Here is a 222,287-nt window from a genome sequence, read left to right on the forward strand (position 1 = left end):
CGCAGCGCATCAACCCGCTGTCGCCGGTGGACCTGGTGATCGACCACTCGGTGATGGTCGACAAGTTCGGTACCACCAGCGCCTTTGAGCAGAACGTTGACATCGAAATGCAGCGCAACGGCGAACGCTACGCCTTCCTGCGCTGGGGCCAGAGCGCCTTTGACAACTTCAGCGTCGTGCCACCTGGCACCGGCATCTGTCACCAGGTGAACCTGGAATACCTGGGCCGCACCGTGTGGACCAAGGACGAAGACGGCCGCACGTACGCCTTCCCCGACACCCTGGTCGGCACCGACTCCCATACCACCATGATCAACGGCCTCGGCGTACTCGGCTGGGGCGTGGGTGGGATCGAAGCCGAAGCGGCCATGCTCGGCCAGCCGGTGTCGATGCTGATTCCGGAGGTCATCGGCTTCAAGCTCACCGGCAAGCTCAAGGAAGGCATCACCGCCACCGACCTGGTGCTCACCGTTACACAAATGCTGCGCAAGAAAGGCGTAGTGGGCAAGTTCGTTGAGTTCTACGGCGACGGCCTGGCCGACCTGCCCCTGGCCGACCGCGCCACCATCGCCAACATGGCGCCGGAGTACGGCGCTACCTGTGGCTTTTTCCCAGTGGATGAGGTGACGCTGGACTACCTGCGCCTGTCCGGCCGCCCGGCTGAGACGGTCAAACTGGTGGAGGCCTACACCAAGGCCCAGGGCCTGTGGCGCAACGCCGGCCAGGAACCGGTGTTCACCGATACCCTGGCCCTGGACATGGGCAGCGTCGAAGCCAGCCTCGCCGGGCCCAAGCGCCCCCAAGACCGGGTATCCCTGCCGAATGTCGGCCAAGCGTTCAGCGACTTCCTCGACCTGCAATTCAAACCCACCAGCAAGGAAGAAGGCCGCCTGGAAAGTGAAGGCGGTGGCGGCGTGGCCGTGGGCAACGCCGATCTGGTCGGCGAGGCTGATTATGAATACGAAGGCAACACCTATCGCCTGAAAAACGGCGCGGTGGTGATCGCCGCCATCACCTCCTGCACCAACACCTCCAACCCCAGCGTAATGATGGCGGCCGGGTGGGTGGCGAAAAAGGCCGTGGAAAAGGGCCTGACCCGCAAACCTTGGGTCAAGACCTCACTGGCCCCAGGCTCCAAGGTGGTCACCGACTATTACAAGGCCGCGGGCCTCACCCAGTACCTCGACAAGCTCGGTTTTGACCTGGTGGGCTACGGCTGCACCACCTGTATCGGTAACTCCGGGCCGTTGCCCGAGCCTATCGAAAAAGCCATCCAGAAGGCCGACCTCGCCGTGGCCTCGGTGCTGTCCGGTAACCGCAACTTCGAAGGCCGCGTGCACCCGCTGGTGAAAACCAACTGGCTGGCTTCGCCGCCCCTGGTAGTCGCCTATGCGTTGGCCGGCACCGTGCGCATCGACATCAGCAGCGAACCGCTGGGTAACGATCAGAGCGGAAACCCGGTGTACCTGAAGGACATATGGCCCAGCAGCCAGGAAATCGCCGAGGCGGTGGCCCAGGTCAGCACCAGCATGTTCCACAAGGAATACGCCGAGGTGTTCGCCGGTGACGAGCAATGGCAGGCGATTGAAGTGCCGCAGGCAGCGACCTACGTGTGGCAAAAGGACTCCACCTACATCCAGCACCCACCGTTCTTCGATGACATTGCCGGCCCGCTGCCGGTGATCAAGGACGTCAAGGGCGCCAACATCCTGGCCCTGCTCGGTGATTCGGTGACCACCGACCACATCTCCCCTGCCGGCAATATCAAGACCGACAGCCCGGCCGGACGCTACCTGCGCGAGCAAGGGGTGGAACCGCGTGACTTCAACTCCTACGGCTCGCGCCGGGGCAACCATGAAGTGATGATGCGCGGCACCTTTGCCAACATCCGTATCCGCAATGAAATGCTGGGCGGCGAGGAAGGCGGCAACACGTTGTATATCCCCACCGGGGAAAAAATGGCGATCTACGATGCATCCATGAAGTACCAGGCTTCCGGCACGCCGCTGGTGGTGATCGCAGGCCAGGAATACGGCACCGGTTCCAGCCGCGACTGGGCGGCCAAGGGTACCAACCTGCTGGGGGTCAAGGCGGTGATCGCCGAGAGTTTCGAGCGTATCCACCGCTCCAACCTGGTGGGCATGGGCGTATTGCCGTTACAGTTCAAGCTGGACCAGAACCGCAAGACGCTCAAGCTCACCGGCAAGGAGAAGATCGACATCCTCGGGCTGACCGATGCCGAGGTCGAACCGCGCATGAACCTGACGTTGGTGATCACTCGGGAAGATGGCAGCAGCGAGAAGGTTGAGGTGCTGTGCCGGATTGATACCTTGAATGAAGTGGAGTACTTCAAAGCGGGTGGGATCTTGCACTACGTGCTGCGCCAGTTGATCGCGTCATAAGCAACACTGCAAACCAATGTGGGAGGGGGCTTGCTCCCGATGGCGGTGTATCAGCTAGGCATTTGCTGACTGATCCACTGCTATCGGGAGCAAGCCCCCTCCCACATTTGGCTGCATTTCAAGTCAAGAAATCACAATCAGCCGAACAACCACTTCCACAACAGCACCAACACCACCACCGCCAGCACCGGCCGCGCAATGCGGTACGCCTTGGGATGCTTGCGCTTCCACTGCTTGACCTGGCCACTGAACTTGTCGCTGAAGGTCTTGCTCCAGGCATAGGCCTGGTTGATGCCGCCCACGCGTTCGTCGTCGAGGTTCTGCGGCGCAGTAGCACGGCCCAGCTGCTTGCTGACCCAGCGGTTGACGCGGGTCATCACACGGTTGCTCAACGGCCGTTCGATGTCGCAGAACAGGATCACGCGGGTCTGCTCGGTTTCGTTCTTCACCCAGTGCACGTAGGTTTCGTCGAACATCACGTCTTCACCGTCGCGCCAGGCGTAGACCTGGCCGTCGACGAAGATGCGGCAGTCGTCAGAGTTCGGCGTGGACAGCCCCAGGTGATAACGCAACGAACCGGCGAAGGGGTCACGGTGCGGGTTGAGGTGGCTGCCGCCTGGCAACAGCGCGAACATGGCGCCCTTGACGTTGGGGATGCTGCTGACCAGGGCCACGGTTTTGGGGCACAGGGCCTCGGCCGATGGCAGGGGTTTGTCGTACCACTTGAGGTAGAAGCGCTTCCAGCCTTTCTTGAAGAACGAACCGAAACCGGCGTCGTTGTTCTTTTCGGCGGCGCGGATGTAGCCCTCGTCGAACAGGTGCATGGCCTCTTCGCGGATCACTTCCCAGTTGTCCTTGAGCACGTCCAGTTCCGGGAACTTGCTGCGGTCCAGGTACGGCTTGGACGGCACCGCGGAAAACAGGTACATCAAGGCGTTATACGGGGCGAACAGCGCCGAATGGTTGACGAACTGGCGCAGCATCGGCAAACGGGCCTTGCCACGCAGGTGCACATACAGCGTGCTGCCGATAAACAGCAGCAACACCGACAGTTTGGCGGCCAAAGAAAAGGTCATGCAGCAACTCCTGGAAATAAGCGCCTGGCCGGCAAACTTGCGTCAACGGGAAACCAGACGTAACAGCCGGCCATGATAAACACTTGAGCCATTATGCAGAAGGCCCACGCCGACCGGATGACTTACATCAACCTTGTGGGACCGCTTTGAAGATCAGGCCTGGTTTTCCTGGTCGGTAAACACATCGCTGAACAACATGCTCGACAGGTAGCGCTCGCCGGAGTCCGGCAAAATCACCACGATGGTCTTGCCTTGCATTTCCGGCTTCTCGGCCAGGCGTACTGCCACAGCCATGGCGGCACCGCAGGAGATACCGCACAAGATACCCTCTTCCTGCATCAGGCGCAGGGCCATGGCCTTGGACTCTTCGTCGGTCGCCAACTCCACGCGGTCGACCATCGACAGATCAAGGTTTTTTGGCACAAACCCGGCGCCGATACCCTGGATCTTGTGGGGGCTGGGCTTGATTTCTTCCCCCGCCAAGGCCTGGGTGATCACCGGGGAAACCATGGGTTCCACGGCCACCGACAGGATCGGCTTGCCCGCAGTGTTCTTGATATAGCGTGACACCCCGGTGATGGTGCCGCCGGTCCCCACGCCCGCCACCAGCACATCCACGGCGCCGTCGGTGTCGTTCCAGATTTCCGGGCCGGTGGTTTTCTCATGGATCGCAGGGTTGGCCGGGTTTTCGAACTGGGCCGGCATAAAGTAGGTGCTCGGGTCGCCGGCGAGGATTTCACCGGCCTTTTCGATGGCGCCCTTCATGCCCTTGGCCGGCTCGGTCAGCACCAGCTCGGCGCCCAGGGCCTTGAGCACTTTGCGGCGCTCAAGGCTCATGGACGCCGGCATGGTCAGCAGCAATTTATAGCCACGGGCCGCCGCGACAAACGCCAGGCCGATACCGGTATTGCCGGAAGTCGGCTCGACAATGGTCATGCCTGGCTTGAGCTTGCCGCTGCTTTCGGCATCCCAGATCATGCTTGCGCCAATGCGGCACTTCACTGAATAACTCAGGTTACGCCCTTCGATCTTGGCCAGAATCGTCACGCCACGCGGTGCGATGCGGTTGATCTGAACCAGGGGCGTGTTACCGATGGAATGCGCGTTGTCTGCAAAGATACGGCTCATGAGGGATCCTGTTGGCGACTTTGAAGAAGGCCCCAAGGGTATGCCTCGTTCTCCAGGGCGTCCAGACGGGGGAACGTTGCGTTCATCAGAACAGTCAATCTCCTACAAGCAAGGAGAACTGCCCCATGAAACGTCGTTACAGTTGGCCGTTAGGGACAATCGCCGCTCTGGTGCTGGTCCTGATTGCCTTGAATATCGCGCTGCCCTACCTGGTGCGCAATTACCTGAACGAGAAACTCGCCAACATGGGCGATTACCGCGGCGAAATCGCCGATGTGGACCTGGCCCTGTGGCGCGGCGCCTACCGGATCAACGGCTTGCAAATCGTCAAGGTGGACGGCAAGGTCCCGGTGCCGTTCGTGAAGGCGCCGCTGATCGAGTTCGCCGTGAGTTGGCATTCACTCTGGTACGACCACGCCGTCGTGGCCGAGGGGCATTTTGTGCGTCCGCAGATCAACTTCGTCGATGGCGGCGCCAACAAGCAGGCGTCCCAGACGGGTAAAGGCACCGACTGGCAGGAACAACTGCGCAAGTTGCTGCCGATCACCCTCAATGAAGTGCGCATCGAAGACGGCGAGATTGCCTTCCATAACTTCAGCTCCAAGCCCCGGGTCAATATCAACGCCACTGGGGTCAACGCCAGCTTCTACAACCTGACCAATGTGGTGGATGTCAAAGGCAAGCGCGACGCCCGCTTCGAAGGCAAGGCACTGCTGCAAGGCCAGGCGCCGCTGGAGGCCAATGCCACCTTTGATCCGCTGAGCGATTTCGAAGAATTCGAGTTCCGCTTCCGCGCCCGCGACCTGCAACTCAAGCGCATGAACGACTTTGCATCGGCCTATGGCAAGTTCGACTTCAAGGCCGGCACGGGCGACGTGGTGATCGAAGCCCAGGCTGAAAATGGCCGACTCACCGGCTACATCAAGCCGCTGCTGCGTGACGTAGAGGTGTTTGACTGGCAACAAGATGTTGAAAACAAGGACAAGAATATCTTCCGCTCAATCTGGGAGGCCGTGGTCGGAGCCAGCGAGACGGTGCTGAAAAACCAGCGCAAAAACCAGTTCGCCACCCGTGTGGAGCTCAGCGGTAGCGTGCACCAGCAGAATGTCAGTGCGTTTTCTGCGGTGATCGCAATTCTGCGCAATGGGTTTATCCAGGCGTTCAATGCCCGGTATGAACAACCCAAGCCATCGGCGGATTGAGCCTGACCCGCCATTCAGAGACTGAATGCCCCGTCTGCGTTCACAGTCGCCGGGGCTGCGGGGTATAGTCGGGGCATTGATGAATCCGAGGAATGACCGATGAAGTTCGAAGGCACCCAGGCCTATGTGGCTACCGATGACCTGAAACTGGCCGTCAACGCCGCCATCACCCTGGAGCGGCCGTTGCTGGTCAAGGGCGAACCTGGCACTGGCAAGACCATGCTTGCCGAGCAACTGGCCGAGTCCTTCGGCGCCAAGTTGATCACCTGGCACATCAAGTCCACCACCAAGGCGCATCAGGGCCTCTACGAGTACGACGCAGTGAGCCGCCTGCGCGATTCGCAACTGGGCGTGGACAAGGTTCACGACGTGCGCAATTACCTGAAAAAGGGCAAGCTCTGGGAAGCCTTCGAGTCCGAGGAGCGGGTGATCCTGCTGATCGACGAAATCGACAAGGCCGACATCGAGTTCCCCAACGACCTGTTGCAGGAACTCGACAAAATGGAGTTCTACGTCTACGAAATCGACGAGACCATCAAGGCCAAGAAGCGCCCGATCATCATCATTACCTCCAACAACGAAAAAGAGCTGCCGGATGCATTCCTGCGCCGCTGCTTCTTCCACTATATCGCCTTCCCTGACCGCCCTACCCTGCAGAAGATCGTGGATGTGCACTACCCGGACATCAAGAAGGACCTGGTCAGCGAAGCGCTCGATGTGTTCTTCGATGTACGCAAGGTGCCGGGCCTGAAGAAAAAACCGTCCACCTCCGAACTGGTGGACTGGCTCAAGCTGCTGATGGCCGACAATATCGGCGAAGCGGTGCTGCGCGAACGCGATCCTACCAAAGCCATCCCGCCGCTGGCCGGCGCCCTGGTCAAGAACGAGCAAGACGTACAACTGCTGGAACGTCTGGCCTTCATGAGCCGTCGCGGTAATCGATAATGTTGCTCAATCTGTTCAATGAAATGCGTGCAGCCAAGGTGCCGGTGTCGGTGCGCGAGCTGCTGGACCTGATCAACGCGCTGAAACAGCGCGTGACCTTCGCTGACATGGACGAGTTCTACTACTTGGCCCGAGCGATACTGGTCAAGGACGAGCGGCATTTCGACAAGTTCGACCGTGCCTTCGGTGCCTATTTCAATGGCCTGGAAAAACTCGATGACCATTTGCAGGCGCTGATCCCCGAAGAGTGGCTGCGCAAGGAATTCGAACGTTCCCTGAGCGAAGAAGAACGCGCGCAGATCCAGTCCCTCGGCGGCCTCGACAAGCTGATCGAGGAATTCAAGAAGCGCCTGGAAGAACAGAAAGAACGCCATGCCGGCGGCAACAAATGGATCGGCACCGGCGGCACCAGCCCGTTCGGTTCCGGTGGCTACAACCCCGAAGGCATTCGTGTCGGTGACGCCGGCAAGCGCCAGGGCAAGGCGGTGAAAGTCTGGGATCAGCGCGAGTACAAAAACCTCGACGATCAGGTGGAACTGGGCACGCGCAACATCAAGATCGCCCTGCGCCGCCTGCGCAAGTTTGCACGTCAGGGTGCGGCCGAAGAGCTGGATATCGACGGCACCATCGACCACACCGCACGCGATGCCGGGCTGCTGAATATCCAGATGCGCCCCGAGCGGCGCAACACCATCAAGCTGTTGTTGCTGTTCGACATTGGTGGTTCGATGGATGCCCACGTGAAAATCTGCGAAGAGCTGTTCTCGGCGTGCAAGACCGAGTTCAAGCACCTGGAGTACTTCTACTTCCATAACTTTGTTTACGAGTCAGTGTGGAAGAACAACCAGCGTCGCACTTCGGAGCGCACGTCCACCCAGGACCTGCTGCACAAGTACGGCGCCGACTACAAAGTGATCTTCATCGGCGATGCGGCCATGGCGCCCTATGAAATCACCCAGGCCGGCGGCAGCGTCGAGCACTGGAACGAGGAGCCGGGGTATGTGTGGATGCAGCGCTTCATGGCCAAGTACAAGAAGCTGATATGGATTAACCCCTACCCGAAAGATACCTGGGGCTATACGGCCTCGACGGGGATTGTGCGGGAGCTGGTGGAGGACCAGATGTACCCGCTGACGTTGCGCGGGTTGGAAGAAGGTATGCGTTTTCTCTCGAAATAGGCGGTGTTTTGACCGGCCTCATCGCAGGCAAGCCAGCTCCCACATGTTGACTGCATTTCAAGGTTGGAATGCATTCCTCTGTGGGAGCTGGCTTGCCTGCGATGCTTTTAGCGATCGGCAAACCGCTGCAAAAACTTGGTGTGCTGCCGATGCGCCGCCTCCTGCACCACCGGTGCCAACCGCACCTTCTCCCCCGGCAAACACTGCGCCAGCCGCGCCAAGGATAGAGGCGTCAACGCGCCCAACCGCGGATAACCGCCGATCGTCTGCCGGTCATTGAGCAACACAATCGGCTGCCCATCCGGGGGCACCTGGATCGCGCCCAACGGAATCCCTTCGGAAATCAACGACGGCCCCTGGTACTGCAACGGCGTGCCGAGCAAGCGCATACCCATGCGGTCGGCGCGGCTGTCCAGCGCCCATTCGGTGTTGAAGGCGTCGAATAAACTCTGCCCGCTGAACTGGCCGATCTGCGCGCCGATAATCACGTCCAGTGAGGCACCCGATTGCAACTCCGGCTTGGCCAGCACCTTCATTGCACCGCCCGTACCGGAATAAGCCAACCGCCCGCCTTCAGCCAATGCCTTGCCGAAACCGTCCACCCCGCCCAACGCTTCGCGCACGACCGTGGCACAACTGCCAAGTACAGCCGGGGCATCGAACCCACCGGGCGTCGCCAGATAAGCGCGTGCCCCATTGAACGGCTGGGTAAAGCGCAGTCGCTGGCCCTTTTGCAGGATAAAACTGCGACCGGGGCTAATGGCGCGCTCATCGATATAGGCGCCCAGGTCTGCACCGGCCAGTGCCAGCAGGCAATAATCCTCGGCCTGCACGGTGAAACCACCCAGGGTGATCTCCACCACCGGCGCATCCAGGGCATTGCCCAAGAGCCAGTTAGCCCAGGACATCGACACCCAGTCCAGTGCGCCGCCCTGGGTTACACCCAGGTGGCGCACGCCAAAACGCCCGGCGTCCTGCAACAGGCACAGCGGCGTGCTGGCCTCGATCATCAAGCGGCTCATGCCTGCGCCTCCAACGGCGTGTCATCGCCACCCAGGCTGACGAATTCGGTGTGGCTGACCGGGGCGAAGCGCACCGTGTCGCCGGGCTGCATCAGGCTGTAGCCGTCGCGCTCACGGTCGAAGAGTTTGGCCGGGGTGCGGCCGATCAGGTTCCAGCCGCCCGGGGACACCACCGGGTACGCAGCAGTTTGCCGTTCGGCGATGCCGACGCTGCCAGCGGCCACGCGTTTGCGCGGCGTGTTGAGGCGCGGTGTGGCGAGGCTTTCATCCACCAGGCCCATAAAGGCAAAACCCGGCGCGAAACCAAGGGCGAACACCTGGTATTCATGGGCGCTGTGGCGGCGGATCACGTCCTCTACCGTCAGCCCGCTGCGCTGGGACAACAGGGTCAACTCCGGGCCGACGCTCAGGTCGTACCACACCGGCAGCACGTGGCACTGGCCGCTACCCTGGGCCTGGGGTTGCAGGTCCGTGAGCGCAAGGTCGATCAGCTCCCGAGCCTGTGTCGGGGTCAGCTCCCTGAGGTCGTAATGCACCATCAAGGTGGTGTAGGACGGCACCAGATCCACCAGCGCCGTGCCGAACTCTGCGCGCAAACGCTGCGTGGCAGCGAGCATCCACGGCATGTTGGCCTCGGCAATCACCTCAAACAGACGCACCATCAGGCAGTCGATGGCCACCACTTCAATGCGTGGCTTCATGCTGTATGCAACGCTTGGCGGATACGCTGCACCGCGGCCACCGAGCTGGCGTTGTCGCCATGCACGCACAAGGTATCGGCCTGCAAGGCCAACGGGCTGCCGTCGCTGGCGACCAATGCCGCGCCACGGGAAATGGTCAGGGCCTGCTGCACGATAGTGTCGCTGTCGTGGTGCACCGCGCCGGGCAACTGGCGGGAAACCAGATGGCCCTTGCTGTCGTAGGCGCGATCGGCAAAGGCTTCGAACCACAGGGTCACACCGTATTCGTCACCCACAGCTTGGGCGGCGCTGTTGTCACGGGTAGCCAGCAGCATCAGCGGCAGGTCGCCGTAGGCGGCCACGGCCTGGATCACCGCACGCAACTGCGCGGGGTTGGCCATCATGTCGTTGTACATCGCACCGTGGGGTTTCACGTAGCTGACGCGTCCGCCCTGAACCCGGCAGATGCCGTCCAGCGCACCGATCTGGTAATGCAACAGATCCTGGATTTCCTGCGGCGTGTAGTTCATTGACCGTCGGCCAAAGCCTTGCAGGTCTTGATAGGCCGGGTGAGCGCCCACTTGCACGCCATGCTTGAACGCCAGGCTGACGGTCTTGCGCATGATGCTCGGGTCGCCAGCATGGAAACCGCAGGCCACGTTGGCGCAATCAATGAACGGCATGACTTCGGCGTCCAGACCCATGGTCCAGTTGCCAAAGCTTTCGCCAATGTCGCAGTTCAGTAGCAGGCGGCTCACGGTGGTCGCTCCTGTAGGTTTTGTTTTTTTGTAGTGTGGGATTTATTACACAGAACTCGCAACTTGTCCTGGCACCCCAACGACGCTTATCGTGGAACGGCTCGATTTTTGGCGCTTGCCCGGTGCGACGTCCAACTAATAAAAACCGATCCATGCATAAGAAAAAGTTGATCCCATGAATTTGAAGTTCCTCGAAACCTTCGTCTGGGTGGCCAAGCTCAAGAGCTTTCGCCTGACTGCCGAGAAGCTGTTCACCACCCAGGCCTCTATTTCCAGCCGCATCGCCGTGCTCGAAAGCGAGCTGGGGGTGAAGCTGTTCCTGCGTGACTCCCGGGGCGTGAGCCTGACCCCGGAAGGCTTGAAGGTGCTCGATTATGCCGAGCAAATGATGGTGACCATGCAGGGTTTGAAACAGTCCCTGGAGACCACCAGCAGCAAGGTCGGACGCATTCGGATCGGCGCGATGGACACGGTGATCCACACCTGGCTCAGCCCGCTGGTGGCAGAACTGATGAAGCTGTTCCCGCTGGTGGAAATCGAGCTGGTCGCCGATACCGCGCTGAACCTCAGCGATCAGTTGCAAAAAGGTTTTCTCGACCTGATCCTGCAAACTGACCTGCTGCGCCTGGAAACCGTGCGCAGCCTGGAACTGGCCAGCCATCCCATGGCCTGGATCGTCGCCAGCCACTCGATTTACAACCGTGACTACGCCTCCCTCGCCGAACTGGCTCAGGAGCGCATCATCACCTACTCGAAAAACTCCCACCCGCATCAGGACGTGCTGAGTCTGATGCAGGCCAACGGCGTGGCCGCGCCCAGAATGAACTGTGTGAACTCGGTGTCGGCGATTACGCGATTATTGCGTGACGGCTTCGGCATCGGTGCCCTGCCGCCGGTGCTGGTCAGTGAAGAGCTGGCGCGGGGGGAATTAGTGATGCTGCCGATGGCACAGCGCCTGCCGAACTTGCAGGTGGTGGTGTCATGGCGTGTGGGGGTGGAGTTGGTGGAGGAGATTGTGGGGTTGTGCCAGAAGGTGGTGGCAAGGTATGCCGAGGAAGTCGGTGCAGAACGCATGCAACTGCATAAACCCGATTAAAACTGTGGGAGCTGGCTTGCCTGCGATAGCGGTGGGCCATCGTGCACATCTGTGACTGGACCACCGCTATCGCAGGCAAGCCAGCTCCCACATTGGACCGAGTCGGCCCTGACTTATAGGCCCTTCAAGTCCCGCTCTTCGATCGGCCGGCTCTGGCGCAAGCGCCGGCCACCCAGCACTACCCAGTCGATCAGGCGATACAGGCACTCGATGCCGAACGACAACAGCATCGCCCCGCCCAAGCCCCAGCCCATGGCTTCGGGCGTCAGCAGAATCTGGTAGCTGTAGCCATTCCAGGTTTCCAGGCGGATATCCGGGTCGGCGGCTACGGCCACTTGCAGGGCGCGGATGTACCACGGGCCTTGCATGGCCTGGAATTGCTTGTCCAACTCAAGCTGGCGATCAAGCATCGCGCCCAGGCTGCTGGCGTCGCTCTGGAAAACCGGGTCATCGCTGGCGCGGTAATGCGCCACCAGCGCTTGCATGTCCCCGTTGAAGAACTGCTGCGCGGTCGACTCAAAGCCGCGCAAGCCAGTCTGCGCCTCGATCAGGTGGGCTTCGACGCGCTTGGCGTAATCGTTGATAAACCCCGGCACTTGCACGCCGACCAACAAGCCAATGGCAAACAGCACCAACCGCAGATAGCTGAGCAACATGGTCGATTCCTTATTCGGTAACGCCCTGGCTGACGCATTCACCGCGTCGCCACAGGCTCCATTGGCCCGGTTCATAGCGGGTCCAGTTTTCGTTGTCGGTCAAAGGCTCGGTGGCGATGACGGTTACCACGTCATTGGGCGTCGTTTCGGCCTGAAAATCGACGATCACGTCGACATCTTTCAAGCGTGCGGGGCCAAACGGCGCGCGCCGGGTAATCTGCGCCAGTTTGGTCGAGCAGTAGCAAAACAGCCAGTCGCCGTCGCTGAGCAAGCAGTTGAACACGCCCTTGCTGCGGTATTCGGCGCAGGCGGCGATCAGGTCCGGCAGCACTTGCTCGATGCCCACAGGCTCAGGGAAGGCTTCGCGCACGCGGTTGAGCAGGTCACAGAAGGCCGCTTCGCTGTCGGTATCGCCGACCGGGCGGTAAAACGTGGCGCGCGGGTGGAAGTCGGCCAACTGGCCGTTATGGGCAAAACACCAGTTGCGGCCCCACAGCTCACGCACGAACGGATGGGTATTGGCCAGGCTGACCTTGCCCACATTGGCCTGGCGGATATGGCCGATCACCACTTCGCTCTTGATCGGATAGCGCTGCACCAACAGCGCCACTTCAGACTCACTGCTCGCGGCCGGGTCCTGGAACAGGCGCAGGCCACGGCCTTCATAGAAGGCGATGCCCCAACCGTCGCGGTGCGGGCCGGTACGCCCACCGCGCTGCATCAGCCCGGTAAAGCTGAACACGATATCGGTGGGGACGTTGGCACTCATGCCCAATAATTCACACATGCCAGGGCTCTCGCTGCAGGGGCAGTCTACGTTTAAAGGCGCGGCTCGACCCGCATACCACCAGCAGGCGCCGGGCGACGGAACGGTTCGTCGTCTTCCGGCTCGGCGGCCAAGGCGGCATCTGCAGCAGCCTTGCGCTCACGGCGAGCGCTGGCGGCGCGTTCGATGGGCCAGCGGATCAGCACAAACACGATGTACAGGGCAAACACGATCATCGTGTACATGAACAGATCGGAGATCGCCCGCCAGGCGTTGTTGCCGACCTTGAGCACCAGGTCCAGGGCAGTAATGGCCACGGCCGGCGCAAACTGGGTCTTGACCGGGTCGACGATGGTCGGGCTCAGTAACAGCACCGCCATCAGCAATTGCAGCGGCTCGCGCAGCCAGCGCCAGACCCAGCGGGTCATGCGCCACCACACTAACAGGCAGCCCAAAGCGGCGAAGGCGTAGAGGCCCCAAGCGGTCAGATAGTCGTTCTCGGTCATGGTGTCCATGGCAAGGCTGGCAAAGAGGCGGCTATGATAACGGCTTTTGCGTGTCGCGGCTGCAATGCCGGCCACCGTCCGCCAGATAGGGAATTATCCATGCCTATTTCCACCGCTCCGATTGCCCGCAAGGCCCCAGGCGCAGACCCCTACGCCTGGCTGCAGGAGCGCGACACCCCTGAAGTGCTCGATTACCTCAAGGCGGAAAACGCCTGGCAGGAAGCCCAACTCGCCGACCAGCAGGCTTTGCGCGAAACGCTGTTCGAAGAGATCAAGGGCCGCATCCTCGAAACCGATCTGTCCCTGCCCTCCCCCTGGGGCCCGTACCTGTACTACACCCGCACCACCGCCGGTGACGAATACGCACGCCACTATCGCTGCCGCCGCCCGGCCGATGACAGCAACCAGGTGGACGAGAGCAGCGAAGAACTGCTGCTGGACCCGAACGTCTTGGCCAATGGCGGCTTTTTCTCCCTCGGCGCGTTCAGCATCAGCCCCGACCACCAGCGCCTGGCCTACAGCCTCGACACCAGCGGTGAAGAGATCTACACCCTGTACGTGAAGGAATTGGCCACCGACAAGGTCAGCGAACTGGCGTTCGACAACTGCGACGGCAGCATGACCTGGGCCAATGACAGCTTGACGCTGTTCTTCGGCGAACTCGACGACACCCATCGCCCGCACAAGCTGTATCGCTACCGTCTGGACGGTACGGCGGCGCAGGAAGTGTTCCACGAGCCCGATGGCCGTTTCTTCTTGCACTGCTACCGTTCCAGCTCCGAGCGCCAACTGCTGCTGGCTCTGGGCAGCAAGACCACCAGTGAGATCTGGGCACTGGATGCCGATCAGCCGCACCTGGCCTTCACCTGCCTGGCGCCGCGCGTCGAGGACCACGAATACGATGTCGACCACGGCAAGCTTAACGGCGAGTGGACCTGGTTTATTCGCAGCAACCGCGACGGCATCAACTACGCGCTCTACCTCGCCGCCGATACCGGCACGCCGCCTACCGAGGCCGACTGGCAGAACCTGATCCCTCACAGCGACGAAGTCATGCTCGACGGCGTGAGCCTGAACGCCAGCGCCATGACATTGAGCCTGCGCATCGGCGGCCTGCCGGTCATCGAGGTGCACCCCGAGGGTGTACCGGCTTATCGCGTGGAATTACCCGACGCCGCCTACAGCCTCTACGTACAAAACAGCCTGGAATTTCCAAGCGACAACATCCGCCTACGCTATGAGGCCCTGAACCGTCCCGCCCAGGTGCGTCAGCTAGAGCTGGCAAGCGGCGCGCAGGTGGTGCTCAAGGAAACCCCGGTACTCGGCACATTCAACGCCGACGACTACGTCAGCCAGCGCCTGTGGGCCACCTCTGCCGACGGCACCCAAGTGCCCATCAGCCTGGTGGTCAAGCGTGATCAACTGGGTAAACCCACCCCGCTGTATCTGTACGGCTACGGTGCCTACGGCTCAAGCCTGGACCCATGGTTCTCCCACGCACGCCTGAGCTTGCTGGACCGAGGGGTCGCGTTTGCCATCGCCCATGTGCGCGGCGGCGGTGAGCTGGGTGAAGCCTGGTACCGCAACGGCAAGCAGGAACACAAACAGAATACCTTCAGCGATTTTATCGCCTGCGCCGAACACCTGATCACCGAGGGGCTGACCACTTCCAGGCAACTGGCGATCAGTGGCGGCAGTGCCGGCGGCCTGTTGATTGGCGCGGTGCTCAACCAGCGCCCGGAACTGTTCCAGGCGGCGATTGCCGAAGTGCCGTTTGTCGATGTGCTCAACACCATGCTCGATCCGGAGCTACCGCTGACCATCACCGAGTACGACGAATGGGGCAACCCCGAGGAACCCGAAGTGTATGCGCGCATCAAGGCTTACGCGCCATACGAAAACGTCAGCGCCCAGGCGTACCCGGCCATGCTGGTGATTGCCGGCTACAACGACAGCCGCGTGCAGTATTGGGAGGCCGCCAAGTGGGTGGCCAAGCTGCGCGATACCGCCACTTCAGACAACCTGTTGCTGCTCAAGACCGAGCTGGGCGCCGGCCATGGCGGCATGAGCGGGCGCTACCAGGGATTGCGTGACGTAGCGCTCGAATATGCGTTTGTGTTCAAGGCGCTCGGGCTGATCTAAGCACTTGATGGAGCGGTCCTGTCTGAACGCGGGACCGCCTTGACTGTTTTAACCGCCGGGCGTCTTCGGCTTGCTGTCGTTCTGCTGCAAGCCGGGGACAGTCTGGTCCTTGGGCGGCGTGGGCAACACGATGGGCACCAACGGTGGCGTACCGTTCGTCTTGGGCGTGGCGGGCGGGCTGACTTGAGGGTACAACGTCGGGGTCGGCGTACCCGGCGCGCCTGGGGTTGGTGCGGGCGCGACCGGTACGGTTTGCAACTCCTGAGCCTGCGCTGCAGCGGATATGAGCGCGCTCAATACAATGACCGTTAGAATGCTGCACTTCATCGATGGCTCCATGGCCTGACCGGAATGCCTTAAGGCTACTCCCAACTGCGCAAGAATGCCCTTCCCAATGAGATTTCCATGAAACGTTTCGTTCTGCTGGACACTACTCCGATCCCCGACAACGGCGGCGCCTTGTGCCTGTTCGAGTACGGCGAGGACTTCGTCATCAAGATCCAGGGCGGTGACGGCGGCCAGTTGATGAACACGCGCATGCACGGTTCCGAAGACGCCCTGGCGGAGATTCCCTGCCGCAAGGTCGCCGGTCGCCCGAACTCACGCGTGCTGATCGGCGGCTTGGGCATGGGCTTTACCTTGGCCGCAGCACTCAAGCATTTGGGCAAGACTGCCGAAGTGGTGGTGGCCGAACTGGTGCCGGGCGTCGTGGAATGGAACCGTGGGCCACTGGGAGAAAAATCCGGGTGCCCCTTGCAGGACCCGCGCACGGTGATTCGTCTGGAAGATGTGGCCAAGGTGCTACAAGCCGAGCCCCAGGGCTTCGACGCGATCATGCTTGACGTCGACAACGGTCCCGAGGGGCTTACGCAAAAGGCCAACAGCTGGCTGTATTCCGCCGGTGGCCTGGCCGCCTGCGCCAAAGCCCTGCGGCCCAAGGGCGTGCTCGCCGTGTGGTCGGCCAGTGCCGATAAGCTGTTCAGCGACAAACTGCGCAAGGCCGGCTTCAAGGCTGAAGAGGTTCAGGTGTTCGCCCATGGCAATAAAGGCACGCGGCATACCATCTGGATTGCAGAAAAGCTCAAGGGCTGAATCACCATCGGTCAAATGTGGGAGGGGGCTTGCTCCCGATAGTGGTGTGTCAGCTTGCCTATCCTTAACAGACACACTGCTATCGGGAGCAAGCCCCCTCCCACATTTGGTACTGCTTCAGTCTCTGGATTTGCGGTAATCGATCACGTACGGCACTTTCTTGTCGAAGGTCTTTTCCAACTCCTTTTGATCCAGCTGGGTCATACCACCCAACTGCCCGGCAGTGAAACCGCTGTCGCCGACCATTGCCCCCGGCGCCAGGCTGACCATGCGCTTGGCGACAGCCTCGATGGCACCCTTGTAGCCGCCCTTCTTGTTCAGGTTGTACTGGCCCAGATCAATCTGCGTGCGCAGCCAGTTGCCCCAGTAGAACTCGAGAAATTCCGGCGCAATCGCACCCTCGTTTGGCTTGCCGTACGCGGCCTTGCGGGTGAAATACACCAGGCTGCGGAACGTGTCGTCCTGCAGGTTCTTGAAGCCCAGGTGCGCCGGCAGTTGCTCCGCTGGTAACGCCTGGCCCCGGTTGTCCTTGAGCCAGACCTTGCGGGCCGCTTCCATCCGCTGCCAGAACGTGGCGAGGTTGGGGCTGGAACTGAAGTCGTCGGTGACCTTGACCCACATTTTCAAGCGCGGGCCAGCGCCGGGTGTTTCCCACAAGGTAGTGAAACTGTGATGACCATCGGTCAGGTAAAGCTGGCCGCCGGGGCCCACCACCACGGTTTTCATATCCTGCGGGTAGGTGCCGACCGGGTGCTTGCAGGTAAAGCTGTCGGACCTTAGCAGCTCGGCGTTTTTCGGCACCTGGTCAGCCTCGCCCTGGCCGTTGGTTTCGCAGTATTCATCGAAAGCCTTGGCCGGCTTGTCGGCGAACAGCCCGAGGCTGTAGTAGATCTGGTCGAAACCCACCACGGCCTGGGTGGGGTGCAATTGCTCCAGGGCCACCTCGATCACCTGCCCGGGCTGCGGCGTAGAGAACGCCTGGGCCTGAGCGGTAACCACACAGAGCACAAGCCCGATAGTCCATGAATACAGACGCATAAATTTCAAATCCTTATCAGTCAGTGAAGCAATCCCTAGGGGTGATTTTCAGCGTAAGCGGCTAGAATCAACCTTATCCGTGACCCACCAAATAGCCAGGAGCCATGATGAGCTCGACCAACCCGCCCTCCCACACCGCCAAGCTGGACCGCATCCTCGCCGACGCCCAGCGCGACCGCGAAATGGGCTACCGCGACAAAGCCTTGAAGATGTACCCCCACGTGTGCGGTCGCTGCGCCCGTGAATTCGCCGGCAAGCGTTTGAGTGAACTGACCGTACACCACCGCAACCATAATCATGATGACAATCCCCAGGACGGCTCCAACTGGGAATTGCTGTGCCTGTACTGCCACGACAACGAACACTCGCGCTACACCGACCAGCAGTATTTCGGCGAAGGCTCCACCAGCAGCCCGAGCATTGCCAAGGCGACGCACAATCCGTTTGCGGCGCTGGCGGGGTTGATGAAGAAAGACGACTGAAGATCGTCCTTGTCTGTACTGGCCTCATCGCAGGCAAGCCAGCTCCCACATTTGGAATGCATTCCCCTGTGGGAGCCGGGCTTGCCCGCGATGACGATCGCCCAAGCACTGCATACCCCCAGGCCGTATAATCGCCGTTTTTCTCCAAGGCACCCTTCCCCGTGGGCAATAAACGCTACAGCTGCATCGGTCTGTATAACCCAAAATCCCCCGAAAACGTCGGCTCGGTGATGCGTGCCGCCGGTTGCTACGGCGTGGCCTCGGTGTTCTACACCGGCGTGCGCTACGAGCGAGCCCGGGACTTCATCACCGACACCAAGAAGGTCCACCACGACATTCCGCTGATCGGCATCGACGACCTGAAGAAGATCCTGCCCCTGGGCTGCATCCCGGTTGCCGTGGAACTGGTGGAAGGTGCCCGCCCGCTGCCTGAATACACCCACCCCGACCGCGCGCTGTATATCTTCGGCCCCGAGGACGGCTCCCTGGACAAGGAGATCCGCGACTGGTGCGAAGATGTGGTGTACATCCCCACCACGGGCTGCATGAACCTGGCGGCCACCGTCAATGTGGTGCTCTACGACCGCCTGGCCAAGGGCAACAATACCCGTTCGGGCCCCAAGTACTGATTCTGCGGGAACATCCGGCACCTGCGCGCAGTCAGCTAGTAACACTAGCCCTTGTTGGAGACAGATCATGAGCGACAGCAAAATTTTGCAACCTATCATCGAAGCCGCACCGTTGAAGCCTCAGCCTACCCAGAACGTGCATGGCTGGGAGCGCATCGGCTCAGTGGCGGGCGGCGTGATGATGGTCGGCAAAGGCCTGCGCCGCGGCGGGATTTTCGGGCTGATCCAGGTGGCGATTGGCGGCGTGGCACTGGCCCGTGGCTTTACCGGGCACAGTTCGCTCAAAGACAAGCTGGAGCAGGGTCGCCAGGAAATGAACAGCGTGCGCACGAAGATCGAGCGGGCCGGGGAAGAATTGAAGAATTTGAAGACCAAGGCGGAAGTGGCGGCTGAGAAGGCTGTAAAACCCAAAGCCTGACCTAAGTCTTGGACATGCTGGAGATTCAAAATGTGGGAGGGGGCTTGCCCCCTCCCACATTTTGAATTGCACAGGGCTTGGGATCAGCGCAGCAGCTTGCTATCCAGTACCACCGACGATTCGCCGATTACGCTTTCAGCCAACTGAACGAACTCTTTGGTGTTGATGCTGTTCACCCGCATCACCGCCTGCGCCAGATCATCCAGGGAGCGCTTGTTGTGGGTTTTCACGCGGATCTCGCGGTCCAGGTCCTGCAACACCAGTACTGCCCGCGCTACACCAGCGCTGCCGATTTGCTCGCCTCTCAGCGTGGTGACCGCCTTGCTTTCTTTGGCCAGGCGCGCCTGGATCGCCGCATAACGCTCATCGGTGAGGCCCCCCGCACGTCGCACCAGTTCAATCGCGTAATACTCCCCCAGGCCCTCGCTGATCCAGTCACTGCTGTCGTGGTCGTTGAAGCGCCCGATGGCCTGCACCACCTCGCGCAGCAACGGGCTGCCGCCATTTTCGCTGACCAGTGGCGTACGGCTGTTAAGGTAGATCGAATCGTGCGACGCCCAGGCTCCGCGGCGCATCGGGTCACTCGCGCCGACGATCAACAATTTGGCGGGATGGCGTGGGAACGCAGCGTCCACCTGCGGCCAGATGAACGTCAGCAGCGTCAGCACGTCCATGCGGCGCATGCCCTGCCCCTTTGGCGAGGCCACGGTGACCTCGGTTTCACCCAGGCGCAGGCGACGGCTGCCGAGGTTACCGGCGAGCATCCAGCCGGTGGGGCGATCGAACAGGCGGGACACGTTGTCGATGCGGAATTTGTTTTTGCCAATGCGCGGCCAGGCAGTTTCGACGCTCTTCCAGCCCGCGGGCAGTTCGAACATCAGGCGCGAGACCAATTCAATGCCATCTTGCTGGTCCAGGCGCGCAGCCGGCACCAGGTCTTCACCGCGCAATAATGCCCAATTGGGCGTGGCCCGTGTGTCAAAGGTGCCCGGCTTGCGCGCGTGGGTCAGACGCACGCGGTAGGTCAGGCTGGCCTTGTCGGCGCTGGGCTGCCACACACCACGGCTGCCCGTGACTTGCCATTGGCCGTCGGCCTTGAAGTCGCTGTAATCACCACTGCGGCCCAGGTCAAAGTCCAGGCTGCGCACCGCCGAGCCTTGGGACAGGCTGACGCGCACCTCGGCCTGCTCGCTCTGGGGCAGCAGCTTGACGTGATAATCCAGGTCAACCTTCTTAGCGCACCAGCCCGGCCCGCTCAGGGCCAGCAATACCAGGGCCGCTGCCAACTTGGCTGCCACCTTCATACACACTCCTTTGTTCAACCTGCACGGAAGATCAGGTAATCCTCCCAGTCGTCCTCTGGCACGCTGCCTTCGCTGAGCATGCGCCCGGACTGGGAAATGCGTTCATGGTGCACGGCGTCGCGATCGCCGCAGACCAGGTGGTGCCAGAGCGGCAAATCCTTGCGCTCGCTGACCAGACGATAGCCGCAGGTTGGCGGCAGCCATTTGAACTGGTCGGCCTGGCCGGGCGTGAGCTGGATACAGTCCGGCACCGAAGCGCGGCGATTGGGGTAATCGGTGCACTGGCAGGTTTTCAGGTCGAGCAGTTTGCAGGCGATACGCGTGTAATAGACGCTGTTGTCGTCTTCATCCTCAAGCTTTTGCAGACAGCACAGGCCGCAGCCGTCGCACAACGACTCCCACTCCTCCTGGTCGAGGTGCTCAAGGGTTTTGCGTATCCAGAAAGGTTCGACTTTGGCGGCCATGGCTCTACATCAGTATCAGAAGGTGAAAAGGCCGCCAGTCTAGTGCCCAAGCCCGTTACGGCCAAGCGCTTACGACTGACGGTGTTGCAAGACTTGTCAGGCCTGGGTTGGCGCAGTAGTTTTGAACCCCGGCTTTTTTCATCAGGATCTGTCCATGAGCGATAACCCACGCGTTGCCGATTACCCGATCCATACCCAATTCACCGAACGCTGGTCGCCCCGCGCCTTTACTGGCGAAAGCATCCCGCAAGAGACGTTGCTGAGTTTCTTCGAAGCCGCACGCTGGGCACCCTCGGCGTACAACTCGCAGCCGTGGCGGTTTCTCTACGCCCGCCGGGACACGCCGGACTGGGAGCGTTTCCTGGGCCTGCTGAATGAGTTCAACCGCAATTGGGCGCAGCATGCGTCGGCCCTGGTCATCATCGCGTCGAAAACCGACTTCATCGCCCCCGGCGCTACAGAAGAAACCCCGGCGCTGTGGCACACCTTCGACACCGGCTCGGCCTGGGGCCACCTGGCGCTGCAAGCCAGCCTCAGCGGCTGGCACACCCACGGCATGGCCGGTTTCGATCAGGAGCTGACCCGCAAAGAGCTGAAGATTCCACAAGGCTATGCGCTGCACGCGGCCGTAGCGGTGGGTAAGCTGGGTGACAAGTCGAACCTGCCGCAATACCTGCAAGGCCGTGAAGCGCCGAGCCCGCGCAAGCCGTTGACTGAACTGGTGTCCGAGGGCGACTTCAGCCTGTAAGCCTAGTGCAACTCCAATGTGGGAGGGAGCAAGCCCCCTCTCACATTTTAGATTGATGCATGGCCAAGGATCAGTAGCCCCGGTCGAAGTCCACTTCGCCGCGCAGCGCTTGCTTGGCCTGGTAGGCGCGCACGTTTTGCACAAACAACGCCACCATCATCGACGGCGAGGTCGGTGCCGAGCTGTGCCCAGTCAACAGCAAACCCCACGCGGTCCAGAACGGGTGGCGTTGCGGCAACGGCTCCTGACGGCACACGTCGATCACCGCGCCGGCCAGATGCCCTTCTTTCAGGGCCTCGACCAGGTCGGCATCCACCACCGCCACGCCGCGCCCGACGTTGATAAACAGCGCCGTCGACTTGAATTGCTTGAACAACGCCGCGTTGTACACGTCATGGGTGTCCGGGGTATTGGGCAGCAGGTTGATCACGTAATCGACCTCGCCCACCAAGCGGCCCAACTGATCGAGCCCGGCCACTTCAATAAAGGGTGCCTGTTCCCGCGCCGTACTGGCGATGCCGTACAGCTTGACGCCAAAGGGCACCAGGAAATCAGCCACGCTTTTGCCAATATCACCCGTGCCGACAATCAGCGCCTTGCGCCCCGCCAGGCTCTGCCCCATGCGGTTGTCCCACTTGCGCTCGACCTGGCTGACCAGGCGCGCCAGCACTTCGCGCTCATGGCCCAGCATATAGGTGAGGACAAACTCGGCCATGACCTGGCCAAAGATGCCGACTGCACGGGTGAGGCGATAGTCGCGGGGCAAGCCATCGGCCAGCAGCGGCGTGATACCGGCCCAGGTCGATTGCAACCACTGCGGTTGATGGCCCTGGCGCAGCAGCGTCGCCAGCAGATCGGGCTGGCCCAGCCACACCGGGCAATCGGCGGCCAGGCGCGAGAGTTCGGCCGAGTCACCGCTGGTCAGCACGTCAAGGTCCGGGGCGGCCTCCTTGAGCAGTTGGGCGTAGAGCGGGTGATCCTGTTCAGCAATCAGAACACGCATGGTTCAAACCTTTCAAAAACAATGCAGACGGCCGCCCGCATCCTTACGGCCACCGTCGTCTAATACGATTCCATTTAAAGCCTGTGCCCTGACACGGGCACTGATCGATCACATCGGGTCGTTGCGGCGCAGCAACTCTTCGGGCAAGTGCTCGATGTACTCGTCTTCGGCCGGCGGCATTTGCAGGTGGTAGCCCTGTTTGTCGAGGTTTTCCAGCACCACGGTGATGTCTTCGCGCGACAGCTTGCGCTCCGGCGTCAGCACCATGTCAAACGCGTGATGCGCCTTGCCGAAGGCCTCCATCAACGGCTCGGGCACGCGCTCGAGGGCATCGCTTTTGAGCACGTAGAGGTACATGCCGTCTTTTTTCTTGCTGCGGTAGATGGAACAAATACGTTTCAAGGCTGTTCTCCGGCATTGGCCAGGCTGTCGAGCAGCGCCTGGCCCATCAACTCGCGGCGCCAGCCACGCAGCGAGTCTGGCAATTGGTAAGGCCCATCGGGGTAGCCACTTTTGACCAGGGCTTCGAGGGTTTTCTTGCGCAGCATCAGTTCCGGCGCCATCTCCAGGCGCTCGGCGAACGTCTGGCCCAGGGCGCGCAGTTGCTTGATCAGCGCGGCGGCGTCCACCGGCAACGGTTCGGCCACGGCGGGAGGCCATTGGTCCATCGGCACGCTACCGGCACGTTTGATCAGGTCCAGCAGGAACTGGCCGTCCTGACGCACGGTACGCGGGTGCATGTCTTCGATCTTGCCCAGCGCGGCCAGGTTATCCGGCTGGGATTTGGCCAACGGCCAGAGCGAATGCTCGCGGATGATGCGGTTGCGCGGCAGGTCCCGGGCGCGGGCCTGCTGTTCGCGCCAGGCGCACAATTCACGCAGCACGGCAAGTTGGGCACGGGACAGTTTCCACGCCAGCTTGGCATCGCGGTACACCTCGAAAGGGTCGATTTCGCGGCGCAGGTTGGCCACCAGTTCGGCACCGTCTTCCAGGACCCAGGCGTACTTGTCATCCGATAGCTGCGGGCGCAGGCGAATATAGACCTCGGCCAGGTGCACCGCGTCTTCAGCGGCGTAGCTGACCTGCGTCTCGGACAATGGCCGCTGCAGCCAGTCCGAACGGGTTTCGCCCTTGGGCAGCTCGATATCCAGCACGGCTTGCACCAGGCGCGAATAGCCCATGGAAAAGCCGAGGTTGAGGTAAGCCGCGGCCAACTGGGTGTCGAACAACGGTGCCGGCAGGCTGCCGGTCAGGCGCAACAGCACTTCCAGGTCTTCGCTGCAGGCGTGCACCACCTTGATCACCGCCGGGTTCTCCAGCAAAGCGGCCAAGGGTTGCCAGTTGTCGATGGTCAGGGGGTCGATCAGGTAAGCGCGTACGCCATCACCGATCTGGATCAGCCCGGCAATAGGGTAAAAGGTGTCGACCCGCATGAATTCGGTGTCGAGGGCGACGAATGGCAACTGCTGCCATTGGGCGCAATGCTGGCCGAGGCTATCGTTGTCGCAGATCCAGTGAATATCGATGGCCACACGGCTCTCCCTTGAAGAATGGCGCGCAGTATATATCGCGAAAGGGGCTTGCGAGCATCCGTAGTGCACACACCATCATGAAAACTCCGACAGGAGATGAAGAATAGTCCGACATATGGGAGTTATCCTCTCTTACGCAGGACGTACACACACCACAGTTTGGAGCCCGGCAGGAACTCCTGGTAATTCAGAACCTTGAAGCCCGCCTGACGAAACTCATCCTCTACCGGTGTACCCGCGCTTACGGAAACAATCACCGTGTCGCGGCTGACGCGGTGAAACTCGCGCAACAACATTAATCGCACATCGCTGCTGGGCACATGGCGAAACAACTCCAGGCAGAAAATACAGTCCACCGCGTTCGCCGAAAGGCCAATCGAAAACGCCGAGCCCTGGAAGGTTTTGACACGTTTTAGCAACGTGCCCGGGTGATGGGTGCGCGCGTGGTCGAGCATGGCCTGGGAGTTGTCAGAGGCGAGGATCACCCGGTTGACGTGCTCGGCCAGCACCGGCCAGAAGCGCCCCGAACCACAGGCCAGGTCAAGGATAAGCCCTGGCTCACCCGCGACCTTCAGCGCATGGCGTACCAGCCGCGCATCCCGCCACGCGGCCAAGCGCTGCAACAGCCTTGGCGGACGCGGATCACCGCACACCCTGGCATGCTCACGGTCACAGCGCTCGGTGAATTCAGTCTCGATGGGGGATGGAGGTTGTGGCGACATCACGGGCTCATGTGGGTAAAACGGTAGTGAACGACCTTGATTCCCAGCTTAACCACTGCAACGTGAAAAAAAGGTCGAAAGCCGCCACCGTAAACTCCGTCACGCCTGATGCAGGTACCAACGCCAATCCTGCTCGCCGACCTCGCCCATGAACTGGCGATATTCGGCACGTTTGACTGCCAGGTAAACACCAAGGAATTCACTGCCAAACGCATCCTTTGCCCATCGTGAAGCCTCAAGCGCACGCAGGGTGGTCAGCCAGTCAGTGGGCAACAGCTCCTTGGCCTGGGCATAACCGTTTCCTTCCACCGGGGCGCCAGGGTCGCGTTGCTCGCGAATGCCGCGATGGATGCCGGCCAGGATCGCGGCGGCCGCCAGATAAGGGTTGGCATCGGCGCCGCAGATGCGGTGCTCGATATGCCGGGAACTGGCCGGGCCACCGGGCACGCGCAGGCTGACGGTGCGGTTGTCCACGCCCCAGGTGGCAGCCAGCGGTGCATAGCTGTTGGTTTGGAAACGCCGATAGGAGTTGGCGTTGGGGCAGAACATCAGCAGCGAATCGAGCAACGTACTCAGCATCCCGCCCACCGCCTGGCGCAGCAGTGGCGTGCCATCAGCCGCCTCGCTGGCGAACAGGTTATTGCCCTGGGCATCGGCCAGGCTGACGTGCATATGCATACCGGTGCCGGCCAGGTCGTCGAACGGCTTGGCCATAAAACATGCGGCCATCCCGTGCTTGTGGGCCACGCCCTTGACCAGGCGTTTGTAGCGCACCGCTTCGTCCATCGCCTGTAAAGCATCAGTGCGATGTTCAAGGGTAATTTCCACCTGGCCCGGGGCGTACTCGGAGATGGCCGTTCGCGCCGGGATACCTTGCAGCTTGCAGGCGCTATAAAGGTCGGCGAGAAACGGCTCGATCTGCTCCAGTTCGCGCAGGCCGTAGACCTGGGTCGAACGCGGGCGATTGCCGTCCATATCCCGCGCCGGTTGCGGACGACCGTTGCCGTCGGGCTTCTGGTCGAGCAGGTAGAACTCCAGCTCTGCCGCCATCACTGGGTAATAGCCATCGGCTTTGAGTGCATCGATGACCTTGGCGAGCAAATGCCGAGGGTCGGCCACGGTAGCGGGCAAGCCTTGTGTGGGGTGCATGCTGACTTGCACCGCCGCGGTGGGGATCAAACGCCAGGGCATACGCTGCAAACTGCCACTGATCGGGTAGGCGCGGCAGTCGATATCGCCGACTTCCCACACCAGCCCTGAGTTTTCTACGTCATCGCCATTGATGGTCAGGCCGAGAATGGTGCTGGGCAGTGGCCGACCGGTTTCGTACACCGCCAGCAGTTCGTCGCGGTGCAGCAGCTTGCCGCGGGGTACGCCGTTGTTGTCGAGGATAAACAGCTCGAACATCTCAATGTCGGGGTTCTGCTCAAGGAAGGTTCGGGCTTCGTGCAGGTGGGCAAAGACACTCATGGCAATTCTCATACGTTTGGGTCGGGCAGATGCAGATGGGCACAGGTGCACGTCATCCGTGGGGGTGGATCAACGTAGAAAAGAGGTGTCTGGCGGGCGCGCGTGTCGACAATGGAACAAGGCCCAGAACGCAAGTGCAGAAGGCAGTGTCGCGGCGTGAGTGTCGGGGCAACCGTCCATGCGCGGATCACAGAAATAGAGAACCCCGAGCGTCACACGCCTGGATAGGCGGTTAAATTCAGGCTTGATGGAGTTTGGGTACAGTTTGGCTAAACATTCCCCACGCCTTGCCACCCTGCCCGGCGCTGGAAATAATGGGCGCCCCGACCGTGCCCCAAGGACTCGCCCCCATGAAAGCTCCTCTGGCCCTCTGTGTGCTGGCAAGCCTGGTAAACATCGCCCAGGCCGACACTGTCCCGTCACGTCTTGACGAGGTGATCCAGCGCGGCACCCTGACCGTTTGCACAACGGGCGACTATAAGCCCTACACCTCATTGCGCGCCGATGGCCATTATGAAGGTATCGACATTGCCATGGCCGAGTCCCTGGCCAAGAGCCTCAACACCACGATCAAGTGGGTGCCCACCACGTGGAAAACCCTGATGCCGGACTTCCTCGCCCAACGGTGCGACATCGCCGTGGGTGGGATTTCGGTGTCGTTGGAGCGGCAGAAAAAGGCGTTCTTCAGCCAATCGCTGGGGGTTGACGGCAAGATCCCACTGGTGCGCTGCGCCGATGTGCAGCGCTACCAAACGGTTGAGCAGATCAACCAGCCACAGGTGCGGGTGATCGAGCCGGCAGGTGGCACCAATGAAGTGTTTGCCCGTGCCCACCTGGGCCAGACGCAGATTCGCCTGCATGACAATGTGACGATTTTTGATGAGCTGCTGGCGGGCAAGGCCGATGTGATGATTACCGATGCCAGCGAGGCGCGGTATCAGCAGAAGCTCAAGCCGGGGTTGTGTGCGGTCAATCCTGAGCGGCCGATGCAGTACAGTGAAAAAGCCTTCCTGCTACCTCGCGATGATGTGGCCTGGAAGAGTTATGTGGATCAGTGGTTGCACTTGAGCGTGGCGACCGGGGGGTATGCGGGGATTGTCAGCCAGTGGTTGGCTGCGCCTTGAATTTGCTGCCATGACGGCCTGTCTGGCACACCGAGATCCAAATGTGGGAGGGGGCTTGCTCCCGATATAGGTGGATCAGCCAAAAAAAATTGTTAACTGACACTCCGCTATCGGGAGCAAGCCCCCTCCCACATCAGCTCGACGAACGCCCTGCAGGCGGCGCTGCGGTAGGCGCCCTTGCGGCTCAATAGTGCGGCAGTACGCTGCGGCAGCGGTGGGTCGATGGTCACGGCGTGCAGCCCCGTCTGCGCCTCGGCCAGTGCTTGGGGCAGGACGGTTGCCAGTGACGTGTTGCGGACGATTTCGATGATTGCGCTGATGGAGTTGGCTTCCATGGCGATAAATGGTTTCACACCTTGCCCGCGGCAGTAGTCATCGATATGGCGGCGGGTAGCGAAGCTCGTGTTCAGCAGCACCAGGGGTTGTTCAAGCCAAACGAGTCGGCTCAATTGGGGATGGCTGGCACTGACCACTACGCTCAGTTGTTCGACAAACAGCCCCTCGCACTCAATGTCCGGCCCATGTTCGCCGGTAAATCCGATACCGATATCCAGCAGGTCTTCGCCCAGTGCAGCTTCGATACGGTCCTGGGTCAACTCCTCGACGCTGAGGGTGATGCCCGGGTACAGCGTATTGAATCGCGCCAGCAACGGGCCGATCAGGTAGGCGGTGAAGGTCGGCGTCATGGCCAGTCGCAAATGCCCGCGGCTGAGGTCTTGCACATCGTGTATGGCGCGGCTGCCGGCCTGCAGGTCCTGCAAGGCCAGCCGCGCAAAGCGCACATAGGCTTGCCCCGCATCGGTCAGGCTGATACTGCGCCCGGAGCGGTCGAGCAGCGGCGCGCCGAGGCTTTCTTCCAGCTGTTTGATCTGTTGTGAGAGGGTCGGCTGCGATACATGCAGCGCTTCGGCGGCGCGAGTGAAGTTGCGATGCTCGGCAACGGCGAGCAAGTAACGGATATGACGCAGCAGCATCGACAGCGCTCCAGCTATAGGCATGACTTATGGACAGCATCATAAACCGGTCTTGGACGCTATAGCCGAAAACTTCCATCCTTGCCCCATCAGCGACGCAAGGAGAACCACCATGCAGCATCTCATCGATGGCTTCCGCAAATTCCAACGTGAAGCCTTTTCCCAACGCAGCGACTTGTTCAAGCACCTGGCGACCACACAGAACCCCGGCACCTTGTTCGTGTCCTGCTCCGACAGCCGTGTCGTACCGGAGCTTCTGACCCAGCAGGAACCCGGCGATCTGTTCGTGATCCGCAATGCCGGCAATATCGTGCCGTCCTACGGCCCCGAGCCGGGTGGTGTGTCGGCCACGGTTGAATATGCGGTGGCGATACTCGGGGTCAGCGACATTGTGATTTGCGGGCATTCGGACTGCGGCGCCATGACTGCCATTTCCACCTGCAAGTGCCTGGACCATCTGCCGGCCGTGGCCAACTGGTTGCGTCATGCCGAGTCAGCCAAGGTGATCAATGCATCCCGTACGCATGTCTCGGACGCTGCGCGCCTGGATTCATTGGTGCGCGAAAACGTGGTCGCCCAACTGGCTAATCTCAAGACTCACCCCAGCGTTGCGCTGGCCCTGGAACAAGGCCGGATGAACCTGCATGGCTGGGTGTATGACATCGAAACCGGTGGCATCGACGCGCTGGACGGTCGCACCGGACGCTTCGTCTCTTTGCTCGACCATCCAACCACCCGCGCCCACGCTGCCTGAACCTTAACCACCCAAGAGGACATCACCATGTTGCAATCCCAATTCGCCCAAACCCCACGCCTGGCCCTGGCCGATACCGTTATCGACCTCAAGGCACGCAAGAATCTGTCATGGCAGGACCTCACCGATGGCACCGGCCTGAGCCTGGCGTTCGTCACCGCCGCCCTGCTCGGCCAGCACCCACTGCCCAAGGAGGCGGCCGACATCGTGTGCGACAAACTCGGCCTCGACCAGGACGCCAGCCGCCTGCTGCAAAGCGTCCCACTGCGCGGCAGTTTCCCCAGCGGTGTGCCGACCGATCCAACCATGTACCGTTTCTACGAAATGCTGCAGGTCTACGGCTCTACCTTGAAGGCCCTGGTGCATGAGCAATTCGGCGACGGCATCATCAGCGCCATCAACTTCAAGCTGGACATCAAGAAAGTCGAAGACCCGGACGGCGGCTCCCGTGCGGTCATCACCCTGGACGGCAAATACCTGCCCACTAAACCCTTCTGATTTGCCGCCAACCGTCTACGCTCTTGGCACACCAACAAGAACGAGGGACGGTAAATGAAGAGACTGCTCCGATTCACCTGGCTGCTGCTGTTGTGTTGCAGCCAGGTGCATGCCGCCACGGCACAGGAAGCGGATGCCCAAGCCGCCAAGGCCCTGCTGGAAAAGGCCTTGGCGTACTACCACAAGCAAGGTGACAAGGCGTTCGCCGCCTTCAGCCGTCAGGGCGAATTCATCGACCAGGACCGTTATGTGTTTGTGGTCAATACCCAAGGCGTACTGTTGGCCAGTGGCGGGCCCTCCTCCGCACTGATCGGTCGCGACGTGTCCGAGGTACTCGGGCCCGACCTGCAAGCCTCGTTCAAACAAGCCTTGAGCGTGCCGGAAAGCCAGGGTATCCAGCAGGCTGACTATCGCTGGCAGAACTGGAACGACGGCAAGGTCGAACATAAGCATGTGTTTTATCAGCGGGTGGGCGAACGCATCCTGGCGGTCGGTTATTACTTGCCGCGCGCCACGCCAGAACAGGCACGGGCGCTGCGCAACAAGGCGGTGGAAGCGCTGGTCAAGGATGAAACCGGCACGCTCAAGGCGATCAACTCCTTGCAGGGCGGCTTCTTGCAAGATGATCTGTACGTGTTCGTGGTAGACCTGAACACGCGACGCTACGTCGCCCACGGCACCAACCTGCGCCTGATCAACACCGACTTTGCCAAGATCAAGGACCCGGATGGCAAACCGGTGGGTGTGCCGATCCTCAAGATGATGGCCGAGCAGGACCAGGGCGAATACAAATACCGCTGGAAAAACCCGGTGACGGGTAAGGTCGAGAACAAGCACGCTTATGTGCGCAAAAGCGGGCATTTCATGGTTGCGGTGGGATATTACAGCCCCTGACCTGACTTGAAATGCAATCAAACTGTGGGAGCAAGTCGAATCGTCGCGCCGCCCCTCCCACATTTGGTTTCCTACATTCAATTGGACCTAGCGGGCTTTGTCTTCCCGACCACGCAGCACCCGGTTCGGCATCACGATCGCAGCCGCCAACCCCAGCAACGACACTGCCGCACTCACCATCAGCAAATGCCGGAACGTCACCGCCAACTCCCCGCGTAACGCATCCTGCGCCGGGCCGGGTGCGGCGTTGAGGCCGTCAAGCAGCACGTTGCCAGAACTGCCTTCGGCCACCAGTGCGGCGCTCGTCAAATGGGCGAAACTGGAGTCGTGCAACAGCGCCAGCAGCAACGCCGACATGCAAGCCACCCCCACTGCCCCGCCCAGGGAGCGGAACAGGTTGGTGGTGCTGGTGGCCACACCGATATCCCGTTGCTCTACCGAGTTCTGCGTACCCACCAACGAGGTCGGGAACTGCATACCGGCGGCAATGCCGCACAACAGCATGAATACGCTGGTGAGCACCACCGCCTGGGGCGCGCTGTAGGCCATGCCGAGAATCGCCAGCGGGCTCAACACTGCGCCACTGAGGATCATCGGTTTATAGCGGCCAGTCACCGACGTCATGCGCCCGGCAAAATACGCGCCCATCGGCAAGCCCATCGCCAAGGGCAGCAAGTGCAGGGCCGCACTGTCAGCACCGGCGCCGGTCACGGTCTGGTAACGCAGGGGCATCAGCACGGTCAGGGAAATCGCCTGGAAGCTGGTGACAAAAATCGTGCACCAACACAACACCGCACTGCGGTTGGCAAACAAGTGCATGGGCAGCAGCGGTTCGCGCGCGCGGCGTTCGTGCCACACAAACACGCTCAACGCCAACAGTGCGCAGGCCAGCGACCCCAGCACTTGATCGTCACGCCACGAATGGCCCTGGCCGATTTCGGTGATACCCAGCAACAAGGCGGTGAGGCCGACGATCATCAGCACCGTGCCGAGGTAATCGATGATCGGCTTGCGCTGCGGCACCGGCAGCCCCACCAGAGTGCGATGGGCCACGTACCAGGCGCCGGCACCCAGCGGCAGGTTGATCAAAAACACCCAGCGCCACGACAGGTACTCGGTCATATAGCCGCCCAGCACCGGCCCCGCCACGCTGGCCACCGCGTACATGCTGCTGAAATACCCCTGATAACGTCCCCGTTCGCGGGGAGGAATAATGTCGCCAATGATTGCCTGGCTCACTGAAATCATCCCGCCGGCACCGATGCCCTGGAGAATCCGCGCCAGCACCAATTGCTCCATGCTTTGCGCCATGCCACAAAACAGCGACGCCAGGGTGAACACGCCCATGCCGATCAGCATCATGGGCCGACGCCCATACAGATCGCCAAGCTTGCCGTAGATCGGCACCGCCACGGTCATCGCCACCATATAGCCGGAAATCACCCAGGCCAGCAGGTTGACGTCATGAAACTGCGCGGAAATGGCCGGCATGGACACCGCCACAATGGTCTGGTCCAGGGCGCCGAGGAAGATCGCCATCATCAGCGCAGCAAGAATACTGCGCACGGCGGGAACGGTTGGGGCGGGCTGATTGAGGTGAGTCACGGCAGAACCTTCGAACAAGGCCCGCAGGACAAGATCGCCCGCGGGAATGCTCAATACGATAGCAGGCTATTCGATAGGCTCGTAAGCAAGCCCGACGTAATTTTCTGCAATGGTTTTGCGCCCGGCATCCGAGTGGATGAAATAGTCCAGCTCACTCTCGGCAATGCGCTGGCTGAAGGCGTCCGCCTGGGGAAACTCATGCAGCATCGAGGTCATCCACCAGGAAAACCGCTCGGCTTTCCATACCCGGCGCAGGCAGATAGCCGAGTACTTTTGCAGCAAGTCCAGGCGCCCTTCGCGGTACACCTTGAGCAAGATCCGGAACAACGTGCTCACGTCACTGGCCGCCAGGTTCAACCCCTTGGCGCCGGTGGGCGGGACAATATGCGCGGCATCGCCAAGCAGGAACAGGCGCCCGTACTGCATGGGTTCCACCACGAAGCTGCGCAGCGGCGCGATACTTTTTTCAATCGATGGGCCGGTCACCAACTGCTGCGCCAATGAACCGGGCAAGCGGGTTTTCAGTTCATCCCAGAAACGCTCATCCGACCAATCCTCCACAGCCTCGTCCTGCGGCACTTGCAGGTAATAACGGCTGCGCGTCGGTGAGCGCATGCTGCACAGGGCAAAACCCCGTGGGTGTTTGGCATACACCAGCTCGGCGTGTACCGGCGGCGTATCGGCGAGCACCCCCAGCCAACCGAAGGGATAGACCCGCTCGAATACCTTCAACCCCTGCGCCGGAATCGACTGGCGGGCGACGCCATGGAAGCCATCGCAACCGGCGATGTAATCGCACTCCAGGCGATAGGCTTGGCCTTGGTGATTGAACGTCAGCCAGGGTCGATCACTTTTCAGATCATGGGGCTGTACGTCGCACGCCTCGTACAGCGTGGTAGCGCCGGCGGCTGCGCGGGCGGCCATCAGGTCGCGGGTGACTTCGGTCTGGCCGTAGATCATCACCGATTGGCCACCGGTCAATGCCTTGAGATCGATTGGGATAAGTTGGTCATTAAGGGCAATGTCAAAACCTGTGTGCACCAACCCTTCAACATCCATGCGTTGGCTCACCCCGGCTTCGCGCAACAGGTCAACCATGCCCTGCTCCAACACTCCGGCACGGATGCGCCCCTGCACGTAATCGGAGCTCTGGCGCTCTAGAACAAGGGTTTGAATACCAGCGTTGTGCAGCAGCTGGCCGAGCAGCAATCCAGACGGACCGGCGCCAATAATGGCGACTTGGGTTTTCAGGGTTTTCATTATTTTTATGGCCTTCACGCTTTACCCGAACGTATCGAGTGAAAGAGTTGTCAGTGGAATTGTGGCTGACATTTTTCACTTGAGCGAACCGCATAAGAAGTTGAAAACTGCGTCAAAGCCTGCGCTTTTCGCCAATCGGGGCGATTACCGAACCATTATCCTGAGTATCGGATTGAAACCATGACCAAAACCGCGATTCCGGTCTTCAAGCTTTACGGGGAAAGCCAGCAGTGGCCGACGCCCGATTTGTTGCACTGCGAAACCATTTCCCGGCGCAGTCGGGAATACCAGTGGGAAATCCAGCCCCACCGGCACGCGGATCTGTGCCAACTGCTGTATGTGCACAAAGGCCAGGCACAACTGGAAATCGAAGGCCAGCGCACCACCCTCAATGAAGCGAGCCTGCAAGTGCTACCGCCACTGTGCGTACATGGCTTTCGTTTTTCCGAAGATGTGCAGGGTTATGTGGTGACCCTTTCGGCGCCGCTGGTCAGCCATTTGCAGGCGCAATTGGGCGACACCGTCGATGGCCTGCAAACCCTCGGCAGTTATCCTGCGGGCAAGGACAGCGACTACTTGAACAACCTGTTCGTGCGCTTGCAGGACGAATACGCCGAGGATCAACCGGCACGGGACATGATGTTGCACGCCTTGGTCAGCGTGCTGCTGGTGTGGGTCAGCCGCCAGGCGATCCAGCGTCGTCATCCACGCGCCCCACGTGGCCGTGAGTATTTTCGGCGTTTCACCCAACTGGTCGAACAGCATTACCGTGAGCACCCAAAGATTGAAGATTTGGCCCACAAGCTGGGCATCTCGGTCTCACACTTGAACGGGACTTGTCGGGAATTGGGCGGGCAACCGGCGTTGCAGATCATGCATGACCGCCAATTGCTGGAAGCCAAGCGCTTGTTGACCTACACCAGCATGACCATCAATGAGATGTCCGAGGTGCTGGGCTTTTCCGACCCGACCAACTTCTCGCGACTGTTTCGCCGCAGGGTCGGGTTTTCACCCAAGGCGTTTCGCGAGCAATTGAAGGCCGAGCAGCCTACCTGAGCGCGCTGAAGCTGCCGGTGCGCGGCACGCATTGGTCCTGATGGCAACTGATGGCGAACGCCGCCGGTTGCATGCGCGTTTGCTCAACGCGATAGGCGGCTGTCCCGTACAACGCAGTCGCCAATGCGCAGAGGGTGAAAATCGTCAGGTATTTTCTGGTTTTGATACTCATGGCACAGACCTCTGAACGGATCTACACGGTGCTGTTTAAAGCATAGGTCAGTCAGCGCAAGTTGCCATGATTGGCTGCCATTCAGCGCGTTTATATCGCCTCAGAGGCCGACGTCCCACGCAGGCGCCTCGGGAAACCGCAGCACCAGAAAATCCAGCAGGCTGCGCAGTGCCGAGGGCATGTGCTTGCGCGAAGCGTACACCGCATAGATGTTCATCTGCCGTGGCTCTGCTGCAGGCAGCAAGCGCACCAGTTCACCACTGCGGATCAGGGCACCGGCCTGATAACTGGGGAGCATCGCCACCCCTGCCCCGGCCAGGGTTATACGCAATAACGTACTGGCCTCGTTGGCGGTGATATTGCCGTGCACCGGCACCGACACGTGTTCGCCCTGCTCTTCGAAATGCCACAGGCTCTTGCCGAAATAGGAGTGGGTCAGGCAGTTGTGCCGGGCCAGGTCTTCGACTTTCTGCGGCGCCGGATGCTCACGCAGATAGGCCGGTGTGGCACACACCACCGAGCGGCACACGGTCAAGCGCCGGGCGATCAGGTTCGGGTCCAGGTCATTGCTGGTGCGGATCGCCAGGTCGATGCGCTCGTCCACCAGGTTCACCGTGCGGTCGAGCATCTGCAAGTCCACCGTCACCAGCGGGTAGCGCTTGACGTACTCGGCAATGGCCGCGCCCAACTGCGCCTGGCCGAACGAGGTACTGACGCTCAGGCGCAACAAGCCCCGAGGCGCGTCATCGGGCTCGCTGACGGCGGCCTGCATATCAGCGCACAGCTCCAGCAATTGCCGGCAGCGCGGCAGGGTTTCGCTCCCGGCAGCAGTGAGGCTGAGCTTGCGCGTGGTGCGGTGCAGCAGGCGCGCGCCGACCCAATCCTCCAGCTCAGCCAGGTAACGCGAGACCACCGGGCGCGACAGGTCCAGATGATCGGCGGCGGCAGACTGGCTGCCCAGGTCCACCACGGTGACAAACACGCGCATTGCTTGAAGACGATCCATGATCTGCCCGATTTCAGAAACAAACTATGTCCAAGCATCGCATTTTTTGTGGTGTTTTATGCAACTAAGCTCTACCCACCCCTTACCAATGGCAGGAGCTGCCCGATGTTCTCGACCTTCAAACGCTTGACCCTGGCCACTGCCGCCCTGGCGTTCGCCGCCCACGCCGCAGCCGCTGAGCTGAAACTGGACGTGTACAACCCAGGCGAAGCGGCGATCTTTCCCGTCAGCTCGGTGCTGGTCAGCGGTGCCAAAGACGCGATCCTGGTGGACGCCCAATTCGGCAAAGGCCAGGCCGAGCAATTGGTGCAGAAGATCCGCGCCAGCGGCAAGCACCTGACCACCATCTACATCAGCCATGGCGACCCGGACTACTACTTCGGCCTCGACACCCTGACCGCCGCGTTCCCCGACGCCAAGGTGCTGGCGCCACAACCGGTGGTCGACCATATCAACGCCACCGTCGCCGGCAAGCTGGCATTCTGGGGCCCGAAAATGGGCGCCGACAAACCGACCAAAACGATTGTGCCGCAAGTGTTGCAAGGCCACAGCCTGACCCTTGAAGGGCAACAGCTTGAAGTGGTCGGCCTGGACGGTCCGCAGCCGGATCGCAGCTTTGTGTGGATCCCGTCGATCAAGGCTGTGGTCGGTGGCGTGGTTGTCGCCGAAAACATTCACCTGTGGATGGCTGACACTCAGGGCGCGCAATCCCATAAAGACTGGTTGAGCACCCTTGAGCGTATTGAAGGCTTGAAGCCAAAAACAGTGATCCCTGGCCACTACCTGGGCACCCCATCGCTGGCCTCGGTGAAATTCACCGCCGACTACATCCAGGCCTTCGACATCGAAACCGCCAAGGCCAAGGATTCCGCCGCCCTGATTGCGGCCATGAAACAGCGTTACCCCACCCTCGCCGACGAAAGCTCGCTGGAATTGAGCGCCAAAGTCGCCAAGGGCGAAATGAAGTGGTGATCGGCTTTAAACCCTAACCCTGATGGAGAACGTCATGAGCAAAATCGCAATCATTGGTGCCACCGGCCGTGCCGGTAGCCAACTGCTGGAAGAAGCCCTGCGCCGCGGGCATACCGTTACCGCCATCGCTCGCAACACCGACAAGCTGGGCGTACGCCCAGGCGTCACGGTCAAGCAGGTGGATGCCCTGGACGCCGATGCCCTGCAACACGCTATCAGCGGTAGCGATGTGGTGATCAGCGCCGCGCACTTTGCCACCTTGCCCGCCAGCGCCGTGATCGGCCCGGTGAAAAAGGCCGGGGTCAAACGCCTGCTGGTGGTGGGTGGTGCAGGTTCGTTGCTGCTACCGGACGGCAGTCGCGTCATCGATAGCCCGGGTTTCCCTGCGGAGTACAAGGCCGAAGCCAGTGCCGGGGCTGATTTCCTGGAAACGCTGCGCCAGGAAACGGAATTGGATTGGGCGTTCCTCTCGCCATCGGCGCTGTTCGACGGGACCGAGCGCACCGGCAAATTCCGCCTGGGCCAGGATGACCTGTTGGTGAGCAGTGACGGTAACAGCTCGATCAGCTTTGCCGACTACGCCATCGCCATGATCGACGAGGTTGAAACACCCAAGCACTCGCGTAAGCGCTTCACCGTTGGCTACTGACACCACGCGGTAAAAAATGTGGGAGGGGGCAAGCCCCTCTTACATTTGTGCCTGGCTGGTCAGCCAATCCATCAGGGCCAACAACCCGGCAGAAGGCACTGTCTGCGGCGGATACACCAGGAAGTAGCCCATGCCCGTCGGCACCCGCAATTCAAACGGCATCACCAGGCGCCCCGCCTTCAGGTCCTCGCCAATCAGCGCACGATCACCGATCGCCACGCCCGAGCCTTGTGCCGCCACCGTCATCGCCAGGTCCAGCGTTTCGAAATGATGCCCCTGGCTCAGACTACTCAGGCGCGTACCCGCCGCTTTTAACCACAATGCCCAATCCCGCTGATCCCGCGTGGGGTGCAGCAGCACTTGGTGTTGCAGATCCGCTGGCGTGTGCAAGTTGTCCAGCAAGGCCGGCGCACAGACCGGTGTGAGTTGTTCATCGAACAAATGCCGAGCCTGCTCGGACTGCTCGGCGATGGGCGCATAGATCACCGCCGCATCAAATGGCTCGCGACGAAAATCCACGGTGTAGGCCACGGTGGTGGTCAGTTCCACCGGTACATCCGGGCGCTCCCTTTGCCATTGCAGCACGCGTGGCAGTAGCCAGCGCATCACACAGGTGGACGCCTTGAGCTGCAAAACCTCGCGACGACTGCCGATTTGCTCCACGGCCTCGCCGATCACGCCGAACACCTGCTGCACCCGCAGCGCCCACTCGCGACCTTCCTCGGTCAGGCTCAAGCCCCGCGCCTGGCGCACAAACAACCCATAGCCCAAATGCCGTTCCAACCCCGCGATCTGGCGGCTCACCGCCCCCTGGGTGATGTGCAGTTGCTCGGCAGCGCGGGTGAAGTTGCAGCATTGGGCCGTCACCCAGAAGGTGTGCAGTGCGGGCAACGGTGGAAGGCGTTTCATTAGGGCGCAGCCATGACGTGAGGACATGGCGAGTATGACTTTTTATCGATTGTTGCCGCTACCGGCCAGCCGGTCCAATAGCGCCTTCAATCCATAACAAGAGCGACCGGCATGGCAACCTGCGGCGAAGTATTGGTCCACCTCCTGAAAGGCTACGGTGTCGATCATGTGTTCGGCATCCCCGGTGTGCATACCGTGGAGCTGTACCGTGGTTTGGCGCGCTCCGGCATCCGTCACGTCACCCCGCGCCACGAACAGGGCGCCGGGTTTATGGCCGACGGCTACGCGCGCACCTGCGGCAAGCCTGGTGTGTGTTTCATCATTACCGGCCCGGGCATGACCAATATCACCACGGCCATGGGCCAGGCCTATGCCGATTCGATCCCGATGCTGGTGATTTCCAGTGTGCAGGCGCGCAGCCAGTTGGGCGGCGGGCGTGGCAAGTTGCATGAGTTGCCGAATCAGAGCGCACTGGTGGCCGGCGTGGCGGCGTTTTCCCATACCTTGATGTCGGCCCACGAGTTGCCCGGCGTGCTGGCGCGGGCGTTTGCACTGTTTCAGGCCGGGCGGCCGCGCCCGGTGCATATCGAGATTCCGTTGGATGTGCTGGTGGAGAATGCCGACGCTCTGCTGGGCAGCCAGCCGGTCAGCGTGGCCCGCGCCGGAGCGGCACCGGCGGCGATCGAGCACATGAGCCGCTTGCTCGCCACCGCCCAACGCCCGCTGATTCTGGCCGGTGGCGGCGCCATCGATGCGGCGCCCGAGTTGACACGCCTGGCCGAAACCCTCGGCGCGCCCGTGGCCCTGACCATCAATGCCAAAGGCCTGCTGCCTGCCGCACACTCGTTGTTGATCGGCTCGACCCAGACCCTGGCGGCCACCCGCGCACTGGTCGCCGAGGCCGATGTGGTACTGGCCATCGGCACGGAACTGGCGGAAACCGATTACGACGTGACCTTCGCTGGCGGCTTCAAGATTCCCGGTACGTTGCTGCGCATCGATATCGACCCGGATCAGACCGTACGCAACTACCCACCCGAGGTGGCTCTGGTGGCCGACGCGAAAATCGCCGCCCGGGCGCTGCTCACCGAACTGGACCGCCAGTCACTGGCGCCGCGCAATACCGATTGGGGCGTAGTTCGCGTCGCACGTTTGTGGGCCGAGCTGGAGCCCACTTGGGACGCTGCCACCCGTGCACACACGCGGCTTCTCAACACCGTATTGGAAGAACTGCCCGGCGCCGTGCTGGTGGGTGACTCCACCCAACCGGTGTACAGCGCCAACCTGACCCTGAACCTCGACCGACCACGTCACTGGTTCAATTCATCCACCGGCTACGGCACCCTGGGCTATGCCCTGCCCGCCGCCATCGGCGCCTGGCTGGCGCGCGGCGATAGGCAACCGGTGGTGTGCCTGATCGGCGACGGTGGCCTGCAATTCACCCTGCCGGAACTGGCCAGCGCCGTGGAAGCCCGCACAACGGTGATCGTGCTGTTGTGGAATAACCAGGGCTATGAGGAGATCAAGAAATACATGCTCAATCGTGCCATCGAGCCTGTGGGTGTAGACATTTACACCCCGGACTTTATTGGCGTGGCCAAGGCCCTGGGCTGCGCGGCAGAGAGCATCGAAGGCATCGAGCATCTGCGCTCGGCACTGCGCGCCGCAGCTGATCGCCAGGGGCCGACGCTGATTGAAATCGACCAAGGGCGGTGGGAGTCGACCAAGCTTGGAACTCGCTCTATGTGACTCTGGTTTTCCCCTGTGAGAGGGGCGATCTGTCAGTTATCCGCAATTTTTAGATAGCCCCAGCGACTTTCTGATTTGCCCCACTTGCCCCTGCATGGCCTGATTCGCCCTTGTTCGAACAAGGCAGGCCCATGGAAAACGTTCACGCAAAACCCACCACCGCCGTATGGCTGATGATCAGCGTGGTGCTGGTCGCCCTTAACCTGCGACCATCGATGGCGGCTGTGGGGCCGTTGTTATCGTCGATTCGCGTGGATGTGCCGTTGAGTTTCAGCAGCGCCGCGTTACTGACCATGTTGCCGGTCATGGCCATGGGCCTGGCGATGTTTGTTGGCATGGGCCTGGCCAAGCGCCTGGGCGAACATCGCAGCATTATGCTGTCGCTGCTGGTGATTGGGCTGGCGACCTTATCGCGGCTGTTGCTGGATTTGGCGCTGGAGCTGATCGTCAGCGCGATTGCCGCAGGGGTCGGCATCGCGCTGATTCAGGCGTTGATGCCGACGCTGATCAAGTCGCGATTCAGCGCTGACGTTTCGCTGTTCATGGGCCTGTATGTGACTGCGATCATGGGCGGCGCTGCGCTGGCGGCATCACTCTCACCCTTGGTGCAAGTGCGCACCGGCAGTTGGCGCATCGGCCTGGCGATCTGGGCGGTACTGGCGCTGTTGGCGCTGGTGTTCTGGTATGCCCAGCGTTCGGCTCTGCCACCCTTGCCTCAAGCAGAATCGAGCATTCGGGAATCATTTTTCAGCAATCGCCGCGCCTGGTTGCTGGCGATCTTTTTTGGCCTGGGCACGGCGTCCTATACCTGTGTATTGGCGTGGCTGGCGCCGTACTACGTCGAACAGGGCTGGAGCGAGCAGAATGCCGGCTTGCTGCTGGGCTTGCTGACCGCCATGGAGGTGATCTCCGGCCTGGTCACTCCGGCCATCGCCAACCGACGCCAGGATAAACGCGGCGTGATCGCGGTGCTGCTGGTGCTGATCATCCTCGGGTTCTGCGGCCTGATCCTCAGCCCGCAACACTGGAGCCTGCTATGGCCTTGCCTGCTCGGCCTGGGTATCGGCGGGTTGTTTCCCATGAGCCTGATTGTGTCCCTCGACCACCTCGACAACCCACGGCGCGCCGGTAGCCTTACCGCATTTGTACAGGGCATCGGTTACCTGATTGCCGGCGTGTCGCCCTTGATTGCCGGAGTGATCCGCGATCAATTGGGCAGCTTTGAAGGAGCCTGGTGGTCGCTGACCGCGGTGACTGTGGTGATGCTGCTGATGGTCCTGCGCTTCAACCCCCGGCATTACGTACGACATATCCGCTGACGTCGTATTACAAACAGTATTTGTCCCACACGAAACATTGACGAGTCCTACAGAGCTTTCTATTGGTACGAGCGTTCCGTTAACATTTTGCCCAGTCTTGTACTGAGTTCGGTACAAAGGGTTTACGGACGAAACCGATGCTAAACAGTAACTCGCTCAGAAAGCTCGATATGCAGGATTTGATGGTGTTTATCGCCGTCTACGACCAGAGCAGCGTTACTGATGTGTCCGAAACGCTGTTCGTCAGCCAGTCCACGGTGAGCTACAGCCTGAAGAAGTTGCGCACCAGCTTTGAGGATGAGCTGTTTATCAACACACGGGCCGGTATGCGTCCGACGTACAAGGCCACCACCATGTACGGGCATGTGCAGAAGATCCTGGAAAGCATCAACCTGTGTCACGCCGGTGGCCAGGCCTTTGACCCGACTCAACAGGCGGTGACCTTCAATGTGTGCGCCCCGGAATACTTCGAGCAACTGATCCTGCCACGGCTGTTGAAGCACTTCGACCATGCCGACCTGCCGGTGATCGTCAATGTGCAGAAGCTGGAAACCGACATTCCCGTCGATGACCTGCGTGAAGGCCGCCTCGACCTGGTGATCTGCTTCGGCCCGCACTTTCATCGCACCCATAAAGACTTCAAAACCCAGATGCTGTTGGAGGATGACCTGGTTTGCGTGTTCGACCAGCGCTCGGCACCCAGGGAGCCGGCGTTCAGCCTGCAATCTTTCGTCGAGCGGCGTCACATATTCCCCACGCCATGGTCCTCCGACACCAACATGATCGACGGCTGGCTCGCACGTCAGGCGCGCAAGCGCCAGGTGATCGCACGGGCCAACAGCTACAGCGCAGCGTTGAAGATGATTACCGGCACCGACTTCATCGTCACCCTGCCGCGTCGCGTGCAAAAGTTGCTGGCGCCGGCACCGGGGTTCGGTGTGTGCGAAGCACCCAACGGTTTGCCGGGGTTCACCCTGGATATGCATTGGAAGGAAACCAATGGGCAAGACAGCGCCAATAGCTGGTTTCGTGAGCAAGTGGTGAGGGTGTGTGAGGAACAGCTGCAAGCGGCAAGTTGAAGGCGCCAAGCAGTCTCTACAGTTGCTTTTAGCTTGGAGCCGGGAGCTTGTCACTCATGAACGCCTCCAGCCGCGAACGCATCCAGCGCTCCGCCGGGTCGGTGTCGACGTGGCTGAGCCAGACCATCGACAAATCCAGGGTCGGGGTTTGGAAGGGAAACGGCTCGCAGTACAAATTGCCGCCGGCGGCCATGGCTTGGGCAGTGTAATCCGGCAGGCTGGCGATCATGTCGGTGCCGGCGAGCAACGCCGGCAGCGAACTGTATTGCGGCACCGACAGCACCACATGGCGCTTGCGGCCCACCTCCGCCAGCCACTCATCGGCAAACCCGGCCACGTTGGCAGTGTGGGACACCAGCACATGGGGCCGTGCGCAATATTCATCGAGGGTCAGCGGCGTGTCCGAGGCATCGGCGCGCAGCAGGCAGGGGCGGATATGCCGCAACAGCTTGCGCTTGGCATTTGCCGGCAGGCCGCGGGTCTGGGTGATGCCGACGGTGATATCGCCCGACGCCAGCAAGTCGGGAATACGCCAGTAATCCACGTGCTGCACCACGAACACCACCTGCGGCGCCTCCTGGCGCAAGGCGCGCAGCAACGGCGGCAGCAGGCCGAACTCGACGTCATCCGACAGGCCGATGCGAAAGGTCATGGTACTGATGGACGGATCAAAGTCATGGGTCAGGCTCAGGGCCGATGACAAGGAATCCAGGGCCGGCGACAGGTGCTGGATGATTTCCTCGGCACGGGCCGTGGGCTCCATGCGATGGCCGACACGAATGAACAACGGGTCGTTGAACAGGGTGCGCAGGCGGTTGAGGGCCGAACTGATGGTGGGCTGGCCGAGAAACAGCTTCTCCGCCACCCGCGTCACATTGCGCTCAAGCATCAGCGCTTCGAAGACCACCATCAGGTTGATGTCGGCCTTGCGTAGTTCATTGCGATTCATCGGCGCCCGCCCCTTTCCCCAAGACAAGCCGCAGTTTAGAAAGGCCACGGGGCTGCGTCTATGTGCGCGCTGTTCATCAGGCGGTTTGGAGACGATAAATCAGCGCTTGAAGTTTATGTAAGCCTCACAGAACAACTGTGGGAACGGCCTATCCCACTCCCACAGTTGGATTGTATTGGACTTGAAGTCAGGGTTTCAGCGGGCGCTCCTGGTCCCGTTCGGAAAGCTCCGTGCCGTCGTCGGGGTGCTTCCAGGTTTGCGGTTTTTCTTCCTCTGGCTGCCGCCGATGATGATCACGTTCTGGCTCATTGTGCTGCTGGTGTTCGTTGCCCATAGCCACCTCCCATCCGTAAGAATTGGACACAAGCTCAAGCATAGAACAGGTCTGAAAAATCGGATGGCCGTTTTGACTGATAACCAAAACACATCAATGCATCCATATTTGTCACTTATCATTTCTAAATGTGTCAGCCACTATCCCCAGTCTTAAGCGAAACAAGCACTTTAAAAAGAACGCTGGAGACACAAAATCATGACTAGCCCTTCCCGGCCCGCCCCTGTCAGCTCGAAAGTAAGCGCTGTACTGCGCGTTACTTCGGGCAACTTCCTTGAACAGTTCGACTTCTTTCTGTTCGGGTTCTACGCGACCTATATCGCCGCCGCGTTCTTCCCTGCCGCTAATGAGTTTGCGTCATTAATGATGACCTTCGCCGTGTTCGGCGCGGGCTTCCTGATGCGACCACTGGGTGCAATCATTCTGGGTGCCTATATCGATGACGTGGGCCGTCGCAAAGGCTTGATCGTGACCTTGTCGATCATGGCCAGCGGCACGCTGTTGATCGTGCTGGTGCCCAGTTATCACACCATTGGCCTATGGGCGCCGCTGCTGGTGCTGCTGGGCCGCCTGCTGCAAGGCTTCTCGGCCGGTGCGGAATTGGGCGGTGTCTCGGTTTACCTGTCTGAAATGGCTACGCCGGGCCGCAAAGGTTTCTACACCAGCTGGCAGTCGGGCAGCCAGCAGATCTCCATCGTGGTCGCCGCAGCGCTGGGCTATGGCTTGAACGTGTGGATGGAACCGGCAGTGGTGGCCGATTGGGGCTGGCGTATTCCATTTGCCGTAGGTTGCGTGATCATTCCGTTTATCTTTGTGCTGCGTCGCAACCTGCAGGAAACCGAAGAGTTCGCCAACCGCAAGCATCGCCCGACCATGCGTGAAGTGATGGCGACCCTGGTGAAGAACTGGACCGTAGTCATCGGCGGCATGTTGATGGTGGCCATGACCACCACCGCGTTCTACCTGATCACCGTGTACGCACCGACCTTCGGCAAGACCGTACTGCAACTGAGCACTTCCGATGCCCTGCTGGTGACCTTGCTGGTGGCGGTGTCGAACTTTTTCTGGCTGCCGATCGGCGGCATCCTCAGTGATCGCTTCGGCCGCAAACCGGTACTGATCGCCATGACCGTGCTGACTGTTCTTACTGCTTATCCAGCGCTGTCCTACGTGGTCAACGCGCCAAGCTTTGCGCACATGCTGGAAACCCTGTTGTGGTTCTCCTTCCTCTACGGCCTGTACAACGGCGCAATGATCCCGGCGCTGACCGAAATCATGCCGGTGGAAGTGCGCGTGGCGGGTTTCTCCCTGGCTTACAGCCTGGCGACTGCGGTCTTCGGTGGCTTCACGCCGGCGATTTCCACCTGGTTCATCCACATCACTGAAGACAAGGCATCTCCTGCCTATTGGATGATGTTCGCCGCACTGTGTGCGCTGTGTTCAACCCTGGCGTTGTATCGCCACGCCAATACCCGTGGCCAAGTCATGCAGGAGGCGGTGCAATGAAGCCTTTATTCAAATCCCTCACTGCCGTCGTCCTCGGCGCCCTGGCGCTGACGGCCCAGGCCGAAGAGCTCAAGGTGATGACCTCCGGTGGCTTCACCGCCGCCTATAAACTGCTTGGCCCGCAATACGCCAAGCAAAGCGGTGACACCCTCGACACCATTCTCGGCCCGTCCATGGGCAAGGCGCCGGAAGCGATTCCCAACCGCCTGGCCCGCGGCGAGCACGCCGACGTGGTGATCATGGTCGGCTACGCCCTGGATGAGCTGATCAAGCAAGGCAAGGTCGACCCCGCGTCCCGCGTGGAACTGGCCGATTCGCGCATTGGCCTGGTGGTGAAGGAAGGCGCGCAAAAACCTGCGATCAATACCGACGCCGAACTCAAGGCCGTGCTGAGCAAAGCCAAATCCGTGGCGTACTCGGACAGCGCCAGCGGTGTGTACGTCGAGAAAGAGTTGTTCAAGAAACTCGGTATGCCGGCCAAAGGCACCATGATCGAACGCGTGCCGGTGGGCGAGCAGGTGGCCAAGGGCGACTACGAAGTCGGCTTGCAGCAGGTGGCTGAATTGTTGCCGGTCAAGGGTGTGACGTTTGTCGGCAAGATCCCGGAAAACGTGCAATCGGTGACACGCTTTGCGGCGGGCATTCCGGTCAACGCCGAACACCCGGACGAAGCCAAGGCGCTGCTGCAGTTCATGGCCTCGCCGCAAGCTCAACCGGTGGTGCAATCCACCGGCCTGGACTCGGTGTCACGCTGACCGAAACGGCATCTCCCGCACCAATCGTTCCAACTCCAGCGCCGCGGGCGGCAATGTCCGCCCGCGGCGCTTGATCAAGCCCACATTGCGCATCACCTGCGGCTCTACCAGCGGCACACTCACCAGAATCGGGTGCTCGCACGCCGGCATCGCAATCGACGGCACCATCGCCACGCCCAGCCCCGCCTCCACCAGCCCGATCATCGTGGTCACGTGGTGGGTCTCGCAGATACTCGGCTTTTTCACCCGCACGCCACGCAGCGCCTGGTCGAGCAGGAAGCGGTTGCCCGAGGTTTTGTCCACGCTGATGTAGTCGTGTTCATAGGCCTCGGTCCAGGTCACGCTCTCACGCGTGGCCAACGGATGGTCACGCCGACAGGCAAGCACATAACGCTCCTGCAGCAACAGCTCGAACTCGACCTCGTCGGCCAGGCTACCGCTGAAGCTCACGCCGAAATCCGCTTCACCGCTTGCCACCGCATTGCTCACTTCACCAGCACTGGCATCGAGCACCCGCAGGCGAATCTTCGGATACAGCTTGTGGAATTCGGAGATCACGTGGGGCATGAAGTAATACGCGGTAGACGGCACACAGGCGATGGTGACGTTGCCCATGCGTGTGGACGCGACGTTGCTGATGCCCATCAAGGCGATGTCGAGATCGTCGAGCATTCGCTCCACCTGGGGCAAGAAGGCACGACCGACCATGGTCAGACTGACCCGCCGTGTGGTGCGTTCGAACAGCTTTACATCCAGGGCGGATTCAAGCTTCTCGATGCGTCGGCTGAGGGCCGGCTGCGAGATACGGATGGCCTCGGCGGCGCCACGGAAACTGCCCTTGTCTACCACGGCGCGGAAGGCTTGGAGATCGTTGAGGTCGAAATTGATGATCACGGGAGGCAGGCCAGAGTGGTCGGGGTGACGAGCATTATCGTATGGGAGCCGATGCGATGCCATGCGAGCCGGGGCGGCTATATCGAGATAATCCTGTTACAGATATCAAGTCATACATTTCAGCAGCTTATCGGCCACCTGCGGCCACGCGATCGCCAAAACGGGTCAATACTTGCGGCCTGACCCACACAACTGGAGACGCAGCAACTTATGCAAACCTACCCCTTCTGGATGGACGACGAGACGCCGGAGATCGGCATCGATCAGTTGCTTCTTGCATCGCGCCAATGGTCAAGTAGGATTGAATCCTACTCACTTCTGGCGGACATCCCAATGCGCTCAACCCAGCAAATGAGCATCACCTTGCCCCTTGAAATGGCGGCCCTGGTCAAAGCCAAGGTGGCTGCCGGCGAATATGCCAGCGAAAGCGAAGTGATTCGCGACGGATTGCGGGTGCTGCTGGCACGTGACCGTGCCATGGAAGATTGGCTGAGGGACGAAGTCATCCCGGCAGCGACCGCTCTTGAGGCACAACCTGAGCTCGGGTTATCTGCAGAACAGGTTCGCGAGCATATGGCAGCCAGGCGTCAGCGCAAAGGCATCGGGAACGCGTGAGCTACTCGGTGGTTTTTTCGCCTGAAGTCCTGACGCAACTCGATGCCCTTGAGGATTACATCTGCGATGCCGGCTCCCCCTTGGCAGCGACGCGCTTTATCGACAATCTCGTCAGCCACTGTGAAAGCCTCGCCCTGTTCCCCTTGCGTGGCACGCGCCGTGACGACCTGCTTACAGGCTTGTGCATCACGCACTATCGTCGCAGCACCATCATCGCGTTCAGGGTGAGGCCTGATTGCGAAACGGTGTCGATAGTGGGGGTATTTTATGGCGGGCAAAACTACACGGCGCTGTTCCAGGGTGAGGGGAACGACTGCTTATTGATAGATGAAAAGCCTGCTGAAAACTGATCGGCAGGCTTTTAGCACTTAATCGACTGATAGTTTCTCCCACGCCGCTGGCGCGCTGAAAAACGCCTGCGCGTTACTGTCCAGCGTCTCCAGGTGATAACCCCCTTCCTGCACGATCAAGCACGGCAACCCCAGCCCTCGAATGCACTGCCCCAGCCGCGCAAAGCCTTCCCGTGTCACCGCGACCTTGCTTTGCGGGTCCAGCTCGTAAATATCGAAGCCCAGTGACAACACCAGCACATCTGCCGAGAAGTCCTTCACCGCTGCCAGGGCCAGCTCCAGCTTTTCGAAAAACAGCGCTTCGCTGGCACCGTGGGGCATGGGCAGGTTGAGGTTGAACCCTGAGCCTGGGCCATCGCCTTTTTCGTCGGCAAAGCCCGCCACCCCAGGATAGAAGTTGGTCGGATCGCCATGGATCGACGCGTAGAGCACGTCATCGCGCTGGTAGAAAATCTCCTGGATGCCTTGGCCGTGGTGCATGTCGGTATCGAGCACCGCGACGCGCTGGAAGCCTTGGCGTAACGCTTGCGCAGCCACCGCCGCATTATTGATGTAACAGAAACCACCCGCCGCATCGAAGCGGGCGTGATGCCCCGGTGGTCGGCACAAGGCGTAGGCGGCAGGTGCGCCTTCGAGGATCGCCTTGGCAGCGGCAACGGCGCTTTGGGCTGACCAATACGCCGAGCGCCAGGTCAGTTCACCGATCGGGCAACTGCCATCAGCCAGGTAACGTGCCGCCTGGGCCAGAATGCCGCGCAGGGCATTGGGCTCGCGTACGAAGATGTTGGACATGACTTCGTCGCCCCAGTCTTCGGGGATTTCCTTCCAACGCTGGTGAGCTTCTTGAAGAAAATCCAGATATGCCGCGCCGTGCACGGCGAGCAGCGGTTCCATACCGTAGTCGCTTGGTTGCTGGATATCAAAGCCCAGGGTTTGCGCAGCCAGCAGCAGGTTGCGCGCACGCTCGGGGACCTCCTGTGGCGTGCGCATCTGGCCACGAGAATAGTAGCTGCGTGGGTGATGCAGCAGTTGTTCGGGATGGAAAAACGTATTCATAGGATGCTCCTGGATAAACACAGAACCTGTGGGAGCTGGCTTGCCTGCGATTGCGCACGGTCAGAGCACAATGTACTGCCTGCTTCACCGCTATCGCAGGCAAGCCAGCTCCCACATGGGCACGGCGTCAGCCTTTAGAAATGAACCTGGCCGGCGCGTTTCAACACGGCGTTGAGCAATACATCGGTGCCCTGGCGCACGTCTTCAGGCAAGACATCTTCGGCTTCGTTGTGGCTCAGGCCACCGACGCAGGGGATGAAGATCATCGCAGTCGGGCAATAGCGCGCCAGGTGGATAGCATCGTGGCCGGCACCGCTGATGATGGTCTGCTGGCTGTAGCCCAGAGCGTCCACCGACGCTTGTACGCAGGCCACGCACTCAGCATCGAACGGCGTGGCCGGGCTGATCCAGTGCGGTGTGATAGTCACGCTGAGGCCACGGTTGTCGGCAATCGCCTGCAGGCGTGCGCGCACTTGCTGCTCCATGGCGTCGATATCGGCGTCGCGGTGATGGCGCAGATCGACAGTGAAGTCGAGCACACCGGGAATGGTGTTGCGCGACGACTTGGCGATGCTCAACTCACCCACCGTAGTCAGGCCATGCGGGGTAAAATCGGCAGCGAGGTTTTCCAGGGCCTGGATCATTTTTGCGGCGCCGTACAACGCATCTTTGCGCAGCGCCATCGGCGTGGTGCCCGCATGGGCAGCCATGCCTTCGACCCGCACATCGAGCCAGCGAATCGCCTGGCCGCCGGTCACCACGCCGATACTGTTGGCGTTGTCTTCCAGGATCGGGCCTTGCTCGATATGCGCTTCGAAATACGCATCCACTGCCCCACCCAATGCACGCTCGCCGTTATAACCGGTGGTGCGCAACGCCTCGGCCACGCTGACGCCATCACCGTCGGTGGTCGCCAGCGCCTTGTCCAGCGCGAGGGCGCCGGTGAAGACCGCCGAGCCCAGCATCGCCGGGGTGAAACGCGCGCCTTCTTCGTTGGTCCACACCGCAATTTCCAGGGGTTTGCGCGTCTGGATGCCGTGGTCGTCGAGGCTGCGGATCACCTCCAGGCCAGCCAATACGCCGTACACGCCATCGAAGCGCCCGCCTTCGGGCTGGGTATCGAGATGGCTGCCGATCATCACCGGCGCGGCGTCATTGTCGGTACCCGCACGACGGGCGAACAGGTTGCCGATGGCATCCACGCTCAACGTCAGGCCAGCCGCTGTACACCAGTGACTGAACAGCTCGCGACCGGCCTTGTCTTCGGCGCTCAACGCCAGGCGGCAGCTGCCACCGCGTGCAGTCGCGCCGATCTCGGCCATGGCCATCAAGCTATGCCACAGGCGCTCGCCATTGATCTTCAACATTGCTGACTTCCTCAACTGTGTGCCATTTCCAGGCGGTGAGCCGTGGCGTGGCGGCGGGACAAGGCCAGCACGCACACCAACGAGACCGCCGCGATCACGCTGTAAAACACTGCCATCGGCCACCATTGGCCCAGGTATTGATGGGCCAGCCAGGTGCCGATCAACGGTGTCAGGCCGCCGGCCAATGCGCCGCATACCTGGTAAGCCAGAGAGATCGCGGTGTAGCGCACACGGGTTTCAAACAGGCCGCTGACAAAGCCTGCGATGACGGCATAGAACGACGCCATGCACACCACCGCCAGGGCAATGCCGAGGATGATCAAGGGCGCCTGGCCGCTGCTGACCAGCACAAACATGGGGTACGGCGAGGCCATTGCCAGTACGCACATGGCGCACAGGAACCGTGTAGCGCCGACCTTCTCTGCCACCCAGGCGGCCAGTGGCTGAACGCAGAACTGGATAATGGCGACGAAGAACAGGCATTCCAGAATCAGCGAGCGCGGCAGGTTCAGTTGCTGAGTGCTGTAGGCAATCATGAAGGTGTTGGTGAAATACACGCCGGCAATCCCCAATGTGTTGGCGCCAATGCACAACAACAGTGGACGCCATGCGGTCTTCAGCACTTCCAGCACGGGGGCTTGGTCCTTCTTGATCGCCCGCGCTTTTTCCGCCAGGGCCTTGTCTTCGAGGAACTCCGGCGACTCGTTCACACCCAGGCGAATCGCCAGGCCGACGACCAACAGCAAGGCACTGGCCAGGAACGGCAGGCGCCAGCCCCAACTGAGCAGGTCTTCTTCCGGTAAGCGGGTCACCGCGCTGAACGCCAGCAGGGAAAGAATCAAACCGGCCGGGCTGCCCAACTGGGCGAAGGATGCAAAGAAGTTACGCCGCCCCTTTGGCGCATGTTCTCCGGCCATCAACACCGCCCCGCCCCACTCACCGCCGACCGCAATGCCTTGCACCACTCGCAGCAGTACAAGCAGCACCGGTGCCGCGGCGCCGATCTGCGCATAGGTCGGCAACAGGCCGATGCATACCGTGACCACGCCCATCATCACGAGGGTAATCACCAGGGATTTCTTGCGGCCGATGCGGTCGCCGATATGGCCAAACACGATGCCGCCCAACGGCCGCGCAAAGAAGCCCACGGCGAAGGTGCCGAACGCAGCCATGGTGCTGAACAATTTATCGTCGGAGGGGAAAAACAGCTGACCGAACACCAGCGCCGCAGCGGTGGCATAGATGTAAAAGTCGTACCACTCGATCATGGTGCCGATAAAAGCGGCGGCCGCGGCACGGCGAGGCTGCGGCGAAGCGGAAGGCTTCATGGGGCTGGCTCCTTTGGTTATTTTTTTGGCAGGAGAAGGTCGAACCGGTGCGCTCTGATGGCGCTTGTTGAGCCCGATTTTTCGGCCTGGGGCTATGATTAGTCAATTTTCTATTTATTATCTTGATTATAAATACTGCTTATTATCGAGCGACACCATGCCCGAATCCCGCCGCGATATTCACCCCCTGCTCAACGACCGCCTGGACTGGAACCTGCTGCGCACCTTCCGCGTGATCGGCCAGGAACTGAGCATCAGCCGCGCTGCTGCTCGCCTGCACCTGACGCAACCGGCCATCAGCCAGGCGCTCAAGCGCCTGGAGGAACAGCTGGATTGCCAGCTCATCGTGCGTCGCGGCCCGCGCTTCGTGCTCACCGAGGCAGGTGAACAGATTTTCGCGATTGCCGGCGAGATGTACGGCCAGGTTTCGCAAATGAGCAACGCCCTGCAAAAGCCCGGCGATGAAGTGATCGGCAAAGTGCGCTTGCTGATGATCAGCCGGATTAATTCCGACACTTTCGATGACTTTCTCGCCAGCTTTCATCGCGAACATCCGCGGGTCGATCTGGAAGTCGAAGTGATGCGCAGCTCCGACATCGTCGCCGCCTTGCTGGAAAAAACCGCGACCCTGGGGTTGAGCCTCAATCGTCGGCCTCAGCCGCGCCTGGAACAGCACCTGTTTCTGCGTCAGCGCTACGCGTTCTTTTGCGGAAAACATCACCCATTGTTCGGGCGCACAAACCTGGCCGAGGGGGATTTGCAGTCGGAAAACTTCGTGAGTTTTACCAGCGACCAGATTGGCGGGATGCTCTCGCCGCTGACGATTTTCCGTGATCAGCAAGGCTTCGGTGGGCGGATCGTGGCGTCATCCTCCAGCCTGGAAGAAGTGCGGCGTTTGGTGATTGCCGGGTTTGGTTTGGGTTGCTTACCGACTCATGTGGTGGCGGACGATGTGAAAAACGGGCTGCTGTGGCGGTTGCCGCCGGATGAGGGGATTGCGGATGTGGATATTCACCTGTTGTGGAACCGGGAGCAGAAGATGAGTCGGGCGGAGGGGGTGTTTATTGAGTGTCTTTTGGGGCGGTTGGCCGACGTGTAATTGGCCACATCCTGCGTGTCAAAAAGCAGTTACAACTCACTGGATGCACGTCGAAGCACGCACGGCTAGGATTGCAGTCAACTAAGCCAATGGCGTACATTAGCGATGATTTTCATAGAGACGTCAGTCTTCACCCGTCGCGTTAAAGAATTGATCGACGAGGATGCCTACACGGCTCTTCAGAACGTGTTGGTAGTCAACCCTTCTGCTGGCGATGTAATCGAGGGTACGGGTGGAGTTCGCAAGATACGAGTAGCAGCCAAGGGCCATGGCAAACGAGGCGGGGCGCGGGTGATCTATTACCACTTCGTCTCGGCATCACAGATTGTTCTACTGATGATCTATCCCAAAAATGAACAGCAGGACTTGACTGCCGACGAGCGCAAGTCACTGAAGGCTGCGATTGAGCACTGGAGATAGCTATGAGCAGATTTTTTGATGAATTGATGGAAAGCGTTCAAGAGATGAACGAGATCCTGCGCGGAGAACGCGAACCTTCTCGTGAATTCCATGTTGATTCAATGCGAGTCAAAGAGATCCGTAAGGCGACAGGGCTGACCCAGGCTAAATTCGCAGCGCTGATTGATGTGCAACTTGGCACATTACGTAACTGGGAGCAGGGTCGTCGTGAACCTACCGGACCAGCAAAGGCATTGTTGAAAGCTATCCATAATGACCCAGTCCATGTACTGAATGCGTTGGCTAGCTAAAATAAGACTCCACTGCTGCGCCTTAAACATCGTCATAACCGGAAAAGCTCGGAGCTGACTCAGCGACGGGCTTTTTCGTTTGTACGGCAGATTTAAGGCTCTTTAAAATCTCACATCGATACCACTGATGATTACTATCGAAACGAGCGCCTGAACGATTGCCGCCACTGATTCCTATAATCGCTCCAAATTCCCTCCCCGCCTGGCTTCAGGCGACATCCTCCCGGAACCCAATCCCATGCCAAGCGCGAGCCAGGCCCCTAGCGGGCTTCCCGAACATAATCAACAAAGCGTCAAACAGCAGTGGCTGGCGATTCTTTCAGTCGCCGTGGGTGCCTTCGCCCTGGTGACCAGTGAATTCCTGCCGGTGGGCGTACTCAACGACGTTGCCAGCGACCTGGGCATCAGTGCCGGTCACGCCGGATTGATGGTCACATTGCCCGGCATCATGGCCGCCCTCGCCGCGCCGTTTCTGTCGGTCAGCATTGGCGCCATGGACCGTCGCTATCTGCTGATTGGCCTGACACTGGTGATGATCATCGCCAACTCGGTGGTGGCCTTCGCCACCGATTTCAGCCTGCTGCTGTTCGGCCGTGTATTGCTCGGCATCAGCATCGGCGGCTTCTGGGCCACGGCCATTGCCCTCAGCGGGCGGCTGGCGCCCAAAGGCGTGGGAGTTGCGAAAGCCACCTCGATCATCATGATGGGCGTGACCCTGGCCACCGTTCTGGGCGTGCCTGTGGGTACCTGGCTCAGTGGACTGATGGGCTGGCGCATGACCTTCCTGGTTACTGCGTTGGTGGGCATTCCGGTGCTGCTGGCGCAGATCTTCCTGCTACCGCGACTGACCCCGGAAAAGGCCATTGAGATTCGTGACTTGCCCGCGTTGTTTATCAACCCACAGGCGCGAGTCGGCTTGATCGCTGTATTGCTGATCGGCCTGGCGCACTTTGCTGCGTATACCTATGTCGCGCCCTTCTTCAAAAACAGCTCCGGCTTTGACGGCCCGACAATTGGTTCATTGCTGCTGCTCTATGGCGTAGCCGGGGTAATGGGCAATGTTTTTGCCGGTTTCGCCGCTAACCGCAGTGTGCGTCACACCCTGCTGCTGGTTGCACTGATGATTGGCACCAGCACAGCACTGTTCCCCTACTTCGCCACCGGCCTTTCCGGCGCCTCGATGCTGATCGCACTCTGGGGTTTCGCCTTCGGCGCCTTCCCAGCCTGCGCCAGTATCTGGATGTTTGTGGTGGCGCCCAAGGATGTAGAGCGCGGCATGCCACTGTTTGTGGCGCTGTTTCAGGTCATCATCGCCCTGGGTTCGTTCTTTGGCGGACGCATCGTCGACCAGCTGGGCAGCTCGGTGTTGTTGAGCCTGGCCACGGTGTTGGTAGGGTTCGGGTTTGCGACCGTGCTGGTGTTGGGGCGCAAGGTCAGTAATAACCTGGTGGCACAGCCTGCCTGACCGGGTTGTATGCGCAAAAAAGCCTGCTGAGCGTTGAGTTCAGCAGGCTTTTTTCGTTTCAGGGAGCAGGTATTTATTTGGCCGTGGGGAAATCACGCTCGAGTACGGCGTCCACCAAGGCTTGCGCGTTCTCGATCAATTGAGCCAGGGCCATGATCACGGGCGACTGCGTGCTGTGTGGATCTTCGGCGCATTGGTAGGCTGTTTGAAGGGCGGATGAGAGGATTTCGGTGGCGTTTGTGAGGGCTTCTTCGGTGCGGACATCATCGGCTACGCAAAAGATTTTGCGTGCTTGCCCTTCGGTAGAATCAGCGGTGCTCTTCTTCATGATGTAACTCCACGTTATGAAAAGAAGCTACCACTCCCTGCTGTCAAACAGGATTGGGTGGCAGCTGTACGCGGGTTGACAGACCGGAAACGTGGAAACCCGGCGCACCCGAAGATGCCCCACGCACAGCCGCCATAACAAATGGGCACAGACAGACGCCTGGAACCAGTTTGGGGATGCACAGAGATCGCACGTTATTCGGCCTGTCAAAACCGGTCGCCATGAGGACGACGGCGGAAGATTAGCGCCCTACCCCAGTCAACGCAACCCTGCTCGAAAACTGCCAAACCTGCACAACGTAAGCACCTGTTTCGGAAAAGCTTGGTAACCAGAATCCCCACCGGGAACCTTGTGTGCATAAGCCTGCGAGCTAGTCTCAAAAAGTCGCCGCCGTGGCGACATACTGTCAAGGATGCTGATATGCCAACGAGATATCGCGATGCGGTCACAGGTGAATACGTAACCGAGCAAGAGGCGAAGAAAAGACCAAGGGAAACAGTGAAGGAAACCGATAAAAAGCGCCCGGCAAAGCCGACGGCCAAGAAGTAGGATCAACAGATGAGAGCGACTGCCGTATGTCCAGACAGACTTGCCAATGAAACCCGATTGCCCCAATGTAATGACCAACGTCATTACACAAGGAGCTATCCCTTGGCATCTATCAACATCCGTATCGATGACGACCTGAAAGCTCGCGCCTACCTTGAGCTGGAGAAACTCGGTGTCACCCCTTCCGAACTGATACGTCAGGCGTTGCAATATGTTGCCGAACGCGGCCAGTTGCCATTTAAGCCTGTCCTCATGACTGAAGAGGATGAAGCCTTGATGGCGACCGTACGTGAGCGCCTTGCGTCGCCTCAACGCGTGAGGGTTTCTTTGGATGACCTATAGCCTTGATTTTGATGCGCGTGCATTGAAGGAATGGCAGAAACTCGGCGACACCCTCCGTCAGCAACTCAAGAAGAAGCTGATGGAAATCCTGAACAACCCACGTATTGAGGCTAACCGCCTACATGGCCTGCCTGACTGCTACAAGATCAAACTGCGTAGTAGCCGGTACAGGCTGGTCTATCAAGTGATAGATCAGGAAGTGACCGTGTTCGTGGTCGCTATTGATAAACGTGAAACGAGATCAGGCTTATCGCAAAGCGTCTGAGCGCCTTGATCAGCGCTAGGCAGGACTGGAAAAAATCACTGAAGCAGTCGTAGATAAAGGCTGGAAACGAAAAAGCCCCGCAGCTTATTCAGCTACGGGGCTTTCTCTATGTAATGGCGGAGAGATAGGGATTCGAACCCTAGGTACCGGTGAAGGTACAACGGATTTCGAATCCGTCCCATTCGGCCACTCTGGCATCTCTCCAACGGCGCGCATCATAACAGCATGATTGATGGATGCAAAGCGCCGAAGCGATTTTTTTCCGTGCTATCAGATGCTTGCGTCGATTACAGCGGTACGCCGAGACGATTGGCGACTTCTTCGTAGGCTTCGATCACGTCACCGAGGCCCTGGCGGAAGCGGTCTTTGTCCATCTTTTTCTTGGTGTCCTTGTCCCACAGGCGGCAGCCGTCCGGGCTGAATTCGTCGCCCAGGACGATGGAGCCGTCGTGGAACACGCCGAATTCGAGCTTGAAGTCCACCAGCAACAGGCCTGCGTCGTCGAACAGCTTGGTCAGCACGTCGTTGACCTTGAGGGACAACTCCTTCATGCGCGCCAGTTGTTCAGCGGTGCCCCAGCCGAACGCCACAACGTGGGATTCGTTGATGAACGGGTCGCCCTTGGCGTCGTCCTTCAGGAACAGTTCAAACGTGTAAGGGTTGAGCTTGAGGCCCTCTTCCACGCCCAGGCGCTTGACCAGGCTGCCGGCGGCGTAGTTACGCACGACGCATTCCACCGGGATCATGTCGAGCTTCTTGACCAGGCACTCGTTGTCGCCCAGCAGTTTGTCGAATTGGGTCGGGATACCGGCCGCTTCGAGCTTCTGCATGATGAAGGCGTTGAACTTGTTGTTCACCATGCCCTTGCGATCAAGCTGTTCGATGCGCTTGCCGTCGAACGCCGAGGTGTCGTTGCGAAACAGCAGGATCAGGCGGTTGGCGTCGTCGGTCTTGTACACCGACTTGGCTTTGCCGCGGTAGAGTTCTTCACGTTTTTCCATGATGGGCTCCGCTTTGAGTAAGGTGGGCTAGGCGATGTGTCGCCAATCGAGCCCTGAATCTTGATCGGCCAGTTGCAGCCAGTCCGGGTCGCACCCGAGGGTGTCGACAAAACATTGCCGGGCAAGCGTCGGCAGGTTGTTCTTGCTGCTGAGGTGAGCCAGGACCAGGTGTTGCAGGTCTTGCCAGCCCAACTCATACACCAGGTACGCCGCCTGGTGATTGTTCAAATGTCCCAGCTCGCCGCCCACCCGCTGCTTGAGAAAGTAAGGGTAGTGACCGCGCGCCAGCAGATCCCTGCAGTGGTTGGACTCGATCATCAAGGCATCGAGGTCCCGGTAACCGTCCAGCACCCTGGCGCAGTAGGAACCCAGGTCGGTCAGCACCCCAAAACGCCGCTGGCCGTCACTGAATACGTATTGCGTAGGCTCCTGGGCATCGTGGGCAACCGCGATGACATTGATGCTCAAGGCACCGATTTGCAGTTGCTCGCCACCGGCCAGAAAACCTGCCGGCTCGATGGGTTTGCGCATCCCGCGCAGCGTGCCGCGACTCAAGTACACCGGCAGATTGTAGCGCCGAGACAGTAAACCCACGCCATGCACGTGGTCGGCATGTTCGTGGGTGACCAGAATTGCGCTCAACTGCGTGGGGTGAACCCCGAGGCGCAGCAGGCGTCGCTCGGTTTCTCTTAACGAGAAACCACAATCGACCAGCACATACGTGTCATCGTGGGCGACCAGCGTACCGTTCCCTTGGCTACCGCTGCCGAGAACGGCAAAGCGCACCGAATCAGCCCAGGTTGTCTTGAATCACGCCCAACACTTTGCGCGCTGTTTCAGCTGGCGCGACGGTGTTGATGTTCTTCTCGACGGTGACTTGCACGCTTTCGCCAACCTTGCTCAAACGAACCTGATAACGCTCGGCACGGGTTTCAATCTCTTCCTTGGTCGGCGCGCTGCCGAACAGTTTGCCGAAGAAACCTGGCTCGTCGTCTTTCTTCTCGGCCTTTTCAGCCACGTTGATGTAGTACAGGCCCAGGCTGCGGTTGATGTCTTCAACGCGCCAAGGGCCTTGCTCCAACGCACGGCCAACACTGGCCCAGGCACGGTCGAGGTCTTCACCGAGGTTGAGCACCACGTTACCGCTGCCGTCTTCGGTGAGGCTGACGCGGTTAGGGGTGTCGTAGTCACGGGCGGCGAGCAGGGAAACGGAACCGCCCTTCTCGGAGATACGGCTCATGCTGGCGAGCATCTCGTCGACCAGCGCGGCATCGACGCCGGTGTTGACCGAACGCGGGGTGAAATCGACGTTGGCCGTGCTGCCGGCAGGGCGCTCGGCGCTGACCACATAGACTTCACTGGTATTGCGCTGCACGCCTGGCTCGATGCGCACACGCACACGGGCCTCGCTTTCGGCGGCTACACCGCCGGCCAGCAGGCGCTGAGCCATGTTGGCGGACAACTCGCGGCCTTGCTGCCACGCCGTGGTGAACTCACCGGTTTGCGGGCGTTGCTGGTCGAGACGGAAACCGTTGTCCTGGAAGAACTGCACTGCCACCGGCCAGACTTCGGCAGGTGGGCGCTGAGCCACGATCCAGCGGTTGTCGCCACTTTTCTGCAGGCTGTAGTCGCTGGCATCGGCCACTGCCGTGATCGGCTGCGGGCGTGGTACTACGTACTCGCCCTTGACGGTGTCGTCGGCAACGTTGCGTGGGATCGGCAACAAGGGGTCAAGACGCTTGGCGACATTGACATCAGGCGGCAACTGCATCGGTTTGGTTGCTTGCGCTTCCAGGTAATCGCTGCCGCGGTCACGGAAGTAGCCTTCCGGGCCCCATACCCAACCGCAGCCACTGGTGCTGGAGATAATCAAGGCAAGTGCGGAAAGTCCGGCCAATCGCTTCATGCGTAGTGCTTCCTCAATTAAACCAGGACGCCGGACTGGCGCAGGGCCTGTCGCAGCGGTTCGTGACAGGCTTCGCTGAGCCGGGTGAGCGGCAGACGGATACCGTCCGGCATCAGGCCCATCTCAGTCAGCGCCCATTTCACGGGAATAGGATTGGATTCGATAAACAGTGTCTTGTTGAGCGGCATCAGCTTCTCGTGGATCGCACGGGCCGTCGCGGCATCGCCGGCGATAGCGGCGGCGCACATTTGGCTCATGGCACGCGGAGCCACGTTGGCGGTCACGGAGATGTTGCCCTTGCCACCCAGCAGGATCAATTCGACAGCGGTGGCGTCGTCACCGGAATACACCAGGAAGTCACTGCTCACGCCGGCCAGGATGTCCTTGGCGCGCTGCAGGTCGCCAGTGGCTTCCTTGATACCGATGATGTTCGGCACGGTGGACAGGCGGATCACGGTCTCGGCCTTCATATCGCACGCGGTACGACCCGGTACGTTATAGAGGATCTGCGGGATCTGGACGGCTTCGGCGATGGCTTTGAAGTGCTGGTACAAGCCTTCCTGGGTCGGCTTGTTGTAGTACGGGGTCACCAGCAGGCACGCATCGGCGCCGGCTTTCTTGGCGTTGCGGGTCAGCTCGATCGCTTCGCGCGTGGAGTTGGCACCCGTTCCGGCGATCACGGCGATGCGGCCCGCAACGCGCTTGACCACGAACTCGATCACCTGGATGTGTTCTTCCACATCGAGGGTGGCCGATTCACCTGTGGTGCCGACCGCCACGATGGCGTTGGTGCCCTCTTGCAGGTGGAAGTCCACCAGTTTGCCCAGGCTGTCCCAGTCGAGACGACCTTGTGCATCCATGGGTGTGACCAGTGCCACCATACTGCCCGCAATCATGCAACCGCTCCTGCCGGAAAAAGAGAGCCGTAATGGTACTGGCGCCAAGATGCTTGTACAAGCGAAGTACCGCGTGAGGATGCGTTCTGGAGCAACTAAACGTCGAGCAATGCCATCATTGGGCCAAAGCACCGCTTCAAGCCGGCCGATCACGCAATGAAAACGCCACCTCCTAGCCCTTGGCGACGCTTTTCGCTACCCTTGATCCTTTGATCGATACGGCCCACACAGTATTGACCGCTCATCGCTTTAGGAAGGCTGCATGTCCACCCCCACAGTTCGCGAACAATTCCTTGTTATCAGTGCCCTCGGCGCCAACCCCATGGAGCTGACCAACGTCCTGTGCCGCGCCAGCCATGAGAACCGCTGCGCGGTGGTGACCTCGCGCCTGACTCGCCATGGCGAGTGCAGCGCGCTGGTCTTGCAGATTTCCGGCTCCTGGGACGCATTGGCGCGCCTGGAAACCGGCCTGCCGGGCCTGGCCAAAAAGCACGACTTCACCGTCAATGTGGTGCGCAGCGCCGCCCTGGAAAATCGCCCACAGGCCTTGCCTTATGTGGCGTACGTCAGCTCGGCCTACCGCTCGGACATCGTCAACGAGTTGTGCCAGTTCTTCATCGACCACAACGTCGAGCTGGAAAACCTGACCTGCGACACCTACCAGGCGCCTCAAACCGGCGGCACCATGCTCAACGCCACGTTCACCGTTACCCTGCCGGCCGGCGTACAGATCAGTTGGTTGCGCGACCAGTTCCTGGATTTTGCCGATGCCCTGAACCTCGACGCGCTGATCGAGCCATGGCGCCCACAGAACCCAATGTAAGGAAAGACTCATGCCGGTAGCCATCGACAAACCCGTCGCAGACTTCGAAGCCCAGGCCACCAGCGGCCAGACTTTCAGCCTCGCAGCTCTCAAGGGCAAGCAAGTGGTGATCTACTTCTACCCCAAGGACAGCACCCCGGGCTGCACCACTGAAGGCCAGGGCTTTCGTGACCAGTACGCAGCTTTCCAGGCCGCCAACACTGAAGTGTTTGGTGTGTCGCGTGACAGCGTGAAGTCCCACGAGAACTTCAAGGCCAAGCAGGAGTTTCCTTTCGAGCTGATCAGCGACAAGGACGAAGCGGTCTGCCAGCTGTTTGATGTGATCAAGCTCAAGAAGCTGTACGGCAAGGAATACCTGGGCGTGGATCGCAGCACCTTTCTGATCGACAGCGAAGGCGTGCTGCGTCAGGAATGGCGCGGCGTGAAAGTGCCGGGGCATGTGGATGCCGTGTTGGCGGCAGCGCAGGCGCTGAACAAGGCCTGATTGTGCGTCGATAAAGCCGTCAGGCCTTGCGCAACCAATACCGGTACACACCCTCGGCGTCTTCTTCATGCTCCAGGGTGTGGCCGGCGAGTTTGGCAAAGGTGCGGAAGTCACGCTGGGAGCCAGCGTCGGTGGCGGTCACCTTGAGCACCGCACCGCGGGCCATTTTATTGAGTTCCATCTTGGCCTTGAGCAAGGGCAACGGGCAGTTGAGGCCGCTGGCATCAAGTTCGGCGTCAAAGGCTAAAGCGTCGGTCATAGTGTTACTCCAGGCAAACATTCGGGTTGCTTAGAATATCTGGTCCCAGGCGCAGTGTCCGGCTACAGTAAGCTCTTTGTCGAAAGGCTTTGTGCATGACTTTTTTGCGCCCTACCCTGCTGACGCTGGCCTGCCTGCTGGCCTCCCCGGCCTTCGCTGATGAGCTGCCGTCACTTGGTGACGCCAGTTCTGCCATTGTCTCGCCCCAACAGGAATATCAACTGGGCCGCGCCTGGCTGGCCTATTTGCGCGGTCAGGTGTCGCAGCTTAACGACCCGCAACTCAAGGACTACGTAGAAACCAGCGTGTACAAGCTGGTGGAAACCAGCCAGGTCAACGATCGGCGCCTGGAATTCATCCTGATCAACAGCCCGCAGCTCAACGCCTTTGCGGCACCCGGGGGGATCATTGGGGTGAACGGCGGCTTGTTCCTCAATGCCCAGACCGAAGGTGAGTACGCGTCGGTACTGGCCCACGAACTGGCGCACTTGTCCCAGCGTCACTTTGCCAGGGGCGTGGAAGCCCAGTCACGCATGCAACTGCCAATGATGGCGGCGCTGCTTGGCGGCATTATTGCCGCCGCCGCGGGTGCCGGCGATGCGGGTATCGCCGCGATTGCCGGCTCACAAGCGGCTGCGATCCAGGAGCAGCGTCGGTTCTCCCGGCAGAACGAACAAGAGGCAGACCGCATCGGCATCCTCAACCTGGAGAAAGCCGGCTACGACCCGCGGTCGATGCCCACCATGTTCGAACGCCTGATGCGTCAGTACCGCTTCGATGCCAAGCCACCGGAGTTCCTGTTGACGCACCCAGTGACCGAATCGCGTATTGCCGACACCCGCAACCGCGCCGAGCAGGCCAAACTCGGCGGCAAGGAAGACAGCCTGCGCTATCAACTGATTCGCGCACGCGTGCAGTTGAAATACGAAGACACGCCTGGCCTGGCTGCCAAGCGCTTCCAGGCGCAGTTGGACGACAACCCCAAAAACGATGTAGCGCGTTATGGCCTCGCCATTGCGCAGATCAAGGGAGTCCAACTCAAGGAAGCACGGGAAAGCCTGGCACCGCTGCTGGCCAAGGCGCCCAACGACATCACCTACAACCTGGCGCAGATCGAGTTGGACATTACCAACAACCGCATGGCGGATGCCCAGCAACGGACTGACCGTATGCTCACCCAGTACCCCAGCAACTATCCGCTGAACCAGGTGCGGGTAGACCTGCTGCTTAAGCAGAACCGCACCGCCGATGCCGAAAAGGCGCTGGATGGCTTGCTCAAGTCACGCCCCGACGATCCGGACGTGTGGTATCAGGTGGCCGAAACACGCGGCCTGTCCGGCAACATCATCGGCCTGCATCAGGCCCGCGCCGAATACTTCGCACTGGTGGGGGACTTCCAGCAGGCCATCCAGCAACTGGACTTTGCCAAGCGCCGCGCCGGCAGTAATTTCCCACTGTCCTCACGTATCGACGCACGTCAGCGTGAGCTGATCGAACAGGAACGCCTGGTGAAAGGGATGATGAGCTAAACCCGTCACCCACAAAAAAGCCCCGCTGCCGTTAACCGGCAGCGGGGCTTTTTGTTTCTATTGCAATGCAGGCTTGACGATTACTCGGCCAACTTGAAGGTAATGAAGCTGGCACGACCTTGACGCAGTACGCGCATCGACACCGAACGGTTCTTCGGCAACGCCTTGGCGATGTCGGTGAACTCCTTGGTGGTGTTGATCGCCTGATTGTTCAGGTGAGTGATCACGTCGCCCGGCTGCAGGCCGATCAGGGCGGCTGGGCCGTCCTGGACTTCCTTGATCACCACACCGCTTTGCAGGTCAAACGTCTTCTTCTGCTCGGCGGTCAGTTCAACCACGGCGATGCCCAGGCGGTTACTGCTGCGCTCTGCACCCGGCTTGGCATTACCCAGGGCATCCAGGGTCGCGCCTTCTTCCGGGATCGCACCGACGGTCAGCTCCACGTTCTGGCGCTTGCCGTCACGAATCACTTCCAGCTTGGCTTTGCCGCCGGCCTTGAGCGCGCCGACCAGATGAGGCAGGTCCGCTGACATCACGATGGGTTGGCCGTTCATGCTCAGAATCACGTCGCCGACTTTCAGGCCGCCTTTGGCCGCTGGACCATTGTCCTGGATTTGCGCAACCAGAGCACCGGCTGGTTTGTCGAGGCCGAAGGATTCAGCCAGGTCTTTGTTGACTTCCTGGATCACTACGCCCAACCAGCCACGGCTGACTTTGCCACCGCTTTTGAGCTGATTGGAGACGTCCATGGCCACGTCGATCGGGATCGCGAAAGACACGCCCATGAAACCACCGGAACGGGTGTAGATCTGTGAGTTGATGCCTACCACTTCGCCAGCCAGGTTGAACAATGGCCCCCCAGAGTTGCCCGGGTTGATCGGCACGTCGGTCTGGATAAACGGTACGTAGTTTTCATTCGGCAGGCTGCGGCCGATAGCACTGACGATACCCTGGGTGACGGTATGGTCAAAGCCGAACGGCGAACCGATCGCGACGACCCATTGGCCGGCCTTCAAGTCCTGGGATTTGCCCAGCTTGAGAACCGGCAGGTCCTTGCCATCGATTTTAAGCAAGGCTACGTCGGAACGCGGGTCGGTACCGATCAGCTTGGCCTTGAGCTCACTGCGATCAGCCAGGCGCACGAGGATTTCGTCGGCATCGGCAATCACGTGGTTGTTTGTCAGAATATAGCCGTCAGGCGAAATGATGAAGCCGGACCCCAGGGATTGGGCTTCGCGCTGACCACCGCCACCACGAGGAGTGCGCGGTTGCGGCATACCGCGCTCGAAGAACTCGCGCAGCATGGGCGGCAAGCCTTCCAGGTCGGGCATCTGCTGGTTCGAAACTTTGCGATCCGGCAGTTTCTGGGTGGTACTGATATTCACCACCGCTGGTGAGGCTTGCTCTACCAGTTGGGTGAAGTCAGGCAGCTCAACTGCTTGCGCAGGCAAGGCCTGACCCAGTACCAGCACTGTGGCGACTATGGATAGGTAAGACTTCAAACGTGGTATCGACATACAGCTCCCGTTACGACGAGCAGGGTTAAGCGACAGGGTCCAATAAACGCCGAATGCGGCAAACGACATTTTTGTTCCGCGAACAAAACAAGGCCAGAGCCAACAAACCCTGACCTATAAAAAACATGGGAAGTTTTTGCAAGTGAAAATGCTGATCCAGAAATTTCATACGATCGGCCCTCAACCTAACTTGAGCACAGATTGAAAGGTCAGGATGAACATAGAATTAACAATCTCACGGCCTGGCAGCGGTATTTTCACCGCGTACCGACAGCGCGATACGCTCAGCAGTGCCGACGGGGATCTCCCCTACTACGGTGACCATCATCTCACCGTCAACCGTATTCAAACGCCGAGAAACCGCCACCGTCGGGCCGAGCTGAGCGCGGGTTTCATTCATGTCGGCGCCCTTGGCGGACTCAAGAAATACAGAAAAGCGTGCGAGCCCATCATCATACATCAGGCTATCGACGGTCGATTTCGTTTGGCTGTCTTTGCGCGTGGTGCTGCTGACCTGCTGGAAACCAGGCGGCAGCCAATCCAGATGCCACGCCTGGGAGGCAGGCATGTCAGAGGCTTTGTCGGTGGAAGCAGCAACAGGCTTGCATTCGCTGCCAGGCTGTAAGTCATGCTCGGCAGGAACGACCGAGGTATCCAGGCGCGCATACTGAAAGCGCTCCAGCAACTGCCCCTGATCATTGAGCAGCAGGGATTTGAGCGGCAGAGCCGTCTCACGATCCAGGTGCAATTCAAAGCCGTAGCGGTAGTGATCTCGCGGGCTGATTGACACAATCACAGCATGACGACCGGCCACGCGGGATTTGCCAATGACGGCAAGTTCATAGAATTGAGTGAGTTTTTTTGAATCGAGAGCACGCGAAGGTGCATCAGAAGAAGTAACCAATCCAGCACTTAGAGCGCCACTGACGCAGTGCGTCCGGCCATCCAACCGTACAGTTTCCTGAGGCGAGCCGTCCAGTTGCAGCAACCGCTCACGGACATGACCGTCCTGCACACGGTGCCAGATAGCGTGGGTAGAAAAACTGCCATTACGTTCGTAAACAAACGTACCTTCAAAGCTTTGCTGCTGCTCTGCACGCCCAAGTCGAGTCAGCCAGTCTTGGGCTTCATCGGCATGGGCGGACTGTGCAATCCAACTACTGAGCAAAAGCGCAAGGAGCGGTATGGCGCGCATAGAGCTCCCTAACGAATCAGCGGTTTTCCTGACTGGCTGCGCGAGCGTATGGCAGAGCGCTTTCGGTGCCTTTGGCGGCCGATTCCTGTGCGTGCTGACGCAGGTAGCCTGGTAGACGCTGATCTTGCCAGCCGGATTGCCCTTGAAGCACACCATTGGCCATCGGACCTGTGGTATCAGAGCTTTCCTTGTAGCCTGCCAGTACAGCCGGGCCTTTGACTTGCGGACCCGCCATGACGGGCTGCTGAGTTTGCTGGGCCAGTTCGGCACCGGCAATTTCGTCCTGGTTGTACAGGCGAACACCAGCCAGTACGGCGACGGTCACCGAGGCAGCCACTGCCAGTCGACCCAGGCTACGCCACGGGCCACGAGCAGCTTTGGCCGGAACGGCTTCATCAGCCAGCGCGGCAGAAACGGCCGCAGCAATATCCAGACGAGGGATTAAAAGATCCTTGTGCATCACCGCCCGAGCGACTTGGTAACGAGACCAGGTATCACGGGTTTCGGCATCATCAAATGCGTTAAGCACTCGACGAAGTTCCAGTTCATCCGCTTCGTTATCCATCACTGCGGACAGCGATTCCTGCAGGGCATCACGACTCATGGCGGTTCCTCTCTTGGCTGTCGCCGCTGTCTTTAGTTTTCCTGCAACAATGGTTGCAAGGCTTTGTCGATGGCTTCCCGGGCCCGGAAAATCCGTGACCTTACAGTCCCCACCGGACATTGCATGACGCTCGCAATGTCTTCGTAACTCAGACCATCGAATTCACGTAAAGTTAATGCCGTACGCAAATCTTCTGGCAGTTGCTGAATTGTTCGATGGACGGTGCCTTCGATCTCGTCGCGCAGCAATGCACGCTCCGGCGACTCGAGATCTTTGAGGCCGTGATCACCATCGTAAAATTCAGCATCTTCTGAACTGACATCACTGTCTGGTGGGCGGCGGCCGCGAGACACCAGATAGTTCTTCGCCGTGTTAATGGCGATGCGATATAGCCACGTATAAAACGCACTATCACCGCGGAAATTTCCAAGTGCACGGTACGCCTTGATAAAGGCTTCCTGTGCAACGTCCTGCGCTTCATGGGTGTCGTGCACAAACCGCACGATCAACCCGAGAATTTTGTGCTGGTATTTCAGCACTAGCAGATCAAATGCTCGCTTGTCGCCGCGTTGTACGCGCTCGACCAGCTGCTGATCCTCTTCCTGGGTTAGCATGAACACTCCTCGTTGTACTTGAAGGAGGCTTGCATAACTAAACGATCAGGCTTGCAAACATAGACTCGGGCTTTTCGCAAAAGTTCTCCCCCTTCAAGCAAGTTTCCGGCATGCACTGATTTGGCACACACGAAAAACGCAGCCCGGGCGGGGCCGGCTGCGCGAATAATCTTGTCGCCGGTTTCGTGACGCGTCCAATGCTCCCGACGGGCCAATAAACTCAACGTTTTCCCAGCTTTCGGGCAACCTGCTATTGAGTCGGGGCCCATGCAAAAAGTTCCCGTCCCGCCAACCGGCTGTTTCCCAAAGCTGCGCAGCATAATCTCACAATGCCACGAATGCGTGGCTATTGTGCCGCTCCACCCCTCTATATACTAGTGGCCCGTGTGACCCTTTGATTCGCCGATCCAGGCGTCCTGTTTGCGCCGCTCCTTCGGATCGCTTTTTGCGGAATCCTTCCAATGAGCCAACAGTTTCAACACGATGTGCTGGTGATCGGCAGCGGCGCAGCCGGCTTGAGCCTTGCCCTGACCCTACCCAGCCACCTGCGCATTGCGGTTTTGAGCAAAGGCGACCTGGCCAACGGCTCGACATTCTGGGCCCAGGGCGGTGTCGCGGCGGTACTGGACGACACCGATACGGTGCAATCGCATGTCGAAGACACCCTTAACGCTGGCGGCGGCCTGTGCAATGAGGAGGCCGTGCGCTTCACCGTCGAGCACAGCCGGGAAGCCATCCAATGGCTGATCGACCAAGGTGTGCCCTTCACCCGTGATGAACATGCCGGCAGCGACGACGGCGGCTTTGAGTTCCACCTGACACGCGAAGGCGGCCACAGCCATCGCCGTATCATTCACGCCGCCGACGCCACGGGTGCCGCGATTTTCAAGACCTTGCTCGATCAGGCTCGCCAACGGCCCAACATCCAATTGCTGGAGCAACGCGTCGCTGTCGACCTGATCACCGAAAAACGCCTGGGCCTTGCAGGCGAGCGCTGCCTCGGCGCCTACGTACTCAATCGCACCAGTGGCGAAGTCGATACCTACGGGGCGCGCTTCACTATTCTTGCCTCGGGCGGGGCCGCCAAGGTTTACCTCTATACCAGCAACCCTGACGGCGCCTGCGGTGACGGCATTGCCATGGCCTGGCGCTCGGGCTGCCGGGTGGCCAACCTGGAGTTCAATCAGTTCCACCCCACGTGCCTGTACCACCCGCAAGCCAAGAGCTTCCTGATCACCGAAGCCCTGCGCGGCGAAGGTGCGCACTTGAAGCTGCCCAATGGCGAGCGCTTCATGCAGCGCTTCGACCCACGCGCCGAGCTGGCACCGCGCGACATTGTCGCCCGTGCCATCGACCACGAGATGAAGCGTCTGGGGATCGATTGCGTATATCTGGACATCAGCCACAAGCCCGAAGCGTTTATCAAGACCCACTTCCCGACCGTCTATGAACGCTGCCTGACGTTCAATATCGATATCACCAAAGGCCCGATCCCGGTAGTGCCGGCCGCGCACTACACTTGCGGCGGCGTGATGGTTGACCAGCACGGGCGCACCGACGTGCCCGGCCTCTACGCCATCGGCGAAACCAGCTTTACCGGTCTGCACGGCGCCAACCGCATGGCCAGCAATTCGCTGCTCGAGTGCTTCGTGTACGCTCGCTCGGCAGCAGCGGATATCCTTGAACAACTGCCGCGCATCAAGGTTCCAGCCGCCCTGCCCCGCTGGGACGCCAGCCAGGTCACCGATTCGGACGAAGACGTGATCATCGCGCACAACTGGGACGAGTTGCGGCGTTTCATGTGGGACTACGTGGGCATTGTGCGCACCAACAAGCGCCTGCAACGGGCGCAGCACCGGGTACGTTTGCTGTTGGACGAGATCGACGAGTTCTACAGCAACTATAAAGTCAGCCGCGACCTGATCGAATTACGCAACCTGGCGCAAGTGGCCGAGTTGATGATCCGCTCAGCCATGGAGCGCAAGGAAAGCCGGGGCCTGCATTACACCCTAGATTATCCGCAGATGTTGCCCGAAGCCCGCGACACTATTCTGGTGCCAACCACCTACGGCGGCTGAACTTCAGGCGTACCCGCAGGCGCCGATGCACATCGGCGGCCTGCGCGTCCTTGGGCACACAGACCGCGCGTACTCGCCGCTCACCCTGCACGCGGTAACGCAACACCACGATCAACGGTAACGCCAGGCTGTCGGGGCGAAGTTGCACGGCGTGCCAGCCGCGCGCAGAGCTCCATAACTGCCAGCCATCTTCGTCGCGGCGCAGGCCACGAATCGACGAACGGTGAGTAAGCAGAACATGGCGCGGTAGCACCCACGCACAGTGTGCCAGGCATAACAGGATGCCGAGGCTCGAATAAGGCAGGTTCAAAACCAGCAGGCTGCCCAGTGCGCTCGGCAGGGCAAGCAGATACGCCGCCAGCAACAGCCTTGAGGCCTGCCAGCGGCATTCAAAACGATTACTTGGGCTGGACACGATCCAGGATCATCCGAACCATGCGCTGCAGCTCTGGATCTTCAGATTCAGCACGCTCCATGAACCAGCCGAACATGTCCTGATCTTCACAGGTCAGCAACCTGACGTAGAGGTCGCGGTCCACCTGATCGAGCGTCGCGTACACCTCTTTGGTGAAAGGCACCAGCAATACATCCAGCTCCAGCATGCCACGACGGCTGTGCCAGTAGAGGCGATTGATTTCTACATCTTCGACCATGGAGCCCTCCTCAAATAGAGCGCAAGTATACAGGCCCGGCGACACCGGAACAGTCGGCTTTGGTCGCCCGCGACGAAACTATGCATTTGCCGGACGCCCCTCTATGATGCACCCATGACTTTTTAACCTGCGATGACCCATGGCTGACTCTGCTTTCTTCTGCCCCCTGTCCCACGAAGGCGTTCTCGCCGTCCGCGGTTCTGATGCTGCCAAATTCCTGCAAGGCCAGCTGACCTGCAACCTCAATTACCTGAGTGATACCCAGGCCAGCCTGGGCGCGCGCTGCACGCAAAAAGGCCGGATGCAGTCCAGCTTCCGCATCCTGCTGCAAGGTGACGGCGTACTCCTGGCCATGGCCACGGAGCTGCTCGAACCGCAGTTGGCAGACCTGAAGAAATACGCGGTGTTCTCCAAATCCAAACTTACCGACGAAAGCGCCGCTTGGGTGCGCTTCGGATTGGCGAACGCAGACGCGTCCCTGGCCGCCCTTGGCCTGACGCTACCCGCCGAAACCGACAGCGTGGTGCGCACCGACACCTTGATCGCTATTCGCGTGTCCCCTGGCCGTGCCGAACTCTGGGTGCCCACCGAACAAGCCGACACCGTGCGCAACCAACTGGCCGCACAATTGCCACAGGCTGAGTTGAATGCCTGGCTGCTTGGCCAGATTCGCGCGGGTATCGGCCAGGTAATGGCGCAGACCCGCGAACTGTTCATCCCGCAGATGCTCAACCTGCAAGCCGTGGGCGGCGTGAGTTTCAAGAAAGGCTGCTACACCGGCCAGGAAATCGTCGCGCGCATGCAATACCTGGGCAAACTCAAGCGGCGCCTGTATCGACTGAGCCTTGAAGCCACGCAATTACCCGAGCCCGGCACGCCGTTGTTTTCCCCAGACCATAACAGCGCGGTTGGCGAGGTCGTGATCGCGGCAAAAGCTGACCAGTCGATTGAACTTCTCGCTGTGCTGCAAGCCGAAGCTGCCGAGAGTGGCGACGTGCGTACAGGCAGCCTGGAAGGGCCCGGCCTGCAGCTGCTTGATCTGCCTTACCAACTGGACCGTGATCGCGAGATCCAGCGTTAATCGCCATACCTTTTTGCAGCACCCTAGAGAGCATGAATGAACAAGCTGGCGGAAAAAGTCCAACAGGCGTTGGTGACGGCCATCGACAACGATGACCTGGTTCTGCCGACATTGCCGGAGGTGGCCCTGAAAATTCGCCAGGCCGCCGAAGACCCTGAGATCAGCATCAGTCATTTGAGCAAGGTGATCAGTCGCGACACCGCCCTGTCGGCGCGCCTGATCAAGGTGGTCAACAGCCCGCTGTTACGGGCGAGCCAGGAAGTCACCGACCTGCACACGGCCATCACGCGGCTGGGCACCAACTACAGCAGCAACCTGGCCATCGGCCTGGTGATGGAGCAGATTTTTCACGCCCGCTCCGAAGTGGTCGCACAGAAAATGCGCGATGTGTGGTGCCGTAGCCTGGAAGTCGCCGGCGTCAGCTATGCCTTGTGTCGCCGGCATAGTCACCTCAAGGCCGACCAGGCGGCCCTCGGCGGGTTGGTGCATCAGATCGGCGTGCTGCCGATCCTCACCTACGCCGAAGACCACTACGAGCTGCTTTCCGACCCGGTCAGCCTCAACCACGTCATCGAAAGTATTCATCCGTTACTGGGCGACAAACTGCTGAGTGGCTGGGACTTCCCCGAAATGCTGGCGAAACTGCCGGGCCAGTACCTGAACCTGGAACGCAACTCTGCCACACTCGACTATGTGGATCTGGTGCAGATCGCCGTGCTCTACTGCCATCACAACACCGATCATCCGCTGGCGAAAGTCGACATTACCAGCGTACCTGCGATGAAAAAGCTGCGAATTGATCTCTACAGCGAGAAATCGCGCACCGAACTGGATGAAGCACGGTCGATGTTCTACTGATCAACCGGCGATAAAACTCACGCGCACTTTCAACCCAGCCAACTCGCCATCATGCAGGCTGATCTGCGCCAGGTGCGCACGGCAGATCTCCCCGACAATTGCCAGCCCCAAGCCCGACCCCATACCCTGCTGGCTACGGCGATAAAAGCGCTCGAATACCCGGTCCCGCTCATCCAATGGGATGCCCGGGCCATCATCCTCAACCTCCAGCACCGCCGGCGCGGTCACGCGCAAAATCACATTGCCGCCAGGTGGCGTATGGGCCATAGCGTTGTCCACCAGATTGCTCAGCAGCTCATTCAACAGCGTCGGTTCACCGCGCAACCAGACCGGCTCGTCCGCCTCCAGTGCCAGGGCCACCCCGCGTGCGTGAGCCAGCGGCGCCATGGCCATGCCCAGTTCGCGCGCCAACTGGCTGAGGTCGAGCAACTGCGCGCCTCCTTCAGCAATGGCTCGGGCACCGTTTTCGATACGGGCCAGGGACAACAATTGATTAGCCAGATGGGTCAGGCGGTCGGTGCCCTGGGCAGCGCTTTCCAGGGTGCTGTGCCAGGTGGACGGCTCCTGGGCACGCAAGCCCAGTTCCAGGCGAGCCTTGAGCGCCGCCAAGGGCGTACGCAGTTCGTGGGCTGCATCGGCAATAAACTGGGCCTGGCGCTCGAACTGGCCGCGCAGACGTTCGGTGAAATGGTTGAGGGAGCGCACCAGCGGGCCGAACTCATCCTGAACTTCCACCAATGGCAGCGGCCGCAAATCATCGGGTTGGCGTTCTTCCACCGCTGTACGCAGGCGTTCGAGCGGACGCAGTGCAGCGCTCACCGCAAACCACACCAGCAGCAACGCGCCGATGGCCAGCATCCCCAGGCGCAGCAACGTGTCGGCCATCAAGCTGCGGGCCATGGCAACGCGTGCTTCGTCGGTCTCCGCGACACGAATCTCGGCCATCCCATTCATGTTCGGCTCGGAAACGGCCTTGAGCAGGCTCACCACTCGCACGTGCTGGCCCTGGTACATGGCGTTGTAGAAGCGCGCCAAGGCCGGGTAATCGTCGGTGCGGGGAGTGCCGGGCGGCGGGCCTGGGAGGTTTTCGTAACCGGAAATCAGCTTCTGATGGATATCGTTGACCTGATAATAGATGCGCCCGGCACTGTCGTAGGCGAAAGTGTCGAGGGCCACATACGGCACATTGGCGCTGAGGGTGCCGTCCACCTGGGTCAAGCCTGCGGCAATGGTGCGCGCCGAAGCCAACAGCGTGCGGTCATAGGCCGTGTCGGCGGCTTCGCGCCCGTTCCAGTAGGCGCTCATGCCGCTGGCGAGCATCAACAGCACCAGCAACAGCGCCAGGTTCCACAGCAAGCGCCAGCGCAGACTGCTGGGCTTATGCATCGCGGGCTTCCAGCAAGTAGCCCAGGCCGCGGAACGTCACGATGGCGATGGGCTGGCCGTCGAGCTTCTTGCGCAGGCGGTGCACGTAGATTTCGATGGCATCGGGGCTGGCCTCCTCGTCCAGGCCGAAAACCTGAGAGGCCAATTGCTCTTTGCTCATCACGCGGCCCGGTCGGGCGATCAAGGCTTCGAGCACGGCTTGCTCGCGGGAGGTCAACGTCATCAATTCACCGCCAACCGTGAAGCGTCGTGTGTCCAGATCGTATACCAGCACCCCGCACGTCTGCTGGCGCTCCCCACCCAGTACACTGCGTCGCAGCAGCGCCTTGACCCGCGCTTCCAGCTCCGTCAGTTCGAACGGCTTGGCGAGGTAGTCATCGGCGCCCAGGTTCAGGCCGTGCACGCGGTCTTTGACATCACTGCGTGCCGTCAGCATCAGCACCGGCAGGTTTTTCCCTCGGGCCCGCAAGCGCGCCAGCACCTCGAAACCATCCATGCGCGGCAGGCCCACATCGAGGATCGCCGCCGCGTATTCCTCGCTGCCCAAGGCCAGGTCCGCGGCCACACCATCGTGCAGCACGTCGACGGTCAGACCCATGCCCTTGAGCGCTTGCGCAACACTTTCGGCAAGTTGCAGATGGTCTTCAACCAGGAGGACACGCATGGATTTCTACCTCATGAGGAGTGGTCGGCGCGGCGTTTTATTGGCCCGCTGGCCGGCGAGTTTACAGGCGCAACCTGCCCTGTGAAGCCCGAAAACATTGAAAGACAATTGAAAGGTTAGTGAAAGCTTCGCCCTTTAGCATCCAGCTACGGTGGTTTCTGCCCGCCGAGCTGCCTCATCCGTAGCGCCCGAAAAACGCCTCGAAGCGTTTTCGCCAAAAATAAGAACAATAACGGAGTCCATCACGATGCTGTCGACACAGCCCCAGGCTTGCACGCCTGTTCGTTCTTGCCGTCTGAGCCACACCGCTCTCGCCAGTGCTTGCGCCCTCGCCGGCTTTTCGCCGCTAAGCCAGGCTGCCTTTTTCGAAGACAGTAGCGCGACCCTGGAAACCCGCAACATGTACTTCAACCGCGACTTTCGCGACGGTACCCGTGCACAGCAATCCAAACGCGATGAATGGGCCCAGGGTTTCATGCTCAACCTGCAATCGGGCTACACCGACGGCACTGTCGGTTTTGGCGTGGATGCGCTGGGTATGCTCGGCATCAAGCTCGACTCCAGCCCCGACCGCACCGGCACCGGCCTGCTGCCGACCCACGACGACGGCCGTGCCGCCAATGAGTACTCCAAGCTGGGCCTGACCGGCAAAGTGAAAATCTCCGCCACCGAGCTGAAGATCGGCGCGCTGATACCCGAATTGCCAATCCTCAAGCCCAACGACGGTCGCATCCTGCCGCAGACTTTCAACGGTGGCCTGCTGACGTCCAAGGAATTCAAGAACCTTGTGTTCACTGGTGGCCGCCTGGATAAGGCCAAGGACCGCGACGACACCAATTACGAAGATATTGCGCTCAATAACAAGAACAGCCGCTTCCTCAGTGGCGCCACCGGCAAGCACTTCAACTTCGGCGGCGTGGACTACAAGTTCGCCGACAAAATCACCGGCAGCTATCACTTCGCCCAACTCGATGACGTGTACCGCCAGCATTTCCTCGGCCTGGTCGCCGCGCGCCCGATGGGCCCCGGCACGTTTGCCGCCGACCTGCGCATGGCCATCAGTGACGACACCGGTAGCGCCCGCGGCGGCAATATCGACAACACATCCCTCAACGGCCTGTTCAGCTATGCCCTCAATGGCCATAAGCTCAGCGCCGGCTACCAGCACATGTCCGGCGACAGCGCCTTTCCGTATGTGGATGGCAGCGACCCGTACCTGGTCAACTTCGTACAGATCAACGACTTTGCCGGCGCCGAAGAACGCTCCTGGCAGGCACGCTACGACTACGACTTCGCCAAGCTGGGGATTCCAGGCCTGAGTTTCATGAGCCGTTACCTGTCGGGCGACAACATCAAGCTCAAGAACGGCCAAACGGGCAAAGAGTGGGAGCGCAACAGCGAGATCAAGTACGTGGTGCAAAGCGGCACGTTCAAGGATGTGGCCGTGCGCCTGCGTAACGCGACCTATCGCTCCAACTATTCAGCCCGTGATGCGGATGAAATGCGTTTGCTGGTCAGCTATAGCATTGCCCTTTGGTAAATGTGCGTTGGTACTAAAACCTTATAACAACAACGATGGAGATAACCATGAACCCTTCAGTGCGTAAATTTGCCCTCGCCGCCGGCTGCCTGCTGTTCGCCGGCCAACTGCTGGCCGCTGACGAACCCAAGCGCCCGGAATGCATCGCCCCGGCCTCACCTGGCGGCGGTTTCGACCTGACCTGCAAGCTGGCGCAAAGCGCGCTGGTCAACCAGAAGCTGCTGAGCAAGCCGATGCGTGTGACCTACATGCCCGGCGGCGTTGGCGCGGTGGCCTACAACGCAGTGGTTGCCCAGCGCCCTGCGGACGCAGGCACTTTGGTGGCCTGGTCCAGTGGTTCGCTGCTGAACCTGGCCCAGGGCAAGTTCGGTCGCTTTGATGAAAGCGCCGTGCGCTGGCTGGCGGCGGTAGGCACCAGCTACGGTGCCATCGCAGTGAAAAACGATTCGCCCTACAAGACCCTCGACGATCTCGTAAAAGCCTTGAAGAAAGATCCGGGCAGCGTAGTGATAGGTTCCGGCGGCACCGTCGGCAGCCAGGACTGGATGCAAACCGCGCTGATCGCCAAGGCTGCCGGGATCAACCCGCGTGAACTGCGTTATGTGGCCCTTGAAGGCGGCGGTGAAATCGCTACCGCCCTGCTCGGCGGTCATATCCAGGTGGGTAGTACCGACATCTCCGACTCCATGCCGCACATCCTCAGCGGTGACATGCGCCTGTTGGCGGTGTTCTCCGAGAAACGCCTGGACGAGCCGGAAATGAAAGACATCCCCACTGCCAAGGAGCAAGGCTACGACATCGTCTGGCCGGTGGTGCGCGGTTTCTACCTTGGGCCAAAAGTCAGCGATGCCGACTACGCCTGGTGGAAAGACGCCTTCGACAAGCTGCTGGCCTCCGACGAGTTCGCCAAGCTGCGTGACCAGCGCGAGCTGTTCCCGTTTGCCATGACCGGCCCGGAGCTGGACACCTACGTGAAGAAACAGGTGGCTGACTACAAAGTGCTGGCCAAAGAGTTCGGCCTGATCCAGTAAACGCCCGTCATTTGTGTAATGCCCCTGTAGGAGCGAGCTTGCTCGCGAAGAACCCAAGGACATCCACGTGCGTCCAGACAGCACGCGTTATCGTTGAAGTTTTTCGCGAGCAAGCTCGCTTCTACAAGAGGAGCCTTGGAGTTTTCTATGCTCTTACAACGCATTTTCGCTGCAGCGCTGTTGCTGGCCTGCGCCGGCCTGGCCCTGATGGCCTGGCCGTATCAGGCGGCGTTTTCCTACGAGCCGGTCGGCCCACGTGCCTACCCGCTGCTGATGCTCGGGCTGATGAGCCTGGCGCTGATCTACATGCTGTTTCGCCCGCAACCGACCAGGCACACCGAAGAAGAACCGGCGCTGGACCGCGAAACCCTGATCAAGATCGGCCTTTGCGTCGCGCTGTTGCTCGTGTTCGCCGCCACCTTCGAATCCCTGGGGTTCATTCTCAGCAGCATGTTGATCGGCATTCCAATGGCGCGCCTGTATGGCGGCCGCTGGATGCCCAGCGTGGTGATCGTCGGCCTGATGGCTATCGGCTTGTACCTGCTGTTCGATAAAGCCATGGATGTGCCGTTGCCCCTCGGCCTGCTCGACGTTCTGGAGAACTGATATGGATACTTTTGGCTATTTGGGCCAGGGTTTCGGCGTCGCGCTGAGCCCGTACAACCTGGTGACCGCGCTGTGCGGCACTTTGATCGGCACCGTGGTGGGCCTGCTGCCGGGCCTGGGCCCGATCAACGGCGTGGCGCTGTTGATCCCCATCGCATTCGCCCTGGGCCTGCCGCCGGAGTCAGCGTTGATCCTGCTCGCAGCGGTGTACCTGGGTTGCGAATACGGCGGCCGCATCAGCTCGATCCTGCTCAACATCCCGGGCGAAGCGTCCACCGTGATGACTACCCTCGACGGTTACCCGATGGCCCGCAAAGGCCTGGCTGGCGTAGCACTGTCGTTGTCGGCATGGAGTTCGTTCATCGGTGCGTTTATCGCTACCTGCGGCATGGTGCTGTTTGCCCCGCTGCTGGCCAAATGGGCGATTGCCTTCGGCCCGGCGGAATATTTCGTACTGATGGTGTTCGCGATTGTGTGCCTGGGCGGCATGGCCGGTGACAAGCCGCTGAAGACCTTCGTGGCGGCGCTGATCGGGCTGTTCCTCTCGGCAGTGGGCATCGACGCCAACAGCGGCGTGTATCGCTTTACCGGAGATAACATCCACCTCACCGATGGCATCCAGTTTGTGGTGCTGGTGCTGGGCCTGTTCTCCATCAGCGAGATCCTGTTGCTGCTGGAAAAAACTCACCGTGGTCAGGAAGCGGTCAAGGCCACCGGACGCATGATGTTCAACCTGAAGGAAGCGGGTGCGGTGTTCGTGGTTAACATCCGCTGCGGCTTGCTCGGTTTCATCATGGGCGTGTTGCCGGGTGCCGGTGCAACACTGGCTTCGGCCGTTGCCTACATGACCGAAAAACGCATGGCCGGTGCCAGCGGCAAGTTCGGCCAGGGCGATATGCGCGGCCTGGCGGCACCGGAAACCGCCATTGGGGCGTCCGCCTGTGGCGCGTTGGTGCCGATGCTAACGCTCGGCGTGCCAGGTTCGGGCACCACTGCGGTGATGATCGGCGCCCTGTCGCTGTACAACATCACCCCAGGCCCGCTGCTGTTTCAACAGCAACCCGACATCGTCTGGGGCCTGATCGCATCGTTGTTCATTGCCAACATCATGCTGGTGATCCTCAACATCCCGATGATCCGTATCTTCACCCGTATCCTCGCCGTGCCGAACTGGGCACTGGTGCCGGTGATCGCGATCATTACCGCGATTGGTGTGTATGCGGTGCATGCCACCACCTTCGACCTGTTCCTGATGGTCGGCATCGGCATCTTCGGCTACATCCTGCGCAAGCTGGATTTCCCGCTGTCGCCGGTATTGCTCGGTTTTATCCTCGGCGGCCTGATGGAGCAGAACCTGCGCCGTGCGTTGTCGATTTCCAACGGTGCGCTGGAGATCCTGTGGTCGAGCCCGATCACCTTCGGTGTATGGGTACTGACCGCCATCATGCTGCTCGTGCCATTGCTGCGTATCTGGCGCAAGCGCTCCTTGCAGCGCCGTGCCGTAGCCGATGTCTGAAGTCACCTTCAAACATTGGTGGGGAACACCGCTGGTCGGCCTGGCCGGCGGTTACCTGGCCAGCCTCGTCGGCTGGCCTTTGCCGTATATGGTCGGCGCGTTGCTGGCGATCATCCTGGTGCGCTGCCTCACGCCCTGGCAATTGGCGGAGATTCCCGGCGGGCGCAAGTGCGGCCAATGGGTGGTGGGCATCGGCATCGGCCTGCACTTCACGCCCGTGGTGATCGAACAGGTGATGAGCCACTTCGGCCTGATCTTCTTCGGGGCGCTGGTCACCAGTTTGTCGAGCGTGGTGGGTGTGTGGCTGATGCGCCGCAGCGGTGAAGACCGCGCCACGGCGTTTTTCTCCAGTATGCCGGGCGGCTCCGGGGAGATGGTCAACCTGGGCGCCCGCAATGGTGCGGTACTCAGCCGGGTGGCGGCAGGGCAAAGCCTGCGTGTGCTGGTGGTGGTGTTGTGTGTGCCGGCGATCTTCAAGTATTTGCTGGGCGGCGGTGCACCGCAGTTTCACCCGGCGCCTGTGGACTGGGCCTGGCTGGCCCTGCTGTTCCCGGTAGGTGCGCTGGTGGCCTGGGGCTGGCAGCGTTTGCGCCAACCCAATCCCTGGCTGTTCGGGCCGTTGCTGGTGAGCGCCATCGCCAGTGTGACGTGGGACTTGCACATCGGCCTACCCGACGGCGGCAGCCAGATCGGCCCATGGTTGATCGGCAGCGGTTTGGGCTGCCACTTCAATCGGCAGTTCTTCCGTAGCGCTCCGGCGTTCATGGGCCGCACCTTGATTGGCACCGCCTTGACCATGGCGCTCGCCACGTTGGCAGCGGTAGGGTTGAGTGCGCTGACGCACCTGGACCTGCGCTCACTGACGTTGGGCATGATGCCCGGCGGCATTGCCGAGATGAGCCTGACGGCGGAGACCCTGCAATTGTCGGTGCCGTTGGTGACGGCAATGCAGGTGATGCGTCTGCTGTTTGTGCTGTTTTTGGCAGAGCCGTTGTTCAGGCACTGGAACCGCCAATCTTAACTCTGGAAGTGGCCCCTCAGGGGCCACGACCGTCTGTCTGAACTGGCACTCTTCACAGCTAGCCAAGCTCACCTTATCAGGTGTTCCATGGCGCGACTTCCCTTTGAGGAGCGCAATCGTGGTGACCCCAACCGAAACAACGCTCGAAAACGAGAATGAAGAGCCCGCCGCAATCGTCAATACGATTACCGTCCATGGTTCCCCCAATCGCCTTGTACTCAATGGGGATGGAACGCGTCTGTATGTCGCAAGCTCCACATTGCCACAAGGCATTACTGTCATCGACACAGCGAACTTTAGCGTCGTCAGGACCATCACCAATGTGGGATCCCCCATTTGGCTGGCCATGCACCCCACGGCCCCGCGCCTTTACGCCAGCGATAACAGCCAGGCCAGCAATACGCCGATCACAGTGATAGACACCTTGACCGATACCGTCAGTGACCAGATCAGGGGGTTTACTGCCATCAATGGGTTGGCCTTGAATTCTACCGGAGCACGCTTGTACGTCGCCGACCACGCCGCATCGGAAGTGGTGGTGATCGATACCGCCAATCATCAGCGAATCGCCACCACCCCAGTGCGTTACCCTCGAGAGATAGCGATAGCACCCGGCAACGCCCGTTTACACCTTGCCTCGGATTTGGATGGGTGGACCAGCATCCACCTGGGGACCAACAGGGTTGTGACCCAAACCAATACCGTTGCCGGTCAACCTACCTCCATTGCTCATGCTCGCTTCAACGCACGTGTCTACATCACCTACCAGGACCGTGGTGAGGTCTATATCGGCAATACCTCCGCCGCACAGGTCAGTACCATACTGGACGGTTTGCTAGGCCCCTATCAGGTGGCATTTCATACGATGCTCGAATTCGCCTACATCACGGAAACCGATGGCGATCGCGTGAGTATCCTCCATACCCGCACACAAACCGTAACGGACACCCTCACAGGCTTCAACAAACCGCGGGGTATCGTCGTGACACCCAACGGCCGAACCGCCTACGTGGCCAATATTGGCAATAGCACAGTGTCGCAAGTCCGTCTGTAGCCATGGTCGTCCGGTTCAGAGTGGCGGCAGCCGCCACTCGATCGGTGCCTCGCCATTCTGTTCAAGAAACTTGTTAGCCCGGCTGAAATGCCCGCAGCCCAGAAACCCGCGATACGCCGACAACGGCGACGGATGCACCGACGTCAGCACCAGATGCTTGGTGGCATCGATGAGCTTCTGCTTGCTTTGAGCATGAGCGCCCCACAGCAGGAACACCAGGTGCGGCTGATGCTCGCTGACTACCTCGATAATCCGATCGGTGAAGAACTGCCAGCCCTTGCCCGCATGGGCGTTGGCGTTGGCGCGCTCCACGGTCATGGTGGTGTTGAGCATCAGCACGCCCTGATCGGCCCAGCTTTGCAGGTAGCCGTGGTTGGGGATGTCGATGTTCAGGTCGCGCTTGAGCTCTTTATAGATATTGACCAGCGACGGCGGCGCCGGCACCCCCGGTTGTACCGAAAAGCACAGGCCATGGGCCTGGCCGGGACCGTGGTAGGGGTCCTGGCCGAGGATCACGACCTTGACCTTGTCCAGGGGCGTTGAATTGAGAGCGTTGAAAATCAACGGACCGGGCGGGTAGATCTCTTTGCCGGCGGCATGTTCCTGGCGCAGGAATTCGCGCAACTGGGCCATGTAGGACTTCTCGAACTCATCGCGCAAGGCGTGTTTCCAGCTGGGTTCGAGTTTGATACGGTCGCCATCGGTCATAGTTGAATTGTCTTGTAAAAAAGAATGAGGCGAACCCTAGGAAAGCCGACCCCGCTTGTCAATTGATCTGACACACCACCGGCACTTTCCCACGAAGGGATCATACTCATCCTTCACCTTCTCGATTGAGGTCACAATGAACCTGCACTTCGAAGAACTGGCCGGCAACGGCGGTGCGCGCATAGGCATCGCCAGCCTGGACGCTCAAAAATCCCTCAACGCCCTCTCCCTGCCCATGATTCTGGCGTTGGCAGAACGCCTGGATGCCTGGGCCAACGACCCGCAAATCGCCTGTGTGTTGTTGCGCGGCAACGGGCCAAAAGCCTTTTGCGCTGGGGGTGAAGTGCGCAGCCTGGCTCAGGAGTGCCGTGAACAACCCGGCGAAGTACCCGCCCTGGCCGCGCAGTTTTTTGCTGCCGAATATCGCCTCGACTACCGCTTGCATACCTACCCCAAGCCGCTGATTTGCTGGGGCCACGGCTATGTATTGGGCGGTGGTATGGGTCTGTTGCAAAGTGCCTCGGTACGTATTGTTACGCCGAGCAGTCGCCTGGCCATGCCCGAGATCAGCATCGGGTTGTACCCGGATGTAGGTGCCAGCTGGTTTCTGTCTCGCCTGCCGGGCAAGCTCGGTTTGTTCCTGGGCCTTACCGGCGCTCATGTCAACGGCCGCGACGCCCTGGAACTGGGCCTGGCTGACCGCTTCCTGCGTGATGACCAGCAAGACGAGCTGCTTGACGGTTTGCTGCAACTGAACTGGCAGGAACAGGCCGCAATGCAGCTCAACAGTTTGCTCAAGGCCCTTGCCCAGGAAGCGGTCGGCCACCAACCCGAAGCGCAATGGTTGCCGCGCCGTGGGCTGATCGACGAATGGCTGGATGTGGGTGATATACGGTGTGCCTGGCGTGCATTGAGCCTGTTGCGTGATCACAGCGATCCGCTCTTGGCCCGCGCGGGTAAAACCCTCAGTGAAGGCTGCCCGCTGACGGCACACCTGGTGTGGGAGCAGATTCAGCGTGCCCGTCATCTATCCCTGGCACAGGTGTTTCAGATGGAGTACACCATGAGCCTCAATTGCTGCCGTCATCCAGAGTTCGCCGAAGGTGTTCGAGCACGCCTGATCGACAAGGACCAGACACCTCATTGGCATTGGCCGGATATCAATACCCTTCCGGAAGCGGTGGTGCACGCGCATTTCAGCAAGGCATGGGAAGGTAGGAATCCTCTGGCGGATTTATCTGACTACTGACAGGTCCGTTCGCTTGTCGTTGACGTTGAAAGCGCAGTTGTCCGGCTGGCTGTCCGTGCAGGTATATCCCGGCAGTGTGAACGCGCCGGGCCGCAGTTCCCAATACAAGGTGCTGGTCAATGACATGTTGATAATTTTACTGTCCTTGTAGGGCCTCAGCGCTACAACCCCGTCCCAACCGGTGCGGTAGATGCACTTATCCATGTAGCCGTTTTCCCTCTGCTCGTCCTCACCCGGTATGAAGACCGCGCCGATGAATCCGTCGATAAGGCCCCGATACTTGACCTTCGGGCTTTGCCACCGCAGGCCGTTGTCCTCGGCTCGATAATGCCCGTCGACATACGAGACCTGCGCCGGGTAAGGACAGCCTTGCTCCGCTCTGGCCGATGCAACGATGCAGCTCGTCAGCAGGAGCACGCAAATAAGTTGTTTGAACATAGGGATTCCATCTGCTCAGTTTCACCACGCAAAGCGCAGGGCTTTTCGCTAGTGAAATACAGCTATCGCCTCAAAGATAGCTGTTAAATCTGACAGTACGGACATACGGTACCTATAAAAAACGGCGCTTGATGCGCCGCTTGTTTTTCAAGATATTTAACGATGACCGCCGCGGCCACCTCCGTGATCGGAACCACGCCCATGCCCGCCGTTGCCCCAGCGATTACCCCACCCTTGATTGGAGTAAGGTCGGTAACCCGCCCTTGGGTAATAACGCGGTGCCGGCTGGTAATAACGCGGCGCCGAGTAATAGCGAGGTTGTGGTGCATAGTAGCGAGGCGCTGGGGTGTAATAACTGCGCCCATAGGGAGAATAACGCGGGCCGCCGTAATAATAGGCGGGCGCCGGTGCGGTATAGACTTCGGAGCGATAGTAAGTGGCGCCTCCATCGTAGTAGGGCACACAAGCTGACAAGGTCAGGCCGAGCAAAGCGATAAGCAGCAGTCGTCTATACATGGCGGCCTCCTGGACCGCGGAAGAGCTCCTCCAGCGACGCTGGAGAGCGGCATTCAGCCTTCACTGAATGACGAAATATCTGACATCAAAAACCGAATCTGGTGCGCCTTTGACACAGTTTGAAATACCTGTTTCGGACGAACTGAACGCCTCATTGCAGTGCGACGGCGCACCAGCACAACGCACGTCAGCGCACCAGCCAACCACCACCTCGCTGCAACCCCTTGCCCTAGAGGCCCATCCACCACTTGGCACGACTCTCGCTTTAGCAAGCCTGTGCAGGATTCATCACAGGTTCGCGGCACCACAATTTGCAATGGCCGACTAGGGTTCCGGCTCGCTTGAAAAGCGAGTGGCTGGTCCGAGAGTTGGCGACCTCCAGTTGAGGTTACACGGCGGGATAAAAGCCCGGGAGACAAGCCACCGTTCACGGTGCCGCGTTGCTCCTGCTCGCCCATATTCAACTGGAGAAGCCACATGCCCACAATCCGTTTACCCACCCTGCTCACCGCCGCCTTCGCCGCCGTGCTGAGCTTTCAAACCCAAGCAGCTGCCAAAGACCACTTCAGTGTGTGCTGGACTATCTATGCCGGCTGGATGCCGTGGGAGTACGCCGGCAGCCAAGGCATCCTCGACAAGTGGGCCAATAAGTACGGCATCAAGATCGATATGGTGCAGCTCAATGACTATGTCGAGTCCATCAACCAATACACCGCCGGCCAGTTCGACGGCTGCACCATGACCAACATGGACGCCCTGACCATTCCCGCCGCAGGTGGTGTGGACAGCACAGCGCTGGTGGTCAGCGACTTTTCCAACGGCAATGATGGCGTGGTGATCAAGGGCACCGGCAAGACCGTGGCCGACCTCAAGGGCATGAACGTCAACCTGGTGGAACTCTCGGTGTCCCACTACCTGCTCGCCCGCGCCCTGGAATCCGCTGATCTGACCGAAAAAGACCTCAAAGTAGTCAACACCTCCGACGCCGACATCGCCGCGGCCTTCAACACCGACCAGGTGCAAGCCGTGACCACCTGGAACCCGATGCTCTCCGAGATCAAGGCCAAACCGGGTGTCACCCAAGTGTTCGACTCCAGCAAAGTGCCCGGCGAAATCATGGACATGATGGTGGTCAACACCCAAACCCTCAAAGACAACCCGGCCCTGGGCAGAGCGCTGACCGGCGCGTGGTTTGAAGTGGTCGCGCTGATGAACGCCAAAAACGCTGCCAGCACCGCGGCGCTTGAACATATGGCCAAGGCCTCCGGCACCGACCTCAAGGGTTTCCAGGCGCAACTGGACACCACCAAGCTGTTCGCGACGCCCAAGGAAGCCCTGGCGTTCGTCATCAGCGCGCAACTGCCCGCCACCCTGCGCAAGGTCGCCGAGTTCTCGTTTGAACACGGCCTGCTCGGCGAAGGGGCCAAGGACGCCAGCGCCGTGGGTATGAGCTTCGCCAATGGCGTAACCAGCGGCGACACCGCCAACCTCAAGCTGCATTTCGACCCCAGCTACGTGCAGATGGCCGCCGACGGCGCGCTGTAAGAGGACCCGGCCATGCGCCTGATCAACCGTCACCCGGAACGCTCCAGCCGCCTGCTGTTGGTGCTGCTGCCGTTCGCCCTGCTGCTGTTCGCCTACTTCGTGGGCTCGGCCGAGCGGCTGGCAGAAAACCCCAACGACAAGCTGCTGCCCAGCGCCGTGCAAATGGGCGACGCCATAAAACGTCTGGCGTTCAGCGCCGATACGCGTACCGGTGAATATGTGCTGTGGCAAGACAGCGCCTCCAGCCTGCGCCGCCTGGCGATCGGCTTAGGCATCAGCGCCCTCGCCGGCCTCTGCCTGGGCATCGCCGCCGGCACATTGCCGTTGTTTGGCGCGCCGTTGTCGCCACTGCTCACGGTGCTGTCGATGGTGCCGCCACTGGCGATCCTACCGATTCTGTTCATCGTGTTCGGGCTGGGGGAGTTGTCCAAAGTCATGCTGATCGTCATCGGCATCACCCCGGCACTGGCGCGTGATCTGGAACAGCGCGCGCGGGAAATCCCCGTCGAACTGCTGGTGAAAGCGCAGACTCTCGGCGCGTCCACCTGGACCCTGATGCTGCGTGTGGTGCTGCCGCAACTGCTGCCACGTCTGCTGATCTCGCTGCGGCTGATGCTCGGCTCGGCGTGGTTGTTCCTGATCGCCGCCGAAGCCATCGCCTCCACCGACGGCCTCGGCTACCGGATCTTCCTGGTGCGCCGCTACCTGGCGATGGACGTGATCTTGCCCTACGTGGTGTGGATCACCCTGCTCGCCTGGCTGATGGATTGGGGCCTCAAAACCCTCACACGGCGTGCGTTCCCCTGGTACGAAGGAGCGCGGCCATGAGTTTTATCAGCGTCAACAATGTGTGGCAGCGCTATGGCGAACAGGTGGTGCTGGAAGGGCTCAACCTGCACGTCACTGAGGGTGAATTTTGCACCCTGGTCGGCACGTCCGGCTGCGGCAAATCGACCTTCCTGCGTCTGTTGCTGGGCCAGGAAACCGCGAGCAAAGGCCAGATCCTGCTGGACGCCCAACCGCTTGCTGGCGAGCCGGATGCCAGCCGTGGCGTGGTGTTCCAGCGCTACTCGGTGTTCCCGCATTTGACTGTGCTGGACAACGTAGCGCTTGGCCTTGAGCTACCGCGCTCGCCGCTGCTGGGACGGCTGTTGGGCAAAGCCAAACAAGAAGCACGAGAACAGGCAGCCGCCCTGCTGCAAAAAGTCGGCCTCGGCCACGCACTGGACAAATACCCGGCGCAGCTCTCCGGCGGTATGCAGCAACGCCTGGCCATCGCCCAGGCCCTGATCATGAAACCCCGCGTATTGCTGCTGGACGAACCCTTCGGCGCCCTCGACCCGGGCATTCGCAAAGACATGCATCAGCTGTTGCTGGCGCTATGGCGCGAAACCCGGCTGACGGTGTTCATGGTCACCCACGACCTCAGCGAAGGTTTTAGCCTCGGCACGCGCTTGCTGGTGTTCGACAAGGTTCGTGTCGACCCCCACGCCCCCGGCGCCTATGGCGCGCGCATCACCTACGACATCCCTTTGAACAGCGAGCGCCGCAAAGCGCTGGCAGCCGAACTTGGAGCGACTTCCAAATGACCGATTACATTCAACTGTTCCCCCCCTTCGCCGAAGAAATGCTGCCCGGCGGCGGCCACCGCTCCTTTGTGCTCAAGCGCGGCCAACTGCTGCGCCTCACGGATATTCGCGGTGGCGCCAACGTCAGCCTGACCCTGCTCAATGCCAATGAAAAAACCGAGCGTCTGAACCTGCCCGACAGCCTCAAATGCCAACACACCGCCAAGCTCACCAGCGGCCACTGCCTGTACTCGGACATGGGCCGCGTACTGGCCGCCATCACCGCCGACACCTGTGGCTGGAGTGACAGCATCGGCGGCGTGCTGTGCGCCGCCGAGGTCGCTGAAAAGTACGGCCAGGGCCGTTATCAGGAGCTGCGCAACAGCTTCTTCCGCAACGGCACCGACAACCTGCTGGTGGAATTGGGCAAGTGGGGGTTGGGGCTTTCCGACCTGCTGATGACCCTCAACCTGTTCAGCCGGGTCAGCGTTGACGAAGGCGGCGGCCTGCAATTTGTGCCGGACAATTCCAGGGCGGGTGACTACATCGAACTCTACGCGCCGATGAACACACTGGTGGTGCTCACCGCGCTGCAACACCCGATGGACCCCAACCCGAACTACGCGCCGCAACCACTGAAACTTAGCTGGATGAATGCCGCCCCCAGCGTTGCCGAACACTGTCGCACTTCGCGCCCGGAAAACGAGCGCGGCTTTATCAACACCGACCGCCTGTTCGCCTGAGGAACTGCCATGTCTATCGCACTGAAACAACCCGAGGCAGCCGTGTACCGCGCCACCATCCCCGCTGGCGAGCCATGGCTGATGGAGGTCAAGGCCGGGCAGACCCTGCGCATCCTCGACCTGGAGGGCAACCAGGCCGTCGACACGCTGTTCTACAGCCGCAAAAACCCCAAGGAACGCTATGACGTGCAGCGCACCCTGCGGCGGCAAAACCGCGTGTACCTGAGCAGCGGCAGCGTGCTGTATTCCAACCTTGGCCAGCCGATGCTGACCATCGTCGATGACACCTGCGGGCGCCACGACACCCTCGGCGGTGCCTGTGCCCAAGAGAGCAACACCGTGCGCTACGCCCTGGAAAAACGCTACATGCACAGCTGCCGCGACAACTACCTGCGCGCCTGCGCCCACGACGGTCGGCTGGGTAAAGGTGACATCGGGCCGAACATCAATTTCTTCATGAATGTGCCGGTCACCGCCGACGGCGGGCTGACCTTTGAAGACGGCATTTCCGCGCCCGGCAAGTACGTCGACCTGCGTGCAGAGATGGACGTGATCGTGCTGATCTCCAACTGCCCGCAACTGAATAATCCATGCAATGGATACAACCCTACCCCTGCGGAGTTACTGGTATGGAACTGAAAATAAAACGCCTGCGTAAGTGGTTATTTGCCCTGTGCCAGTCCCGAGCCGGGCAATGCATCCGAAAACACTGAAGTTCAAATGTGGGAGCGGGCTTGCTCGCGAATGCGGTGGGTCAGCCAGTGCATCTGTAACTGACACGACGCCTTCGCGAGCAAGCCCGCTCCCACACTTGGATCTTCATTGCTTTCAGAATTAGGACTGCGGACGACCGCAGTGCTCCCTCACTTTGCGGGACGGCCCGCAGGGTTTTGCCATGTTCGAAAAACTCTTGATCGCCAACCGTGGCGCCATCGCCTGCCGCATCCTGCGCACCTTGCGCGAGCTGCAGGTCAAAGGCATCGCCGTATACGCCGAAGCCGATGCCGCCAGCCTGCATATCCAGCAAGCCGACGAAGCCTACAGCCTCGGCGAAGGCGCAGCGGCGGCCACCTACCTGGCTGTGGAAAAAATCCTCGCCACCGCCAAGGCCTGTGGCGCCAAGGCGATTCATCCTGGCTACGGTTTTCTCTCAGAGAACGCCGCCTTTGCCCAAGCCTGCGAAAATGCGGGGATAGCCTTCGTCGGTCCGACACCCGAACAGCTGCGCGTATTCGGCCTCAAGCACACCGCGCGGGCCTTGGCCAAACACCATCAAATTCCATTATTGGAAGGCACCGAGCTACTCGACAGCCTCGATACAGCGTTGCTGGCAGCCGAAACCGTGGGCTATCCGGTCATGCTCAAAAGCACCGCAGGCGGCGGTGGCATCGGCATGCGTGTGTGCCGCAATGCGACGGAGCTGAGCGAGTCCTTTGAAGCGGTCAAACGCCTGGGGCAAAACAACTTCAGCGACGCCGGTGTGTTTATCGAGAAATACATCGAGCACGCCCGCCACCTGGAAGTGCAGGTGTTCGGCGACGGTTTGGGCGAAGTCATCGCCCTTGGCGTGCGCGACTGTTCCGTGCAAAGGCGCAACCAGAAAGTCCTCGAAGAAACACCCGCGCCGAACCTGCCCGACGGCATGGCCGAAGCCTTGTGCACAGCGGCCATCACCCTGGCCAAGGCCGTCAACTACCGCAGCGCCGGCACCGTTGAATTCATCTTTGACAGCGCCGATGGCCGCTTCTACTTCCTCGAAGTGAACACGCGCCTGCAGGTAGAACACGGCGTCACAGAACAAGTCTGGGGCGTCGACCTGGTGCGCTGGATGGTGCAATTGGCGGCGGGTGAATTACCTGCGTTGAGCGAATTGAAACTGCACCCTCAGGGCCACGCGATTCAGGCGCGGCTGTATGCGGAAGATCCAGGCAAGGGTTTCCAGCCGAGCCCAGGCCTGTTAACCCGTGTGGATTTCCCGACGGCTGAAGGTTTGCGGATCGACACCTGGGTGCAAGCCGGTTGCGAAATCCCGCCCTACTTCGACCCAATGATCGCCAAGCTCATCACGTGGGCGCCGACCCGCGAACAGGCGCGTCTGGATCTACACCAGGCATTGAGCGACAGCCAGCTCTATGGCGTGGAAACCAACCGCGATTACCTGCGCCAAATCCTTTTGGCCACGCCGTTTGCCAGCGGCCGCCCGTGGACGCGTTGCCTGGAAGGCCTGGTCTACAGCGCCAGCACCTTCGAAGTACTGAGCGCCGGCACCCAAACCAGTGTGCAGGACTACCCCGGCCGCCTCGGCTACTGGGCCGTCGGCGTGCCGCCCTCAGGGCCGATGGACAGCCGCGCACTGCGCCAGGGCAATCGCCTGCTGGGCAATGACGACGATGCGGCGGCGCTGGAAATCACCATGAATGGGCCGCTGTTGCGCTTTAATTGCGCGGCGGTCGTCGCTGTTACCGGCGCAGCCATCACGCTGTTGCTGAATGACCAGCCAGTGCCGATGAACACTGCGTTGTGGGTTGAAGCAGGCTCAGTGTTGAGCCTTGGCAGCATCATAGGTGCCGGTGCGCGCAGCTATCTGTGCCTGCGCGGCGGGCTGCAAGTGCCGGATTACCTGGGCAGCAAAAGCACCTTCACCCTTGGTCAATTCGGCGGGCACGCCGGGCGCGCTTTACGCACTGGCGATGTGTTGCATTTGCTGCCACTGACAGACGCCGACGCCGGCCAGCAATTGATCTCTGAACCCCTGCCCGCGGTGCGCACGCTACGAGTGATTTATGGCCCGCACGGCGCGCCGGAATATTTCCTGCCTGAATACATCGACACCTTCTTCGCCACCCAATGGGAAGTGCACTTCAACTCCAGCCGCACCGGCGTGCGGTTGATCGGGCCGAAACCTTTGTGGGCGCGCACGGACGGTGGCGAAGCGGGGCTACATCCGTCGAATATCCATGACAACCCGTATGCCATCGGCGCGGTGGATTTCACCGGAGACATGCCGGTGATCCTGGGGCCGGATGGGCCGAGCCTGGGTGGGTTTGTGTGCCCGGTGACGGTGATCGAGGCGGACCTTTGGCAGTTGGGGCAACTCAAGGCGGGTGACAAGCTGCGGTTCGAACCGGTGAACCTCAAAACCGCCCGCGACCTCGCCTTGAAATGGGATCAATGTGGGAGCTGGCTTGCCTGCGATACAGACAAGGCGGTACCTCAGGCAGACCGCAATGATGCCATCGCGGGCAAGCCCGGCTCCCACATCGACCGTGTCCCACTTAAGATCGGGTCGCCTGTGGTGTTGGAGGTCGGTGAAGGCGACACCCGTCTCGTCGCCCGCCTCGCCGGTGACACCCATCTGCTGCTGGAAATCGGCGCCCCCGAGCTGGACCTGGTGCTGCGCTTTCGTGCCCACGCGCTGATGCAAGCCCTGGAAACTCTCGCCCTGCCAGGTGCTATCGACCTGACTCCAGGCATCCGTTCCCTGCAAATCCACTACCAACCCGAACAACTGCCGCTGGCGGATTTTCTGCCACTGATCACCACGCAATGGGCCGCCGTATGCGCCACCCCCAACCTGCAAGTGCCCTCGCGCATCGTGCACTTGCCGCTGTCGTGGGACGATCCGGCGTGCCAGTTGGCGATCGAAAAATACATGACCACCGTGCGCAAGGACGCGCCGTGGTGCCCGAGCAACCTTGAGTTCATCCGGCGCATCAACGACCTCGCCCACCTCGACGAAGTGCGCCACACGGTGTTCGATGCCAGCTACCTGGTGATGGGCCTGGGTGACGTCTACCTCGGCGCCCCGGTGGCAACGCCACTGGACCCGCGACACCGTCTGGTGACCACCAAATACAACCCGGCCCGCACCTGGACCGCCGAGAATTCGGTGGGCATTGGCGGCGCTTACTTGTGCGTGTACGGCATGGAAGGTCCAGGCGGTTATCAGTTTGTGGGGCGCACCTTGCAGATGTGGAACCGTTACCGGGAGGTCGCGGCGTTTGATGGCAAGCCGTGGCTGTTGCGGTTCTTTGACCAGATCCGTTTTTACCCGGTGACGGCTGATGAGTTGGTGCAGATCCGGCGCGATTTTCCGCTGGGGCGCTTTGAGTTGAGCATCGAGCACAGCCATTTGAATCTCGCGCAGTATCAGGATTTCCTCGCGCGCGAAGCCGCAAGCATTGGCGCGTTTCGTGAGCATCAGCAGCACGCCTTCAATGCCGAGCGTGAACGCTGGATCGCCAGCGGCCAGGCGCATTTCGACAGTGAAGAACTCGCGGCACCACAAGGTGCAGACACGCCGTTGCAGGCCAACCAAATCAGTGTCGACAGCCCTATCGCCGGCAACCTTTGGCAAGTCCAGGTGGCTGCAGGTGAGCAGGTTTCGGCTGGCGATGTGCTGGTGATTCTGGAGTCGATGAAAATGGAAATCCCGGTAGTGGCGCCGTTCGCCGGCACCGTGCGCGAGATCCCCGTACAACCCGGCAGCGGCATAGGCGCCGGGCAGCGGGTGGTGGTGCTCGAACGTGACTGACTCTTCTATTTCTACAGGCGGACAAGCCATGAACCTGCAACTGGACAACCTGCGCAATGCCTACCTGAGCGGCGACACCACGCCCCGTGAAGTGCTGCTGCACCTGCGCGAGAAAGCCGCGCACTTGAACCCCGATTATCACCTGTTTATCCACTTGCTTACGGAGGCGGAGCTGGAGCCGTACCTGGCCGCATTGGACGCGCGCGAACCGGCTGAGTTGCCGTTGTTCGGCGTGCCGTTTGCGATCAAAGACAACATTGACTTGGCTGGCATTCCTACCACCGCCGCGTGCCCGGCGTTCGCCTATGTGCCGCAGCGCAACGCGACCATTGTCGAGCAGTTGATCGCCTTGGGCGCGGTGCCAGTGGGCAAGACCAACCTCGACCAGTTCGCCACCGGGCTCAATGGCAGCCGCTCGCCGTATGGCGCGTGCCCCAACAGCGTGTTGCCGGAGTATCCGTCGGGCGGCTCCAGCGCCGGGTCGTCGCTGGCCGTAGCGTTAGGTGTCGCGAGTTTTGCCCTGGGCACCGACACTGCCGGTTCCGGACGGGTGCCGGCGGCGCTGAATAACCTCGTGGGGCTCAAGGCGAGCAAAGGCTTGATCTCCACAGCCGGCGTAGTGCCGGCGTGCCGCACGCTGGATTGCGTCACCACCTTTACCCGCACCGCGCGCGAGGCCGGCCAGTTACTGGCGCTGACCGCCAGGCTCGATCCGTTGGATGCGTACAGCCGAGCAAACCCGGCGTGGAATGATGCGTCTGCGTTTGGTGCACCCCGCGCATTTCGTTTTGGCGTGCCGCGCGAGCAGGACCTGGAGTACTTCGGTTGCGAGCAAGGCCCGCAGCTGTTTGCGCAGGCCATCGACCGCTTGACGGCGTTGGGTGGCGAGCCGGTGACGCTGGATCTGTCGCCGTTCCTTGAAGCCGCGCGCCTGCTCTACGAAGGGCCGTGGGTGGCCGAACGCTACAGCGTGGCCGGTGAACTGATGGAGCAGAACCCCGAGGCCGTGCTGCCAGTGATTCGTGCGGTTCTGGCTAAGGCGCCTGCGGTGAACGGCGTGCAGACCTTCCGTGCGCAGTACCGCCTGCAAGCCTTGAAAGCGCAGTGCGATGGCTTGCTTGAAGGCCTCGACTGCGTACTGACGCCGACCATCGGCCGCCCGGTGACGCTGGAAGAACTGCGCGCCGAACCGGTGCTGCGCAACGCCGAGCTGGGCTACTACACCAACTTCATGAACCTGCTGGATTACGCCGCCGTCGCCGTGCCCAGCGGCTTTATGCGCAACGGTTTGCCTTGGGGGGTGACGCTGTTTGGCCGAGCATTCACCGACCAATACCTGCTGGGCGTGGCGGATGCGTTGCAGCGCCAGCACGATACGTCGCTGCCTGTGCCTGTCGGCAGCGCAGGTCATGACTTCAGCCAGCTGGTGGTGTGCGGCGCGCACCTGCAGGGGCTGGCGCTTAACGGCCAATTAGTGCGGCGTGGCGCGCGCCTGCTGGAGCGCACCCACAGCTCGGCCGACTATCAGTTGTTCGCGCTGGCCGGTGGGCCGCCCTATCGCCCTGGCATGCTGCGGGTGAGTGAAGGCGGCGTGGCCATTGAGGTGGAAGTGTGGGAGCTGCCGAGCCGCGAATTGGGCTCATTTCTCACCGGTATCCCCGCACCCTTGGGCCTGGGCAAGGTGCAACTGGCCGACGGGCGTTGGGAAACCGGCTTCATCTGCGAGCCCTACGGCTTGACCGGCGCCGTGGACATCAGCCACTTCAACGGCTGGCGCGGCTACCTGCGCAGCTTGCAATAGTGGGACGGGGCTGTATCGTGCAGGGAATTGCGCGATACAGCCCGAACCGACATGACCTCACCCACCCTTTGCCCTGCCTGCGGTGCCCGCAACGACTGCACCCTGGCCGACCCACGCACCGCCGACCAAGCCTGTTGGTGCTACACCGTCACTATCGACCCGGCGGTGCTCGAAGCGCTGCCCGATGAACTGCGCAATAAGACCTGCCTGTGCCCACGCTGTGCGCAGGTAGATGCGCAATTGCGTGGGGCTGAACAGCCGTAATGCGCGTTGATCGTTTCCTCAGCAACCTGCCGCGTTTCAATCGTAAGCAAGTGCGTGTGCTGCTGGTTGAGCGACGGGTGACAGTCGATGGCGTGGCCGTCAGCGACCCCCACCATGAAGTGCGAGAATTCAGCCGCGTCTGTGTCGATGATGAGGTACTGCAAGCCGGCAAACCGGCGCGTTATTTCATGCTGCACAAACCCCAAGGTTGCGTGAGCGCTACCGCCGACCCGGTGCATCCCACCGTGCTTGATTGGCTGAGTGAACCGGACAAGCACGAGCTGCACATCGCCGGTCGTCTGGATTTCAACACCACTGGGCTGCTGCTGATCACCAACGACGGCCAATGGTCGCGGCGCCTGACCCAACCCCAGACCAAACTGCCCAAGGTTTACCTCGTTGAAACCGAGCAGGACATTGGTCCTGAGTATGCAGCCACCTTTGCCGCTGGCCTGTATTTCGCCTTTGAAGATCTCACCACTCAACCCGCCGAACTTGAGCTAATCGGCCCTAGGACCGCACGCCTGAGCATCATCGAAGGCCGCTACCACCAGGTGAAGCGCATGTTCGGGCACTTTGATAACAAAGTGATTGGCCTGCACCGTGAGCGGATGGGGCCTTTGGTGCTGGATAGCGCCCTTGCACGGGGCCACTATCGGCCGCTGACTGACGACGAGATCCGACAGGTCTGACGACCGTTCAGCCGGTGATGGCAAAAAACCAGCTCGTCGCCTTGCGAGCTGGCGCCTGTGCTGCTTGAATCAAGATGTCAGCCAAATCATGACTGGCGAGTCGCCCATAACCTCCAAGAACACCTTGCCCAGCCCGCGCTTGATCTACGGGCGTCCCAGGCAAACAGCCCGCCATAACAACACCCGTCGGCCAGCCGTTATCGGACCGACATGGGCCTCATCTTCCAGGCGTATGCCTACCTGTCATAAAGCTCGTGCAGAGTGATCTGCGCGCACTACCCGCTTGCCAGGAGTCTTACGACATGAGGCCAGAAATCGCTGTGCTGGATATACAGGGTCAGTATCGGGTGTACACGGAGTTCTATCGCGCGGACGCGGCTGAAAAGACCATCGTCCTGGTCAATGGCTCCATGGCGACCACGGCGTCCTTCGCTCAAACCGTGAAAAGCCTGTACCCGCAATTCAATGTGGTTTTGTACGACCAGCCTTACGCCGGCCGTTCCAAAATCCATAACCGCCATGAGCAGATGCTGACAAAGGAAGTTGAGGGTCAGATTCTCCTGGAACTGCTCGATCACTTCGCCGCAGAGCATGTGCTGTCCTTTTCGTGGGGCGGTGCCGCCACGCTGGTCGCGCTTGCACACCGGCCTCGACGTGTGGAAAAAGCCGTGATCAGCTCATTCTCGCCAGTGATCAATGCGCCGATGCGCGATTACCTTGAGCGCGGTGTCGACTACCTCGGCAACCTCGACCGCGACCGCGTCGGCCACCTGGTCAACAGCACCATCGGCAAGCATCTGCCGTCGCTGTTCAAGCGCTTCAACTACCGCCACGTCAGCAACCTGGCCGAGCACGAATATGGGCAGATGCACTTTCACATCAGCCACGTACTCAACAGCGACCGGCTGTGCTACCTCAGGGCGGCCAAACAGATCGACATTCCGGTGTTGTTCTTGAACGGCGAATGGGACGAATACACCAGCGCCGAGGATGCCAGGCTGTTTGGCCAGCATGTGGCCAAGAGCAGCTTCAGCACCATCCAGGCCACGGGGCACTTTCTGGATATGGAGCACAAAGCGGCGTGCCGGGATAGCCGTGAGGCAGTGGTGGGCTTCTTGAAACCAGAGCGACAGGTGAGCCGGCTGCGATATCACCAGGGGCAGACGCAGCATGCAGCTACCCTTTGAAATGGAGACTGGCGACGGCGAACAGGCGCCCTCGCCACACGCAACCCACACATTTTTCAAAGAAAAACTTCAAATTGCGGCGAACATCTGGTACAAAGTCAGCCGCTCTGAGCGGGTATAGTTTAGTGGCAAAACGAAAGCTTCCCAAGCTTTAGTTGAGGGTTCGATTCCCTCTACCCGCTCCACATTCTTATTCCCTCCCCGTCCCACTCCCTCCCGCTACACACCAAACCCCCGGCAATACTGAATAAACCCCAATCCCTGCTAATCCCCTCTATTCCCCTTTGTGTCCGCTTATCCTTGATTCTGTGTATGGCGCCATGTATGGTGCGCACAACATCGAACCAAACCATACAAGAACCCAGCATGAAACGAACCGAGATAAAGCGCCGGCCACTGGCCGACACGGTGCTGGCTTCCCTTGAGCCAGAGGCAAAGGAATACCGAGAGAACTATGGAATAGACCGGCTTTATTTCGTGGTCAGCAGCACGGGCCGTAAACGCTGGGAGCTTCGATTCAAGAAGCCCAACGGCAAATGGGGATGGCACGGACTGGGCGCCTATCCGGACGTGACGGCCAAAAAGGCCAGGGAGAAAGCGCAGGAAGCGCAGAGGCTCAATGCCGAAGGTGTAGACCCTATCACCCATAAGGCGACGCTGAAGGCTTCCAGGGATGCAGCAGAAGCGAACACGTTCAAAGCCGCCGCCGATCTATGGCTTGATAAAAAGATCAAAGATGGCCGCGCCGAAAAGACCCTGGCCGGAATCAATGGCGCGCTGACCAACGACATACTGCCGGCCCTTGGTAGCAAGCCCCTGAGCAGAATCACCAGGGCGGATTGCGCCAACCTCCAGGCAAGCATCGAGAGCCGCGGTGCCCACAACACCGCCGAGAAGGTGCGCGTGTGGGTGAATCAGATCTTTGGCCTGGCCATCGCCAAGGGCATGACCGAGAACAACCCGGCCAGCAACTTGATCGACATTGCCGAAAAGGCGCCAGAGGAATCGCAGTACCCACACCTTCTGGAGTCGGAACTGCCAGAGTTCTTGCGGGCGCTGGTTGAGTCGCGAAGCGGCACAATCGTTCGCACTGCAGCATGGCTCACCCTTCTTACCGCGTCACGGCCAGGTATGACGCGCTGGGCGGAATGGTCCGAAGTTGATCTTGATGCGGGCCTGTGGACGGTGCCAGGCGTCAAGATGAAAATGCGGCGTGACCACATTGTGCCGCTACCCACTCAGGCTGTTGAGCTGATCAGGGATCTGCAACGGCTTACTGGCCGGTCCCGCTACCTGTTCCCATCATCGGGCGAGAAGGTGCCGGTTATTTCAGACGCATCGATCAACAAGTGCTTTGCACTGATCGGGTACAAAGGGCGGATGACTGGCCATGGCAGCCGGCACACCTGCGAAACACTACTATCCGAATTTGGCTGGGACGAAAACTGGCGGGACATGCACCTGGCCCACAAGAAAGCCGGACTCAAAGGCGTGTATGACAAAGCGATCTACCTGCCGCAGCGCCAGAAGATGGTGCAGTGGTATGCGGACTATCTTGATGCGCTTCGGGAAGGCATGACCGAACAGCGACGAGACGAGTTCCTCTCCCGAATCAAAAATATATAAGGACGCTTTATGAAACCGGTAATGGCAACTGTCTTTTCTTTCGTGCTGTCTATGACCGGCACCACGGTTATGGCACAGGCCGGCCAAATAGATCCTTCGGAGGTCAGCGAGCAAGCATGTTCTAGGGATTTAGCGTGCTGGGAAAAGCTGAACCACCCCTACTATGTTGAGTCTTGCCAGAAAGCAATACAAAAAACAGCTAAAAACGCTTTCAAGTGGAGTGGTTTCAGTGGGGGCATGGCAGTAAAGGATATCGTCTGGCTGGACTACAACAACTCAACGATAACTATCAAGGGCGAAAACTTTGAAACCTTGGAGGACGTTGGTGTTTTTCAAGATTCGAACGGAAAGGTTGCGTATCAGCATGGAGCGGGGGTTTACAAGAAAGCAAAATTTGAATGTGACTATGACGGTGAATCAAAGAAGGTGCTTTCGGTTAGAGTAACCGTCTTAGATAGGTGAGGCCCGCCAAAAGACGGGCCCTTTATTTCTATACTCCTGTGCGTTTCAAAATCGCTGAAATCTCCGTTGCGGGAATAGTAACGTTGGCAGTTGTCGGGTTTGAAATTGTGACGTGAACAACGCCGTTACCCGCCCAGGCAACGGGGATGCAGCCAAATAGTGATCTAAGCGCAAACACCTCGACCCGGTCGTTTAAAAGCGCGGTAGAAAGGCTCATATCGAATTGCGCAGTAGATCCTGCATTGATAGTCCCTGAATACGTAGCGCTGACATGGTGGGTGTGATGCTGCACGATATCGTACATATCCAAGGGTTCAGTAATACTGAACCCGAGCCTGTTGTCTCCGCTGCTGGCTGCTGAGCCCAGGATGGTAGAAGGTTTGGAGCCAAGATTGTACTTGTAGATTGCTGCATCATCCCCGAGTGGGATCAAAGACAGGTTTGTCATTACTTGACGGCCTGGATCTTTAACCAAGCATATGTAGCCGTTGCTAGATGGGTTCTCGATAGTGATGCCTTCCCATGTCTGAGAGTAAACAGATGCGCTCCATTCTGCCCAGCTATGGCACCCCTCGATATTTTCATTGATAAACGTGTTCGTCTCTGACCAGTTATTCAGCTGTGAGAAATCATATGCAACCTGGTTATCCGCAATGCTGTTGTTGTAAAACATGTTCCTGTTTGCAGCGCCGCCAAAGTAGTGGCCGATCCCGCAGGGCTTGATGATGTTGTGTGATACCTCGTTAAAGAACGCCTGCACAAATACAGAGGGCGTGTGCCCGCTGTTCCATAAGAAGCCTACGTAGAAATTCGCGATTTCGTTTTTGCTGAACGTGCACTGCATTGCGTTGCGCACAGAGAAACAAGCACCGACAGTCGTCCCCATACCAACGATGGTCAGACCCTTTACGTTGGCATCAATGCAAAGCCCCGGCGCGTAGCCAGCCGGCCGGAACGTCTCAAATGCAGTACCGCTATGCGTAAGCTCCAGCCTATTGCGACGGCCCGAACCGCCACCAATAAGGGAGACGCCAGGATAAAGATTGACCTTCTGCCCCAGCTTGTAAAAGCCAATAATCTTGCAGGTTTCGCCACCATCAGCGTACAGAATTGAACCGATCGTATTGAGTATTGGCGCAATGTCTGCGCCTTCAACAGCGCCTGCCTGCTTGATGTGGAGAGACCTGTAGACCAGCTTCCAGCGGGCACCATCGGCACCGACGATAACCGTTATGCCGTTGTCTGCACTGGTGGTGTCTGCTTGATCAACGTAGTAATCGCCCCCGCCCTTGTCGCCTTTCGCGTAATACCCAAGGGTTCGGGCTCGCTGGTTGCGCGACGAGGACAGCAGGCGCAGCGCCCCGACGTTATCAACTCGGCGAGACAGCCCGTACTTGAGGTAATCGAACAGCGTTCCGGCGTCGTAGAGAATGCCGGTGGTCGTGTTGACCAGGCCGCTAACGCTCTCAAGCAGCGTGGTGAAGAAGTTCTTTGTCCACCGCTGATTGGTCGCGTCCATCGGCTGCACAGGGTCGCCTAGGTCTGAAATCCGGTTCCCTTTTGCGCGGTAGGCCCCAGCACCATCTACATCAAAGAACCCCAGGGACAGCGCCCTGCCGCTGAATCTGAGCAGTTGCTTGAGCGCTTGCCAGATCCTGTCGAAGTCACGGTTTACGGTCGACGAAAGAAAGTCGCCGTTTTCCTGATAGTCGTTCAGGCGTTCAAACGGAATATTCAGCGTTAAGAGAATTGCGCTTTGGTCAGCTGGTGCCGTGGTGAAGGTAATCGTACTGGTGGGGTTGCCCGCCCCAGTGATGACAAAGCCTGATACCACCTCGGCCCCATCAATGAACACATCAAGGTCCGAAGCCGCCAGCAATAAGAAAGGGATGGTGTAGATCGTGGTTACACCGTTGCCGGTGTAACGTTTTTCGGTTGGTCCTGCTGGAACTGCCATGGTTCGCCCCCTGGGATGGTGGCGGGCTTTAGTAGTCCACTTGAACCTCATGAACGCCCGCATCTGGACGCCAATCGTCACGCCGGGTCTCTGTCGGTTTCCCGACTATCCGGCCAATGCGTACGGGGGTTTGGCTGATGCCACCGGCACCTGAGTCGATGTAATCGTCTTCCTGGTTGGTGAGCGCTGGGTTGAAGTCGCGCATCTGGTCCCAAATCGTTTTCAGCACATCGACATGCGCCCACAGGAAGCGGGCAGATAGTGGGGATTCAAAGGCGTCGAGGATACGTTTCTGCTTATTGGTGCTGGAGTGTTCTTCCCCTACCCCACAGCCGGTGCCCTTGAGCGCCTGCTTGAGGATCGAGGGCGCAAAGCCACCTGGTCCGTTGGTCTCGATGATCACCCGGGGAATTTGGTACTTGATGACCAGTTCGCGGATTTGGTGCACCTGTCCGCCAATGATCTTGTCGCGCGCGTCGAACTCGGCAATTTCCCCGGTAAGGCCAACAGCCAGATGCCAATACAGTTGGCCGCGAGCATCGGTCAGAATCAGGGAGAAGGCCGAGGCGTCAGACTTGATCTTGCCCAGGGAGCAGTCCCAGTAAGCGACGGCGCCGACAATCTGAGTGCTGCCCAGATACATGGCAGCTGCGTTGTTGGCATAGCGCATGGTTGGCTGGGCGTCGTACGGAATGATGCGGGCAGGATCCAAGCGAACCTCCGTAACGGGTTTCGAGTGGAGCTGATACTGCGAGTCCCATTCGTTGATGGTGCGGGTTTCACGACGTCGGGTCTCAAGGGTGGCCATGTCGAAACGATCAGGCCAGGCGCTGCCGGCGTAGCAGTCCACCAGGGTTCCAGGTGGCGTAAAGAAGGCGATGCCAGTTTTGGTCTGCTGGTAATCCGTGCCCAGCACCAGCACACGGGCATGTTTGCCTATGCCGGAGAACACGACGTCAGGCACAAACGGCACGTCGTAGGCGTTGTGCTTGGCGTCCTCTATCCGGTGTTCCTGGGCGAACATGCGGATGGTCAGGCAGTCGGCGCCCATGCTTTCAAGTTCGTCGTAGAGACTGTCGTGGGTGTGCGGCGTGCCGATGTAGAGCTTGCTCCCGCCAGGTACCAGGATGTGCGTCTGCTCACCCAGGCGATAGCGCAGCTTCTCCCGCGCCTCAGGGGTCTGGATGTTGCGCGGTACCTCAACGTCATCGTTCTGGCATTCGTCCGCACGGGCAGAGGTGACGTTTGACAGGATGCCCTTGGCGAACATGCTTGCGTTACGGAAGTCGGAAGCACCCTCAACCCACCATTGCTCTACCGTGCCTTGATTTGGCGGCAGTAGATGGCGGGTCAGCGGGTGATTGCGAATAACGTTTTGGGTATCGCGGCTGGTCTTGTAGGCCGTTGGGTCTGATTCGGATTGGTGCAATATCCTATCGGTTGGGTCTTTGTAATACCGCCAGGCGTTATAGATCGCCAGCAAGGTGGACTTGCCGAACCCCCGGAAGCAACGCAAAACGGCCAGAGATCCTTTAGCCTCCAGCCATATCAGCGCACGGACGTGGATATCTGGCACATCCCAGCGCATGCGCCGCGCCCACAGCATAAAGAAAACCAGCAGGCTGACTTTCTTGTCGGGGTCAGTGGACATTCCCGGCCTTCTGCATCCGCTCGATGATGGCCTGTGCCTCTCGTTCGGCGGCAGCTAACTCACCGTCCAGCTCGTCTACAGCATGACCAGCGTCCGGTGCCGGCTTCTGCCGGTTCATGATGCCGGCGATGTTCACGACCTTGAGTAACAGCGTCATGGTTGCGGCGGCGTTCTTCTTGCACCAGTACCGGTTGCCCCGTTCTTCCTGGGTCAACTGGGCTGGCAGCTTGTCAGCGGCGGGCCAGTTGTTGGGGTCAACTTCGGTAATGACCACTTCGCCAAGGCGCTCGCTAAGTGCCTGCAATCGGGTGATTTGATCGTCGCGCATTATTTCGCTCCTACAGCTGCGCCCAGGTTCGGGGCGCGATCTGGTGTTGTGTCGCCCGGCTCCCACCAGTACGACTGCTTGAATTCCTTGCGGGCACGCTGTTTCATCCGGCGCAGGTAGCCCGGTGAGAAGTAGTCCTGCAGTTGGTTGAATATCAGGTGATCGGTTGCGGCCTTGGTGTACCAGAGGTTCGCACCGGGGATATGGGACTTGGCCAGGCGCACCAGCTTGCCCCCGGTCTGGTTGACTTCGCCGTCGGCAGCGTTGTCCTTGAGCTTGAAGATCGACTCAATGTCGCCAGCAATCGGCCCGCCCAGCGCCGCCAGTGGTGAGCCGCCGCCCTGGGATGTGTCGGAGAACAGGAAGTCACCGTAAAGCCCCATGGCCCCGCCCTTGAGGAATGAGGCCAGACCGAATCGCAAGCCGGGTACGCCCCACTTCTTATCGTCGGTGATGTCCTTCGGATCGCGCCCGGCGGCAATCTCGCCCAGTTGAATGGCCATACCGCCCAGCACGGTGGTGGACGCCACCAGGGCAGCAAGATACCCGGCCTTGCCCCAGCCTTCCTGGGCCATGCCGCGTGCACCGTGACGCATGATCATGCCGATGGAGAAGCTCTTGAACTGCCAGAACGAGCGCACAAGCTCGCCCTTCATGGTTCCACGCTCGATACCACCATGCATCATTGCCTTTTCGCGGGAACCCGGCTCAATGATCGCCATATTGGTTTCATCCAGCACGGTACCCAGCAGCTTGGTAGCGGCCTGATCCTTGAGGCGCTGCGGGGTTGTCTTGAGTTGCTGGGCCAGCGGCACCAGGTCAGCGTTGGGGATTCGATAGATGCTGTTCGCGGTCAGCACGGTGTCGCCCACGCCGCGCCAGTCTTCCGGCTGCGCCAGACGCCACACAGACCAATCCGTCTCGGTGACGCCCTGCCCAATCAACCGCTTGCTGTCTGCCGCGTCCATGGCTGCAAGGGACTGGTGGCGACGGGACATGTCGCCAATGGTGTCCAGCATGGTGGCGCCGAATGCCCGCTGACTACCGGCGGTCAACGCATTGAGGCCGGATGCCTGCATGACCTTGCTGGCGGCAGTCTGCGAAAACTTGGCGATACGCCCGGCGATCTGCTCATTGGTGCCCAGGCCGTCGGCGCCGAAGCGGTTCAAGCTCCCAATCAGTTGATTCAGGCCCAGGCCCGCACGCTGCGCCAGACGGCGGTCGGCAGCGCTGGCCGGGTTGAGCATTCGTATTTCATTGGCGAACACCTTCATAACCGGCATACCGTTCATGGACGCGGTAAGGCCCAGCGTTCCCTGGTCGGTGACAGATGTCAGGACGGCAGACCCCAGGCGGCTTGCCACATTGAGGGCGCGGTAGGTATCAAAGCCGTTAGCCAGCGCGGCAGAAACTGGCGGCTCGCGAGTGCCGGCCACTTCCTCAAATAGATGCTCAACCTTGCGGCGTTGCTTCGCGGTCTTGACAGAGTCGGTTGGCCTGGCCTCGTCGGTCGCCTTCTGCCCGGCATCCAGGAAGTAACGCATTTGGTTGCTGGGGTTTGGGCCCAGGGTTTCCACCAGGGCAATGTCCCGCGATGCGCGGTCGATATGGCCTATCAGAAGCTCTAACAGGTTGCGATCGCCGTAGGACTTCTGTGCCGCAATAAAGCTTTCTGCGTCCTTGTAATGGATCTGGCGGGACTCGCTCCCACGGTTGGCGCGCATACCGTTGCCGGCTGCTTGGCCTGGCTCCAGCTTGTTGGTGCCCCCGGTGGCCAGGGTGACCCAGGCATGGTTGAGAAAGTCGGTCAGCTCGGCGTCATTCATGGGCGTACCGTCTTCCTTGAGGTACTTGCCACGGTTCGCCCACTGCACATGATCAGCCACCCACTTAGCCTGATCCTTGGCTACCTTGACCTGCGAGTGGTCGCGAGGCATAGACCAATCATCCAAGAAACCTACATCACCACCGGCCCGGTTGAAGCGCTGGCGCAACTGCTCGGCCGTGTCCTTGAACTGTTTTGCGGCGGTCTTGGCCGTGGCGTTGCCGGAGTCTTCGCCGTGCAGCTCGCGCACCAAGGCCAGGTTGCCGGCTTCGTCCTGAAGCAAGCCCAGGAACTTGCCCTTGGTCTGGTCGATCACGTCAAGCATTCGGCTCACCGAGTCGTCACGGATTGCACGCGTGGCCGATTCGATGGATTGAATGCCGCTCTTGCCGTCGCTGGAGAACGCCAGCAGTCGGTCGAGCCCTTCCAGTGGCTGATCGGGGAAGCGCTTCATGTAGCTGTCGATACGGTCGTGGGCAAGGATGGTCAGCGCCACGCGCTTTTTCTTGAGGTCCGCTTCGGCTACCAAGTCCTTGGCGGATTTGGCGGCGGCTTCGTTCAGTCGGTCGGCGGCGGATTTGGATTGCCAGGTGGTATCGGTCTGCGCCAGTTGCTTCATGTTGCGGCGCACACGGTTTTCGATGCCCTGGATTTCCTGCTGGTTGAGGGGACGGCCTATGGCCTGGGTAACGGCCTTAATGCATTCGGGGCGCATGGGCTTGCTCCTGATTGGATGGGAGCAAGCCTATGGGTGGGGGATAGACGGTTTCCCGACTATTTAGAGACCGCGTTGCAGGAAGCAAGCGGCAGCAGCGGCGAAGCCCTTTGCATCCTGCTGGGCGCGGACGATATCGGCGTCAGCACTGGCGAGCAGCTCTCGGGCTGACACGGTGATGGGGCTGCCGTCGGCATCCATGGCGCCGGTTGAAATACGCATGTCCTCGACGCGGGCCAGGATTTCGTCGGCGACCTGTACCACCGGGTCGGCAGCTTCATTACCGGGCTTGCCTGCATCGCTTACCACTTCTGGCCCCGGTTTATCAGGGTTGGTAACTTTCCCTCCCGCTGATTTACCACTTGGCTTACCAGTCGCTGCCGGTGCCGTTTCCGGTTTTTCCACATTTTTTGAGGCAGGAATATCCAGCGGCTTGGCCTGCAACGTAGGGTCGGCACGCTCGATATCGTCCAGGATGCGGGTGATTTCCTGGCGGGCGATCTGCGCCATGGTCAACTTGGTGTTTGCCTCGGCCACCCCGGCAGACAGCGGGTTCTTGTCGAAGCCCTTCGCGATGGTGTCGGCGCGCTGGGTAATGCGGTCCTGGAAGCGCTGCGGGACTTCGCCACGATCCAAGGCGTTCAGGTCGGAACGGGCTTGCTCGGCGCTACGGTTGCCGCCCAAGGCTTCGTTGAGTGACGCTTGGCGGTCGGACAGGTCCAAGCGTTCCGCCTCGATGGCCTGGCGTGCAGATGATTCGGCCTGCTTGCGGGTCTGGCCCTGCTGCTGGAACTCTTTGGCGCGGGCCTTGAATGTGTCATCCAGTGCGGCAAGGTTCTGCGCAACGGTGGACAGCTCGGCCTTGACGTCCTTCACGTTGGGCAAGATGCCGGCGGCTTCCTGCTCCAGCTCAACGCGCAGCTTTGGTTCCAGGTCCTGGCGGGCAGTGGCCAGGGCGACGTCCGGCGCCGGTTTCATTGCTGGAGCGGAATCAGCCTCGCGCAAAAACTGGGCCGAGTGGATGCTATCGGGCAACACCACCGGCTCTCCCCGCTGTAACTGGTTGATGACGGTGCGGACTGCATCCTGATGGGCCATGGCCGAACGCGGATCAACCGGCGCACCTGGTGCGGTCTCGACGTCGGCGTGCTGGTTGGTGCGTTCGGTTAATGCTGCATCGATCTGCCGGGCGGTTGGCCTGCGGAACTGGGCACGGCCAATACCGAAGAACGCCAAGCCCATGATGGCGTCTGTGGCGAGCGCTGTGCCGTCCATGACTTTGTACTGCGCCGCCTGTGCGTGATAGCCGTTGCTGTCCAACAGTGCAGCGGTAGCGCCCCGCCCGGCCATGCCCAAGCCTACGTTCGCTCCCACAGCTATTGAGACGTCGCCCAACAGCGGCTTGACGAACTTCGCCGCCGGCAGCACAGCGCCAACGCCCATGGTGGCGGCATCAATCAAGCCCTTCTGCGTGGCCGTGGACTCGTCCAGACCTTCGGCCATGCCCACCTGCTTGCTGGAGAAACCAGCAGGCGCACCGGCAGCGACAGCGGCGCCCACCGGACCAGCAGCGACGGCGCCGGCAATGGTGCGCGGCAGGACGGCAGCGGCTTCGCCCAGGATCTGGCCCACAAGCCCAACCTCTGTTGGGTCTGGCCGCAGGTCCATGACGGACTTTGCGGTTTTCTCGCCGATGTCGCGGGCCTGGGTTTCGCGGAACTGTTGCTGGTCGGCCAACTGCCCGTCATCAGGGGCATAGGACGAGCCGATAGCCAGGTCGGATTCAACCGCCAGGCTGCCCAGTTGGAGCGCGGTTGACTGGATTGCCCGCCCGCCCTCGATGGCGCCTCGCAGCAGGTTGGGCCCGATGGTGCTGAGCGACCCAGTGAACACGCCCGGGGCGAGTTTATCGGCGGTACGCTCAAGCCGTTGATCCTGGCTGCGCGCCTCGCTGTCCTCGATCATTCCGTCTAGCCAGCTCATTTGACGATCACCACCATAGGTTTTTGGGTGTCCGGATCGATTTGAATCCGGCCTGCGTTCATTAAGTAATAGGAGCCTTCCTTGCCCGGTACCGGCGACAAAGGCATGTCCTCCAGCTGGCTCACCGGCAACTTGCTGTTCTTGGCCATGCCCTCAATCTGCATGTCCACGGACTTGTTGAAGGTGTCGTCATCCATGCCATAGGGCTTGATAACCCTGGCGCCGGCACGCTCAGCCACGCCACCTGTTGCCATGTCGAACGCGGCCTGGGATGTCTTGCTGTCCAGGTCGTCGCCGTCTTCATACTTCAAGCCCTTCGATGCTGCGGTGCCTGCATACAGGGACTTGAACGCCAGATATGCCTGCTCGCGCTGTGGTGTGCCGGGCACTAGAGAGGCGCCTGCATGTTCGTCGAATGCCTGACGGAAGAAGTTGTCTTTGGGCAGTGGAACCGATTTATCAGTCAGTACCTTGGCCCCGGACAGCAGCGTGCGGGGAACGTCCGTGCCGTCGGCCCCCTTGAGCCCACGGAACTGGGCCATGCCCGCAAGCGTGACGATGGGGTCATCAGCCACCAGCGGCTTGATGGCGGCGGCATAGTCGGCGCCCGATGGCGATGAACCCGCGATAGCGCCGAACAACTGCAGCTTGGTGCTGTCGTCGGCCTGCTTGATCAGCGACGACAACATGACCTGTTCTTCTGGTTTCCATGGGTTGCGGTTGACGTCGGGGCCGTATGCCTTGCGCACCGAGTTGACCACGTCGAAGCGCTCGGCAATCTGTTCGCCCAGCTTCTGCTGGCCCTCAGTGCTGGTAATCCCTGAAACGTCCAACGGCGCCACATCGGCGCCGGTTCGCATTGCGTTAAACACCAGCGGGGTTTCCCGCATCATCTTGGTGTTGCTGTCCACGGCCCTCTGCAAGCGATCCAGATTGGCCTGCTCGGCCACGCTGGCGCCCTTTGATTGCATCTGTTGGCGTTGACGGTCGATGAACTGTTGAGCGATCGCTGGGGGCTGTCTCAGCAGGGTTTGCACCTGCGTCATTTCCTGCATTCGGGTGCTGAACTCTCCAGCGGCTGACGTCCCGGACAGTGCTGATTTCCATCGCTGCTGGTCCGCCGGCGTCGGAGGCACGCCCGTCGCGGCCTGGCGGTCCATCTGCGTCAGGATGCGCTCAGCCTTCATTTCCCGCATTTCGGCCTGGCGCTGCTGGTGTTCCTTCACCTGGAAGATTCGACCGCTCACGGTGTTGAGCAACTGGTTGCGCTTCTCCGGGTCCAGCTTCTTGGCGTAGAAACCATCCTCGGCGGTGAGGTCATGCTCCAGCTTTTGCAGGCTGCCGATGCTTTCGCGGGATTCGTTCACCCGCTGGGTGGCGTGCGTGGTCCAGTTGCCGTCCTTGAATTCCTGCTTTTTGCTGGCCCAGGTCTCACCGAATGCCAGGCGCCCAGCAACGTCGATATCTTCGGCGTCCATGCGGGCGTTGATCTGGTCGACGTTGGCACCAGGCATTGCAGCGTCTTTGCCCAACATGTCCATGCGTGAGGTCAGATCGCTCTGTGCTGCCTGAATGCGGCCCTTGGCTACTGCTGCCTGAACCTTGCCAAAACCACGCACCTGCATCCGCTTAAGAACGTTGCCCAGCTCACCCTGCTGCGCTTCGTCAAGACCAGGAGTTTCCAGCGGGTCGAGCTTAGACACTGCTGATTCGTATGCTTCCGGCGCCTTGTCGTAGCTCAGCTTGCCGGTGCGCATCTGTTCGTCAAGATCAGTGGCAATGGTCGTGATTTGAGATTCACGGTCGATCAGCGCGTTATCAGCTTTGACCCTTGCCAACGCCTGATCTTCCTTGTTGATGTTGTCCAGCACGCCCTGCGCTGCACTCTGGATGGCGCTGGCGGTCTGTTGCGCCGCCTGGGTCTGCCCACGGGTATCCACGGTGATGACGCGGTTCTGCGGTGCCTCGGGCACGGCGCGGGCTTGCGCGAAGTTGCCCAGCGGGATCTGTGCCATCAGGAAGCCCCCCCAACTTTAGGAACGGTTGCGTTCTTGCCTGCAGCCGATGCCTTCCAGGACATTGCCGCGTTAGCCCCTGCGTTCAGCACTGTGCCAATGGATTGAGCGTTCGCCGTGCTGCGCGCCTGGCTACCGGCCATGCTGTAGTTGCTGGCGTCAACGTAGCCACGGGCCTTCTGGTTTTTGCCGTTGAAGATGGTCAACGCTGCGTCTTCCTCGGCATTGCCAATGATTTCTTCGTTGATGTTGATCGCGGTGCCGGCGCCCGTCTCAACGCCAGATGCAGCCAGGGCGGCATTGGCTTCGCTGGCCTGGTTGCGCGCCAGGCGGCGTATACGATCGGCCTGCACCACGGCGGCGCTGGCGGCTGCGTCCGCATCGCTTTGTGCCTGGTCTGCCTGGGCGTTGGCGTTGAGTTGTTGCTGCTTGCCCGACTGCTGAGTGGTGTACACCGAGTAAACGGTAGCCGCCGCCATTGCTGCGTATGCGGCGTAACCTGCTGCTCCTACGGCCATGTCAGATCTCCATCATCAAAAGCGGGCCGATGTTGCGCAGGCCCTGGGACTCATAAAGCCGGGTGGTTCCTTCGACGCTGACGCCGGTACCGATGCCCATGTAAATCTGTTTCGCGCCCTTGAGCCTGGCCCATTCCTTGAACGTCTGGATCAGGCGCACGGCAATAACTCCATTGCGCTTGGACGGCTCAACAAACAGTGAATAGTCATAGGCGATCAGGTCATTGCTGAACCACTGATCAATCACGCCGCCGGCCATGCCGCCGACAACTTCGCCGCGCACCTCGGCCACAAAGACGACGCCCTGCCCATTAATCAGTTCGTGCAGGAAGGCGGCAGACTTGACCGGGCAAAAGTTCATGGTTGAGTAGCTGGTAGTGGAATGCAGCAACGTGCCCAGCTCGATCAGCCTGGGAACATCGGAGTGCTTGGCGGGCCTGATCATGGTTAAACCTCAGTCGTTGATCGTTATTTTTTTGATTACGTTGAGCAGATGGAACGGCAGCGGCTGTTCCTGGGTTATTTCCAGGGTGGCCTGGCCGCGCTCCCACCCGAGGCTCTCCAGGCGATGAACACCTGTGAATAGAACTGGGGGTTTGTCGAGGATCTGCGCGCCAAGATCTCGGAACGCGATTGTTTGGCCATTGATCTTGCAGCCGATGGTTTCGAGAAAGCGCAGCGTGACCTCACCGATGCGCATGCTGTTGCCCTGAGAGCTGCCGGTGTTGCCTTGTGCTTCGGGGGTCAACGTCTTGATCCTGGTCTTGAAGTTCAGGCCGATCGAGGTGGCGAACGCCTTGCGCGGGATTGTTACCTGCCCAGCGGCAACAACCTGCTGCTGCATCACAACGCCGTCAGCGACGATGTCCACGGTCTTGCCCTCAAGGTGCGCCAGGCCACCCCATACGGTTGCGCCGTCAACGCTGGTGGCATTTACGCCGGAGTCCACCCGCACACCGTTGGTAAACCGTTCGATGTAGCGCACGTTGGCACCGCCGATGTTGCGGCGAACTACAACCCACACCTGGTCACCGCTATCGGTCGGGATGGATGCTGCAGACTCATAAGCCCCGTCTGTGATCTGCCGGGCCCAGCCAATAACATCCTGGTCACGGTCCACGGTCATGGTGGCCAGAACGCCGTCGGCCCGAACCATGAACAGAATGGATTCGGGCTCTTGCTGGTAGGCCATGTCGATGATGCCGGACTTGGTCGCATGCTCAGACAGCACGGACATGTCAGGGGAACCGAACGTGTCGGAGTCGTACTTGTAGGCCATGGCGCGCAGCTTGCGGCCTGCACGCTGGACAAAGTACAGCTCGTTGCCAATGCGCACGGGGCGCACGCGGTTGCAGCCGTAGACCGATGGGTTCTTGGCGCGAATGTTGGTCGGGGTTATGGCCTTCTCGACACCGCCGCTCACCGTGAACTCGCCGCCGTAGGTCAGAGGTACCAAGGCATTGATCTGCCCAATGTGCAGGATTGGGTTGATCTGGTCGGACGACAGGTTGTACGAGATTGCATCATCGTCTTTGGTGCCCAGTTCGAAGTTCAGATACTCACCGGTGCGCGACTCCCAAATGGTTTGGGGGAAGTTCGGCGAGCCGCCAAGGGCCAAGCGCTGCTCGTAGAGCGTGCCGGCGCCAGGGTAGCCGTCTATATCGTTCCAGACAGAAGCCTCAAGCGACCAGGCGTTGGCAGGCGATGCTGTGGCCGAGGTCGGCGCCGAGCGAATGACGCCGGAAACCACGGTGGTGCTGGTGAATACGGTTATCTCCAGCAGGCCACCATTGATCTTGACGAACTTGCCCACGTCACTGGCGCGCCAGCCTGCCGTCGCAAGCGTCATGGTTACAACGCTGCCTACTGGGGTGAAAGCGCTCAGCGTGTTGGAGGTCTGCGGCGATCCCTTCAAGGACCAGGTAGGACGACTGGTGGCGCTGAATGCGTTGGTCACCTCGACGGTGGCCACGGTGGCGCTGGTAACTGCCGTGACCTTCGCAACACCACCGCCTGACCAGATTTCACGACCAACATCAGAAGCCAGGAACGCCGATTCAGACGCCGTTACCGTGCGCCCGGTGCCCACTGCTGGGTTGCTTATGGTGATCGCCGTCAGGAAGTCGATACCCTTTTCATCGAACGGCTTGGTCACGAAAGGCGCCGGGGCCAGGCTCCACTCGGTGTTAGTGATGCGGCGCAGGCGGTAGACGGGGACCGTGTTGCAGAAGATGAACATGGTGTCCGCGCCCTGGACGTAGTCGATGCGGTCCAGGGTGGTGTGCGCGTATGGGCTGGCCAGTTCGATCCCGCTGTAGGAACCGTTAGCAAAGTGGATTCTGACGTACAGGTCGCCGAACTCCACCATGTACGCCTGGGAGGCGTTGAATACGTAAGGGATAAGGCGGCAGTTCTTATCGGGGAACTTGGCAGGCGAACACAACAAAGTCCCATCACGGCGAACACAACCCCCGTGGATGACGGGCCAAGCGTTCTCGATGATTTCGGCGCCGTTCTGGTACCGGGCAATATCGACACGGCCCAGCATTCGTGGCGAGACCTCGCCGGCGGTGAAGTTGGTTTGGTTCAGCGTCAGGCGAGGCATTACCAGCCACCTCCAAAACGAGCAGCCAGCAAGCGTTCATCGCCCAAAGTCTGCGGTGGATCTTCCTGGCCATCGACCGCACGGGCACGGCGCAGCGAGGTTTCCAGCTTCTGCTCCATGGTCTGCTGCATGGCTGCGGATTGCGTAACCGGGTACGCCATAGCCGCTGCCATAGCCAGGGTTACCAGCTTCACCAGGTGCGCGTCCCAAGTGTTTTCTACCTCGTTGCGGAACACATAGCGCAGCTCCAGCACAGTGGTGTTCGCCTGGATGGTGCGCCCCTCAACCAGGTAATCAATCTGGCAACCGTGGGAGCCAACCTCCAAGACGCGGGAGAAGTCCGCCGGCAACTCAAAGGCATGGTCATAGCCGAACAGAGGCGCCACGGCGTCAGGTGCCAACACGGCGCGCTTGATGCAGCAGTTCCAGGGGTGCGAGCGCAACATGTCGTCGCGCACTGTGGGATACAGGTTGGCGCACAGCTTGGCCCGGTCCAGGTTCTGCTGATCTTCAAAGTCATTGATGGTCTGCGAGCCCAGCATCAGCAGCGCGTTAGAGCAAATCGAAACACCCGTGGCCATTGCCATTACCAACCTCCAGATAAAAAGACCGGGGCACAGGGCCCCGGTAAATGTTTTGCCTTCCTTGGCGGCCCGTGAATCAGTTGCCGTCGATGTATTGCAGCTTCAAGCTGACAGTGCCGGCACCGGTTGCGGCGGCAGTCAGGGTGATAGCCACGTCATATTGCTTGCCTGGGTCAGCAGCGAGGCCCAGCGCCTGCCACAGTGGCTTTTCAATGTCGGCCAGGCCGAAGCCGGCACCAGCATCAGCCGCGTCCGCTTCGTGGGTAACGTCGGTGTTCACCAGGGCGGCGGAAAGATCCTGTGCCGAGGCGAAGAAGTCAGCGTCAACCACGGCGCCAGCATTCACTGCGGTGACGTCGTACAGGCCGATGTTGCCGGCGGCGGTGGTGATCGCATCGCACGACAGCAACAGGCGGGACACGCGGTCCACAGAGTTGATGCGCATCAGGCGATACACAGAGCCGATGGAGTCGGTAGCGGTTGCCTCAACGAAGCCGACACGCTCACGCAGACGGCCACCGTCGATACGCTGCGGCGACAGGGTTTGTGGGAGCGCGTCAGAGTTGGTGACGGCCAGGGATTTGGTGGTTACTACTGCCATGGTTCATTGCTCCTGATCAGGTTGGGAGAAGGCTAAAAGCCGCTTAGGCTTCGGCGGCTGCGATTTCAACGACCTTCTCTTCTTCCACCCGCACAGAGCCGATGGACATTTTCGCGTAGATGCGAACGTTGAAGCCCTTGCCTGGATCCTTGCCAACTTCGGTCTGGATATCGGCACCTTTGCCCAGGGTTACGCCGGACTTGGCCCAGGCGTAGAGCAGGCGAGTGCCGCCGGACAACGGGGTGCGCTCAGACGGAATCCAGGTGAAGCCCATCCACTTGCCTTCGACGTCACCGTCTTCAAGGAACTTGCCAGCCAAGTAATCAGCACTGGTCAGGGTGGCGTCGGCGAGAATGTCCGCTGCTGCCTGGGCGCTGTAGGTGATGAACAGTTCTTCGCCGTTGTGGTTGTCCGCTTCGTTCTGACGGAACAGCTTGCGGGCCTGAATGATCTTGGCCTTGGTCAAGCCGGTGCCGCCCACAGCGATCTTCTGCTTGGTTGGCAGGATGATGTTGCCGGTGGTGGAGCGGGAGTTGCCGCCCAAGGAGCTGATAATTACATCGTCCTTGGCGCGGTTCAGCGAGGAAACCATTGCCTTGACGTAGTCCGAAGTCGGGTCAACCAACATACGGACCTTGTCCTGATCGTCGATCATGTCGCCATCTTCCCAGTCGAACAGGTCCACAAAGCGCGTGCTGTGTGGTTGATCGTTGATTGGGGTATCACCGTGGCGAGTGGTACGGCGCTTGGCGGTACGCTGGCCCAAGCGGTTTACGGACTTGGACATGCCGACAATGTTCGGCTCGATGGTTACGTGGCTCTCAAGCCGCGAGGTCATTTGCTGTGCCAGGTGACGGAAGTTATCGCCGTACTGCTGGACAAAGGCTTCTGTGATTTGAAAGGACATTCGATGCACTCCAATGCAGATAAGGGATTGCCTGCCGGGTGTCCGCATCGCGGGCCGGTATTCCTGGCGTGCATCGGCTTTGCTGCGCCTGGGGCGTTCCGGGTGTCTGCGTGCCATCGCAGGCCGGCCCATTGCTGGGATGCCTGCGATGTTTGTGCATGGGGGGTGTCGGTTTCCCGACTATTTGGGAGGGGAGTTAGAAGCGGGATGGGGCTTTGTTGTACTTGCGGTTGTAGAGGTCATCCAGTTGAGCCTGGATGCCTGGGCGTTTGGCGTCGTGCGCTGGCAAGTCCTGCAACTGCTGGCGCAACTCAGCAGTCTTGACCGCGAAGTCGCCCTCGCTGATCTGCGCACCGCCATTGATGGCAGTGTCTTCCTTGAGTTCCTTGCCGATGTTGGCGGTGAATGCGATGAAGTCCGGGTCGTTGCCGTACTTGGCTTGCAGGGTGGCGAAGTTGCCTGGCTTGCCTGGCTCACTGGCAAAGGCTTCGGCGGCACGGAACGAGGCGCGCACATTCTGCTTCATGGCCTGTTCATCACCCCATACAGCCTTGAGCGTTGCGGCACAATCCTGCTGGCTCAGCTGACCGCCGCCCTCGATCAGCCCTGGCGCCGCCTTCATGTACTCGCCAATCACATACTGAACCTGGTCATTGGTCAGGCCCTTGGCGTGCGCGCCCTTCAAAAACGACTGCGTGTCAGGGTCGGTCTTGAACTCGTCCCAGTTGAAGCCCTCGACGCCTTCCAGCTTGACTGCGTATTCATCGGCGGTCTTGGGCGGCACATCACCAGAACCCATGCGGGTTTCAAGGTGCTTGTACGCTTCGGCAACCTTGCGGCTCGATGCTTCCAGATCAAGGGTGCCGTCCTCTTTGTTGGTCCGGTACTTCTCGGGGATGTAGTCGTTGCCGGTGTTGCCACTGTCCAGCACAGAGCCGGTGGGCGCAGGTGCGGCAGGCGCTGCCGGTGTGGATGGGTCGCCACCCTCGCCAGCTTCAGCCATGAAAAAACGGCCCAGGCGGCCATGGATAAACATGTTCATCGTTATTCCTCTTGCTCGTTGGGATCGGCTTGGACGCCGTTGGCGCGGTTGATGCGGGTTACAACGTGGTCGAGGACTTCACGGGCCCCGGCCTGCTTGTACGTGGTGAGGATGGCGTCGATGCCACCGATGGTGCAGGCGTTGCGCGAGAACCGCTGAATCAGCAGTTCCAGGCACATGGCGCCTTCGTGGTGTTCCTCGAAAACGCGTTTGAACATCGCGTCGATCTGCTCGGGGGTCATGGTCATGCTGCGGCTCCCTGTTGTTTCAATGCGGCTTCACCGGCCTGCTGCATCATTGCTTGCTGTTGCTCCTGCTCCATTGCGGCCTGCTGGGCCTGGGCACGGTCGGCGCGGATCTTGTCCCGGTCGGCAGTGCTGCGGATGATCGAGCCAGGAACGCCCAGGGCCTCGCCCTTGAAGCGCTGCGCCTCGTCCATGTCGATGTTGTCCATAACGGTTGGGTCAGTTGCGGCGATGGCCAGCGCGCCAGCAACGAACGTGTCGATGGCGGTCACTTCCTCCAGCTTCTGCGACCTGGCCAGCGGCGACAGGTAACGCACGGTGAAGTTGCGGCCTGCCAACGATTCAGGCGCAGCACCCAGCACACCAGCGCGGTAGGCGATGCCGAAGCACCGCTCAATCATTGGTTGCAGGTACTCGGTTTGGAGTCGGCCATACACCGGGCCCAGCAGTTGGCGTATCAGGCTGACCCGGACATGCACCTCAGTGGCAGTCATCGCCGGGCCGTCCTGGGCCTGGAGCTGGTCAGCCATCAGGATCTTGCGGATAGAGCCTTGCAGGCGGGCAATCTTGGTCTCGGCGTACTGGAAGTTTGAGCCGCTTTGCAGGGGCTTCATGCTGTCCACAGAGTTGGCCACGATGATCTTGCGCGGGCCAACCTTGACGGTGCGCGGGTTCAACACGCCGTCATCCTCGGCGATCCACATACCGGCGATGGCCAGGTCACCCGCCGCCAGGTCCATGCGGCACAGTTCGTTCAACGTGCGCGCATCGGGCAAGGCGTCGAACACTGGGCCCACGGCGTACACGCTGTCCGGGATCATCATCCAGCGCGGAACAACAACCGGCATTTCGTGGTAACCAGACTCGCTGACCAGCTTCTTGGCTTCCACCTCGACCTTGCAGGAAGCAATGGGCATGTTCTTCGCCAACTTGGCGTTGACCATGTGCGTGGTGCGCGGGTAGATCGCGTGGACAAACCTCACCATTTCCTGTGGCTTGCTCAGTGCCAGCTTGCGGGTAGCCTCGCTTACGTTCTCCTCGCCAAACTCGTTCACCGCCTGCTCAGCGGTGAGTTTGTATTCCCGGTACACGGTGTCGATCTTGCCGCCAGCCTTGGACGCCGAGGCGTACACGCTCGCAATAGGCCACAGATCGAACGTGAAGCCGCCCTTCTCCATGTCCTGATCGATGTACAGGGCAAACCATCCAGCGCACACAACGTCGATAAGCCCCTCAAAGGCCGCTGCGTCGAAGTTGGATGCGTGGATGTTCTGCCAGAGAATGTCGGCCGAGTCGTCCAGCCAACGGCGTTCTTCCTCGGTTTCCTGGCCGACGTCCATGCCGAACCACAGGGAGTTGGCCGGAGTCAGGCCCGACATGATCCCGGACGACAGGATGCGCGCTGCGTCCGTGGTGGTGCCGTCGATCATCCTGGCCTTACGCATCTGCGCTTCGATGGCCGTGATTTGTTCAGTGCAAAAGCCACTACCCCGGATGGGGTAGCTGTGGTCGAAACAATCGCGCCAGACCGTTTCATGCGGCAGGCGGAGAGACTTCAAAGTGCCCAACGTTTTGGCGATCTGGTCTGCGTTCATGCGCCGAGTGTCCTTTTCCCTTGATCGAGGACGGAGCCCGCGGCGCCACCAGTGGAGAGCAGGCTGCTCTCTGCCTTGCGCTTCTTGCGGGTGGCGGTTTCTTCGTTGGCCTTCTGTGCTGCCAGGTCGGCGGCTTTCTGTGCCTCGACAGCTGGGTCAGGCGTGGCAACGGTCTTTGGTGCCTTCGGTTTGCTTCCCATGTCGTCAGTCCTTCGCCTTGGGTTCAGGGCACAGCCAGCCATCGTTGGTCAGCACGGCCTGCTTGAGGGTGGTTGCGTCGTGGTTACCGGTGCTGGCCTGGGCCTTGGGCGCTGGCTCGCTGGTGCGTTGTGGGTCCAGCACCAGGGGATCACCACCAGCGTTCAGGCGCTCGGCCTCGGTTTCGGCCTGGGCCTTGGCGCCGTCGCCTGCCGCGAGGAAGTCGCTGAACCAATCGTCATTGGCGGTGGACCAGATCTTCCAGCGCCCGCCGCCGTTGTGCTTGGCAGCGAACAGCGGCTGGGCCGAAGCCTGGGCGTTAGCGGTGTTGAGTTCGCTGGCGTTGGGGTTGCCGGTGCTGGCGTCACTGATTGCGCCTGCAAGCGGCGTGATGGTGGCGAGCGGCTCGCCTGGGGTCTGCGGGGTAAGGTCTGGAGCTGGCATTGGGCTGGCCTCGGGTTGGTTGATGATCAACGAGGGCCAGAATCAATGGGGTGGGCTGTCGGGTTCCCGACTATTTCGATGGGCTGCGGGAGCAAGCGCGGGTGATGAAGTCCTGCAGGCCGATCACCTGGGCGGTGACTTTGGCGTGGGCTGCAACGAGGTCGGCATAATCCTGTCGAGCATCTGCTGCAAGTTCGGGGGCGGCTGCATCAGCGCTGCCGGTGGGCTGGGGATTGGCTGGCACACAGGCGGCACGGACGTACACGCGCTTAACACCAGCATTGAGGTCAGTAACAAGCTGCGGCTTGGATAGTTCGGCATTGCTGATTGCCTCCAGATACTGGCTGTCGATGGAATCGCGAACGGTTAGGGCCTGCTCGTATGCCGCTGCCTGCCCTTCCAGCACACCTACACGCTCCGTTGAGGTGGTGAGCCTGGCGCTGACATGGTCGAGACGCCAAAGCGCCAGCAGCAGGCCAATGGCGAGCGCGGCGCAGATGCCGAGGATGATTCTCACAAGCCCACCTCGCACAACTCACGCTCAGCTGCGCGGCGGTTGACCAGCCCTTTCAGCTTCGCGCCCTTGGCGTACACCCAGCGGCTCAGCTCGGCACAGGCCCCACGCGCGTCGCCGGCATTGAGCTTGCGCAATAGGGTGGATGCCTTGAACTGGGGTTCGCCGACGTTGTACACAAACGATGCCAGGGCGGCGCGGCGTGTCTCGGGCTGTGGCCTGGTGACGTTGCGGTCAACGCCAGCCATTGCGATGGAGAGTTCTTGCTGCAACAGCGCATCGCACTGTGCTGGGGTCTTGGTCTGGCCCAGGCGCACACCACGGGTTACGCCTTCGCAGATGGTGGGAATGCCAACAGGATCAAGGTAGGCCACCAGGCTGCGGCCTTCGAAGTTGGTCACCAGCACACCGGTCATGCCCACGGCGCCTGCCAGTGACACGGCGAGGATGCGCTGCTGTAGCGGGCCCATCAGCCTTGCGACCTGTTAGGGCGAACCCAGTCACGGAACTGAGCCCAGTAGCGCGGCACCAACAGGCCGATCTGCAACACCAGGTACAGCACAGTCAGCGCTGTGACCCACTCGGCTGGCGTCATGCCAAACAACATGGCGCCTGAAACGATGATCGGTGGTGCTGCTTTGGTTGCCTCGACGGCCACGTCTTGGGTTGCGTTCAAGGTTGATTCTCCCCGGCGAAAAAAAGCCCAGCGCGGTGGCTGGGCTGCGATGACGCCAAGAGTCGTCGGGGTCAGGTGTCGGAATCCCGACTATTTCAATACGTCACAGGGATTACGCGCTCAATCATGGCGGCCTGTTCAGGCGTAAGCCCCCTGCTAGTCAGGTCGTTACGCGAAAGACCCGACAGAAGTAGATGCAGGGCCCTGGCTTCCTCGCCAGTCAGCCGCATGGCTACATCGTCAGTTTCATCGTCCAGCGGCAAAATGATCTTTTCAGCCATGGCTATTCTCCTTCTCACGCCCAAGCTCGGCAGCGGCCAGAACGATGGCGCGGCGCAGCCCTTCGATGCCGCCATCCCACCCGATTGACCGCCACTTTCCAAGCGCTGGAGTTTTGCAGTACCAGACTTCCCGCTTTGCAGCGTCGACTTTCAGCCCGACCACAAAAGCCAGGCGGAATGCATCGCCGTCATTGGTCAGCGGATTCCACGTCTTGCCGTTGTACCAATCGAGGACGGCATTGCCAAGGATGTCGAATCCTGTGTTTCCACGGCCGCCACCGTTGAACTCTGACTTATCAATCTTGATTCCAGCAGCCTTTGCCGCCAGTTCCAGCAATTCCTGATCAGTCACTTCAAATCCTCCAGTTGATCGCCAGATGGTACGCCGCGCACCAGGTCATCGGCGAGCGCGGTCTTGGCTGCCTCATCCTTGGCAGCAGCGGAAACTTCAGCCACGCAACGGTTACACATTTCACCGAACATCTGACCGGCCCTGTAAGCACTGTGACACCGCCGACAAATGAATTGAACGCTCATGCCATTCCCTCAAGCCTTGGAGTGATAAGCCCACCAGTCACCGACGGCGACCATGGGCAGCTTTGAACGATCCCAGCCAGTGGCCTGGGACCAAAACAACACAAGGCGCTCCCCCTCGGTGTAGCGAGGTTCGGCGCCCTGTTTCCAACCCAGCAACGTCGTGCGCGCCACCCCAATCGCGTCAGCAATCGACTGCGGGGAATAGCCGGCACGCGAAAGCCCGGTGATCACCGTGAACCAATCAACCCGCTGTTCGACCAGGGCGAGCATGATCAGGCCACTCGCAGGTATTTCGGGTGGCAGACCTCGATCAGCTCGATACCTTCGAAGGTGACGCACCGGACGTCGTTCACGTACTCGATGTGCACAGGCGTCCACCCGCGCATGCCGAGCATCAAGTCGTAGAACTCGACACGCCCAACGTAGATAACCGGTTTGCTGCCTGGCCCATCGGTGTAGCGGTAGTGCTTCGCAAGCTCCTGCCTGATCCGGCTGACTATCTCGCTCATAGACCACCTCCAAACGCGCACGCACGCGAGCCAGAGTGAGTTGGCGCGCTCACCCCATACCCTTTCTGAATCCTTTTCGTCATTTCGGATATAACCGCGCCGAACGCTATAACCGGGTCGTTGGCCTCGTCGAAGTGGAACGGATGCACGGCCCTGCGATAGCCCAACATGCATTCGCCCTCACCTGGGCCAGACAGGTCCACATCCACCCCGATCATCACCCAGCCGTCGTTCAGCTCGCGGCATGACCATTTCATGATTGGATTCATGAGCACTCTCCCACCAGTGGTACGACCTTTACGGTTACACCCGGCGTAGCGCTGAAACGCTTGCTGAGCGAGATATTCACGACCTGGACGTCATCCCGGAACACGATGCCGTTGATGCCATCACAGATCGCCTTGAGCACGTTGTCGGCGTCGGGCTTCTTGGTCGGGAGCACATCGCCGTCCAATGCGGCTGCGGTTTTTTTCTTGGACCAGGACGCGGCTACGGCCACACGGATTGCCAATTCCATCAGGACTGGCCCGCCGATCAGCTCGCGGCCCTGCATGGCTTCCTGGGCGCTCATAGCGATCAGGGTTTCGTAGTTGGCGGTTTTCTTCGGGGTGAACATGCGTGCATGTCCGCCGATGGTGGTCACGCGTGGCCGGCCTTTGCCGATGGCCTCACCTGGCACGAAGAACGACACGGGCTTGAGGTCATGCATGGGTGTCTCTCCGGATACCGAGCTTTGCCAGCAGCAGCGCACGGCATGCCTTGGCGTCTCGTGGGATTTCTAGGATGTCTACGATTTCTTCCGCCAGCTTGTGAGAGAACTCCAACTGCACGAGCTGACGCGGGCGCATGCTGTCGTGGCCCAGGCCCTTGGCGATTCGCCCTTCCAGCGGCTGTCCGGTCTGTGCACGGCGCATGACGATGGCGTAGTTGCGTTCGAAGCGTTGGCGCAGCGCCTTGTCGTTGTTCGAACCCGTATGCAGGTCGTAGGTGCTGGTCGCTTCGGCTGCGATGCGAACTGCAGGATGGCTGTACGTGCCTGCGCGGGCTTCGTCCCAGGCTTGGGCTTCCGATGGCAGATCGTCCACACGCTTGCACAGGTCGACAAAGTCGCTTGGCGATGGCGGGAACTTGCATTCCTGGACCATGCGATGCAGGCCGCGGTTGATCGCGTCGTCACCGAAGTCCTTGACCACGGTCAGCCACACGCGGCGAGCCATTTGCTCAGCCTTCGCATCGCCGTAGTGCTTCTCGTACCAAGCCGGGAACGCCGTTTTCAGCGTTGCGAACACGCGGCGTACCGCCTGGCGTGCTTCGGTCTCCAGCGGGGTGACGTTCTCAGCTACAGGCTCACCAATTTGGGTCTGTGAGGATGTCGTGAGCGTTACGCGTGCGGCCTTGAGTAACTCGTCTACCGGTTTCATTGGGTGATCCCCCGTTGGCTTGCTGGGTGCGTGCTTGGCGTTTCAGTTGCTGGGCGAGCGCGTGTTCCCACTGGGCCTGGGTTTTCAGGTCATCGGGTCGGCTGATCCAGTACGAGCGGAATTCGAGAAGCTGGTCGGCTTCGAAGGTTTGGTTTGCCATGCCATTGCGGAACAGGACGGCGGTGAACGTTTTGGGATTTGGCTCCCAGGCGTCGTGAAGCGAGAATTTGTCCTGCGCGGTATGTGTGTGTTCTTTCTGTTCTGTATCTGTTCTGTTCTGTTCTGGGGCGTTACTGGAACGTTTCATGCGCGTTTCACGTTCTTCGGCCTCTTTTTTCTTCTTCTCGCGATGGGCTCTAACCCTTGCTGTGCTTGAGTCAGAGACGTATTGGCGCTTCTCCCAATTCGCCAAAGTCCAGTCGTCATTTATGAAACCCTTTGCCAAAAAAACGGCCTTGGTTTCAGCGAGAATTTCCTCTGTAACGCGCAGTGCGAACGCTATTGAAGTTTCGCGTTCGGTTACGTGAAACGTTTCAATACCGTTACTGCATTCAAGGCAAAAGAGCATGACCAAGCGGCGCTGCATGGCCTCGCTCATCATCTGGACTTTGGGGTCTGTGGCGAACTCGCCATACATCCGGAACCAATCCATGATCAGTCCCACCCGAGCGGGCCAGGCCGCTTCTTCTCGGCCTTCAACCCGATTTCAGCCAGGGTTTCGAGCGAGTGCAGATATGCCGGTGTCACGACGATGGCGGACTGGGGAACGACGCGCAGGCCCAGGAACGAAAGCACCTTGGCCCATCTTGCGTACTCACCCTCGTTCCAACGCGAGACGGTCGATTCACTCAACCCGGTTTCACGGGCTATCTCTTTCTGACCCACAGACAAAACCCTCTGCAAGATCAGGGTTTCCGTCTCCCGTGCGGTTTCATCGCCTTCTTGGCCTAATGAGTTCGTCGACATGGTCAGGCCACCGACTGAGGCCGGCTTTCTTGGCCGGCCTTCAGTGCTCCGTCGGTGAGCTTTTCCAGTTGGTACTGGCGTAACTCTGGGACTTCATCCCCCCACTGCCGCACGGCCTCGTAAGTGATCTTGAGGGCCTGCGCCAGCTTGGGGATGGAGCCGTAATAATCAATCGCTGTCTGGCGTTTCATAGGCACCTCCAATGCTGTTACGCCAAATTCAAGCATGCTTGTATTTAATAAGCAAGCATGCTTGACAAGCGAACTTGTAGATTTGGCGAATGAACATCACAGATCGAATGACGAAACTTGTATTGGCACGGAAGCCTGAAACCGGCGTACGTGGCGTGAAACGGCTTATCGCAACGACTTGCGATGTGAGTTACGAAGCCGTGCGCCAATGGTTCGCCGGGGACACCGGAAATGTTAAAAACCACAACCTGCTGGCGCTGGCTCGGGGACTGGATACCACGGTCGACTGGCTGCTGGATGGCGCTGGCGAACCACCGAGGCGTGCCATGGACAACGTATTGATAGGCGACTTCACCCGCCAGCCAAAGGAAGATGAGCTTTCAATCCCTCAATATGACGTTGTGGCGTCTATGGGACCTGGGCAGGTACTGCCGAAGGAATACATCGAGACAGTGCGCAACATCACGGTTCGCACGGAATACCTACGTGAGCAGGGAATCACCTATACCCATGGTGACAACCTTTCAGTGATTACTGGCTTCGGCGAAAGCATGGGTGCCACATTTTCCAGCGGGGACCCACTGATCGTTGACCAAGGCATCAACGAGGTAGTGGTAGATGGCGTTTACGTGTTCACCCTGGATGGCATGCTGTACATCAAGCGCTTGCAACGACTTCCCAAAATGCTGCGGATGATTTCTGACAACGAGACATTCCCGCCATACGACATCAAAGGCGCTGAACTTGAAAGCATGATCATTCATGCCCGCGTGCTGCTGGCCTGGAACGCGAGAAAGCTATGAAGATGGAGCGCATAGTGGTTGCCGGGTTCGCGGCGGTCATCATCACGATGGCGATATGCACCGCACTTATACGTAAAGAGATTCGACTGAATGCCTACTCACCTGATGCTGTCGTCCAGCAGCTTGAAGAAGAAGGCCAGAAAACACGCGATGCGATCCAGGGCGTGAAGCGAGAAGAACCGCCGATAGCCTGGCCCCCACTCGGATACTGACTCCCAAAAATAGAAGCCCGCCACTGAGCGGGCTTTTTTTCGTCCCAAGGAAAATTCACAAGTGAACTTGCATATCGAATACAAGCATGCTTTTATAAGTGCAAGTCTGCTTGTACATGAGGCCAACCGCTCTTTAACAACCAGCCGCAACAAAGCGTCGACCGGGAAAGGCTTTGACGCATCGGGCGTGGGCGACTCCCACCCTGATGCGCCGTATAGACCTCGGTACGTCGGCGTGCAAGACAACGGAAATTTTCACTGATGCACCTGGCGACGGGTGCATTGGGAAAACAACCGGAGAAACACCATGACTCGTAACGAATATGAAGACGTTGAAGCATTTGCCGCCGTTTCACTCGCCGGCCTTTTGGCTCGCGGCACGCCGTACACCCCTGGGGATATCGCCTCAGAGGCATTCGAAATTGCCGAAGCCTTTCAGCAAGAAAAGATGAAGCGTATCGGCGAGAAACCATCCTACGACCAGTGACCGCATCACCTCTGTCCATTCCACCGAGTGGGCAGACGGATGTAATCACCGCCTCTGGAGGCATCCATGGAACACGAAATAGTTGTTGAGGGTTTTGTCCTCCAGGTGGAGGTAACCCACTGCGTGAATGAGCCGCCGTGTTACGGCAGCACCAACAGCGACTGGGACGCCCAGGGCGAACGGGAGCTGGAATTCAAGATTGTGTCGGGCATCTGCTACGACGAAGACGGGGTGCGGATGGATGTGCCGGACTATCAACTGCCGGTGCTGGCCCATCAGTACGGCCCGCAGATTGAACTGGCGCTGTGGTTTGAGATTGACGCCCGCAAGTGCCGGGAACGGTGGGCAGCATGAGCCGTCGCCAACATCAGATCGCCGTGGACATGATCGATTCACGGTTTGCCCTTTTACAGGCCGGTGAAACATCGGCGGTAGTGCACGCCGAGGCGAGCATAGCCGTGGAACTGGCCTATTCGCTGGGTGCCATCGATATGGATGAACACCGGCATTACGTTGAACGCCGCGACCGCATCTACGCCAGACAGGCCGAAGCATTCGCGGCAGACATTCGGAGGTGCGCACCGTGACGATTATTTGCCGAACATCCGCCCAACTTGTTGAAGTCCTGCGCCGTCAGGGCTTTTTTTTGGTCACTGATTTGCCCCGCCCGCTGAAACTCGAAACGCGGCGCGGGATGTTGATTGCGAGGATGCCATGACCACCCGCCAAGCCATCCGCCTGACCTCGGCCATCGTTGGCCTGACCTTCCTCACCATCGTTCTGCTGGGCCCCGCTATCGGCGGGCTCATAACCCAATAGGTAAACACCATGTCCAACCAAAACAATGGCGGGCCGGCCTTTCCGCTTACCCGTGAATCTTCATTTTCAAAGAATTACGAAGGCATGACCCTGCGCGACTACTTCGCGGCCCACACGGCGATAACCCTCGATGACTACGGCGTGCCTTATGCATCGTCAATTGTGGGTCGGGCCATGCCTGACTTCGCAGCCGATCCATTGGGTAACCAGCTGTTTTGGGCCGAGTTCAGAGCCCGCATGCGCTACGCCGAAGCCGACGCCATGCTGGCCGCACGGGGGTGACTCATGAGCCGCCACGCCAAAGACTTCGAAGCCCGCAAGGCTTCGGCAATGGAGACGGCGCGCTGGCTGCTGCCAGAGCTGCACCGGGCAATTGATCGAGGGCTAGACAAGGTTGAGCTGTCGGTGAAGGACGTCAAAGAGGTGCTTGCTTACCTGGAAGCCACCGCCCAGCGCGAGAAAGTCGAGTTCGCCGGCAAGCACCTGGGCTTTGCTGATCCCGAAATGATGCGAAGCCTGATGACCCGTGACCGTGCTTCGGCGCCGGTACTGTTCAAGAAAACACCGAAATACTGCATCGAAGTGTTCTATGTCGATCTGCCGCCGAACGCCATCCAGTTAGAGAAGCGCCAGCAACGGCTGACCGCTTCCGCCTAAACAACTCCCGTTAAACCATCAGTGCTGCGCATGCCGCGGCAAGGAAACTCTTGTGTCCGAATTAGCCATCAAACCCACGTTCAGCCTGTTGCCACAGAACATCGACGAGGCATTGCGCTTTGCCGACTACCTGTCGAAGTCCTCAATCATCCCGAAAGACTTCATCAACAACCCCGGCAACATCCTGGTCGCCATCCAGTGGGGCATGGAGCTGGGCCTGCAACCCATGCAGGCGATGCAGAACATCGCCGTTATCAACGGCCGCCCTTCACTTTGGGGTGACGCTGTCATCGGTTTGGTCCGCGCTTCGCCACTTTGCGAGTACGTGACAGAGACCGACGACGGGGAGACGGCAACCTGCCGCGTCAAGCGTGTCGGCGAAGAGGAGCAGGTCCGCACGTTCAGCATGGCCGACGCCGCCCAGGCTGGACTCAAGGGCAAGCAAGGTCCATGGACTCAATACCCGAAACGTATGCGGCAGATGCGCGCCCGCTCGTTTGCGCTGCGCGACATGTTCGCCGACGTTCTGCGCGGTATGCCCGTCGCCGAGGAATTGCAAGACATGCCTACCGAGCCGATTCGTGGGACCGCTCAGACGGTCACGCAAAAGATTGAAGCGCCCGAGGCGCTTCCTGCTTATCCGGATGAAAAGCTCACAGAGAACCTGCCGGAGTGGCGCAAGGCTGTTCAGGACGGTCGCTCTGTGCCTGACCGCCTGATCGCAATGGTAAGTAGCAAATTCACCCTCAACGCCGAGCAGATCGACAAGATCAAGGCCCTGGCTGACATCGAAGGAGAGCAAGCATGATCATCCACAACGTTGCCCAGGGCACACCAGAATGGCACGCACTGCGTGCCCAGCACTTCACTGCATCCGAAGCTCCAGCCATGATGGGGGCCTCAAAGTACCAGTCACGCACCGATCTACTGACCCTCAAGAAAACCGGCATCGTTCCGGAGGTGACACCTCAGCAGCAGCGCAACTTCGACCGGGGCCATGCCACTGAGGCGCTGGCCCGCCCGATGGTTGAAGCCATGATCGGTGAAGAGCTTTACCCGGTCGTTGGCACCGAAGGCAACCTGCTGGCGTCCATGGATGGCCAAACGATGCTGGGTGAGACGCTGTTTGAGCACAAGTTATGGAATGACAGCGTGGTCGCGCAGATCAAAGCCGGCCAGTTGGAGCCCCATTACTACTGGCAGCTTGAGCAGCAACTGCTGGTGAGCGGCGCCGAACGGGTGATTTTCGTTTGCTCAGACGGTACCGCCGAGAACTTCGAGCACATGGAATACCGCCCTGTCGCAGGACGCGCCCAACAGCTGGTCGATGGCTGGGCCCAGTTCGAAACGGACCTTGGAGCATACGAGGTTACGGCGGAAGCACCGTCTATCGTGGTCGGCAAGGCCCCAGACGAACTGCCAGCGCTGCGCATTGAGCTGACCGGCATGGTTACCGCCAGCAACCTGCATGTATTTGAGTCGTCGGCCCTGGCGGTCATCGACTCGGTTAAAACCACGCTCACGACTGACCAGGACTTCGCCGACGCCAAAAAGGCGGTCAAGTGGTGCGGCGACGTTGAGTCAGCGGTGAAGGAGGCGAAAAAGCAGGCTCTGTCGCAGACTGCAACCATCGCCGATCTGTTCTCGTCGCTGGATCGCGTCAGCGCTCACGCCCGTGAAACGCGCCTAAAGGTCGAAAAGCTGGTCGCTGCGCAAGAGCTGCTGGTGAAAAGCGGTATCAAGCAGAAGGGCGAGCAGGCCCTGGCAGAACACATCGCCGGGATCAACAAGACCCTGGGTAAGGTGACGTTGCCGAATATCCCTTCGGACTTCGCCGGGGCCATCAAGAACAAACGCACCATCGCCAGCTTGCAGGACGCCGTCGACACCGAGTTGGCCCGCGCCAAGATCGAAGCCAGCAAAGCAGCTGATGCAATCCGCCTGAACCTCAGCAGCCTGGCAGAGCTGGCAGTTGACCATGTGTTCTTGTTCAGCGACGTGCAGCAGCTGGTGGGCAAATCCAATGAAGACTTGGTGACGCTGATCAAATTCCGAATCGCCGAACACAAACGGGTCGAGGACGAAAAGGCCGAAGCCCAGCGCGAGAAGATCCGCAAAGAGGAACTGCAGCGCATCGCCAACGAGCAGGAAGCCGAGCGCCTTGCAGCGATCAAGCCCAAGCCAGAGCCAGTTGTCGAGCCTGCCCCTGTACAGCAGGCGCCAGTTCAGCAGTCGAAGCCAGCGCAGCAAGCCGCCAAGCCTGTCGCAACCGCAACAACCCAGGCAGCGCAGATGCAGGCCGAAGTCTTCGACCTGGAAGCCCTGGTGCAGGCCGTCGCCGCTGGCCAGGTGCCCGTCACCGTGCTGACCGTCAAGTGGGAAGTGCTCGACGCCCTGGTTGCTGAGCAGGGCGCCAGCTTCAACGCCCCAGGGGTTCGCCTCGTCCGGGTAGCCGCGTGACAGCCCAATCAATCCTCGACATCTACGACAGTGTCGAGGAGTTCGCCGCCATCCTGACCTCCGCTGAGCTGCACGCCAGCGGGGCCTGGGAGTTGGATTTTGTCGAGAACATGCGCGCCAGCTTCAAGCGTTACGCCGCGCACACCAACCTAACCCCGCTTCAACAACAACACCTTGAGCGAATCGCCAAGCACTGAGGGATACCCATGAAAGCTGAACACAACGCAATTATCGAGCGCGCAAAGCTGGGCGGATATGAGCCGTCCATGATTGCGCATGAACTGCTGGTGCATGACCTGGTGGAAGCGGCGCTGTTTGAGTTCCGCAATGTCTGTGCGCCGTTTCACAGCCTGAACGAAGGCCAGCAACAGGAAGTCATCGACCGGGTGACGGAAGCTGCTGAGAAGTCGGTTTATAACGCGATCAGAATCATCAGCTCCCGCAACGTCGACACCATCCCGCTGACGGTCCATAACGCCGACTTCAAGCCAAAGGCGATCAAAATTACCGCGACTGTCGATGCTCATGATCCAAACCGAGCTGGCCTGATCGACGTTGCTGGCCGGCTGTGCCTACTGGTGCTGGCGCCGAACGACTATGCAGAGGGTTTGGACGGTATCAAGCCTGACCGCGATCAGAAAGACCTGCCACTGCACGTCAGCGACCTGACTGGCAGTCTGTTCGCAGGCGGCACCGGGCCAGATGAGCCGGAAGGCGATGACGTCTTTGTAGGCGATGACCAAGACCCGCTGTACGTCGAGGCGGTGCTGTTCGTCACAGAGACACGGCGTGTAAGCATCAGCGCCGTGCAGCGACACCTCAAGGTCGGCTATAACCGCGCAGCCCGCATGATCCAGTGGATGGAAACGCAAGGAATCGTCACGGAAATGGATACGAACGGCGGTCGCGAGTTGATCGCGACGACCTCACCAGCTACCGGTGGCGGTGTGGATCGACCAATGCCCGAAGAACTGGGCAAAGAGTTCGGCGAGTTCACCTACGAAGACGCGGCCCAACTGATCGTCCTCAAGGCGCCAAAGGGGCACTTTGAAGCGTCGTGGATCCAGAGCCGCCTGGCCATCGACAGCGACAAGGCCGCAACCCTGCTGATGCGCCTGCTCGACAACGGCGTGATCAAGCTGGAGAAGGAAGGCGAAACCGCGCTGGAGCACTCGTACTACGTGATCGCCACCCTTGAAGACGTGACCTAACCCCATCCCGCAACACCACCAGGCGCCTACGGGCGCCTTTCTCTTGTCCAGAGGAAAGTGCCCATGAACCCCACAGCATTTAAAGCGCTGGCGGACGCGCTTGACCGCCAGTTCCAGGCGCCAAAGCCGAAACCCAAGCTGCTCCCGACCGTCCTAGCCAACGAGCCGCTTCCCGAACTGATCATCACCGGCCCTATCAACCGCGTCATGGAGCTTGAGGGCAAGCGCTGGGCCACCGACTTCGTGCAGGCCCTGGGCGCGTCCATCCGGCGCGAGCCGACGCGGACCAAGGCCATAGCCGACCTGACCCGGTACGCAGCCGCGCAGCCCTCCAGCAGGGCCAGCGGCGTCAAGATCGTTATTGATATGTTGAAGGGGGCGTGATGAAAGTTCGCCCAATTCTATTCAGTGCGCCTGTGGTCCGAGCCATTCTGCAAGGTCAGCAGACGGTGACGCGACGAAAACTCAAGATTCCACATGGCCTTTGGCAAGCTTCCGACTCTGGCGAATTGGTGCCGATCCCCGCCAACTGCCCATATGGCCAACCCGGCGACCGGCTGTGGGTGCGCGAATCCTTCGGAGAGGTCTACGAATACTGCGATCATCCAGAAATGCCAGGGTGCGAAACCGAGTACTGGCATATCGAATGGAAATACCGGGCTGACGGAGAAACCCCAGAAATCGAAGACGGGGTGTTCGAAGGCTGGCGACCGAACATTCACATGCCTCGCGAGGCATCCCGCCTTCTCCTGGAAGTCATCGATGTTCGGGTCGAACGCCTGCGCGACTCGGCAGACCTCGATCTTCTGGACGAGCTGGGCGACATGCTGGAGGACTGCGATAGCGTGGCCGGCAAGGAGTTTTCGCGCATAGAGCATCTGCAATCGGCAGGTGCGCCTCTGAAGATGATCCCGGAAATGTACGGCTTCAAAGCTTTCTGGGATGGGAAGCACGGCGCCGGCAGCTTCGACGCCAACCCGTGGGTATGGGTGGTCGAGTTCAAGCGGGTGACACCACCATGACCCTACGTCGAACCCTGCACGGGCTGAAAACCAAAGGCGCGCTGGCAAAGTGGCGAGCCGAAAAGGGAAAGCGCCTTGTGCGCATCTGGTCTGGTGAATGGCAATGCTGGTGGCGCGCGAGCGGATGCGGGTACACCACCGACGTGTCAGAAGCCGGCATTTACACCTTTGATGATGCGGTGAAGTTCTCCGGCCATTGCAGCCACGAAAAGCAGATCTCCTATTACTTCCTTCCAGAGCCGCGGCCATGACCGCCCTACGCCGCACCACCAAGATACGCGGCGCGCCGATGCGCCCGCTGGATCTGCAAACCATTTGTGACCGGTGCGGGCACTCCCGCGCCCACGGCAACCACGACAAATGCAGCAAGGCCCGGCAGGCGGAAATGGCCGAGCTGCGCGCACGGGAGAAGAATCATGAGTGAGGTAAAGCGATACCACGTAACCGAGGCGGGGCTCGTTGAGGGCTCTGCACTGGGGCGAATCAACGTCGTACTGGCTTCGGACTACGACGCCGCCGTCACGCACATCCGCGACCTTGAGCTATTGGCCGGGCAGGAAATGAAAAGCACGGAACTGGCGACCAACGCAGGGCTGCGGGTATGCCTGGAGCGTGACGCCCTGCAAGCCCTGCTGACCGCAGCGGATGAGCGGGCGGATGTGCTGGAGTCGGCGTTGAAGTTCTACGCTGGCCGCGACCACTACTCAATTGACGATGGCCTTAACTGGGACAGCTGTAGCGGTGAGCCCGCAAACATCCTTTGGCATGAAGATCAGCCATGGTTCATTGAAGATGGCTCGATTGCCAGGGCCGCACTCAAGCCATCAGAGGGTTCGACCTGCAACCAGATACGTGAGGAAAGCGGCCTGCCCGTCAAGACCCCATGCCAAGCCTGCGGGCACGGCGCCTGCATAGACCGGTAACCAACTCCCCGCCTACTGCTGGTGCCTGCTGGCACTGGCACAACTGATTTGAGGTGATTTATGAACAAAGAGCAGCGCTATCAAATGATCAGCCTTGACCTGGCGGCCGATGCGGCAATCGCCGAGCAGCGCAAGTTTGCAATGCAAGTCTACCCAAAGGGGTGCCTTGTACGCGTACACCACTCGCGGGGGTCATTTGAAGCCCGCGTTGAAAACCACGACCGCAACGGCCATCAGCTGACAGTAGTGAACTGCAAGACTGGAAAGGCCACCTACGCATACCCGGCAAGCAGCCGGACAAACACCTATGCAGGTGAAGCCTGGGCTTCGAACGTTGAATTCTTGGAAGGACCGAAGCCATGACCACCAACCAAACGATTGACGGCGTGCCGCGTGAGTTGACGCCTGAAATGCTAAACGAACTCACTAACGGGGACGCATCCAAGCGAGCAGTAATGAAGCTGCGGTGGGCTTCTATGCTGGCACTGCTAGATGCGCCTGATGCGCCCGCGAATTTCGCTCACAACGCTGGCGGCGAACAGAAGGGTGTGGTCTTAAATCCTGAAGGCTATAAGTCAGAAGGAGATGGCGGCGGTGATTTTTTGCACTGGAGCAACGACCATGCTGAAGTCGAAGGCGCGCCGCTGAGAGTAGGGGCGGGCGTGACCATTGAGAATGTTGGCTGTGCTTCGGAGGAAGGGCGAAAGCCTATATTGGTGTTCGATGCTGCTAAAGGCCACCTGACCGAAGTAAACCTTGTAGACATTTCGCTAGTGAGCAAGCGCAGGGCTCACACACTGAATGATCTCAAGGATATCGGCGTAAGGGTCGAGCAACACATCCCGGTAGCGGTGGTGCTGCCTGAGCGCCAAGAAGTTGATAAGCATGGTGAGTTCTACGACTCCGGCTGGAACGACTGCCTCGACGACCTGAAACGCCTCAACCCCTCTCTGTAACCCCTCCCCTTCAAAGTCAGCCGCTATAGCGGCAAGGACGAGTGTGCCCGTGAGCATCATTGACGACGTAATGACCGACAAGATCACCCTGCACGGCCTGGGCTTTGTGCAGATCCAGTTGGAAGGCAAACAGCGCATGCACGTCTGGCACCCTGAGCTACCGCGCCGGGCGTGCTTTGAACACTCGGCCATCCACAATCACCGCTTTGATTTTGACTCCCTGGTAATAGTGGGCACGCAGATCAACGTTGAATTTGCTGAGTTGCCGCCCGCAGCTGCCTGTTTCAAGCAGGCAACGCATGAGCTGTACATCCATGAAGGCGCCCGCAGCGCCAGGGGCGGCCGGCCATGGGTGCGCAATGGAACTGTAGAGATGCTGCAAACCGGCCGACAGGCTATTGCTGCCGGGTCGACGTACCGCATGCGGGCCTACGACTTTCACCAAACAGAGCCAAGTGGTGACGGAAAGGTAGCGACGATCCTGAAAAAGGGCTGGGAGGGCCAGCAAGGCGCGCAGTCGAGCTGCGTAATAGGAATTGAGCCCGATGGCGACTTCGACCGGTACCAGTGGTCACCTACCCAACTCTGGGAAATTGTCGCCGACGTGATGCTCGGTCAGCGGGTGACGCCATGATCGCCCCCCCCCTGGTTCGCCTACGTCTTCATCTACAAGGTGAATAAGCCATGACGCAGACAATGCAGGAACAGTTCGAACAAGCCTTCAGCGATGACAACGGCAAGATGCCAGTGGCTTTCATCAAACTGCAGCGCCAGGGCGACAGCTACAGCGTGCCGCGCGTTGCCCGGGCCTGGTACTGGTTCAAGCGCTCTCGTGAAACCCTGGTGGTGGACCTTCCCGCCGTCGAGGCCTGGGACAACGACGGGCGCCTGGACCGCGAGAAAGACGACACGGCGGATTGTGCAATCGGTCTGGTGCCGGTGATTGATGTACGCAATGCACTTACTGAGCTCGGCATCACCTTCAAAGCAACAGCATAACCCCAATCCCCCTACATGCCTGCCGGTGAGCGGCGGGCGAGGTATTCCCATGGACAATACAAACGCAGATGTGGTGCAGGAATTCGACTCACTTTTGAGTCGCGCACGGTTTTACAAGCGGGGAGCCATCATCCCTCAGAAAGTGCTTCGCGGACCAAAAAGAAAAAAGCAGCACCAACTTACCTTCGGCTCCGACAGCTGGGTGTTGCCGACCAAAACGGGCTACTTGGTAGTTTGTGCTACCGGGGTTAATACCTCAGCAATCAGGCTTCGCGGCCTCCCCGCGGGGGCTTATATAGGATCCCCATACCACCCTGGCGGCGAAACGCACTGGATAGGAGATAAAGGAATTTCCCGTGATCAGTGGGCGAAAAACGTTATCGAAACCCTAAAGAAAAAGAATGGCGAGGCATTCCAATGAACCAACAACACACCGCCCTGGTGGGCAACAAAGAAGTTCTCAAGATGCTGGGTATGCAAAGCGTGTCCGGCCTTAACAAGCTGCGGGTTCGTGACAAGACGTTCCCGGCGCCGATCAAGAGCAGTGACGCACGGGGCGCCCGGTGCCGCTTCGATCCCGTTGAGATTGAACAGTGGATCGAGGACAAGAAAGCCGCCCGAAACCAACAAGCCAACGCCGACGAATAAGCGCCGGCACTTCATCGCTACGGGGCTGGGCAATCCGCTGCAGCCCCAAGCGTTCTGTATGGGCGCTTGTATGGTGAAACGATGAAACCTCCTACAAGCCACGTAATCCGTGATCGATCACAAGTCCTCTACCCGCTCCACTTGAAAGTGGCACCTGCGTCAGGATGAATCTGGCGAAGGATGCATAGAAACCGGTCCTGGTGACCGGTTTTTTTATGCCTGGGATTTGAGGTTCAAGAGCGTTGTGCACCAACCCGTTCGGGTTCGACAGGCTTCCAGCCCACCAACGCGATCAACAGGCTCAGCAGTTGCAAACCGATGATCAGCCCCACACACCCGGCCCAGCCCCAGCGCTCCCAAATCAGCGCCGGCACGATAGCTCCGCAGCTACCGCCCAGGTAGTAACAGGTCAGGTAGACCCCCACTGCTCTTGCCTTGCTGTCGCCAGCGTTGGCAGTGATGAAGGCATTGGCAGCGGCTTGGGCGAGGAACACGCCGGTGGAGCTGAAGGCCAGGCCTACCACGATGCACCCCAGGGAAGGCACCAGGGTCAGGGCCGAACCACAAACGCCCAGCACCGCGGCGATGCTCAGCAATTGGGCCTGTGGGCGGGCTTTGCTGAGGCGGCCGGCGATGGGTATCACGATCAGCGCCAACAGAAATACGGTGTACAGCGCTCCCAAGGCCGCAGGCCCGAGGTTGAAAGGCGGTAGGCCAAGGTACAAACCTGCGTAGGTGAAGGCGGCGACCTGTGAAAATAACACGCAAAAACCTACGGCATACGCAGCCATCAGCGGCGTGCGTAAAACACCTGACCAAGCCGCCTTGGCCAGCTTCGCCCGCGGGCGATTGGCGGGCAGCAGAAACTGGATAAAACCGCCGACCATCAAGCTCAACACGGCCAGCCACTCAAACGCTTCGCGCCAGCCCACGTACTCGGTCACCACTCCGGTGACGAACCGCCCGGCGAACCCACCCAGCACGGTACCCGCCACATACAGGCTGGTGACTTCAGTCACCGTGCCACCGCTCCAGCGATCGCCGATGTAAGCCACGCTCGTGGCAAACACTATGGGGATCAGCATGCCCTCGACAAAGCGCCAGACCAACACTCCGGCGAAGCTGTCAGCATAAGCCGTCATCAACGCCGGCCCCGCCAGCAACAGCGCCGCCAGGCTTATCACCGTGCGTTGCTCGAAGCGTCGGGTCAGGTGGCTGACAAATGGCGCAGTGATCGCCACCGCCAGCGTGGTCACGGTAATGCTCCAGCCGGCAGCCTTGGCGCTGATGTCGAACTGCGCCGCAAACACCTGCAGGATGCTCTGGGTGGCGTAGAGGTTGAGGAACGCCGCGCAGCCACACAGGAACAGGGCAAGGCGGGCACAATGCAGGCGCGGTTTCATGAAACCTCTCGTTTTATTTTGTGCGGCCTTTATAGAATGGCCGGCGTGCCTTTAACCAATACCGAATTCCGACCGATTGATACCCAAGGATCAGGATGCTCGACCTACGCAAGCTGCGTTACTTTCTGACGGTCGCTGAAGAACTGCACTTCGGCCGTGCGGCACTTCGCCTGCATCTGGCCCAACCGCCGCTGACTCGGCAGATTTCTGCGCTGGAGGCAGAGTTGGGGTTCAAGCTGTTTGACCGCACCAGCCGCACGGTCACCCTCACCGCTCAGGGACGTTCGTTCCTGCCCTATGCCCGCGGTGTGTTGGAGCAAGTAGAACTGGCGCAAGTGATCGCGCGTAAATTGGCCGCCGGCACTGCGGGCCAACTGGCACTGGGATATGCCAGTTCAATCGCGCTGTCGGACCTGTTCAGCCAGGCGATCCAGGCATTCGCCCAGCGCTTTCCCGATGTGCAGTTGACCCTGGTGGAATGCGCCTCCGGCAGCCTGGGCGCCCAGGTGGCGGACGGACGCCTGGATATCGGCTTGAGCCGCCTGATGCCGCAAAGCGCCGATGTCCAGGCGTTATCGCTGGGTGAGGAGCGGTTGGTGGCCGCCGTCTCCAGCGACAGCCCATTGGCCAGCCAAACGATGCTCGGCGTGGCGCAACTCAGCACTTATCCGCTGATTCTGTTTCCGGCCGATTACGGGTCTGGCTTGAACCAGTCCATCGAGCAACGTTACCGACACCACGGCCAGCCCCTGCGCCCTGGGCCGACCGGGCGACAGATCACTTCGATCATTGCCTTGGTGGCGGCCGGGCAAGGCGTTGCGCTGGTCCCGGAATGTACCCAGAGCTTGATGAACAAAGGCGTGACGTATCGACCGCTGCAGGAAGTGGACGCATGTGCGCAGTTATTGGTACTTACCCCGACATCAGGAAGAGGCGTATTAGTGGACGCATTTATTGGTGTACTTGAACAGGCATTACACATCCCGTAATACCGCGAAAAATCCCGCAATACGTCTCGGCGGCGCCATTCCAGCGCCGCCATACACTTCCTTCAACTGCTACCGAAATACCGGACATCGACCATCGGTAGGTAGAGTGTTGATAATTTTTTTTCAGTAGTTATAGTCACCACCAACACACACCACAAGGAGGTGATGTGGATAGCCGCTATTTGATAGGTAACATCGTTGCAGACGGTTGGTATCTGGTGCGCATCAGGGGCAGTCATCATCACTTCAAGCACCGGACAAAGCCCGGTCTGGTCACGATTCCTCATCCAAAAAAGGACCTGCTGGATAAAACCGCCAAGAGCATTTTGAAACAGGCTCTGCTGAGTTAACCGTCCCTGGAGGGCAACACACATGCTTTATCCCATCGCAATTTCAACGGGCGACGAGGACCACGCCTGGGGCGTGGAAGTCCCGGATATTCCCGGGTGCTATTCCGCCGGCGATGACCTGGACGACGCCATGGCCATGGCCCGCGAAGCCATCGAGGGGCACTTCGAGATCCTTGCAGAAGATGGCGCGCCGATTCCCAGCGCGCAGAAAGTCACCTTGCACGCCGCCAACCCACAGTACGCAGGCTGCACCTGGGCGGTGGTAGACATCGACGTCACCAAGTACCTGGGCAAGGCGCAAAAACTCAACATCACCCTGCCGGGGTATCTGTTGAATCGCATCGATGACTATGTACTGAATCACCCGGAAGAAAAAAGCCGTTCGGGGTTTCTGGCGTCCGCGGCACTCAAGGTATTGCAACAGGATCGATAATCGCGGCGAAGCAACACCGAAGGGTTTACCGCAACGTTCAACTGACAAGAATTTGACCGCAAGAAACGTAGTTTCCAGGCCCGCTGGCGGAACTAGAGTAGCGTCATCCCCATTAAACGCCTGTTCGAGGAGCACGCTCATGACTTACCAATTCAAGCTCATGCCTTCCCCTGTCGGTGAACTGACCCTGGTAGCGCGCAACGGCAAACTGAGCGCCATTTTATGGGAAGTGGAACGCGCGAACCGTGTGCGCCTGGGTGAATTGGTCGAGGCCAATGACAGCCCGGTATTGCTGGAAACCCAACGCCAGTTAACGGAATACTTTGCCGGATCGCGCAATCGGTTTGAGCTGGAGCTGGATTTCGCCGGTACCGATTTTCAGAAACAGGTTTGGCGGGCTCTGCTGACAATTCCCTTCGGCGAAACGCGCAGCTACAGCCAAATTGCCCAACAGATCGGCAACCCCAAGGCTGTACGCGCAGTCGGTGCGGCAAATGGGCGTAATCCGATCTCGATTGTCGCCCCCTGCCACCGGGTGATTGGTGCATCAGGCGGGCTGACCGGATTTGCCGGGGGGTTGCAGGCCAAGCAATATTTGCTGGCGCTGGAAGGCGCAGGTCAGGCAGAGCTGGCGCTCTGACTTTGGCGGCGACTGAACTGCTTGCCGAGATATTTGTTAAAAGAAATTTCAGAGAACTGCTGTGGTCAATTGTTCATCACCTCTTCACACAGGAAACGGTAATGAAATTCTCCACGGTCTCGCAAACCCTGTCCCGCTGGGCAGGCAGCCCCCGAACCTTCTACACAGCCGTCGCACTGATCCTGATATGGAGCCTGAGCGGACCCTATTTCCACTACAACGACACCTGGCAACTGATCATCAATACCTCGACGACCATTATCACGTTCCTGATGGTGTTCCTGATCCAGAACACGCAAAACCGCGACAACGATATCCTGCATATCAAGATTGATGAGCTGCTGCGCGTATCCAAGGATGCCCAGAATGCCGTGCTCAGCCTCGACGGCCTGGACCGCAAGGAACTGGAAAAGCTGCGCCAGGAATACCGCAACATTGGCAACACCAGCAGCCTGAGTTTGAACAACGGTTGCGCTGACAACACTGCGCCGACCAAGACAGACCTGAACCAGGCATAAAAAAACGGCGGTTGGGTAGGCCCCAACCGCCGATTTCATTTCACGCTACGGTCTCAACCGTCGCCTTGATGCCCCTTGCCATAGGTCGACGCCAGGGCACGGGCTTTTTGCAGACGCTCTTCGAGCTTGGGCAGCGTCTCATCCACCAGCGCTTTTATCTCCGGCACATCCGACGCGGCACCTTCTTTCTTGAACAGGGCGATGGCGTCTTCGTTTTCCTTGACCTGCTGTGCGGTATAGGCAGCGTCAAAGGAGTCGCCATCCTTGAGTTCAGGCATCAGGGTTTCGGCTTTATCGACGATCTTTTCCCGTGGCGCGACCGGCAAATCGAGCTTCTTGGCAATGGCTGCCAAGTGCTGGTTGGCCAGGGTGCGCTCGTTGATGACCTCAATCGTGTAGTCCTTGATCTCTTGGGACGAGGTCTTGGCGTGGGCCATGCGACTGGTTTCGATATCGGCCATACCTTTGGCCGAAGCCTGCTCGATAAATTCAGCAGGCGACTGGGCGAAAGCATTGCTGGCGCCGAGGCCCAGCAGCATCGCGAAACTGGCGGTGCGTAACCGGATAGCCATGCGGCTCATGATGGGTTCCTCCAGAGCAAAAATAGGTACGGGGATCTACACCCGCCCTGGATTCGAATTTTCAGAGCCGCAAAGGTTTAGAAAAAACTTGTCAGTGCGACGAACGGTTGTCGTCATTTCATGCAGGCTTGCTTGCGAACAAGCCCGGCAATGCATGCGCCAGGGCATTAATGGCAAAGCCGATGAACATCACGCCGCAGAGCTTGGTGATCAGAATTTCATGGCGTTGATACACCGTGCGCACTCGTTGGGCGCCGACCACGCCGATCAAAATCCCATAGGCCAACAGGCCGCCCACAAAGCTCAGGAAGATCAGCGACGGCAGCATCGACCACGTCAACAACTCGGCACGGCTGGACAGCAACGCGGTGAAGGTCGCCACGGCAACCGGATAGGCTTTGGGGTTGGTCAAGCCGAACACAATGCCATGCCAGAACGGGTGCCGCGCGGCGCCCTGGGGGGCATCGCCGTTGCGGCGCTGGGTACGGATCGCACGCCAGCCGAGCCAGAACAGATACACACCGCTGAGTACGCCCAATACATCAAACGCACTGCTGCCCACTTCTCGCGCACCGACGATGGCAATCAGCGCAGTACTGCACCACACCAGATCACCGAGCAAATGCCCGCACAAAAAACCCGCTCCGGCACGTCGGCCACGCGCAGCACCGATGCCGAACACGGCCAAAACACCTGGGCCAGGTGTAATACCGTAGATAAAACCCGAAGCAAGGACGGCGAGCAGCAAGGATGGGGTCATGAATAGACGCTCTGAGGGACTCTTAAAGGTGATTGATTCTGCATGTTTCACTGCGGTGGGTAAAACTTCATTCCTGCGTAAGGCTTGGCGCGACAAGCTTGCAGGCGCGAGGCCAGATCGCCGACATGAACCTCCAGCTTGTGGCCGTCGGGATCGAGGAAATAAAACGACGCGCCTTCGCTGCGGTTGTCACGCCACTCCTGCACGCCGGCGGCCCGCAGGCGTTCGACCAATGCGGTGAAATCAGCGGCATCGACGGTGAAGGCATAGTGGGTGTAATCCATTGCCGCAGTGGTCGAGCGCACCGGATCCTGCGACAGGCACAGCCAAAGCCCGGGCAAGGAAAGGTAAGCACCATTGTCCCAAGTGGCATCGAGTTGAACACGCAGCAGATCGTGATAAAAACTGACGCTGCGCGGCACGTCGGTGACGGCCAGGGTCAGGTGGTTGAAGCCGGTTAGCATTTAGGTTTTCTCTTATTACCGGTGACCATCGGACAATACACCGCGCACCCGCCCAATCAACCACTGCAACCCAGAATCACCACCCCGCCGCACATGCCAGGCGAGCTCAAAAGCAAACGAGGGAATATGAAACGGCGGTGGCACGGTCAGCAAATGTTGATGGTCGATATTCAGTAAACCCCGGGACGACACCGTCAAAATCAGATCCGTGCCCTCGATCAACTGAGGCGCCACGCCCCAGTGTGGCAGGCTGATTGCCACATGCCGCCGTTCACGTATCGCAGCCAGTGCCCGTTCGATTTCCGGCGTACCGCTGCCGCGCATCTCCAACAGTACATGTGGGCGTGACAGGTAAGTCGGCAGGTCCAGCGCACCGCTGGGTGCAAGGCTGTGGCGGTCGACCAGGCAGGTGTAATGCTCTTCGAACAATGGCGTCGTACACAGTTCGGCGGGCATGTCGGGGAATACGCCCGCCGCCAGGTCGAGATCGCCATTGAGCACGCCGTCAACCATACCTTCGCGGCTGGCCTGGATGATCTGCAGGTCGATGCCCGGCGCTTCGCTGCGCAGGACGCGGACCAATCCAGGTAGGAGGATCGCTGCGCTGTAGTCTGACATCGCCACGCGAAAGCGGCGCTTGGCCGAGGTGGGGTCAAAACGATTCGGCGCCAATAATGCCTGCACCTGGCCCAGCGCTTCGGCCAATGGCGCTGCCAACTCCAGAGCCCGAGCCGTGGGCACCAGCGCGCCGCCCTGACGCACCAACAGCGGGTCGCCAAGCATATCGCGCAGCCGGGCCAACGCGTGGCTCACCGCCGGCTGGCTCAGGTGCAGGCGCTCGGCGGCGCGGGTCACGTGTTGCTCGCTGAGCAAGGCGTCGAGGATCACCAGCAGGTTAAGGTCGATACGGCGCAGATCATTCATCAGCTGCATGGTCTGTATAAGAACTTGGAATTTAAATCTGCGCGACGAATAGCCTAGAGTCCAGCGAAACTTCTGGGAGCATGGAGATGAGCGTGTTGCATTGGATGGGTTTGTTAGCGCTGGCGGTGATCGCCGGAGCCGTGGTGCCGTTTCAAAGTGCAATCAACGCTAATCTTGGGCGCGGCCTCGGCCATCCATTGTGGGCCACCTTGGCGTCGTTGCTGGTGAGTATCATCGTGCTGCTGCCAGTGATTATCGCTTTGCGTCTGCCCTTGCCGAGCCTGACGTTTATCACCAAGGCTCCGTTGTGGATGTGGGCCGGTGGCGCCTTCGGCGTCTGTTTTATTTCACTGGCGTTGATGCTGCTGCCCAAACTCGGCGCGTCAGGGTTTATTGCGTTGGCGATGGCCGGGCAGATTCTCGCCTCGTTGCTGCTCGACCATCTCGGCCTGTTCGGCCTGGTACAACGCCAACTGACAACGCCGCGGGTGTTGGGCGCGTTGCTGCTGATCGGCGGCGTGGCATTGATCCAGTTCAGTGGCGCTCAGCCGCCAGGCGATTGATCTGGGCCTGCTCTACCACCGGCTGCGGCGCGCCCAGGCTCGCGGCCTGTAACATTGCCCGGCCGACAGTCTCGGTGCTCACCACCCAAGCCGGTTTTACCCGCCGCACAAACGAAAGCCCCGGCCCCAGCACGCTATAAAAAGCTTGATACACGGGGGTCTTCGAGCGCACGCCGTGCAACGGCTGAATGATCCCCGGACGGAACAGGTACACCGCCTTGAACGGCAGGCGCAGCAAGGCGTTTTCCGTCTTGCCCTTGACCCGCGCCCACATCGATTGGCCCGTCTCGGAACTGTCCGTGCCGGCGCAGGAAACGTAGATAAAGGTCATCTGCGGATTAAGCCGCGCCAGGGTACTGGCAGCTACCAGGGTGAGGTCATAGGTGAGGTGGGTATACCGGGCTTCGTTCATGCCCGCCGACGAGACACCGAGGCAGAAGAAACACGCATCAAACCCTTGCAGCAGGTTCTCCAGGGGCTGTAAGTCGAGCATGTCGCTGTGCAGCACCTGGTGCAGCTTGCTGTGTTGCTGGGTCAGGGGCGTACGGCCGACGGCCACCACTTCCTGCACATCCGCCGCCAGCAGGCACTCGCGCAGCACGCCTTGGCCGACCATGCCAGTGGCGCCGAATAACAGAACTCTCATTAGGTAACCTCAGCGGCACGCCGCAAGCTTGCTCAAGTAGAACGCGTTGAGCGTGTAGCTTAACGCCTGCCGCCTGAGGCTGCCCTATCAAAACGCGCTACGAAATATCTCCTCAATCTGACGCTGATCCGCCCGACGTGGGTTGGTCAGCCCGCACGCGTCCTTCAGCGCGTTGGCGGCCAGCACTGGGATGTCCTGCAACTTGGCACCCAGCTCACGCAGGCCGGTGGGGATTTCCACGTCCTGGGACAGCCGACGGATTGCCGCAATGGCGGCCTGGGCGCCCTCCTCCACGGTAATGCCCTTGATGTCCGCGCCGAGGGCGCGGGCCACGTCGCTCAGGCGCTTGGCACTGACGCTGGCATTGAAGCTTTGTACGTGGGGCAGGAGCACGGCGTTGCAAACGCCATGGGGCAAGTCGTACAGACCGCCCAGTTGGTGAGCCATGGCATGCACAAATCCCAGGGACGCGTTGTTGAATGCCATGCCGGCGAGGAACTGCGCGTAAGCCATATTTTCCCGTGCGGCCATGTCGTTGCCGTCGCGCACCGCCAGGCGCAGGTTGGCACTGATCAGCTCGATGGCCTTGATCGCACAGGCGTCGGTGATCGGTGTGGCGGCGGTGGACACGTAGGCTTCGATGGCGTGGGTCAGCGCATCCATCCCCGTGGCGGCGGTGAGGCCCTTGGGCATACCGACCATCAGCGCCGGGTCGTTGACCGATAGCAGCGGCGTGACGTTGCGATCGACGATGGCCATTTTCACGTGACGGGTTTCGTCGGTGATGATGCAAAACCGCGTCATCTCGCTGGCAGTGCCGGCGGTGGTGTTGATGGCGACCAGTGGCAGTTGCGGCTTGCTCGACTGGTCAACGCCTTCATAGTCGCCGATGCGTCCACCGTTGGTGGCGCACAAGGCGATGCCCTTGGCGCAGTCATGGGGCGAGCCGCCACCCAGAGACACCACGAAGTCGCAGGCCGTCTGTTGCAACAGCGCCAGCCCCTTCTCGACGTTTTCCACCGTGGGGTTGGGCTTGGCGCCGTCGTAGATCACCGAGTCGATATCCTGCATCGCCAGCTTCTCGGCGATCATGCTGGCCACGCCAGCCTTGGCCAGGCCGGCGTCGGTAACGATCAAGGCTTTACGAAAGCCGTAGGCGCGAATGGCGGTCATGGCTTCGTCGAGGCAGTCGCTGCCCATGATGTTGACGGCGGGGATGAAGAATGTGCTGCTCATGGTCGATCCTCAGAGGCTTTATGCCGACAGAATCCACCGGTACCGCATGGCGCATCTTGATCAGGATCAACTTCAGCTCGTGATAAAGTCACCCTCCAGCCGATTTCGAGTAGACCCGCCGCAATGAAGGATTTCCAGGATATTGACGCCCACCTTGAAGACTGGAGCGCCCTGCGCGACGCCATCGACTTCAACGGGATTCTGATCGGCAACGGCGCCAGCCGCACGATATGGGAAGACTTTGCCTACGACTCGCTGTTTGAAAACGCCCGCACCGTTGAAGAAAAACCCCTGAGCCAATCCGAACTCAGCGTGTTCGATGCCCTGCAAACCCGCAGTTTCGAGCAAGCCCTGGGCGCCTTGAAAACCACCAGCCGGGTCAACAAGGCCCTGGCGGTCAGTTCGGCGGCGCCGCGCAATCGCTATTACGCGATCAAGGAAGCGTTGATCAACACCATTCACACCGTACACATCCCCTGGCGACTGGTGCAGCCATCGACCCTGGCAACGATCAACAATGAGTTGGCACGCTACGCCACCGTCTTCACCAGCAACTACGATTTGCTCAACTACTGGGCAATCCTGCACACGCCCGGGATCGACGACCTGTTCCGCAGCGCCGATTCAAGCTTCGACCTGCGCAATACCCACACCGACACCACGCGCATTCTCTACCTGCACGGCGGCCTGCATCTGGTGCGCAACCTTGACGGCACAGCGCGCAAACTGCCGTCCACCGACAGCACCTTGCTCAGCAGTTTCGCGATCAACAACACGATCAAGACGCTGGACGATGTGCCGCTGTTCGTCAGTGAAGGCAAGGTGGAGGAAAAGCTCAAGAGCATTCGCAGTTCGGATTATCTGTCGTTCTGTTATGAGCAGTTGCTGAGCCATGAAGGCGCGTTGTGCATTTTCGGCCATGACTTGGGGCCGCAGGATAAACACCTGGCGGATGCGATTCGCCAGGCCGGTATCACCACCCTGGCGATCTCGGTGTCGGGGCGCACTGATGGCTTTATTCGTCAGCAGAAGCAGCGGTATTCGCAGCTGTTTGAAGGGACAGGAGCGCAGCTTGAATTCTTCGCGGCGCGCACGCATCCGCTGGGTAATCCGGCGCTTTCAGTCCCGGTCGAACACTGAGCAAAATGTGGGAGCGGGCTTGCTCGCGAATGCGGTGGGTCAGTCAACATTTTCAGTGATTGACACTGCGCTTTCGCGAGCAAGCCCGCTCCCACATTTGATTGCATTTCAAATCGGGATCAGCGTCATTCCTCAGCGCTGTGCACCACCACCAGCAACTGCGCCTGCACCTCTCCCACCGAGCGAATCCGGTGGGGTTTCTGCGCATTGAAATGCAGCGCATCGCCGCGCTCCAACAGCACCCGCTCGCTCATGAAATCCACTTCCACCTGGCCTTCATGCACGAACAGAAACTCTTCCCCCAAATGCTCCTTGAAGGTCTTGTCGGTAAACTCCGCCGGCGGGTAGATGATGAACGGCAACAGGCTGCGCTCGCTCACCTGATGGGCAAGTACCGCATAACCCGGTGACGTGTCGGGCCGTTCATGGCTGCGCACCAGGCTGTAGCTGTCGAGGCTGACGTTGCCTTCGCTGAACAGCTCTTCGACTTTCACGTTCAGCGCCTTGGCCAGTTTCAGCGCAGCGGCAATGGACGGCGTGTTGAGCCCACGCTCCACTTTCGACAGGTAACTCTTGGTCATCCCGGATTTTTCGGCCAGGGCCTCCAGGGTTACGCCAAGTTTTTTTCTCAGTAATTTCAAACGGATAGACATTTGCTGCGGTTAATCCATGCAGAAAGCGATGAGCCGTGCTTGCCAATGACACAAAGTGTCATATAGCATCTTTAGTGTCATTTGCAGTCACCCAACGACCTTGCGAGCAGCGGGCGAGCAGCAAATCCGACGTCCATTGAACTACCCAAAGGACACCGATATGGCCAAGACATTAGCACTCCCAAAAGACCAACTGGTCAAGCAAGCCCTGAGCCAGATGCAAAACAGCCTGGCAGATAATACGTGGACCGAGCGCCAAAAGCTGGCGCTGACTTGCCGAATTCTGTTCGAACACGGTCACGACTCCGGCCTGGCCGGGCAAATTACCGCACGCGGGCCTGCGCCTGGCACCTACTACACTCAGCAACTGGGCCTGGGTTTTGACGAAATCACCGCCAGCAACCTGCTGCTGGTCAACGAAGACCTGGAAGTGCTCGAAGGTCATGGCATCCCCAACCCGGCCAACCGCTTTCACACCTGGGTGTACCGCGGACGTCCGGATGTAAACTGCATCATCCATACACACCCCACGCACATTGCCGCGCTGTCGATGCTGGAAGTGCCGTTGCAGGTGTCGCATATGGACCTCTGCCCGCTGTATGAAGATTGCGCGTTCCTGGAGGCCTGGCCCGGCGTGCCGGTGGGCAATGAAGAGGGGGAAATAATCACCACGGCGCTGGGCGACAAGCGCGCCATCCTGCTCTCGCACCACGGCCAGTTGTCCACCGGGGCCAGCATCGAAGAAGCCTGTGTCATCGCGCAGTTGATCGAGCGGGCGGCCAAGTTGCAGTTGCTGGCGATGTCCGCGGGCACCGTCAAGCCGATCCTGCCAGAGCTGGGGCGCGAGGCCCACGACTGGATTTCCAAGCCCAAGCGCCACGGCGCTGCGTTCAATTACTACGCGCGGCAGAATCTGCGTAAACATGCCGATTGCCTGAACTGATCGCCCCCCTTTTTTCGACCGGAGTTTTCCCATGTCCAATCCAACTATTCACGGCATCATCGGCTACACCATCACCCCGTTCAGTGCTGATGGCCAGCGTGTTGACTTCGACGCACTCGGGCGTTCTATCGAGCGCTTGATCGACAGCGGCATCCACGCTATCGCGCCGTTGGGCAGCACCGGCGAAGGCGCTTACCTGAGCGATGCCGAGTGGGACGAAGTCAGTGCCTACAGCATCGAGAAAGTCGCCAAACGCGTACCGACCATTGTCAGCGTGTCCGACCTGACCACCGCCAAGGCCGTTCGCCGTGCGCGCTATGCCGAGGCGCACGGTGCCGATGTGGTCATGGTGCTGCCCGCCTCATACTGGAAACTCAGCGAAGCGCAAATCCTCGCCCACTACGCCGCAATCGGCGACAGCATCGGCGTGCCGATCATGCTCTACAACAACCCGGCCACCAGCGGTACCGACATGTCGGTGGAGTTGATCCTGCGCATCCTCAAGCAGGTCGACAACGTGACCATGGTCAAGGAGAGCACGGGCGACATCCAGCGCATGCACCAGTTAAAACTGGAGAGTGACGTGCCGTTCTACAACGGCTGCAACCCGCTGGCCCTGGAAGCCTTCGCGGCCGGTGCCAAAGGCTGGTGCACCGCGGCGCCGAACTTGATCCCCCAACTCAATCTGGACCTGTATCAGGCAGTGCTGGCCAATGACTTGAATAAAGCGCGAGAGCTGTTCTACCGACAGTTGCCGTTGCTGCAATTCATCCTCAAGGGCGGGTTGCCGACGACGATCAAGGCCGGGTTGCGCTTGACTGGGTTGGAGGTGGGGGATCCAAGGTTGCCGGTGTTCCCGTTGGGTGAGGCGGGGATCGAGCAACTCAAAACACTTCTGAAATAAACTCAGGGCCTGTGTGGGAGGGGGCTTGCTCCCTCCCACAGTTGAATTGAGTACAGCCTTTAAATAGAGACAAATAGCAATAATTCTCGATATCATTCACGACCTTTCCACCTCGTGCTTCGTCAAGAAGGATATCCATGTCTCGTCCCAAGCCCGACCCGTCGTCGGCCGATGCCTGTCGCGGGTTTTATGCAGATATTCTGTATTTCCTGCGTAAACGCACGGACAACGCCAGCGACGCGGCGGACATGACTCAGGATGTCTTTACCCAGTGGCTGGGCTACCGCGACCGAGCCAAGGTCGAGCAGCCCCGGGCGTTTCTGTTTCAGATGGCGCGCAATCTGTTGCGCGATCACTGGCGCAAACAGAAGGTACGGCACACCGCCCATCCCGATCACGCCGAAATGGATACCGAGCCGGTCACCGACGAACAGCACGACCCCATGGCCGCCGCCCTGCGCCTGCAACGCCTGGAACAGTTGAAAGAAGTCCTCGCCGAACTCTCGCCCCGCCGGCGAGAAGCCCTTATGCTGCACCGCTTCGAAGGCTTGAGCCAGGCACAGATCGCCGAACGCATGGGCATTTCGACCAGCATGGTAGAAAAGCACATTGCCTTGGCCCTGCTGCATTGCAAGCGACGCCTTCAATCCGACCCCGGCACGGAGCAGCCAGAATGAACCGCCTGAGCGACATCGACGCCCTGGACAGCCAAGCGAGCGACTCCATCGACGCCCAGGCCGCCAGTTGGTTTGCACGCAACCGCAACGCTGCCAGCCGTGCCGACCGCAAAGCCTTTGCCGCCTGGCAGGCGGTGCCAGCCCATGCGCGTGCCTATGCCGAATTAGAACAGCTGTGGGCCGACCTGGCCCAGTTGCAACAACTGAACAAACCGCTGCCGCTGGCCAAACGCAAACGCCCCCTCTGGCGCCCAGCCCTTGCGGTGGCCGCTGCCGTGCTGTGCGCCGTGTTGGCGACCCACATCGGCGCGCCCCGCGAGCTGTATCACACCCAGGTCGCCGCTCATGCCAAAGGTATGCGTACCTTGAACCTGCCCGATGGCAGCACCCTGTACGTGAATGCCAACACCCGCATCCGCGTGGACTTCAGCGCCCATCAACGTGTCCTGCATCTGGACAAAGGCCAGCTGTATATCGAAGTGGCGGCCGACAAGGAGCGGCCACTCTACGTGCAAGCCGGCGAGTCGATCATACGGGTGGTGGGCACTGGTTTTGACGTGCGTCGCGGCCAGCAGCAACTGGTGGTGAGCGTTGCCCATGGCCAGGTGGCGTTCGAGCCGGACAGCAAAAGCCCCACCACCCTGCTCGGCGCCCGGCAACGTGCCGCTTACAGCTACGCCAAAGGCACCCTGCAACAACAAACCCTCAGCGCTGAAGAAGTGGCCGATTGGCGCAGCGGGCATTTATCGTTTCGCAATCGCGAACTGGCCAGCCTGATCGACGAGCTGAGCCTGTACCGTCCCCAGGCGCCGTTGCAGGTCAGCAAGGCCGTGGCGCAACTCAAGGTGTCGGGCAACCTGGATGTGAATGACCCCGATGCCCTGCTCAACGCCTTGCCCGCCCTGTTGCCGGTAAAAACCGTGGTCCTGGGCGATGGCAGTGTGAAAATCGAGCCGAGCAAATAGCCTGCATACTGCCCACATGAGAATATTTTGCATTCGCATGTGTGGTTTTTTCGGCCTGCCCCGTCTTCCTCCTGTCCGTGTTTGATACGCACACCTTTTTGGCTATTTAGCCGCTCCGGGGGATTTCATGTTTCGCGCGCCTTGCCACGCTTCGCACCTGTTTCTTCGACCCACGCTCCTGGCCACGTGCCTGGCCTTCAGCCTCAACGCCCAGGCCGAGTCGTTCACCCTGCACCTACCGGCCCAGTCACTGGCCACGTCCCTGAGCCAGGTGGCACAGCAGGCGAAAATCCAGCTGCTGTTCGATGAAAGCCTGCTCAAAAACCTGAAAGCGCCGGCGCTCGACGGTGACTACACCGCGGAAGTAGCGATTCGCTCCCTGCTGAAAAACGGCGAGTTCACCCTGATCAAGGTCGGCAGCACCTACGTAGTGCGCCCCGATGAGGGCAAGGCCACCAGCAGCGCCGCGATCCAGCTGGACACGCTGAGCGTGATCGGCACCGGCAACGAAGTGAACGCCAGCACCGTCAACCGCTCCACCCTGACCCAGGCCGATATCGACCGCTACCAGTCCAATAACATTCCGAGCCTGTTGCAGACCCTGCCCGGTGTCAGCCAGGGCGGCTCGCTCAAACCTGGCGGGCAGACCATCAACATCCGTGGTTTCGGCGATGCCGAAGACGTGCCGTTGACCGTGGACGGCGCCACCAAGACCGGCTTTGAGCGCTACCAGCAAGGCACGGTGTTTATCGAACCCGAGCTGATCAAGCGCATCGAAGTGGAAAAAGGCCCCAACTCGCCGTTCACCGGCAATGGCGGCTTCGGCGGCACCGTCAACATGATCACCAAGGACGCCCCGGACCTGCTCCAGGACGGTCGCAACAGCGGCGCGATGCTCAAATACGGCTACTCCAGCAATGATCATGAACAGGTCTACAGCGGTGCCGTGTATGGCCGCACCGACGATGGCCGTTTCGACGCCCTGGCCTACCTGACCCAACGCGACGGCGGCGATATGAAGGTGGCCGCCAAGTTGCCCAACGACAACAACGAGTACCCGATCAACCCCCAGCGCTTGCCCAACAGCGCGCAGGATGTGGACGGCAAGTTGTTCAAGGTCAACGCGTACTTCACCGATGAGCAGAGTGTCGGCCTGTCGTACTCGCGTTCTCACAGCAACCGCTGGACACCGTTTTCCGCCGCGAGCTACCCGACGCCGCCTACCCAGTTCAACATCGACCGCTACGGCTACGAAGGGGCCTTGAAGCGCTTCCTCGCGCACCGCGATACGGTCGATACCACCTGGTCGGGCAAGTATCACTACCAGCCGCTGGATAACCCGCTGGTGGACCTCACCGTCAAATACTCCCAGTCCAATACCGAACAGACCGACGAGCGTGATGCTACCGCGTTTTTCCAACTCGCTACCGGCGGGCGCAAGATGGACACCGCCTACATCGACAAAAACCTCGACATCCGCAACGTCAGCTTGTTCGACACCGGGCCCTTGCAGCATGCGGTGACCGTCGGCGGGCAGATCCGCAAGCACATCCGCGAAACCGAAATGTGGATGCCCGGCACCACCTACAACACGCCGCGCTACAACTATGGGCACTTCCAGCCGGGCTTCATGCCCCAAGGCAAGGTCGATACCAACAGCTTCTTTATCCAGGACGCGGTAACCCTCGGCGATGTGACGATCACGCCGTCGCTGCGCTATGACCACGTGCGCAATCGCGGCGAGGGCAACGATGCGCCCTACTACAACAACCCCGACCCCGCGGTTGGCCACGATTACAGCGACCGCACCTACACCGGCTGGTCGCCACGCCTGGCGCTGTTCTGGACCGTGACGCCGAATGTGGGGTTGTTCGCCAACTGGAGCCAGACCTGGCGCGCCCCGGTGATCGACGAACAATATGAAGTACAGGGCCTGGGCAGCCGCACCGCCACCAGCGTGGACCTGGACCCGGAGCGCATCACCTCGATCACCCTGGGCAACATCACCAACTTCGACAACCTGTTGGTCCAGGACGATAACCTGCAACTGCGCACTACCCTGTTCCACAACAAGATCGAAGACGAAATCTTCAAGGCCACCGGCGTGGGCTGCCAGAACCAGGCCATCAACGGCGGCAGCATCTCCTCAGCGTGCCCGCCGGGGCCGATGTCCAACTATCGCAATATCGGTGGCATGACCATCAAGGGTGTCGAACTCGAATCGATCTATAACTCCACCTACCTGTTTGGTTCGGTATCGTTTGCCTATGCCAAGGGCCAGCACCAGGGCGCCTACACCAACCCCTGGGGCCCGGATGTGGCGGCACGGGATATCCCACCGACCAAATGGGTGCTGGTACTGGGCACCAACATCCCGGCCTGGGATGCCCAGGTGGGCTGGATGGGTCAATTCATCGGCGCTACCGACCGCTTGCCCAGCGACAAATACTCCGGTGGCCCGGGCTCCGGCGTGGGCGACCGGTTCTTCGACCAGTACGGCAACAAGCGTTACAACACCCAGGGCCTGTTCGCCAAATGGAAACCGCAGCAGGCTTACCTCAAAGGCACCGAGGTGAACTTCACGGTGGACAACCTGTTCAACGAAAACTTCCGCCCGGCGTTGAGCGGCGACCGCGCCTATACCAAGGGGCGCGATGCGAAGATCAGCGTGACGCGATTCTTCTGACCACACACGCATTCCAAATGTGGGAGCTGGCTTGCCTGCGATAGCCGTGGTACAGCCACCATCGTCATCGCAGGCAAGCCAGCGCCCACAGGGAACGCGCTCACTTCAGGCCAGGTAGCCATCCCCGCGCAACAGGGTTTCCAGGCAGTGCTCAGTGATGTGGTAGAACGCCTTGAGCTCTTGGATTTTCACCAGCAACTGCGCGTTGTCCAAAGGCTGCGCACGCTTGACCGCAAGAATCATCTTGTTCTTGTTGGTATGTTCCAACGAGATGAACTCGAACACCTTGGTCTCGTAGCCACAGGCTTCCAGGAACAACGCACGCAAGCTGTCGGTGACCATTTCTGCCTGCTGGCCCAGGTGCAGGCCGTATTGCAGCATCGGCTTGAGCAGCGCCGGGCTCTGGATCTGCAGGCGGATCTGCTTGTGGCAGCATGGCGAGCACATGATGATCGACGCGCCGGAGCGGATGCCGGTATGGATCGCGTAATCGGTGGCGATGTCGCAGGCATGCAGGGCGATCATCACGTCCAGTTCGCTCGGCGCCACACTGCGTACGTCCCCGCACTTGAACACCAGCCCCGGGTGCTCCAGGCGCGCGGCAGCACTGTTGCACAGGGTGACCATGTCTTGGCGCAATTCAACACCGGTAACCTCGCCCTCGGCCTTGAGGGTGTTGCGCAGGTAATCATGGATGGCGAAGGTCAGGTAGCCCTTGCCCGAGCCGAAATCGGCAACGCGCACCGGTTGGTCGAGTTTCAACGGCGACGACGTCAGCGCATGGCTGAACACTTCGATGAACTTGTTGATCTGCTTCCACTTGCGCGACATCGAGGGAATCAACGCCTGCCTGGCATCGGTCACTCCCAGATCGGCGAGAAACGGCCGGCTCAGGTCGAGGTAGCGGTTCTTCTCACGGTTATGCTCGGCTGACGGTGCTTCGCGCAGTTGCTGCGGCTGGCTTTTGAACAGCGAGCTTTTGTTCTTCTTGCTGTATTCCAGCTGGGCTTCGTCAGTCAGCGACAGCAAGTGCGCGTTCTTGAATGATGCAGGCAACAGCTCGGCAATCGCCGCCACACCGTCGGCCGAGGGGAAATTCTTGGTGATGTCGCGGGTCTTGTAGCGGTACACGAAGGACAGGCACGGCTGGTCTTTGACGGTGACCGGCTTGATGATCAGCCGTTGCAGCTCGGCTTCCTCACCGACGTACTTGGCCAGCACCAGCTTGATAAAGGCGTTTTGCGCAAGGCTTGCGCTCAGCAATTGGATGAACTGGGCGTGATGATCCGGCGCAGGGTTGGCGGGTTGAGCGGTGACGGACATGAACAAAAACGCCTCGGGCAAAGAATGCCGGGCATTTTAGGGGGGATAGGGGTTCAGGGCACGGGGTTATTTGATCAACGGTCAGTTCCAGCAGCCACAGTAGATCCAAATGTGGGAGGGGGCTTGCCCCCGATATAGGTGGATCAGCCAACAGATTCATTGACTGGTGCATCGCCATCGGGAGCAAGCCCCCTCCCATATTTGGAACTGAGTTGGCCGGGCTATTCGAGTACCACCAGGCGATTGGGCAGCTCATTGCGCGTTTGCGTCACCGGCACATGCACCTTGAGCAACTCGCCGCACGCCTCGATGCACGCAATAAACCCGGCCAGCGTCTGCCCCTGTTTCACCTGCTGGGTGAACGTCTTGACGATGGCGTCCCAACTGCTGTCATCCAGGCGTTTGGAAATGCCGTCATCGACGAGGATCTCCACGTAGCGTTCCGCCTCGCTGACAAATATCAGCACGCCAGTGCTGCCCAACGTGTGATGCAGGTTCTGCTCCAGAAACTGCCGACGCGCCAGGTTAGAGGCGCGCCAGTGGCGTACGGAGCGAGGAATCAGGCGGGTGGTGACCTTGGGCAAGCGAAACACCAGGCACAACACAATAAACGTCGCCCATTGCGCCAACAGCAAGGTGTACATGGTCAGGTAGCCCGAGAAATAATGCACCACGCCCGGTACCACCAACGCGATCAGGCTGGCCCACAGCAACGGGATGTAGGCGTAGTCGTCGGCACGCGCCGCCAGCACGGTCACCAGCTCTGCGTCGGTGTTTTTTTCGACCCGGGCAATTGCTTCGGCGACTTGGCGCTGCTCATGTTCAGTCAGTAATGCCATGGTTGTAGATGCTCTTTTCTCGTTATTGTCATTACCAGCCGCCCGAAGCCCCGCCACCGCCGAAGCCACCACCGCCGCCACGGAAACCACCGCCACCGCCGCCCCCACCACCACCGCGGCCGCTGCTGCTGAGAATGGCCAGCAGGATAGCGCCTACCGGCAAGCCCATGCGATTGCACAGCCACAACACGCCGATCAGCAGGATAAACAGGCCGATGGAAAACCCGGGATTATCCTTGGCGAAATTCGCATCCGCCACATGGGCGGGCACCGCCAGGGGTTCACCGCCCACCACCTGGATCATCGCCGCCACGCCGTCGCTGATGCCCTGGCTGAAATTGCCGGTCTTGAACTTGGGCAGGATCACCTGGTTGATGATCACCCAGGACTGCGCATCCGTCAGCACGCCTTCCAGGCCGTAACCGACTTCGATGCGCAATTGGCGCTCATCACGGGCAACGATCAACAGCGCGCCGTTGTCCTTGCCCTTCTGGCCGATGCCCCATGCGCGCCCCAATTGATAACCGTAGTCTTCAATAGGGACGCCCTGCAGGTCGGGCACGGTGACCACCACAAGCTGGTCACCGGAGGTCTGCTCCAGCGCCTGCAGCTGTTGAGTGAGCTGCTGGCGCGTTGCCGGGTCGATCATCTGGGCGTTGTCCACCACCCGCCCGGTCAGTGCCGGGAAGGTCAGGGCCGCCTGGGCCATGCCCATGCAGGCCAGTAGCCAGAATGCCAGGCCTATCCGTAATAAACGCATCGACACCTCAAGGCAGCGTTATTTGAATTTCACCTGCGGCGCCTTGTCGGCATCGGCGCTGGTGGCTTCAAACGTGGCGCGGATCGGCAAGTCGCTGTACATCACGCTATGCCACAGACGGCCCGGGAAAGTACGGATTTCGGTGTTGTACGCCTGCACGGTCTGGATGAAATCACGACGGGCCACGGCGATACGGTTCTCGGTGCCTTCAAGCTGGGATTGCAAGGCCAGGAAGTTCTGGTTGGCCTTGAGGTCCGGGTAACGCTCGGACACCACCATCAAACGGCTGAGTGCGCCGCTCAAGCCATCCTGGGCTTGCTGGAACTGCTTGAGTTTTTCCGGGTTGTCCAGGGTGCTGGCATCCACCTGGATCGAGGTGGCCTTGGCCCGCGCTTCGATCACGGCGGTGAGGGTCTCCTGTTCGTGGGCGGCATAGGCCTTCACCGTTTCCACCAGGTTGGGGATCAGGTCGGCGCGGCGTTGATACTGGTTCTGCACCTGGCCCCAGGCCGCCTTGGCCTGTTCGTCCAGGGTCGGGATGTTGTTGATGCCGCAACCGCTCAGCACGGTGCTGATCAATAGCAAAGCCGCGGCCTTGAAGCCCCAGCGGTAAGTCTGTGCTGCTTGCATGGTGTTTCTCCTGCCCAATCTTGATGGAATTTGACGACTAACCCTATAAACCACGCGCTTGGGGCATAATCCGCCACCACTGGAATGCATCGAGCCAATCAGCTACAAAGATGCCCAGCGCGAAAAAGAGTTCAGAGTGTGCTGCATTTATCTGAACAACACCCGAACAACAATAGACGTTCCCCACATTTTGGCCGACAGCATGCGTTTAATGCTGCGCAGTAGCCGAAAAAGGATATTCATGAAAAAGCTGTGTTTGCTCGGCCTTGTTGCCACGCTGGCCACCCACCCCGTCTGGGCAGAAACAAAGCCTGCTGCGCTTAAAGACAAGGACGCCTTCGTCAGCGACCTGCTCAAGCAAATGACCCTGGACGAAAAGATCGGCCAATTGCGCCTGATCAGCATCGGCCCGGAAATGCCCCGCGAGATGATCCGCAAGGAAATCGCCGCCGGCCGCATCGGTGGCACCTTCAACTCCATCACCCGCCCGGAAAACCGTCCGATGCAGGACGCGGCCATGCGCAGCCGCTTGAAGATCCCGATGTTCTTCGCCTATGACGTGATCCACGGCCACCGCACCATTTTCCCGATCAGCCTGGCCCTGGCCTCCAGCTGGGACATGGACGCCATCGGCCGCTCCGGGCGCATCGCCGCCCAGGAAGCCGCTGCCGACAGCCTCGACATCACCTTCGCGCCGATGGTCGATATCTCCCGCGACCCGCGCTGGGGCCGTACCTCCGAAGGTTTCGGCGAAGACACCTACCTGGTCTCGCGGATTGCCGAAGTCATGGTCAAGGCGTTCCAGGGCGCAAGCCCGGCGAATGCCGACAGCCTGATGGCCAGCGTCAAGCACTTCGCCCTGTATGGCGCGGTGGAAGGCGGGCGCGACTACAACGTGGTCGACATGAGCCCGGTCAAGATGTACCAGGACTACCTGCCGCCCTACCACGCGGCGATCAAGGCCGGTTCCGGCGGCGTGATGGTCGCGTTGAACTCGATCAACGGCGTGCCCGCCACCGCCAACACCTGGCTGATGAACGACCTGCTGCGCAAGGACTGGGGCTTCAAGGGCCTGACCGTCAGCGACCACGGCGCGATCTTCGAGCTGATCAAGCACGGCGTGGCCAAGGACGGGCGCGAAGCCGCCAAGCTGGCGATCAAGGCCGGCATCGACATGAGCATGAACGACTCGCTGTACGGTAAGGAATTGCCTGGGCTGCTCAAGTCCGGCGAGATCGAGCAAAGCGACATCGACAATGCCGTGCGCGAAGTGCTCGGCGCCAAGTACGACATGGGCCTGTTCAAGGACCCGTACCTGCGCATCGGCAAGGCCGAGGATGACCCGGTCGACACCTACGCCGACAGCCGCCTGCACCGCGCCGAGGCCCGCGACATTGCGCGCCGTAGCCTGGTGTTGCTGAAAAACCACAACGACACCCTGCCGCTGAAAAAATCCGCGACCATCGCCCTGGTCGGCCCGCTGGCCAAGGCGCCGATCGACATGATGGGCAGTTGGGCGGCTGCCGGCCGACCTGCGCAATCAGTGACCCTGCTCGACGGCATGAACGCCGTGATCGGCGAAAAGGGCAAAGTGATCTATGCCCGCGGTGCCAACATCACCGGCGACAAGGCGGTGCTCGACTACCTCAACTTCCTCAACTTCGATGCTCCGGAAGTGGTGGATGACCCACGCCCTGCCCAAGTATTGATCGACGAAGCGGTGAAAGCGGCGAAGAACGCCGACGTCATCGTCGCGGCCGTGGGCGAATCCCGTGGCATGTCCCACGAGTCGTCGAGCCGTACCGACCTGAACATCCCGCAAAGCCAGCGCGACCTGATCAAGGCCCTCAAGGCGACCGGCAAGCCGTTGGTGCTGGTGCTGATGAACGGCCGCCCGCTGTCGATTCTCGAAGAGAACCAACAGGCTGACGCGATCCTGGAAACCTGGTTCGCAGGTACCGAAGGCGGCAACGCCATCGCCGACGTGCTGTTCGGGGACTACAACCCGTCGGGCAAGCTGCCGATCACCTTCCCGCGTTCGGTAGGGCAGATTCCCACCTACTACAACCACCTGACCATTGGCCGGCCGTTCACCCCAGGCAAGCCGGGCAACTACACCTCGCAGTACTTCGATGACACCACAGGTCCCCTGTTTCCATTTGGCTATGGCCTGAGCTACACCCAGTTCAGCCTGTCGGACATGGCACTGTCGTCCACCACCCTGAACAAGACCGGCAAGCTCGACGCCAGCGTCACCGTGAAGAACACCGGCAAGGTCGATGGCGAAACCGTGGTGCAGTTGTATATCCAGGATGTGGCCGGCTCGATGATCCGCCCGATCAAGGAGCTGAAGAACTTCCAGAAGGTCATGCTCAAGGCCGGCGAAGCGCGCACGCTGCATTTCACCATCACCGAGGACGACTTGAAGTTCTACAACGCCCAGCTCAAGTTCGCGGCGGAACCGGGTGAGTTCAATGTGCAGATCGGGCTGGATTCCCAGGATGTGCAGCAGCAGACCTTTGAACTGCTCTAACGCCTGACGCGGTCAAAAATGTGGGAGGGGGCTTGCTCCCGATAGCAGTGGGTCAGTCAATGAATCTGTTAACTGAAACACCGCCATCGGGAGCAAGCCCCCTCCCACATTTGACCTCATTGTTCTTGTTAGCCGCGCCGGTCGAGCAGATTGACCACCAACCGATCAATCCACCCCCACACCCGCTGCTTCACCCGCTTCCACAACGGCCGCGCCTTCCAGGCCTCCAGGCTCACCACCTGGCTTTGGGCAAAATCCGCTTCGAAACTGCCCACCACCGCCGCCGTCAATCCCGGGTCCAACGCTTCGAGGTTGGCTTCCAGGTTGAAGCGCAAATTCCAGTGGTCGAAATTGCACGAGCCAATGCTGACCCAATCGTCCACCAGCACCATCTTCAGGTGCAAAAAGCACGGCTGGTATTCAAAAATCTGCACGCCTGCACGCAGCAGACGCGGGTAATAACGATGGCCGGCGTAGCGTACTGACGGGTGATCGGTACGGGGCCCGGTGAGCAGCAAACGCACATCCACCCCGCGCCCTGCCGCCCGGCGCAAGGCACGACGCACGCTCCAGGTCGGCAGAAAATAGGGAGTCGCCAGCCAGATACGCCCTTTGCTGCTGTTCAACGCGCGAATCAACGACTGCAGGATATCGCGGTGCTGACGAGCGTCGGCGTACGCCACGCGACCAAGCCCAGGGCCCGTCGCTGGCACTTTCGGCAAGCGCGGCAAACCGAAATGGGTCGCCGGTTTCCATTCACGGCGCGCGGCGTTAGCGTGCCATTGCCGGTCGAACAGGGCCTGCCAGTCCAGTACCAGCGGGCCGCTGATCTGCACCATCACTTCATGCCAATCGGCGCTGTCTTGCCCCGGCGTCCAGAACTCATCGGTGACGCCCGTACCACCGACCACGGCAACGCGCTGGTCGATCAGCAGCAGCTTGCGGTGGTCGCGATACAGGTTGCGCATCCAGCGCCGCCAATTCAGGCGGTTGTAAAAACGCAGCTCCACGCCGGCGTCGGTCAAGCGCTTGCGCAGCCCAAGGGTAAACGCCAGGCTGCCGTAGTCATCGAACAAGCAGCGCACCTGCACCCCACGTTCGGCGGCCAGCACCAGCGCCTGCACCATCGCGTCGGCACAGGCGCCGGCTTCGACCAGATACAGCTCAAGATCCACCTGCTGCTCGGCCCGGGCGATGCCCACCAGCATCTGCGGGAAGAAACTCGGCCCGTCGATCAGCAGTTCGAATTGATTGGCGCTGCGCCACGGGAACACTGCGCCACTCATGTCAGCGCGCCGTGAAGATCAGTACCGCACCCACCGGCACCGACAAACTGATCGACTTGAGCCCCGCCGCCTTGCGCAACGCCGCCACACCCGGCGCCAGATCGAAGTCCTCGGCGTGCAACACCACAGGCTCAAGGGTCACCACCTGGAAACGTCGCTCATCCAGGCGCGTGGCAAGCAATTCGGCGCTGTAGGTCTGGGTCTTGCCGTGCAGGGTGACGCTCAGCGGCAGGCGCAACTCCAGTTGCGCGCCGGACGCCAGGTCGTTGATCGGTTGCAGATTGATCTGTGCGCTGATCAATGCGTCGGGAAAGGCCTTGATCTGGAACAGCTCTTTGCGCATGCGCTCATCGCGCAGCGGGATGCCGCTGTTGATCGACTCCATCTCCACTTGCAACTGCGCCGCGCCTTTGGCATCGACTTTGCCGTGCAGCACCAGGAAGCGGTGGACTTCAGCAACCTCTGTGTTTTTGGTGGTGACGAAAGACAGGCGCGAGGATTCGTTATCCAGGTACCAATCGGCGTGGGCAGGCACGGTGGCGCAGGTCAGCAGGGCGAAGACCAGAGGTTTGACATTGAACATAAAGACTCATGGGGCAAAAAACCTGGGCGAACATTAAGCGCAATCTCACGAACGGCGCAAATCCATTGTGGGAGCTGGCTTGCCTGCGATGGCGGTGTGCCAGGCGAGAAATGGTTGACTGATACATCGCCATCGCAGGCAAGCCAGCTCCCACAGGGTTTTGCGGTGTTTTTAATCCAGCGTTCGCTGAACTTCGCACACCGCCTGTTCAAGGATGGCCATATGCAAATTCAACACCCGCTCCACCGGCGCCTGATGCATGGGCCAATGCAACGCCATGCTCCCCACCAACCGGCCATTGGCGTGCACCGGCAACGCCACCGCCCGAATCAGGAAGGGCAAACGCACCGGGTATTCCCAATAGCCCTCGGTACGCTGGCCGAACCCCTGGTGCTGGGTTTGCTCGCAAGCATGGCTTTGCTCATCGGCGGCCACACGATCGCGACACGCCAGCCGCTGCACTTCATCAAGGGGCAACTGCGTCAGGCATGCCTTGCCCATCGCCGAGTGAAACAGGCTGGCGTACTGACCGACGATCTGGCAGTTGTTCGGGTAGAGCTTGCGCAACACGCTGGGAATCGCGCTTTCCATGACTTCCAGGCGCTCGCCGTCGAAACACGACAAGTCCACCACCAACCCCGTGCGCTCGCTGAGCTCCAATAACCAGGGCGCCGCGCTTTCCACCACCTGGCGCTTGAAGCGTTGCTGGGTATCACCGAACAAACGCCGAGCGCGCAGGCGGTAACGCCGATCGCTCAGGCCGCGGTAGACCCAGCCCTGATCCTGCAAGGTCAGTAACATGCGCGACACCGTGGCCTTGGGCAGCCGCGTAAGGTAGTGCAGTTCTTCCAGCCCAAGGGCCTGGTGCTCGCCCAGCAACTCGACGATTGCCAGTGCGCGCTCAACCGAGCGTACCGTGCCTGTCTCCATGTTCGATCTCCCTGTTGCCGGTGGATGATCTGTTTTACACAGCAAGATACAGGCCCGGTCGCAGGTCAGGTGGTGGTGGCAATGCACGCCGGCGGCCGGCGCTGCACCCATTGAGTCAGCTGTTCATGGGCAAATGCCAGTTGCAGCACGGCTCGGTCGGCCTGGGCCGGGCCGATGACTTGCAGGCCCATGGGCAGCCCTTGGGGGTTGAAGCCCACCGGGATGCTCATGCTCGGCAAACCGGCGAGTGTCGGGCCGATCACCACTTCCATCCAGCGGTGATAGGTGTCCATTTCGCGCCCGCCAACGAGGCGTGGCCAAGGCTGTTGTGCATCGAAAGGGAACACTTGGGCGGTGGGCAACAGCAGAAAATCGTAACGTTCAAACAACTTGGCCAGGGCCCGATACCACTCGCTGCGATCCACCGACGCCTGGTACACCTGCTGGGCACTCAGGCCCTGGCCGCCCTCCACTTCCCATTGCGCTTCGGGCTTGAGCAATGCGCGTTTTCGCGGGTTGGCGTAGGCCGCGCCGAGGTTGCCGTGCACCAGCCAATGGCGGTGTACCAGCCAGCAACGCCACAGGCGCGCCAGGGAAAAGTCCGGCTGGCAGCTTTGCACCTCGCAGCCCAGCTGGGTGAAATCATCGAGTGCCGCCTCGCACAGGCTCAGCACGCCGTCTTGCATCGGCAGATAACCGTTGTAGTCACCCAGCCAACCCAGGCGCGTGCCTTTGAAGTCGCGCTGTAACGACTGGCCCAGCATCGCGGGATCGTCCTGGGATGACAAGGGCACACGGGGGTCGTAACCGGCCTGGATGCTCAGCAGCCGCGCTACATCCGTGACACTGCGCCCCATCGGGCCTTCGGTGCCCAGTTGCTGCACAAACAGCTCCGGCATCGGCCCGTGGGGCACGCGGCCCTGGGACGGGCGCAAGCCGAACACGTTATTGAACGCCGCCGGGTTGCGCAGCGAGCCCATCATGTCGCTGCCATCGGCCACCGGCAACATCCGCAACGCGAGGGCCACCGCTGCCCCGCCGCTGCTGCCGCCGGCCGTCAGGCGTGGGTCATAGGCATTGCCGGTGGTGCCGAACAGCGTGTTGTAGGTGTGGGACCCCAGGCCAAACTCCGGCACGTTGGTCTTGCCGATGATGATCGCGCCACTGGCGCGCACCCGCGCCACGCTGATGGCGTCTTCGCTGGGCACGTGCTCGGCAAACAACGGTGAGCCCAAGGTGGTACGCAAACCTTGGGTCGCCGCCAGATCTTTGATGGCCTGGGGCATGCCATGCATCCAACCGCGGGATTGACCCTGGTACAGCTCACGGTCGCAGGCCCTAGCCTCGGCCAGCACAACCTCGCTGTCGCGCAACGACACCAGCGCATTCACACGGGGGTTGAAACGCTGGATCTGCGCCAGGTACGTCTGCATCACCTCTTCGCACGATACCTGCCGCCCATGGATCGCCTGCGACAGTTGCGTGGCATCCCAATCGACAATACTCAAGGCTTCACCTCTCTGGAAAACGGCAGCGGTTTGCTCGCTCGTGGTGCCTCGCGCATGCAATAAGTGCCGAGCAGCGTCAGCACGCACGCGAACAATACGTAGAACGACGGCGCCACCGGAGTGCCCAGCACCTTGCTCAGCCAAGTGACGATCAACGGCGCAAAACCGCCGAACACCATCACCGCCACGTTATAGGCCACCGACACGCCGGTCGAGCGCACCTCGATGGGAAACTGTTCAGCCAACGCCGTCGGCGCCGGGCCGAAGAACCCGCCAATGGCCGTGCACAGCATTACCTGCATCACCAGCAAGCGCTCGATGGACGGCGCGGCAGCCACCCATACATACAACGGGTAGACCATCACGAAGAACGCCAGGGTGAAGGCCATCAACACCGGTCGCCGCCCCAAACGATCCGAGAGCAGGCCGGACAACGGAATCACCACGGTCATCAGCGCCACCGCAAACATCTGCACCATCAGCACCTGGTCCAACGGCAGGCCGAGATTCTTGTGGGCGAAGGTCGGCATGTTCACCAACACCACATAGAACGACACCGTCGCCCCGCACGCCAGGCCCATGGACACCAGGATGCTGCGCCGATGCTCACGCAGCACCTGCATCAGGCTCGGTGCCGGGCCGGTGGCGTTTTTACGCGCCTGGATAAACTCTTCCGGGTCCTCCATGTGCCGCCGGATCCACAACCCCACCGGGCCGATCAGCAAGCCCAGCACAAACGGCAGGCGCCAGCCCCACAGGTCGAGGGTTTCGGGGGAGAAGAAGTGCGTGACCAGCGCCACCATCGCCGCACCACCAAACACCGCCAGGCACTGCCCCACCAATTGCCAGGAACCATACAACCCCTTGCGATGGGCCGGTGCGCTCTCCACCAGAAACGCCGTGGCGCTGGCATATTCACCGCCCGTGGCAAACCCCTGAAGCATCCGCGCCACCACAATCAGCAACGGCGCGCCCATACCGATGGCGGCGTAGTTGGGGGCGAAGGCGATCAGCGCGATAGACACGGTCATCAGCCGAATAATCAATTGCATCGCGGCTTTGCGGCCTTTGCGGTCGGCGTAGATACCCAACAGGATCCCGCCCACCGGCCGCATGAAAAAGCCCACGCCAAAGGTGGCCAGGGCCATCAGCAGCGAAGCGTATTCATCCTCCGACGGGAAAAACTGCCGGGCGATGATGCTGGCGAGAAAGCCGTAGACGATGAAGTCATACCATTCCAGTGCATTGCCGATCACGGCGGCCACCACTTGGCGGGTGCGCGAGACGCCTGGTTTTAAAGTCTGCATGAGGAGCACTCCATTCAACCGATAAGGGAAAGGGTCCAGCGGCAGAAAAAAGTGCGGTCGTCAGGCAGGCTTGAGCCAGCTCTCGGCCAACGCGCCCCAATAGGCGGCGCCGGTCAGCAGGATGTCGTCGTTGAAGTCATAGGCGGGGTTATGCACCATCGGCCGCGACACGCCGTTGCCGATAAACAGGTAACTGCCGGGGCAGCGTTGCAGCATCCAGGCGAAGTCTTCACTGCCCATCAGCGTGCGAGTGTTGCCGTCCACCGCATCGGCGCCGAGCAAGGCCACACCGACCTGGCGAGCGAATTCGGTTTCTTCGCCATGGTTGACCAGCACCGGGTAGGCCGGACGGTGCTCGATCTGCACGGTGCAGCCGAAGCTGGCGGCCTGGGTGTTGATGATCGCGTTGACCCGCTCCAGCATCTGTTCGCGCACCTTGGGGTTGAGTGCACGCAGGCTCAGGCGCAGCAAGGCTTGCTGGGGAATCACGTTGGCGGCCTGGCCGGCTTGCAGCGCACCGACCGTAACCACGGCGGCTTCCTGGGTATCGATATTGCGCGCTACTACCGTCTGCAAGGCCATGACCATACTCGCCGCCGCCACCAGCGGATCCACCGTCAGATGCGGCATGGAACCGTGGCCGCCGACGCCTTCAAGGGTGACAGTGAGCAAGTCCTGGGACGCCATCATCGGGCCAACTCTTAATCCCAAATGCCCCGCCGGCAAGCCCGGCATATTGTGCATGCCGAACAGGCCGTCACACGGGAAGCGCTCCAGCAAACCATCCGCCAACATCGCCTCGGCACCGCCCTGGCCTTCTTCGGCGGGTTGAAAAATCAGATTCAGGGTGCCGTCGAATTGCCGGGTCGCCGCCAGGTAGCGGGCAGCGCCGAGCAGCATGGTGGTGTGGCCGTCATGCCCGCAGGCGTGCATGCAACCGGCGTGCTGGCTGGTGTAGGCCGCACCGGTATTTTCGATGATGGGCAAGGCGTCCATATCGGCACGAATACCCAGCGTGCGCGAACTGCTGCCATTGCGCAGCACGCCGACCACACCGGTTTTGCCAATGCCGGTATGCACCTCATACCCCCAATCCCGCAGGGACTGCGCGACCAGCGCTGAGGTGCGGTTCTCTTCAAAGCCGAGTTCGGGATGGGCGTGGATATCGTGGCGCACAGCGTGCAAGTCGCTGGCGACATCGCTGAGCCAATCCAGAATGTGCTGGTGTGGGCGCATGGTGATTCTCCTCACAGGCGGGTGGTCCCGTTCTTGTTAGCGACACATCGACAGCTAAGCGCGATGTGGGGCTGAGGACAATCAAAGGTGGTTCCACCCTGTGGAACCTCAGGGCCGGTTCTTTTTCCGAGAACCCACGCAGATAATCTAAATGTGGGAGCTGGCTTGCCTGCGATGACGGCGGCACAGGCACCAGTGATGTTGGCTGACCTGACGCTATCGCAGGCAAGCCAGCTCCCACAGGGGAATTTGGGTGTGTCAGGGGTTGAGGCGGCAGCCTTGGCGGTCGCCCAACCACCGTGCCGTATGCGTACGCCCCAACCCACTCGCCGTCACTTCACTGCGCTCCGGCGTGTCGATCAACGCACTGGTCGGCACGTACTGCTTCACATACCCACGGCAATACTGCGCCGGGTTGTTCTCCACATACCGACACGAGCAATACTCCTTGGCCGTGTACGCCGCGATGATGTCGGGGAAGGCTTGCAGGTTGACGCGCTCGTGCCATACCCAACCCAATAGGGCCAGCAACAGCAGTAGCAGCAGGCTGGTAAATGGCCGACGACGAATCATGACCGCACCGCCGCCAGCACGCGCTTGAGCAGTTCGTTGTGGCGGTAGCTGCCATCGCGGTCATCGCCGTAGCGCACGATCACCAAGTGCTCGTCGGGCAGTACAAACAGTGCCTGGCCCCAGTGCCCCAGCGCAGCGAAGGTGTCGGTCGGCGCGTCGGGCCAGGGTTGGGGCGTACCCTTGTTGAGCCACCAGTGGCCGCCCGGTACCGCTTCATCCTGGCCGGCTTTGTATTTGTCGAAAGGCCGCCGATTGAAAGCCACCCACTCTTTGGGCAGCAACTGTTGCTCACCCCAGCGCCCATCCCGTGCCATCAGCAGCCCGACCCGCGCCAGATCGCGAGCAGTGAGGTAGGCGTAGGACGAGGCAACAAAGGTTTCGTCGGCATCGGTTTCCCACGTCGCGTTGCGAATGCCCAATGGCTTGAACAGCGCATCCCACGGATAGCTCATGTACGCCTGGTGGCCGAGCATCCCTTTAAGCGCAGCGGACAGAATATTGCTGTCGCCACTGGAATAACGGAACGCCTGGCCGGGCTCGGCGGCGGCTTCGGTATCGGCGGCAAATTGCGCCATATCGTCACGCCCACGGGTATAGAGCATCGCCACAACAGAAGACTTCAACGGGGCGTATTCATAGTCCTCCTGCCAATCCAGCCCCGAAGCCCAATGGAGCAAGTCGGCCATGCTCACCTTGGGGTGCTGCTTCATTGGCGGGTAAAAACGTGCGGCCGGGTCGGTGAGCTTGAAACGGTTTTCGCCGTAGGCCACGCCGAGCACAGTGGCCATCAGGCTTTTGCTCACCGACCAGGTCAGGTGCGGCGTGCTGGCGGTGGTTGGCGCGGCGTAGCGTTCGTAGATGATTTCGCCGTCACGAATGACCAGCAGCGCGTCGGTACGAATGCCTTTGCGGGTGGTGTCGTCACGGGTTGGGAAAGCATAGGCGTTCAGGGCATCGACAGCAGGACCTTCAAGTGACGTGCCCGTGGCCCATTCTTTTTCGGGCCAGGTTTCAGCGCGGACGGTAGCGGTGACTAAAAGCACAATAACGCACAGCAGGCCTCGGACCATGGGCACGAACTCAAGGGGGCATTCAAGCCCGCGAGCCTAGCGCAGGCCAATGACAGATTTGCTACACGGGGGCTGTCACCCAACCGTCACCGTAAGTTCATGGAGATGACACCGAGGCTACATAGCCTGACTTTGGACAACAAAGTCGACTGGCCGCAACCTGGCCGGCACCCGGAGACTCGCTATGACTCAGATCGCCCGCATCAGCGACAAAGGCAATGAACGCCGTCTGCAAGCCGAACGCCTGGTGGGCGCCAAGGCCTTGCAGGAAGCCCAGGCCCTGCGGTTCAACGTGTTCAGCGGCGAGTTCAACGCCAAGCTGAAAGGCGCGGAACTGGGCCTGGACATGGATGACTATGATGTTCACTGCAGCCACATCGGCGTGCGGGACTTGAACAGCGGTCGACTCGTCGCCACCACCCGTCTGCTCGACCACCAGGCCGCCAGCACTTTGGGCCGGTTCTACAGCGAAGAAGAATTCAGCCTGCATGGCTTGCTGCACTTGCAGGGCCCGATCCTGGAAATCGGTCGCACCTGCGTCGACCCGGCTTACCGCAACGGCGGCACCATCGCGGTGCTCTGGGGCGAACTGGCCGAAGTGCTCAACCAGGGCAGCTACAGCTACCTGATGGGCTGCGCGAGCATCCCGATGCACGATGGCGGCATTCAGGCCCACGCAATCATGCAGCGCTTGCGCGAGCGCTACCTGTGCAACGAACACCTGCGCGCCGAGCCGAAAAAGCCACTGCCGGCCCTGGACTTGCCGTCCAACGTCATCGCCGAAATGCCACCGCTGCTCAAAGCTTATATGCGCCTGGGCGCGAAGATCTGCGGCGAGCCGTGCTGGGATGAAGACTTCCAGGTGGCCGATGTGTTCATCCTGCTCAAGCGCGATGAGTTGTGCCCGCGCTACGCGCGCCACTTCAAGGCGGCGATGTGATGAACCGCCTGCGCATCTACGGGCGCATCGCCCGCGTGCTGTTGGTGGTGGCGCTGGGCTTGAGCATGGCCAGTGTGTTTGGCCTGTTCGAACGTCTGGGCGTGGCCAATTCGATGGTGCGGCGCCAGCGTTGGTCGCGGTTCTTTATGGCGCGGTTGAGCAACGCCCTGCCCTTTCGCGTAACGGTGCACGGCGAGTTGCCGCAAGCGCCGATGCTGTGGGTGAGCAATCACGTGTCCTGGACCGACATTCCACTGCTGGGCATGGTCACGCCGCTGTCGTTTTTGTCCAAGGCCGAAGTCCGCACCTGGCCGGTAGCCGGCTGGCTGGCGGCCAAGGCCGGCAGTCTGTTCATTCGTCGTGGCGCGGGTGACAGCCAGTTGATCCGCAAACAGATGACCCGCCATCTGGAGCAACAGCACCCGCTGCTGATGTTCCCCGAGGGCACCACTACCGACGGGCGCAGTTTGCGTACTTTTCACGGGCGTTTGCTGGCCAGTGCAATCGATGCGGATGTGTCGCTGCAACCGGTGGCGATTCGTTATCTGCGTGACGGTGGGGTTGATCCGCTGGCGCCGTTCATTGGCGATGACGATTTGCTCTCGCACTTGATGCGCTTGTTTTCCAACGACCAGGGCGATGTGCAGATTCATCTGCTCAAGCCGATTGCCTGCGCCGGGCAGGAACGCGCGGCACTGGCGTATCAGGCGCAGCAGGCGGTGCAAAAGGCGTTGTTTGGCCCGGTGCCGGAAGCTGAGCAAGTGGCTGCTCGACCTGCGTTCGCGGCATAAAGCGGGCACAGTCATATGTGGGAGGGGGCTTGCTCCCGATAGCAGTTGTTCAGTCAACATAGACAGTGACTGACACACCGCAATCGGGAGCAAGCCCCCTCCCACATTTAGACATCGGTGGTCAGTTGGATCTGCGCAAATCTCTGCAATTGGGGATAGAACACCCGGAAATCTTCACTTAACGACTTATAAAGCTCGCGCAACTCGTGCATCGCAAATCCGAGTGCCTGCGGGTCAGTCAGCCGCCGCGAAATTCCACGCAGCACCTGCTCCATCACCGCGAACTCGCGATACGAACCCAGCCAGTCATCCGCCGCCATATATGGCGCAATCTGCGCCAGCCGCCCCGGCAACGCGGGTTCTGCGGCCAGCACGCGGTACACCTGCGCGGTGAAGCGCTCCAGAGGCTGATCGGCATACAGCGCCCAATCCCTCGCCAGGCAATGATCGAAAAACACATCGAGCACGATCCCGGCATAGCGCCTGCGGGTCAGGCTGAAGCGCGACAACGCCTCGCCCACCAACGGGTGGCTATCGGTAAACCGGTCAATCGAACGGTGCAACTGGATCGCTGCTTCGATTTGCGGGCTGAACTGGCCCTGCAGGCGGCCTTTGACGAAGTCGCCATACAGGCTGCCCAGCAGTTGCGCAGGAAGTTGGCCGCCCAGGTGCAGATGTGCGAGATAATTCATGGCGCGCAGTCTATCACTGCCGCACTCATATCGTTATAACCCGATATACCGATTCGCTTTGGCCTCAGATCAAAATCATATTGGTATATCGAGATATAACGATTTAAAGTTCGCCTCATCGCGATATAACGCTTTACGACACCGAGCACCCTGCCATGTCCATCGACCTCGACGAAATAATAAAAGCCCTGGCGCACCCAGTACGACGAGACATCCTCACCTGGCTCAAAGACCCGAAAGTGCAATTCCCCGAGCAACTGCACAACCACGAATACGGCATCTGCGCCGGGCAGATCGACCAGCGCTGCGGCCTGTCCCAGTCGACCGTGTCGGCGCACCTGGCAACCTTGCAACGGGCGGGATTGATCAGCAGCCAGAAGGCCGGGCAATGGCACTTTTTCAAACGCAATGAGGAGACGATCCAAGCCTTTCTCACGGCGCTCATAACCGAACTCAGCGCACCGCAATAACCAAGGAAACGCAAATGCCCCTCTCGCTCCTCATACTGGCCCTGAGCGCCTTCGCCATCGGCACCACCGAGTTCGTCATCATGGGGCTGCTGCCCGATGTCGCGGCGGACCTGGGTGTGTCGATTCCCGGCGCCGGCTGGCTGGTCACCGGCTACGCCTTGGGCGTGGCCATCGGCGCGCCCTTCATGGCACTGGCCACCGCCAGGCTGCCACGCAAGGCCGCTCTGGTAGCGTTGATGGGCATCTTTATTGTCGGCAACCTCCTCTGCGCCTTGGCCAGTGACTACAACGTGCTGATGTTTGCCCGCGTCGTCACGGCGCTGTGCCACGGTGCCTTCTTCGGGATCGGTTCCGTGGTGGCGGCCAACCTGGTGCCGGCCAATAAACGCGCTTCTGCGGTGGCCTTGATGTTCACCGGTTTGACCCTGGCCAACGTGCTCGGCGTGCCGTTGGGCACTGCACTGGGTCAGGAAGCTGGCTGGCGCTCGACCTTTTGGGCAGTGACCGTGATTGGCGTGATCGCCTTGATCGGCCTGATCCGCTTCCTGCCGGCCAAGCGTGACGAAGAAAAACTCGACATGCGCGCCGAACTCGCTGCCCTCAAAGGCGCGGGTATCTGGTTGTCGCTGAGCATGACGGCGCTGTTCGCCGCCTCCATGTTCACCCTCTTTACCTACGTAGCCCCGCTGCTGGGCGATGTAACCGGCGTGTCGCCCAAAGGCGTGACCTGGACCCTGCTGTTGATCGGCCTGGGCCTCACGGTGGGCAACATCATCGGCGGCAAGCTGGCGGACAAACGCCTGGCGGCCACCCTGATCGGCGTGTTCATCAGCATGGCGGTGGTTTCCACGGTGTTGAGCTGGACCAGCGTTGCACTGATACCGACCGAAATCACCCTGTTCCTATGGGCCACCGCCTCGTTTGCCGCCGTACCAGCGCTGCAGATCAACGTGGTGACCTTCGGCAAGGCCGCCCCCAACCTGGTGTCCACCCTGAACATCGGCGCCTTCAACATCGGTAACGCCCTCGGCGCCTGGGTCGGTGGCAGCGTGATTGCCCACGGCTTCGGCCTGACCAGCGTGCCCCTGGCCGCAGCAGCACTGGCGATTCTCGCGCTGCTGGTGACCCTGATTACCTTCCGCCAGAGCGGCGATGCCGACCTGGCCCCCGCGACCAACTGATCAACTTAAAGACAAAGGTGTTTTCCCATGACGACTATTTTCGATCCAATCACACTGGGCGACCTGGAACTGTCGAACCGCATCATCATGGCGCCACTGACCCGCTGCCGTGCCGATGCCGGCCGCGTGCCCAACGCGCTGATGGCCGAGTATTACGTGCAGCGCGCATCCGCCGGGCTGATCCTCAGCGAAGCCACCTCCGTGACGCCCATGGGCGTGGGCTACCCGGACACGCCGGGCATCTGGTCCAACGACCAGGTGCGCGGCTGGGCCAACATCACCAAGGCTGTGCATGGCGCGGGCGGCAAGATCTTCCTGCAACTGTGGCATGTGGGTCGCATCTCCCATGAGTCCTACCTGAACGGCGAAACCCCGGTGGCGCCAAGCGCGATCCAGCCTAAAGGCCACGTCAGCCTGGTGCGCCCACTGGCCGACTACCCTACCCCGCGCGCCCTGGAAACCGCTGAAATCGCCGACGTCGTCGACGCTTACCGCGTGGGCGCCGAAAACGCCAAGGCCGCAGGCTTTGACGGCGTGGAAATCCACGGCGCCAACGGCTACCTGCTCGACCAGTTCCTGCAAAGCAGCACCAACCAGCGCACCGACCAATACGGCGGTTCCCTGGAAAACCGTGCGCGCCTGCTGCTGGAAGTGACCGACGCCGCCATCGAAGTCTGGGGCGCCGGCCGCGTGGGCGTGCATCTGGCACCGCGTGGCGATGCGCACGACATGGGCGACGCCAATCTGGCCGAAACCTTCACCTACGTCGCCAGCGAACTGGGCAAGCGTGGCATCGCCTTCATCTGCTCCCGTGAAAAAGAAGGCGCGGACAGCCTCGGCCCACAACTGAAAAAAGCCTTCGGCGGCGTCTACATCGCCAACGAACGTTTCACCAAAGACAGCGCCAACGCCTGGCTGGCGGCGGGCAAAGCGGATGCGGTGGCCTTCGGTATTCCTTTCATCGCCAACCCGGACCTGCCGGCGCGCTTGAAGGCGGATGCAGCGCTGAATGAGCCGCACCCGGAAACCTTCTATGGCAAAGGCCCGGTGGGTTATATCGACTATCCGACGCTGCCGATCTAACCTGATCCGCAAAACCAATGTGGGAGGGGGCTTGCCCCCGATAGCAGTGCTTCAGTCAACACATCAGTGACTGATACACCGCAATCGGGGGCAAGCCCCCTCCCACATTTGCCTGTTTGTAGCGCCTGCGGAAACATTGCTTCACAGAACGGCAACAATATCGCTACAAAATACTTAGCCGGCTACCTATCAACGGCCCGCCAGCCCGTATATAACGTCACCCCACAAATCAGGCAGAAGGACGATTGACGATCCTTAGGCTTTACTGTTGACACAACTGGTCGCAATTACGCATTTTGTCTCAATTGCGCAGGCTGGGGCTCAGGCGCAGCATGTCCAGCCCTATATCAGCCCAGCGCTCGGCGTCCTGATGCAATTGAAAACTGTCAGGCACCAGCAGCCACTGGCCGATCAAGCCGTGGATAAAGGCATGAATACACACAGCGCCGCGGGTGGTATCCAGCGTGGCTGGAAGTTGCCCGCGATGGACCGCGTTACGCAACGTCAAGCCGATGCGCAGGTTGCACTCAAGGGTGTGGGTCTGGCGTTGGCGGCGCATGTCACACATTTCATCGGTGAACTCGCACTTATGAAACAGAATCTCGTTGATGCGCCGGGTTTTCGGGTCCAGGGCCACTTCATGGTAGAGATGAATCAGCAGCTTGCGCATACAGCCCAGCGGGTCGGCTTCGTCCTCGCTTTCACTGGCCCGCGCCAGTTCGTCCAGGGGCTCGTGCAACGTGTCGAGCAGTGCCTGAAGCAAGTCGGACTTGTTGCTGAAGTGCCAGTAGATAGCCCCGCGCGTCACCCCTGCCAGCGTGGCGATGTCCGCCAGGGTGGTCCGCGCGACGCCGCGCTCATAAAAGGCTTGCTCGGCGGCTTGGAGAATCTGGCTGCGCGTTTCCTGAGCTTCCTCTTTGGTGCGACGAACCATGGCAGTAAAACCTCAATCGGGACACTGTGGATGGTACTTGACCATCATCTGAATAATTATGGGACGACGCCGTCATGGGCACCGAACGTACTAGAATCGAGGCTTGCGGCAGTGCTTTGTCAACAATGCGCCAAGCCTGTCAAGAGTTTACAAACAACCATGAACGTAAGTATATTGCGTAGCAAGCTACTTATCCACTCACGGCTTGTTTTTTACCCTTCCACACTTCTTGTGCGCACTCTGCGCGCCTGACCCGAGGATCTTCATGCAACTTAAGCCAGCTGTTACCGCTCTGGTCACTGCCGTCGCCCTGGCATCGCTGCTCAGCGGATGTAAAAAGGAAGAAGCGGCACCGCCCGCTCAAACCCCTCAGGTCGGCGTGGTCACCATTCAACCGCAAGCCTATACCCTGACCACCGAGCTGCCAGGCCGCACCACGGCCTTTCGCATCGCGGAAGTCCGGCCTCAGGTCAACGGCATCATTCTCAAGCGCCTGTTCAAGGAAGGCGCCGACGTGAAGGAAGGGCAACAGCTCTACCAGATCGACCCGTCGGTGTATGAGGCCACGCTGAAAAGCGCACAAGCCAGCCTGTCCCAGACCAAGTCCATCAGCGACCGCTACAAGCAGTTGGTCGATGAACAGGCGGTCAGCCGTCAGGAATACGACACCGCCGTCGCCAACCGCATGACCGCCGAAGCAAACGTTCAAACCGCCCAGATCAACGTGCGCTACACCAAAGTGTTTGCACCGATCTCCGGGCGTATTGGTCGTTCTTCGGTGACCGAAGGCGCACTGGTCAGCAATGGCCAGGCCGATGCCATGGCCGTGATTCAGCAACTGGACCCGATCTACGTCGACGTTACGCAGTCCTCGGCTGAAATGCTGAAACTGCGCCGCGACCTGGAAAGCGGCCAGCTGGAGAAGGCCGGCGAAAACGCCGCCAAGGTCAAGCTGACCCTGGAAGACGGCACGCCTTACGCCCAGGACGGCAAGCTGGAATTCTCCGAAGTGTCGGTCGACCAGACCACCGGTTCCGTGACCCTGCGTGCCGTGTTCCCCAACCCTGACCACGTGCTGCTGCCGGGCATGTTCGTGCACGCCCAGTTGCTGGCCGGCGTGAACAGCAAGGCCATCCTGGCTCCGCAGCAAGGCGTGACCCGTGACCTGCGCGGCATTCCGACGGCGCTGATCGTGAACAAGGACAACAAGGTCGAGCAACGCGAACTGGTTGCCAACCGTACCGCGGGTGCCTACTGGCTGGTGGAAAAAGGCCTCAATGCCGGTGACCGCGTCATCACCGAAGGTTTGCAATACGTCAAGCCGGGCGCCGAGGTGAAGGTCACGGAAGCTGCCAACGCTAAACCCGCCGGTACTGCTGCAGCGCCTGCTGCCGCTGCTGGTCAAGGGGAGTAATCCATGTCGAAATTTTTTATCGACCGCCCCATTTTCGCCTGGGTAATTGCCCTGGTGATCATGCTGGTCGGGGCACTCTCGATCCTGAAGTTGCCCATCAACCAATACCCGGCCATTGCGCCAACGGCCATTGATATCCAGGTGACCTACCCAGGCGCTTCCGCACAAACCGTGCAGGACACCGTGGTGCAGGTCATCGAGCAACAGCTCAACGGTATCGACAACCTGCGTTATGTCTCCTCGGACAGTAACTCCGACGGCAGCATGACCATCACCGTGACGTTCAATCAGGGTACCAACCCGGATATCGCCCAGGTTCAGGTACAGAACAAGCTGAACCTGGCCACCCCGCTGCTGCCGCAAGAAGTGCAGCAACAGGGTATCCGCGTGACCAAGTCGGTGAAGAACTTCCTGATGGTGATCGGTCTGGTGTCGGAAGACGGCAGCATGACCAAGGACGACCTCTCCAACTACATCGTGTCCAACATCCAGGACCCGATCTCCCGTACCGCGGGGGTGGGTGACTTCCAGGTGTTCGGTTCGCAGTACGCCATGCGTATCTGGCTCGACCCGGCCAAACTGAACAATTACCAGCTCACGCCAGTGGACGTCAGCAATGCCATCAAGGCCCAGAACGTGCAGGTGGCCACCGGCCAACTGGGCGGCCTGCCTGCCCTGCCCGGCACCCAACTGAACGCCACGATCATCGGCAAGACGCGCCTGCAAAGCACAGAGGAATTCGCCAAGATCCTGATGAAGGTGAACACCGACGGCTCCCAGGTTCGCCTGGGTGACGTCGCGCGTATCGAACTGGGCGGCCAGAACTACAGCATCAGTGCGCAGTTCAACGGCAAGCCGGCCTCAGGTATGGCGATCAAGCTGGCGGCCGGTGCCAACGCACTGGACACCGGCAAGGCCATCCGCGAAACAGTGAAGTCTCTGGAACCGTTCTTCCCGCCAGGCATGAAGGCGGTGGTGCCCTATGACACTACGCCGGTCGTGACCGAGTCGATCTCCGGCGTGGTTCACACCCTGGTCGAAGCGATCGTGCTGGTGTTCCTGGTGATGTTCCTGTTCCTGCAGAACTTCCGCGCCACCATCATCACCACTATGACCGTACCGGTGGTATTGCTGGGTACCTTCGGGATCCTGGCCGCGTGCGGCTTCACCATCAATACCCTGACCATGTTCGGCATGATCCTGGCCATCGGCTTGCTGGTGGACGATGCCATCGTCGTGGTGGAAAACGTCGAACGGGTCATGGCCGAGGAGCACCTGTCGCCCAAGGAAGCGACGATCAAGTCCATGGGCCAGATCCAGGGCGCCCTGGTGGGTATTGCCCTGGTACTGTCGGCGGTACTGCTGCCGATGGCGTTCTTCGGTGGCTCCACCGGTGTGATTTACCGGCAGTTCTCCATCACCATTGTTTCGGCGATGGCGTTGTCGGTACTGGTTGCTCTGATCTTCACCCCGGCCTTGTGCGCCACCATGCTCAAGCCGATCGATCCGGAAAAGCACGGCCAGCCCAAGCGCGGCTTCTTTGGCTGGTTCAACCGCACCTTCGACAGCGGCGTACTCAAGTACGAGCGCGGCGTGGGCAACATGATCAAGCACAAGATCCCGGCGTTTCTGGTGTATGTGCTGATTCTGGCCGGCATGATCTGGATGTTCACCCGTATTCCAAGCGCGTTCCTGCCAGAGGAAGACCAGGGTGTGATCTTCGCCCAGGTGCAGACACCAGTCGGTGCTTCGGCTGAGCGCACGCAAAAAGTCGTCGACGATATGCGCGCCTTCCTGCTGAACGACAAGGAAGGCGAGCCAGGCGAAGGCAAGTCGGTGAACTCGGTGTTTACCGTAAACGGCTTCAACTTCGCCGGCCGTGGCCAGAGCTCGGGCCTTGCGTTCGTGATGCTCAAGCCGTGGGACGAGCGTGACTCGACCCAATCGGTATTCGAAGTGGCCAAGCGTGCCCAGGGTTACTTCTTCGGGGCCTTCAAGGACGCCATGGTATTTGCCATCGTGCCGCCTTCGGTGCTGGAATTGGGTAACGCCACCGGTTTCGACGTGTTCCTGCAAGACCAGGGTGGCGTGGGCCACGACAAGCTGATGGCTGCCCGTAACCAGTTCCTCGGTGCGGCGGCGCAAAGCAAGGTGCTGGCGGGCGTACGTCCCAACGGCGTGAACGATGAACCGCAGTACGAGCTGACCGTCGACGACGAGAAAGCCAGTGCCCAGGGCATCAGCCTTGCCGATATCCAGCAGACCCTGGCCATTGCCTTGGGTGGCAGCTACATCAACGACTTCATCGACCGTGGTCGTGTGAAGAAGGTGTATGTGCAAGGTGACGCCGCCAGCCGCATGTCGCCGGAAGACCTGGACAAATGGTACGTACGCAGCGGCGACGGAAAAATGGTGCCGCTGTCGGCCATCTCGTCGGGCCAGTGGATCTACGGTTCGCCCAAGCTTTCGCGATACAACGGTGTAGCGGCGATGGAAATCCTCGGTACCCCGGCACCAGGCTACAGTACCGGTGACGCGATGGCCGAAGTCGAACGCATTGCCAAAGAACTGCCGGCCGGTGTCGGCTATGCCTGGACCGGCCTGTCGTACGAAGAACGCCTGTCCGGCTCCCAGGCGCCAGCCCTGTACGCATTGTCGCTGCTGGTGGTGTTCCTGTGCCTGGCGGCACTGTACGAAAGCTGGTCGATCCCGATCGCGGTGATTCTGGTTGTGCCACTGGGTGTGATCGGTGCACTGATCGCTACCAGTATGCGGGGCTTGTCCAACGACGTGTTCTTCCAGGTGGGCTTGCTGGTGACGGTGGGCCTGGCGGCGAAAAACGCCATCCTGATCGTGGAATTCGCCAAAGAGCTGCACGAGCAAGGCAAAGGCATCGTCGAGGCGGCTATCGAAGCGTCCCGTATGCGTCTGCGCCCGATCATCATGACGTCCATGGCGTTCGTGCTCGGCGTACTGCCGCTGGCGATTTCCAGCGGTGCCGGCTCAGGCAGCCAGCACGCGATCGGTACCGGCGTGATCGGCGGTATGATCACCGCCACTGTGCTTGCCATTTTCTGGGTGCCACTGTTCTACGCAACCGTGTCCTCGGCCGGCGAACGCAAAAAGAAAGACACTACTGAAACTCCTAAAGAGGCTGGCCAATGAGCAAGTCGCTACTTTCCCTAGCCGTCACGGCATTCGTGCTCAGTGGCTGCTCGCTGATACCTGACTATCAGCGCCCCGATGCGCCGGTGGCTGCACAGTTCCCGCAGGGGCCGGCGTATTCGTCGGCCCAGGCGCCGAACCAGGCCGCTGCCGAGCAGGGCTGGAAGCAGTTTTTCCATGACCCTGCCCTGCAACAGCTGATCCAGACCGCGTTGGTGAACAACCGTGACCTGCGTGTCGCGGCCCTGAACATCGACGCCTATGCAGCGCAGTACCAGATCCAGCGTGCCGACCTGTTCCCGGCGGTATCGGCCACCGGTAACGGCAGCCGTTCGCGCACCCCGGCCAAGCTGTCACAGACCGGCGAATCGTCTATCGCCAGCCAGTACTCGGCGGGCCTGGGGATCAGCTCTTATGAGCTGGACCTGTTCGGTCGCGTGCGCAGCCTGAGTGAAGAAGCGCTGCAGAAGTACTTCGCCACTGAAGAAGCGCGGCGCAGTACCCAGATCAGCCTGGTGGCCAGCGTGGCCAATGCCTACCTGACCTGGCAGGCCGACAAGGAACTGCTCAAGCTGACCCAGGACACCCTGGGTGCGTTCGAGCAGAGCTTCAAGCTCACCTCGCGCAGCAACGAAGTCGGCGTGGCGTCGGCGCTGGACCTCAGCCAGGCACGCACCTCGGTGGAAAACGCCCGGGTGCAACTGGCACGTTATACGCGCCAGGTGGCTCAGGACGAAAACAGCCTGACCCTGTTGCTGGGCACCGGCCTGCCGGCGAATATCGCCAGCAAGCCGCTGTCCGATGACCTGCTCAGCGAAGTGCCTGCCGGCTTGCCGTCAGACCTGCTGCAACGTCGTCCCGACATTGTGCAGGCCGAGTACAACCTCAAGGCTGCCAATGCCAATATCGGCGCGGCCCGTGCGGCGTTCTTCCCGAGCATCAGCCTGACGGCCAGTGCCGGTACCGCCAGCCCAACACTGGGCGGCCTGTTCAAAGGCGGTTCGGGTACCTGGGCGTTTGCCCCGCAGATCAACATCCCGATCTTCAACGCCGGTAGCCTGCGCGCAAGCCTGGACTACTCGAAGATCCAGAAAGAGATCAACGTGGCCAACTACGAGAAAGCCATCCAGACCGGCTTCCAGGAAGTCTCCGACGGCCTCGCTGCGCGTCAGACCTACAAGCAGCAACTGGATGCCCAACGTGGCTTCGTCGAGGCTAACCAGGATTACTACCGCCTGGCCGAGCGTCGCTACCGCATTGGTGTCGACAGCAACCTGACTTTCCTCGACGCCCAGCGCCAACTGTTCAGTGCCCAGCAATCGCTGATCACCGACCGCCTGGCGCAGCTGACCAGCGAGGTCAACCTGTACAAGGCCCTCGGCGGTGGCTGGAATGAGCAGACCGCCAAGAACGAGCCGTTGAAAGAACAAGCACCGCCGTTGAAGTTGTTCTGATAGCGCGTGTGTAAGAAAACCGCTTCCCTTACCGGAAGCGGTTTTTTTATGCCTGGTTTTTTACCTCGCCAACTTGCGTTCGATCACCGCCCACAACCCGCCCTCCCCCACTTTCATCGCCCCCATACCGCCGCGCACCATGGCCGCCACCTGCATAAACCCAATAACAACAGGTCCAACACCATGAGCACTTTTCACCCGCGCCAGCTGTTGCTGGCTGCCGCTGTCGGCAGTCTTGCCGTTCCTGCAATCGCCGAAGAACACGGTTTTCTTGAAGATGCCAGCGCCAACCTCAACCTGCGTAACTTCTTCTTCAACCGCAATTACACCAACCCGACCAAGGCCCAGGGTGGCGCGCAGGAGTGGACGCAGAGTTTCATCCTCGACGCCAAGTCCGGCTTTACCCAAGGCACCGTGGGTTTTGGTGTGGATGTGCTGGGCCTGTACTCGCTCAAGCTTGATGGCGGGCGCGGCACGGGCGGCACCCAGTTGCTGCCGCTGGACCATGATGGCCGTCCGGCGGATGAGTTCGGGCGCCTGGGCGTGGCGTTCAAGGCGCGGTTTTCCAAGACAGAGCTGAAGGTAGGCGAATGGATGCCGGTGCTGCCGATCTTGCGTTCCGACGACGGCCGCTCCCTGCCGCAGACCCTGCGCGGCGGGCAGATCACCTCGAAGGAAATCGACGGCCTGACCCTGTATGGCGGCCAGTTCCGCGCCAACAGCCCGCGTGACGACGGCAGCATGAGCGACATGTCGATGTTCGGCAAAACCGCCTTCACTTCCGACCGTTTCAATTTCCAAGGTGCCGAGTACGCATTCAACGACAAGCGCACCCAGGTCGGCGTATGGAATGCCCAGCTCAAGGACATCTACAGCCAGCAGTATCTCAACCTGATCCACAGCCAGCCTGTCGGCGCCTGGACCCTCGGCGCCAACCTCGGGTTCTTCTACGGCAAGGACGATGGCAGCGCCCGCGCAGGTAACCTGGACAACAAAACCTGGTCCGGCTTGCTTTCTGCCAGGTACGGCGGCAATACCTTCTACGTTGGCCTGCAAAAACTCACCGGCAACAGCGCCTGGATGCGCGTCAACGGCACCAGTGGCGGCACCCTGGCCAACGACAGCTATAACTCCAGCTACGACAACGCCGAGGAAAAATCCTGGCAAGTGCGCCACGACTACAACTTTGCCGCCCTGGGCATTCCTGGCCTGACCCTGATGAACCGCTATATCAGCGGCAGCAACGTGCACACCGGCACTATCACCGACGGCAAGGAGTGGGGCCGCGAAAGTGAAGTGGGCTACACCGTGCAGAGCGGCGGCCTGAAAAACCTCACGGTGCGCTGGCGTAATTCGAGCATGCGCCGCGACTACAGCAACAACGAATTCGACGAAAACCGGTTGATCGTCAGCTACCCCATCAGTCTGCTGTAAACCGGCGCCGGACTTGCTGTATGGTGCGCGCCTGCCGCTGCTGATCCCCCCAGCAGCGGCCTTTATCGAGCCTGCGTACCTGATGAAACCCTTTGCCGCAGCGAGCGTAGTGTTTGCCTTGGCCCTGAGCCTGAGCGGCTGCATCGGCGCGCCCATTGCCCTGACGCCGGCAACCCAGCAACGCTTGCAAGCCCAGGCGCCGATCCGCTTTCTGCTGACCTTCGATGACGGCCCCAGCGCCTCGGGCTACAACAACCCGAGCCGTTCGGTCGTGGCGGATCTGGCGAATAACCCGGTATTGCCTGGGATCAAGGCGGTGTTCTTCTCTCAGACCGAAGCCGCTCGCTCCGGCGGCAGTTCTCGCGGGCGCAAGACCATGGAACGTGAATTCGCCGCTGGCCATGTACTGGCCTTCCACACGGCGACGGCGTTTCATACCAATCACCGCTGGCTGAACGATGCAGAGCTGGAACGCACCCTTACCGAAGGTGCGGCAGACATTACCGCCATCACCGGCACGCCGCCCATGCTGGTACGCCCACCGTTCTGGAACTACGACCGCCGTACCTTCGCCGCCTACCAGCGGCATGGCATGCACGTACTGCTGACGGACCTCAGCGCCAATGACGGCAAGATCTGGGGCTTCAACGCCAGCCCGCGCCGGCGGGCCAATTTGTATCGGCAGCTGTCGGTCGTGCGTGAGCGCATCGCGCTGGGTGAACTGCCGATGGTGGAAGGCGTGATACCGGTGGTAGTGACCTTCCATGACATCAACCGCTACACCGCCCGGCATATGCAGGAATACATGCAGATCCTGATGGACAGCGCGCGAATCAACGGAGTGAAGACTGCTTCCGAGCCGTTCTACACCGACACCGCCATGCTGGAACGCGCAGCACTGGCACGTACCGTGAAGGATGTGAATGAAGAGGTCCATTTGCCGGGTGTATGGAACTGGATATGGGATGCGGACTCACACTGAAAGCTACAAACAATTACAACAGTAAGATATTTAAGTCAGACAGGTAGTCCCATCCTGCCCCACCACGCCCACCTTATTAACCACCCACTGACCATAAGCCCTTTGAATACGTAGGAAAGTGAAACAAGTGGCGTTGGAACTCAGTACTCCTTCCCGCCCACTATCGGATCAGTAGTTCGCAAGACTTACCGCGCACTGCCCAACCTTCTCACACTTGCCAACCTTTAAAAGGACTTAGTCATGTTGACAACTCCCTTACAGAACAACTATTCGCACAGCCTTTACAGCCCTAACGAAAAATCCATTCACCGCGATAAAAAACACTCAGACTCCCTCCACCCGCTGCACCGTAAAGAAAATAACTTTCTACCGGCGAACACCGCCAAACCTGCGCGCTTCGCGAAGGATCAGGTTGCTACCTCGCTGGCCGGCCAGCGTGTTAACTCCGCGATGGATAAACCCGCCAATTCCGCAGCTACGGCTCCAGCACAACAGCCCATCGAATCAAGCCCCATCACCGAAGTGCCACGCGCCCTCACCAGTACCCCGACCACTCACACGTACGATAACGGTAACGTCAAGATCACCTCGGCAACGGCTCATGAAGGCAGTTTTCACGGCGTTCCCATGCTGCGCAACAAAGTCACCATCGAAACCGGTAATAGTGCAGACAACGTTCACCTCAAGAGTCTTCCGGACATTGGGGTCGTCGCAGAAATAAACGGCAGGCGATACCTGTTACCGGTTCAGAATGCTGGCGGCATGACCGAGACCGTGGAAATAAAAACCAGGGGTGGCGATGACCACGTCACGATTGCAGACGACATCTGGTTCCAAACCACTGTGAGTCTTAACGACAACCACGCGGTTTCCGGGACCAATGGGTATACCTCCGCCCCCGAGTCAGTGGGCGTGAAAACATTCTCGCAACCCGGAATCATCGCCATTGCACCTCACCTGCAAAAAGGCGCCGAGTTCAAACATGACGAGACCACATTCAAGTTCTCGCCAAACGCCAACCCAAGGCAGTTCGGCGACGGCGTCATGCAAATAACCGCCGGCAGCGGCAATGACACTATTCGTATCAGCGCAGCAGAAGACAATTCATTGTTAGCTGAAGTGAATGGGCAACAATTCCTCCTGCCTATTAAAAACGATCCAGCAGGTGGTTCCAGGCTGTTCATTCAAGCCGGAGACGGAGACGATAAAGTCACCATCGACTCTAATGTAAAGAACTATGCCTTTATCAACATGGGCGAGGGTAAAGCAGGCACTTTATACAGTGGCGGCGGGTTCGTTTCGGGTGAAGAAGAGCCCAATTTGAGGCAGCGCTATACCACGCAAAACTACAAACCTGTCGGGACCAGTGCCTGAACCCCACGCTGGCGTAATCTCATGAATACTGCCCGCCCGATGATCACGGGCGGGTCTTCTCGCCAATTACGCGCGCGATTCAACCCCGAGCTCATCCCACACCGACTCGGCCAAGTGAAACGTCGCATTCGCCGCCGGTATTCCGCAATAGATCGCACTCTGCATCAGCACTTCCTTGATCTCGGCGCGGGTCACACCATTGCTGGCGGCCGCACGCAGGTGCAGTTTCAGCTCTTCACTGCGGTTCATGCCGATCAGCATGGCGATGGTGATCAGGCTGCGGGTATGCCGAGGCAGCCCGGGGCGCGTCCAGATATCGCCCCAGGCATGGCGCGTGATCATTTCCTGGAACTCGCTGTTGAACTCGGTGAGGGCATTAAGGCTGCGGTCGACATGAGCATCGCCCAGCACTTCGCGGCGCACCTGCAGGCCATCGGCATAACGTTGTTTCTCGTCCACAAAACGCTCCTCAGCGAGCCAGCAGAAAGTTGATCACGCGGTCGCTGAAGGCAGCGCCGGCTTGCACGTTGGACAGGTGAGCCGCATAGAACTCGGCGTATTCGGCGCGCTGCACATGGTGCTGGATAAAGTGGCTGCCAGCCGGCGGTGTCACCGCATCTTCAGTGCCGGCAATCACCAGGGTCGGCACCTTGATCAACGACAGTTGCTCACGAAAATCCGCGTCGCGCACGGCGCCGCAATTGGCGGCGTAGCCCTCGGGCGATGTGGCCGCGAGCATGTCGGTGATCTGCTTGGCCTGGTGCGGGTTGGCCGCAGCGAAATCCGCGGTAAACCAGCGCGCAATCGAAGCATCGCGTAGCGCCACCATCGCAGCGGCGCCGTCACGCAGGACCATTTCGATGCGCGGGTTCCAAACCTCAGGCGTGCCGATCTTGGCGGCGGTATTGCACACCACCAGACGCCGCAAACGCTCGCCGGCGTGGATGCCCAGCCATTGGCCGATCAAGCCGCCCATGGACAGGCCGCAAAAATGCGCACGCTGGATATCCAGCGCATCCAGCAACGCAAGCACGTCTCGCCCCAGTTGTTCGATGCTGTAGGGCCCCTCGGTCACCAGGGACTTGCCGTGACCGCGGGTATCGAAACGCAACACGCGAAAATGCTCGGTGAACGCCGGGATCTGCACGTCCCACATGTGCAGGTCGGTGCCCAGGGAGTTGGACAGTACCAGCACCGGTGCATCCACCGGCCCGTCCAATTGGTAATGCAGTTCGCCCTCGGCGAGTTGTACAAAAGCCACAGCGGTCTCCTCAGGCAGTCAAAGCAAAGTGTTCAGTCACGGCACGCGTGACCCAGGTCTGGGCCTGGCCCAGGTAATGAGCCGGGTCGAGCAAGCGGTCCAGTTCAGCCGCCGACAGCTCGGCAGTCACCCGGGGCTCATCTGCCAGCACGGCGCGCAAGTGACGTTGCTCGGCCACGGCGCGTTTGCAGCATTGCTCCAGCAGGTGGTGTGCGGTATCGCGGCCCAGGCGTTGGGCAAGCACGATGCTGACTGCTTCAGCCAACACCAGGCCCTGGGTCAGGTCGAGATTCTGCGCCATGCGCGCGGTATCGACCTCCAGCCCTTCACTCACCAGCAGCGCCTGTTGCAAGGCGCCGGACACCAGGCGGCAAATCTCTGGCAAGGTTTCCCATTCGGCGTGCCACAGGCCCAGGCTGCGTTCGTGCTCCTGGGGCATGGCGCTGAACATCGTCGCGACCAGGCCCGGCACGCGGGTGGCAGCGCTGATCAATACGGCGGCGCCTACGGGGTTGCGTTTGTGCGGCATGGTCGATGAACCGCCCTTGCCCGGCGCGGCGGGCTCAAACACCTCTGCCGCCTCGGTTTGCATCAACAGGCTGATATCGCGACCCAGCTTGCCGAGGCTGCCGGCGATCAGGCCGAGCACGCTGGCAAATTCCACCAGGCGATCGCGCTGGGTGTGCCAGGGCTGTTCCGGCAAGCCCAGTTGCAACTCGGCGGCCAAGGCTTCGGCAACAGGCATGGCGTGTTCGCCGAGCGCAGCCAAGGTGCCGGACGCACCGCCAAATTGCACGACAAACAGGCGCGGTTTCAATTCGGCAAGGCGCTGACGACTGCGTGTCACGGCGCCCAGCCAACCGGCGATTTTCATGCCCAGGGTGACCGGTGTCGCGTGCTGCAGCCAGGTGCGGCCAGCCAACGGCACGGCGGCGTGGCGCTGCGCCTGGGCAGCCAGCACGTCCCCCAGGCGCGCCAAATCCGCCTCGATCAGCACCAGCGCCTGACGCACTTGCAGCACCAGGCCGGTGTCCATCACATCTTGACTGGTCGCGCCCAGATGCACATAACGCTCGGCGTCGGCATCTTCGCTGGCGATCAACTTGCCCAGCGCCTTCACCACAGGAATCGCGGAATTACCCGCCGTGGCAATGGCCGCGCCAAGCGCATCGACGTCATACAGCGAAGCCAGGCACGCCTGGGCAATCGGCGCGACGGCAGCCTTGGGAATCAACCCGACCCGAGCCTGGGCCCGGGCCAGCGCCGCCTCGAAATCCAGCATGCCCTGCAAACGTCCCTGGTCACAGAACACTTCGGCCATGCTGCTGGCGGTGAAGTAAGCGTCGAACAGTTGATTGCTCGTGCGCAGCGTCATAACTCATCCCTTACAAATCGTGATGCAGGTACGCCGCCTGTTTAGGCAGGCGCAAGCTGAACAGGAAGGCCACCGCCATCATCGCAGTGACGTACCAATAGAAGGTGTTTTCCATGCCGATGGATTTCAGGCTCAGTGCGACCACTTCCGCCGAACCGCCAAACACCGCGTTAGCCACGGCATATGCCAGGCCCACACCCAAGGCACGCACCTGGGGCGGGAACATCTCGGCTTTGACCAGGCCGCTGATGGAGGTGTAGAAGCTGACAATCGCCAAGGCCAGGGTGATCAGTACAAACGCCAGGAACGGGCTGGTCACGGTTTTCAAGGTCAACAGGATCGGCACAGTGAACAAGGTGCCAAGGCCGGCGAACCAGAGCATGGAATTACGTCGCCCGATCTTGTCGGCCAACATGCCGAACAGCGGCTGCATGCACATGTACAGAAACAGCGCGCCGGTCATGATGTAGCTGGACGTCTTGGCGTGCATACCGACAGTGTTAACCAGGTACTTCTGCATGTAAGTGGTGAACGTGTAGAAAATCAGCGAGCCGCCAGCGGTGTAGCCCAGCACAGTGATGAAGGCTTTGCCGTGGTCACGGAACAGCGCGACGATGCTGCCGGCGTCCTTGTCCTGACGCATTTCCTTGCTGGTTGTTTCTTTCAGGGTGCGACGCAGCAGCAGGGAGATCACCGCGGCGATGGCGCCGATTACAAACGGAATGCGCCAGCCCCAGGCACGCAGTTCTTCTTCGGTGAGGATCTGTTGCAGGATCACCACCACCAGCACCGCCAGCAACTGGCCGCCGATCAGGGTCACGTACTGGAACGAAGCGAAGAAACCGCGCTGGCCCTTGAGCGCAACTTCACTCATGTAGGTCGCCGTGGTGCCGTATTCGCCACCCACCGACAAGCCCTGGAACAGCCGCGCCACCAGCAGCAGCGCCGGGGCCCAGGCACCGATGTCGTTGTAGGTGGGAAGGAAGGCGATGACCAGGGAACCGGCGCACATCATCAGCACCGAGATCATCATCGAGTTCTTGCGCCCGTGCTTGTCGGCCACCCGGCCAAACAGCCAGCCGCCGATCGGCCGCATCAGGAACCCGGCGGCGAACACACCGGCGGTGTTGAGCAGTTGCACCGTGGGGTCGTCCGAGGGGAAAAACGCCGGGGCAAAATAGATTGCGCAGAAGGCGTAGACGTAGAAGTCGAACCATTCGACCAGGTTGCCGGAGGAAGCCCCGACAATCGCAAAAATCCGTTTGCGGCGTTCTTCTCCGGTGTAGTGACTCGTTGTTGTTGTCATGGTTTTTTACTCAGTGGGAACGGTTATAGCCTAGACATACTTTGCAACAACCATGTTCCGCAAGCAGACTTTTGGGTATGTAGTGACTGTGAGGGCCTCATCGGGAGCAAGTCGAATCGTCGCACCGCCCCCGATGAGGCCCTACAGCCAACTCAGTAATCGAAGAACACCGTTTCCTTGTCTGTCCCCTGCAAAATCACATTCCACTGATACACACCCTGCGCATCCGGCTTGGCAATCAAGGTGCTACGACGCTCAGCCGGTACACACGCCAACAGCGGGTCATCGCCGTTGAGCGCCTCACCGTCAAAGTAAATCCGCGTGAGCAAGTGCTTTACCAATCCCCGGGCAAACACCAGTACCACCAGATGCGGTGCCTGGGTCGTGCCTTTCAATCCCGGCACACTGCCTGGCTTGATGGTGGTAAAGCGGAAGCGCCCCTCGGCATCCACCGGCACCCGGCCAAAACCTTCAAAGTGCGGATCGACCGCCTTGTCTTGCTCGTCCTCAGGGTGGTCATATTTACCGGCAGCATTGGCCTGCCAGACTTCCAGCATGGCGTCGTTGACGACATCACCGTTGCCGTCCACTACCTGGCCGCTGATCGCCACGCGCTCGCCGAGTGTGGCGGCTACAGTCATGTCTTCGCGGTTCAGCCAGGTCAGGCCAATGTGGTAATACGGCCCGACGGTGTGGGACGTGGTCGCGTTGAGTGTCATCTCATTTCTCCATCGGCGTGGCGTCGCGGCCGCGCAGGACGATGTCCCAGCGGTAACCGAGGGCGTAGGAAGGGACGGTCTTTTCCAGGTCGAAGCGCGCGATCAGGCGTTCCTTGGCCCGCGTATCCGGCACGCAGTTGTAGATCGGGTCGTATTCGAGCAATGGGTCGCCAGGGAAATACATCTGCGTCACCAAGCGCGTCAGCACACTGGGGCCGAACAGCGAAAAATGGATATGCGCCGGGCGCCATGCATTGTGATGGTTGCCCCACGGGTAGGCGCCGGGCTTGATGGTTTGGAACTGGTACCAGCCATCGGCGTCGGTAACGGTGCGCCCGGTGCCGGTGAAGTTCGGGTCGAGCGGCGCGTCGTGCAGGTCACGCTTGTGGTTGTAGCGCCCGGCGGCGTTGGCCTGCCAGATCTCCACGAGAATGCCCGGCACCGGCAAGCCATTCTCGTCCAGCACACGGCCATGAATGATGATGCGCTCGCCTTGGGGCTCGCCTTCATGCTGGGCGGTCAGGTCGTTGTCCTTGTCATTGATGCGCTCGGCGCCGATCGTCGGGCCGGTGATTTCCGACAAGGAATGGGGCAGGAACACCAACGGCTGGGACGGCGAACGCAGGTTCGTCGACTGATACGCCGGGTGCAGGTAATCAGGTTGAGTGCCCGCTTGCGGGCGCCGGTAACCAGGCTTGTCACTCATGGAGCAATCCTCTTTTATTAGACGCGTTCAATCGCCAGGGCCAGGCCTTGGCCGACACCCACGCACATGGTCGCCAGGCCTTTGCTGCCGCCGGTTTTTTCCAGCTGGTGCAGGGCCGTCAACACCAGCCGTGCACCGCTCATGCCCAGGGGATGGCCCAGCGCAATGGCGCCGCCGTTCGGGTTGACCTGGGGTGCGTCGTCGGCAATACCCAGCTCGCGCAGCACCGCCAGACCCTGGCTGGCGAAGGCTTCGTTAAGCTCGATCACGTCGAAGTCGGTGACCGCCAACCCCAGGCGTTCCACCAGCTTGCGCACCGCCGGCACCGGGCCGATACCCATTACGCGCGGTGCGACACCGGCACTGGCCATGCCCAGCACCCGGGCGCGCGCGGTGAGGCCGTGTTTCTTGACGGCGTCGGCGGATGCCAGAATCAGCGCGGCGGCACCGTCATTGACCCCCGAGGCATTGCCGGCGGTGACGGTCTTGTCCGGGCCGTTGACCGGCTTGAGTTTGGCCAGGGCTTGCAGGCTGGTGTCACGCGGGTGTTCGTCGTGTTCCACCAGGGTTTCGCCTTTTTTATGGGCAACCCGTACCGGCACTATTTCCTCGGCGAAGAAACCGGCGGCTTGCGCAGCGGCGGTCCGCTGCTGGCTGCGCAAGGCGAAAGCATCCTGGTCGGCGCGGGAAACCTGGTAGTCGTCGGCGACGTTATCGGCGGTCTGCGGCATGGCATCCACGCCGTACTGGGCCTTCATCAACGGATTGATGAAACGCCAGCCGATGGTGGTGTCTTCCAGCTTCATGCTGCGCGAAAACGCAGCATCGGCCTTGCCCATCACGAACGGCGCACGGGACATCGACTCGACACCGCCAGCAATCGCCAGCTCCATTTCGCCACTGGCAATAGCGCGAAAGGCCGTGCCGATGGCATCCATGCCCGAGGCGCACAGACGGTTGAGGGTCACGCCCGGAATGCTCTCCGGCAGCCCCGCCAGCAACAGTGCCATGCGCGCCACGTTACGATTGTCTTCGCCGGCCTGGTTGGCACAGCCCAAAAAGACTTCGTCCACCGCGTCCCAGTCCACCGACGGGTTGCGCTCGATCAGGGCCTTGATCGGCAGCGCCGCCAGGTCATCGGCACGCACCGTGGACAGCCCACCGCCGAAACGACCGATAGGTGTGCGAATGGCATCACAGATAAATACCTCGCGCATCAGGCTTCTCCCGGTGCTTGGCCATGGGCGGCGGCGGTGCGGGCTTCAAGCTCGCGCAGCGCGGTCAGTTCTGTCTCGGTCGGTTCTGCCGTGGTGCTGACCTGGTCGGCAAAGCGAATCGCCCAGCCGGTGGCAGCGACCACTTGCTCGCGGGTCACGCCGGGGTGCAGCGCGGTGACCACGAACTCATGGCTGCCCTCCTCCGGTTCCATGATGCACAGGTCGGTAATGATGCCGACGGGGCCGGCACCGGGCAGGCCAAGACGCTTGCGTGAGTCGCCACCTTCGCCGTGACCGACGGAGGTGATGAAGTCCAGTTTGTCGACAAACGAACGGGACGACTGTTTAAGGATGATCAGCACGCTCTTGGCGGAACCGGCGATCTCCGGCGCCCCACCGGCACCCGGCAAACGCACTTTGGGCTGGTGATAATCACCGACCACGGTGGTGTTGATATTGCCGAAACGGTCGACCTGGGCCGCACCGAGAAAGCCCACGTCAATGCGCCCGCCCTGCAGCCAATAGCGAAAGATCTCACCGGTGGGCACCACAGTGTCGGCGGTCTCGGCCAACTCGCCATCGCCGATTGACAGCGGCAACACGCTGGGCTTGGCGCCAATCGGGCCGGACTCGTAGATCAGCACTACATCGGGTGAGGACGTCAGCCGCGCCAGGTTGGCGGCCTTGGACGGCAGGCCGATACCGACGAAGCACACTGAACCGTTCTTCAAGCGGCGTGCAGCGGCGACGGTCATCATTTCATTGGTGGAGTAGGTCATTACTTGGCCTCCTGCGCGGTGGCCAGCTTGGCCTGGAACTCGCTGAAATCAGCAGTGCCGTGGATGAATTCATCAATCCAGGCGGTAAAGGTCCCACGGTCGCGAGCAATCGGGTCCCACGCCTGGTAGAAGCGGTTATCCCGCTCGTTGTAGCCGTGAGCGTAGGAGGGATGTGCACCACCCGGCACATGGCACACCGCGGTCAGTGCCCAGGTCGGCAACACGCAACTGTTCATCGGCGCATTGAGGTCATCGACGATTTCTTCCACGGTGACAATGCAACGCTGAGCCGCAAGGGCCGCTTCCTTCTGTACCCCGAGAATGCCCCAGAGCAACACGTTGCCCTTGCGATCGGCTTTCTGCGCGTGAATCACGGTGACATCCGGACGTACCGACGGCACCGCCGCCAGCACTTCGCCGGTGAATGGGCACGTGACGGTCTTGATCAGCGGGTTGACCTTGGGCAAGTCGGAACCAGCGTAGGCACGCAGCACCGCGAACGGCAGGCCCGAGGCACCGGCGACGTAGGCATTGGCCAAGTCGGCGTGGCTGTGTTCTTCGATCTCCAGCGGTTGCGGCCATTGCTTCTCCACCGCGTCGCGCAACCGATGCAGGGAGCCCACACCCGGGTTGCCGCCCCAGGAAAAAATCAACTTGCGCGCGCAGCCAGCACCGATCAATTGGTCGTAGATCAGGTCGGGCGTCATACGCACCAGCGTCAGGTCTTTCTTACCCTGACGAATGATTTCATGACCTGCGGCCGTTGGGATCAGGTGGGTAAAACCTTCGAGAGCGACGGTATCGCCGTCGTTCACAAAGCGCTTGACCGCATCACGCAGGGTGAGGATTTCAGCCATGGGGTTGGGCTCCCGGTGTTGATCGAAAAAGGCGCTGAGGTGGCGCCGAAGTGCTTGAAGATTAAGCTGGGGAAATGGGCCGAACAATCCGATAATCGACTCAGCGTTCGATTATCGAACAGATTGTTGTCTAGCTAATCGTCTAAGCGAACGCAATTCAAATGTGGGAGGGGGCTTGCTCCCGATAGCGGTGGATCAGCCAACAAATTTTTTGACTGACACCCCGCAATCGGGAGCAAGCCCCCTCCCACATTTGAGTCCCATCAAGGCTTAAGTGGCGTCGGCGTGGCTGACCATGCCTTTGATCAACACGGCTGCAGTGGCGAGTGCCGCCGGAATCACCAGTGCCGTGAGCACCTGCTCGAAATTCCAGCCCAGGCCCAGCAAGGTGGCCCCCATCCACGCACCCAGGATCGCGCCGAAGCGGCCAATGCCAAGCATCCACGACACACCGGTGGCACGCCCCTGGGTAGGGTAAAAACGTGCGGCCAGAGACGGCATCGCTGACTGCGCACCGTTGACACACATCCCGGCGATCAGCACTAACGTTGCCAATAAAGTGATATTGCCAAGGCTTTGCCCTACCGCGTAGGCAAACACCCCGGCCAGCAGGTAGAAAGTCCCGATCACTTTGTGCGGGTTGAACCGATCCATTGCCCAGCCCACGCCCACTGCGCTCAACACCCCGCCTAACTGGAACAACGCGCCGATAAATGCCGCCTGCTCCATGCTGGCGCCACTGTCGCGCATCAAGGTGGGCAGCCAACTGGTCAGCAGGTAAACAATCACCAGGCCCATGAAGTAAGTGAGCCACAGCAGCAAGGTGCCGGCGCTGTAGGTGCCCGAGAAAATCACCGCGAACACGTTGCGAGCCTTGACGGTTGCTTGCTCCGGCACGCTGAAGCTGCCGGCCTGGGCCACGATACGGGGCTCAATGGGTGCCAGGGCCTTGCGTACCTTGTCGGTACCGCGATTACGCACTACCAGGTAACGCGCCGACTCCGGCAGCCACACCAACAGCACCCCCGCGAGGATCAATGGCAGGATGCCGCCGATCAGCAGCAAGCTGTGCCAGCCAAACGCCGGGATCAACTTGGCCGAGATAAACCCACCACCGGCCATGCCCAGGTTGAAACCGCAAAACATGCTGGTGACCAACAACGACTTATGACGCTCGGGGGTGTATTCGGAGAGCAAGGTCGTGGCATTGGGCATACCCGCGCCCAGACCCAGCCCGGTCAGAAAGCGCAGCACCAGCAACTGGTCGACATTGGTGCTGTAGGCCGAGGCCAGGCTGAACGCGCCAAATACCAGTACCGCGCCGACCAACACGACTTTGCGGCCAAAGCGGTCGGCCAGCGGGCCGGACCCGAGTGCGCCGAACACCATGCCGATCAACGCGGCGCTCATCACCGGGCCAAGGCTGGCGCGGTCGATGCCCCAGTCCTGGGACAGGGCCGGCGCAATAAAACCCATCGCCGCCGTATCGAGGCCGTCAAGAAAGACAATCAGGAAACACAGGATCACCACGCGCCACTGGTAGCGTGACAATGGCTGGGTGTTGATAAAGGACTGCACGTCCAGGGGGGTACCGACAGAAGGCTGATTCATTATTTTTATTCCACACCGATGGCGGGCCGATGACCTCAGGTCATCATTATTGTTAGGCGGCGCTTTGAAGCGCTGCCGCACATTAATAAGCCAGGGGAAACACCGTCAATCGAGCCGACCGGGATCTGTGCGGTCACCGAACAGCTTAGGCAAACAGTTGCGCGCTCAACTCACGGCTGGCGGTGAGCATACTCGGCAGAAAACGCTGTTCCAGCTCGCTGCGGCTGACGCGCCCGGCATGGGTGCTGACGTTCAGTGCGGCCAACACCTGGCCGGATGCGTCATACACCGGCACCGCGATGGAACGCAGGCCCTGCTCCAATTCCTGATCGACGATGCACCAGCCTTGCTGACGTACCTGTTGCAAGCATTCGAACAAGGCTTCGGGAGTCGTGAGCGTGCGGCTGGTCTTGGTTTGCAGGTCTGCGTGGTCGAGGTAATCCTGCAGCGAGGCATCATCCAGGGCCGCCAGGAGGATGCGCCCCATGGACGTGCAATAGGCCGGCAGCCGACCGCCGACTGAAAGGTCCACGGAAATCAGGCGCTGAGTCGTGGCCGAACGTGCGATGTAGAGAATATCGTCGCCTTCAAGGGTGGCCATGTTGCAGGCTTCATGGAGCTGCTCGCTCATGCGGTCCAGATAAGGTTGGGCCGAGACGGCCAACGGTGTGGACGACAAATAGGCATGACCGAGCGTCAGCACTTTAGGCAATAGCGAGTAGGTACGCCCATCCGTGGTGGCGTAGCCGAGTTTGATCAAGGTATGCAGGCAACGGCGCACAGCGGCGCGGGGGATTTCCGTGCGGTGGCTGATCTGGGCGATGGTCAGGTGACGCTTGCGCTCCTGGAACGCTTGCACCACGGCCAGGCCACGGGCCAGGGACGTCATGAAGTCCGGATCACCGGTGAACGCCTGGATGCGCTTGGCCGGTGAAGCCACGATCGGCGGCGCCACTGATGCGAAGGAGTTGCGCAATTGATCGTTCATTTCCAGGGTCCTGTCTCTTGTTCTTACCACGGGAGGGTTGGCCGCTATTACAAGCCGTGCCGATCGCGATGCACAAGCCAGCGCCAGCAACATTGGGCGATTATCGGACGATCATGCGATTATCGCAATTTGTCAGGCTAGGGCAGCCGCCGCCGCGGCCAAGTTTCAGATTTGCCTGATGACCTGAGAAGTGCGCAGATTTACGCTTTTATTTAGAACAGGTGGCGACAATATGATGACGCTGTTCACAAATAGTGATGCCCCTCCATAACACCCTCCCCTGCACCGTTGACGCTTTTTAACTTTATGATGATAGTGTTATTCAAATGCGCCGCTATAATGCAACCTGTGCAGAGGTCGGCCCGGTATCACTATCGGGATGGGAGCTCGCCAGGCGCTGGAGGACGTAAGCCGCGCCGGCCACAAGTAGCCGCTTAAAAGAACTGTCCTCAGGCCTGCTTTTCAAGTTGAACGGTTTTCTACTGTTTTATTTGGAATCGCCCGAGGACGACTGTTGAAGCGCGACACTGCGCAATCAATAAACTTCACACAATTAGGTAATACTGTGACGAAAGATGAACTGCGCGCCGAACTTGAGCGCCAGGAGCAACGTTGCAAGGACGTCTACGGCGGGGAAGTCACCACCTACGCCGCGCAACCTGAGCCGGAACGCAAGCCATGGCGCAAACGCGCCAGCCTGCTGGATCAGGCATTTGCCCAGGAAATCCAAAAGATCGAACAGGAACTCAAAACCGAAGAGCCATAAGCGCTTCGGTGCGAGTAGGCGGGGCCCTGCTGTCTCTGCCGGTCCACCACCGGCAGGGAGCCCCTCGCGTCAGCGCCCGTTGGTCAGTCACCTACAGCCGCGCACGAAATTTCATACAAATGTTTCAGGCATGACGTTTTCATGACAAATGCCGGCCTTTTGCGGCCTGCGCTTTATAAATCAAAGACTTGCCAAAGCCCCGAAAACCCTGGGATGCGTCCGTTTTGCCCGGGCTTGTGCGACGAAGATTGTTACCGATGAGCAGTCAATGCATCGATTACCGATGTTTTCTGGCATAATCGCGCCCCCTTACGACCGGGTCAGAAAACCTTCATGATCGATTTATTCAGCGGACTGGATGCTTGGGTTCTAGTGAGCCTGCTGCTCGCCCTGGCCTTTGTCCTCGCCTTCGAGTTCATCAATGGCTTTCATGACACCGCTAACGCGGTGGCCACAGTCATCTATACCAAAGCCATGCCGCCACACCTGGCGGTGTTCTTCTCCGGGGTCTTCAATTTCCTCGGCGTGTTGCTCGGTGGTGTCGGTGTCGCCTACGCCATCGTGCATTTGCTGCCGGTGGAGTTGCTGATCAATGTGAACACCGGCCATGGCCTGGCGATGGTCTTCTCGTTATTGGCGGCGGCGATCACCTGGAACCTGGGCACCTGGTACTTCGGTATTCCCGCCTCCAGCTCCCACACCCTGATCGGCTCGATCCTCGGTGTCGGCCTGGCCAACGCCCTGATCAACGACATCCCCCTGGCTGACGGTGTGAACTGGCAGAAGGCCGTGGATATCGGTGCGTCCCTGGTGTTCTCGCCGATGGCCGGCTTCCTGGTCGCAGCCCTGGTGCTGATCGGCCTGAAGTGGTGGCGCCCGCTTTCGAAGATGCACAAGACCCCGGACCAGCGCCGCAAGCTCGACGACAAGAAGCACCCGCCGTTCTGGAACCGCCTGGTCTTGGTGATCTCGGCCATGGCCGTGAGCTTCGTGCACGGCTCAAACGATGGCCAGAAAGGCATCGGCCTGATCATGCTGGTGCTGATCGGTATCGTGCCGGCGCAGTTCGTATTGGACCTGGGCAGCACCACCTACCAGATCGAGCGTACCCGTGACGCAACCCTGCACCTGAACCAGTTCTACCAGCGCAACCACGAGACCCTCGGCGAGTTCCTGGCCCTGGGCAAAAGCGTGAAGGATGATCTGCCGGGCAAATTCCGCTGCAACCCGCAGCAGACCGAGCCGACGATCAACGCGCTGCTGGGCACCCTCAAGGGCGTCTCGGACTACCACTCGCTGACCGCAGATCATCGCATCGAAGTGCGTCGCTACCTGCTCTGCCTGGACGACACCGCGAAGAAAGTCGGCAAACTGCCTGGGCTGGATTCCCGTGAGAAATCCGACCTCGACAAGCTGCGCAAAGACCTGACCGCCACCACCGAGTACGCCCCGTTCTGGGTGATCCTCGCGGTTGCACTGGCCCTGGGCCTGGGCACCATGGTGGGTTGGAAGCGCGTGGTACTGACCATTGGCGAGAAGATCGGCAAGCAGGGCATGACCTATGCCCAGGGCATGTCGGCGCAGATCACCACCGCAACCATGATCGGTTTTGCCAACATCTTCGCCCTGCCGGTGTCCACCACTCACGTGCTGTCTTCCGGTGTGGCGGGTACCATGGTTGCCAACAAGAGCGGCCTGCAAGGCGGTACCGTCAAGACCATCCTGATGGCCTGGGTATTGACCTTGCCGGCAACCGTCGGCCTGTCGGCCGGTTTGTTCTGGTTGGCGTCCAAGGCATTGGGTAACTGATAGCCAGCCGGCAATAGAAAAGGTGCGATCCGCGAGGGTCGCACCTTTTTTTATAGCTGGGTTTTGCACTGCCAATCAAAATAATCGGCCCAAAAAAAGGGCGACCGAAGTCGCCCAAAATGCCTTGCGTGCCCATGTAACCCGGAAAGACTTAAGGTTTTTTACGCTTGTTCGCGTCCTTCCAGATAAAAAATCCAAACCCTACAAAAAACAGCACCATGAGGCTTACAGTCAGCACTCCGGCAAAAACCACATTATCGATAAACATGACCGGCCTCCTGCACTTGCCCTGTTGCGATAGGGCTAAGTTAATGGAGAAGGCGCAGTGGGAAATTGACCAGGATCAATGTCGCCCGCAACGGGGCGTAAAGAGGGGTAATAACTGATCTGCATCAATGGATGCAGACCCTTTCAACGCTTTTTCGGTTTGTTCTTCGACTTTTTCTTGGGTTTGCCCAAGGGCATGGCTTGTTCAAAGGCTTGACGCACTTCATTCAAACGCTTGTCATTGAGGTCATGTACACGCTTGGCGCGTTCGGCATTCAGGTCGATCAGCTTGTCGTCATCACTCATGGCTTGGCTTACGTCGTGGCGGGAATGCCCCAATAATGCGGCCTGCCCTGCCCGACGGCAAATCAGCGAGCGACAAAAGGCAGGTCATCGACCAAAATCGGCACTTTCCAACCGACCCAGGAGCTGCACCCAAGTGGCCTTGCACAACGACCTTCCACCGCTGCTGGCCCTGCGCGCCTTCGAAGCCGTGGCACGGCACTTGAGCTTTATCAAGGCAGCGAACGAGTTGTCGGTGACCCAAAGTGCGCTGAGCCACCAGGTGCATAAGCTTGAACAGCATTTGGGCAAGCCGCTGTTTATCCGGCGTACCCGTGCGATTGATCTGACCTTGGCCGGGCAACATTACTACGACCAAATCCGCCCAGCCCTGGACGCCATCGCTACTGCGACACGCAGCCAACGGGGTGTACCCAGCACCCGCGTGTTGCGCATCGGCGTACTGGCGTCTTTCGCCACGCTATGGCTGGCACCGCGTCTGGCCGAGTTTCTGCAGCGCTACCCGCATATCCAGGTGGAGTTGCTGCCCGCGATTCAACTGGCCAATGTCGCCACGGCCGAAGTTGACCTGGCCATCCGTTACGGCAAGGGCGATTGGCCCGACGTGCAGGCCACGCGCCTGATGGCCGAAACCTTGTCACCCGTGTGCAGCCCCGCGTTCAAGGCCAGCCAGGTAACCAAAGGCCCCCTACTGATGGCGACCTCGCACCGTCCTTTCGAGTGGACGGATTGGGCCGCCCATTACCAGGTCAACCTCGATCACCACCCCAGGGTGATGCTGCATGACTACAACATCGTGGTCGAGGCTACCGTGGCCGGCCAAGGTATCGCCATGGGCCGCCATCGCCTGATCGAACGCAGGCTCCAGGACGGCAGCCTGGTGAAAGCTTTTGACTGGCCGCCCTATCACAGCGAAATCGGCTATTGGCTGATCGCTCCCCAGGGCCCACTCGGCGAACCAGCCGAATGCTTCAGCCAGTGGTTGAAGCACCTGTGTGCGGATGGGTGAGTTTTTTCGATACGTCGATTGAGATCTATCCGTTTGTCGTCCATCGCAACAGCCAACATGCTCAAACCTCCTGAACCCAGAGGTTTTCAGCATGACCGATTCCATTCGCCAACGCGTACACGCACTCGGCCTGACACTGCCCACACCCAATCAACCAGCTGCCAATTACATCAACCATGTCGTCAGCCAACACCAGCTGTTCATTTCCGGGCAAATTCCCATACTCGATGGCAAACCTGCCTATATAGGCCGGCTAGGCGATTCCCTCAGCGATGAAGAAGGCGCCCAGGCGGCGGAACTGGCGGCGCTGGGCCTGCTGGGGCAATTGAGCGATGCGCTGGGCGATGACCTGTCGCGCGTGGTGCGCACCCTGCGTCTGGGCGTCTTCATCGCCAGCAGCGCTGATTTCCAGCGCCAGAGCGTGGTCGCCAATGGCGCCTCGAACCTGCTGGTCAACGCCCTCGGCGACAAAGGCCGGCACGTACGCACCGCCGTAGGCGTCAGCAGCTTGCCGGCTGGCGTCGCCGTGGAGGTGGATGCCATTTTCGAGCTGCAGCCATGAGCCCGCTGGACGTCCAACAACTGCGGGAGGCCACGCCCGGTTGCCAGTCGGGCCTTGTGCACTTCAACCATGCCGGGGCGTCCTTGCCCAGCCAGGCGACGCTGGACGCCATCATCGAACAGTTGCAACACGAAGCCCGCAACGGCCCGATGGAAGCCGGCGAACAGGGCGCCGTGCTGGTGGAAAATGCCCGCCGCGCCGCCGGGCAACTGCTCAATGCACCGCCCTCCTCGATTGCCTTCGCCAGCAGTGGCTCAACGGCCTGGAGCATGGCGTTCCAGGCCCTGGGGCCTTGGCGGCCGGGCGACCGCATCCTGGTGGGGCGCCATGAATGGGGCGGCAACCTGGCGAGCATGGAGTTGGCCGTGCAAGCGGGCGCGCGCGTGGAAGTTATCCCCTGTGATGCCACCGGCGCGGTTTGCCCGGTAGCACTGGAAGCGATGCTCGACGCCCACGTGAAGCTGATCGACCTTGCCTGGCTGCCGGCCAACGGCGGCCTGATCAACCCGGCCCAGGCCATCGGCGAAGTGGCTCGTCGTCACGCCATCCCCTACTTTATCGACGCAGGCCAAGCCGTCGGCCAATTACCGGTGGATGTGCAAGCGTTGCAGTGTGACGTGCTCAAATCCGCCGGCCGCAAACACCTGCGCGGCCCGCGCGGTACTGCACTGCTGTATGTCAGGCCGGATTTTCTTGGGCACCTGAACCCGGCCCAACGCGACGTGTTTTCGGCGCCCTGGACCACCGACGGCTTCGACCTGCGCAACGACGCCCGGCGCTTCGAAACCAGCGAAGTGTCCGTCGCCCTGCTGGCGGGCTTGGGCAATGCATTGCAAGAGATCAATCGACTGGGGATCGAGCGGGTGTGGGAAAGGATCTCGCAGACCAGCGCCCGAATCCGCGAAGCGCTGCATCAGATACCTGGGATTAGCCTGCATGACCTGGGCAGTAAACATTCGGGCTTGATCGCTTTCAACCTGGCCGGCTGGGATAGCTTTGAACTCAAGCGGCGCTTGGGGTTAAAGCGCATCAACATCGGTGCCAACGGCGTGGCCTATACGCCGCTGGATATGCAAGCACGTGGGTTGCGCAGTATTGCGCGCCTCTCCGTCAGCCCACTCAACACCGATGACGATATCGAACTGTTGATCAAGGCCCTGCATGAATTGAACGCTTAAACCTCGATGTCCACCCACAAGCCCTGGCGCGGCGCGTCTTCGATCAGCGGCGCCACGGGCACCGTGTTGTCAGCATTGAGCAAGTCACCGGGGATAGGCAAATGCTGCTCGGCGTCATCGTCGGCTTCGCGCCGACGCTTGTGCTGCTCCTGCTGACGACGCTGCTCTTCGCGCAACAGAAAGGTCGATTGCTCGGCATCGCCTTTTTTCAGGTCGATCGTGCTCTCGCTGGAGCCCGGTTGAACGGGCACCACCGGCGGAATATCCGGCTTCTGGCGTGCCGGATCGAGTTGCGACGTGACCGGCACAACACTGACGGGCAGCATGGGTGGCAGCATGATAGTTATTCTCCTGATCAACAGGCTGTCGGCGGGTTGCAGGGCGACTTGAGCGCAGGCTCGCCAAGCTGTGACTCAGTCGACACTCGCAAGTGCCCGCCACCCGTCGATTCAGCACTCTGCCCGCCGGCCAAACGGAGTAGTTTTTGTCAGAGTCCTTGGGCGCAAGGGCTTGTTCCGTTAAGATAGTCGGCTTTTTCACGGCGGGAGTCAGGCAGCATGGCGCAGCAGTATCAACCGGGGCAACGCTGGATTAGTGACAGCGAAGCAGAGCTGGGGTTAGGCACCGTTCTGGCACAGGACGGGCGCTTGTTGACCGTGCTCTATCCGGCCACTGGCGACACCCGCCAGTATGCGCTACGGAATGCGCCCCTCACTCGCGTGAGGTTTTCGCCGGGTGACACCATCACCCATTTCGAAGGCTGGAAAATGACCGTACAGGAAGTCGACGACGTCGACGGCCTGCTGGTCTACCACGGCCTCAATGGGCAGAACGAGCAGGTCACCCTGCCGGAAACCCAACTGTCCAACTTCATCCAGTTCCGCCTGGCCAGCGACCGTCTGTTCGCCGGGCAGATCGACCCGCTGGCGTGGTTCTCGCTGCGCTACCACACGCTGGAACACACCAGCCGCCAGTTGCAGTCCTCGTTGTGGGGCCTGGGTGGCGTGCGTGCACAACCTATTGCGCACCAACTGCACATCGCCCGTGAAGTCGCTGACCGTATCGCGCCGCGGGTCTTGCTGGCTGACGAAGTGGGCCTGGGCAAGACCATCGAAGCGGGCCTTGTGATCCATCGCCAACTGCTCTCGGGCCGCGCCAGCCGTGTGCTGATCCTGGTCCCGGAAAACCTGCAGCACCAGTGGCTGGTGGAAATGCGCCGCCGCTTCAACCTGCAGGTCGCGCTGTTCGACGAAGAACGCTTTATCGAAAGCGATGCCACCAACCCGTTCGAAGACACCCAGCTTGCACTCGTTGCGCTGGAATGGCTGGTGGACGACGAGAAAGCCCAGGACGCGTTGTTCGCCGCTGGCTGGGATTTGCTGGTGGTCGACGAAGCGCACCACCTGGTGTGGCATGAAGACAAGGCCAGCGCCGAATACTCGCTGGTCGAACAACTGGCTGAAGTGATCCCAGGCGTGCTGCTGCTCACCGCCACCCCGGAACAACTGGGCCAGGACAGCCACTTTGCGCGCCTGCGCCTGCTGGACCCGAACCGTTTCCACGACCTGCAAGCCTTCCGCGCCGAGAGCGAAAACTATCGCCCGGTGGCCGAAGCCGTGCAGGAGCTGCTCGACAAGGGCCGCCTGTCTCCGGCCGCGCACAAGACCATCCAGGGTTTCCTCGGTAACGAAGGCGAAGCCCTGCTCAGCGCCGTCAACGATGGCGACAGCGAAGCCAGTGCGCGCCTGGTGCGTGAACTGCTCGACCGCCACGGCACCGGTCGCGTGCTGTTCCGCAACACCCGCGCTGCCGTGCAAGGCTTCCCCGAGCGCAAGCTGCACGCCTACCCGCTGCCGAACCCGGATGAGTACCTCGAACTGCCGTTGGGCGAACACGCCGAGCTGTACCCGGAAGTCAGTTTCCAGGCGCAGCCGGATATCGAGGAAGAAAACCGCTGGTGGCGTTTCGACCCGCGTGTCGAGTGGCTGATCGATCAGCTGAAAATGCTCAAGCGCACCAAGGTCCTAGTGATCTGCGCCCACGCCGAAACCGCCATGGACCTGGAAGACGCCTTGCGCGTGCGCTCCGGCATCCCGGCCACGGTGTTCCACGAGGGCATGAACATCCTCGAGCGTGACCGCGCCGCCGCCTACTTTGCCGATGAAGAGTTCGGCGCCCAAGTGCTGATCTGTTCGGAAATCGGCAGTGAAGGCCGCAACTTCCAATTCTCCCACCACCTGGTGCTGTTCGACCTGCCGTCCCACCCCGACCTGCTGGAACAGCGTATCGGTCGTCTGGACCGGATCGGCCAGAAACACGTGATCGAACTGCACGTACCGTACCTGGAAACCAGCCCGCAACAGCGCCTGTTCCAGTGGTACCACGAAGCGCTCAACGCCTTCCTCAACACCTGCCCGACCGGCAACGCCTTGCAGCATCAGTTCGGCCCGCGCCTGCTGCCATTGCTCGAAGCCGCCGACGACGGCGAGTGGCAAGCCTTGATCGACGAAGCCCGTGCCGAGCGCGAACGCCTGGAGCAGGAGCTGCACACCGGTCGTGACCGCTTGCTGGAACTCAACTCCGGCGGCGCCGGTGAAGGCGATGCGCTGGTCGAGGACATCCTTGAGCAAGACGACCAGTTCGCCCTGCCGATCTATATGGAAACCCTGTTCGACGCCTTCGGTATCGACAGCGAAGACCATTCGGAAAACGCGCTGATCTTGAAACCCAGCGAAAAAATGCTCGACGCCAGCTTCCCCCTGGGCGACGACGAAGGTGTAACCATCACCTACGACCGTAACCAGGCGCTGTCGCGTGAAGACATGCAGTTCATCACCTGGGAACACCCGATGGTGCAAGGCGGCATGGACCTGGTGCTGTCCGGTTCCATGGGCAACACCGCCGTGGCGCTGATCAAGAACAAGGCGCTCAAGCCGGGCACTGTGCTGCTGGAACTGCTCTATGTCAGCGAAGTGGTTGCCCCGCGCTCGCTGCAACTGGGCCGTTACCTGCCACCAGCGGCTTTGCGTTGCCTGCTGGACGCCAATGGCAATGACCTGTCCGGTCGGGTGTCGTTCGTGACCTTGAATGACCAGCTCGAAAGCGTGCCACGGGCCAGTGCCAACAAGTTCGTGCAGGCCCAGCGCGATCAGCTCACGCCGCGCATCAATGCCGGTGAAGAGAAGATCGCCCCGCGTCACGCCGAGCGTGTGGCCGAAGCCAAGCGCCGCCTGGCCGCAGACACCGACGAAGAGCTGGCGCGCCTGACCGCGTTGCAAGCGGTCAACCCCACCGTGCGTGACAGCGAGCTGGTTGCCTTGCGCAATCAACGCGAGCAAGGCCTGGCCATGCTCGACAAGGCGGCGCTGCGACTGGAAGCGATTCGCGTGTTGGTGGCGGGCTGATCATTCGCTGTCAGTAGAAGGCCCGCGCAATGCGGGCCTTTTTTATTTGCCTTCAGGGCCTCATCGGGGCATGGGTATCTACACAACTTCAGTTCGCAGCCCCTACGGTAACCACGATGCAAAGCGAGCCGCTCTTGATCTGCATTTGATCTTGATCTTAGGCGCCCCGTTAAACCACGCTGGCCGGAATTCGACAGGGATTTGGGGGGTAAACCGGCAGGGATGCCGGTTTAGCCGCCCCGCGCCATGGATGGCGCGTGGCGGCGCCCCCCCAAATCCATGGCGGATTACGGGCACACCGAGCCCAGGCGAGGTGCCGAGTGGTGGGGCAAGAGCCTTTTTGGTTACTTTTGGGGCTCTTTTCCAAAAGTGACCCGCTGTAAAAGCGGAACCAATAGCAGCCGTTACCGCAGGAATGGATATGTACTCGGTCTCAAGCTGTAGCGGCAGCCGCCGGCACCTCAACCGCACTCAACCCATCCTTCATGCGCTTGGCATCACGCACAAAACTGCGCGAGGCCTGAAACAGAAACAGCATGGTCAAGAACAGCGCCACCGGAATCAGGTACATGGCGTCATGCAACCCCACGGCTTTATACGCCTCAGTCATTTGCTCTGCCCCGGCCGCATACATTGCCGAATGGGCAAAGTGATCGGACAGCGCCCCGACCACCACCGGCCCCATGCCACCGCCGAGCAAATACAGGCCTGCAAAGAATAGCGCCATGGCCGTAGCGCGCAGGCGCGGTTCGACCACGTCCTGGATCGCGGTATACACGCAGGTATAGAAATTGTAGGCAAACAGCCAGCCCACGCTGAACAGCGCGACAAACACGCCAATTTCGATACGCCCGGCATGCAAGGCCCAGGCGGTAGTCACCGTGGAGATGATCAAGCTGCACGCGGCAAACAGCAGACGGCCGTTGGCGACCCGCTGATGGATCTTGTCGGCAATCCAGCCACCCAGGGTCAAGCCCACCAGACCGGTCAAGCCGACGATCACACCGGTGGCGACGGCCGCGTCCTGCAACGGCAGGAGGAAATAGCGTTGCAGCATCGGCACCAGGAACGAGTTGCACGCATACGTGGCAAAGTTAAAGCACAACCCGGCCAGCACCAGCCACAGGAAGGTCGGCACCGCCAGTACGCGGCGGATCGGGCGGTCGACACGCTCCTGGGACACTTGCACGGTTTCCGCCGCGCCGCGTTTAGGCTCTTTGATATAGAACATGAACACCGCCAGGATCATTCCGGGCACGGCGGCGATAAAGAATGGGGCACGCCAGCTATCAAACGCCTTGACCATCGCGCCAATGGTGAAAAACGCCAGCAGCAGCCCCAACGGCAGGCCAAGCATGAAAATCCCCATGGCCCGCGCGCGGCGGTGGGCGGGGAACAGGTCGCCGATCAGTGAATTGGCGGCCGGCGCATAGCTGGCTTCCCCGATGCCGATGCCCATGCGCACCAGGAGGAAGGTCCAGAAACTCCCGACCATGCCATTGACCGCCGTCAGCCCGCTCCAGGCGAACAGGCCCCAGCCCATCAATTTGCTGCGCGAGCCGGTGTCGGCCAGTCGCCCGAGCGGCAGCCCGGCAAGGGCGTAGACGATGGTAAAGGCGGTGCCGATGATACCGAGCTGAAAGTCGCTCAGGTGCCATTCCATGCGGATCGGCTCGATGATGATCGCAGGGATGGTGCGATCGAAGAAGTTGAACAGATTGGCCAGGAACAGCAGGAACAGAATGCGCCAGGCATTCGCCGCTTGGGTCGAGTTCTGCATGGGTCCGTCTCTTTTATTGTTATGAGCGCTACGATGCCCGATGCATCCTGCCCGGTACCTGCAACATAGTCAGCTGAGGCGGGGTTGTCTGTAATGATTCGTAAAGCTGATAGGGCATGATTTCACCCGGTAACACGGGGATTTGTCCCACAAAAATATAAGTGCGCGCCCCCCTTCCCAACGGCCATGGCACGGATAGAATGGCGAGCCTTCCTGTAACACCCCCAACCTACTTTCTTATTGATGACGCCCATGTCCGAAGCCAGTCCGTGTCTGAATTGCGGTGCCTGCTGTTCACACTTTCGCGTGTCTTTCTTTTGGGGTGAGTGCGCCTCATCCGGGGGCACGGTGCCCGATGATCTGGTGGTGCAGATCAACCCGACCCGGGTGGCAATGATCGGCACCGATCAAAAACCTGCGCGCTGTTGCAGCCTTGAGGGCGAAGTGGGCAAAAGCACCAGTTGCTCGATCTATGCACAACGTTCGAGCCCGTGTCGCGAGTTCGATGCTTCCTGGAGCCAGGGTGTGCAGAACGTTGATTGCGATGCTGCCCGTGCTGCCTTCGGCCTGGCCCCTTTGCAAGCTCCGCCGTTTGAACTGGACCTGCCCATCAGCGCTTAGCACCAAACGCTATGCACAGCATGACAAATTAATTGAGATCAAAATGCCATTACCCATGGCAAATCCCATGAGGCTTCTATACTCGACATGGTAGGTCATCGCCTCTGGCAGTGACGTGGCTCTATGACGGGATACGCTATGGAATGGCTGGGCCAGTATTTTTTCACCGACCTTCCAGACAGCGGGCATTTATTGCTCAATTGCAGTCATAACCCCTTTCTGGTGCTACTGGCGTACCTGGTTGCCTGCGCAGCGGGGTTCGGCACCCTGGACATGGCCGAACGCGTCGGCCATGTAGAAGACCCCACCGCCCGCCGCCACTGGCGCTGGCTGGGAGCGGGCTGCCTGGCGGGCGGGATCTGGTCGACCCATTTCATCAGTATGCTGGCCTTCCAGGCCCCAATCGCCATTCATTACGAATTGCTCACGACGTTTGCCTCGCTGTTGATTGCCCTGATCGCCTCGCTGTTCGCCATGAAAACCCTCAGTCATGCCCATCTGCGTTTGCACCAATACCTGCTGGCTTCGGTATGGATGGGGCTGGGCATCGCGCTGATGCATTACGTGGGCATGGCGGCGATGCGCTCCCAGGCGCAGGTGTACTTTGAATCGCGGTTGTTCATGGCCTCGGTGGCGATTGCCATCGTTGCCAGCCTGGCGGCGTTGCTGCTGTCCAGTTACCTGCGCAACGGTGCCGGGGTGTTTCACCAACTGCTCAAGTACGCCGCCAGCCTGGTTCTTGGCGCGGGGATCCTGAGCATGCACTTCACCGGCATGGCGGCCATGCAAATGTTGGTACCCAGCGGCGCGGACCTGTCATTGCCGGTGGACAACAATCCGGTTCAACTGGGCCTGTCGGTGGCGGTGATTACCCTCTTGGTGATCGGCAGCGGTGTCAGCGCAGCTCTGGCAGACAAAAAACTGCAGCACAAGGAACGTGACCTGCGCCGGGTCAATGCGCTGCTCAGCGAACTCGACCAGGCCCGCGCCTCACTGCAACAAGTGGCCCATTTTGACGCGCTGACCAACTTGCTCAACCGCCGTGGTTTCAATCAGATCTTCGCGGAGAAAGTTGCAGAAAAAACCCGAAGCCAAGGCATGATGGCGGTGATTTTCCTCGACATTGACCACTTCAAGCGCATCAATGACAGCCTCGGCCATGACGCTGGCGACCAGTTGCTCACGGTGCTGGCCGGGCATATCAAGGGCTCGATACGTAGCCGTGAGGATGTGGTCGCACGGTTTGGCGGCGATGAGTTCTGCATCCTGATCAATATCCATCACCGTGACGAAGCGCGGCACATGGCCCAGCGCATCATGCAGAAAATGAAAGAACCCATCGAACTGGCCGGCCGCCGCATGGTGATGACTACCAGCATTGGTATCAGCCTGTTCCCCGACGATGGCCACACCTGCGAAGAACTGCTGAAGACCGCCGACCTGGCGCTGTACCAATCCAAGGACACCGGGCGCAACAGCCTGAACTTCTTCAGTTCCAACCTGAAAACCCGCGCCTCCCTGGAACTGCAACTGGAAGAGGAGCTTCGTGCCGCATTGCGCGCAGGCACCGAACTGGTGTTGTTCTATCAACCAATCTTCGACATGAAACTGGGCAAGGTCACGCGCCTTGAGGCACTGGTGCGCTGGCAACACCCCCAGCATGGGTTGCTGGCCCCGGACCGGTTTATCGGGATCGCCGAGAACAATGGGCTGATCGCCGAGTTGGACCACTGGGTATTGCGCCAGGCCTGTCACGATCTGAGCCTGTTGTCTGACCGGGGCTACACCGAGCTGACCATGGCCGTGAACTGCTCGGCCCTGAACCTGGCGCGGGACGAGCTGGCCGATGAAATCGAAGACGCCCTGCGCTTTGCCGGCGTGGCGGCCAACCGCCTGGAACTGGAAGTCACCGAAAATGCGCTGATGGGCAATATCAGCAGCACCCTGGCGCTGTTGCGGCAAATCCGCGCCCTGGGGGTCTCCCTGGCGATCGATGATTTCGGCACCGGCTACTCATCCCTGGCCTATCTCAAGCGCCTGCCGCTTAACACCTTGAAGATTGATCGTTCGTTTATCCAGGACATCCCCAAATCCACCGCAGACAGCGAAATCGTCCAGGCGATTATCGGCATGGCCCACACCCTGCACTTGCAGGTGGTGACCGAAGGCGTGGAAACCCAGGCGCAGTTTGAGCTATTGCTCAAGCACGACTGTGACTTCATCCAGGGTTACCTGCTCAGCCCGGCGGTGCCGTTCAACGACATCATCGGTGTGATGCAAGGCATTGCGATGCGCAATCCGCTCTACCCCTTCAGCGTGGAAGGCAATAAAGACAGCACGCCCACCAAAGACCCTGCGCCAGTGCGAATCGGCCCGCCGTCTATTGTCAGGCCAATTCGCTGAAGCCCAAATCAGAATGCTGGTGGTGCGACGACTGCAATCGCCAGTGCCATGGCACACATGGAAACAATTCTTCAGCGGTTTCCCGGCGGCCTGAACTGTTCCCGTGACGTTTACGTCACCCTAGGCTGTGACCTTTCTCTACGGCAAGGTGCCATCACTGGCAACGCGGTTACTCCGCTACACACTTATGGGGACAGAAAAGGCGCACCTTTTTCGCGCACTCCATTCTTACGCCGCCCTTTCCTGGATCAGAATCCAAGGCGAGACCACCACCGCCCACAGGCTTGGATCACGCTCCACCAAGTCCAATGCCCGCGTTGCAGACACTTCGCCAAGGCTCCCTGAAGCCAGCCAGGCGGCGACTTTATCACGGTTGTCTTCAGCCATTCCCTCGGCTGCTTCGATCAAATCCAGTCCGGCATCGACCCACAATAGGGCACCCTTGGCAAAGAACGGCTCTAGCTCCTTCCAGGAAATTTCAGCGGTTTCACCGAGCAGCTTGGCATAGAGGGTGCTAGGTTCTTGCGTCATGGGAGTTCACCTGAGTAAAAAATCGGCGCAATCATAGCCTTCTGACTCAGGCAGAAAAACCCAGTAGCAAATGAGGTAGCGATTGAAAGGGCCGGGAAAGCCAGGGAACACCTTGAAAACGGGTGTAAGCCCGCCGCAATTCTGTCTTTTTCTTTCATTTAAGCGACACGCTCAGGTTTTGCCCCCCGTTGCCAGCTTTTCAATTGATCAACCGGCGCTCTACACTGTACCGGTACAGTTGCCAGGGCAATACCGGGGGGATATCCGCGATATCTGATCCGGTTCTGCAGCTCACAAGGCCGCTAGAACTATAAAAAATACAACAGTAAGAGTGGAGCACTATGAATAAGGCTACTAAGCAGATTTCCAAACTGTTTGCCGCTATGGTCCTGGCTGGGGTTGCCGGCCATTCGTTCGCAGCCGACACCATCAAGATCGGCATCGCCGGTCCCAAGACCGGTCCGGTAACGCAATACGGCGACATGCAATTCATGGGTGCCAAGCAAGCCATCAAGGACATCAACGCCAAGGGCGGCGTGGATGGCAAAATGCTTGAAGCCAAGGAATACGACGACGCTTGCGATCCAAAACAAGCGGTCGCCGTAGCCAACAAAGTGGTCAATGACGGTGTCAAGTTCGTAGTCGGCCACCTCTGCTCCAGCTCCACTCAGCCAGCGTCGGATATTTATGAAGACGAAGGCGTCATCATGATTACCCCGGCTGCCACCAGCCCTGAAATCACTTCCCGTGGCTACAAGCTGATTTTCCGCACCATTGGTCTGGACAGCGCACAAGGCCCAGCAGCCGGCAACTACATCGCCGACCACGTGAAACCGAAAATCGTTGCGGTACTGCACGACAAACAGCAGTACGGTGAAGGCATCGCTACCGCCGTGAAAAAGACCCTCGAAGAAAAAGGCACCAAGGTTGCCGTCTTCGAAGGCTTGAACGCCGGCGACAAGGACTTCTCCTCGATCATCCAGAAACTCAAGCAAGCCAACGTCGACTTCGTCTACTACGGCGGCTACCACCCTGAGCTGGGCCTGATCCTGCGCCAGGCCAAGGAAAAAGGCCTGAACGCCAAGTTCATGGGCCCAGAAGGTGTCGGCAACGACTCCATCTCGCAAATCGCCCAGGGCGCTTCCGAAGGCCTGCTGGTGACCCTGCCGAAATCCTTCGACACCGACCCTGCCAACAAAGCCATCGTTGAAGAGTTCACCAAGAACAAGCAGGACCCAACCGGTCCGTTCGTGTTCCCGGCGTACTCCGCGGTTGAAGTCATCGCCGGCGGTATCGCTGCCGCGAAGAGCGAAGACACCGCCAAAGTGGCTGAAGCCATCCACGCCGGCACCTTCAAGACCCCTACCGGCGACCTGAGCTTCGACGCCAAGGGCGACCTGAAGGACTTCAAGTTCGTGGTCTACGAATGGCACTTCGGTAAACCAAAAACCGAAGTTTCCCCTCAGTAAGCCAGGCGTTACTGGTCAACAAGCCCACTGTGCAAGCAGTGGGCTTTGTTTTACGAGGTTTATGGGCCATGTCACCCGCGATCCGGGCGCTGGCTCACCTGAAAATCTTAAAACCGTCACCAGCGGTTCGCTGGCAAACGCTTCGTGCAACCTGGTCACAGAACAGGGCACCGAGCCGGAAATGACTCCACCAGTGAAATGCGTATCGGGTTTTTAGGAGCGCTGTAATGCCTGAGATCTATCATTTTTTCCAACAGCTGGTTAATGGCCTGACCATTGGCAGCACCTATGCCTTGATAGCCATTGGCTACACAATGGTTTACGGCATCATTGGAATGATCAACTTCGCCCATGGCGAGGTATACATGATTGGTTCCTATGTGGCCTTCATCGCCCTTGCCGGGCTGGCCATGATGGGGATCCACTCCCTGCCGCTGTTGATGACCGCTGCGTTCCTGGCATCGATCATCGTGACCAGTGCCTATGGCTACAGTATCGAGCGGGTTGCCTACCGTCCCTTGCGTGGCAGCAACCGTTTGATCCCGCTGATTTCCGCCATCGGCATGTCGATTTTCCTGCAGAACACCGTATTGCTGTCCCAGGACTCCAAGGACAAGTCCATTCCCAACCTGATCCCGGGGAGCATCTCCTTCGGCCCGGGTGGCGCACAAGAAGTGCTGATTTCGTACATGCAGATTCTGGTTTTCGTGGTCACCCTGGTGGCCATGCTGGGCCTGACCCTGTTCATTTCCCGCTCCCGTCTGGGGCGCGCCTGCCGGGCCTGCGCCGAAGACATCAAGATGGCCAACCTGCTGGGCATCAACACCAACAACATCATCGCCCTGACCTTCGTCATTGGTGCTGCGCTGGCGGCCGTGGCGGCCGTGTTGCTGAGCATGCAATACGGCGTGATCAACCCCAACGCCGGTTTCCTGGTGGGCCTCAAGGCCTTTACCGCAGCGGTATTGGGCGGCATCGGCAGCATTCCGGGCGCCATGCTCGGTGGGCTGGTGCTGGGTGTGGCCGAAGCCTTTGGCGCCGATATATTCGGCGACCAGTACAAGGACGTCGTCGCGTTCGGCCTGTTGGTTCTGGTGCTGTTGTTCCGTCCGACCGGCATCCTGGGCCGTCCGGAGGTTGAGAAAGTATGAGCAGATATCTTAAATCGGCGTTTTTCAGCGCCTTGCTGGTATGGGCCGTGGCCTTTCCGGTACTCGGCCTCAAGCTGAGCATTGTCGGCATCAACCTGGAAGTGCATGGCACCGGGCCCGTGACCCTGACCGTCATCGCCTTGTGTTCGGTGCTGATGTTTCTGCGCGTGCTGTTCACCCAGCAGGTCGGTGCCTTGTTCAAGGGCAACCGTGCTCCGTTGGTGTCGCCCAAGGTCAGCCAATTCCTGACCCTGCCGCGCACCCAGCGCTACATCATCATCGGCCTGATTATCGCCGCGCTGATCTGGCCGTTCTTCGGCTCACGCGGTGCGGTCGACATTGCGACGCTGATCCTGATCTACGTGTTGCTGGGCCTGGGCCTGAACATCGTGGTGGGCCTGGCCGGCCTGCTCGACCTTGGTTACGTGGGCTTTTACGCCGTGGGTGCCTACACCTACGCGCTGCTCTCGCACTACCTGGGTTGGAGCTTCTGGATCTGCCTGCCGCTGGCCGGCATGGCGGCCGCTACGTTCGGCTTCCTGCTGGGCTTCCCGGTGCTGCGCCTGCGCGGTGACTACCTGGCCATCGTGACCCTGGGCTTCGGTGAGATCATCCGCCTGTTCCTGCGTAACCTCACCGATATCACCGGTGGGCCCAACGGTATCAGCAGCATTCCCAAGCCAACGTTCTTCGGGCTGTCGTTCGACCGCACCGCCGCTGAAGGTATGCAGACCTTCCACGAGTACTTCGGGATCGCCTACAACCCGGTCAGCAAAGTGGTGTTCCTGTACCTGGTGGCGCTGCTATTGGCGTTGGCGGCACTGTTCGTGATCAACCGTTTGCTGCGCATGCCCATCGGCCGTGCGTGGGAAGCGTTGCGCGAAGATGAAATCGCCTGCCGTGCCCTGGGCCTGAACCCGACCATCATCAAGCTTTCCGCGTTCACCCTGGGCGCCGCGTTCGCCGGTTTCGCCGGCAGCTTCTTCGCTGCGCGCCAGGGCCTGGTTACCCCGGAGTCGTTCACCTTTATCGAGTCGGCGATCATTCTCGCCATCGTGGTATTGGGTGGCATGGGCTCGCAACTGGGCGTGATCCTGGCGGCGATCGTGATGATCCTGCTGCCGGAAATGATGCGTGAGTTCAGCGAATACCGCATGTTGATGTTCGGCGCCATGATGGTGCTGATGATGATCTGGCGCCCTCAAGGCCTGCTGCCCATGCAACGTCCACACATGGAGCTGCGCAAATGAGCCGCGAGATCCTGAAAGTTGAAAACCTGAGCATGCGCTTCGGCGGCTTGCTGGCGGTCAATGGCGTGGCCCTGACCGTGAAAGAGAAACAGGTCGTGGCGCTGATCGGCCCCAACGGTGCCGGCAAGACCACGGTGTTCAACTGCCTCACCGGCTTCTACAAGCCGAGCGGCGGCAGCATCCTGCTGGACGGCCAACCGATCCAGGGCCTGGCGGGTCACGAGATCGCTCGCAAGGGCGTGGTGCGTACCTTCCAGAACGTGCGGTTGTTCAAGGACATGACCGCAGTCGAGAATCTGTTGATCGCCCAGCATCGTCACTTGAACACCAACTTCTTCGCTGGCCTGTTCAAGACCCCAGCGTTCCGCAAGAGCGAGCGCGAGGCCATGGAATACGCGGCGTACTGGCTGGACAAGGTCAACCTGACCGAGTTTGCCAACCGCCCGGCAGGCACCCTCGCCTACGGCCAGCAGCGTCGCCTGGAAATCGCCCGTTGCATGATGACCCGCCCGCGGATCCTCATGCTCGACGAACCTGCCGCGGGCCTGAACCCCAAGGAAACCGAAGACCTCAAGGCGCTGATCAGCGTGCTGCGTGAGGAAAACAACGCCACGGTGCTGTTGATCGAACACGACATGAAACTGGTCATGAGCATTTCCGACCATATTGTGGTGATCAACCAGGGCACGCCGCTGGCCGACGGCACGCCGGAGCAGATCCGCGACAATCCTGAAGTGATCAAAGCCTATCTGGGGGAAGCGTAAAATGTTGCAGTTCGAAAACGTTTCCACGTTCTACGGCAAGATCCAGGCCCTGCACGACGTCAATGTCGAAGTGCGCCAGGGTGAGATCGTCACCCTGATCGGCGCCAACGGTGCCGGCAAATCCACCTTGCTGATGACCCTGTGCGGTTCGCCGCAAGCCTACAGCGGCAGCATCCGCTACATGGGTGAAGAGCTGGTGGGCAGGCACTGCGCCGAAATCATGCGCAAGAGCATTGCCGTGGTACCGGAAGGCCGCCGCGTGTTCTCGCGCCTGACCGTGGAAGAGAACCTGGCCATGGGCGGGTTCTTTACCGACAAGGGCGACTACCAGGAACAGATGGACAAGGTGCTGCACCTGTTCCCCCGCCTCAAGGAACGCTTCAGCCAGCGCGGCGGCACCATGTCGGGCGGCGAGCAGCAAATGCTCGCCATCGGCCGGGCGCTGATGAGCAAGCCCAAGCTGTTGCTGCTGGACGAGCCCTCCCTGGGCCTGGCACCGATCATCATCCAGCAGATCTTCGATATCATCGAACAGCTGCGCAAGGACGGGGTGACGGTGTTTTTGGTGGAGCAAAACGCCAACCAGGCATTGAAAATCGCTGACCGGGCCTATGTGCTGGAAAACGGCCGGGTGGTGATGCAGGGCACTGGCGAGCAACTGCTGACGGACCCGAAGGTGCGAGAGGCATATCTGGGAGGTTAAGACCCGGTTACTGAGTAAACTGGATCTAAATGTGGGAGGGGGCTTGCCCCCGATAACGGTATATCAGTCACATGTCCTGTGCCTGACACACTGTCATCGGGAGCAAGCCCCCTCCCACATTTTGTTTTGCGTAACTTGAAAAAAATTCGACTGGTTTTGTAACGAACTCAATCCCCCTCTCTCTAGTGGTGCAAGCAGGCAATCAAGCCTGCGCATTCGACCACTGCTGGAGACACACCATGACCACCAAACTGTCCGCCGCCACCCTCGTCCTCGCCCTGGGTTCGGCCCTGAGCCTGTCCGCCCTGAGCACCACTGCCCACGCAGCCGATGACATGCAGAAATGCTTCGGCGTGGCTGAAGCCGGCAAGAACGATTGCGCCGCAGGCGCCGGCACCTCTTGCGCCGGCACCTCCAAAACCAAGGACCAGGCCAATGCCTGGAAGCTGGTCCCCGCCGGTACCTGCACCAAGACCCCAAGCACCACCTCGCCGACCGGCTTCGGCCAGGAAACCGAATTCACTGCCAAATCCTGAAACCTTGTGCAGCCTGAGTACTGATGATGACGCCTACATCCCCTTACACGGTCTCACCGACTCAGGTGCCCGGCCTGCCCTTGCGGGCCGGGCTGGGGTTGAAGACCGAGCACTTTACCCAAGTGCTTGAGACCGGCCCTGATATCGGTTTTTTTGAAGTACACGCCGAAAACTACATGGTGGCCGGTGGCCCGTTTCATCACTACCTGGGATTGATCCGTGAGCAGTACCCGCTGTCGTTGCACGGCGTGGGCCTGTCCATCGGCGGCGAAGCTGCCCTGGATCGCGAACACCTGGCACGCTTGGCGACGTTGATCGAGCGCTATCAACCCCAGTCTTTTTCCGAACACCTGGCCTGGTCCAGTCACGGCCCGGTGTTTCTCAACGACTTGCTGCCGCTGGCTTACGACGCCACCCCCCTGAGCCGGGTGTGCGCACATGTTGACCAGGTGCAGAGCACACTCAAGCGGCCGATGCTGCTGGAGAATCCCTCGACCTACCTGCAGTTCCAGCGCTCTACCCTGGATGAAACCGACTTCATCAGCGAGGTCATCCGCCGTACCGGTTGCGGCCTGCTGCTCGACGTCAACAACGTCTACGTATCCTGCATCAATCACCAGCGCGATCCATCGGCCTACATCGACGCCCTGCCCTTGCACGCAGTGGGGGAGATTCATCTGGCCGGCTTTGCCGAAGACACAGACAGCCTGGGCGACCGCCTGCTGATCGATGACCACGGCGCGCCTATCGATAACGCCGTGTGGCAACTGTACGAGCACGTGCTGGCGCGGACCGGCCCGGTAGCCACGTTGATCGAGCGGGATAACCAGGTGCCGCCCTTCAGCGTATTGCAGTCCGAAGCCCGGCAGGCTGAAAGCTATTTGTCGCAGGTGACCCGATGAGCCTTCAACAGGCATTCGCCCATGCGTTGCTGACGCCGGACGCAACCTGCCCCGAGGAGGTGTTCAGCAGCAACGGGGCCGACCCGGCGAGTCGCTTCGCGGTGTATCGCAATAATGTCCACAGCGCGTTGATAAATGCGCTCGTCGCCGCCTATCCGGTGACGCGGCAACTGGTTGGCGATGAGTTTTTCCACGCCATGGCCAGCCTGTATGTCCAGGCTCACCCGCCCACCAGCCCTTTGATCAGCGAATACGGCAGCACGTTGGCAGCGTTTATCCAGCGCTTCGAACCGGCCTCAAGCGTGCCATACCTGGCAGATATCGCTCGGCTGGAGCGCCTGCGGGTTCGGGCTTATCACGCGGCGGATCGCCAGGCACTGGATCAGCACAGCGTGCTCCAACAACTGCAAGGCTGCGCGCAGCTGGGGCAATTGCGGGTGCGACTGCATCCATCCCTCGAAACATTGGAATCTCCCTACGCGATCGTGTCGGTTTGGGCTGCGCACCAGACCGACGGGGTTATCGCCACCTTGAACCCATGGTACGCCCAAGGCGCGCTGGTCCTGCGCCACGGGTTGGCGGTCAAGGTGTTCGCCATCGACAGCGGCTCGGTGACGTTTATCAACCGCCTCAACCAAGGCGCCGGGCTGGAGTTGGCCATCGCTGACGCCCTTGAAGCCTCAGCCGAATTCGACTTGCACCAATGTCTCACGCTGCTGATCAGCCACGACGCCATTACTCATTTGCATCTGCCACCCAAGGTATCGCCATGAACACTCCCGCTCCGTGCCTGATAAAGCGAACCGTCGCACTGTTTGAAAAAATCCCCTACAGCCTGATCGCGTTTATTGCGCGCTTCTCCATTGCCGCAGTGTTCTGGAAATCCGGGCAGACCAAGGTCGAAGGCTTTGCCATTGACGTGATCAGCGGCACATTCCAAGTCGGTGAACCCAAGCTCGCCGCCTCGACACTCTGGTTGTTTCGCAGCGAATATCAGTTGCCCCTGGTGCCGCCGGAGGTGGCCGCGTACCTGGCAACCTTTGCCGAGCACTTTTTCCCGGTATTGATCCTGCTGGGGTTTGCCACACGCTTCTCGGCCCTGGCCCTGATCGGCATGACCTTGACCATTCAGTTGTTCGTCTACCCTGACGCCTACCCCACGCACGGCACCTGGCTCGCGCTGTTGTTGCTGTTGCTCGCCAAGGGGCCAGGCCGCTTGTCCATCGACCACCTGATGGCCCGTCGCTTGCGTTAAAGCCGATCCAGCGCCTCGCCGCTGCGCCGGAACCAATCCACCAGGTAATCGGCCAGCACCTGGGTGCGTCTCGGCAGGCCACCCTGGTAGGGATGAACCAGGTACATCGGCATTCGGCGTGTCTGATAGTCGCGCAGGATCCAGCGCAATCGCCCATCGGCCAACTCCGTCGGCAACACGTAGGACGGCAGGCGGGCGATACCGGCGCCCACCAGGGCGGCTTTTTTCAGCAGGTTGTAATGGTTGGAGGCAAACGTGCCGCTCACCCGCACTCGCAGTAATTCATGCTGCTGGTGATACAACCACTCCTCACGACCGCTGTAGTGACTGTTGAGCAAGCAGCTGTGCGTCGACAGGTCCGCCGGGGTCAGCGGTTCGCCATGCTGCTCCAGATACGCCGGGCTGGCGCAGGTCACCTCGTGCCAGGCCAGCAGAGGCTTGGCGACCAGGCGTTCATTTTCGATGGCAGCCGCGCGCACGCCCAAGTCAAAGCCATCGCGCGCCAAGTCTCGGTAGCTGTTGTTAAGCTCCAGCTCGATCTGCACCTGCGGATATTGCCGGGAAAACTCCAGCAACAAGCCATCGAAGAAGGTTTCGCCCAGCGACACCGGCACGGTCATACGCACAGGGCCGGCCAAATCATCCTTGAGCCGCGCCAACGCCTGCCGCGCGCGTTCTACCTGTACCACCAGCGCTTGTGCCTGGGGCAGCAATGCCGCGCCGGCCGCGGTGAGGCTGAGCTTGCGGGTGGTGCGGTGCAACAGCACCACGGCAAACTGCGCTTCCAACTGGCTGATGCGCTTGGACAACTGCCCTTTGCTGCAGCCCAGCTGTTCGGCCGCCACGGTGAAACTGCCCGCTTCGATCAGCACAGCAAAGGCTGCCAGATCATCCATTTCGCTCATGGATTGTTTCCATTTGAAAACCAAAGGTTGCCTATTAGCGCGTTTATTCGCCTGAAAAGCCACACTAGACTGGACCTTCAGTTAACCCCCTGGAGGAACAGCACGATGAAAATCCTATTGATTGGTGCCAGCGGCACCATAGGTTCAGCGGTCAAGGCAGAGTTGGCGCAACGCCACGAAGTGATCAGCATCGGCCGTACCAGCGGCGACTTCCAGGTGGACATCAGCGATAGCGCCTCGATACGCAGGCTGTTCGAGCAGACCGGCAAGTTCGACGCTCTGATCTGCGCCGCAGGCAGTGTGAACTTCGTGGCACTGGGAGAGATGAGCGACAGCGATTTCGAACTGGGCCTGCGTGACAAGCTGATGGGCCAGGTCAACCTGCTGCTGATCGGACGCGAATACGCCAATGACGGTGCCTCGTTTACGTTCACCAGCGGCATTCTCAACCGCGACCCGATCCGTACCGGTGCCTCGGCCGCGCTGGTCAACGGCGCGCTGGATGCCTTTGTCAAAGCCGCGGCGATCGAGTTGCCACGGGGCTTGCGTGTCAATTCGGTGAGCCCGACAGTGCTGCTGGAAGCCATGGGCAGCTACGCTCCATACTTTCGTGGGTACAAACCGGTGCCTGGTGCAGATGTGGCGTTGGCCTACGCGAAGAGTGTCGAGGGCTTGCAGACAGGGCAGACCTTTATCGTGGGCTGACCTGCCAAAGAAGGTTCTCGGTACCTGCCACCTTTAGTGCAGGTACCGAGTTGCCCATTCCGCAGCCAAGTCTTTGGGCACGGCTACTCTGAAGCTGCCCCCCATAATCCCTTGAACGTGGCTGGTGTATAAACGGCGACCATCGATATAAAGCGTCATCTGCTTTCCGTAGGTCAGCGTGGTAATGGCTGTGGTACGCGCCTTGGCCTCTTCGCTTAACGTAATGCTGGCCGATACGGTATCCGCATTCAGATTGTGGATACTCTTGAGTTCAAGCGAGATCTCGGTGAAGTCATTAGCCGACCAATACTCCAACCTCGCGGCGTCCTCAGCAAACACCGAAACGCTGGCAAACAGCAGTCCATATGCGCTCCATTTATTTGTCATCGCAACTCTCCCAGGCAAAGTCATCAACCCTTGCATACCGCCCCCCGTCCTTGCATCAGTAAAGGCTTAAAGGCTGACGTATGCCGCAGGTATTGGTTTCGAGCTGTTTACAGACTTGTGGTGCGACGCGAGGCTGCGTAACGTGGCGGCACTTGTTTTGGAGACCCGATCAATGCGCGCCGCTCGTACTCTTGCACTGTTTGCCCTGCTGCCCCTGTTCACCGCTTGCCAGATGTTCGAGAGCGAGCCGGCCAAACCGTCTACTGCCGGGCTGACCCGTATGCAGGGTGAGTTGACCGCTGTGGAGGGCAAATTGTTGTTCCAACCGTGCGGCGACAAACGCAACTATGTGGTCAACGACACCGGCGGCACCAGCATCCTGCAGGAAGCCGCGTCCCTGGCCGGCCAGCAAGGCGCGTTGTTTGCCGACCTGCGCGGCAAGTTTTCCGGGGTTGCCAGCGGCACCCAGGGTTCGCTCGACCTGCAACAACTCTATCGCGTAGAGCGCTCGACCTCAGCCTGCGACGATCCGGACTTCAAGCGCATGATCCTGCGCGCCAACGGCCATAAGCCGGCCTGGGCAATGAATGTCACAGCCAAGGGCATGGTGCTGGAACGCGAAGGCCAGCCACCGCTGGCGGTGCCCTACGTCGAAGAACAACTGGGCGATGGGCGCTTCAACCTGATGACCGAAGCCAATAACCAGCACATCGAATTGTGGGTGGCGCCCCAGCGCTGCGTCGACAGCGTGAGCGGCAGCCTGCAACACATGAGCGCCGAGTTGCGGGTGAACGGCCAGGTGCAGCGTGGCTGCGCGGCGTTTGGCGGCTCCCGGGACGACTGATTGTGCCTTGGGCTGTTTTAACCTGACGGAAAACCACCTTTGGGGCTTATAATCGCCGGTTTGCAAAACAGCCGGCCTCCTTGCCCGCCGCCTACCGGATCCTGTCATGTTACGAATCACCGAACTCAAGCTGCCCATCGACCATCCCGAAGAAGACCTGCGGCCTGCCATCGTGCAGCGCCTGGGCATCGCCAGTGATGACCTGCTCGATTTCACCCTGTTCAAACGCAGCTACGACGCCCGTAAAAAGTCGTCGGAGCTGTGCTTCATCTACACCGTCGACCTGAACGTCAAGGGCGAAGCCGCCCTGCTGCTCAAGTTTGCCGATGACCGCAACGTCAATCCCGCGCCGGATGTCAGCTACAAGGTCGTGGGCCAGGCGCCGGCAGGCTTGGTTGAACGGCCGATCGTGGTGGGTTTTGGCCCCTGCGGGATCTTCGCCGGGCTTCTGCTGGCGCAGATGGGCTTCAAGCCGATCATCCTCGAACGCGGCAAGGAAGTGCGCCAACGCACCAAGGACACCTGGGGCCTGTGGCGTAAAAGCGTGCTCAACCCCGAGTCCAACGTGCAGTTCGGTGAAGGCGGTGCCGGGACCTTCTCCGACGGCAAGCTGTACAGCCAGATCAAGGACCCGAAATTCCACGGCCGCAAAGTGCTGCACGAGTTCGTCAAGGCCGGTGCACCGGAAGAGATCCTCTATGTCAGCAAGCCGCATATCGGCACTTTCCGCCTGACCGGCGTGGTAGAGAACATGCGCGAGCAAATCATCGCCCTGGGCGGTGAAGTACGCTTTGAACAACGGGTCACGGATGTGTTGATCGAAGACGGGCAGTTGAACGGCGTGGTCATCGACGGCGGCGAGCAGATCCTTTCCAGGCACGTGATTCTTGCCCTGGGCCACAGTGCCCGTGACACCTTCCGTATGCTCCATGATCGCGGCGTGTACATGGAGGCCAAGCCGTTTTCGGTGGGCTTCCGTATCGAACACCCACAGTCGCTGATCGACGCCGCACGCCTGGGCAAATACGCAGGCCATCCGAAACTGGGCGCAGCGGACTACAAGCTGGTGCACCACGCCAAGAATGGTCGCTCGGTCTACAGTTTCTGCATGTGCCCTGGCGGTACCGTGGTGGCTGCGACCTCAGAACCGAACCGCGTCGTGACAAACGGCATGAGTCAGTATTCGCGTAATGAACGCAACGCCAACTCCGGCATCGTGGTCGGCATCACCCCCGAGGTGGATTACCCGGGCGGCCCGCTGGCCGGTATCGAATTGCAGGAGCGCCTGGAGTCCCACGCCTATATCCTCGGCGGCAGCAACTACGAGGCACCGGCGCAACTGGTGGGGGACTTTATCGCCGGCAAACCGTCCACTGCCATCGGCAGTGTGGAGCCGTCCTACAAGCCCGGCGTGTCAATGGGCGACCTGGCCCTGGCCTTGCCGGACTTCGCCATCGAAGCCATCCGCGAAGCGTTGCCGGCGTTCGAAAAGCAGATCAAAGGCTATTCGCTGCACGATGCGGTGTTGACCGGCATCGAGACTCGCACTTCGTCACCCTTGCGCATTACCCGCGATGAGTCGATGCAGAGCCTGAACGTCAAAGGCCTGTTCCCAGCCGGGGAAGGCGCCGGTTATGCCGGCGGGATTCTGTCGGCGGGGGTTGACGGGGTTCGGGTTGCCGAGGCGTTGGCGCGGGATATGTTGGGCATCGAAGCCTGAGAACACTGTAGTAAAAAATGTGGGAGGGGCTTGCTCCCTCACACATTTTGATTTGCGCCCGGTCAGATATTGGCGCGCAGGATGCTGGTCGGTAGAGACTCGCCCTGCTCTACGCTCGCAGCCACCGCCGCAACCAACCCATCCAACTCATACCCCTGCCCCGCCAACCACGCCTGATCGTAATAGGTCGTGGCATAACGCTCGCCGCCATCACACAAGATCGCTACGATCGAGCCCGATTCTCCCGCCGCTTTCATCTGGTGCGCTGCTACCAACGCGCCGATCAGGTTGGTCCCGCTGGAACCGCCGACCCGTCGTCCCAAACGCCCAGCCAGGTAATGCATGGCCGCCAATGACAAGGCGTCTGGCACCTTGACCATCGCATCAATCACCGCCGGCAGAAACGACGCCTCGACACGCGGGCGACCAATCCCTTCGATTCGCGAACCACACTCCAGGCGCAGGCTGGCGTCGCCGCTCTGGTAGAAGTCGAAAAACACCGAGCGCTCGGCATCGGCACACAGCACGCGGGTGCAATGCTGGCGATAACGTACGTAGCGGCCCAGTGTCGCGGTGGTGCCGCCAGTGCCGGGGCTGGAAATCAACCAACTGGGCTCCGGGTGCTGCTCGAAGCGCATCTGCTGGAAGATCGATTCGGCAATGTTGTTGTTTGCGCGCCAGTCGGTAGCACGCTCGGCGTAGGTGAACTGGTCCATGAAGTGACCACCACTTTCCTGGGCCAGGCGTTCGGATTCGGCGTAGATCTGCGTCGGGTCCTGAACCAGATGGCTCTTGCCACCGTAAAAGGCGATCTGGGCGATCTTTTCCTGGGAGGTGGTGGCCGGCATGACGGCAATGAACGGCAACCCCAACAGGCGAGCGAAGTAGGCTTCAGAGATGGCTGTGGAACCGCTGGACGCTTCGATCACCGGGGCGCCCGGCTTGAGCCATCCATTGCACAGCGCGTACAAAAACAGCGAGCGAGCCAGCCGGTGTTTCAGGCTGCCTGTGGGGTGGCTGGATTCGTCCTTGAAGTACAACTCGATGCCGGGCAACCCAGGTAACGGCAACGGGATCAGGCGGGTGTCGGCGCTCCGCTGGAAGTCCGCTTCAATGATGCGAATGGCTTCGCGGGCCCAGGTACGGTGGTCGCTCATGGTGGACTCTCTAAGGTTTTCAGCCTGAATCTTAAGATGTTTCGTACACCTCACACAGATACAGTACCGACTCAATTTGACACACAACTGCTAGTCTTTTACGCATCTACAACCCGACTCATCTCTTATAACAAATAAGAATATAACTTTTGTTTTAACAACTAACTGTACGGGTTAGGGTACCCACCTATTGAACCTCAAATGGAGAGCATCCCTTGCCTCTGCGTAGCACTTTTACTCGTTTCTTCCAGCTGGAAGCCGCCAGTGGTCTGTTGTTGATCGCCGCTGCCGCTTTGGCGCTGATCATCAACAACTCACCGTTGTCGCACCTGTACAACGCGTTTCTCGATACACCTGTGGTTGCCCAGGTCGGCGCGTTGAAAATCGCCAAGCCGGCACTGCTGTGGATAAACGACGGCCTGATGGCTCTGTTTTTCCTGCTGATCGGCCTGGAGGTCAAACGCGAACTGCTCGATGGTCACCTCTCCAAGCCTTCCCAGGTTGTGCTGCCCGGCGCAGCGGCCATCGGCGGCATGGTGGTGCCGGCGCTGATCTACTGGGCGCTGAACAAGGACAACCCGGCCGCCCTCGCCGGCTGGGCGATCCCGATGGCCACGGATATCGCGTTCGCTCTGGGCGTGCTGGCACTGCTGGGCAAGCGCGTACCGGTGTCGCTGAAGTTGTTCCTGATGACCCTGGCAATCATTGATGACCTCGGCGCCATCATCGTCATCGCGCTGTTCTATTCCGCTGACTTGTCCGGCGCGTCCCTGGCGGGCGCGGGGGCTTGCTTGATTGCCTTGATTGCGATGAATCGCCTGGGCGTGATCAAGCTTGGGCCTTACCTGATCATCGGCCTGATCCTGTGGGTGTGCGTACTCAAGAGCGGTGTGCATGCCACACTGGCCGGTGTGACCCTGGCATTCTGCATTCCACTGCGCACCCGGAATGCCGAAACCTCACCGCTGCTGACCCTGGAGCACGCCCTGCACCCGTGGGTGGCCTACGCCATCCTGCCGTTGTTCGCGTTCGCCAATGCCGGGGTTTCCCTCACCGGCGTGAGCCTGGAGAGCTTCACCCATTCCGTGCCCATGGGCATCGCCGCCGGCCTGTTGATCGGCAAGACCATCGGTGTGTTCGGCCTCACTTGGCTGGCGATCAAGACTGGTATCGCGTCCCTGCCCAGCGGCGCCAACTGGGGTCAGGTTCTTGGCGTGGCTGTTCTGTGCGGTATCGGCTTCACCATGAGCCTGTTTGTCGGCTCCCTGGCGTTTGTGCCGGGTGCCAGCGAGTTTGCCGGTGAAGACCGCATGGGGATTCTGACCGGATCGATCCTGGCAGCCTTTATCGGGTATGCGGTGACGGCGATGGCGAGTCGCAAAAAAGCCTGAGCACCTGGGAAAGCAGCATAAAAAAACCCCAACCGGTCACCCGGTTGGGGTTTTCTTTGCCCGATTACTTACCGCTTAGCGAGTAACGCGGCTGGTACCGTCAACGGTCATGATGCGTACGCGGTCACCGATGCGGAAGATTTCATTTTCCTGCACGGCTTGTACGTAGGCGCGCATGCTGCCG

239 protein-coding genes, 2 tRNA genes, 1 pseudogene and 1 riboswitch (1 of these 243 cut by a window edge) are annotated in these 222,287 nt (G+C 60.3%); of the genes and pseudogenes, 124 read left to right on the plus strand and 118 right to left on the minus strand.

The window, feature by feature from the left end; genetic code table 11:
• Window positions 1-2,402: aconitate hydratase AcnA (gene acnA / locus E4O98_RS03785; RefSeq protein WP_248134184.1), on the plus strand; the 2,402-nt coding region annotated here is incomplete at its 5' end.
• A gap of 137 nt (window positions 2,403-2,539) precedes the next feature.
• Here the strand turns inward: acnA and E4O98_RS03790 are convergent.
• Both E4O98_RS03790 and cysK read right to left on the minus strand, forming a co-directional pair.
• Window positions 2,540-3,478, minus strand: a complete 939-nt coding sequence (locus tag E4O98_RS03790) for an aspartyl/asparaginyl beta-hydroxylase domain-containing protein (protein WP_032877227.1) — start codon at window positions 3,476-3,478, stop codon at window positions 2,540-2,542.
• 153 nt (window positions 3,479-3,631) lie between these two features.
• Window positions 3,632-4,606 (minus strand): cysteine synthase A, encoded by a 975-nt coding sequence (cysK, locus tag E4O98_RS03795; RefSeq protein ID WP_248134186.1) that lies wholly within the window; start codon window positions 4,604-4,606, stop codon window positions 3,632-3,634.
• Between the two features lie 125 nt (window positions 4,607-4,731).
• Here cysK and E4O98_RS03800 point away from each other — a divergent pair, with 125 nt between their 5' ends.
• The 3 genes from E4O98_RS03800 (at window position 4,732) to E4O98_RS03810 (ending at window position 7,931) form a co-directional block, all read left to right on the plus strand.
• Window positions 4,732-5,808 carry a DUF748 domain-containing protein gene (locus tag E4O98_RS03800; RefSeq protein ID WP_043046513.1) on the plus strand — a complete coding sequence of 359 codons (1,077 nt, stop codon included), beginning with the start codon at window positions 4,732-4,734 and terminating at the stop codon, window positions 5,806-5,808.
• Between the two features lie 99 nt (window positions 5,809-5,907).
• The gene (locus E4O98_RS03805; protein WP_248134188.1) at window positions 5,908-6,753 is read left to right on the plus strand and encodes a MoxR family ATPase; all 846 of its coding nucleotides are present in this window, start codon (window positions 5,908-5,910) and stop codon (window positions 6,751-6,753) included.
• Window positions 6,753-7,931 carry a VWA domain-containing protein gene (locus E4O98_RS03810; protein WP_078820616.1) on the plus strand — a complete coding sequence of 393 codons (1,179 nt, stop codon included), beginning with the start codon at window positions 6,753-6,755 and terminating at the stop codon, window positions 7,929-7,931. Before E4O98_RS03805 ends, E4O98_RS03810 begins: the two co-directional genes overlap by 1 nt.
• Window positions 7,932-8,038: 107 nt before the next feature.
• Here the strand turns inward: E4O98_RS03810 and E4O98_RS03815 are convergent, their stop codons facing one another.
• From E4O98_RS03815 to E4O98_RS03825, 3 genes are read right to left on the minus strand one after another with little or no spacing between them, the layout of a single operon-like run.
• Complete coding sequence (locus tag E4O98_RS03815) at window positions 8,039-8,953, minus strand: biotin-dependent carboxyltransferase family protein (protein ID WP_248134190.1); 915 nt, start codon at window positions 8,951-8,953, stop codon at window positions 8,039-8,041.
• Window positions 8,950-9,654 (minus strand): 5-oxoprolinase subunit PxpB, encoded by a 705-nt coding sequence (gene pxpB, locus E4O98_RS03820; RefSeq protein ID WP_248134192.1) that lies wholly within the window; start codon window positions 9,652-9,654, stop codon window positions 8,950-8,952. Before pxpB ends, E4O98_RS03815 begins: the two co-directional genes overlap by 4 nt.
• The gene (locus E4O98_RS03825) at window positions 9,651-10,391 is read right to left on the minus strand and encodes a 5-oxoprolinase subunit PxpA (RefSeq protein WP_032877232.1); all 741 of its coding nucleotides are present in this window, start codon (window positions 10,389-10,391) and stop codon (window positions 9,651-9,653) included. Before E4O98_RS03825 ends, pxpB begins: the two co-directional genes overlap by 4 nt.
• 175 nt (window positions 10,392-10,566) lie before the next feature.
• On the opposite strand from E4O98_RS03825, the gene E4O98_RS03830 reads away from it, so the two are divergent.
• The gene (locus E4O98_RS03830; protein WP_005786115.1) at window positions 10,567-11,487 is read left to right on the plus strand and encodes a LysR family transcriptional regulator; all 921 of its coding nucleotides are present in this window, start codon (window positions 10,567-10,569) and stop codon (window positions 11,485-11,487) included.
• A 113-nt stretch (window positions 11,488-11,600) separates the two neighbouring features.
• On the opposite strand, the gene E4O98_RS03835 is transcribed toward E4O98_RS03830, so the two are convergent.
• Genes E4O98_RS03835 through E4O98_RS03845 form a run of 3 tightly spaced genes read right to left on the minus strand, consistent with a single transcriptional unit; the run spans window position 11,601 to window position 13,490 of the window.
• Window positions 11,601-12,143 (minus strand): DUF2937 family protein, encoded by a 543-nt coding sequence (locus E4O98_RS03835; RefSeq protein ID WP_005786113.1) that lies wholly within the window; start codon window positions 12,141-12,143, stop codon window positions 11,601-11,603.
• Between the two features lie 10 nt (window positions 12,144-12,153).
• Window positions 12,154-12,930, minus strand: coding sequence for a class II glutamine amidotransferase (locus E4O98_RS03840; protein WP_248134194.1), 777 nt, complete (start codon window positions 12,928-12,930; stop codon window positions 12,154-12,156).
• A gap of 32 nt (window positions 12,931-12,962) precedes the next feature.
• Window positions 12,963-13,490, minus strand: coding sequence for an MFS transporter (locus E4O98_RS03845; protein WP_032877234.1), 528 nt, complete (start codon window positions 13,488-13,490; stop codon window positions 12,963-12,965).
• Between the two features lie 24 nt (window positions 13,491-13,514).
• On the opposite strand from E4O98_RS03845, the gene E4O98_RS03850 reads away from it, so the two are divergent.
• On the plus strand, window positions 13,515-15,557 hold the full coding sequence (locus tag E4O98_RS03850) for a S9 family peptidase (protein ID WP_248134196.1): 2,043 nt from the start codon (window positions 13,515-13,517) through the stop codon (window positions 15,555-15,557).
• A gap of 48 nt (window positions 15,558-15,605) precedes the next feature.
• Here E4O98_RS03850 and E4O98_RS03855 read toward each other — a convergent pair whose 3' ends face one another.
• Window positions 15,606-15,884 (minus strand): hypothetical protein, encoded by a 279-nt coding sequence (locus E4O98_RS03855; RefSeq protein WP_005786107.1) that lies wholly within the window; start codon window positions 15,882-15,884, stop codon window positions 15,606-15,608.
• 78 nt (window positions 15,885-15,962) lie between these two features.
• Between E4O98_RS03855 and E4O98_RS03860 the strand changes: the two genes are divergently transcribed.
• Window positions 15,963-16,649: a hypothetical protein gene (locus E4O98_RS03860; protein ID WP_032877236.1), complete on the plus strand. Its 687-nt coding sequence runs from the start codon at window positions 15,963-15,965 to the stop codon at window positions 16,647-16,649.
• A gap of 117 nt (window positions 16,650-16,766) precedes the next feature.
• Here E4O98_RS03860 and E4O98_RS03865 read toward each other — a convergent pair whose 3' ends face one another.
• Complete coding sequence (locus E4O98_RS03865; protein ID WP_248134198.1) at window positions 16,767-17,687, minus strand: ParB/Srx family N-terminal domain-containing protein; 921 nt, start codon at window positions 17,685-17,687, stop codon at window positions 16,767-16,769.
• Between the two features lie 107 nt (window positions 17,688-17,794).
• Between E4O98_RS03865 and E4O98_RS03870 the strand changes: the two genes are divergently transcribed.
• From E4O98_RS03870 to E4O98_RS03880, 3 genes are all read left to right on the plus strand, one after another.
• Window positions 17,795-18,169 carry a YajD family HNH nuclease gene (locus E4O98_RS03870; RefSeq protein ID WP_005786102.1) on the plus strand — a complete coding sequence of 125 codons (375 nt, stop codon included), beginning with the start codon at window positions 17,795-17,797 and terminating at the stop codon, window positions 18,167-18,169.
• Between the two features lie 161 nt (window positions 18,170-18,330).
• Window positions 18,331-18,798, plus strand: a complete 468-nt coding sequence (locus E4O98_RS03875) for an RNA methyltransferase (protein ID WP_003189607.1) — start codon at window positions 18,331-18,333, stop codon at window positions 18,796-18,798.
• Window positions 18,799-18,865: 67 nt separating this feature from the next.
• Window positions 18,866-19,216, plus strand: coding sequence for a DUF2892 domain-containing protein (locus E4O98_RS03880; protein WP_186561223.1), 351 nt, complete (start codon window positions 18,866-18,868; stop codon window positions 19,214-19,216).
• A gap of 83 nt (window positions 19,217-19,299) precedes the next feature.
• Here the strand turns inward: E4O98_RS03880 and E4O98_RS03885 are convergent, their stop codons facing one another.
• The gene (locus E4O98_RS03885; protein WP_248134200.1) at window positions 19,300-20,520 is read right to left on the minus strand and encodes a hypothetical protein; all 1,221 of its coding nucleotides are present in this window, start codon (window positions 20,518-20,520) and stop codon (window positions 19,300-19,302) included.
• A 14-nt stretch (window positions 20,521-20,534) separates the two neighbouring features.
• Entirely contained in the window at window positions 20,535-20,984 is a 450-nt protein-coding gene (locus E4O98_RS03890; protein WP_003172524.1) for a YcgN family cysteine cluster protein, read from the minus strand.
• Between the two features lie 154 nt (window positions 20,985-21,138).
• Between E4O98_RS03890 and E4O98_RS03895 the strand changes: the two genes are divergently transcribed.
• Window positions 21,139-21,732: a nitroreductase family protein gene (locus E4O98_RS03895; protein WP_078820608.1), complete on the plus strand. Its 594-nt coding sequence runs from the start codon at window positions 21,139-21,141 to the stop codon at window positions 21,730-21,732.
• Window positions 21,733-21,802: 70 nt separating this feature from the next.
• On the opposite strand, the gene E4O98_RS03900 is transcribed toward E4O98_RS03895, so the two are convergent.
• From E4O98_RS03900 to E4O98_RS03920, 5 genes are all read right to left on the minus strand, one after another.
• Entirely contained in the window at window positions 21,803-22,735 is a 933-nt protein-coding gene (locus E4O98_RS03900; protein WP_078820607.1) for a D-2-hydroxyacid dehydrogenase, read from the minus strand.
• 108 nt (window positions 22,736-22,843) lie between these two features.
• Window positions 22,844-23,137 (minus strand): YcgL domain-containing protein, encoded by a 294-nt coding sequence (locus E4O98_RS03905; protein WP_014717482.1) that lies wholly within the window; start codon window positions 23,135-23,137, stop codon window positions 22,844-22,846.
• Complete coding sequence (rnd, locus tag E4O98_RS03910) at window positions 23,134-24,267, minus strand: ribonuclease D (RefSeq protein WP_032877242.1); 1,134 nt, start codon at window positions 24,265-24,267, stop codon at window positions 23,134-23,136. The genes E4O98_RS03905 and rnd overlap by 4 nt, the downstream gene beginning before the upstream one ends.
• A 122-nt stretch (window positions 24,268-24,389) precedes the next feature.
• Window positions 24,390-24,989, minus strand: coding sequence for a class I SAM-dependent methyltransferase (locus E4O98_RS03915; protein ID WP_005786086.1), 600 nt, complete (start codon window positions 24,987-24,989; stop codon window positions 24,390-24,392).
• Window positions 24,990-25,088: 99 nt separating this feature from the next.
• A complete protein-coding gene (locus E4O98_RS03920; protein WP_228309522.1) occupies window positions 25,089-26,459 on the minus strand; it encodes a glutamine synthetase family protein in 1,371 nt (456 codons plus the stop codon).
• A gap of 350 nt (window positions 26,460-26,809) precedes the next feature.
• Here E4O98_RS03920 and E4O98_RS03925 point away from each other — a divergent pair, with 350 nt between their 5' ends.
• On the plus strand, window positions 26,810-27,583 hold the full coding sequence (locus tag E4O98_RS03925; protein ID WP_223018537.1) for a transporter substrate-binding domain-containing protein: 774 nt from the start codon (window positions 26,810-26,812) through the stop codon (window positions 27,581-27,583).
• A 107-nt stretch (window positions 27,584-27,690) separates the two neighbouring features.
• Here E4O98_RS03925 and cynR read toward each other — a convergent pair whose 3' ends face one another.
• A complete protein-coding gene (cynR, locus tag E4O98_RS03930) occupies window positions 27,691-28,557 on the minus strand; it encodes a transcriptional regulator CynR (RefSeq protein WP_148852362.1) in 867 nt (288 codons plus the stop codon).
• 112 nt (window positions 28,558-28,669) lie between these two features.
• Here cynR and E4O98_RS03935 point away from each other — a divergent pair, with 112 nt between their 5' ends.
• The 3 genes from E4O98_RS03935 to E4O98_RS03945 are packed head-to-tail and all read left to right on the plus strand — an operon-like array spanning window position 28,670 to window position 30,703.
• Window positions 28,670-29,311 carry a carbonic anhydrase gene (locus E4O98_RS03935; RefSeq protein WP_248134203.1) on the plus strand — a complete coding sequence of 214 codons (642 nt, stop codon included), beginning with the start codon at window positions 28,670-28,672 and terminating at the stop codon, window positions 29,309-29,311.
• A gap of 27 nt (window positions 29,312-29,338) precedes the next feature.
• Complete coding sequence (cynS, locus tag E4O98_RS03940; protein ID WP_005786081.1) at window positions 29,339-29,809, plus strand: cyanase; 471 nt, start codon at window positions 29,339-29,341, stop codon at window positions 29,807-29,809.
• Between the two features lie 54 nt (window positions 29,810-29,863).
• A complete protein-coding gene (locus E4O98_RS03945; protein ID WP_148852364.1) occupies window positions 29,864-30,703 on the plus strand; it encodes a cache domain-containing protein in 840 nt (279 codons plus the stop codon).
• An 87-nt stretch (window positions 30,704-30,790) separates the two neighbouring features.
• Here the strand turns inward: E4O98_RS03945 and E4O98_RS03950 are convergent, their stop codons facing one another.
• Both E4O98_RS03950 and pobA read right to left on the minus strand, forming a co-directional pair.
• Complete coding sequence (locus E4O98_RS03950) at window positions 30,791-32,308, minus strand: MDR family MFS transporter (RefSeq protein WP_248134205.1); 1,518 nt, start codon at window positions 32,306-32,308, stop codon at window positions 30,791-30,793.
• 66 nt (window positions 32,309-32,374) lie between these two features.
• The gene (pobA, locus tag E4O98_RS03955) at window positions 32,375-33,568 is read right to left on the minus strand and encodes a 4-hydroxybenzoate 3-monooxygenase (RefSeq protein ID WP_248134206.1); all 1,194 of its coding nucleotides are present in this window, start codon (window positions 33,566-33,568) and stop codon (window positions 32,375-32,377) included.
• 180 nt (window positions 33,569-33,748) lie between these two features.
• On the opposite strand from pobA, the gene E4O98_RS03960 reads away from it, so the two are divergent.
• Window positions 33,749-34,624: a helix-turn-helix domain-containing protein gene (locus E4O98_RS03960; RefSeq protein ID WP_228309520.1), complete on the plus strand. Its 876-nt coding sequence runs from the start codon at window positions 33,749-33,751 to the stop codon at window positions 34,622-34,624.
• Here E4O98_RS03960 and E4O98_RS03965 read toward each other — a convergent pair.
• A complete protein-coding gene (locus E4O98_RS03965) occupies window positions 34,617-34,796 on the minus strand; it encodes a hypothetical protein (protein ID WP_003189580.1) in 180 nt (59 codons plus the stop codon). The two genes, E4O98_RS03960 and E4O98_RS03965, sit on opposite strands and share 8 nt — an antisense overlap.
• Window positions 34,797-34,896: 100 nt before the next feature.
• A complete protein-coding gene (locus E4O98_RS03970) occupies window positions 34,897-35,802 on the minus strand; it encodes a LysR family transcriptional regulator (RefSeq protein WP_248134207.1) in 906 nt (301 codons plus the stop codon).
• A gap of 105 nt (window positions 35,803-35,907) precedes the next feature.
• Between E4O98_RS03970 and E4O98_RS03975 the strand changes: the two genes are divergently transcribed.
• Both E4O98_RS03975 and E4O98_RS03980 read left to right on the plus strand, forming a co-directional pair.
• Window positions 35,908-36,774 carry an MBL fold metallo-hydrolase gene (locus tag E4O98_RS03975; RefSeq protein ID WP_216090892.1) on the plus strand — a complete coding sequence of 289 codons (867 nt, stop codon included), beginning with the start codon at window positions 35,908-35,910 and terminating at the stop codon, window positions 36,772-36,774.
• Window positions 36,775-36,808: 34 nt separating this feature from the next.
• A complete protein-coding gene (locus tag E4O98_RS03980) occupies window positions 36,809-37,423 on the plus strand; it encodes an NAD(P)-dependent oxidoreductase (protein ID WP_032877250.1) in 615 nt (204 codons plus the stop codon).
• Between the two features lie 39 nt (window positions 37,424-37,462).
• Here the strand turns inward: E4O98_RS03980 and E4O98_RS03985 are convergent, their stop codons facing one another.
• Window positions 37,463-38,332: a LysR substrate-binding domain-containing protein gene (locus E4O98_RS03985; protein ID WP_032877251.1), complete on the minus strand. Its 870-nt coding sequence runs from the start codon at window positions 38,330-38,332 to the stop codon at window positions 37,463-37,465.
• Window positions 38,333-38,443: 111 nt separating this feature from the next.
• Here E4O98_RS03985 and E4O98_RS03990 point away from each other — a divergent pair, with 111 nt between their 5' ends.
• The 3 genes from E4O98_RS03990 (at window position 38,444) to E4O98_RS04000 (ending at window position 42,479) form a co-directional block, all read left to right on the plus strand.
• A complete protein-coding gene (locus E4O98_RS03990) occupies window positions 38,444-40,081 on the plus strand; it encodes a 5-guanidino-2-oxopentanoate decarboxylase (protein WP_248134209.1) in 1,638 nt (545 codons plus the stop codon).
• Window positions 40,082-40,212: 131 nt separating this feature from the next.
• Complete coding sequence (locus tag E4O98_RS03995) at window positions 40,213-41,400, plus strand: cyanate transporter (RefSeq protein WP_248134211.1); 1,188 nt, start codon at window positions 40,213-40,215, stop codon at window positions 41,398-41,400.
• A gap of 137 nt (window positions 41,401-41,537) precedes the next feature.
• Window positions 41,538-42,479, plus strand: coding sequence for a LysR family transcriptional regulator (locus E4O98_RS04000; RefSeq protein ID WP_032877254.1), 942 nt, complete (start codon window positions 41,538-41,540; stop codon window positions 42,477-42,479).
• 28 nt (window positions 42,480-42,507) lie between these two features.
• Here the strand turns inward: E4O98_RS04000 and E4O98_RS04005 are convergent, their stop codons facing one another.
• Both E4O98_RS04005 and E4O98_RS04010 read right to left on the minus strand, forming a co-directional pair.
• Window positions 42,508-43,428, minus strand: a complete 921-nt coding sequence (locus E4O98_RS04005) for a LysR substrate-binding domain-containing protein (RefSeq protein WP_032877255.1) — start codon at window positions 43,426-43,428, stop codon at window positions 42,508-42,510.
• A 187-nt stretch (window positions 43,429-43,615) separates the two neighbouring features.
• Window positions 43,616-43,762, minus strand: a complete 147-nt coding sequence (locus E4O98_RS04010) for a hypothetical protein (RefSeq protein WP_164699504.1) — start codon at window positions 43,760-43,762, stop codon at window positions 43,616-43,618.
• A gap of 198 nt (window positions 43,763-43,960) precedes the next feature.
• Between E4O98_RS04010 and E4O98_RS04015 the strand changes: the two genes are divergently transcribed.
• Both E4O98_RS04015 and E4O98_RS04020 read left to right on the plus strand, forming a co-directional pair.
• Window positions 43,961-45,268, plus strand: coding sequence for an MFS transporter (locus E4O98_RS04015; RefSeq protein WP_248134213.1), 1,308 nt, complete (start codon window positions 43,961-43,963; stop codon window positions 45,266-45,268).
• A complete protein-coding gene (locus tag E4O98_RS04020; protein ID WP_248134215.1) occupies window positions 45,265-46,023 on the plus strand; it encodes a substrate-binding domain-containing protein in 759 nt (252 codons plus the stop codon). The genes E4O98_RS04015 and E4O98_RS04020 overlap by 4 nt, the downstream gene beginning before the upstream one ends.
• On the opposite strand, the gene E4O98_RS04025 is transcribed toward E4O98_RS04020, so the two are convergent.
• Window positions 46,015-46,917: a LysR family transcriptional regulator gene (locus tag E4O98_RS04025; protein WP_057701145.1), complete on the minus strand. Its 903-nt coding sequence runs from the start codon at window positions 46,915-46,917 to the stop codon at window positions 46,015-46,017. The two genes, E4O98_RS04020 and E4O98_RS04025, sit on opposite strands and share 9 nt — an antisense overlap.
• 210 nt (window positions 46,918-47,127) lie before the next feature.
• On the opposite strand from E4O98_RS04025, the gene E4O98_RS04030 reads away from it, so the two are divergent.
• Both E4O98_RS04030 and E4O98_RS04035 read left to right on the plus strand, forming a co-directional pair.
• Window positions 47,128-47,532, plus strand: a complete 405-nt coding sequence (locus E4O98_RS04030; RefSeq protein ID WP_078820595.1) for a type II toxin-antitoxin system ParD family antitoxin — start codon at window positions 47,128-47,130, stop codon at window positions 47,530-47,532.
• The gene (locus E4O98_RS04035; RefSeq protein ID WP_248134217.1) at window positions 47,529-47,882 is read left to right on the plus strand and encodes a type II toxin-antitoxin system RelE/ParE family toxin; all 354 of its coding nucleotides are present in this window, start codon (window positions 47,529-47,531) and stop codon (window positions 47,880-47,882) included. The genes E4O98_RS04030 and E4O98_RS04035 overlap by 4 nt, the downstream gene beginning before the upstream one ends.
• An 18-nt stretch (window positions 47,883-47,900) precedes the next feature.
• Here E4O98_RS04035 and E4O98_RS04040 read toward each other — a convergent pair whose 3' ends face one another.
• From E4O98_RS04040 to E4O98_RS04050, 3 genes are all read right to left on the minus strand, one after another.
• Complete coding sequence (locus tag E4O98_RS04040) at window positions 47,901-48,938, minus strand: histone deacetylase family protein (RefSeq protein WP_248134219.1); 1,038 nt, start codon at window positions 48,936-48,938, stop codon at window positions 47,901-47,903.
• A 134-nt stretch (window positions 48,939-49,072) separates the two neighbouring features.
• Window positions 49,073-50,305, minus strand: a complete 1,233-nt coding sequence (locus E4O98_RS04045; RefSeq protein WP_148852372.1) for a Zn-dependent hydrolase — start codon at window positions 50,303-50,305, stop codon at window positions 49,073-49,075.
• Window positions 50,306-50,316: 11 nt separating this feature from the next.
• Window positions 50,317-51,633: an MFS transporter gene (locus E4O98_RS04050; protein WP_228309513.1), complete on the minus strand. Its 1,317-nt coding sequence runs from the start codon at window positions 51,631-51,633 to the stop codon at window positions 50,317-50,319.
• A 157-nt stretch (window positions 51,634-51,790) separates the two neighbouring features.
• On the opposite strand from E4O98_RS04050, the gene E4O98_RS04055 reads away from it, so the two are divergent.
• From E4O98_RS04055 to E4O98_RS04070, 4 genes are all read left to right on the plus strand, one after another.
• Window positions 51,791-52,732: a LysR family transcriptional regulator gene (locus E4O98_RS04055; protein ID WP_032877261.1), complete on the plus strand. Its 942-nt coding sequence runs from the start codon at window positions 51,791-51,793 to the stop codon at window positions 52,730-52,732.
• Window positions 52,733-52,837: 105 nt separating this feature from the next.
• The gene (locus tag E4O98_RS04060; protein WP_057022036.1) at window positions 52,838-53,152 is read left to right on the plus strand and encodes a type II toxin-antitoxin system RelE/ParE family toxin; all 315 of its coding nucleotides are present in this window, start codon (window positions 52,838-52,840) and stop codon (window positions 53,150-53,152) included.
• Between the two features lie 2 nt (window positions 53,153-53,154).
• Complete coding sequence (gene nadS, locus E4O98_RS04065; RefSeq protein ID WP_003189536.1) at window positions 53,155-53,442, plus strand: NadS family protein; 288 nt, start codon at window positions 53,155-53,157, stop codon at window positions 53,440-53,442.
• 238 nt (window positions 53,443-53,680) lie between these two features.
• Window positions 53,681-54,907, plus strand: a complete 1,227-nt coding sequence (locus E4O98_RS04070; protein WP_078820589.1) for an MFS transporter — start codon at window positions 53,681-53,683, stop codon at window positions 54,905-54,907.
• 73 nt (window positions 54,908-54,980) lie between these two features.
• Here E4O98_RS04070 and E4O98_RS04075 read toward each other — a convergent pair whose 3' ends face one another.
• Window positions 54,981-55,235 (minus strand): DUF3077 domain-containing protein, encoded by a 255-nt coding sequence (locus E4O98_RS04075; RefSeq protein WP_248134221.1) that lies wholly within the window; start codon window positions 55,233-55,235, stop codon window positions 54,981-54,983.
• Window positions 55,236-55,886: 651 nt separating this feature from the next.
• Here E4O98_RS04075 and E4O98_RS04080 point away from each other — a divergent pair.
• Together E4O98_RS04080 and E4O98_RS04085 are read left to right on the plus strand one after the other, a co-directional pair.
• Complete coding sequence (locus tag E4O98_RS04080) at window positions 55,887-56,126, plus strand: type II toxin-antitoxin system RelB/DinJ family antitoxin (RefSeq protein ID WP_014717442.1); 240 nt, start codon at window positions 55,887-55,889, stop codon at window positions 56,124-56,126.
• Window positions 56,116-56,410, plus strand: a pseudogene (locus tag E4O98_RS04085) (type II toxin-antitoxin system RelE/ParE family toxin). Before E4O98_RS04080 ends, E4O98_RS04085 begins: the two are co-directional and overlap by 11 nt.
• Before the next feature lie 95 nt (window positions 56,411-56,505).
• Here E4O98_RS04085 and E4O98_RS04090 read toward each other — a convergent pair.
• The 5 genes from E4O98_RS04090 to dapA all read right to left on the minus strand — a co-directional run bounded on the left by E4O98_RS04090 (window position 56,506) and on the right by dapA (window position 60,194).
• A tRNA-Ser gene (locus tag E4O98_RS04090) sits at window positions 56,506-56,595 on the minus strand.
• Between the two features lie 83 nt (window positions 56,596-56,678).
• Window positions 56,679-57,392 (minus strand): phosphoribosylaminoimidazolesuccinocarboxamide synthase, encoded by a 714-nt coding sequence (gene purC, locus E4O98_RS04095; RefSeq protein ID WP_005786030.1) that lies wholly within the window; start codon window positions 57,390-57,392, stop codon window positions 56,679-56,681.
• Between the two features lie 27 nt (window positions 57,393-57,419).
• Window positions 57,420-58,178, minus strand: coding sequence for an MBL fold metallo-hydrolase (locus E4O98_RS04100; protein ID WP_005786028.1), 759 nt, complete (start codon window positions 58,176-58,178; stop codon window positions 57,420-57,422).
• Between the two features lie 4 nt (window positions 58,179-58,182).
• The gene (bamC, locus tag E4O98_RS04105; protein ID WP_078820545.1) at window positions 58,183-59,298 is read right to left on the minus strand and encodes an outer membrane protein assembly factor BamC; all 1,116 of its coding nucleotides are present in this window, start codon (window positions 59,296-59,298) and stop codon (window positions 58,183-58,185) included.
• 17 nt (window positions 59,299-59,315) lie between these two features.
• Window positions 59,316-60,194, minus strand: a complete 879-nt coding sequence (gene dapA / locus E4O98_RS04110) for a 4-hydroxy-tetrahydrodipicolinate synthase (protein ID WP_032877264.1) — start codon at window positions 60,192-60,194, stop codon at window positions 59,316-59,318.
• A 262-nt stretch (window positions 60,195-60,456) separates the two neighbouring features.
• On the opposite strand from dapA, the gene E4O98_RS04115 reads away from it, so the two are divergent.
• Complete coding sequence (locus E4O98_RS04115) at window positions 60,457-61,017, plus strand: glycine cleavage system protein R (protein ID WP_003189463.1); 561 nt, start codon at window positions 60,457-60,459, stop codon at window positions 61,015-61,017.
• Between the two features lie 10 nt (window positions 61,018-61,027).
• Window positions 61,028-61,501 carry a peroxiredoxin gene (locus tag E4O98_RS04120; protein ID WP_005786022.1) on the plus strand — a complete coding sequence of 158 codons (474 nt, stop codon included), beginning with the start codon at window positions 61,028-61,030 and terminating at the stop codon, window positions 61,499-61,501.
• 19 nt (window positions 61,502-61,520) lie between these two features.
• Here E4O98_RS04120 and E4O98_RS04125 read toward each other — a convergent pair whose 3' ends face one another.
• Window positions 61,521-61,760: a sulfurtransferase TusA family protein gene (locus tag E4O98_RS04125; protein WP_078820544.1), complete on the minus strand. Its 240-nt coding sequence runs from the start codon at window positions 61,758-61,760 to the stop codon at window positions 61,521-61,523.
• 95 nt (window positions 61,761-61,855) lie between these two features.
• Between E4O98_RS04125 and E4O98_RS04130 the strand changes: the two genes are divergently transcribed.
• Window positions 61,856-63,289 (plus strand): M48 family metalloprotease, encoded by a 1,434-nt coding sequence (locus E4O98_RS04130; protein ID WP_032877266.1) that lies wholly within the window; start codon window positions 61,856-61,858, stop codon window positions 63,287-63,289.
• 80 nt (window positions 63,290-63,369) lie between these two features.
• Here E4O98_RS04130 and E4O98_RS04135 read toward each other — a convergent pair whose 3' ends face one another.
• The 4 genes from E4O98_RS04135 to rpoE all read right to left on the minus strand — a co-directional run bounded on the left by E4O98_RS04135 (window position 63,370) and on the right by rpoE (window position 67,219).
• Window positions 63,370-64,806 carry a DegQ family serine endoprotease gene (locus tag E4O98_RS04135; RefSeq protein ID WP_005786015.1) on the minus strand — a complete coding sequence of 479 codons (1,437 nt, stop codon included), beginning with the start codon at window positions 64,804-64,806 and terminating at the stop codon, window positions 63,370-63,372.
• A gap of 235 nt (window positions 64,807-65,041) precedes the next feature.
• The gene (locus tag E4O98_RS04140; protein ID WP_248134226.1) at window positions 65,042-66,001 is read right to left on the minus strand and encodes a MucB/RseB C-terminal domain-containing protein; all 960 of its coding nucleotides are present in this window, start codon (window positions 65,999-66,001) and stop codon (window positions 65,042-65,044) included.
• 16 nt (window positions 66,002-66,017) lie between these two features.
• The gene (locus E4O98_RS04145) at window positions 66,018-66,605 is read right to left on the minus strand and encodes an RseA family anti-sigma factor (RefSeq protein WP_005786011.1); all 588 of its coding nucleotides are present in this window, start codon (window positions 66,603-66,605) and stop codon (window positions 66,018-66,020) included.
• A gap of 32 nt (window positions 66,606-66,637) precedes the next feature.
• Window positions 66,638-67,219, minus strand: a complete 582-nt coding sequence (rpoE, locus tag E4O98_RS04150) for an RNA polymerase sigma factor RpoE (protein WP_003172477.1) — start codon at window positions 67,217-67,219, stop codon at window positions 66,638-66,640.
• Window positions 67,220-67,680: 461 nt separating this feature from the next.
• On the opposite strand from rpoE, the gene nadB reads away from it, so the two are divergent.
• Complete coding sequence (gene nadB / locus E4O98_RS04155) at window positions 67,681-69,297, plus strand: L-aspartate oxidase (protein ID WP_078820542.1); 1,617 nt, start codon at window positions 67,681-67,683, stop codon at window positions 69,295-69,297.
• On the opposite strand, the gene E4O98_RS04160 is transcribed toward nadB, so the two are convergent.
• Window positions 69,266-69,712 carry a protein YgfX gene (locus E4O98_RS04160; protein WP_248134228.1) on the minus strand — a complete coding sequence of 149 codons (447 nt, stop codon included), beginning with the start codon at window positions 69,710-69,712 and terminating at the stop codon, window positions 69,266-69,268. The two genes, nadB and E4O98_RS04160, sit on opposite strands and share 32 nt — an antisense overlap.
• Window positions 69,696-69,950, minus strand: coding sequence for a succinate dehydrogenase assembly factor 2 (locus tag E4O98_RS04165; RefSeq protein WP_032877270.1), 255 nt, complete (start codon window positions 69,948-69,950; stop codon window positions 69,696-69,698). Before E4O98_RS04165 ends, E4O98_RS04160 begins: the two co-directional genes overlap by 17 nt.
• 139 nt (window positions 69,951-70,089) lie before the next feature.
• On the opposite strand from E4O98_RS04165, the gene E4O98_RS04170 reads away from it, so the two are divergent.
• Both E4O98_RS04170 and E4O98_RS04175 read left to right on the plus strand, forming a co-directional pair.
• The gene (locus tag E4O98_RS04170) at window positions 70,090-71,031 is read left to right on the plus strand and encodes a folate-binding protein YgfZ (RefSeq protein ID WP_032877271.1); all 942 of its coding nucleotides are present in this window, start codon (window positions 70,090-70,092) and stop codon (window positions 71,029-71,031) included.
• 36 nt (window positions 71,032-71,067) lie between these two features.
• Window positions 71,068-71,889, plus strand: coding sequence for an HDOD domain-containing protein (locus E4O98_RS04175; RefSeq protein WP_032877272.1), 822 nt, complete (start codon window positions 71,068-71,070; stop codon window positions 71,887-71,889).
• Here E4O98_RS04175 and E4O98_RS04180 read toward each other — a convergent pair whose 3' ends face one another.
• Entirely contained in the window at window positions 71,890-73,275 is a 1,386-nt protein-coding gene (locus E4O98_RS04180; RefSeq protein WP_078820540.1) for a sensor histidine kinase, read from the minus strand. It lies immediately after the preceding gene.
• A complete protein-coding gene (locus E4O98_RS04185; protein ID WP_005785982.1) occupies window positions 73,268-73,939 on the minus strand; it encodes a response regulator in 672 nt (223 codons plus the stop codon). The genes E4O98_RS04180 and E4O98_RS04185 overlap by 8 nt, the downstream gene beginning before the upstream one ends.
• 247 nt (window positions 73,940-74,186) lie before the next feature.
• Here E4O98_RS04185 and E4O98_RS04190 point away from each other — a divergent pair, with 247 nt between their 5' ends.
• The 6 genes from E4O98_RS04190 (at window position 74,187) to E4O98_RS04215 (ending at window position 80,707) form a co-directional block, all read left to right on the plus strand.
• On the plus strand, window positions 74,187-75,479 hold the full coding sequence (locus E4O98_RS04190) for an OprD family porin (protein WP_078820539.1): 1,293 nt from the start codon (window positions 74,187-74,189) through the stop codon (window positions 75,477-75,479).
• 47 nt (window positions 75,480-75,526) lie between these two features.
• Window positions 75,527-76,510 carry a tripartite tricarboxylate transporter substrate binding protein gene (locus E4O98_RS04195; RefSeq protein WP_148852377.1) on the plus strand — a complete coding sequence of 328 codons (984 nt, stop codon included), beginning with the start codon at window positions 75,527-75,529 and terminating at the stop codon, window positions 76,508-76,510.
• Window positions 76,511-76,657: 147 nt separating this feature from the next.
• A complete protein-coding gene (locus tag E4O98_RS04200; protein ID WP_005785979.1) occupies window positions 76,658-77,116 on the plus strand; it encodes a tripartite tricarboxylate transporter TctB family protein in 459 nt (152 codons plus the stop codon).
• Between the two features lies 1 nt (window position 77,117).
• The gene (locus E4O98_RS04205; RefSeq protein WP_032877276.1) at window positions 77,118-78,632 is read left to right on the plus strand and encodes a tripartite tricarboxylate transporter permease; all 1,515 of its coding nucleotides are present in this window, start codon (window positions 77,118-77,120) and stop codon (window positions 78,630-78,632) included.
• Window positions 78,625-79,653 (plus strand): AbrB family transcriptional regulator, encoded by a 1,029-nt coding sequence (locus tag E4O98_RS04210; protein ID WP_248134230.1) that lies wholly within the window; start codon window positions 78,625-78,627, stop codon window positions 79,651-79,653. Before E4O98_RS04205 ends, E4O98_RS04210 begins: the two co-directional genes overlap by 8 nt.
• Window positions 79,654-79,771: 118 nt before the next feature.
• The gene (locus E4O98_RS04215; RefSeq protein ID WP_164699505.1) at window positions 79,772-80,707 is read left to right on the plus strand and encodes a YncE family protein; all 936 of its coding nucleotides are present in this window, start codon (window positions 79,772-79,774) and stop codon (window positions 80,705-80,707) included.
• 15 nt (window positions 80,708-80,722) lie between these two features.
• Here E4O98_RS04215 and ung read toward each other — a convergent pair whose 3' ends face one another.
• A complete protein-coding gene (ung, locus tag E4O98_RS04220; protein ID WP_032877279.1) occupies window positions 80,723-81,415 on the minus strand; it encodes a uracil-DNA glycosylase in 693 nt (230 codons plus the stop codon).
• Between the two features lie 136 nt (window positions 81,416-81,551).
• Between ung and E4O98_RS04225 the strand changes: the two genes are divergently transcribed.
• Entirely contained in the window at window positions 81,552-82,664 is a 1,113-nt protein-coding gene (locus E4O98_RS04225; RefSeq protein ID WP_078820535.1) for an enoyl-CoA hydratase/isomerase family protein, read from the plus strand.
• Here E4O98_RS04225 and E4O98_RS04230 read toward each other — a convergent pair.
• The gene (locus tag E4O98_RS04230; protein ID WP_248134232.1) at window positions 82,650-83,102 is read right to left on the minus strand and encodes a DUF3757 domain-containing protein; all 453 of its coding nucleotides are present in this window, start codon (window positions 83,100-83,102) and stop codon (window positions 82,650-82,652) included. The two genes, E4O98_RS04225 and E4O98_RS04230, sit on opposite strands and share 15 nt — an antisense overlap.
• 156 nt (window positions 83,103-83,258) lie before the next feature.
• Window positions 83,259-83,618 carry a hypothetical protein gene (locus E4O98_RS04235; protein WP_081883289.1) on the minus strand — a complete coding sequence of 120 codons (360 nt, stop codon included), beginning with the start codon at window positions 83,616-83,618 and terminating at the stop codon, window positions 83,259-83,261.
• 313 nt (window positions 83,619-83,931) lie between these two features.
• A riboswitch (guanidine-I (ykkC/yxkD leader) is annotated at window positions 83,932-84,035 on the plus strand.
• 60 nt (window positions 84,036-84,095) lie between these two features.
• On the opposite strand from E4O98_RS04235, the gene E4O98_RS04240 reads away from it, so the two are divergent.
• From E4O98_RS04240 to E4O98_RS04300, 13 genes are all read left to right on the plus strand, one after another.
• Window positions 84,096-85,163, plus strand: a complete 1,068-nt coding sequence (locus tag E4O98_RS04240) for a putative urea ABC transporter substrate-binding protein (protein ID WP_103733504.1) — start codon at window positions 84,096-84,098, stop codon at window positions 85,161-85,163.
• A gap of 12 nt (window positions 85,164-85,175) precedes the next feature.
• On the plus strand, window positions 85,176-85,991 hold the full coding sequence (locus tag E4O98_RS04245) for an ABC transporter permease (protein WP_103733503.1): 816 nt from the start codon (window positions 85,176-85,178) through the stop codon (window positions 85,989-85,991).
• Window positions 85,988-86,752 (plus strand): ABC transporter ATP-binding protein, encoded by a 765-nt coding sequence (locus E4O98_RS04250; RefSeq protein WP_248134234.1) that lies wholly within the window; start codon window positions 85,988-85,990, stop codon window positions 86,750-86,752. Before E4O98_RS04245 ends, E4O98_RS04250 begins: the two co-directional genes overlap by 4 nt.
• Window positions 86,749-87,474, plus strand: a complete 726-nt coding sequence (locus tag E4O98_RS04255) for an urea amidolyase associated protein UAAP1 (RefSeq protein ID WP_248134236.1) — start codon at window positions 86,749-86,751, stop codon at window positions 87,472-87,474. The genes E4O98_RS04250 and E4O98_RS04255 overlap by 4 nt, the downstream gene beginning before the upstream one ends.
• Before the next feature lie 9 nt (window positions 87,475-87,483).
• A complete protein-coding gene (locus E4O98_RS04260) occupies window positions 87,484-88,113 on the plus strand; it encodes an urea amidolyase associated protein UAAP2 (protein ID WP_103733500.1) in 630 nt (209 codons plus the stop codon).
• A gap of 256 nt (window positions 88,114-88,369) precedes the next feature.
• Window positions 88,370-92,008: an urea carboxylase gene (gene uca, locus E4O98_RS04265; RefSeq protein WP_103733499.1), complete on the plus strand. Its 3,639-nt coding sequence runs from the start codon at window positions 88,370-88,372 to the stop codon at window positions 92,006-92,008.
• Between the two features lie 28 nt (window positions 92,009-92,036).
• Complete coding sequence (gene atzF, locus E4O98_RS04270; RefSeq protein WP_103733498.1) at window positions 92,037-93,809, plus strand: allophanate hydrolase; 1,773 nt, start codon at window positions 92,037-92,039, stop codon at window positions 93,807-93,809.
• A gap of 51 nt (window positions 93,810-93,860) precedes the next feature.
• On the plus strand, window positions 93,861-94,073 hold the full coding sequence (locus tag E4O98_RS04275; RefSeq protein WP_103733497.1) for a cysteine-rich CWC family protein: 213 nt from the start codon (window positions 93,861-93,863) through the stop codon (window positions 94,071-94,073).
• Window positions 94,073-94,765 (plus strand): pseudouridine synthase, encoded by a 693-nt coding sequence (locus E4O98_RS04280; RefSeq protein ID WP_148852383.1) that lies wholly within the window; start codon window positions 94,073-94,075, stop codon window positions 94,763-94,765. Before E4O98_RS04275 ends, E4O98_RS04280 begins: the two co-directional genes overlap by 1 nt.
• A gap of 302 nt (window positions 94,766-95,067) precedes the next feature.
• Window positions 95,068-95,952 carry an alpha/beta hydrolase gene (locus E4O98_RS04285; protein WP_005785967.1) on the plus strand — a complete coding sequence of 295 codons (885 nt, stop codon included), beginning with the start codon at window positions 95,068-95,070 and terminating at the stop codon, window positions 95,950-95,952.
• Between the two features lie 111 nt (window positions 95,953-96,063).
• Window positions 96,064-96,137, plus strand: a tRNA-Gly gene (locus E4O98_RS04290).
• A gap of 181 nt (window positions 96,138-96,318) precedes the next feature.
• Window positions 96,319-97,578, plus strand: coding sequence for an integrase arm-type DNA-binding domain-containing protein (locus E4O98_RS04295; protein WP_248134239.1), 1,260 nt, complete (start codon window positions 96,319-96,321; stop codon window positions 97,576-97,578).
• 9 nt (window positions 97,579-97,587) lie between these two features.
• Window positions 97,588-98,040, plus strand: coding sequence for a hypothetical protein (locus tag E4O98_RS04300; protein ID WP_248134241.1), 453 nt, complete (start codon window positions 97,588-97,590; stop codon window positions 98,038-98,040).
• A gap of 28 nt (window positions 98,041-98,068) precedes the next feature.
• Here the strand turns inward: E4O98_RS04300 and E4O98_RS04305 are convergent, their stop codons facing one another.
• The 29 genes from E4O98_RS04305 to E4O98_RS04445 all read right to left on the minus strand — a co-directional run bounded on the left by E4O98_RS04305 (window position 98,069) and on the right by E4O98_RS04445 (window position 122,348).
• The gene (locus E4O98_RS04305) at window positions 98,069-99,997 is read right to left on the minus strand and encodes a hypothetical protein (protein ID WP_248134243.1); all 1,929 of its coding nucleotides are present in this window, start codon (window positions 99,995-99,997) and stop codon (window positions 98,069-98,071) included.
• A 28-nt stretch (window positions 99,998-100,025) separates the two neighbouring features.
• Window positions 100,026-101,648, minus strand: coding sequence for a phage terminase large subunit (gene terL / locus E4O98_RS04310; protein ID WP_057976802.1), 1,623 nt, complete (start codon window positions 101,646-101,648; stop codon window positions 100,026-100,028).
• Window positions 101,638-101,976: a hypothetical protein gene (locus E4O98_RS04315; protein WP_057976800.1), complete on the minus strand. Its 339-nt coding sequence runs from the start codon at window positions 101,974-101,976 to the stop codon at window positions 101,638-101,640. Before E4O98_RS04315 ends, terL begins: the two co-directional genes overlap by 11 nt.
• Window positions 101,976-104,516, minus strand: coding sequence for a hypothetical protein (locus tag E4O98_RS04320; protein ID WP_248134245.1), 2,541 nt, complete (start codon window positions 104,514-104,516; stop codon window positions 101,976-101,978). The genes E4O98_RS04315 and E4O98_RS04320 overlap by 1 nt, the downstream gene beginning before the upstream one ends.
• Before the next feature lie 63 nt (window positions 104,517-104,579).
• Window positions 104,580-106,499 carry a hypothetical protein gene (locus tag E4O98_RS04325; protein WP_248134247.1) on the minus strand — a complete coding sequence of 640 codons (1,920 nt, stop codon included), beginning with the start codon at window positions 106,497-106,499 and terminating at the stop codon, window positions 104,580-104,582.
• Complete coding sequence (locus E4O98_RS04330) at window positions 106,496-108,514, minus strand: hypothetical protein (RefSeq protein WP_248134249.1); 2,019 nt, start codon at window positions 108,512-108,514, stop codon at window positions 106,496-106,498. The genes E4O98_RS04325 and E4O98_RS04330 overlap by 4 nt, the downstream gene beginning before the upstream one ends.
• On the minus strand, window positions 108,514-109,032 hold the full coding sequence (locus E4O98_RS04335) for a hypothetical protein (RefSeq protein ID WP_248134250.1): 519 nt from the start codon (window positions 109,030-109,032) through the stop codon (window positions 108,514-108,516). The genes E4O98_RS04330 and E4O98_RS04335 overlap by 1 nt, the downstream gene beginning before the upstream one ends.
• A gap of 1 nt (window position 109,033) precedes the next feature.
• The gene (locus E4O98_RS04340; protein ID WP_248134252.1) at window positions 109,034-109,477 is read right to left on the minus strand and encodes a GNAT family N-acetyltransferase; all 444 of its coding nucleotides are present in this window, start codon (window positions 109,475-109,477) and stop codon (window positions 109,034-109,036) included.
• A 9-nt stretch (window positions 109,478-109,486) separates the two neighbouring features.
• Entirely contained in the window at window positions 109,487-111,637 is a 2,151-nt protein-coding gene (locus E4O98_RS04345) for a hypothetical protein (RefSeq protein WP_248134254.1), read from the minus strand.
• Entirely contained in the window at window positions 111,637-112,224 is a 588-nt protein-coding gene (locus E4O98_RS04350; RefSeq protein ID WP_248134256.1) for a hypothetical protein, read from the minus strand. The genes E4O98_RS04345 and E4O98_RS04350 overlap by 1 nt, the downstream gene beginning before the upstream one ends.
• A gap of 73 nt (window positions 112,225-112,297) precedes the next feature.
• On the minus strand, window positions 112,298-112,822 hold the full coding sequence (locus E4O98_RS04355) for a hypothetical protein (protein WP_172312175.1): 525 nt from the start codon (window positions 112,820-112,822) through the stop codon (window positions 112,298-112,300).
• Between the two features lie 43 nt (window positions 112,823-112,865).
• Window positions 112,866-113,729, minus strand: a complete 864-nt coding sequence (locus E4O98_RS04360) for a phage capsid protein (protein ID WP_248134258.1) — start codon at window positions 113,727-113,729, stop codon at window positions 112,866-112,868.
• 196 nt (window positions 113,730-113,925) lie between these two features.
• Window positions 113,926-114,771: a hypothetical protein gene (locus E4O98_RS04365; RefSeq protein WP_248134260.1), complete on the minus strand. Its 846-nt coding sequence runs from the start codon at window positions 114,769-114,771 to the stop codon at window positions 113,926-113,928.
• A 2-nt stretch (window positions 114,772-114,773) separates the two neighbouring features.
• Complete coding sequence (locus E4O98_RS04370) at window positions 114,774-115,019, minus strand: hypothetical protein (protein ID WP_222933204.1); 246 nt, start codon at window positions 115,017-115,019, stop codon at window positions 114,774-114,776.
• Window positions 115,016-116,611 carry a portal protein gene (locus E4O98_RS04375; RefSeq protein ID WP_248134262.1) on the minus strand — a complete coding sequence of 532 codons (1,596 nt, stop codon included), beginning with the start codon at window positions 116,609-116,611 and terminating at the stop codon, window positions 115,016-115,018. The genes E4O98_RS04370 and E4O98_RS04375 overlap by 4 nt, the downstream gene beginning before the upstream one ends.
• On the minus strand, window positions 116,608-116,811 hold the full coding sequence (locus E4O98_RS04380) for a hypothetical protein (RefSeq protein ID WP_248134264.1): 204 nt from the start codon (window positions 116,809-116,811) through the stop codon (window positions 116,608-116,610). The genes E4O98_RS04375 and E4O98_RS04380 overlap by 4 nt, the downstream gene beginning before the upstream one ends.
• 4 nt (window positions 116,812-116,815) lie before the next feature.
• Window positions 116,816-117,253: a hypothetical protein gene (locus E4O98_RS04385; RefSeq protein ID WP_057976777.1), complete on the minus strand. Its 438-nt coding sequence runs from the start codon at window positions 117,251-117,253 to the stop codon at window positions 116,816-116,818.
• Between the two features lie 70 nt (window positions 117,254-117,323).
• Entirely contained in the window at window positions 117,324-117,770 is a 447-nt protein-coding gene (locus tag E4O98_RS04390; RefSeq protein ID WP_248134265.1) for a lysis system i-spanin subunit Rz, read from the minus strand.
• Window positions 117,767-118,237, minus strand: a complete 471-nt coding sequence (locus tag E4O98_RS04395; protein ID WP_248134267.1) for a lysozyme — start codon at window positions 118,235-118,237, stop codon at window positions 117,767-117,769. The genes E4O98_RS04390 and E4O98_RS04395 overlap by 4 nt, the downstream gene beginning before the upstream one ends.
• Complete coding sequence (locus E4O98_RS04400; protein ID WP_054897644.1) at window positions 118,237-118,443, minus strand: hypothetical protein; 207 nt, start codon at window positions 118,441-118,443, stop codon at window positions 118,237-118,239. Before E4O98_RS04400 ends, E4O98_RS04395 begins: the two co-directional genes overlap by 1 nt.
• Window positions 118,444-118,538: 95 nt before the next feature.
• Entirely contained in the window at window positions 118,539-118,724 is a 186-nt protein-coding gene (locus E4O98_RS04405) for a hypothetical protein (protein WP_248134269.1), read from the minus strand.
• Window positions 118,717-119,076 carry a hypothetical protein gene (locus E4O98_RS04410; RefSeq protein ID WP_248134271.1) on the minus strand — a complete coding sequence of 120 codons (360 nt, stop codon included), beginning with the start codon at window positions 119,074-119,076 and terminating at the stop codon, window positions 118,717-118,719. The genes E4O98_RS04405 and E4O98_RS04410 overlap by 8 nt, the downstream gene beginning before the upstream one ends.
• Before the next feature lie 194 nt (window positions 119,077-119,270).
• Window positions 119,271-119,531 (minus strand): hypothetical protein, encoded by a 261-nt coding sequence (locus E4O98_RS04415; RefSeq protein ID WP_054897646.1) that lies wholly within the window; start codon window positions 119,529-119,531, stop codon window positions 119,271-119,273.
• A 2-nt stretch (window positions 119,532-119,533) separates the two neighbouring features.
• A complete protein-coding gene (locus E4O98_RS04420; RefSeq protein WP_248134273.1) occupies window positions 119,534-119,770 on the minus strand; it encodes a hypothetical protein in 237 nt (78 codons plus the stop codon).
• Window positions 119,771-120,035: 265 nt separating this feature from the next.
• Window positions 120,036-120,479: a RusA family crossover junction endodeoxyribonuclease gene (locus E4O98_RS04425; RefSeq protein WP_198798680.1), complete on the minus strand. Its 444-nt coding sequence runs from the start codon at window positions 120,477-120,479 to the stop codon at window positions 120,036-120,038.
• The gene (locus tag E4O98_RS04430; RefSeq protein WP_248134275.1) at window positions 120,472-121,191 is read right to left on the minus strand and encodes a replication protein P; all 720 of its coding nucleotides are present in this window, start codon (window positions 121,189-121,191) and stop codon (window positions 120,472-120,474) included. Before E4O98_RS04430 ends, E4O98_RS04425 begins: the two co-directional genes overlap by 8 nt.
• Window positions 121,118-121,828 (minus strand): DnaT-like ssDNA-binding domain-containing protein, encoded by a 711-nt coding sequence (locus E4O98_RS04435; RefSeq protein ID WP_248134278.1) that lies wholly within the window; start codon window positions 121,826-121,828, stop codon window positions 121,118-121,120. The genes E4O98_RS04430 and E4O98_RS04435 overlap by 74 nt, the downstream gene beginning before the upstream one ends.
• A gap of 17 nt (window positions 121,829-121,845) precedes the next feature.
• Window positions 121,846-122,157 carry a transposase family protein gene (locus E4O98_RS04440; protein ID WP_223513920.1) on the minus strand — a complete coding sequence of 104 codons (312 nt, stop codon included), beginning with the start codon at window positions 122,155-122,157 and terminating at the stop codon, window positions 121,846-121,848.
• A gap of 2 nt (window positions 122,158-122,159) precedes the next feature.
• Window positions 122,160-122,348, minus strand: coding sequence for a Cro/CI family transcriptional regulator (locus E4O98_RS04445; RefSeq protein WP_060772916.1), 189 nt, complete (start codon window positions 122,346-122,348; stop codon window positions 122,160-122,162).
• A gap of 89 nt (window positions 122,349-122,437) precedes the next feature.
• Here E4O98_RS04445 and E4O98_RS04450 point away from each other — a divergent pair, with 89 nt between their 5' ends.
• From E4O98_RS04450 to E4O98_RS04555, 22 genes are all read left to right on the plus strand, one after another.
• Complete coding sequence (locus E4O98_RS04450; protein ID WP_248134280.1) at window positions 122,438-123,151, plus strand: S24 family peptidase; 714 nt, start codon at window positions 122,438-122,440, stop codon at window positions 123,149-123,151.
• A complete protein-coding gene (locus E4O98_RS04455) occupies window positions 123,148-123,363 on the plus strand; it encodes a hypothetical protein (RefSeq protein ID WP_248134281.1) in 216 nt (71 codons plus the stop codon). Before E4O98_RS04450 ends, E4O98_RS04455 begins: the two co-directional genes overlap by 4 nt.
• 307 nt (window positions 123,364-123,670) lie before the next feature.
• Window positions 123,671-123,850, plus strand: coding sequence for a hypothetical protein (locus E4O98_RS04460; protein WP_248134283.1), 180 nt, complete (start codon window positions 123,671-123,673; stop codon window positions 123,848-123,850).
• Window positions 123,851-123,916: 66 nt separating this feature from the next.
• Complete coding sequence (locus E4O98_RS04465; protein ID WP_248134285.1) at window positions 123,917-124,204, plus strand: hypothetical protein; 288 nt, start codon at window positions 123,917-123,919, stop codon at window positions 124,202-124,204.
• Window positions 124,201-124,437 (plus strand): hypothetical protein, encoded by a 237-nt coding sequence (locus E4O98_RS04470; protein ID WP_248134287.1) that lies wholly within the window; start codon window positions 124,201-124,203, stop codon window positions 124,435-124,437. Before E4O98_RS04465 ends, E4O98_RS04470 begins: the two co-directional genes overlap by 4 nt.
• A gap of 241 nt (window positions 124,438-124,678) precedes the next feature.
• Window positions 124,679-124,951 carry a hypothetical protein gene (locus tag E4O98_RS04475; RefSeq protein WP_248134289.1) on the plus strand — a complete coding sequence of 91 codons (273 nt, stop codon included), beginning with the start codon at window positions 124,679-124,681 and terminating at the stop codon, window positions 124,949-124,951.
• 3 nt (window positions 124,952-124,954) lie between these two features.
• Window positions 124,955-125,326 carry a hypothetical protein gene (locus E4O98_RS04480; RefSeq protein WP_248134290.1) on the plus strand — a complete coding sequence of 124 codons (372 nt, stop codon included), beginning with the start codon at window positions 124,955-124,957 and terminating at the stop codon, window positions 125,324-125,326.
• Between the two features lie 52 nt (window positions 125,327-125,378).
• Window positions 125,379-126,134: a hypothetical protein gene (locus E4O98_RS04485; RefSeq protein ID WP_248134292.1), complete on the plus strand. Its 756-nt coding sequence runs from the start codon at window positions 125,379-125,381 to the stop codon at window positions 126,132-126,134.
• Window positions 126,131-127,786 (plus strand): YqaJ viral recombinase family protein, encoded by a 1,656-nt coding sequence (locus E4O98_RS04490; protein WP_248134294.1) that lies wholly within the window; start codon window positions 126,131-126,133, stop codon window positions 127,784-127,786. Before E4O98_RS04485 ends, E4O98_RS04490 begins: the two co-directional genes overlap by 4 nt.
• Entirely contained in the window at window positions 127,783-127,983 is a 201-nt protein-coding gene (locus E4O98_RS04495) for a hypothetical protein (RefSeq protein WP_248134296.1), read from the plus strand. Before E4O98_RS04490 ends, E4O98_RS04495 begins: the two co-directional genes overlap by 4 nt.
• A 9-nt stretch (window positions 127,984-127,992) precedes the next feature.
• Window positions 127,993-128,997 carry a DNA translocase FtsK gene (locus tag E4O98_RS27625; RefSeq protein WP_282445064.1) on the plus strand — a complete coding sequence of 335 codons (1,005 nt, stop codon included), beginning with the start codon at window positions 127,993-127,995 and terminating at the stop codon, window positions 128,995-128,997.
• Between the two features lie 63 nt (window positions 128,998-129,060).
• Window positions 129,061-129,381: a hypothetical protein gene (locus E4O98_RS04505; RefSeq protein WP_248134298.1), complete on the plus strand. Its 321-nt coding sequence runs from the start codon at window positions 129,061-129,063 to the stop codon at window positions 129,379-129,381.
• Window positions 129,381-130,019 carry a hypothetical protein gene (locus E4O98_RS04510; protein WP_248134300.1) on the plus strand — a complete coding sequence of 213 codons (639 nt, stop codon included), beginning with the start codon at window positions 129,381-129,383 and terminating at the stop codon, window positions 130,017-130,019. Before E4O98_RS04505 ends, E4O98_RS04510 begins: the two co-directional genes overlap by 1 nt.
• Window positions 130,016-130,270, plus strand: coding sequence for a hypothetical protein (locus E4O98_RS04515; protein WP_248134302.1), 255 nt, complete (start codon window positions 130,016-130,018; stop codon window positions 130,268-130,270). Before E4O98_RS04510 ends, E4O98_RS04515 begins: the two co-directional genes overlap by 4 nt.
• Window positions 130,267-130,443 (plus strand): hypothetical protein, encoded by a 177-nt coding sequence (locus E4O98_RS04520; RefSeq protein ID WP_248134304.1) that lies wholly within the window; start codon window positions 130,267-130,269, stop codon window positions 130,441-130,443. The genes E4O98_RS04515 and E4O98_RS04520 overlap by 4 nt, the downstream gene beginning before the upstream one ends.
• Window positions 130,436-130,942: a hypothetical protein gene (locus tag E4O98_RS04525; protein ID WP_248134306.1), complete on the plus strand. Its 507-nt coding sequence runs from the start codon at window positions 130,436-130,438 to the stop codon at window positions 130,940-130,942. The genes E4O98_RS04520 and E4O98_RS04525 overlap by 8 nt, the downstream gene beginning before the upstream one ends.
• Before the next feature lie 60 nt (window positions 130,943-131,002).
• Window positions 131,003-131,305, plus strand: a complete 303-nt coding sequence (locus E4O98_RS04530) for a hypothetical protein (RefSeq protein ID WP_198798878.1) — start codon at window positions 131,003-131,005, stop codon at window positions 131,303-131,305.
• Window positions 131,302-131,898, plus strand: a complete 597-nt coding sequence (locus E4O98_RS04535) for a hypothetical protein (RefSeq protein ID WP_248134308.1) — start codon at window positions 131,302-131,304, stop codon at window positions 131,896-131,898. Before E4O98_RS04530 ends, E4O98_RS04535 begins: the two co-directional genes overlap by 4 nt.
• A gap of 70 nt (window positions 131,899-131,968) precedes the next feature.
• A complete protein-coding gene (locus E4O98_RS04540) occupies window positions 131,969-132,532 on the plus strand; it encodes a hypothetical protein (RefSeq protein ID WP_248134310.1) in 564 nt (187 codons plus the stop codon).
• 50 nt (window positions 132,533-132,582) lie between these two features.
• Window positions 132,583-132,897: a hypothetical protein gene (locus E4O98_RS04545; RefSeq protein ID WP_032877449.1), complete on the plus strand. Its 315-nt coding sequence runs from the start codon at window positions 132,583-132,585 to the stop codon at window positions 132,895-132,897.
• A gap of 49 nt (window positions 132,898-132,946) precedes the next feature.
• Complete coding sequence (locus tag E4O98_RS04550; RefSeq protein ID WP_248134312.1) at window positions 132,947-133,318, plus strand: hypothetical protein; 372 nt, start codon at window positions 132,947-132,949, stop codon at window positions 133,316-133,318.
• Complete coding sequence (locus E4O98_RS04555) at window positions 133,315-133,545, plus strand: hypothetical protein (protein ID WP_060772932.1); 231 nt, start codon at window positions 133,315-133,317, stop codon at window positions 133,543-133,545. The genes E4O98_RS04550 and E4O98_RS04555 overlap by 4 nt, the downstream gene beginning before the upstream one ends.
• Before the next feature lie 233 nt (window positions 133,546-133,778).
• Here the strand turns inward: E4O98_RS04555 and E4O98_RS04560 are convergent, their stop codons facing one another.
• Window positions 133,779-134,948, minus strand: a complete 1,170-nt coding sequence (locus E4O98_RS04560) for an MFS transporter (protein ID WP_248134313.1) — start codon at window positions 134,946-134,948, stop codon at window positions 133,779-133,781.
• A gap of 95 nt (window positions 134,949-135,043) precedes the next feature.
• On the opposite strand from E4O98_RS04560, the gene E4O98_RS04565 reads away from it, so the two are divergent.
• The 5 genes from E4O98_RS04565 to E4O98_RS04585 all read left to right on the plus strand — a co-directional run bounded on the left by E4O98_RS04565 (window position 135,044) and on the right by E4O98_RS04585 (window position 137,878).
• Complete coding sequence (locus E4O98_RS04565) at window positions 135,044-135,937, plus strand: LysR family transcriptional regulator (RefSeq protein ID WP_248134315.1); 894 nt, start codon at window positions 135,044-135,046, stop codon at window positions 135,935-135,937.
• Window positions 135,938-136,104: 167 nt separating this feature from the next.
• Window positions 136,105-136,287, plus strand: a complete 183-nt coding sequence (locus tag E4O98_RS04570) for a type II toxin-antitoxin system HicA family toxin (RefSeq protein WP_078820528.1) — start codon at window positions 136,105-136,107, stop codon at window positions 136,285-136,287.
• Window positions 136,288-136,309: 22 nt separating this feature from the next.
• Window positions 136,310-136,720 carry a type II toxin-antitoxin system HicB family antitoxin gene (locus E4O98_RS04575; RefSeq protein ID WP_032877288.1) on the plus strand — a complete coding sequence of 137 codons (411 nt, stop codon included), beginning with the start codon at window positions 136,310-136,312 and terminating at the stop codon, window positions 136,718-136,720.
• 139 nt (window positions 136,721-136,859) lie between these two features.
• Window positions 136,860-137,360: a methylated-DNA--[protein]-cysteine S-methyltransferase gene (locus E4O98_RS04580; protein WP_032877289.1), complete on the plus strand. Its 501-nt coding sequence runs from the start codon at window positions 136,860-136,862 to the stop codon at window positions 137,358-137,360.
• A gap of 101 nt (window positions 137,361-137,461) precedes the next feature.
• On the plus strand, window positions 137,462-137,878 hold the full coding sequence (locus tag E4O98_RS04585) for a low affinity iron permease family protein (RefSeq protein WP_032877290.1): 417 nt from the start codon (window positions 137,462-137,464) through the stop codon (window positions 137,876-137,878).
• Between the two features lie 53 nt (window positions 137,879-137,931).
• Here the strand turns inward: E4O98_RS04585 and E4O98_RS04590 are convergent, their stop codons facing one another.
• From E4O98_RS04590 to E4O98_RS04605, 4 genes are all read right to left on the minus strand, one after another.
• Window positions 137,932-138,459, minus strand: a complete 528-nt coding sequence (locus tag E4O98_RS04590) for a DUF4142 domain-containing protein (RefSeq protein WP_005785958.1) — start codon at window positions 138,457-138,459, stop codon at window positions 137,932-137,934.
• Window positions 138,460-138,577: 118 nt separating this feature from the next.
• Window positions 138,578-139,219: a LysE family translocator gene (locus E4O98_RS04595; protein ID WP_248134317.1), complete on the minus strand. Its 642-nt coding sequence runs from the start codon at window positions 139,217-139,219 to the stop codon at window positions 138,578-138,580.
• Window positions 139,220-139,266: 47 nt separating this feature from the next.
• Window positions 139,267-139,683 carry a fosfomycin resistance glutathione transferase gene (fos, locus tag E4O98_RS04600; RefSeq protein WP_248134319.1) on the minus strand — a complete coding sequence of 139 codons (417 nt, stop codon included), beginning with the start codon at window positions 139,681-139,683 and terminating at the stop codon, window positions 139,267-139,269.
• 15 nt (window positions 139,684-139,698) lie between these two features.
• Entirely contained in the window at window positions 139,699-140,616 is a 918-nt protein-coding gene (locus E4O98_RS04605; protein ID WP_177327396.1) for a LysR substrate-binding domain-containing protein, read from the minus strand.
• A 77-nt stretch (window positions 140,617-140,693) separates the two neighbouring features.
• Between E4O98_RS04605 and E4O98_RS04610 the strand changes: the two genes are divergently transcribed.
• Window positions 140,694-141,170, plus strand: a complete 477-nt coding sequence (locus tag E4O98_RS04610; RefSeq protein ID WP_248134321.1) for a DMT family transporter — start codon at window positions 140,694-140,696, stop codon at window positions 141,168-141,170.
• Here E4O98_RS04610 and E4O98_RS04615 read toward each other — a convergent pair.
• Together E4O98_RS04615 and yiaY are read right to left on the minus strand one after the other, a co-directional pair.
• Complete coding sequence (locus tag E4O98_RS04615) at window positions 141,142-141,816, minus strand: NAD(P)H-binding protein (protein ID WP_248134323.1); 675 nt, start codon at window positions 141,814-141,816, stop codon at window positions 141,142-141,144. The two genes, E4O98_RS04610 and E4O98_RS04615, sit on opposite strands and share 29 nt — an antisense overlap.
• Before the next feature lie 87 nt (window positions 141,817-141,903).
• A complete protein-coding gene (gene yiaY / locus E4O98_RS04620; RefSeq protein WP_078820523.1) occupies window positions 141,904-143,052 on the minus strand; it encodes an L-threonine dehydrogenase in 1,149 nt (382 codons plus the stop codon).
• Between the two features lie 123 nt (window positions 143,053-143,175).
• Here yiaY and E4O98_RS04625 point away from each other — a divergent pair, with 123 nt between their 5' ends.
• Complete coding sequence (locus tag E4O98_RS04625) at window positions 143,176-144,192, plus strand: DUF4917 family protein (RefSeq protein ID WP_078820522.1); 1,017 nt, start codon at window positions 143,176-143,178, stop codon at window positions 144,190-144,192.
• A 125-nt stretch (window positions 144,193-144,317) separates the two neighbouring features.
• Here the strand turns inward: E4O98_RS04625 and E4O98_RS04630 are convergent, their stop codons facing one another.
• Entirely contained in the window at window positions 144,318-144,845 is a 528-nt protein-coding gene (locus E4O98_RS04630) for an XRE family transcriptional regulator (RefSeq protein ID WP_005785945.1), read from the minus strand.
• A 160-nt stretch (window positions 144,846-145,005) separates the two neighbouring features.
• Here E4O98_RS04630 and E4O98_RS04635 point away from each other — a divergent pair, with 160 nt between their 5' ends.
• The 5 genes from E4O98_RS04635 (at window position 145,006) to E4O98_RS04655 (ending at window position 151,020) form a co-directional block, all read left to right on the plus strand.
• Window positions 145,006-145,788, plus strand: coding sequence for an aldolase (locus tag E4O98_RS04635; RefSeq protein WP_005785944.1), 783 nt, complete (start codon window positions 145,006-145,008; stop codon window positions 145,786-145,788).
• A gap of 31 nt (window positions 145,789-145,819) precedes the next feature.
• Window positions 145,820-146,692: a dihydrodipicolinate synthase family protein gene (locus E4O98_RS04640; RefSeq protein WP_078820521.1), complete on the plus strand. Its 873-nt coding sequence runs from the start codon at window positions 145,820-145,822 to the stop codon at window positions 146,690-146,692.
• Window positions 146,693-146,829: 137 nt separating this feature from the next.
• The gene (locus E4O98_RS04645) at window positions 146,830-147,369 is read left to right on the plus strand and encodes an RNA polymerase sigma factor (RefSeq protein WP_032877298.1); all 540 of its coding nucleotides are present in this window, start codon (window positions 146,830-146,832) and stop codon (window positions 147,367-147,369) included.
• Entirely contained in the window at window positions 147,366-148,334 is a 969-nt protein-coding gene (locus tag E4O98_RS04650; protein WP_248134325.1) for a FecR domain-containing protein, read from the plus strand. Before E4O98_RS04645 ends, E4O98_RS04650 begins: the two co-directional genes overlap by 4 nt.
• 127 nt (window positions 148,335-148,461) lie before the next feature.
• Window positions 148,462-151,020 (plus strand): TonB-dependent receptor, encoded by a 2,559-nt coding sequence (locus tag E4O98_RS04655; protein ID WP_248134327.1) that lies wholly within the window; start codon window positions 148,462-148,464, stop codon window positions 151,018-151,020.
• Between the two features lie 105 nt (window positions 151,021-151,125).
• Here the strand turns inward: E4O98_RS04655 and E4O98_RS04660 are convergent, their stop codons facing one another.
• The 4 genes from E4O98_RS04660 to E4O98_RS04680 form a co-directional block, all read right to left on the minus strand.
• Window positions 151,126-152,343, minus strand: coding sequence for an SAM-dependent methyltransferase (locus E4O98_RS04660; RefSeq protein WP_078820517.1), 1,218 nt, complete (start codon window positions 152,341-152,343; stop codon window positions 151,126-151,128).
• Window positions 152,344-152,564: 221 nt separating this feature from the next.
• Complete coding sequence (locus E4O98_RS04665) at window positions 152,565-153,182, minus strand: TPM domain-containing protein (RefSeq protein WP_248134329.1); 618 nt, start codon at window positions 153,180-153,182, stop codon at window positions 152,565-152,567.
• 31 nt (window positions 153,183-153,213) lie between these two features.
• A complete protein-coding gene (locus tag E4O98_RS27630) occupies window positions 153,214-153,942 on the minus strand; it encodes a TPM domain-containing protein (RefSeq protein ID WP_032877302.1) in 729 nt (242 codons plus the stop codon).
• An 18-nt stretch (window positions 153,943-153,960) separates the two neighbouring features.
• Entirely contained in the window at window positions 153,961-154,572 is a 612-nt protein-coding gene (locus E4O98_RS04680) for a LemA family protein (RefSeq protein ID WP_032877303.1), read from the minus strand.
• A gap of 241 nt (window positions 154,573-154,813) precedes the next feature.
• Here E4O98_RS04680 and bglX point away from each other — a divergent pair, with 241 nt between their 5' ends.
• Entirely contained in the window at window positions 154,814-157,105 is a 2,292-nt protein-coding gene (gene bglX, locus E4O98_RS04685) for a beta-glucosidase BglX (RefSeq protein ID WP_032877304.1), read from the plus strand.
• Window positions 157,106-157,233: 128 nt separating this feature from the next.
• On the opposite strand, the gene E4O98_RS04690 is transcribed toward bglX, so the two are convergent.
• From E4O98_RS04690 to E4O98_RS04725, 8 genes are all read right to left on the minus strand, one after another.
• Window positions 157,234-158,391, minus strand: a complete 1,158-nt coding sequence (locus E4O98_RS04690; RefSeq protein ID WP_005785930.1) for a phosphatidylserine/phosphatidylglycerophosphate/cardiolipin synthase family protein — start codon at window positions 158,389-158,391, stop codon at window positions 157,234-157,236.
• A 1-nt stretch (window position 158,392) separates the two neighbouring features.
• Window positions 158,393-158,974, minus strand: a complete 582-nt coding sequence (locus E4O98_RS04695) for a YceI family protein (RefSeq protein ID WP_032877305.1) — start codon at window positions 158,972-158,974, stop codon at window positions 158,393-158,395.
• Between the two features lie 171 nt (window positions 158,975-159,145).
• Window positions 159,146-159,904, minus strand: coding sequence for a helix-turn-helix domain-containing protein (locus E4O98_RS04700; protein WP_248134331.1), 759 nt, complete (start codon window positions 159,902-159,904; stop codon window positions 159,146-159,148).
• A gap of 65 nt (window positions 159,905-159,969) precedes the next feature.
• Window positions 159,970-161,412: an amidase gene (locus tag E4O98_RS04705; protein WP_228309500.1), complete on the minus strand. Its 1,443-nt coding sequence runs from the start codon at window positions 161,410-161,412 to the stop codon at window positions 159,970-159,972.
• Window positions 161,409-162,719 carry a citrate-proton symporter gene (locus E4O98_RS04710; protein ID WP_032877307.1) on the minus strand — a complete coding sequence of 437 codons (1,311 nt, stop codon included), beginning with the start codon at window positions 162,717-162,719 and terminating at the stop codon, window positions 161,409-161,411. The genes E4O98_RS04705 and E4O98_RS04710 overlap by 4 nt, the downstream gene beginning before the upstream one ends.
• A gap of 60 nt (window positions 162,720-162,779) precedes the next feature.
• Entirely contained in the window at window positions 162,780-163,955 is a 1,176-nt protein-coding gene (locus E4O98_RS04715; protein ID WP_005785919.1) for a M20 aminoacylase family protein, read from the minus strand.
• Between the two features lie 258 nt (window positions 163,956-164,213).
• Entirely contained in the window at window positions 164,214-164,528 is a 315-nt protein-coding gene (locus tag E4O98_RS04720; protein ID WP_032877308.1) for a hypothetical protein, read from the minus strand.
• Window positions 164,525-165,598 (minus strand): serine hydrolase, encoded by a 1,074-nt coding sequence (locus E4O98_RS04725; protein ID WP_032877309.1) that lies wholly within the window; start codon window positions 165,596-165,598, stop codon window positions 164,525-164,527. Before E4O98_RS04725 ends, E4O98_RS04720 begins: the two co-directional genes overlap by 4 nt.
• A 184-nt stretch (window positions 165,599-165,782) precedes the next feature.
• On the opposite strand from E4O98_RS04725, the gene olsB reads away from it, so the two are divergent.
• A complete protein-coding gene (gene olsB, locus E4O98_RS04730; RefSeq protein ID WP_005785912.1) occupies window positions 165,783-166,538 on the plus strand; it encodes an L-ornithine N(alpha)-acyltransferase in 756 nt (251 codons plus the stop codon).
• A complete protein-coding gene (locus E4O98_RS04735; RefSeq protein ID WP_032877310.1) occupies window positions 166,538-167,329 on the plus strand; it encodes a lysophospholipid acyltransferase family protein in 792 nt (263 codons plus the stop codon). The genes olsB and E4O98_RS04735 overlap by 1 nt, the downstream gene beginning before the upstream one ends.
• 107 nt (window positions 167,330-167,436) lie before the next feature.
• Here the strand turns inward: E4O98_RS04735 and E4O98_RS04740 are convergent, their stop codons facing one another.
• Window positions 167,437-168,021: an ACP phosphodiesterase gene (locus tag E4O98_RS04740; protein ID WP_248134332.1), complete on the minus strand. Its 585-nt coding sequence runs from the start codon at window positions 168,019-168,021 to the stop codon at window positions 167,437-167,439.
• 155 nt (window positions 168,022-168,176) lie between these two features.
• On the opposite strand from E4O98_RS04740, the gene E4O98_RS04745 reads away from it, so the two are divergent.
• Genes E4O98_RS04745 through E4O98_RS04755 form a run of 3 tightly spaced genes read left to right on the plus strand, consistent with a single transcriptional unit; the run spans window position 168,177 to window position 170,755 of the window.
• Window positions 168,177-168,491 carry a helix-turn-helix transcriptional regulator gene (locus E4O98_RS04745; RefSeq protein ID WP_032877312.1) on the plus strand — a complete coding sequence of 105 codons (315 nt, stop codon included), beginning with the start codon at window positions 168,177-168,179 and terminating at the stop codon, window positions 168,489-168,491.
• 14 nt (window positions 168,492-168,505) lie between these two features.
• Window positions 168,506-169,672, plus strand: a complete 1,167-nt coding sequence (locus E4O98_RS04750) for an MFS transporter (RefSeq protein WP_005785906.1) — start codon at window positions 168,506-168,508, stop codon at window positions 169,670-169,672.
• A 27-nt stretch (window positions 169,673-169,699) separates the two neighbouring features.
• Complete coding sequence (locus E4O98_RS04755; RefSeq protein WP_103733483.1) at window positions 169,700-170,755, plus strand: alkene reductase; 1,056 nt, start codon at window positions 169,700-169,702, stop codon at window positions 170,753-170,755.
• Between the two features lie 301 nt (window positions 170,756-171,056).
• On the opposite strand, the gene E4O98_RS04760 is transcribed toward E4O98_RS04755, so the two are convergent.
• Window positions 171,057-171,689, minus strand: coding sequence for a TetR family transcriptional regulator (locus tag E4O98_RS04760; protein WP_005785903.1), 633 nt, complete (start codon window positions 171,687-171,689; stop codon window positions 171,057-171,059).
• Window positions 171,690-171,954: 265 nt separating this feature from the next.
• On the opposite strand from E4O98_RS04760, the gene E4O98_RS04765 reads away from it, so the two are divergent.
• The 6 genes from E4O98_RS04765 to E4O98_RS04790 all read left to right on the plus strand — a co-directional run bounded on the left by E4O98_RS04765 (window position 171,955) and on the right by E4O98_RS04790 (window position 181,512).
• Complete coding sequence (locus E4O98_RS04765; RefSeq protein WP_103733482.1) at window positions 171,955-173,103, plus strand: efflux RND transporter periplasmic adaptor subunit; 1,149 nt, start codon at window positions 171,955-171,957, stop codon at window positions 173,101-173,103.
• 3 nt (window positions 173,104-173,106) lie between these two features.
• The gene (locus tag E4O98_RS04770) at window positions 173,107-176,268 is read left to right on the plus strand and encodes an efflux RND transporter permease subunit (protein WP_032877315.1); all 3,162 of its coding nucleotides are present in this window, start codon (window positions 173,107-173,109) and stop codon (window positions 176,266-176,268) included.
• Window positions 176,265-177,722 (plus strand): AdeC/AdeK/OprM family multidrug efflux complex outer membrane factor, encoded by a 1,458-nt coding sequence (adeC, locus tag E4O98_RS04775; RefSeq protein ID WP_032877316.1) that lies wholly within the window; start codon window positions 176,265-176,267, stop codon window positions 177,720-177,722. Before E4O98_RS04770 ends, adeC begins: the two co-directional genes overlap by 4 nt.
• A gap of 183 nt (window positions 177,723-177,905) precedes the next feature.
• Complete coding sequence (locus E4O98_RS04780) at window positions 177,906-179,156, plus strand: OprD family porin (protein WP_032877317.1); 1,251 nt, start codon at window positions 177,906-177,908, stop codon at window positions 179,154-179,156.
• An 82-nt stretch (window positions 179,157-179,238) separates the two neighbouring features.
• The gene (locus E4O98_RS04785; RefSeq protein ID WP_148852570.1) at window positions 179,239-180,138 is read left to right on the plus strand and encodes a polysaccharide deacetylase family protein; all 900 of its coding nucleotides are present in this window, start codon (window positions 179,239-179,241) and stop codon (window positions 180,136-180,138) included.
• Window positions 180,139-180,378: 240 nt separating this feature from the next.
• On the plus strand, window positions 180,379-181,512 hold the full coding sequence (locus tag E4O98_RS04790) for a hypothetical protein (protein ID WP_103733481.1): 1,134 nt from the start codon (window positions 180,379-180,381) through the stop codon (window positions 181,510-181,512).
• Between the two features lie 66 nt (window positions 181,513-181,578).
• On the opposite strand, the gene pcaC is transcribed toward E4O98_RS04790, so the two are convergent.
• The 11 genes from pcaC to pcaR all read right to left on the minus strand — a co-directional run bounded on the left by pcaC (window position 181,579) and on the right by pcaR (window position 192,331).
• Complete coding sequence (pcaC, locus tag E4O98_RS04795; RefSeq protein WP_005785883.1) at window positions 181,579-181,971, minus strand: 4-carboxymuconolactone decarboxylase; 393 nt, start codon at window positions 181,969-181,971, stop codon at window positions 181,579-181,581.
• A 10-nt stretch (window positions 181,972-181,981) separates the two neighbouring features.
• Window positions 181,982-182,773, minus strand: a complete 792-nt coding sequence (gene pcaD / locus E4O98_RS04800) for a 3-oxoadipate enol-lactonase (RefSeq protein ID WP_032877319.1) — start codon at window positions 182,771-182,773, stop codon at window positions 181,982-181,984.
• 10 nt (window positions 182,774-182,783) lie between these two features.
• Window positions 182,784-184,148, minus strand: coding sequence for a 3-carboxy-cis,cis-muconate cycloisomerase (locus E4O98_RS04805; protein WP_228309495.1), 1,365 nt, complete (start codon window positions 184,146-184,148; stop codon window positions 182,784-182,786).
• A 10-nt stretch (window positions 184,149-184,158) separates the two neighbouring features.
• The gene (locus tag E4O98_RS04810; protein ID WP_032877321.1) at window positions 184,159-185,454 is read right to left on the minus strand and encodes an MFS family transporter; all 1,296 of its coding nucleotides are present in this window, start codon (window positions 185,452-185,454) and stop codon (window positions 184,159-184,161) included.
• Between the two features lie 152 nt (window positions 185,455-185,606).
• A complete protein-coding gene (pcaG, locus tag E4O98_RS04815; protein ID WP_032877322.1) occupies window positions 185,607-186,173 on the minus strand; it encodes a protocatechuate 3,4-dioxygenase subunit alpha in 567 nt (188 codons plus the stop codon).
• A 1-nt stretch (window position 186,174) separates the two neighbouring features.
• A complete protein-coding gene (gene pcaH, locus E4O98_RS04820; RefSeq protein ID WP_005785874.1) occupies window positions 186,175-186,879 on the minus strand; it encodes a protocatechuate 3,4-dioxygenase subunit beta in 705 nt (234 codons plus the stop codon).
• A 17-nt stretch (window positions 186,880-186,896) separates the two neighbouring features.
• Window positions 186,897-188,099, minus strand: a complete 1,203-nt coding sequence (gene pcaF, locus E4O98_RS04825; RefSeq protein WP_177464409.1) for a 3-oxoadipyl-CoA thiolase — start codon at window positions 188,097-188,099, stop codon at window positions 186,897-186,899.
• Window positions 188,096-188,875 carry a CoA-transferase subunit beta gene (locus E4O98_RS04830; protein WP_005785870.1) on the minus strand — a complete coding sequence of 260 codons (780 nt, stop codon included), beginning with the start codon at window positions 188,873-188,875 and terminating at the stop codon, window positions 188,096-188,098. The genes pcaF and E4O98_RS04830 overlap by 4 nt, the downstream gene beginning before the upstream one ends.
• Complete coding sequence (locus tag E4O98_RS04835; protein ID WP_005785868.1) at window positions 188,875-189,732, minus strand: CoA transferase subunit A; 858 nt, start codon at window positions 189,730-189,732, stop codon at window positions 188,875-188,877. The genes E4O98_RS04830 and E4O98_RS04835 overlap by 1 nt, the downstream gene beginning before the upstream one ends.
• Before the next feature lie 270 nt (window positions 189,733-190,002).
• Entirely contained in the window at window positions 190,003-191,343 is a 1,341-nt protein-coding gene (locus tag E4O98_RS04840) for an MFS transporter (protein WP_248134333.1), read from the minus strand.
• A 145-nt stretch (window positions 191,344-191,488) separates the two neighbouring features.
• Window positions 191,489-192,331 carry a pca regulon transcriptional regulator PcaR gene (pcaR, locus tag E4O98_RS04845; protein WP_005785864.1) on the minus strand — a complete coding sequence of 281 codons (843 nt, stop codon included), beginning with the start codon at window positions 192,329-192,331 and terminating at the stop codon, window positions 191,489-191,491.
• A 565-nt stretch (window positions 192,332-192,896) separates the two neighbouring features.
• On the opposite strand from pcaR, the gene E4O98_RS04850 reads away from it, so the two are divergent.
• Window positions 192,897-193,097: a hypothetical protein gene (locus E4O98_RS04850; protein WP_248134334.1), complete on the plus strand. Its 201-nt coding sequence runs from the start codon at window positions 192,897-192,899 to the stop codon at window positions 193,095-193,097.
• Window positions 193,098-193,430: 333 nt separating this feature from the next.
• On the plus strand, window positions 193,431-194,906 hold the full coding sequence (locus E4O98_RS04855; protein ID WP_003189291.1) for an inorganic phosphate transporter: 1,476 nt from the start codon (window positions 193,431-193,433) through the stop codon (window positions 194,904-194,906).
• 151 nt (window positions 194,907-195,057) lie between these two features.
• On the opposite strand, the gene ccoM is transcribed toward E4O98_RS04855, so the two are convergent.
• Window positions 195,058-195,174 carry a cytochrome c oxidase subunit CcoM gene (gene ccoM / locus E4O98_RS27635; protein WP_017530457.1) on the minus strand — a complete coding sequence of 39 codons (117 nt, stop codon included), beginning with the start codon at window positions 195,172-195,174 and terminating at the stop codon, window positions 195,058-195,060.
• Between the two features lie 143 nt (window positions 195,175-195,317).
• Complete coding sequence (locus E4O98_RS04860) at window positions 195,318-195,479, minus strand: hypothetical protein (RefSeq protein WP_005785860.1); 162 nt, start codon at window positions 195,477-195,479, stop codon at window positions 195,318-195,320.
• A 133-nt stretch (window positions 195,480-195,612) separates the two neighbouring features.
• Here E4O98_RS04860 and E4O98_RS04865 point away from each other — a divergent pair, with 133 nt between their 5' ends.
• The 3 genes from E4O98_RS04865 to E4O98_RS04875 all read left to right on the plus strand — a co-directional run bounded on the left by E4O98_RS04865 (window position 195,613) and on the right by E4O98_RS04875 (window position 198,225).
• Window positions 195,613-196,485 (plus strand): LysR substrate-binding domain-containing protein, encoded by an 873-nt coding sequence (locus E4O98_RS04865; RefSeq protein WP_248134336.1) that lies wholly within the window; start codon window positions 195,613-195,615, stop codon window positions 196,483-196,485.
• A 91-nt stretch (window positions 196,486-196,576) separates the two neighbouring features.
• Window positions 196,577-197,047, plus strand: a complete 471-nt coding sequence (locus tag E4O98_RS04870) for a RidA family protein (RefSeq protein ID WP_248134338.1) — start codon at window positions 196,577-196,579, stop codon at window positions 197,045-197,047.
• Window positions 197,044-198,225 carry an aminotransferase class V-fold PLP-dependent enzyme gene (locus E4O98_RS04875; RefSeq protein ID WP_032877328.1) on the plus strand — a complete coding sequence of 394 codons (1,182 nt, stop codon included), beginning with the start codon at window positions 197,044-197,046 and terminating at the stop codon, window positions 198,223-198,225. Before E4O98_RS04870 ends, E4O98_RS04875 begins: the two co-directional genes overlap by 4 nt.
• Here E4O98_RS04875 and E4O98_RS04880 read toward each other — a convergent pair.
• Window positions 198,222-198,563, minus strand: a complete 342-nt coding sequence (locus E4O98_RS04880) for a hypothetical protein (protein ID WP_032877329.1) — start codon at window positions 198,561-198,563, stop codon at window positions 198,222-198,224. The two genes, E4O98_RS04875 and E4O98_RS04880, sit on opposite strands and share 4 nt — an antisense overlap.
• A 219-nt stretch (window positions 198,564-198,782) precedes the next feature.
• Between E4O98_RS04880 and rapA the strand changes: the two genes are divergently transcribed.
• The gene (rapA, locus tag E4O98_RS04885; RefSeq protein ID WP_032877330.1) at window positions 198,783-201,629 is read left to right on the plus strand and encodes an RNA polymerase-associated protein RapA; all 2,847 of its coding nucleotides are present in this window, start codon (window positions 198,783-198,785) and stop codon (window positions 201,627-201,629) included.
• A gap of 433 nt (window positions 201,630-202,062) precedes the next feature.
• On the opposite strand, the gene E4O98_RS04890 is transcribed toward rapA, so the two are convergent.
• Window positions 202,063-203,409: an MFS transporter gene (locus E4O98_RS04890; protein WP_032877331.1), complete on the minus strand. Its 1,347-nt coding sequence runs from the start codon at window positions 203,407-203,409 to the stop codon at window positions 202,063-202,065.
• Window positions 203,410-203,661: 252 nt separating this feature from the next.
• Here E4O98_RS04890 and E4O98_RS04895 point away from each other — a divergent pair, with 252 nt between their 5' ends.
• Window positions 203,662-204,030 carry a YkgJ family cysteine cluster protein gene (locus tag E4O98_RS04895; protein ID WP_032803342.1) on the plus strand — a complete coding sequence of 123 codons (369 nt, stop codon included), beginning with the start codon at window positions 203,662-203,664 and terminating at the stop codon, window positions 204,028-204,030.
• Window positions 204,031-204,168: 138 nt separating this feature from the next.
• Window positions 204,169-206,433: a bifunctional diguanylate cyclase/phosphodiesterase gene (locus E4O98_RS04900; RefSeq protein WP_248134486.1), complete on the plus strand. Its 2,265-nt coding sequence runs from the start codon at window positions 204,169-204,171 to the stop codon at window positions 206,431-206,433.
• A 228-nt stretch (window positions 206,434-206,661) separates the two neighbouring features.
• Here E4O98_RS04900 and E4O98_RS04905 read toward each other — a convergent pair whose 3' ends face one another.
• Window positions 206,662-206,964, minus strand: coding sequence for a DUF2288 domain-containing protein (locus E4O98_RS04905; RefSeq protein WP_017735930.1), 303 nt, complete (start codon window positions 206,962-206,964; stop codon window positions 206,662-206,664).
• A gap of 341 nt (window positions 206,965-207,305) precedes the next feature.
• Here E4O98_RS04905 and E4O98_RS04910 point away from each other — a divergent pair, with 341 nt between their 5' ends.
• The 9 genes from E4O98_RS04910 to E4O98_RS04950 all read left to right on the plus strand — a co-directional run bounded on the left by E4O98_RS04910 (window position 207,306) and on the right by E4O98_RS04950 (window position 214,994).
• Window positions 207,306-208,433 (plus strand): branched-chain amino acid ABC transporter substrate-binding protein, encoded by a 1,128-nt coding sequence (locus tag E4O98_RS04910; RefSeq protein ID WP_032877333.1) that lies wholly within the window; start codon window positions 207,306-207,308, stop codon window positions 208,431-208,433.
• 227 nt (window positions 208,434-208,660) lie between these two features.
• Window positions 208,661-209,584: a high-affinity branched-chain amino acid ABC transporter permease LivH gene (livH, locus tag E4O98_RS04915; RefSeq protein ID WP_003193535.1), complete on the plus strand. Its 924-nt coding sequence runs from the start codon at window positions 208,661-208,663 to the stop codon at window positions 209,582-209,584.
• Complete coding sequence (locus E4O98_RS04920; RefSeq protein WP_032877334.1) at window positions 209,581-210,834, plus strand: high-affinity branched-chain amino acid ABC transporter permease LivM; 1,254 nt, start codon at window positions 209,581-209,583, stop codon at window positions 210,832-210,834. The genes livH and E4O98_RS04920 overlap by 4 nt, the downstream gene beginning before the upstream one ends.
• Window positions 210,831-211,598, plus strand: a complete 768-nt coding sequence (gene livG, locus E4O98_RS04925) for a high-affinity branched-chain amino acid ABC transporter ATP-binding protein LivG (protein WP_005785832.1) — start codon at window positions 210,831-210,833, stop codon at window positions 211,596-211,598. The genes E4O98_RS04920 and livG overlap by 4 nt, the downstream gene beginning before the upstream one ends.
• 1 nt (window position 211,599) lies before the next feature.
• A complete protein-coding gene (locus E4O98_RS04930; protein WP_005785830.1) occupies window positions 211,600-212,301 on the plus strand; it encodes an ABC transporter ATP-binding protein in 702 nt (233 codons plus the stop codon).
• 239 nt (window positions 212,302-212,540) lie between these two features.
• On the plus strand, window positions 212,541-212,837 hold the full coding sequence (locus E4O98_RS04935) for a DUF2282 domain-containing protein (RefSeq protein WP_032877335.1): 297 nt from the start codon (window positions 212,541-212,543) through the stop codon (window positions 212,835-212,837).
• A 23-nt stretch (window positions 212,838-212,860) separates the two neighbouring features.
• On the plus strand, window positions 212,861-213,739 hold the full coding sequence (locus tag E4O98_RS04940) for a DUF692 domain-containing protein (RefSeq protein ID WP_248134340.1): 879 nt from the start codon (window positions 212,861-212,863) through the stop codon (window positions 213,737-213,739).
• The gene (locus tag E4O98_RS04945; protein WP_103733466.1) at window positions 213,736-214,512 is read left to right on the plus strand and encodes a DNA-binding domain-containing protein; all 777 of its coding nucleotides are present in this window, start codon (window positions 213,736-213,738) and stop codon (window positions 214,510-214,512) included. The genes E4O98_RS04940 and E4O98_RS04945 overlap by 4 nt, the downstream gene beginning before the upstream one ends.
• Window positions 214,509-214,994 (plus strand): DoxX family protein, encoded by a 486-nt coding sequence (locus E4O98_RS04950; RefSeq protein WP_103733465.1) that lies wholly within the window; start codon window positions 214,509-214,511, stop codon window positions 214,992-214,994. Before E4O98_RS04945 ends, E4O98_RS04950 begins: the two co-directional genes overlap by 4 nt.
• On the opposite strand, the gene E4O98_RS04955 is transcribed toward E4O98_RS04950, so the two are convergent.
• Entirely contained in the window at window positions 214,991-215,899 is a 909-nt protein-coding gene (locus E4O98_RS04955; RefSeq protein WP_032877339.1) for a LysR family transcriptional regulator, read from the minus strand. The two genes, E4O98_RS04950 and E4O98_RS04955, sit on opposite strands and share 4 nt — an antisense overlap.
• Before the next feature lie 105 nt (window positions 215,900-216,004).
• Between E4O98_RS04955 and E4O98_RS04960 the strand changes: the two genes are divergently transcribed.
• Window positions 216,005-216,604, plus strand: coding sequence for a short chain dehydrogenase (locus E4O98_RS04960; protein ID WP_122735386.1), 600 nt, complete (start codon window positions 216,005-216,007; stop codon window positions 216,602-216,604).
• A gap of 33 nt (window positions 216,605-216,637) precedes the next feature.
• On the opposite strand, the gene E4O98_RS04965 is transcribed toward E4O98_RS04960, so the two are convergent.
• On the minus strand, window positions 216,638-217,027 hold the full coding sequence (locus tag E4O98_RS04965; protein ID WP_248134342.1) for a hypothetical protein: 390 nt from the start codon (window positions 217,025-217,027) through the stop codon (window positions 216,638-216,640).
• A gap of 136 nt (window positions 217,028-217,163) precedes the next feature.
• On the opposite strand from E4O98_RS04965, the gene E4O98_RS04970 reads away from it, so the two are divergent.
• Together E4O98_RS04970 and E4O98_RS04975 are read left to right on the plus strand one after the other, a co-directional pair.
• Complete coding sequence (locus E4O98_RS04970; RefSeq protein ID WP_032877341.1) at window positions 217,164-217,835, plus strand: membrane protein; 672 nt, start codon at window positions 217,164-217,166, stop codon at window positions 217,833-217,835.
• A 106-nt stretch (window positions 217,836-217,941) separates the two neighbouring features.
• A complete protein-coding gene (locus E4O98_RS04975; RefSeq protein WP_248134344.1) occupies window positions 217,942-219,555 on the plus strand; it encodes an NAD(P)/FAD-dependent oxidoreductase in 1,614 nt (537 codons plus the stop codon).
• A 62-nt stretch (window positions 219,556-219,617) separates the two neighbouring features.
• On the opposite strand, the gene E4O98_RS04980 is transcribed toward E4O98_RS04975, so the two are convergent.
• The gene (locus tag E4O98_RS04980) at window positions 219,618-220,712 is read right to left on the minus strand and encodes a PLP-dependent cysteine synthase family protein (protein WP_248134346.1); all 1,095 of its coding nucleotides are present in this window, start codon (window positions 220,710-220,712) and stop codon (window positions 219,618-219,620) included.
• Window positions 220,713-220,927: 215 nt separating this feature from the next.
• Between E4O98_RS04980 and nhaA the strand changes: the two genes are divergently transcribed.
• A complete protein-coding gene (nhaA, locus tag E4O98_RS04985) occupies window positions 220,928-222,103 on the plus strand; it encodes a Na+/H+ antiporter NhaA (RefSeq protein ID WP_005785813.1) in 1,176 nt (391 codons plus the stop codon).
• A gap of 75 nt (window positions 222,104-222,178) precedes the next feature.
• Here the strand turns inward: nhaA and E4O98_RS04990 are convergent, their stop codons facing one another.
• Window positions 222,179-222,287, minus strand: the 3' end of a protein-coding gene (locus tag E4O98_RS04990; RefSeq protein WP_003189251.1) for a glycine zipper 2TM domain-containing protein. Its footprint extends 356 nt past the window's final position; only the last 109 of its 465 coding nucleotides appear in the window; its start codon lies off the right edge, out of view; the stop codon is at window positions 222,179-222,181.

The sequence above is a fragment of the Pseudomonas sp. W2Jun17 genome (assembly GCF_023127795.1).
Taxonomy (GTDB): Bacteria; Pseudomonadota; Gammaproteobacteria; order Pseudomonadales; family Pseudomonadaceae; genus Aquipseudomonas; species Aquipseudomonas synxantha_A.

Bases quoted from the DNA above. Each gene is read 5' to 3' on its own strand.
- E4O98_RS03790 (WP_032877227.1), bottom strand. From the start codon at position 3,478: ATGACCTTTTCTTTGGCCGCCAAACTGTCGGTGTTGCTGCTGTTTATC.
- cysK (WP_248134186.1), bottom strand. From the start codon at position 4,606: ATGAGCCGTATCTTTGCAGACAACGCGCATTCCATCGGTAACACGCCC.
- E4O98_RS03800 (WP_043046513.1), top strand. From the start codon at position 4,732: ATGAAACGTCGTTACAGTTGGCCGTTAGGGACAATCGCCGCTCTGGTG.
- E4O98_RS03805 (WP_248134188.1), top strand. From the start codon at position 5,908: ATGAAGTTCGAAGGCACCCAGGCCTATGTGGCTACCGATGACCTGAAA.
- E4O98_RS03810 (WP_078820616.1), top strand. From the start codon at position 6,753: ATGTTGCTCAATCTGTTCAATGAAATGCGTGCAGCCAAGGTGCCGGTG.
- E4O98_RS03815 (WP_248134190.1), bottom strand. From the start codon at position 8,953: ATGAGCCGCTTGATGATCGAGGCCAGCACGCCGCTGTGCCTGTTGCAG.
- pxpB (WP_248134192.1), bottom strand. From the start codon at position 9,654: ATGAAGCCACGCATTGAAGTGGTGGCCATCGACTGCCTGATGGTGCGT.
- E4O98_RS03830 (WP_005786115.1), top strand. From the start codon at position 10,567: ATGAATTTGAAGTTCCTCGAAACCTTCGTCTGGGTGGCCAAGCTCAAG.
- E4O98_RS03835 (WP_005786113.1), bottom strand. From the start codon at position 12,143: ATGTTGCTCAGCTATCTGCGGTTGGTGCTGTTTGCCATTGGCTTGTTG.
- E4O98_RS03840 (WP_248134194.1), bottom strand. From the start codon at position 12,930: ATGTGTGAATTATTGGGCATGAGTGCCAACGTCCCCACCGATATCGTG.
- E4O98_RS03850 (WP_248134196.1), top strand. From the start codon at position 13,515: ATGCCTATTTCCACCGCTCCGATTGCCCGCAAGGCCCCAGGCGCAGAC.
- E4O98_RS03855 (WP_005786107.1), bottom strand. From the start codon at position 15,884: ATGAAGTGCAGCATTCTAACGGTCATTGTATTGAGCGCGCTCATATCC.
- E4O98_RS03860 (WP_032877236.1), top strand. From the start codon at position 15,963: ATGAAACGTTTCGTTCTGCTGGACACTACTCCGATCCCCGACAACGGC.
- E4O98_RS03865 (WP_248134198.1), bottom strand. From the start codon at position 17,687: ATGCGTCTGTATTCATGGACTATCGGGCTTGTGCTCTGTGTGGTTACC.
- E4O98_RS03870 (WP_005786102.1), top strand. From the start codon at position 17,795: ATGAGCTCGACCAACCCGCCCTCCCACACCGCCAAGCTGGACCGCATC.
- E4O98_RS03880 (WP_186561223.1), top strand. From the start codon at position 18,866: ATGAGCGACAGCAAAATTTTGCAACCTATCATCGAAGCCGCACCGTTG.
- E4O98_RS03885 (WP_248134200.1), bottom strand. From the start codon at position 20,520: ATGAAGGTGGCAGCCAAGTTGGCAGCGGCCCTGGTATTGCTGGCCCTG.
- E4O98_RS03890 (WP_003172524.1), bottom strand. From the start codon at position 20,984: ATGGCCGCCAAAGTCGAACCTTTCTGGATACGCAAAACCCTTGAGCAC.
- E4O98_RS03895 (WP_078820608.1), top strand. From the start codon at position 21,139: ATGAGCGATAACCCACGCGTTGCCGATTACCCGATCCATACCCAATTC.
- E4O98_RS03900 (WP_078820607.1), bottom strand. From the start codon at position 22,735: ATGCGTGTTCTGATTGCTGAACAGGATCACCCGCTCTACGCCCAACTG.
- E4O98_RS03915 (WP_005786086.1), bottom strand. From the start codon at position 24,989: ATGTCGCCACAACCTCCATCCCCCATCGAGACTGAATTCACCGAGCGC.
- E4O98_RS03920 (WP_228309522.1), bottom strand. From the start codon at position 26,459: ATGAGTGTCTTTGCCCACCTGCACGAAGCCCGAACCTTCCTTGAGCAG.
- E4O98_RS03925 (WP_223018537.1), top strand. From the start codon at position 26,810: ATGAAAGCTCCTCTGGCCCTCTGTGTGCTGGCAAGCCTGGTAAACATC.
- cynR (WP_148852362.1), bottom strand. From the start codon at position 28,557: ATGCTGCTGCGTCATATCCGTTACTTGCTCGCCGTTGCCGAGCATCGC.
- E4O98_RS03935 (WP_248134203.1), top strand. From the start codon at position 28,670: ATGCAGCATCTCATCGATGGCTTCCGCAAATTCCAACGTGAAGCCTTT.
- cynS (WP_005786081.1), top strand. From the start codon at position 29,339: ATGTTGCAATCCCAATTCGCCCAAACCCCACGCCTGGCCCTGGCCGAT.
- E4O98_RS03945 (WP_148852364.1), top strand. From the start codon at position 29,864: ATGAAGAGACTGCTCCGATTCACCTGGCTGCTGCTGTTGTGTTGCAGC.
- pobA (WP_248134206.1), bottom strand. From the start codon at position 33,568: ATGAAAACCCTGAAAACCCAAGTCGCCATTATTGGCGCCGGTCCGTCT.
- E4O98_RS03960 (WP_228309520.1), top strand. From the start codon at position 33,749: ATGACCAAAACCGCGATTCCGGTCTTCAAGCTTTACGGGGAAAGCCAG.
- E4O98_RS03965 (WP_003189580.1), bottom strand. From the start codon at position 34,796: ATGAGTATCAAAACCAGAAAATACCTGACGATTTTCACCCTCTGCGCA.
- E4O98_RS03970 (WP_248134207.1), bottom strand. From the start codon at position 35,802: ATGGATCGTCTTCAAGCAATGCGCGTGTTTGTCACCGTGGTGGACCTG.
- E4O98_RS03975 (WP_216090892.1), top strand. From the start codon at position 35,908: ATGTTCTCGACCTTCAAACGCTTGACCCTGGCCACTGCCGCCCTGGCG.
- E4O98_RS03980 (WP_032877250.1), top strand. From the start codon at position 36,809: ATGAGCAAAATCGCAATCATTGGTGCCACCGGCCGTGCCGGTAGCCAA.
- E4O98_RS03985 (WP_032877251.1), bottom strand. From the start codon at position 38,332: ATGAAACGCCTTCCACCGTTGCCCGCACTGCACACCTTCTGGGTGACG.
- E4O98_RS03990 (WP_248134209.1), top strand. From the start codon at position 38,444: ATGGCAACCTGCGGCGAAGTATTGGTCCACCTCCTGAAAGGCTACGGT.
- E4O98_RS03995 (WP_248134211.1), top strand. From the start codon at position 40,213: ATGGAAAACGTTCACGCAAAACCCACCACCGCCGTATGGCTGATGATC.
- E4O98_RS04000 (WP_032877254.1), top strand. From the start codon at position 41,538: ATGCTAAACAGTAACTCGCTCAGAAAGCTCGATATGCAGGATTTGATG.
- E4O98_RS04005 (WP_032877255.1), bottom strand. From the start codon at position 43,428: ATGAATCGCAATGAACTACGCAAGGCCGACATCAACCTGATGGTGGTC.
- E4O98_RS04010 (WP_164699504.1), bottom strand. From the start codon at position 43,762: ATGGGCAACGAACACCAGCAGCACAATGAGCCAGAACGTGATCATCAT.
- E4O98_RS04015 (WP_248134213.1), top strand. From the start codon at position 43,961: ATGACTAGCCCTTCCCGGCCCGCCCCTGTCAGCTCGAAAGTAAGCGCT.
- E4O98_RS04020 (WP_248134215.1), top strand. From the start codon at position 45,265: ATGAAGCCTTTATTCAAATCCCTCACTGCCGTCGTCCTCGGCGCCCTG.
- E4O98_RS04030 (WP_078820595.1), top strand. From the start codon at position 47,128: ATGCAAACCTACCCCTTCTGGATGGACGACGAGACGCCGGAGATCGGC.
- E4O98_RS04040 (WP_248134219.1), bottom strand. From the start codon at position 48,938: ATGAATACGTTTTTCCATCCCGAACAACTGCTGCATCACCCACGCAGC.
- E4O98_RS04045 (WP_148852372.1), bottom strand. From the start codon at position 50,305: ATGTTGAAGATCAATGGCGAGCGCCTGTGGCATAGCTTGATGGCCATG.
- E4O98_RS04050 (WP_228309513.1), bottom strand. From the start codon at position 51,633: ATGAAGCCTTCCGCTTCGCCGCAGCCTCGCCGTGCCGCGGCCGCCGCT.
- E4O98_RS04055 (WP_032877261.1), top strand. From the start codon at position 51,791: ATGCCCGAATCCCGCCGCGATATTCACCCCCTGCTCAACGACCGCCTG.
- E4O98_RS04060 (WP_057022036.1), top strand. From the start codon at position 52,838: ATGATTTTCATAGAGACGTCAGTCTTCACCCGTCGCGTTAAAGAATTG.
- nadS (WP_003189536.1), top strand. From the start codon at position 53,155: ATGAGCAGATTTTTTGATGAATTGATGGAAAGCGTTCAAGAGATGAAC.
- E4O98_RS04070 (WP_078820589.1), top strand. From the start codon at position 53,681: ATGCCAAGCGCGAGCCAGGCCCCTAGCGGGCTTCCCGAACATAATCAA.
- E4O98_RS04075 (WP_248134221.1), bottom strand. From the start codon at position 55,235: ATGAAGAAGAGCACCGCTGATTCTACCGAAGGGCAAGCACGCAAAATC.
- purC (WP_005786030.1), bottom strand. From the start codon at position 57,392: ATGGAAAAACGTGAAGAACTCTACCGCGGCAAAGCCAAGTCGGTGTAC.
- bamC (WP_078820545.1), bottom strand. From the start codon at position 59,298: ATGAAGCGATTGGCCGGACTTTCCGCACTTGCCTTGATTATCTCCAGC.
- dapA (WP_032877264.1), bottom strand. From the start codon at position 60,194: ATGATTGCGGGCAGTATGGTGGCACTGGTCACACCCATGGATGCACAA.
- E4O98_RS04115 (WP_003189463.1), top strand. From the start codon at position 60,457: ATGTCCACCCCCACAGTTCGCGAACAATTCCTTGTTATCAGTGCCCTC.
- E4O98_RS04120 (WP_005786022.1), top strand. From the start codon at position 61,028: ATGCCGGTAGCCATCGACAAACCCGTCGCAGACTTCGAAGCCCAGGCC.
- E4O98_RS04125 (WP_078820544.1), bottom strand. From the start codon at position 61,760: ATGACCGACGCTTTAGCCTTTGACGCCGAACTTGATGCCAGCGGCCTC.
- E4O98_RS04130 (WP_032877266.1), top strand. From the start codon at position 61,856: ATGACTTTTTTGCGCCCTACCCTGCTGACGCTGGCCTGCCTGCTGGCC.
- E4O98_RS04135 (WP_005786015.1), bottom strand. From the start codon at position 64,806: ATGTCGATACCACGTTTGAAGTCTTACCTATCCATAGTCGCCACAGTG.
- E4O98_RS04140 (WP_248134226.1), bottom strand. From the start codon at position 66,001: ATGCGCGCCATACCGCTCCTTGCGCTTTTGCTCAGTAGTTGGATTGCA.
- E4O98_RS04145 (WP_005786011.1), bottom strand. From the start codon at position 66,605: ATGAGTCGTGATGCCCTGCAGGAATCGCTGTCCGCAGTGATGGATAAC.
- rpoE (WP_003172477.1), bottom strand. From the start codon at position 67,219: ATGCTAACCCAGGAAGAGGATCAGCAGCTGGTCGAGCGCGTACAACGC.
- nadB (WP_078820542.1), top strand. From the start codon at position 67,681: ATGAGCCAACAGTTTCAACACGATGTGCTGGTGATCGGCAGCGGCGCA.
- E4O98_RS04165 (WP_032877270.1), bottom strand. From the start codon at position 69,950: ATGGTCGAAGATGTAGAAATCAATCGCCTCTACTGGCACAGCCGTCGT.
- E4O98_RS04170 (WP_032877271.1), top strand. From the start codon at position 70,090: ATGGCTGACTCTGCTTTCTTCTGCCCCCTGTCCCACGAAGGCGTTCTC.
- E4O98_RS04175 (WP_032877272.1), top strand. From the start codon at position 71,068: ATGAACAAGCTGGCGGAAAAAGTCCAACAGGCGTTGGTGACGGCCATC.
- E4O98_RS04180 (WP_078820540.1), bottom strand. From the start codon at position 73,275: ATGCATAAGCCCAGCAGTCTGCGCTGGCGCTTGCTGTGGAACCTGGCG.
- E4O98_RS04185 (WP_005785982.1), bottom strand. From the start codon at position 73,939: ATGCGTGTCCTCCTGGTTGAAGACCATCTGCAACTTGCCGAAAGTGTT.
- E4O98_RS04190 (WP_078820539.1), top strand. From the start codon at position 74,187: ATGCTGTCGACACAGCCCCAGGCTTGCACGCCTGTTCGTTCTTGCCGT.
- E4O98_RS04195 (WP_148852377.1), top strand. From the start codon at position 75,527: ATGAACCCTTCAGTGCGTAAATTTGCCCTCGCCGCCGGCTGCCTGCTG.
- E4O98_RS04200 (WP_005785979.1), top strand. From the start codon at position 76,658: ATGCTCTTACAACGCATTTTCGCTGCAGCGCTGTTGCTGGCCTGCGCC.
- E4O98_RS04205 (WP_032877276.1), top strand. From the start codon at position 77,118: ATGGATACTTTTGGCTATTTGGGCCAGGGTTTCGGCGTCGCGCTGAGC.
- E4O98_RS04210 (WP_248134230.1), top strand. From the start codon at position 78,625: ATGTCTGAAGTCACCTTCAAACATTGGTGGGGAACACCGCTGGTCGGC.
- ung (WP_032877279.1), bottom strand. From the start codon at position 81,415: ATGACCGATGGCGACCGTATCAAACTCGAACCCAGCTGGAAACACGCC.
- E4O98_RS04225 (WP_078820535.1), top strand. From the start codon at position 81,552: ATGAACCTGCACTTCGAAGAACTGGCCGGCAACGGCGGTGCGCGCATA.
- E4O98_RS04230 (WP_248134232.1), bottom strand. From the start codon at position 83,102: ATGTTCAAACAACTTATTTGCGTGCTCCTGCTGACGAGCTGCATCGTT.
- E4O98_RS04235 (WP_081883289.1), bottom strand. From the start codon at position 83,618: ATGTATAGACGACTGCTGCTTATCGCTTTGCTCGGCCTGACCTTGTCA.
- E4O98_RS04240 (WP_103733504.1), top strand. From the start codon at position 84,096: ATGCCCACAATCCGTTTACCCACCCTGCTCACCGCCGCCTTCGCCGCC.
- E4O98_RS04245 (WP_103733503.1), top strand. From the start codon at position 85,176: ATGCGCCTGATCAACCGTCACCCGGAACGCTCCAGCCGCCTGCTGTTG.
- E4O98_RS04250 (WP_248134234.1), top strand. From the start codon at position 85,988: ATGAGTTTTATCAGCGTCAACAATGTGTGGCAGCGCTATGGCGAACAG.
- E4O98_RS04255 (WP_248134236.1), top strand. From the start codon at position 86,749: ATGACCGATTACATTCAACTGTTCCCCCCCTTCGCCGAAGAAATGCTG.
- E4O98_RS04260 (WP_103733500.1), top strand. From the start codon at position 87,484: ATGTCTATCGCACTGAAACAACCCGAGGCAGCCGTGTACCGCGCCACC.
- uca (WP_103733499.1), top strand. From the start codon at position 88,370: ATGTTCGAAAAACTCTTGATCGCCAACCGTGGCGCCATCGCCTGCCGC.
- atzF (WP_103733498.1), top strand. From the start codon at position 92,037: ATGAACCTGCAACTGGACAACCTGCGCAATGCCTACCTGAGCGGCGAC.
- E4O98_RS04275 (WP_103733497.1), top strand. From the start codon at position 93,861: ATGACCTCACCCACCCTTTGCCCTGCCTGCGGTGCCCGCAACGACTGC.
- E4O98_RS04280 (WP_148852383.1), top strand. From the start codon at position 94,073: ATGCGCGTTGATCGTTTCCTCAGCAACCTGCCGCGTTTCAATCGTAAG.
- E4O98_RS04285 (WP_005785967.1), top strand. From the start codon at position 95,068: ATGAGGCCAGAAATCGCTGTGCTGGATATACAGGGTCAGTATCGGGTG.
- E4O98_RS04295 (WP_248134239.1), top strand. From the start codon at position 96,319: ATGAAACGAACCGAGATAAAGCGCCGGCCACTGGCCGACACGGTGCTG.
- E4O98_RS04300 (WP_248134241.1), top strand. From the start codon at position 97,588: ATGAAACCGGTAATGGCAACTGTCTTTTCTTTCGTGCTGTCTATGACC.
- E4O98_RS04305 (WP_248134243.1), bottom strand. From the start codon at position 99,997: ATGGCAGTTCCAGCAGGACCAACCGAAAAACGTTACACCGGCAACGGT.
- terL (WP_057976802.1), bottom strand. From the start codon at position 101,648: ATGTCCACTGACCCCGACAAGAAAGTCAGCCTGCTGGTTTTCTTTATG.
- E4O98_RS04315 (WP_057976800.1), bottom strand. From the start codon at position 101,976: ATGCGCGACGATCAAATCACCCGATTGCAGGCACTTAGCGAGCGCCTT.
- E4O98_RS04320 (WP_248134245.1), bottom strand. From the start codon at position 104,516: ATGCGCCCCGAATGCATTAAGGCCGTTACCCAGGCCATAGGCCGTCCC.
- E4O98_RS04325 (WP_248134247.1), bottom strand. From the start codon at position 106,499: ATGAGCTGGCTAGACGGAATGATCGAGGACAGCGAGGCGCGCAGCCAG.
- E4O98_RS04330 (WP_248134249.1), bottom strand. From the start codon at position 108,514: ATGGCACAGATCCCGCTGGGCAACTTCGCGCAAGCCCGCGCCGTGCCC.
- E4O98_RS04335 (WP_248134250.1), bottom strand. From the start codon at position 109,032: ATGGCCGTAGGAGCAGCAGGTTACGCCGCATACGCAGCAATGGCGGCG.
- E4O98_RS04340 (WP_248134252.1), bottom strand. From the start codon at position 109,477: ATGATCAGGCCCGCCAAGCACTCCGATGTTCCCAGGCTGATCGAGCTG.
- E4O98_RS04345 (WP_248134254.1), bottom strand. From the start codon at position 111,637: ATGCCTCGCCTGACGCTGAACCAAACCAACTTCACCGCCGGCGAGGTC.
- E4O98_RS04350 (WP_248134256.1), bottom strand. From the start codon at position 112,224: ATGGCAATGGCCACGGGTGTTTCGATTTGCTCTAACGCGCTGCTGATG.
- E4O98_RS04355 (WP_172312175.1), bottom strand. From the start codon at position 112,822: ATGGCAGTAGTAACCACCAAATCCCTGGCCGTCACCAACTCTGACGCG.
- E4O98_RS04360 (WP_248134258.1), bottom strand. From the start codon at position 113,729: ATGTCCTTTCAAATCACAGAAGCCTTTGTCCAGCAGTACGGCGATAAC.
- E4O98_RS04365 (WP_248134260.1), bottom strand. From the start codon at position 114,771: ATGAACATGTTTATCCATGGCCGCCTGGGCCGTTTTTTCATGGCTGAA.
- E4O98_RS04370 (WP_222933204.1), bottom strand. From the start codon at position 115,019: ATGACCATGACCCCCGAGCAGATCGACGCGATGTTCAAACGCGTTTTC.
- E4O98_RS04375 (WP_248134262.1), bottom strand. From the start codon at position 116,611: ATGAACGCAGACCAGATCGCCAAAACGTTGGGCACTTTGAAGTCTCTC.
- E4O98_RS04380 (WP_248134264.1), bottom strand. From the start codon at position 116,811: ATGGGAAGCAAACCGAAGGCACCAAAGACCGTTGCCACGCCTGACCCA.
- E4O98_RS04385 (WP_057976777.1), bottom strand. From the start codon at position 117,253: ATGCCAGCTCCAGACCTTACCCCGCAGACCCCAGGCGAGCCGCTCGCC.
- E4O98_RS04395 (WP_248134267.1), bottom strand. From the start codon at position 118,237: ATGGGCCCGCTACAGCAGCGCATCCTCGCCGTGTCACTGGCAGGCGCC.
- E4O98_RS04405 (WP_248134269.1), bottom strand. From the start codon at position 118,724: ATGGCTGAAAAGATCATTTTGCCGCTGGACGATGAAACTGACGATGTA.
- E4O98_RS04415 (WP_054897646.1), bottom strand. From the start codon at position 119,531: ATGCTCGCCCTGGTCGAACAGCGGGTTGATTGGTTCACGGTGATCACC.
- E4O98_RS04420 (WP_248134273.1), bottom strand. From the start codon at position 119,770: ATGAGCGAGATAGTCAGCCGGATCAGGCAGGAGCTTGCGAAGCACTAC.
- E4O98_RS04425 (WP_198798680.1), bottom strand. From the start codon at position 120,479: ATGCATGACCTCAAGCCCGTGTCGTTCTTCGTGCCAGGTGAGGCCATC.
- E4O98_RS04430 (WP_248134275.1), bottom strand. From the start codon at position 121,191: ATGAAACCGGTAGACGAGTTACTCAAGGCCGCACGCGTAACGCTCACG.
- E4O98_RS04435 (WP_248134278.1), bottom strand. From the start codon at position 121,828: ATGTATGGCGAGTTCGCCACAGACCCCAAAGTCCAGATGATGAGCGAG.
- E4O98_RS04440 (WP_223513920.1), bottom strand. From the start codon at position 122,157: ATGTCGACGAACTCATTAGGCCAAGAAGGCGATGAAACCGCACGGGAG.
- E4O98_RS04445 (WP_060772916.1), bottom strand. From the start codon at position 122,348: ATGAAACGCCAGACAGCGATTGATTATTACGGCTCCATCCCCAAGCTG.
- E4O98_RS04450 (WP_248134280.1), top strand. From the start codon at position 122,438: ATGAACATCACAGATCGAATGACGAAACTTGTATTGGCACGGAAGCCT.
- E4O98_RS04455 (WP_248134281.1), top strand. From the start codon at position 123,148: ATGAAGATGGAGCGCATAGTGGTTGCCGGGTTCGCGGCGGTCATCATC.
- E4O98_RS04460 (WP_248134283.1), top strand. From the start codon at position 123,671: ATGACTCGTAACGAATATGAAGACGTTGAAGCATTTGCCGCCGTTTCA.
- E4O98_RS04465 (WP_248134285.1), top strand. From the start codon at position 123,917: ATGGAACACGAAATAGTTGTTGAGGGTTTTGTCCTCCAGGTGGAGGTA.
- E4O98_RS04470 (WP_248134287.1), top strand. From the start codon at position 124,201: ATGAGCCGTCGCCAACATCAGATCGCCGTGGACATGATCGATTCACGG.
- E4O98_RS04475 (WP_248134289.1), top strand. From the start codon at position 124,679: ATGTCCAACCAAAACAATGGCGGGCCGGCCTTTCCGCTTACCCGTGAA.
- E4O98_RS04480 (WP_248134290.1), top strand. From the start codon at position 124,955: ATGAGCCGCCACGCCAAAGACTTCGAAGCCCGCAAGGCTTCGGCAATG.
- E4O98_RS04490 (WP_248134294.1), top strand. From the start codon at position 126,131: ATGATCATCCACAACGTTGCCCAGGGCACACCAGAATGGCACGCACTG.
- E4O98_RS27625 (WP_282445064.1), top strand. From the start codon at position 127,993: ATGAAAGCTGAACACAACGCAATTATCGAGCGCGCAAAGCTGGGCGGA.
- E4O98_RS04505 (WP_248134298.1), top strand. From the start codon at position 129,061: ATGAACCCCACAGCATTTAAAGCGCTGGCGGACGCGCTTGACCGCCAG.
- E4O98_RS04510 (WP_248134300.1), top strand. From the start codon at position 129,381: ATGAAAGTTCGCCCAATTCTATTCAGTGCGCCTGTGGTCCGAGCCATT.
- E4O98_RS04515 (WP_248134302.1), top strand. From the start codon at position 130,016: ATGACCCTACGTCGAACCCTGCACGGGCTGAAAACCAAAGGCGCGCTG.
- E4O98_RS04520 (WP_248134304.1), top strand. From the start codon at position 130,267: ATGACCGCCCTACGCCGCACCACCAAGATACGCGGCGCGCCGATGCGC.
- E4O98_RS04525 (WP_248134306.1), top strand. From the start codon at position 130,436: ATGAGTGAGGTAAAGCGATACCACGTAACCGAGGCGGGGCTCGTTGAG.
- E4O98_RS04530 (WP_198798878.1), top strand. From the start codon at position 131,003: ATGAACAAAGAGCAGCGCTATCAAATGATCAGCCTTGACCTGGCGGCC.
- E4O98_RS04535 (WP_248134308.1), top strand. From the start codon at position 131,302: ATGACCACCAACCAAACGATTGACGGCGTGCCGCGTGAGTTGACGCCT.
- E4O98_RS04540 (WP_248134310.1), top strand. From the start codon at position 131,969: ATGACCGACAAGATCACCCTGCACGGCCTGGGCTTTGTGCAGATCCAG.
- E4O98_RS04545 (WP_032877449.1), top strand. From the start codon at position 132,583: ATGACGCAGACAATGCAGGAACAGTTCGAACAAGCCTTCAGCGATGAC.
- E4O98_RS04550 (WP_248134312.1), top strand. From the start codon at position 132,947: ATGGACAATACAAACGCAGATGTGGTGCAGGAATTCGACTCACTTTTG.
- E4O98_RS04555 (WP_060772932.1), top strand. From the start codon at position 133,315: ATGAACCAACAACACACCGCCCTGGTGGGCAACAAAGAAGTTCTCAAG.
- E4O98_RS04560 (WP_248134313.1), bottom strand. From the start codon at position 134,948: ATGAAACCGCGCCTGCATTGTGCCCGCCTTGCCCTGTTCCTGTGTGGC.
- E4O98_RS04565 (WP_248134315.1), top strand. From the start codon at position 135,044: ATGCTCGACCTACGCAAGCTGCGTTACTTTCTGACGGTCGCTGAAGAA.
- E4O98_RS04575 (WP_032877288.1), top strand. From the start codon at position 136,310: ATGCTTTATCCCATCGCAATTTCAACGGGCGACGAGGACCACGCCTGG.
- E4O98_RS04580 (WP_032877289.1), top strand. From the start codon at position 136,860: ATGACTTACCAATTCAAGCTCATGCCTTCCCCTGTCGGTGAACTGACC.
- E4O98_RS04585 (WP_032877290.1), top strand. From the start codon at position 137,462: ATGAAATTCTCCACGGTCTCGCAAACCCTGTCCCGCTGGGCAGGCAGC.
- E4O98_RS04590 (WP_005785958.1), bottom strand. From the start codon at position 138,459: ATGAGCCGCATGGCTATCCGGTTACGCACCGCCAGTTTCGCGATGCTG.
- E4O98_RS04595 (WP_248134317.1), bottom strand. From the start codon at position 139,219: ATGACCCCATCCTTGCTGCTCGCCGTCCTTGCTTCGGGTTTTATCTAC.
- fos (WP_248134319.1), bottom strand. From the start codon at position 139,683: ATGCTAACCGGCTTCAACCACCTGACCCTGGCCGTCACCGACGTGCCG.
- E4O98_RS04605 (WP_177327396.1), bottom strand. From the start codon at position 140,616: ATGCAGCTGATGAATGATCTGCGCCGTATCGACCTTAACCTGCTGGTG.
- E4O98_RS04610 (WP_248134321.1), top strand. From the start codon at position 140,694: ATGAGCGTGTTGCATTGGATGGGTTTGTTAGCGCTGGCGGTGATCGCC.
- E4O98_RS04615 (WP_248134323.1), bottom strand. From the start codon at position 141,816: ATGAGAGTTCTGTTATTCGGCGCCACTGGCATGGTCGGCCAAGGCGTG.
- yiaY (WP_078820523.1), bottom strand. From the start codon at position 143,052: ATGAGCAGCACATTCTTCATCCCCGCCGTCAACATCATGGGCAGCGAC.
- E4O98_RS04625 (WP_078820522.1), top strand. From the start codon at position 143,176: ATGAAGGATTTCCAGGATATTGACGCCCACCTTGAAGACTGGAGCGCC.
- E4O98_RS04630 (WP_005785945.1), bottom strand. From the start codon at position 144,845: ATGTCTATCCGTTTGAAATTACTGAGAAAAAAACTTGGCGTAACCCTG.
- E4O98_RS04635 (WP_005785944.1), top strand. From the start codon at position 145,006: ATGGCCAAGACATTAGCACTCCCAAAAGACCAACTGGTCAAGCAAGCC.
- E4O98_RS04640 (WP_078820521.1), top strand. From the start codon at position 145,820: ATGTCCAATCCAACTATTCACGGCATCATCGGCTACACCATCACCCCG.
- E4O98_RS04645 (WP_032877298.1), top strand. From the start codon at position 146,830: ATGTCTCGTCCCAAGCCCGACCCGTCGTCGGCCGATGCCTGTCGCGGG.
- E4O98_RS04650 (WP_248134325.1), top strand. From the start codon at position 147,366: ATGAACCGCCTGAGCGACATCGACGCCCTGGACAGCCAAGCGAGCGAC.
- E4O98_RS04655 (WP_248134327.1), top strand. From the start codon at position 148,462: ATGTTTCGCGCGCCTTGCCACGCTTCGCACCTGTTTCTTCGACCCACG.
- E4O98_RS04660 (WP_078820517.1), bottom strand. From the start codon at position 152,343: ATGTCCGTCACCGCTCAACCCGCCAACCCTGCGCCGGATCATCACGCC.
- E4O98_RS04665 (WP_248134329.1), bottom strand. From the start codon at position 153,182: ATGGCATTACTGACTGAACATGAGCAGCGCCAAGTCGCCGAAGCAATT.
- E4O98_RS27630 (WP_032877302.1), bottom strand. From the start codon at position 153,942: ATGCGTTTATTACGGATAGGCCTGGCATTCTGGCTACTGGCCTGCATG.
- E4O98_RS04680 (WP_032877303.1), bottom strand. From the start codon at position 154,572: ATGCAAGCAGCACAGACTTACCGCTGGGGCTTCAAGGCCGCGGCTTTG.
- bglX (WP_032877304.1), top strand. From the start codon at position 154,814: ATGAAAAAGCTGTGTTTGCTCGGCCTTGTTGCCACGCTGGCCACCCAC.
- E4O98_RS04690 (WP_005785930.1), bottom strand. From the start codon at position 158,391: ATGAGTGGCGCAGTGTTCCCGTGGCGCAGCGCCAATCAATTCGAACTG.
- E4O98_RS04695 (WP_032877305.1), bottom strand. From the start codon at position 158,974: ATGTTCAATGTCAAACCTCTGGTCTTCGCCCTGCTGACCTGCGCCACC.
- E4O98_RS04700 (WP_248134331.1), bottom strand. From the start codon at position 159,904: ATGGAGACAGGCACGGTACGCTCGGTTGAGCGCGCACTGGCAATCGTC.
- E4O98_RS04710 (WP_032877307.1), bottom strand. From the start codon at position 162,719: ATGCAGACTTTAAAACCAGGCGTCTCGCGCACCCGCCAAGTGGTGGCC.
- E4O98_RS04715 (WP_005785919.1), bottom strand. From the start codon at position 163,955: ATGCGCCCACACCAGCACATTCTGGATTGGCTCAGCGATGTCGCCAGC.
- E4O98_RS04720 (WP_032877308.1), bottom strand. From the start codon at position 164,528: ATGATTCGTCGTCGGCCATTTACCAGCCTGCTGCTACTGCTGTTGCTG.
- E4O98_RS04725 (WP_032877309.1), bottom strand. From the start codon at position 165,598: ATGGTCCGAGGCCTGCTGTGCGTTATTGTGCTTTTAGTCACCGCTACC.
- olsB (WP_005785912.1), top strand. From the start codon at position 165,783: ATGACTCAGATCGCCCGCATCAGCGACAAAGGCAATGAACGCCGTCTG.
- E4O98_RS04735 (WP_032877310.1), top strand. From the start codon at position 166,538: ATGAACCGCCTGCGCATCTACGGGCGCATCGCCCGCGTGCTGTTGGTG.
- E4O98_RS04740 (WP_248134332.1), bottom strand. From the start codon at position 168,021: ATGAATTATCTCGCACATCTGCACCTGGGCGGCCAACTTCCTGCGCAA.
- E4O98_RS04745 (WP_032877312.1), top strand. From the start codon at position 168,177: ATGTCCATCGACCTCGACGAAATAATAAAAGCCCTGGCGCACCCAGTA.
- E4O98_RS04750 (WP_005785906.1), top strand. From the start codon at position 168,506: ATGCCCCTCTCGCTCCTCATACTGGCCCTGAGCGCCTTCGCCATCGGC.
- E4O98_RS04755 (WP_103733483.1), top strand. From the start codon at position 169,700: ATGACGACTATTTTCGATCCAATCACACTGGGCGACCTGGAACTGTCG.
- E4O98_RS04760 (WP_005785903.1), bottom strand. From the start codon at position 171,689: ATGGTTCGTCGCACCAAAGAGGAAGCTCAGGAAACGCGCAGCCAGATT.
- E4O98_RS04765 (WP_103733482.1), top strand. From the start codon at position 171,955: ATGCAACTTAAGCCAGCTGTTACCGCTCTGGTCACTGCCGTCGCCCTG.
- E4O98_RS04770 (WP_032877315.1), top strand. From the start codon at position 173,107: ATGTCGAAATTTTTTATCGACCGCCCCATTTTCGCCTGGGTAATTGCC.
- adeC (WP_032877316.1), top strand. From the start codon at position 176,265: ATGAGCAAGTCGCTACTTTCCCTAGCCGTCACGGCATTCGTGCTCAGT.
- E4O98_RS04780 (WP_032877317.1), top strand. From the start codon at position 177,906: ATGAGCACTTTTCACCCGCGCCAGCTGTTGCTGGCTGCCGCTGTCGGC.
- E4O98_RS04785 (WP_148852570.1), top strand. From the start codon at position 179,239: ATGAAACCCTTTGCCGCAGCGAGCGTAGTGTTTGCCTTGGCCCTGAGC.
- E4O98_RS04790 (WP_103733481.1), top strand. From the start codon at position 180,379: ATGTTGACAACTCCCTTACAGAACAACTATTCGCACAGCCTTTACAGC.
- E4O98_RS04805 (WP_228309495.1), bottom strand. From the start codon at position 184,148: ATGACGCTGCGCACGAGCAATCAACTGTTCGACGCTTACTTCACCGCC.
- E4O98_RS04810 (WP_032877321.1), bottom strand. From the start codon at position 185,454: ATGACAACAACAACGAGTCACTACACCGGAGAAGAACGCCGCAAACGG.
- pcaG (WP_032877322.1), bottom strand. From the start codon at position 186,173: ATGACACTCAACGCGACCACGTCCCACACCGTCGGGCCGTATTACCAC.
- pcaH (WP_005785874.1), bottom strand. From the start codon at position 186,879: ATGAGTGACAAGCCTGGTTACCGGCGCCCGCAAGCGGGCACTCAACCT.
- E4O98_RS04830 (WP_005785870.1), bottom strand. From the start codon at position 188,875: ATGACCTACTCCACCAATGAAATGATGACCGTCGCCGCTGCACGCCGC.
- E4O98_RS04835 (WP_005785868.1), bottom strand. From the start codon at position 189,732: ATGGCTGAAATCCTCACCCTGCGTGATGCGGTCAAGCGCTTTGTGAAC.
- E4O98_RS04840 (WP_248134333.1), bottom strand. From the start codon at position 191,343: ATGAATCAGCCTTCTGTCGGTACCCCCCTGGACGTGCAGTCCTTTATC.
- pcaR (WP_005785864.1), bottom strand. From the start codon at position 192,331: ATGAACGATCAATTGCGCAACTCCTTCGCATCAGTGGCGCCGCCGATC.
- E4O98_RS04855 (WP_003189291.1), top strand. From the start codon at position 193,431: ATGATCGATTTATTCAGCGGACTGGATGCTTGGGTTCTAGTGAGCCTG.
- ccoM (WP_017530457.1), bottom strand. From the start codon at position 195,174: ATGTTTATCGATAATGTGGTTTTTGCCGGAGTGCTGACTGTAAGCCTC.
- E4O98_RS04860 (WP_005785860.1), bottom strand. From the start codon at position 195,479: ATGAGTGATGACGACAAGCTGATCGACCTGAATGCCGAACGCGCCAAG.
- E4O98_RS04870 (WP_248134338.1), top strand. From the start codon at position 196,577: ATGACCGATTCCATTCGCCAACGCGTACACGCACTCGGCCTGACACTG.
- E4O98_RS04875 (WP_032877328.1), top strand. From the start codon at position 197,044: ATGAGCCCGCTGGACGTCCAACAACTGCGGGAGGCCACGCCCGGTTGC.
- E4O98_RS04880 (WP_032877329.1), bottom strand. From the start codon at position 198,563: ATGCTGCCACCCATGCTGCCCGTCAGTGTTGTGCCGGTCACGTCGCAA.
- rapA (WP_032877330.1), top strand. From the start codon at position 198,783: ATGGCGCAGCAGTATCAACCGGGGCAACGCTGGATTAGTGACAGCGAA.
- E4O98_RS04890 (WP_032877331.1), bottom strand. From the start codon at position 203,409: ATGCAGAACTCGACCCAAGCGGCGAATGCCTGGCGCATTCTGTTCCTG.
- E4O98_RS04895 (WP_032803342.1), top strand. From the start codon at position 203,662: ATGTCCGAAGCCAGTCCGTGTCTGAATTGCGGTGCCTGCTGTTCACAC.
- E4O98_RS04900 (WP_248134486.1), top strand. From the start codon at position 204,169: ATGGAATGGCTGGGCCAGTATTTTTTCACCGACCTTCCAGACAGCGGG.
- E4O98_RS04905 (WP_017735930.1), bottom strand. From the start codon at position 206,964: ATGACGCAAGAACCTAGCACCCTCTATGCCAAGCTGCTCGGTGAAACC.
- E4O98_RS04910 (WP_032877333.1), top strand. From the start codon at position 207,306: ATGAATAAGGCTACTAAGCAGATTTCCAAACTGTTTGCCGCTATGGTC.
- livH (WP_003193535.1), top strand. From the start codon at position 208,661: ATGCCTGAGATCTATCATTTTTTCCAACAGCTGGTTAATGGCCTGACC.
- E4O98_RS04920 (WP_032877334.1), top strand. From the start codon at position 209,581: ATGAGCAGATATCTTAAATCGGCGTTTTTCAGCGCCTTGCTGGTATGG.
- livG (WP_005785832.1), top strand. From the start codon at position 210,831: ATGAGCCGCGAGATCCTGAAAGTTGAAAACCTGAGCATGCGCTTCGGC.
- E4O98_RS04930 (WP_005785830.1), top strand. From the start codon at position 211,600: ATGTTGCAGTTCGAAAACGTTTCCACGTTCTACGGCAAGATCCAGGCC.
- E4O98_RS04935 (WP_032877335.1), top strand. From the start codon at position 212,541: ATGACCACCAAACTGTCCGCCGCCACCCTCGTCCTCGCCCTGGGTTCG.
- E4O98_RS04940 (WP_248134340.1), top strand. From the start codon at position 212,861: ATGATGACGCCTACATCCCCTTACACGGTCTCACCGACTCAGGTGCCC.
- E4O98_RS04945 (WP_103733466.1), top strand. From the start codon at position 213,736: ATGAGCCTTCAACAGGCATTCGCCCATGCGTTGCTGACGCCGGACGCA.
- E4O98_RS04950 (WP_103733465.1), top strand. From the start codon at position 214,509: ATGAACACTCCCGCTCCGTGCCTGATAAAGCGAACCGTCGCACTGTTT.
- E4O98_RS04955 (WP_032877339.1), bottom strand. From the start codon at position 215,899: ATGAGCGAAATGGATGATCTGGCAGCCTTTGCTGTGCTGATCGAAGCG.
- E4O98_RS04960 (WP_122735386.1), top strand. From the start codon at position 216,005: ATGAAAATCCTATTGATTGGTGCCAGCGGCACCATAGGTTCAGCGGTC.
- E4O98_RS04965 (WP_248134342.1), bottom strand. From the start codon at position 217,027: ATGCAAGGGTTGATGACTTTGCCTGGGAGAGTTGCGATGACAAATAAA.
- E4O98_RS04970 (WP_032877341.1), top strand. From the start codon at position 217,164: ATGCGCGCCGCTCGTACTCTTGCACTGTTTGCCCTGCTGCCCCTGTTC.
- E4O98_RS04975 (WP_248134344.1), top strand. From the start codon at position 217,942: ATGTTACGAATCACCGAACTCAAGCTGCCCATCGACCATCCCGAAGAA.
- E4O98_RS04980 (WP_248134346.1), bottom strand. From the start codon at position 220,712: ATGAGCGACCACCGTACCTGGGCCCGCGAAGCCATTCGCATCATTGAA.